The sequence below is a fragment of the Micromonospora coriariae genome (genome assembly GCF_900091455.1).
Classification (GTDB): Bacteria; Actinomycetota; Actinomycetes; order Mycobacteriales; family Micromonosporaceae; genus Micromonospora; species Micromonospora coriariae.
Map to the genome: position 1 here is coordinate 4,092,270 of NZ_LT607412.1, position 226,628 is coordinate 4,318,897.

At 72.4% G+C, this 226,628-nt stretch carries 204 protein-coding genes, 3 tRNA genes, 6 pseudogenes and 2 riboswitches (2 of these 215 cut by a window edge); of the genes and pseudogenes, 128 read left to right on the top strand and 85 right to left on the bottom strand.

The features are described 5' to 3' along the window. Positions 1-446: the final stretch of a radical SAM family heme chaperone HemW gene (gene hemW, locus GA0070607_RS19210; RefSeq protein ID WP_172899203.1), read on the top strand. 778 nt of this gene lie to the left of the window's left edge; the window shows 446 of its 1,224 coding nt (coding positions 779-1,224); the start codon falls outside the window, past its left edge; it ends in the stop codon at positions 444-446. Positions 447-547: 101 nt separating this feature from the next. On the opposite strand, the gene GA0070607_RS19215 is transcribed toward hemW, so the two are convergent. Continuing rightward, complete coding sequence (locus GA0070607_RS19215) at positions 548-1,183, bottom strand: DUF4870 domain-containing protein (protein ID WP_172899063.1); 636 nt, start codon at positions 1,181-1,183, stop codon at positions 548-550. A 199-nt stretch (positions 1,184-1,382) separates the two neighbouring features. Between GA0070607_RS19215 and hrcA the strand changes: the two genes are divergently transcribed. The 3 genes from hrcA to GA0070607_RS19230 all read left to right on the top strand — a co-directional run bounded on the left by hrcA (position 1,383) and on the right by GA0070607_RS19230 (position 4,382). Further along, complete coding sequence (gene hrcA / locus GA0070607_RS19220) at positions 1,383-2,405, top strand: heat-inducible transcriptional repressor HrcA (protein ID WP_089019441.1); 1,023 nt, start codon at positions 1,383-1,385, stop codon at positions 2,403-2,405. Positions 2,406-2,478: 73 nt separating this feature from the next. After that, positions 2,479-3,624 (top strand): molecular chaperone DnaJ, encoded by a 1,146-nt coding sequence (dnaJ, locus tag GA0070607_RS19225; RefSeq protein ID WP_172899204.1) that lies wholly within the window; start codon positions 2,479-2,481, stop codon positions 3,622-3,624. Between the two features lie 23 nt (positions 3,625-3,647). Beyond that, the gene (locus GA0070607_RS19230; protein WP_089019443.1) at positions 3,648-4,382 is read left to right on the top strand and encodes a 16S rRNA (uracil(1498)-N(3))-methyltransferase; all 735 of its coding nucleotides are present in this window, start codon (positions 3,648-3,650) and stop codon (positions 4,380-4,382) included. Positions 4,383-4,553: 171 nt separating this feature from the next. Here GA0070607_RS19230 and GA0070607_RS19235 read toward each other — a convergent pair whose 3' ends face one another. After that, positions 4,554-5,315 carry an SDR family NAD(P)-dependent oxidoreductase gene (locus GA0070607_RS19235; RefSeq protein WP_089019444.1) on the bottom strand — a complete coding sequence of 254 codons (762 nt, stop codon included), beginning with the start codon at positions 5,313-5,315 and terminating at the stop codon, positions 4,554-4,556. Positions 5,316-5,408: 93 nt separating this feature from the next. Here GA0070607_RS19235 and GA0070607_RS19240 point away from each other — a divergent pair, with 93 nt between their 5' ends. From GA0070607_RS19240 to GA0070607_RS19275, 8 genes are all read left to right on the top strand, one after another. Beyond that, positions 5,409-5,768, top strand: coding sequence for a histidine triad nucleotide-binding protein (locus GA0070607_RS19240; RefSeq protein ID WP_089019445.1), 360 nt, complete (start codon positions 5,409-5,411; stop codon positions 5,766-5,768). A gap of 8 nt (positions 5,769-5,776) precedes the next feature. Further along, entirely contained in the window at positions 5,777-7,159 is a 1,383-nt protein-coding gene (locus GA0070607_RS19245) for a serine hydrolase domain-containing protein (RefSeq protein ID WP_089021942.1), read from the top strand. 131 nt (positions 7,160-7,290) lie between these two features. Then, positions 7,291-8,349 carry a PhoH family protein gene (locus tag GA0070607_RS19250; RefSeq protein WP_089019446.1) on the top strand — a complete coding sequence of 353 codons (1,059 nt, stop codon included), beginning with the start codon at positions 7,291-7,293 and terminating at the stop codon, positions 8,347-8,349. Between the two features lie 15 nt (positions 8,350-8,364). Next, on the top strand, positions 8,365-8,838 hold the full coding sequence (gene ybeY, locus GA0070607_RS19255) for an rRNA maturation RNase YbeY (RefSeq protein ID WP_089019447.1): 474 nt from the start codon (positions 8,365-8,367) through the stop codon (positions 8,836-8,838). After that, entirely contained in the window at positions 8,814-10,235 is a 1,422-nt protein-coding gene (locus GA0070607_RS19260; protein ID WP_408630916.1) for a hemolysin family protein, read from the top strand. Before ybeY ends, GA0070607_RS19260 begins: the two co-directional genes overlap by 25 nt. After that, positions 10,228-10,614 (top strand): cytidine deaminase, encoded by a 387-nt coding sequence (locus tag GA0070607_RS19265; protein WP_089019449.1) that lies wholly within the window; start codon positions 10,228-10,230, stop codon positions 10,612-10,614. Before GA0070607_RS19260 ends, GA0070607_RS19265 begins: the two co-directional genes overlap by 8 nt. After that, positions 10,611-11,516 (top strand): GTPase Era, encoded by a 906-nt coding sequence (gene era / locus GA0070607_RS19270; RefSeq protein WP_089019450.1) that lies wholly within the window; start codon positions 10,611-10,613, stop codon positions 11,514-11,516. The genes GA0070607_RS19265 and era overlap by 4 nt, the downstream gene beginning before the upstream one ends. 166 nt (positions 11,517-11,682) lie before the next feature. Beyond that, complete coding sequence (locus GA0070607_RS19275; RefSeq protein ID WP_089019451.1) at positions 11,683-12,795, top strand: acyltransferase family protein; 1,113 nt, start codon at positions 11,683-11,685, stop codon at positions 12,793-12,795. On the opposite strand, the gene GA0070607_RS19280 is transcribed toward GA0070607_RS19275, so the two are convergent. Beyond that, positions 12,782-13,591: a DUF4097 family beta strand repeat-containing protein gene (locus GA0070607_RS19280; RefSeq protein WP_089021943.1), complete on the bottom strand. Its 810-nt coding sequence runs from the start codon at positions 13,589-13,591 to the stop codon at positions 12,782-12,784. The two genes, GA0070607_RS19275 and GA0070607_RS19280, sit on opposite strands and share 14 nt — an antisense overlap. Positions 13,592-13,693: 102 nt before the next feature. Here GA0070607_RS19280 and recO point away from each other — a divergent pair, with 102 nt between their 5' ends. The 5 genes from recO to GA0070607_RS19305 all read left to right on the top strand — a co-directional run bounded on the left by recO (position 13,694) and on the right by GA0070607_RS19305 (position 16,800). Next, complete coding sequence (recO, locus tag GA0070607_RS19285) at positions 13,694-14,569, top strand: DNA repair protein RecO (RefSeq protein WP_089019452.1); 876 nt, start codon at positions 13,694-13,696, stop codon at positions 14,567-14,569. Between the two features lie 8 nt (positions 14,570-14,577). Then, a complete protein-coding gene (locus GA0070607_RS19290; protein ID WP_089019453.1) occupies positions 14,578-15,378 on the top strand; it encodes an isoprenyl transferase in 801 nt (266 codons plus the stop codon). 69 nt (positions 15,379-15,447) lie between these two features. Then, complete coding sequence (locus tag GA0070607_RS19295) at positions 15,448-15,633, top strand: hypothetical protein (protein WP_089019454.1); 186 nt, start codon at positions 15,448-15,450, stop codon at positions 15,631-15,633. Positions 15,634-15,796: 163 nt separating this feature from the next. Next, the gene (locus GA0070607_RS19300) at positions 15,797-16,042 is read left to right on the top strand and encodes a thioredoxin reductase (protein WP_231929984.1); all 246 of its coding nucleotides are present in this window, start codon (positions 15,797-15,799) and stop codon (positions 16,040-16,042) included. Further along, a complete protein-coding gene (locus GA0070607_RS19305) occupies positions 16,039-16,800 on the top strand; it encodes a pirin family protein (RefSeq protein ID WP_089019455.1) in 762 nt (253 codons plus the stop codon). Before GA0070607_RS19300 ends, GA0070607_RS19305 begins: the two co-directional genes overlap by 4 nt. Before the next feature lie 40 nt (positions 16,801-16,840). Here the strand turns inward: GA0070607_RS19305 and gndA are convergent, their stop codons facing one another. Then, positions 16,841-18,283: an NADP-dependent phosphogluconate dehydrogenase gene (gene gndA, locus GA0070607_RS19310; protein ID WP_089019456.1), complete on the bottom strand. Its 1,443-nt coding sequence runs from the start codon at positions 18,281-18,283 to the stop codon at positions 16,841-16,843. A gap of 445 nt (positions 18,284-18,728) precedes the next feature. On the opposite strand from gndA, the gene GA0070607_RS19315 reads away from it, so the two are divergent. Further along, positions 18,729-19,085: a hypothetical protein gene (locus GA0070607_RS19315; RefSeq protein WP_089019457.1), complete on the top strand. Its 357-nt coding sequence runs from the start codon at positions 18,729-18,731 to the stop codon at positions 19,083-19,085. Positions 19,086-19,163: 78 nt separating this feature from the next. Here the strand turns inward: GA0070607_RS19315 and GA0070607_RS19320 are convergent, their stop codons facing one another. The 3 genes from GA0070607_RS19320 to GA0070607_RS19330 all read right to left on the bottom strand — a co-directional run bounded on the left by GA0070607_RS19320 (position 19,164) and on the right by GA0070607_RS19330 (position 22,091). Further along, positions 19,164-19,964: an energy-coupling factor transporter transmembrane component T family protein gene (locus GA0070607_RS19320; RefSeq protein WP_089021945.1), complete on the bottom strand. Its 801-nt coding sequence runs from the start codon at positions 19,962-19,964 to the stop codon at positions 19,164-19,166. Between the two features lie 11 nt (positions 19,965-19,975). Continuing rightward, the gene (locus GA0070607_RS19325; RefSeq protein WP_089021946.1) at positions 19,976-21,391 is read right to left on the bottom strand and encodes an ABC transporter ATP-binding protein; all 1,416 of its coding nucleotides are present in this window, start codon (positions 21,389-21,391) and stop codon (positions 19,976-19,978) included. Positions 21,392-21,500: 109 nt separating this feature from the next. Beyond that, a complete protein-coding gene (locus tag GA0070607_RS19330; RefSeq protein WP_089019458.1) occupies positions 21,501-22,091 on the bottom strand; it encodes an ECF transporter S component in 591 nt (196 codons plus the stop codon). 76 nt (positions 22,092-22,167) lie between these two features. Further along, positions 22,168-22,272, bottom strand: a riboswitch (TPP riboswitch). 106 nt (positions 22,273-22,378) lie between these two features. Between GA0070607_RS19330 and GA0070607_RS19335 the strand changes: the two genes are divergently transcribed. The 5 genes from GA0070607_RS19335 (at position 22,379) to GA0070607_RS19355 (ending at position 27,554) form a co-directional block, all read left to right on the top strand. Beyond that, entirely contained in the window at positions 22,379-23,209 is an 831-nt protein-coding gene (locus GA0070607_RS19335; protein WP_089019459.1) for an alpha/beta fold hydrolase, read from the top strand. Positions 23,210-23,233: 24 nt separating this feature from the next. Further along, positions 23,234-24,040, top strand: coding sequence for an aminoglycoside N(3)-acetyltransferase (locus tag GA0070607_RS19340; RefSeq protein WP_231929985.1), 807 nt, complete (start codon positions 23,234-23,236; stop codon positions 24,038-24,040). Then, positions 24,037-24,786: a sugar isomerase domain-containing protein gene (locus GA0070607_RS19345; protein WP_089019460.1), complete on the top strand. Its 750-nt coding sequence runs from the start codon at positions 24,037-24,039 to the stop codon at positions 24,784-24,786. Before GA0070607_RS19340 ends, GA0070607_RS19345 begins: the two co-directional genes overlap by 4 nt. A gap of 139 nt (positions 24,787-24,925) precedes the next feature. Next, positions 24,926-25,426: a DUF6328 family protein gene (locus tag GA0070607_RS19350; RefSeq protein WP_089019461.1), complete on the top strand. Its 501-nt coding sequence runs from the start codon at positions 24,926-24,928 to the stop codon at positions 25,424-25,426. A gap of 121 nt (positions 25,427-25,547) precedes the next feature. Next, positions 25,548-27,554 (top strand): acyl-CoA dehydrogenase family protein, encoded by a 2,007-nt coding sequence (locus GA0070607_RS19355; RefSeq protein WP_089019462.1) that lies wholly within the window; start codon positions 25,548-25,550, stop codon positions 27,552-27,554. A gap of 34 nt (positions 27,555-27,588) precedes the next feature. Here the strand turns inward: GA0070607_RS19355 and GA0070607_RS32790 are convergent, their stop codons facing one another. From GA0070607_RS32790 to GA0070607_RS19390, 8 genes are all read right to left on the bottom strand, one after another. Next, the gene (locus GA0070607_RS32790) at positions 27,589-27,756 is read right to left on the bottom strand and encodes a hypothetical protein (RefSeq protein WP_172899065.1); all 168 of its coding nucleotides are present in this window, start codon (positions 27,754-27,756) and stop codon (positions 27,589-27,591) included. A 22-nt stretch (positions 27,757-27,778) separates the two neighbouring features. Beyond that, positions 27,779-28,387, bottom strand: coding sequence for a hypothetical protein (locus GA0070607_RS19360; protein WP_089021948.1), 609 nt, complete (start codon positions 28,385-28,387; stop codon positions 27,779-27,781). Positions 28,388-28,546: 159 nt separating this feature from the next. After that, entirely contained in the window at positions 28,547-28,945 is a 399-nt protein-coding gene (locus tag GA0070607_RS19365; RefSeq protein ID WP_089019463.1) for a Fur family transcriptional regulator, read from the bottom strand. Next, entirely contained in the window at positions 28,945-29,241 is a 297-nt protein-coding gene (locus GA0070607_RS19370) for an ArsR/SmtB family transcription factor (RefSeq protein ID WP_089019464.1), read from the bottom strand. Before GA0070607_RS19370 ends, GA0070607_RS19365 begins: the two co-directional genes overlap by 1 nt. A gap of 43 nt (positions 29,242-29,284) precedes the next feature. Then, on the bottom strand, positions 29,285-30,151 hold the full coding sequence (locus GA0070607_RS19375; protein WP_089019465.1) for a metal ABC transporter permease: 867 nt from the start codon (positions 30,149-30,151) through the stop codon (positions 29,285-29,287). 3 nt (positions 30,152-30,154) lie between these two features. Further along, on the bottom strand, positions 30,155-30,916 hold the full coding sequence (locus GA0070607_RS19380; RefSeq protein ID WP_089019466.1) for a metal ABC transporter ATP-binding protein: 762 nt from the start codon (positions 30,914-30,916) through the stop codon (positions 30,155-30,157). After that, positions 30,913-31,857 (bottom strand): metal ABC transporter substrate-binding protein, encoded by a 945-nt coding sequence (locus GA0070607_RS19385; protein ID WP_089019467.1) that lies wholly within the window; start codon positions 31,855-31,857, stop codon positions 30,913-30,915. The genes GA0070607_RS19380 and GA0070607_RS19385 overlap by 4 nt, the downstream gene beginning before the upstream one ends. Before the next feature lie 54 nt (positions 31,858-31,911). Beyond that, a complete protein-coding gene (locus GA0070607_RS19390; RefSeq protein WP_089019468.1) occupies positions 31,912-32,169 on the bottom strand; it encodes a hypothetical protein in 258 nt (85 codons plus the stop codon). Between the two features lie 27 nt (positions 32,170-32,196). Here GA0070607_RS19390 and GA0070607_RS19395 point away from each other — a divergent pair, with 27 nt between their 5' ends. The 3 genes from GA0070607_RS19395 to GA0070607_RS19405 all read left to right on the top strand — a co-directional run bounded on the left by GA0070607_RS19395 (position 32,197) and on the right by GA0070607_RS19405 (position 34,537). Further along, the gene (locus tag GA0070607_RS19395) at positions 32,197-32,538 is read left to right on the top strand and encodes an antibiotic biosynthesis monooxygenase family protein (protein ID WP_074313566.1); all 342 of its coding nucleotides are present in this window, start codon (positions 32,197-32,199) and stop codon (positions 32,536-32,538) included. 24 nt (positions 32,539-32,562) lie between these two features. Continuing rightward, a complete protein-coding gene (locus GA0070607_RS19400) occupies positions 32,563-33,042 on the top strand; it encodes a hypothetical protein (RefSeq protein ID WP_089019469.1) in 480 nt (159 codons plus the stop codon). A gap of 115 nt (positions 33,043-33,157) precedes the next feature. Then, entirely contained in the window at positions 33,158-34,537 is a 1,380-nt protein-coding gene (locus tag GA0070607_RS19405) for a glycine--tRNA ligase (protein WP_089019470.1), read from the top strand. A gap of 80 nt (positions 34,538-34,617) precedes the next feature. Here GA0070607_RS19405 and GA0070607_RS19410 read toward each other — a convergent pair whose 3' ends face one another. After that, positions 34,618-35,598 (bottom strand): type IV toxin-antitoxin system AbiEi family antitoxin domain-containing protein, encoded by a 981-nt coding sequence (locus GA0070607_RS19410; protein WP_089021949.1) that lies wholly within the window; start codon positions 35,596-35,598, stop codon positions 34,618-34,620. Between the two features lie 179 nt (positions 35,599-35,777). On the opposite strand from GA0070607_RS19410, the gene dusB reads away from it, so the two are divergent. Next, positions 35,778-36,941, top strand: coding sequence for a tRNA dihydrouridine synthase DusB (gene dusB, locus GA0070607_RS19415; RefSeq protein WP_089019471.1), 1,164 nt, complete (start codon positions 35,778-35,780; stop codon positions 36,939-36,941). A 67-nt stretch (positions 36,942-37,008) separates the two neighbouring features. On the opposite strand, the gene GA0070607_RS19420 is transcribed toward dusB, so the two are convergent. Both GA0070607_RS19420 and GA0070607_RS19425 read right to left on the bottom strand, forming a co-directional pair. Then, entirely contained in the window at positions 37,009-37,665 is a 657-nt protein-coding gene (locus GA0070607_RS19420; RefSeq protein WP_089019472.1) for a C39 family peptidase, read from the bottom strand. A gap of 359 nt (positions 37,666-38,024) precedes the next feature. Next, positions 38,025-39,801, bottom strand: a pseudogene (locus GA0070607_RS19425) (family 20 glycosylhydrolase); the annotation flags it as partial. A gap of 260 nt (positions 39,802-40,061) precedes the next feature. Here GA0070607_RS19425 and ppdK point away from each other — a divergent pair. Then, positions 40,062-42,770, top strand: a complete 2,709-nt coding sequence (gene ppdK / locus GA0070607_RS19430) for a pyruvate, phosphate dikinase (protein ID WP_089021950.1) — start codon at positions 40,062-40,064, stop codon at positions 42,768-42,770. Between the two features lie 50 nt (positions 42,771-42,820). On the opposite strand, the gene GA0070607_RS19435 is transcribed toward ppdK, so the two are convergent. After that, positions 42,821-43,321 (bottom strand): roadblock/LC7 domain-containing protein, encoded by a 501-nt coding sequence (locus GA0070607_RS19435; protein ID WP_089019474.1) that lies wholly within the window; start codon positions 43,319-43,321, stop codon positions 42,821-42,823. Positions 43,322-43,575: 254 nt separating this feature from the next. Between GA0070607_RS19435 and GA0070607_RS19440 the strand changes: the two genes are divergently transcribed. From GA0070607_RS19440 to GA0070607_RS19450, 3 genes are all read left to right on the top strand, one after another. Then, entirely contained in the window at positions 43,576-43,929 is a 354-nt protein-coding gene (locus GA0070607_RS19440) for a VOC family protein (protein WP_089019475.1), read from the top strand. Between the two features lie 72 nt (positions 43,930-44,001). Further along, positions 44,002-45,267 carry a deoxyguanosinetriphosphate triphosphohydrolase gene (locus GA0070607_RS19445; protein ID WP_089019476.1) on the top strand — a complete coding sequence of 422 codons (1,266 nt, stop codon included), beginning with the start codon at positions 44,002-44,004 and terminating at the stop codon, positions 45,265-45,267. 15 nt (positions 45,268-45,282) lie between these two features. Continuing rightward, positions 45,283-46,113, top strand: coding sequence for a siderophore-interacting protein (locus GA0070607_RS19450; RefSeq protein WP_089019477.1), 831 nt, complete (start codon positions 45,283-45,285; stop codon positions 46,111-46,113). Between the two features lie 6 nt (positions 46,114-46,119). On the opposite strand, the gene GA0070607_RS19455 is transcribed toward GA0070607_RS19450, so the two are convergent. After that, positions 46,120-47,328: a low temperature requirement protein A gene (locus GA0070607_RS19455; protein WP_089019478.1), complete on the bottom strand. Its 1,209-nt coding sequence runs from the start codon at positions 47,326-47,328 to the stop codon at positions 46,120-46,122. 135 nt (positions 47,329-47,463) lie between these two features. Between GA0070607_RS19455 and dnaG the strand changes: the two genes are divergently transcribed. Both dnaG and GA0070607_RS19465 read left to right on the top strand, forming a co-directional pair. Then, entirely contained in the window at positions 47,464-49,350 is a 1,887-nt protein-coding gene (gene dnaG, locus GA0070607_RS19460) for a DNA primase (RefSeq protein ID WP_089019479.1), read from the top strand. Continuing rightward, positions 49,350-49,892 (top strand): hypothetical protein, encoded by a 543-nt coding sequence (locus GA0070607_RS19465; RefSeq protein WP_089019480.1) that lies wholly within the window; start codon positions 49,350-49,352, stop codon positions 49,890-49,892. The genes dnaG and GA0070607_RS19465 overlap by 1 nt, the downstream gene beginning before the upstream one ends. A gap of 67 nt (positions 49,893-49,959) precedes the next feature. Here GA0070607_RS19465 and GA0070607_RS19470 read toward each other — a convergent pair whose 3' ends face one another. Beyond that, positions 49,960-50,979 carry a TAXI family TRAP transporter solute-binding subunit gene (locus GA0070607_RS19470; RefSeq protein WP_089019481.1) on the bottom strand — a complete coding sequence of 340 codons (1,020 nt, stop codon included), beginning with the start codon at positions 50,977-50,979 and terminating at the stop codon, positions 49,960-49,962. Beyond that, positions 50,976-53,264: a TRAP transporter permease gene (locus GA0070607_RS19475; RefSeq protein ID WP_089019482.1), complete on the bottom strand. Its 2,289-nt coding sequence runs from the start codon at positions 53,262-53,264 to the stop codon at positions 50,976-50,978. The genes GA0070607_RS19470 and GA0070607_RS19475 overlap by 4 nt, the downstream gene beginning before the upstream one ends. Positions 53,265-53,407: 143 nt before the next feature. Here GA0070607_RS19475 and GA0070607_RS19480 point away from each other — a divergent pair, with 143 nt between their 5' ends. The 22 genes from GA0070607_RS19480 to GA0070607_RS19585 all read left to right on the top strand — a co-directional run bounded on the left by GA0070607_RS19480 (position 53,408) and on the right by GA0070607_RS19585 (position 80,640). Next, on the top strand, positions 53,408-54,340 hold the full coding sequence (locus tag GA0070607_RS19480; RefSeq protein WP_089019483.1) for an ABC transporter ATP-binding protein: 933 nt from the start codon (positions 53,408-53,410) through the stop codon (positions 54,338-54,340). Between the two features lie 129 nt (positions 54,341-54,469). After that, positions 54,470-55,009, top strand: a complete 540-nt coding sequence (locus GA0070607_RS19485; RefSeq protein ID WP_089019484.1) for a hypothetical protein — start codon at positions 54,470-54,472, stop codon at positions 55,007-55,009. A gap of 160 nt (positions 55,010-55,169) precedes the next feature. Then, positions 55,170-55,970, top strand: a complete 801-nt coding sequence (locus GA0070607_RS19490) for an ABC transporter permease (protein ID WP_089021951.1) — start codon at positions 55,170-55,172, stop codon at positions 55,968-55,970. Positions 55,971-55,979: 9 nt separating this feature from the next. Continuing rightward, on the top strand, positions 55,980-56,789 hold the full coding sequence (locus GA0070607_RS19495; RefSeq protein WP_089019485.1) for an ABC transporter permease: 810 nt from the start codon (positions 55,980-55,982) through the stop codon (positions 56,787-56,789). A 62-nt stretch (positions 56,790-56,851) separates the two neighbouring features. After that, positions 56,852-57,877, top strand: a complete 1,026-nt coding sequence (locus tag GA0070607_RS19500) for a YihY/virulence factor BrkB family protein (protein WP_089019486.1) — start codon at positions 56,852-56,854, stop codon at positions 57,875-57,877. A 259-nt stretch (positions 57,878-58,136) separates the two neighbouring features. Beyond that, complete coding sequence (locus GA0070607_RS19505) at positions 58,137-59,315, top strand: ROK family transcriptional regulator (protein WP_089019487.1); 1,179 nt, start codon at positions 58,137-58,139, stop codon at positions 59,313-59,315. Further along, entirely contained in the window at positions 59,290-60,969 is a 1,680-nt protein-coding gene (locus GA0070607_RS19510; protein ID WP_231929987.1) for a sugar ABC transporter ATP-binding protein, read from the top strand. Before GA0070607_RS19505 ends, GA0070607_RS19510 begins: the two co-directional genes overlap by 26 nt. Further along, positions 60,966-62,093 carry an ABC transporter permease gene (locus tag GA0070607_RS19515; protein WP_089019488.1) on the top strand — a complete coding sequence of 376 codons (1,128 nt, stop codon included), beginning with the start codon at positions 60,966-60,968 and terminating at the stop codon, positions 62,091-62,093. Before GA0070607_RS19510 ends, GA0070607_RS19515 begins: the two co-directional genes overlap by 4 nt. 96 nt (positions 62,094-62,189) lie before the next feature. Further along, complete coding sequence (locus GA0070607_RS19520) at positions 62,190-63,242, top strand: substrate-binding domain-containing protein (RefSeq protein ID WP_089019489.1); 1,053 nt, start codon at positions 62,190-62,192, stop codon at positions 63,240-63,242. A 53-nt stretch (positions 63,243-63,295) separates the two neighbouring features. Next, positions 63,296-64,489 carry a Gfo/Idh/MocA family protein gene (locus GA0070607_RS19525; protein ID WP_408630917.1) on the top strand — a complete coding sequence of 398 codons (1,194 nt, stop codon included), beginning with the start codon at positions 63,296-63,298 and terminating at the stop codon, positions 64,487-64,489. A gap of 628 nt (positions 64,490-65,117) precedes the next feature. Further along, a complete protein-coding gene (locus tag GA0070607_RS19530; RefSeq protein ID WP_089019491.1) occupies positions 65,118-66,284 on the top strand; it encodes an inositol-3-phosphate synthase in 1,167 nt (388 codons plus the stop codon). Continuing rightward, the gene (locus GA0070607_RS19535) at positions 66,268-67,137 is read left to right on the top strand and encodes an SCO3242 family prenyltransferase (RefSeq protein WP_089019492.1); all 870 of its coding nucleotides are present in this window, start codon (positions 66,268-66,270) and stop codon (positions 67,135-67,137) included. Before GA0070607_RS19530 ends, GA0070607_RS19535 begins: the two co-directional genes overlap by 17 nt. Further along, the gene (locus GA0070607_RS19540; protein ID WP_089019493.1) at positions 67,134-68,153 is read left to right on the top strand and encodes a sugar phosphate isomerase/epimerase family protein; all 1,020 of its coding nucleotides are present in this window, start codon (positions 67,134-67,136) and stop codon (positions 68,151-68,153) included. Before GA0070607_RS19535 ends, GA0070607_RS19540 begins: the two co-directional genes overlap by 4 nt. Positions 68,154-68,209: 56 nt before the next feature. After that, positions 68,210-68,848, top strand: coding sequence for an EboA domain-containing protein (locus tag GA0070607_RS19545; protein WP_089019494.1), 639 nt, complete (start codon positions 68,210-68,212; stop codon positions 68,846-68,848). Continuing rightward, entirely contained in the window at positions 68,848-69,702 is an 855-nt protein-coding gene (locus tag GA0070607_RS19550; RefSeq protein ID WP_089019495.1) for a TatD family hydrolase, read from the top strand. The genes GA0070607_RS19545 and GA0070607_RS19550 overlap by 1 nt, the downstream gene beginning before the upstream one ends. Further along, entirely contained in the window at positions 69,702-70,904 is a 1,203-nt protein-coding gene (eboE, locus tag GA0070607_RS19555) for a metabolite traffic protein EboE (protein ID WP_089019496.1), read from the top strand. The genes GA0070607_RS19550 and eboE overlap by 1 nt, the downstream gene beginning before the upstream one ends. Further along, positions 70,901-72,325 carry an alkaline phosphatase family protein gene (locus GA0070607_RS19560; protein WP_172899066.1) on the top strand — a complete coding sequence of 475 codons (1,425 nt, stop codon included), beginning with the start codon at positions 70,901-70,903 and terminating at the stop codon, positions 72,323-72,325. The genes eboE and GA0070607_RS19560 overlap by 4 nt, the downstream gene beginning before the upstream one ends. Further along, entirely contained in the window at positions 72,322-73,389 is a 1,068-nt protein-coding gene (locus GA0070607_RS19565; protein WP_089019497.1) for a polyprenyl synthetase family protein, read from the top strand. Before GA0070607_RS19560 ends, GA0070607_RS19565 begins: the two co-directional genes overlap by 4 nt. 225 nt (positions 73,390-73,614) lie before the next feature. Beyond that, positions 73,615-76,491, top strand: a complete 2,877-nt coding sequence (locus tag GA0070607_RS19570) for a PQQ-dependent sugar dehydrogenase (RefSeq protein WP_089019498.1) — start codon at positions 73,615-73,617, stop codon at positions 76,489-76,491. A gap of 75 nt (positions 76,492-76,566) precedes the next feature. Beyond that, on the top strand, positions 76,567-78,684 hold the full coding sequence (locus GA0070607_RS19575; protein WP_089019499.1) for a ThuA domain-containing protein: 2,118 nt from the start codon (positions 76,567-76,569) through the stop codon (positions 78,682-78,684). A 235-nt stretch (positions 78,685-78,919) separates the two neighbouring features. Further along, positions 78,920-79,414, top strand: coding sequence for a sensor histidine kinase (locus GA0070607_RS19580; protein ID WP_157743180.1), 495 nt, complete (start codon positions 78,920-78,922; stop codon positions 79,412-79,414). 218 nt (positions 79,415-79,632) lie between these two features. Beyond that, entirely contained in the window at positions 79,633-80,640 is a 1,008-nt protein-coding gene (locus tag GA0070607_RS19585) for a sugar phosphate isomerase/epimerase family protein (RefSeq protein WP_089019501.1), read from the top strand. Positions 80,641-80,679: 39 nt separating this feature from the next. Here GA0070607_RS19585 and GA0070607_RS33425 read toward each other — a convergent pair whose 3' ends face one another. The 5 genes from GA0070607_RS33425 to GA0070607_RS19605 all read right to left on the bottom strand — a co-directional run bounded on the left by GA0070607_RS33425 (position 80,680) and on the right by GA0070607_RS19605 (position 86,458). After that, a complete protein-coding gene (locus tag GA0070607_RS33425) occupies positions 80,680-80,991 on the bottom strand; it encodes an ROK family protein (RefSeq protein WP_231929989.1) in 312 nt (103 codons plus the stop codon). A gap of 32 nt (positions 80,992-81,023) precedes the next feature. Further along, on the bottom strand, positions 81,024-81,164 hold the full coding sequence (locus GA0070607_RS33430) for a hypothetical protein (protein WP_231929991.1): 141 nt from the start codon (positions 81,162-81,164) through the stop codon (positions 81,024-81,026). A gap of 104 nt (positions 81,165-81,268) precedes the next feature. Further along, positions 81,269-82,339, bottom strand: a complete 1,071-nt coding sequence (locus tag GA0070607_RS19595) for a sugar phosphate isomerase/epimerase family protein (RefSeq protein WP_231929998.1) — start codon at positions 82,337-82,339, stop codon at positions 81,269-81,271. A gap of 94 nt (positions 82,340-82,433) precedes the next feature. Beyond that, positions 82,434-85,763 carry a ThuA domain-containing protein gene (locus tag GA0070607_RS19600; RefSeq protein WP_089019502.1) on the bottom strand — a complete coding sequence of 1,110 codons (3,330 nt, stop codon included), beginning with the start codon at positions 85,761-85,763 and terminating at the stop codon, positions 82,434-82,436. A gap of 275 nt (positions 85,764-86,038) precedes the next feature. Then, positions 86,039-86,458 (bottom strand): hypothetical protein, encoded by a 420-nt coding sequence (locus GA0070607_RS19605; protein ID WP_089019503.1) that lies wholly within the window; start codon positions 86,456-86,458, stop codon positions 86,039-86,041. A gap of 292 nt (positions 86,459-86,750) precedes the next feature. Here GA0070607_RS19605 and GA0070607_RS19610 point away from each other — a divergent pair. The 5 genes from GA0070607_RS19610 (at position 86,751) to GA0070607_RS19630 (ending at position 90,948) form a co-directional block, all read left to right on the top strand. Then, positions 86,751-86,823: transfer RNA gene (locus GA0070607_RS19610), tRNA-Asn, on the top strand. Positions 86,824-87,003: 180 nt separating this feature from the next. After that, positions 87,004-89,127, top strand: coding sequence for an MMPL family transporter (locus GA0070607_RS19615; RefSeq protein WP_089019504.1), 2,124 nt, complete (start codon positions 87,004-87,006; stop codon positions 89,125-89,127). Further along, positions 89,117-90,355 (top strand): FAD-dependent oxidoreductase, encoded by a 1,239-nt coding sequence (locus GA0070607_RS19620; protein WP_089019505.1) that lies wholly within the window; start codon positions 89,117-89,119, stop codon positions 90,353-90,355. The genes GA0070607_RS19615 and GA0070607_RS19620 overlap by 11 nt, the downstream gene beginning before the upstream one ends. Before the next feature lie 141 nt (positions 90,356-90,496). Continuing rightward, a tRNA-Ile gene (locus tag GA0070607_RS19625) sits at positions 90,497-90,573 on the top strand. Between the two features lie 93 nt (positions 90,574-90,666). Further along, the gene (locus tag GA0070607_RS19630; RefSeq protein ID WP_269458387.1) at positions 90,667-90,948 is read left to right on the top strand and encodes a tRNA-specific adenosine deaminase; all 282 of its coding nucleotides are present in this window, start codon (positions 90,667-90,669) and stop codon (positions 90,946-90,948) included. A 100-nt stretch (positions 90,949-91,048) separates the two neighbouring features. Here the strand turns inward: GA0070607_RS19630 and GA0070607_RS19635 are convergent, their stop codons facing one another. Then, positions 91,049-91,513, bottom strand: coding sequence for a DUF402 domain-containing protein (locus GA0070607_RS19635; protein ID WP_231930000.1), 465 nt, complete (start codon positions 91,511-91,513; stop codon positions 91,049-91,051). A 255-nt stretch (positions 91,514-91,768) separates the two neighbouring features. Here GA0070607_RS19635 and GA0070607_RS19640 point away from each other — a divergent pair, with 255 nt between their 5' ends. Next, complete coding sequence (locus tag GA0070607_RS19640) at positions 91,769-92,497, top strand: IS110 family transposase (protein ID WP_231930002.1); 729 nt, start codon at positions 91,769-91,771, stop codon at positions 92,495-92,497. Between the two features lie 94 nt (positions 92,498-92,591). Here GA0070607_RS19640 and GA0070607_RS19645 read toward each other — a convergent pair whose 3' ends face one another. After that, positions 92,592-93,077: a GNAT family N-acetyltransferase gene (locus GA0070607_RS19645; RefSeq protein ID WP_157743181.1), complete on the bottom strand. Its 486-nt coding sequence runs from the start codon at positions 93,075-93,077 to the stop codon at positions 92,592-92,594. 191 nt (positions 93,078-93,268) lie between these two features. Between GA0070607_RS19645 and GA0070607_RS19650 the strand changes: the two genes are divergently transcribed. Continuing rightward, on the top strand, positions 93,269-93,955 hold the full coding sequence (locus GA0070607_RS19650) for an HAD family hydrolase (RefSeq protein WP_089019508.1): 687 nt from the start codon (positions 93,269-93,271) through the stop codon (positions 93,953-93,955). A 937-nt stretch (positions 93,956-94,892) separates the two neighbouring features. On the opposite strand, the gene GA0070607_RS19660 is transcribed toward GA0070607_RS19650, so the two are convergent. From GA0070607_RS19660 to GA0070607_RS19670, 3 genes are read right to left on the bottom strand one after another with little or no spacing between them, the layout of a single operon-like run. Beyond that, positions 94,893-95,837, bottom strand: a complete 945-nt coding sequence (locus tag GA0070607_RS19660; RefSeq protein WP_231930004.1) for an aminoglycoside phosphotransferase family protein — start codon at positions 95,835-95,837, stop codon at positions 94,893-94,895. 11 nt (positions 95,838-95,848) lie between these two features. Beyond that, positions 95,849-97,051, bottom strand: a complete 1,203-nt coding sequence (locus GA0070607_RS19665; protein ID WP_089019511.1) for an MFS transporter — start codon at positions 97,049-97,051, stop codon at positions 95,849-95,851. Between the two features lie 33 nt (positions 97,052-97,084). Then, positions 97,085-97,873 (bottom strand): SDR family oxidoreductase, encoded by a 789-nt coding sequence (locus tag GA0070607_RS19670; protein ID WP_089019512.1) that lies wholly within the window; start codon positions 97,871-97,873, stop codon positions 97,085-97,087. Between the two features lie 56 nt (positions 97,874-97,929). Between GA0070607_RS19670 and GA0070607_RS19675 the strand changes: the two genes are divergently transcribed. From GA0070607_RS19675 to GA0070607_RS19685, 3 genes are all read left to right on the top strand, one after another. After that, a complete protein-coding gene (locus tag GA0070607_RS19675; protein ID WP_089019513.1) occupies positions 97,930-98,919 on the top strand; it encodes an ArsR/SmtB family transcription factor in 990 nt (329 codons plus the stop codon). Positions 98,920-99,045: 126 nt separating this feature from the next. Further along, positions 99,046-99,579: a SigE family RNA polymerase sigma factor gene (locus tag GA0070607_RS19680; RefSeq protein ID WP_089019514.1), complete on the top strand. Its 534-nt coding sequence runs from the start codon at positions 99,046-99,048 to the stop codon at positions 99,577-99,579. Then, complete coding sequence (locus GA0070607_RS19685) at positions 99,569-100,669, top strand: hypothetical protein (protein ID WP_157743182.1); 1,101 nt, start codon at positions 99,569-99,571, stop codon at positions 100,667-100,669. The genes GA0070607_RS19680 and GA0070607_RS19685 overlap by 11 nt, the downstream gene beginning before the upstream one ends. 92 nt (positions 100,670-100,761) lie before the next feature. On the opposite strand, the gene GA0070607_RS19690 is transcribed toward GA0070607_RS19685, so the two are convergent. Further along, complete coding sequence (locus GA0070607_RS19690) at positions 100,762-101,409, bottom strand: GlxA family transcriptional regulator (RefSeq protein ID WP_157743183.1); 648 nt, start codon at positions 101,407-101,409, stop codon at positions 100,762-100,764. A gap of 95 nt (positions 101,410-101,504) precedes the next feature. Here GA0070607_RS19690 and GA0070607_RS19695 point away from each other — a divergent pair, with 95 nt between their 5' ends. The 8 genes from GA0070607_RS19695 (at position 101,505) to GA0070607_RS19730 (ending at position 114,005) form a co-directional block, all read left to right on the top strand. After that, complete coding sequence (locus tag GA0070607_RS19695; RefSeq protein WP_269458388.1) at positions 101,505-102,011, top strand: HD domain-containing protein; 507 nt, start codon at positions 101,505-101,507, stop codon at positions 102,009-102,011. A gap of 277 nt (positions 102,012-102,288) precedes the next feature. Then, a complete protein-coding gene (locus GA0070607_RS19700; protein ID WP_089019518.1) occupies positions 102,289-103,293 on the top strand; it encodes a multicopper oxidase domain-containing protein in 1,005 nt (334 codons plus the stop codon). 23 nt (positions 103,294-103,316) lie between these two features. Next, on the top strand, positions 103,317-107,249 hold the full coding sequence (locus tag GA0070607_RS19705; protein ID WP_089019519.1) for a ThuA domain-containing protein: 3,933 nt from the start codon (positions 103,317-103,319) through the stop codon (positions 107,247-107,249). Between the two features lie 8 nt (positions 107,250-107,257). Next, on the top strand, positions 107,258-108,784 hold the full coding sequence (locus GA0070607_RS19710) for an OmpL47-type beta-barrel domain-containing protein (protein WP_089019520.1): 1,527 nt from the start codon (positions 107,258-107,260) through the stop codon (positions 108,782-108,784). 32 nt (positions 108,785-108,816) lie between these two features. Then, positions 108,817-109,797: a hypothetical protein gene (locus GA0070607_RS19715; protein WP_089019521.1), complete on the top strand. Its 981-nt coding sequence runs from the start codon at positions 108,817-108,819 to the stop codon at positions 109,795-109,797. Positions 109,798-109,911: 114 nt separating this feature from the next. Continuing rightward, on the top strand, positions 109,912-110,628 hold the full coding sequence (locus GA0070607_RS19720) for a PH domain-containing protein (RefSeq protein WP_089019522.1): 717 nt from the start codon (positions 109,912-109,914) through the stop codon (positions 110,626-110,628). Positions 110,629-110,837: 209 nt separating this feature from the next. Then, complete coding sequence (locus GA0070607_RS19725; protein ID WP_231930006.1) at positions 110,838-111,332, top strand: class I SAM-dependent methyltransferase; 495 nt, start codon at positions 110,838-110,840, stop codon at positions 111,330-111,332. Between the two features lie 15 nt (positions 111,333-111,347). Continuing rightward, the gene (locus tag GA0070607_RS19730) at positions 111,348-114,005 is read left to right on the top strand and encodes an ATP-binding protein (RefSeq protein ID WP_269458389.1); all 2,658 of its coding nucleotides are present in this window, start codon (positions 111,348-111,350) and stop codon (positions 114,003-114,005) included. Here GA0070607_RS19730 and GA0070607_RS19735 read toward each other — a convergent pair. Together GA0070607_RS19735 and GA0070607_RS19740 are read right to left on the bottom strand one after the other, a co-directional pair. Beyond that, complete coding sequence (locus GA0070607_RS19735; protein ID WP_089019524.1) at positions 114,000-114,941, bottom strand: GNAT family N-acetyltransferase; 942 nt, start codon at positions 114,939-114,941, stop codon at positions 114,000-114,002. The two genes, GA0070607_RS19730 and GA0070607_RS19735, sit on opposite strands and share 6 nt — an antisense overlap. A 10-nt stretch (positions 114,942-114,951) precedes the next feature. Next, positions 114,952-115,521 carry a dihydrofolate reductase family protein gene (locus tag GA0070607_RS19740; RefSeq protein WP_089019525.1) on the bottom strand — a complete coding sequence of 190 codons (570 nt, stop codon included), beginning with the start codon at positions 115,519-115,521 and terminating at the stop codon, positions 114,952-114,954. Positions 115,522-116,009: 488 nt separating this feature from the next. Between GA0070607_RS19740 and GA0070607_RS19745 the strand changes: the two genes are divergently transcribed. Both GA0070607_RS19745 and GA0070607_RS19750 read left to right on the top strand, forming a co-directional pair. Further along, positions 116,010-116,279 carry a hypothetical protein gene (locus tag GA0070607_RS19745; protein ID WP_089019526.1) on the top strand — a complete coding sequence of 90 codons (270 nt, stop codon included), beginning with the start codon at positions 116,010-116,012 and terminating at the stop codon, positions 116,277-116,279. Further along, positions 116,279-117,316 carry a hypothetical protein gene (locus tag GA0070607_RS19750; protein WP_089019527.1) on the top strand — a complete coding sequence of 346 codons (1,038 nt, stop codon included), beginning with the start codon at positions 116,279-116,281 and terminating at the stop codon, positions 117,314-117,316. Before GA0070607_RS19745 ends, GA0070607_RS19750 begins: the two co-directional genes overlap by 1 nt. Before the next feature lie 24 nt (positions 117,317-117,340). Here GA0070607_RS19750 and GA0070607_RS19755 read toward each other — a convergent pair whose 3' ends face one another. Next, the gene (locus GA0070607_RS19755; protein WP_089019528.1) at positions 117,341-117,871 is read right to left on the bottom strand and encodes an SRPBCC family protein; all 531 of its coding nucleotides are present in this window, start codon (positions 117,869-117,871) and stop codon (positions 117,341-117,343) included. Continuing rightward, a complete protein-coding gene (locus tag GA0070607_RS19760) occupies positions 117,872-118,183 on the bottom strand; it encodes an ArsR/SmtB family transcription factor (protein WP_089021957.1) in 312 nt (103 codons plus the stop codon). 98 nt (positions 118,184-118,281) lie between these two features. Here GA0070607_RS19760 and GA0070607_RS19765 point away from each other — a divergent pair, with 98 nt between their 5' ends. Beyond that, on the top strand, positions 118,282-119,211 hold the full coding sequence (locus GA0070607_RS19765; RefSeq protein WP_089019529.1) for an LLM class F420-dependent oxidoreductase: 930 nt from the start codon (positions 118,282-118,284) through the stop codon (positions 119,209-119,211). Positions 119,212-119,236: 25 nt separating this feature from the next. Here the strand turns inward: GA0070607_RS19765 and GA0070607_RS19770 are convergent, their stop codons facing one another. Then, complete coding sequence (locus tag GA0070607_RS19770; protein ID WP_089019530.1) at positions 119,237-119,674, bottom strand: hypothetical protein; 438 nt, start codon at positions 119,672-119,674, stop codon at positions 119,237-119,239. A gap of 101 nt (positions 119,675-119,775) precedes the next feature. Here GA0070607_RS19770 and GA0070607_RS19775 point away from each other — a divergent pair, with 101 nt between their 5' ends. Then, a complete protein-coding gene (locus GA0070607_RS19775) occupies positions 119,776-120,549 on the top strand; it encodes a hypothetical protein (protein ID WP_157743184.1) in 774 nt (257 codons plus the stop codon). A gap of 41 nt (positions 120,550-120,590) precedes the next feature. Continuing rightward, positions 120,591-121,829 carry an FAD-binding protein gene (locus GA0070607_RS19780; protein ID WP_089021958.1) on the top strand — a complete coding sequence of 413 codons (1,239 nt, stop codon included), beginning with the start codon at positions 120,591-120,593 and terminating at the stop codon, positions 121,827-121,829. Here GA0070607_RS19780 and GA0070607_RS19785 read toward each other — a convergent pair whose 3' ends face one another. After that, on the bottom strand, positions 121,830-122,987 hold the full coding sequence (locus tag GA0070607_RS19785) for a site-2 protease family protein (RefSeq protein WP_089019532.1): 1,158 nt from the start codon (positions 122,985-122,987) through the stop codon (positions 121,830-121,832). Between the two features lie 63 nt (positions 122,988-123,050). Further along, complete coding sequence (locus tag GA0070607_RS19790; RefSeq protein ID WP_089021959.1) at positions 123,051-123,905, bottom strand: alpha/beta hydrolase; 855 nt, start codon at positions 123,903-123,905, stop codon at positions 123,051-123,053. A 197-nt stretch (positions 123,906-124,102) separates the two neighbouring features. Here GA0070607_RS19790 and GA0070607_RS19795 point away from each other — a divergent pair, with 197 nt between their 5' ends. The 4 genes from GA0070607_RS19795 to GA0070607_RS19810 are packed head-to-tail and all read left to right on the top strand — an operon-like array spanning position 124,103 to position 127,626. After that, entirely contained in the window at positions 124,103-125,002 is a 900-nt protein-coding gene (locus tag GA0070607_RS19795; RefSeq protein WP_089019533.1) for an ABC transporter ATP-binding protein, read from the top strand. A gap of 1 nt (position 125,003) precedes the next feature. Beyond that, positions 125,004-125,819 (top strand): ABC transporter permease, encoded by an 816-nt coding sequence (locus GA0070607_RS19800; protein WP_089019534.1) that lies wholly within the window; start codon positions 125,004-125,006, stop codon positions 125,817-125,819. A 26-nt stretch (positions 125,820-125,845) separates the two neighbouring features. Then, positions 125,846-126,976, top strand: a complete 1,131-nt coding sequence (locus tag GA0070607_RS19805) for a sensor histidine kinase (protein ID WP_089019535.1) — start codon at positions 125,846-125,848, stop codon at positions 126,974-126,976. Further along, positions 126,973-127,626 carry a response regulator transcription factor gene (locus GA0070607_RS19810; RefSeq protein WP_231930008.1) on the top strand — a complete coding sequence of 218 codons (654 nt, stop codon included), beginning with the start codon at positions 126,973-126,975 and terminating at the stop codon, positions 127,624-127,626. The genes GA0070607_RS19805 and GA0070607_RS19810 overlap by 4 nt, the downstream gene beginning before the upstream one ends. Positions 127,627-127,636: 10 nt before the next feature. On the opposite strand, the gene GA0070607_RS19815 is transcribed toward GA0070607_RS19810, so the two are convergent. Continuing rightward, positions 127,637-128,548, bottom strand: coding sequence for a L,D-transpeptidase (locus GA0070607_RS19815; RefSeq protein ID WP_089019536.1), 912 nt, complete (start codon positions 128,546-128,548; stop codon positions 127,637-127,639). Between the two features lie 79 nt (positions 128,549-128,627). Continuing rightward, positions 128,628-130,073, bottom strand: a complete 1,446-nt coding sequence (locus tag GA0070607_RS19820; RefSeq protein ID WP_089019537.1) for an alpha-amylase — start codon at positions 130,071-130,073, stop codon at positions 128,628-128,630. Positions 130,074-130,365: 292 nt separating this feature from the next. Here GA0070607_RS19820 and GA0070607_RS19825 point away from each other — a divergent pair, with 292 nt between their 5' ends. From GA0070607_RS19825 to GA0070607_RS19840, 4 genes are all read left to right on the top strand, one after another. Beyond that, positions 130,366-132,036 carry a ferric reductase-like transmembrane domain-containing protein gene (locus tag GA0070607_RS19825; protein WP_231930010.1) on the top strand — a complete coding sequence of 557 codons (1,671 nt, stop codon included), beginning with the start codon at positions 130,366-130,368 and terminating at the stop codon, positions 132,034-132,036. Continuing rightward, entirely contained in the window at positions 132,033-133,499 is a 1,467-nt protein-coding gene (locus GA0070607_RS19830; protein WP_089019538.1) for an NADH-ubiquinone oxidoreductase-F iron-sulfur binding region domain-containing protein, read from the top strand. Before GA0070607_RS19825 ends, GA0070607_RS19830 begins: the two co-directional genes overlap by 4 nt. A gap of 70 nt (positions 133,500-133,569) precedes the next feature. Beyond that, positions 133,570-134,160, top strand: a complete 591-nt coding sequence (locus GA0070607_RS19835; protein WP_089019539.1) for a TlpA family protein disulfide reductase — start codon at positions 133,570-133,572, stop codon at positions 134,158-134,160. Next, complete coding sequence (locus GA0070607_RS19840; protein WP_231930012.1) at positions 134,157-135,110, top strand: cytochrome c biogenesis CcdA family protein; 954 nt, start codon at positions 134,157-134,159, stop codon at positions 135,108-135,110. The genes GA0070607_RS19835 and GA0070607_RS19840 overlap by 4 nt, the downstream gene beginning before the upstream one ends. On the opposite strand, the gene serS is transcribed toward GA0070607_RS19840, so the two are convergent. The 4 genes from serS to GA0070607_RS19860 form a co-directional block, all read right to left on the bottom strand. Further along, on the bottom strand, positions 135,107-136,393 hold the full coding sequence (gene serS, locus GA0070607_RS19845; protein WP_089019540.1) for a serine--tRNA ligase: 1,287 nt from the start codon (positions 136,391-136,393) through the stop codon (positions 135,107-135,109). The two genes, GA0070607_RS19840 and serS, sit on opposite strands and share 4 nt — an antisense overlap. 113 nt (positions 136,394-136,506) lie before the next feature. Further along, positions 136,507-137,595, bottom strand: a complete 1,089-nt coding sequence (locus tag GA0070607_RS19850) for a DNA polymerase III subunit beta family protein (protein WP_089019541.1) — start codon at positions 137,593-137,595, stop codon at positions 136,507-136,509. A gap of 25 nt (positions 137,596-137,620) precedes the next feature. Further along, positions 137,621-138,862, bottom strand: a complete 1,242-nt coding sequence (locus GA0070607_RS19855) for a saccharopine dehydrogenase family protein (RefSeq protein ID WP_089019542.1) — start codon at positions 138,860-138,862, stop codon at positions 137,621-137,623. Between the two features lie 64 nt (positions 138,863-138,926). Then, positions 138,927-139,367 carry a hypothetical protein gene (locus tag GA0070607_RS19860; RefSeq protein WP_408630841.1) on the bottom strand — a complete coding sequence of 147 codons (441 nt, stop codon included), beginning with the start codon at positions 139,365-139,367 and terminating at the stop codon, positions 138,927-138,929. A 146-nt stretch (positions 139,368-139,513) separates the two neighbouring features. On the opposite strand from GA0070607_RS19860, the gene GA0070607_RS19865 reads away from it, so the two are divergent. Then, complete coding sequence (locus tag GA0070607_RS19865; RefSeq protein ID WP_089019544.1) at positions 139,514-142,345, top strand: LuxR C-terminal-related transcriptional regulator; 2,832 nt, start codon at positions 139,514-139,516, stop codon at positions 142,343-142,345. Positions 142,346-142,373: 28 nt separating this feature from the next. Here the strand turns inward: GA0070607_RS19865 and GA0070607_RS19870 are convergent, their stop codons facing one another. The 5 genes from GA0070607_RS19870 to GA0070607_RS32415 form a co-directional block, all read right to left on the bottom strand. Then, on the bottom strand, positions 142,374-142,922 hold the full coding sequence (locus tag GA0070607_RS19870; protein ID WP_089019545.1) for a DsbA family protein: 549 nt from the start codon (positions 142,920-142,922) through the stop codon (positions 142,374-142,376). Next, the gene (locus GA0070607_RS19875; RefSeq protein ID WP_089019546.1) at positions 142,919-143,416 is read right to left on the bottom strand and encodes a redoxin domain-containing protein; all 498 of its coding nucleotides are present in this window, start codon (positions 143,414-143,416) and stop codon (positions 142,919-142,921) included. The genes GA0070607_RS19870 and GA0070607_RS19875 overlap by 4 nt, the downstream gene beginning before the upstream one ends. A 60-nt stretch (positions 143,417-143,476) precedes the next feature. Continuing rightward, positions 143,477-144,163: a BON domain-containing protein gene (locus GA0070607_RS19880; RefSeq protein ID WP_089019547.1), complete on the bottom strand. Its 687-nt coding sequence runs from the start codon at positions 144,161-144,163 to the stop codon at positions 143,477-143,479. 478 nt (positions 144,164-144,641) lie between these two features. Next, positions 144,642-145,049 carry a hypothetical protein gene (locus tag GA0070607_RS19885; protein WP_089019548.1) on the bottom strand — a complete coding sequence of 136 codons (408 nt, stop codon included), beginning with the start codon at positions 145,047-145,049 and terminating at the stop codon, positions 144,642-144,644. 137 nt (positions 145,050-145,186) lie between these two features. Continuing rightward, a complete protein-coding gene (locus GA0070607_RS32415) occupies positions 145,187-145,327 on the bottom strand; it encodes a hypothetical protein (RefSeq protein WP_157743185.1) in 141 nt (46 codons plus the stop codon). 377 nt (positions 145,328-145,704) lie between these two features. On the opposite strand from GA0070607_RS32415, the gene GA0070607_RS19890 reads away from it, so the two are divergent. Next, positions 145,705-146,067 (top strand): STAS domain-containing protein, encoded by a 363-nt coding sequence (locus GA0070607_RS19890; RefSeq protein ID WP_089019549.1) that lies wholly within the window; start codon positions 145,705-145,707, stop codon positions 146,065-146,067. Positions 146,068-146,092: 25 nt separating this feature from the next. Here the strand turns inward: GA0070607_RS19890 and surE are convergent, their stop codons facing one another. Continuing rightward, positions 146,093-146,920 carry a 5'/3'-nucleotidase SurE gene (gene surE, locus GA0070607_RS19895; RefSeq protein ID WP_089019550.1) on the bottom strand — a complete coding sequence of 276 codons (828 nt, stop codon included), beginning with the start codon at positions 146,918-146,920 and terminating at the stop codon, positions 146,093-146,095. Further along, entirely contained in the window at positions 146,917-147,894 is a 978-nt protein-coding gene (locus GA0070607_RS19900; RefSeq protein WP_231930014.1) for a PfkB family carbohydrate kinase, read from the bottom strand. Before GA0070607_RS19900 ends, surE begins: the two co-directional genes overlap by 4 nt. Before the next feature lie 178 nt (positions 147,895-148,072). On the opposite strand from GA0070607_RS19900, the gene GA0070607_RS19905 reads away from it, so the two are divergent. After that, on the top strand, positions 148,073-148,540 hold the full coding sequence (locus GA0070607_RS19905) for a hypothetical protein (protein WP_089019551.1): 468 nt from the start codon (positions 148,073-148,075) through the stop codon (positions 148,538-148,540). Positions 148,541-148,629: 89 nt separating this feature from the next. On the opposite strand, the gene GA0070607_RS19910 is transcribed toward GA0070607_RS19905, so the two are convergent. From GA0070607_RS19910 to GA0070607_RS19930, 5 genes are all read right to left on the bottom strand, one after another. Continuing rightward, positions 148,630-149,148, bottom strand: a complete 519-nt coding sequence (locus GA0070607_RS19910; RefSeq protein ID WP_089019552.1) for a DUF2269 domain-containing protein — start codon at positions 149,146-149,148, stop codon at positions 148,630-148,632. A 117-nt stretch (positions 149,149-149,265) separates the two neighbouring features. Continuing rightward, positions 149,266-150,330 (bottom strand): coiled-coil domain-containing protein, encoded by a 1,065-nt coding sequence (locus GA0070607_RS19915; RefSeq protein WP_408630842.1) that lies wholly within the window; start codon positions 150,328-150,330, stop codon positions 149,266-149,268. 5 nt (positions 150,331-150,335) lie between these two features. After that, a riboswitch (cyclic di-AMP (ydaO/yuaA leader) is annotated at positions 150,336-150,468 on the bottom strand. 141 nt (positions 150,469-150,609) lie between these two features. Then, a complete protein-coding gene (locus tag GA0070607_RS19920) occupies positions 150,610-151,527 on the bottom strand; it encodes a cation diffusion facilitator family transporter (RefSeq protein ID WP_089019553.1) in 918 nt (305 codons plus the stop codon). Positions 151,528-151,633: 106 nt separating this feature from the next. Further along, positions 151,634-153,751: a HelD family protein gene (locus GA0070607_RS19925; protein ID WP_089019554.1), complete on the bottom strand. Its 2,118-nt coding sequence runs from the start codon at positions 153,749-153,751 to the stop codon at positions 151,634-151,636. Positions 153,752-153,858: 107 nt separating this feature from the next. After that, a complete protein-coding gene (locus GA0070607_RS19930; RefSeq protein ID WP_089021964.1) occupies positions 153,859-154,803 on the bottom strand; it encodes an alpha/beta fold hydrolase in 945 nt (314 codons plus the stop codon). Between the two features lie 181 nt (positions 154,804-154,984). On the opposite strand from GA0070607_RS19930, the gene GA0070607_RS19935 reads away from it, so the two are divergent. After that, entirely contained in the window at positions 154,985-155,611 is a 627-nt protein-coding gene (locus tag GA0070607_RS19935; RefSeq protein ID WP_231930023.1) for a carbonic anhydrase, read from the top strand. A gap of 72 nt (positions 155,612-155,683) precedes the next feature. Here the strand turns inward: GA0070607_RS19935 and GA0070607_RS19940 are convergent, their stop codons facing one another. Continuing rightward, positions 155,684-156,013, bottom strand: coding sequence for a hypothetical protein (locus GA0070607_RS19940; protein WP_089019555.1), 330 nt, complete (start codon positions 156,011-156,013; stop codon positions 155,684-155,686). A gap of 308 nt (positions 156,014-156,321) precedes the next feature. On the opposite strand from GA0070607_RS19940, the gene GA0070607_RS19945 reads away from it, so the two are divergent. Continuing rightward, positions 156,322-156,813: a DUF3145 domain-containing protein gene (locus GA0070607_RS19945; protein ID WP_089019556.1), complete on the top strand. Its 492-nt coding sequence runs from the start codon at positions 156,322-156,324 to the stop codon at positions 156,811-156,813. 104 nt (positions 156,814-156,917) lie between these two features. Beyond that, positions 156,918-158,642, top strand: coding sequence for a glycoside hydrolase family 3 protein (locus GA0070607_RS19950; RefSeq protein ID WP_089019557.1), 1,725 nt, complete (start codon positions 156,918-156,920; stop codon positions 158,640-158,642). 73 nt (positions 158,643-158,715) lie between these two features. Here the strand turns inward: GA0070607_RS19950 and GA0070607_RS19955 are convergent, their stop codons facing one another. Continuing rightward, positions 158,716-161,418: a sugar-binding protein gene (locus GA0070607_RS19955; RefSeq protein ID WP_089019558.1), complete on the bottom strand. Its 2,703-nt coding sequence runs from the start codon at positions 161,416-161,418 to the stop codon at positions 158,716-158,718. A 392-nt stretch (positions 161,419-161,810) separates the two neighbouring features. Between GA0070607_RS19955 and GA0070607_RS19960 the strand changes: the two genes are divergently transcribed. The 9 genes from GA0070607_RS19960 (at position 161,811) to GA0070607_RS20000 (ending at position 171,629) form a co-directional block, all read left to right on the top strand. Further along, complete coding sequence (locus GA0070607_RS19960) at positions 161,811-162,974, top strand: ROK family protein (RefSeq protein WP_089019559.1); 1,164 nt, start codon at positions 161,811-161,813, stop codon at positions 162,972-162,974. A 38-nt stretch (positions 162,975-163,012) separates the two neighbouring features. Further along, positions 163,013-164,059 carry an extracellular solute-binding protein gene (locus GA0070607_RS19965; protein ID WP_089019560.1) on the top strand — a complete coding sequence of 349 codons (1,047 nt, stop codon included), beginning with the start codon at positions 163,013-163,015 and terminating at the stop codon, positions 164,057-164,059. A 154-nt stretch (positions 164,060-164,213) separates the two neighbouring features. Continuing rightward, positions 164,214-165,287, top strand: coding sequence for an ABC transporter ATP-binding protein (locus tag GA0070607_RS19970; RefSeq protein ID WP_089019561.1), 1,074 nt, complete (start codon positions 164,214-164,216; stop codon positions 165,285-165,287). After that, positions 165,284-167,080, top strand: a complete 1,797-nt coding sequence (locus tag GA0070607_RS19975; RefSeq protein WP_089019562.1) for an ABC transporter permease — start codon at positions 165,284-165,286, stop codon at positions 167,078-167,080. The genes GA0070607_RS19970 and GA0070607_RS19975 overlap by 4 nt, the downstream gene beginning before the upstream one ends. Beyond that, a complete protein-coding gene (locus tag GA0070607_RS19980) occupies positions 167,077-167,907 on the top strand; it encodes a creatininase family protein (RefSeq protein WP_089021965.1) in 831 nt (276 codons plus the stop codon). The genes GA0070607_RS19975 and GA0070607_RS19980 overlap by 4 nt, the downstream gene beginning before the upstream one ends. Beyond that, the gene (locus GA0070607_RS19985) at positions 167,904-168,857 is read left to right on the top strand and encodes an amidohydrolase family protein (RefSeq protein ID WP_089019563.1); all 954 of its coding nucleotides are present in this window, start codon (positions 167,904-167,906) and stop codon (positions 168,855-168,857) included. Before GA0070607_RS19980 ends, GA0070607_RS19985 begins: the two co-directional genes overlap by 4 nt. 65 nt (positions 168,858-168,922) lie before the next feature. Continuing rightward, positions 168,923-170,383, top strand: coding sequence for an argininosuccinate lyase (locus tag GA0070607_RS19990; RefSeq protein WP_089019564.1), 1,461 nt, complete (start codon positions 168,923-168,925; stop codon positions 170,381-170,383). Further along, complete coding sequence (locus GA0070607_RS19995) at positions 170,380-171,309, top strand: ROK family protein (RefSeq protein ID WP_231930033.1); 930 nt, start codon at positions 170,380-170,382, stop codon at positions 171,307-171,309. The genes GA0070607_RS19990 and GA0070607_RS19995 overlap by 4 nt, the downstream gene beginning before the upstream one ends. A 101-nt stretch (positions 171,310-171,410) precedes the next feature. Next, the gene (locus GA0070607_RS20000; protein WP_089019565.1) at positions 171,411-171,629 is read left to right on the top strand and encodes a hypothetical protein; all 219 of its coding nucleotides are present in this window, start codon (positions 171,411-171,413) and stop codon (positions 171,627-171,629) included. A gap of 58 nt (positions 171,630-171,687) precedes the next feature. On the opposite strand, the gene GA0070607_RS20005 is transcribed toward GA0070607_RS20000, so the two are convergent. The 8 genes and pseudogenes from GA0070607_RS20005 to GA0070607_RS33820 form a co-directional block, all read right to left on the bottom strand. Further along, a complete protein-coding gene (locus GA0070607_RS20005) occupies positions 171,688-173,112 on the bottom strand; it encodes an acyl-CoA carboxylase subunit beta (RefSeq protein WP_089019566.1) in 1,425 nt (474 codons plus the stop codon). Between the two features lie 22 nt (positions 173,113-173,134). After that, the gene (gene fabF / locus GA0070607_RS20010; RefSeq protein ID WP_089019567.1) at positions 173,135-174,361 is read right to left on the bottom strand and encodes a beta-ketoacyl-ACP synthase II; all 1,227 of its coding nucleotides are present in this window, start codon (positions 174,359-174,361) and stop codon (positions 173,135-173,137) included. A gap of 2 nt (positions 174,362-174,363) precedes the next feature. Then, positions 174,364-174,603 (bottom strand): acyl carrier protein, encoded by a 240-nt coding sequence (locus GA0070607_RS20015; protein ID WP_089019568.1) that lies wholly within the window; start codon positions 174,601-174,603, stop codon positions 174,364-174,366. Between the two features lie 86 nt (positions 174,604-174,689). Continuing rightward, positions 174,690-175,634, bottom strand: coding sequence for a beta-ketoacyl-ACP synthase III (locus GA0070607_RS20020; RefSeq protein WP_089019569.1), 945 nt, complete (start codon positions 175,632-175,634; stop codon positions 174,690-174,692). After that, positions 175,631-176,800 (bottom strand): acyltransferase domain-containing protein, encoded by a 1,170-nt coding sequence (locus GA0070607_RS20025; protein ID WP_089019570.1) that lies wholly within the window; start codon positions 176,798-176,800, stop codon positions 175,631-175,633. The genes GA0070607_RS20020 and GA0070607_RS20025 overlap by 4 nt, the downstream gene beginning before the upstream one ends. A 78-nt stretch (positions 176,801-176,878) precedes the next feature. Continuing rightward, positions 176,879-178,171 (bottom strand): annotated as a pseudogene (locus tag GA0070607_RS20030) (PucR family transcriptional regulator); the annotation flags it as partial. Positions 178,172-178,202: 31 nt separating this feature from the next. Next, a complete protein-coding gene (locus tag GA0070607_RS20035; protein ID WP_231930038.1) occupies positions 178,203-178,925 on the bottom strand; it encodes a response regulator in 723 nt (240 codons plus the stop codon). Continuing rightward, complete coding sequence (locus GA0070607_RS33820; protein WP_089019572.1) at positions 178,922-180,127, bottom strand: sensor histidine kinase; 1,206 nt, start codon at positions 180,125-180,127, stop codon at positions 178,922-178,924. Before GA0070607_RS33820 ends, GA0070607_RS20035 begins: the two co-directional genes overlap by 4 nt. Positions 180,128-180,415: 288 nt before the next feature. Here GA0070607_RS33820 and GA0070607_RS20045 point away from each other — a divergent pair, with 288 nt between their 5' ends. After that, positions 180,416-180,757: a hypothetical protein gene (locus GA0070607_RS20045; RefSeq protein WP_089019573.1), complete on the top strand. Its 342-nt coding sequence runs from the start codon at positions 180,416-180,418 to the stop codon at positions 180,755-180,757. Positions 180,758-180,818: 61 nt separating this feature from the next. On the opposite strand, the gene GA0070607_RS20050 is transcribed toward GA0070607_RS20045, so the two are convergent. Continuing rightward, complete coding sequence (locus tag GA0070607_RS20050; protein WP_089019574.1) at positions 180,819-181,469, bottom strand: hypothetical protein; 651 nt, start codon at positions 181,467-181,469, stop codon at positions 180,819-180,821. Positions 181,470-181,710: 241 nt separating this feature from the next. Between GA0070607_RS20050 and GA0070607_RS20055 the strand changes: the two genes are divergently transcribed. Then, positions 181,711-182,346 carry a copper resistance CopC family protein gene (locus GA0070607_RS20055; protein ID WP_231930047.1) on the top strand — a complete coding sequence of 212 codons (636 nt, stop codon included), beginning with the start codon at positions 181,711-181,713 and terminating at the stop codon, positions 182,344-182,346. Positions 182,347-182,476: 130 nt separating this feature from the next. On the opposite strand, the gene gltX is transcribed toward GA0070607_RS20055, so the two are convergent. From gltX to GA0070607_RS20070, 3 genes are all read right to left on the bottom strand, one after another. After that, on the bottom strand, positions 182,477-183,886 hold the full coding sequence (gene gltX / locus GA0070607_RS20060; protein WP_089019576.1) for a glutamate--tRNA ligase: 1,410 nt from the start codon (positions 183,884-183,886) through the stop codon (positions 182,477-182,479). 85 nt (positions 183,887-183,971) lie between these two features. Then, positions 183,972-185,249 carry an MFS transporter gene (locus GA0070607_RS20065; protein WP_089019577.1) on the bottom strand — a complete coding sequence of 426 codons (1,278 nt, stop codon included), beginning with the start codon at positions 185,247-185,249 and terminating at the stop codon, positions 183,972-183,974. Next, positions 185,246-186,595, bottom strand: a complete 1,350-nt coding sequence (locus GA0070607_RS20070) for a GH1 family beta-glucosidase (RefSeq protein ID WP_089019578.1) — start codon at positions 186,593-186,595, stop codon at positions 185,246-185,248. Before GA0070607_RS20070 ends, GA0070607_RS20065 begins: the two co-directional genes overlap by 4 nt. A gap of 187 nt (positions 186,596-186,782) precedes the next feature. Here GA0070607_RS20070 and GA0070607_RS20075 point away from each other — a divergent pair, with 187 nt between their 5' ends. After that, complete coding sequence (locus GA0070607_RS20075; protein ID WP_074313361.1) at positions 186,783-187,232, top strand: SRPBCC family protein; 450 nt, start codon at positions 186,783-186,785, stop codon at positions 187,230-187,232. A gap of 184 nt (positions 187,233-187,416) precedes the next feature. Here GA0070607_RS20075 and aceE read toward each other — a convergent pair whose 3' ends face one another. Next, complete coding sequence (gene aceE / locus GA0070607_RS20080) at positions 187,417-190,155, bottom strand: pyruvate dehydrogenase (acetyl-transferring), homodimeric type (RefSeq protein ID WP_089019579.1); 2,739 nt, start codon at positions 190,153-190,155, stop codon at positions 187,417-187,419. Positions 190,156-190,524: 369 nt separating this feature from the next. Between aceE and GA0070607_RS20085 the strand changes: the two genes are divergently transcribed. The 6 genes from GA0070607_RS20085 to GA0070607_RS20110 all read left to right on the top strand — a co-directional run bounded on the left by GA0070607_RS20085 (position 190,525) and on the right by GA0070607_RS20110 (position 195,363). After that, on the top strand, positions 190,525-190,929 hold the full coding sequence (locus GA0070607_RS20085) for a YjbQ family protein (RefSeq protein WP_172899068.1): 405 nt from the start codon (positions 190,525-190,527) through the stop codon (positions 190,927-190,929). 234 nt (positions 190,930-191,163) lie between these two features. After that, entirely contained in the window at positions 191,164-191,643 is a 480-nt protein-coding gene (locus GA0070607_RS20090) for a MarR family winged helix-turn-helix transcriptional regulator (protein ID WP_408630843.1), read from the top strand. Positions 191,644-191,694: 51 nt separating this feature from the next. After that, positions 191,695-194,106 (top strand): thiamine pyrophosphate-dependent enzyme, encoded by a 2,412-nt coding sequence (locus GA0070607_RS20095; RefSeq protein WP_089019581.1) that lies wholly within the window; start codon positions 191,695-191,697, stop codon positions 194,104-194,106. A 113-nt stretch (positions 194,107-194,219) separates the two neighbouring features. Beyond that, a complete protein-coding gene (locus tag GA0070607_RS20100) occupies positions 194,220-194,657 on the top strand; it encodes a DUF3052 domain-containing protein (RefSeq protein WP_007463483.1) in 438 nt (145 codons plus the stop codon). A gap of 92 nt (positions 194,658-194,749) precedes the next feature. Beyond that, positions 194,750-195,211, top strand: coding sequence for a peroxiredoxin (locus GA0070607_RS20105; RefSeq protein WP_089019582.1), 462 nt, complete (start codon positions 194,750-194,752; stop codon positions 195,209-195,211). Between the two features lie 77 nt (positions 195,212-195,288). Then, positions 195,289-195,363: transfer RNA gene (locus GA0070607_RS20110), tRNA-Val, on the top strand. Between the two features lie 159 nt (positions 195,364-195,522). On the opposite strand, the pseudogene GA0070607_RS34160 reads toward GA0070607_RS20110, so the two are convergent. The 3 genes and pseudogenes from GA0070607_RS34160 to GA0070607_RS20135 all read right to left on the bottom strand — a co-directional run. Next, positions 195,523-196,026 (bottom strand): annotated as a pseudogene (locus GA0070607_RS34160) (hypothetical protein); the annotation flags it as partial. Positions 196,027-196,362: 336 nt separating this feature from the next. Next, positions 196,363-197,559: a hypothetical protein gene (locus tag GA0070607_RS33445; RefSeq protein WP_231930051.1), complete on the bottom strand. Its 1,197-nt coding sequence runs from the start codon at positions 197,557-197,559 to the stop codon at positions 196,363-196,365. A gap of 161 nt (positions 197,560-197,720) precedes the next feature. Beyond that, complete coding sequence (locus tag GA0070607_RS20135; RefSeq protein ID WP_089019585.1) at positions 197,721-198,617, bottom strand: phosphotransferase family protein; 897 nt, start codon at positions 198,615-198,617, stop codon at positions 197,721-197,723. A 604-nt stretch (positions 198,618-199,221) separates the two neighbouring features. Here GA0070607_RS20135 and GA0070607_RS20145 point away from each other — a divergent pair. Continuing rightward, positions 199,222-199,605 (top strand): hypothetical protein, encoded by a 384-nt coding sequence (locus GA0070607_RS20145; RefSeq protein ID WP_157743187.1) that lies wholly within the window; start codon positions 199,222-199,224, stop codon positions 199,603-199,605. 1,211 nt (positions 199,606-200,816) lie between these two features. On the opposite strand, the gene GA0070607_RS20155 is transcribed toward GA0070607_RS20145, so the two are convergent. The 4 genes from GA0070607_RS20155 to GA0070607_RS20170 form a co-directional block, all read right to left on the bottom strand. Next, positions 200,817-201,689, bottom strand: coding sequence for a class I SAM-dependent methyltransferase (locus GA0070607_RS20155; protein ID WP_089019588.1), 873 nt, complete (start codon positions 201,687-201,689; stop codon positions 200,817-200,819). Positions 201,690-201,762: 73 nt separating this feature from the next. Then, entirely contained in the window at positions 201,763-203,145 is a 1,383-nt protein-coding gene (locus tag GA0070607_RS20160; RefSeq protein WP_089019589.1) for a hypothetical protein, read from the bottom strand. Beyond that, positions 203,142-203,645: a SigE family RNA polymerase sigma factor gene (locus tag GA0070607_RS20165; RefSeq protein WP_089019590.1), complete on the bottom strand. Its 504-nt coding sequence runs from the start codon at positions 203,643-203,645 to the stop codon at positions 203,142-203,144. Before GA0070607_RS20165 ends, GA0070607_RS20160 begins: the two co-directional genes overlap by 4 nt. An 88-nt stretch (positions 203,646-203,733) precedes the next feature. Then, entirely contained in the window at positions 203,734-204,480 is a 747-nt protein-coding gene (locus GA0070607_RS20170) for a 3-oxoacyl-ACP reductase family protein (RefSeq protein WP_231930053.1), read from the bottom strand. 226 nt (positions 204,481-204,706) lie between these two features. Between GA0070607_RS20170 and GA0070607_RS20175 the strand changes: the two genes are divergently transcribed. Then, complete coding sequence (locus tag GA0070607_RS20175) at positions 204,707-205,336, top strand: HAD-IA family hydrolase (RefSeq protein ID WP_089019592.1); 630 nt, start codon at positions 204,707-204,709, stop codon at positions 205,334-205,336. A 25-nt stretch (positions 205,337-205,361) separates the two neighbouring features. On the opposite strand, the gene GA0070607_RS20180 is transcribed toward GA0070607_RS20175, so the two are convergent. After that, a complete protein-coding gene (locus GA0070607_RS20180) occupies positions 205,362-205,952 on the bottom strand; it encodes a Pr6Pr family membrane protein (RefSeq protein WP_089019593.1) in 591 nt (196 codons plus the stop codon). Between the two features lie 56 nt (positions 205,953-206,008). Here GA0070607_RS20180 and GA0070607_RS20185 point away from each other — a divergent pair, with 56 nt between their 5' ends. After that, the gene (locus GA0070607_RS20185; protein ID WP_157743188.1) at positions 206,009-206,941 is read left to right on the top strand and encodes a GNAT family N-acetyltransferase; all 933 of its coding nucleotides are present in this window, start codon (positions 206,009-206,011) and stop codon (positions 206,939-206,941) included. On the opposite strand, the gene GA0070607_RS20190 is transcribed toward GA0070607_RS20185, so the two are convergent. Next, positions 206,826-208,121: a glycosyltransferase gene (locus GA0070607_RS20190; protein ID WP_172899069.1), complete on the bottom strand. Its 1,296-nt coding sequence runs from the start codon at positions 208,119-208,121 to the stop codon at positions 206,826-206,828. The two genes, GA0070607_RS20185 and GA0070607_RS20190, sit on opposite strands and share 116 nt — an antisense overlap. Before the next feature lie 245 nt (positions 208,122-208,366). Between GA0070607_RS20190 and GA0070607_RS20195 the strand changes: the two genes are divergently transcribed. Next, positions 208,367-209,509, top strand: a complete 1,143-nt coding sequence (locus GA0070607_RS20195) for a polysaccharide pyruvyl transferase family protein (protein WP_089019596.1) — start codon at positions 208,367-208,369, stop codon at positions 209,507-209,509. Between the two features lie 7 nt (positions 209,510-209,516). Here the strand turns inward: GA0070607_RS20195 and GA0070607_RS20200 are convergent, their stop codons facing one another. Further along, entirely contained in the window at positions 209,517-209,723 is a 207-nt protein-coding gene (locus GA0070607_RS20200; protein WP_089019597.1) for a hypothetical protein, read from the bottom strand. 134 nt (positions 209,724-209,857) lie between these two features. Between GA0070607_RS20200 and GA0070607_RS20205 the strand changes: the two are divergent. From GA0070607_RS20205 to GA0070607_RS20215, 4 genes and pseudogenes are all read left to right on the top strand, one after another. Beyond that, positions 209,858-210,019, top strand: a pseudogene (locus tag GA0070607_RS20205) (mycothiol transferase); the annotation flags it as partial. 159 nt (positions 210,020-210,178) lie between these two features. After that, positions 210,179-210,649, top strand: a pseudogene (locus tag GA0070607_RS34165) (ATP-dependent helicase); the annotation flags it as partial. Positions 210,650-210,727: 78 nt separating this feature from the next. After that, positions 210,728-213,460 (top strand): annotated as a pseudogene (locus GA0070607_RS20210) (DEAD/DEAH box helicase); the annotation flags it as partial. Next, the gene (locus GA0070607_RS20215) at positions 213,460-214,383 is read left to right on the top strand and encodes an SWIM zinc finger family protein (RefSeq protein WP_089019599.1); all 924 of its coding nucleotides are present in this window, start codon (positions 213,460-213,462) and stop codon (positions 214,381-214,383) included. The pseudogene GA0070607_RS20210 and the gene GA0070607_RS20215, both read left to right, overlap by 1 nt. A gap of 4 nt (positions 214,384-214,387) precedes the next feature. Here the strand turns inward: GA0070607_RS20215 and GA0070607_RS20220 are convergent, their stop codons facing one another. Beyond that, positions 214,388-214,645 (bottom strand): DUF3040 domain-containing protein, encoded by a 258-nt coding sequence (locus GA0070607_RS20220; protein ID WP_074313327.1) that lies wholly within the window; start codon positions 214,643-214,645, stop codon positions 214,388-214,390. Between the two features lie 431 nt (positions 214,646-215,076). Here GA0070607_RS20220 and GA0070607_RS20225 point away from each other — a divergent pair, with 431 nt between their 5' ends. From GA0070607_RS20225 to GA0070607_RS20245, 5 genes are read left to right on the top strand one after another with little or no spacing between them, the layout of a single operon-like run. Next, positions 215,077-217,137, top strand: a complete 2,061-nt coding sequence (locus GA0070607_RS20225) for a DUF1800 domain-containing protein (RefSeq protein ID WP_089019600.1) — start codon at positions 215,077-215,079, stop codon at positions 217,135-217,137. Positions 217,138-217,145: 8 nt separating this feature from the next. Beyond that, entirely contained in the window at positions 217,146-218,528 is a 1,383-nt protein-coding gene (locus GA0070607_RS20230) for a DUF1501 domain-containing protein (RefSeq protein ID WP_089019601.1), read from the top strand. After that, positions 218,525-219,943: a ferredoxin reductase family protein gene (locus tag GA0070607_RS20235; RefSeq protein WP_089019602.1), complete on the top strand. Its 1,419-nt coding sequence runs from the start codon at positions 218,525-218,527 to the stop codon at positions 219,941-219,943. The genes GA0070607_RS20230 and GA0070607_RS20235 overlap by 4 nt, the downstream gene beginning before the upstream one ends. Before the next feature lie 11 nt (positions 219,944-219,954). Then, positions 219,955-220,536, top strand: coding sequence for an FMN-binding protein (locus GA0070607_RS20240; RefSeq protein WP_089019603.1), 582 nt, complete (start codon positions 219,955-219,957; stop codon positions 220,534-220,536). A gap of 49 nt (positions 220,537-220,585) precedes the next feature. After that, positions 220,586-221,308 carry an FAD:protein FMN transferase gene (locus tag GA0070607_RS20245; RefSeq protein WP_089021969.1) on the top strand — a complete coding sequence of 241 codons (723 nt, stop codon included), beginning with the start codon at positions 220,586-220,588 and terminating at the stop codon, positions 221,306-221,308. A 262-nt stretch (positions 221,309-221,570) separates the two neighbouring features. On the opposite strand, the gene GA0070607_RS20250 is transcribed toward GA0070607_RS20245, so the two are convergent. Further along, positions 221,571-222,242 (bottom strand): bifunctional DNA primase/polymerase, encoded by a 672-nt coding sequence (locus GA0070607_RS20250; RefSeq protein WP_089019604.1) that lies wholly within the window; start codon positions 222,240-222,242, stop codon positions 221,571-221,573. 246 nt (positions 222,243-222,488) lie between these two features. Here GA0070607_RS20250 and GA0070607_RS20255 point away from each other — a divergent pair, with 246 nt between their 5' ends. The 5 genes from GA0070607_RS20255 to GA0070607_RS20275 all read left to right on the top strand — a co-directional run. Further along, positions 222,489-223,718, top strand: a complete 1,230-nt coding sequence (locus GA0070607_RS20255; protein ID WP_089019605.1) for a helix-turn-helix domain-containing protein — start codon at positions 222,489-222,491, stop codon at positions 223,716-223,718. Between the two features lie 16 nt (positions 223,719-223,734). Further along, positions 223,735-224,307 (top strand): flavoprotein, encoded by a 573-nt coding sequence (locus GA0070607_RS20260; RefSeq protein WP_089019606.1) that lies wholly within the window; start codon positions 223,735-223,737, stop codon positions 224,305-224,307. A 167-nt stretch (positions 224,308-224,474) separates the two neighbouring features. Beyond that, entirely contained in the window at positions 224,475-225,311 is an 837-nt protein-coding gene (locus GA0070607_RS20265; RefSeq protein ID WP_172899208.1) for a Nif3-like dinuclear metal center hexameric protein, read from the top strand. After that, entirely contained in the window at positions 225,301-226,038 is a 738-nt protein-coding gene (locus tag GA0070607_RS20270; RefSeq protein WP_089019608.1) for a zinc ribbon domain-containing protein, read from the top strand. The genes GA0070607_RS20265 and GA0070607_RS20270 overlap by 11 nt, the downstream gene beginning before the upstream one ends. 3 nt (positions 226,039-226,041) lie before the next feature. Next, positions 226,042-226,628 carry the 5' portion of a bifunctional RNase H/acid phosphatase gene (locus tag GA0070607_RS20275; protein ID WP_089019609.1) on the top strand. The gene runs 568 nt beyond the window's last position, so the window shows 587 of its 1,155 coding nt (coding positions 1-587); the start codon lies at positions 226,042-226,044; its stop codon lies off the right edge, out of view.

Consider the following 226,628-nt stretch of genomic DNA (forward strand, 5'->3'; position numbering starts at 1 on the left):
CCCTCGACGCCGCCGGCCTGTCCTGGTACGAGGTCTCCAACTGGGCCCGCACCGACGAGGCCCGGTGCCGGCACAACCTGCTCTACTGGACCGGCGCCGACTGGTGGGGGCTGGGCCCCGGGGCACACAGCCACGTCGGCGGGGTGCGCTGGTGGAACGTCAAGCACCCGTCGGCGTACGCCCAGCGGCTGGCCGCCGGCGCGTCACCCGGCCTCGCCCGGGAGGTGCTCACCGCCGACGAGACGCACATGGAGGAGGTCATGCTCCGGCTGCGACTCGCCAGCGGGCTGCCACTGGCGGTGCTCGACGCCACCGGCCGGGCCGGCGCCGAGCGGGCGCTGGCCGGCGGCCTGCTGGCCGCACCGGAGTACGCGGCCGGCCGGGCGGTGCTCACCCTGCGCGGCCGACTGCTCGCCGACGCCGTGGTGCGCGACCTGCTGCCCTGAGCCGGCGCGCCGCCGCCGGTCGGACCGACGGCCGTCGGCAGTCGGGCGCCGGTCGACCGACGGCGGTGCACCGGGCCGGCCGGGGGAGCGGCCGACCCGGGTCACTTGATGAAACTGGCCGACATCGGGTAGCGGTAGGGCTGGCCCTCGTTGGCCTTCATGCCGGCGATGATCCCGAACAGGATCTGGATCACGACCACCGCGATGCTGGGCAGGAAGAGCAGGCACCAGCTCACGAAGAGCAGCACGAACGCGATGATCGACCAGAGGATCTGGAAGTTCAGCGCGGCCAGGGCGTGCGCCCGGACGGTCGGCGACTGCTGACCGCGGGCCAGATAGGCGATCAGCGGGGCGACGAAGCCCAGCGGGCCGAAGCTGATCAGCGCGCCGGCGGCGCCGCCGAAGTGCGCGACCAGGGCCCAGGTCTTGTCCTCGTTGCTGGCGTAGCCGCCGCCGGGGCCGCCGTAGGCGCCGCCGGTCGGATAGCCGCCAAGGGGATAGCCCCCCGGTGGCGGGTAGCCACCGGGCGGAGGGTAGCCGCCCGACGGCGGTTGGTCACCGGTGGGCGGCGGATAGCCACCGGCCGGGGGATAGCCGCCCGGGCCGGGTGCCCCGGACAGTGGTGCGGTGGGTGGCTCGGCCGAGGAGGCCGGGCCGGGAGCGGCCGGCGGGTAGGTCGGCTCCGGCGGCTGGTCGCCGGGGTCTCCCGCACCGGGAGGGCGAGGTGGTTCAGTCATGGATGTCACGGTAGGGGCCCGTGGCAACGCCGCACCAGAGCGACACCGCCGGGCCGGCTTGGCTGAACGGACAGCGACCGCCTTGATCATCGCGCTGGCGGGCACGCCGACGTAGACTGGCACTCGTTACAGTCGAGTGCCAGTACGGCCCGCCGGCTCCGCCGTGCCGGCGGCCGACGTGCGACAGGAGGTGCGGAGGATGGGTCTCGACGACCGCAAGCTCGCCGTGCTCCGCGCCATCGTCGAGGACTACGTCTCAACCCAGGAGCCGGTCGGCAGCAAGGCGCTGGTCGAGCGGCACCAGCTCGGCGTCTCCCCGGCCACGGTCCGCAACGACATGGCCGTGCTGGAGGAGGAGGGCTACATCCGGCAGCCGCACACCAGTGCCGGCCGGGTGCCCACCGACCGCGGCTACCGACTCTTCGTTGACCGGCTGTCCCGGGTCAAGCCGCTCAGCCCGGCGGAGCGCCGGGCCATCGAGCGCTTCCTGGTCGGCGCGGTCGACCTCGACGACGTGGTGCACCGCACCGTACGGCTGCTCGCCCAACTGACCCGGCAGGTGGCCGTTGTGCAGTACCCGAGCCTGGCCCGCTCCTCGGTGCGTCACCTGGAGCTGGTGCCGATCTCCACCACCCGGCTGATGCTCGTCATGATCGCCGACACCGGCCGGGTGGAGCAGCGGCTGGTGGAGCTGCCCGGGCCGGTGCACCCCGACGACGTCACCGACCTGCGCCGACTGGTCAACGAGAAGCTCGCCGGCGCCCGGCTGTCCGACACGCCGCCGCTGGTGCAGGCGCTGGTCGAGGAGGCGCCGCCCGAGCTGCGCCCGGCGATGACCACGCTCTCCACCGTGCTGTTGGAGACGCTTGTCGAGCGGCACGAGGAACGCATCGCGCTGGCCGGCACCGCCAACCTCACCCGGGGCGGCCTGCTCGACTTCCAGGGCTCGCTGCGGCCGATCCTCGAGGCGCTGGAGGAGGAGGTCGTGCTGCTCAAGCTCATCGGCGAAACCGAGCCGAGCACGACCCGGGTGCTGATCGGCGACGAGAACGAGTTCGACAACCTGCGCGCCGCCTCGGTGGTCAGCACCGGGTACGGCCCGGGCGCCACCATCGTGGGTGGCCTGGGGGTGCTGGGGCCCACCCGGATGGACTACCCCGGCACCATCGCCACGGTGCGCGCCGTGGCACGCTACGTGGGCGAGCTGCTGGCCCAGAACTGACCAGTCAGGGCCGACGGCCGGCTGCGGCCGCCGACCGGCGCAACGCGAGACGAACATGAGGACACGGAACGCAGTGGCCAGGGACTACTACGGCATCCTCGGTGTGAGCCGGGAAGCCTCCGACGACGAAATCAAGCGCGCCTACCGCAAGCTGGCGCGCCAGTTCCACCCGGACGTCAATCCGGACCCGGAGGCTCAGGAGAAGTTCAAGGACATCAACGCCGCGTACGAGGTGCTCTCGGACGACCGGAAGCGGCAGATCGTCGACCTCGGCGGCGACCCGCTCGCCCCGGGTGGCGGCGGCGCCGGTGGCCCGGGCGGTCCGGGCGGCGCCGGCCCGTTCGTCGGGTTCCAGGACATCATGGACGCGTTCTTCGGCGGCGCGGCGGGTGGCGCGCGCGGCCCGCGCCCGCGGACCCGGCCGGGCGCCGACGCGATCCTGCGGCTGGAGCTGGACCTGCACGAGACGGCGTTCGGCGTCGAGGCGCCGATCACCGTCGACACCGCCGTGCTCTGCACCACCTGCTCCGGCGCCGGCACGGCCGCCGGCACCCACCTCGCCACCTGCGAGGCGTGCGGTGGCCGGGGCGAGGTGCAGTCGGTGCAGCGCACCTTCCTCGGCCAGGTGGTCTCCGCCCGGCCGTGCACCGTCTGCCAGGGCTACGGCACCACCATCCCGCACCCCTGCCCCACCTGCGCCGGCGACGGCCGGGTGCGCACCCGCCGCTCGCTGACCGTCAAGATCCCTGCCGGCGTCGAGGACGGCATGCGGATCCGGCTGGCCCAGCAGGGCGAGGTGGGCCCGGGTGGTGGCACCGCAGGTGACCTCTACGTGGAGATCCACGAGCGGCCGCACGACGTGTACTCCCGCAAGGGCGACGACCTGCACTGCCGGGTCACCGTCCCGATGACCGCGGCGGCGCTGGGCACCCGGCTGACCATCAAGACGCTGGACAGCGAGGAGACGGTCGACGTCAAGGCCGGCACCCAGCCCGCCAGCACGCTGCGGCTGCGCGCCCGGGGCGTGCCGCACCTGCGCGGCACCGGCCGGGGCGACCTCTACGTGCACCTGGACGTGCGGACGCCGACCAAGCTCGACCCGGACCAGGAGAAGATGCTGCGCGACTTCGCCAAGACCCGGGGCGAGGAGGTCGCCGAGCTGACCAAGCAGGGCGGCTTCTTCTCCCGGATGCGCGACGCGTTCAACGGTCACGCCTGACCGGCACGACTAGCCTGATCATCGTGTCCGCCCCGCTGTTCCTGGTCGAGTCGCTGCCCACCGCCGACACGATGACCCTCGACGGTCCCGAGGGGCATCACGCCGCCACAGTGCAGCGGCTGCGGGTCGGCGAGGAGTTGCTGCTCGCCGACGGCCGGGGCGGCACGGCCGCCGCCGTGGTCACCGCCGTCGGCCGGGGCAGCCTGGAACTCACGATCACCTCCCGGGGGTACGCGGACGCGCCCGTACCCCGGCTGGTGATCGTGCAGGGCATCGCCAAGGGCGACCGGGGTGAGCTGGCCGTGCAGGCGATGACCGAGGTCGGGGTGGACGAGATCGTGCCGTGGGCGGCGACCCGCTCGGTCACCCAGTGGCGCGGAGACCGGGGCGTACGGGCCCGGGAGAAGTGGGTGGCCACGGCCCGGGAGGCGGCCAAGCAGGCCCGCCGCCCCTGGCTGCCGGTGGTGGCCGGGGCACCGGACGAGTCGACCGCCACGGTGGCCCGCCGGATCGCCGGTGCCGCCGCCGGGTTCGTGCTGCACGAGGAGGCCGACGAACGGCTGACCGTCGCCGAGCTGCCGTCGGCCGGGGAGATCGTCCTGGTGGTCGGCCCGGAGGGCGGCATCGCCCCGGCCGAGCTGACCGCTTTCCGCGAGGCCGGTGGCCGGCCGGTCCGGCTCGGCCCGGCGGTGCTGCGCACCTCCACCGCCGGCGTGGCCGCGCTCAGCGTGCTCGCCACCCGCCTCAACCGCTGGTAACCAGCCGCCGCCGCGCCTCTTCCCCGCCCCTCCCCACCCCCCGCCCCCGTCCCCGCCCCGCCCCCTGGGTGCCCCCTGTCGTCGATCTAGGGCATATCGTCGCTGTTGGAGATCCACTAGCGACGAAATGCCCTAGATCGACGGGGAAGAGGCGCGGCGGGGCGCGGGTGGTCAGCTGCGTAGGTAGGAGGCGCCGTTGAGGTCGACGATGGTGCCGGAGGCCCACTCGGCCTGGGGCGACGCCAGCCAGTGCACCGCGTCGGCGATCTCCTCCGGCCGGGCCACCCGGTCAAACGGGCTCTGCGCCCGGATCGCCGCGCCCGGATCGCCGCGGAGGTGTTCGGTGGTCATGTCGGTCGCCACGAAGCCCGGCGCGACGGTGGCGACCGCGATGCCGTACGGCGCGAGCGCCACCGCGAGGGACTGGCCCAGCGCGTTCAGCCCCGCCTTGCTGGCGCCGTACGCCGGCTGGTCCGGCTCGCCGCGGAACGCGCCCCGGGACGAGACGTTGACGATCCGCCCGCCGCGCTCCCGCATGTGCTGGGCGGCGCACCAGGTGACGTTGCCGGCGCCGGTCAGGTTGGTCTCCAGCACCTGCCGCCAGCGCTTCTGCCACTGCTCGTAGGAGGCGCCGAAGATCGGGTGCGGGTCGTCCCGGTCGCCGTACATCCCGGCGTTGTTGACCAGCACGTCCAGGCCGCCGAGCAGTTCGGCGGCCCGGTCGACCATGGCCCGGACCGCGTCCGGGTCGGTGAGGTCGGCGCGGACCACAACGTGCCCGGTGCCGGGCAGCCGGGCACGCAACTGCTCGGCCGCGTCGGCGGAGTCGCGGTGGTGGATCGCCACCCGGTCCCCGCTCGCCGCGAACGCCTCCGCCACCGCCCGGCCGATCCCACGCGAGGCCCCGGTCACCAGTACCGCCCGATCCGTCATGGCGGCCATCCTGCCGTAGCTGGCACCGATGTTAGGAAGGGACCCTTCCTCTACCGGAGGCGTTAACAAGGGGCCCTTCCTTACACTGCCCCGATGGGATCTGATTGCCTGTTCTGCCGCATCGTCGCCGGGGAGATTCCGGCCACCGTGGTCCGGGAGACCGCCACCACGCTCGCCTTCCGGGACATCGGCCCGAAGGCGCCGGTGCACGTCCTGGTGATTCCGAAGGAGCACTACGCCGACATCGCCACCCTCGCCCAGGGTGACCCGGCGCTGGCCGGGGAGGTGCTGGCCACGGCCGCCGCTGTGGCCGAGGACGAGGGGCTGCTCGGCGACGGCTTCCGGTTGATGTTCAACACCGGCGCGTACGGCGGGCAGGAGGTGTTCCACGCGCACGCGCACCTGCTCGGTGGCGCGCCGCTCGGCCCGATGCTCGCCCGGGACCTGGCGTGAGCGAGGCGATGTCCACCCGAGCCGTGGACGAGCGGCTGGGCCGGCTGGTCCGCCGGGTCCAGGCCGACGCCCGGGTGCCGGCGGTGTCGGCGGCGCTGCACCGGGCCGACCGCCAGTTGTGGAGCTGCACGGTCGGCGGCTCCGGCACCAGCAGCCCGTTGGGGCCGCGCACCCAGTTCCGGATCGGCTCGGTCACAAAGACCTTCACCGCGGTGCTCACCCTCCAGTGCCGCGACGACGGGCTGCTGGACCTGGACGACCCGGTGGGCCGGCACCTGGAGCTGCCCGCGCACGGTGAGCTGACCGTCCGCCGGCTGCTGTCGCACACCGGTGGCCTGCAACGCGAGCCGTTCGGCGACGTCTGGGACAGCCTGCGCGCACCGGACGCCGACCAACTGGTGGCCGAGCTGGACCGGGCCGAGCGGGTGCTGGCGGCGGCTCGCCGCTTCCACTACTCGAACCTCGGCGTGGCCGTGCTCGGCCAGTTGGTCGCCCGGCTGCGCGGCGGCAGCTGGGCCGAGGTGCTCGCCGAGCGGGTGCTGACGCCGCTGGGGCTGACCGACACCACAGTGGCTCCCGGGCCGGCGGCGGCCACCGGGTTCCTGGTCGACGCGTACTCCGACGAGGCGCACCAGGAGCCGCCGACCGACTTCGGCGCGGTCGGCCCGGCCGCCCAGCTCTGGAGCACCGCGACGGACATGGCCCGCTGGGCGGCGTTCCTCGCCGACCCGGCGGCGCTGGACCCGGCCGGCGCTGTGCTCGCCCCGGCCACGCTGGACGAGATGCGCTGGCCGCTGACCACCACCGACGAGACGCTCTGGGGGACCGGTTTCGGGCTCGGGCTGATCCTGGTGCCGCAGGGTGAACGGGTGGTGCACGTGGGGCACGACGGGGCCATGCCCGGTTTCCTGGCCGCGGTGTACGGCAGAAGGGGCGGCGACGGCACGGCGGGCGCGATGGGCGCCGCGGTGCTCGGCTCCTCCGGCACGGCGGCGGAGCTGTTCGATCTGCCGCACCGGCTGCTCGCGGCGGCGGTCGAGCACGACCCGGCCGAGATTGAGCCGTGGCGGCCCGGCGCACCCGCTCCGGCCGCCCTGCGGGGTCTGCTCGGCCGCTGGTGGGGCGAGGGTTTCGAGTACGTCTTCTCCTGGCACGACGGGACGCTGCGGGCGCGTGGGGCCGGCGACCCGCCGGGACGCCCACCGGCGATCTTCGCCCCGCTGCCGGACCGGCCCGACGTGTTCCGCACGGTCTCCGGTCGGGAGGCGGGCGAGCTGCTGAGGCTGACCCGGGACGAGTCGGGCGCCGTGGTCCGGATGCACTGGGCGACATACCGCTTCACCCGCCACCAGGAGACCTTCGACCGGTACGACTTCCGGGCCGGGGGTTGATCGCGGCCAGCGGAAATGGACGCGATGCGGGCCACGTTGAACGGATACGATGGGGGTAACGTCCGCACGCCGTGCCAGCAGGGCCGGCGCCGAGATCGAGAGCAGGTGCGCTGGGCCCTTCGGCCCGACCTATGACTGGCACCCCACCTCCCGGCCCGCCCCGGGTGCAGACCAGGATCACCGTGCCCGACTCGAAGATCATGGTCAATCTGCTCGGCGCAGGTGACGAGATCCTGCGACTTGTCGAACGCTCGGTCACCAGTGACGTGCACGTGCGTGGCAACGAGATCACCATCACCGGTGCGCCCGCGGACAATGCCCTCGCCGAGCGGGTCTTCACTGAGCTGCTCGAACTCATCGAGAAAGGCGAGACCCTGACCACTGACGCGGTTCGGCGTACCGTCGGCATGCTCGAGCAGGGCACCGCCGAACGGCCCGCCGATGTTCTGACGCTCAACATCCTCTCCCGGCGCGGACGCACCATCCGCCCCAAGACCCTCGGGCAGAAGCGGTACGTCGACGCGATCGACTCGCACACCATCGTCTTCGGCATCGGCCCGGCCGGCACCGGCAAGACCTACCTGGCCATGGCGAAGGCCGTCCAGGCGTTGCAGGCCAAGCAGGTCAACCGGATCATCCTGACCCGACCGGCGGTCGAGGCGGGTGAGCGACTGGGCTTCCTGCCCGGCACGCTGAACGAGAAGATCGACCCGTACCTGCGCCCGCTCTACGACGCGCTGCACGACATGCTCGACCCCGAGTCGATCCCGAAGCTGATGGCCGCGGGCACGATCGAGGTCGCCCCGCTGGCGTACATGCGCGGCCGGACGCTCAACGACGCGTTCATCATCCTGGACGAGGCGCAGAACACCACGCCCGAGCAGATGAAGATGTTCCTGACCCGGCTCGGCTTCAATTCCAAGATCGTCGTCACCGGTGACGTCACCCAGGTGGACCTTCCCGGCGGCACGACCAGCGGTCTGCGGGTGGTCCGGGAGATCCTGGAAAACGTCGAGGACGTGCACTTCGCCCAGTTGTCCAGCTCCGACGTGGTCCGCCACCAGTTGGTCGGGCAGATCGTCGACGCGTACGCCCGCTGGGACGCCGAGCGGGAGACCCAGCAGGCGCAGGGCGTCCACGCGGTGCCCGGGCGACCCGCCCAGGGCGGCCGTGCCGGCCGCCGCCGCTAAAGCAGAGGAAAGCAGTTGTCCATCGAGATCGCCAACGAGTCCGGTGTCGACGTCGACACCGACGCCGTGCTCGCCGTCGCCCGGCACGCTCTCGACGAGATGGGGGTCAACCCCCTCGCCGAGTTGTCCGTGCTGCTGGTCGACATCGACTACATGACCGAGCTGAACCACCGCTGGATGGGTGGCGAAGGCCCGACCGACGTGCTCGCGTTCCCCATGGACGAGGGCAGCGTCGACCACGGCCCGGGCGAGAGCGCTCCGTCCGGCGGCGAGCCGGCCCTGCTCGGCGACATCGTGCTCTGCCCCGAGGTGGCGGCCAAGCAGGCGGCGACCGCCGGGCACGCCCCGGCCGACGAGCTGCACCTGCTCACCGTGCACGGGGTGCTGCACCTGCTCGGCTACGACCACGCCGAGCCGGAGGAGGAGCGGGAGATGTTCGCGCTCCAGGCCCGACTGCTGGTCAGCTGGCGGTCGACCCGCACCCAGTGATGCCCACTCCGCTACTGGCGGCCGGCCCCACGGCCGGCCTGCCCGACCTGCAACTGATCGTCTTCGCGGCCGGCCTGGTGGTGCTGGCCGGCCTGATCGCGATGACCGAGGCGGCGCTCGCCGCGGTCTCCCCGGCTCGGGCCGCCGAGCTGGCCAGGGACGGCGTGCGCGGCGCCCGTACCCTGCAGACCGTCGCCGCCGACGTGGTCCGGCACCTCAATCTGCTCCTGCTGTTGCGGCTGCTCGCCGAGCTGACCGCCACCACGCTGGTGGCGCTGGTCGCGGTGGACACCTTCGGCGCCGGCTGGCGGGCCGCGCTGGTCACCGCCGGCGCGATGACCGTGGTCAGCTTCGTGGTGGTCGGGGTCGCTCCGCGCACCATCGGCCGGCAGCACGCGTACGCCGTGGGGCGGGCGGTGGCGCCGCTGGTCCGCTGGCTGGGCCGGGCGCTCAACCCGCTCGCGTCGCTGCTCATCCTCATCGGCAACGCGGTCACCCCGGGGCGCGGCTTCCGGGAGGGGCCGTTCGCCACCCAGGTGGAGCTGCGCGAGCTGGTCGACCTGGCCGAGCAGCGCGGCGTGGTCGAGCACGGCGAGCGGCAGATGATCCACTCGGTCTTCGCCCTCGGCGACACCATCGCCCGCGAGGTGATGGTGCCGCGTACCGAGATGGTGTGGATCGAGGAGGGCAAGACCCTCGCGCAGGCGCTGGCGCTGTTCCTGCGGTCCGGTTTCTCCCGCATCCCGGTGATCGGCGAGAGCGTCGACGACGTGCTGGGTGTGCTCTACCTCAAGGACCTGATCCGACGGTCCCGGGGCGGTGACCCGGACGCCGAGCAGTTGCCGGTGGCCGAGCTGATGCGGCCGGCCACCTTCGTGCCGGAGTCCAAGCCGGTCGACGACCTGCTGTCGGAGATGCAGGCCGCCCGCAACCACCTGGTCATCGTCGTCGACGAGTACGGCGGCACCGGCGGCCTGGTCACGATCGAGGACATCCTGGAGGAAATCGTCGGTGAGATCACCGACGAGTACGATGTCGAACGCCCGCCGGTCGAACGCCTGGCGGACTCCGCCGTGCGGGTCACCGCCCGCCTGCCGGTGGAGAATCTGGGCGAGCTGTTCGACACGGACCTGCCCACCGATGAGGTGGAGACGGTCGGCGGCCTGCTCGCCCAGTCGCTGGGGCGGGTGCCGATCCCCGGAGCGCAGGCCGAGGTGGCCGGCCTCCGGCTGGTCGCCGAGGGCACCACCGGCCGGCGCAACCGCATAGACACCGTTCTGGTCAGCCGGGTGGAACCGGGCGACGAGCAGGACACCGCGGGGCGTGGCGAGCACGCCGGCCCCGGGGACGACCAGGACCACTATCGAGACGAGGAGAGGCAACCCGCCGATGCCTGACACACCCGCCGCGCACGCCGCCCGGCCCACCCCCACCGCGCCGGGCCCGCTGAGCGCCGAGGACGGCAAGCTGGTCGTCCTGGCCCGGGGAGCCCGTGGGCGGGTCGGTGCCGTCGAGGGCGCCGCGGTCCGGGACCAGGATGGCCGCACGTACGCGGCGGCCAGCGTCGCGCTGCCCTCACTGACCCTCACGGCGTTGCAGCTGGCGGTGGCCTCGGCCGTGGCGGCCGGGGCGAGCCGGCTGGAGGCGGCGGTGGTGGTGACCGAGGCGTCGACGCTGGACGGCGCCGGGCATGCCGCGGTGCGTGACCTCGCCGTGGACGCGCCGATCCACGTGGCGGCGCCGGACGGCACCGTGCTCGGCACGGTGACCCAGTGACCCCCGTCCAGGATCCGGACGGTCGCCCGTACCGGGCCGGGTTCGGCTGCTTCGTCGGCCGGCCCAACGCCGGCAAGTCCACGCTGACCAACGCCATCATCGGCACCAAGATCGCGATCACCTCGAACAAGCCGCAGACCACCCGGCACGTCATCCGGGCCGTGCTGCACCGGCCCGAGTCGCAGCTGGTCCTGGTCGACACGCCGGGCCTGCACCGCCCCCGTACGCTGCTCGGCGAGCGCCTCAACGACCTGGTGCGATCCACCTGGACCGAGGTCGACGTGATCGGCCTGTGCATCCCGGCCGATGAGCCGGTCGGGCGCGGCGACCGCTTCATCACGGGTGAGCTGGCCGGGTTGAAGGCGACCGTGCTGGCGGTGGTCACCAAGACCGACCTCGTGGACAAGCGCCGACTGGCGGAGCAGTTGCTCGCGGTCAGCAAGATGGGCGAGTTCGCCGAGATCGTGCCGGTGAGCGCGGTCTCCGGCCACCAGGTGGACACCCTGGTCGACGTGATGACCAGCTACCTGCCGCCGTCGCCGCAGCTCTACCCGGACGACATGCTGACCGACGACCCGGAGCAGGTGCTGGTCGCGGAGCTGATCCGGGAGGCGGCCCTGGAAGGGGTCCGTGACGAGCTGCCGCACTCCATCGCCGTGGTGGTGGAGGAGATGATCCCCGAGGGTCAGGTCATGAAGATCTACGCCGACCTGTACGTGGAACGGCCCAGCCAGAAGGCGATCGTGCTCGGTCACAAGGCGAGTCGGCTCAAGGAGGTCGGCACCACCGCCCGCAAGCAGATCGAGGAACTGCTCGGCAGCCGGGTCTACCTGGACCTGCACGTGCGGGTGGCGAAGGACTGGCAGCGCGACCCGAAACAGCTGCGCAAGCTGGGCTTCTGATCGACGCACCGGTCCGGCCGGGCTTTCCGGTCGGACCGGGGCACATGATCACCTTCGGTCGGGCACGGGGCGAAATTCACGTTTGACAGGGGCGACCGCCGTTTGGCGGCGCGGCCGCGAAGGGTAGGGGAAGTACGCCCGGCGTCCCCGACCCAGATGCAGGCTGATGCGCAACAGATACCTCGATCTGCTCCGGTTCCTCGCCATCGTCCGGGTGGTCGTCTACCACGTCACCGGGTGGGCGACCCTCACTCTCGTCTTCCCGGCCATGTCGGTGATGTTCGCGCTGGCCGGCTCGCTGATGGCCGCCTCGCTGACCCGCAGCGGACCGGCTGCGGTCGGCCGCCGGCTGCGGCGGTTGCTTCCGTCGCTGTGGGTGGTGGCGGTGATCTTCGTGCCGGCCATGCTGCTCACCGGGCTGCCGGCGTCCTTCCGGCTGCTGCTGTGGCTGTTCCCGATCGCCGATCCACCGGCCAACCACTGGGGTGCCCTGGCGCTGAGCGTCATCTGGTACCTGCGCGACTACCTCTGGTTCGTGCTCGCCTCGCCGATCGCGTTCTGGCTGTTCCGGCGAGCCCCGCTGCCCACTCTGCTCGCCCCGTACCTCCTGCTGGTGGCGATCGAGACCGGGATCTACCCGGCGCCGCCGGTGCTGCGCGAGTTCGGGCTCTACTTCGGCGCGTGGCTGCTCGGCTTCGCCCACCACGCCGGGATGCTGCGCCGCCTCGCCGGTCGGGTGCTCTACCCGGTGGCGCTGGCGCTCGCGGTCGGCGGCGGGGCCTGGATCGTCGCGCATCCGGGCCCACGCGGGTACGACCTCAACGACAACCACCTCGGCAACGCCCTCTGGTCCGCCGCGTTCATCCTGATCGTGCTGGGTCGGGCACCGGCGGGGATCGCCTGGTTGGGCCGTAGTCGGCTGGCCGACCGCACGGTGACCGTGGTCAATCGGCGGGCGCTCACCGTCTACCTCTGGCACATGCCGTTCGTGGTGGCGCTCACCCCGCTGGTGGACGTGGTCGGCTGGTCCCACCAGGACCCGCTGGGACTGGCCGTCCGGGTGCTGCTGGTCTTCGTGCTGGTGGGCCTGGTCGCCCTGGCCGTCGGCTGGGTCGAGGACGTCGCCGCCCGTCGCCGCCCGGAGCTGATCCCCGGTGGCCCGGCGGTCCGGTTGGGTGCCGAAGCGGCGGACGGTATCGGGGCGACCGTCGGACGAGCGGTGGTGCCGGCGCAGCGGACGGCCGGGGAGGCGGCCAGCGTCGAGGTCAACGCTCGCTGATCGTGAGGTTGCCGCTGTCGGCCGAGCCGTCGAGCACCAGGGACGCCGCTGGGTTGTCGGCGACGGTGACCGTCTCGTCGCCCGAGTCGGCGTTGGACCGGACCCGGTAGCTGCCCTGTGGCACCACAAGCGTGACGTCACCGCTGGAGGCGTGGACCCGGGCCGAGGCGGGCTTGTCCAGTTCCACGTTGACATTGCCCGAGCTGGCCTCGGCGTCGACCGTGCCGCCCAGCCGCCGTGCGGTGATGTCTCCCGACGAGGCGCGTAGCCGTACCGCCGCGGCGGCCTCGTTCACCTCGATGTTGCCGGAGCGGGCCTCCACCCCGACGGCGCCCGACGCACCGGAGATCCGCACGTCGCCCGAGCTCACCTGTAGCTCCACTGTGCCAACCCGGCTCAGCTCGACGTTGCCGGAGCTGGTCTCGCCCTGCACGGCCACGCCCTCCGGCACCGTCACCTCGTAGGAGATGCTGCACTGCGAGCCGCAGTCGGTGTCCAGCACCAGCTCGCTGCCCTCGATCTCGTACCTGGCGTTGTCCGGTTCGCCGCCCTGGTAGCGCACCACCCGCTTGATCCGGGCCTGCCCGGCCGGGCCGGTGCCCCGGACCACCACGTCGCCAGAGCCCCCCTGCACCCGGATCGCGGTGATCTTCACCGTCTCGGTGTCGTCGTAGTCGAGCCGGCGGAAGGACAGGTTGTCGCACCCGGCGAGCAGGATGAGGGCGGTGGTCAGCCCCAGCGCGATGGGGGCGGCGGCGCGACGGCGGAGGTCGGCGGTGGTCTGGTGCAGTGCCATGGCGAGCACGCTACGGCCGGTCACCGGCCCGCCGCATCGGGGTTCCTCCGCGCATCCACCCCGAGCCGACCCTGATTTCACACCCCGAGGGAGAATGGTCCGATGGCCGGGTACCGCCGACAGCTCTACCGCGACGACGCGGTGGTGCTGCGCGTGCAGAAGCTCGGCGAGTCCGACCGGATCATCACCCTGCTGACCCGCCGGCACGGCCGGCTGCGTGCGGTGGCCCGAGGGATCCGTCGCACCACAAGCAAGTTCGGTGCCCGGCTGGAGCCGTTCGGCCACGTCGATCTCCAGCTCGCCGGTGACCCGAAGGGCAACCTGGGCAGCTCGCTGCACACCGTCAGCCAGGTCGAGGGCATCGACCTGTACGGCAAGCGGTTCCTCGGGGACTATCCCCGCTACACGGCGGCCAGCGCGATCGCCGAGACCGCCGAGCGGCTGACCCCGGTGGAGCGGGAGCCGTCGCTGCGCCTGTTCCAGCTCACCGTGGGCGCGTTGAAGGCGCTGTCCCGGGGCGAGCACGCCACCACCCTGGTGCTCGACGCGTACCTGCTGCGCGGGATGGCCCTCGCGGGCTGGGCGCCGGCGTTGATCGCGTGCGCGGTCTGCGGCACGCCGGGGCGGCACAGGGCGTTCTCCGTGCCGGCCGGCGGCGCGGTCTGCCCGGATTGTCGGCCGCCCGGCGCGGCCCATCCCGCGCCGGCCACCATCGATCTGATGTCCGCGCTGACCACCGGCGACTGGGTGATCGCCGACGCCACCGAGGCCGGCGTACGCCGGGAGTGCAGTGGGCTGGTGGCGGCTCACCTGCAGTGGCACCTGGAACGCGCGCTACGCTCGCTGCCGCTGGTCGACCGGGGTCCCTCGGCGGCCGGCGCGGTCCCGCCGCCGGGCGGCGCGGGGGCCGCGACGCTCCGGCCGCACGGCGACGTGGAGGCCGGGGCGGACGGCGCGAGCAGGGAGAGAGCCGAGTGATCCGATCGATGAGGGCCGGCCGGCGTGAGCCGGTGCCGCCGACACCGCACCCGTCGGGCGCCCGGCCGCCGGCGCTGCCCGGCGAGGCGGTGCCGAAGCACGTCGCCGTGGTGATGGACGGCAACGGCCGGTGGGCCAAGGAGCGCGGGCTGCCCCGCACCAAGGGCCACGAGGCGGGGGAGCACAGCCTCTTCGACACCATCGAGGGTGCCATCGAGATGGGCATTCCGTACCTGTCGGCGTACGCGTTCTCCACCGAGAACTGGCGGCGCTCGCCGGACGAGGTCCGGTTCCTGATGGGGTTCAACCGGGATGTCATCCGCCGTCGCCGCGACCAGCTGGTTGAACTCGGTGTCCGGGTGGTCTGGTCGGGCCGGCCCGGGCGGTTGTGGAAGAGCGTCATCTCCGAGTTGCAGACCGCCGAGGAGATGTCCCGCGGCAACTCCACGCTGACCCTGCAGTTCTGCGTCAACTACGGCGGGCAGGCGGAGATCGGCGACGCCGCCGCCGCGATCGCCCGCGACGTGGCGGCCGGGCGGCTGGACCCGGCGAAGGTCACCGAGAAGACCGTGGCGAAGTACCTCTACCACCCGGAGATCCCGGAGGTGGACCTGTTCCTGCGCCCCTCCGGGGAGGAGCGCATCTCCAACTTCCTGCTGTGGCAGACCGCGTACGCCGAGCTGGTCTTTCTGGACACGCTCTGGCCGGACTTCGACCGCCGTCACCTCTGGTACGCGTGCGAGCTGTACGCCCAGCGCGACCGGCGGTTCGGCGGCGCGCTGCCCAACCCGGTCGCCCCGGTGGGCTGAGCCGAGGCTTACCGGCACGTCACGCTGGGTATCACTGAAGTCAGGAGCCACTGACGGAGGTGAACCCACATGATCCAGAAGCGCATCGCACAGTGGGCGGTGATGGCGATCGCGGTGCCGTTGGCCGCGGCCGGCGCCCGCCGACTCAGCCACACCCTGGAGGCCCGGCGTGGTCCCTCCGGGGTGAGCCGGCTGCTGACGAAGGGCGCGGACTTCATGCGCCCCCAGAAGGCCAAGCGCCGCCGGTTCTGGTAAGCCCGATCTCCAGGCGCCGCCCGCATTCGTGTGGGCGGCGCCTTTCCCTGATCCATCGCCGACCTCCGTGTCGATCAAGCGGCGCGTGGGCGGGGGCGGGGGTGTGCGGTTGTTCTTCGGTGGTGGGGGGAGGGGCGCGAGTAGGGTCCGGAGGTGGCGGCACTTGGCGGTTGGGGTGGACGTGCGGGATCTCCGGTACAAGATGATCATGGCGTTGAACGCGGCCGATCTGGGTGACCCGATCTGCGAGCAGGTGGCCGAGATCTGCGCGGAGATCGCCGAGCAGCACTGCGCCGAGTTCGGCCACACCCCCCAGCTGCGCACCGGCGAGATCGCCGAGCTGGCGACCGGGGACCCGGCCCTGACCTGGGCGCCGTCGCCCGCCGACACCGGGCAGCGTGCCTGGTGACCGCGCCCGCCCCGGCGGTCGACGTGCGCCGGGCCGAGGACCGCTTCGCCACCCGGATCTCCTGGCTGGACTCCAAGCACTCCTTCTCGTTCTCCCGGCACTACGACCCGGCCAACACCCACCACGGATTGCTGCTGGTCAACAACGACGACGTGGTCCGCCCGGGTGCCGGCTTCGAGACCCACCCGCATCAGGACATGGAGATCGTCACCTGGGTGCTGCGCGGTTCCCTCGTGCACCAGGACTCGACCGGGCACTCCGGGGTGATCTATCCGGGGCTGGCCCAGCGGATGAGCGCCGGCACCGGCATCCTGCACTCGGAGAAGAACGACGCCTGGCGGCTCAACAACCAGGAGCCGCACAGCGACCCGGTGCACTTCGTGCAGATGTGGGTGCTCCCCGACGAGGAGGGTGTCGACCCCGGCTACGAGCAGCTGGAGATCGAGGACGAGCTGCTGCGCGGCGGCCTCGTGCCGGTCGCCTCCGGAATGGAACGCTACGACGGCGCGTCCGCGATCCGGATCCGCAACCGGTACGCCACCCTGCACGCCGCCCGACTCGCCCCCGGCGACGAGGTCACCATCCCGGACGCGCCCTACGTGCACCTGTACGTGCCCGACGGCACGGTGAACCTGGAGGGCAGCGGCCCGCTCGGCACCGGTGACGCGGTCCGGCTCACGATGACCGGCGGCCGTCGGGTCACCGCCGACGAGCCGGCCGAGATCCTCGTCTGGGAGATGCACGCCACCGTCGCCTGACCCCGACCCGGCGTCCGGGAGAGGGCCGGGCGACGCGTCGTCAGGCCGGGGACTCGGTACGGTCTCCCGCCCACGTGGTGTGGAACGAGCCCTCGCGGTCGACACGCTGGTAGGTGTGCGCGCCGAAGTTGTCCCGCAGGCCCTGGATCAGCGCGGCCGGCAGGCGCTCGGCGCGCAGCGCGTCGAAGTACGCCAGCGACGACGAGAACGCCGGGGTCGGGACTCCGGCCCGGGCCGCGTCGGCCACCACCCGCCGCCAGCTCGGCACGCCGGCGCCGACCGCCTCGGCGAAGTACGGAGCCACAAGCAGCGTGGGCAGCTCGGGCTGCTCGTCGTACGCCTCGCGGATCCGGTCCAGGAAGCGGGCCCGGATGATGCAGCCACCCCGCCAGATGGTCGCCGTGCCACCGAGGTCGATGTCCCAGTCGTACTCCTGGCTGCCGGCGCGGATGTGGTCGAAGCCCTGCGCGTACGCGACGATCTTCGAGGCGAGCAGTGCCCGGCGGACGTCCTCGATGAACGCCTCCCGGTCGGCCACCTGCCACTTCTCACCGGCGTCCGGGAACGCCCGCTGGGCCGCCTCGCGCTGGTCGACGTGCCCGGAGAGGGAGCGGGCGAAGGTCGCCTCGGCGATCCCGGTGATCGGTACGCCCAGATCGAGCGCGCTCTGCACAGTCCACCGCCCGGTGCCCTTCTGCTCGGCCCGGTCCAGCACCACGTCGACGAAGGGCTGGCCGGTGGCCGCGTCGCGGTGGGCCAGCACGTCGGCGGTGATCTCGATGAGGAAGGACTCCAGCTCGCCGCCGTTCCACCCCCGGAAGATCTCCGCGATCTCCGCCGGCTCCGCGCCCAGTCCGGCGCGGAGCAGGTCGTACGCCTCGGCGATGAGCTGCATGTCGGCGTACTCGATGCCGTTGTGCACCATCTTGACGAAGTGCCCGGCGCCGTCCGGCCCGATGTGCCGGCAGCACGGCACCCCGTCCACGTGGGCGGAGATCTTCTCGAACATCGGCCCGAGCTTGGCGTACGACTCGACCGAACCACCCGGCATGATGCTCGGCCCGAGCAGCGCGCCCTCCTCGCCGCCGGAGACGCCGGTGCCCACGAAGTGCAGACCGTGGGTGCGCAGCGCCTCCTCACGGCGGCGGGTGTCGGCGAAGTGGGCGTTGCCGCAGTCCACGACGATGTCGCCCTCCTCCAGCAGGGGCACCAGCTCGTCGATCACCGCGTCGGTGGGCGCACCCGCCTTGACCATCACGATCACCGCCCGGGGCCGTTCCAGCGACGCCACGAAGTCGGCCATCGACTCGCCGGGCACGAAGGTGCCCTCGTCGCCGTGCTCCGCGATCAGGCTGCGGGTGCGCTCAGGCGAACGGTTGTGCACCGCCACGGTGAAGCCGTTGCGGGCCAGGTTGCGGGCCAGGTTGCGGCCCATCACCGCCAGCCCCGTCACGCCGATCTGCGCGGTCGCCTGCTCAGCCATCCGTGCCGCCACCTCTCACCGTCGTACTGCCGTGTTGCGACCGTATCGCGGTGCGCGGCGGAGCGGGCCGCCTCGTCGACAGCCGGTGATCGGCCGGTGGCGCTCAGCCCCGGCCAGCTGATTCTCCGCGCGGTCACCATCGCGGTGGGCGCGTCGGCAGCGGGCCGCCGATGTTGCCAGGAAAACCGGGTGCGCCGGTACCCGCCCACCCGATAGCGTGCGGGCATGCGCAACTGACGCCCCACTTCCGAGCCGGCCCGCTGCCCCGCGCCGCGGTCCGTGCGCTCCCGGGCGTCCCGCATCCCCACCCGCCGCGCGGCGGTGCCGGCCCTGCCCCACCCCGGTGAGCAGTCCCTTCCCTCTCGACCGTCGCGGCGCGACGGTCACCAGCTGAGCCGATCGAGCGCGGGAACCGCGTTGACGGTCGGCACCGAAGGAGGCCCGGATGCCTGCCAGGCGAAACCCGAAGAAGAAGTCGTCCCGTACCCCCGCACCGACGCCGCCCGGCACCGGGCCGGCGGCTGGCCGCGGCCCGCTGCCGGCTCTGCCGATCCACCCCGACCTGCCGGCCCTGACGGTCGAGTCGGCCCTGCCGGTCGGGGTGCCGCCGGCGATCGACGTGCCGGTGGTGGTCGACGTGCCGGCGGCGCTGGACGTGCCACCGGTGGCCGACGCATCGCTGGCGGCCGGCCGGCCGGCGGCGCCGAAGGCCGGACCGCCGCAGGCCGGGGCAGGCCGCTCCGCTGGCGGCAAGAGCCAGCGAGCCGGTCAACCGCGCCGCTACGCCTTCCGCCGCAGCTGACCGGCCCCGACCCGCGAGATCTCACGGTTGCCGCCTCCGCAGCGGCGGGGGCGGCAACCGCAGGATCGTGGGGGAGGGTCAGCCGAGCAGGGGGCGGAAGGTGCCGAGCAGCACGCTCACCGTCAGGGCCGCGCCGGCCAGCGCGACCGCTCCGGCGATGAGCAGTCCGTCGGCGGGGCCGAAGGGCTGACGGCGGGCCACGGTGCGGGGCGTTCCGGCGTCGAAACCGCGGGCGTCCATCGCCACGGCCAGCCGGGTGCCCCGGCGGATCGCCCCGACCAGCAGCGCGAACGCGGTCGAAGCGAACAGCCGCAGCTTCGCCGCCGGGTTACGTCCGGCATCGACGCCCCGTGCCCGACGGGCCATGCTGATCATCTGCCACTCCTGACCGAGCAGCGGTACCAGCCGGAACGCGGCCAGTGCCCCGATGGCGAACCGGGCCGGCGCCTTCGCGTTCTGGATCAGCGCGTCGGCCAGGTCGGTGGGGTCGGTGGTGGCGAACACTATGACGCCGGGCAGGGCGACCGCGAGCACCCGCAGGATCAGGCCGAGCGCGGTGAGCAGCACTCCGGTGGTCACCAGCACCGGCCCCGCGTCCAGCAGGACCCGGCCGGACCGGTCGGAGGCGAAGAGCACCAGGGTGACCAGGATGCCGACGGCGCTGACCAGCAGCGGCCACGCCCGCCGGGCCAGCACGCCGTAACGGATGCCGAACAGCGGCAGCACGGCGAGTTCGACGGCGATGGCGATCGCCGGGGCCACCGGGTCCAAAGTGGCCAGCAGGGTGAACGAGAACACCAGCGCGGCCGCCACCTTCGCCACCGGGTTACGGCGGGCCAGCGGCGCACCGGGCACGGCGACCGGCTCGATGCTGATCATCGAGCGGCCGGTCACGATCGCTCCAGGGTGACGGTTCGGTCGGCGAGCGCGGCGACGAAGTCCGGGTCGTGGGTCACGGTGACCACGCCGTGCCCGGCGTCGCGGAGGTCGGCGAAGAGGTCGACCAGCTCCCGCCAGGTCCGCCGGTCCTGACCGAATGTGGGTTCGTCGCAGATCAGCAGGCGGGGGGCGGTGGCCAGGGCGGTCGCCACGCTCAGCCGCCGGGCCTCTCCACCGGAGAGGGTGTACGGGTTGGCTGCGGCGAGCCGGGTCAGCCGCAGCCGGTCCAGCAGCCCCGCCACGGTCTCCGTGACGGCCGCCTCGGGCTGGCCGGTCCGACGCGGGCCGAGCGCCAGCTCGTCGAAGACGGTGCTGGTGACGAACTGGTGCTCCGGATCCTGGAAGACCGACCCGATCCGCCGGGCCAACGCGGGCGCCCGCCACCGGTGCGGCGCGGTGCGGTGGTCCGGCCCGGCCAGCTCGGCGGACGCGGTGACCCGGCCGGCGCCCGGCCGGAGCAGCCCACCGAGCAGCAGCGCGAGAGTCGACTTGCCGGCCCCGTTCGGCCCGCGCACGGCGAGCGCCTCCCCGGCGCGTACCACCAGGTCGGTGGGGGCCAGCCGGGGCGGCAGGCCGAGCCGGTCGGCGGTGAGCAGCAGCTCGCCGGGGGCTGCGGGCCCCCGCCGGGTGGCGACGGGATGACCCGGCACCCAGACGCCCTCCGCGGCGAGGGCGGCGCCGTGCGCCGCGAAGACCGCCTCCGGCGGGCCGTCCGCGCGGACCCCGCCGCCGGGCTCCAGGACGACCACCCGGTCGACCAGCGGGAGCGCCTCGGCGACCCGGTGCTCGACCAGGATCAGCGTGGTGTCGGCGTCCAGCGCGCCGGCCACCGCCCGCCGGACGAGGTCGGCCCCGGCCGGGTCGAGGTTGGCTGTCGGCTCGTCGAGCAGCAGCAGGCCGGGGCGCAGGGCCAGCGCACCGGCGAGGGCGAGGCGTTGCTGCTCGCCGCCGGAGAGCGCGGCGGTGGGCCGGTCCCGGTCGTACGGGAAGCCGACCCGGCGCAGCGCCTCGTCCACCCGGGGCCAGATCTCGCCCGCCGGCACCCCCCGGTTCTCCAGCCCGAAGGCGACGTCGTCGCCACTGCGGGCCATCACCAGCTGGGTCTCCGGGTCCTGAAAGACGATGCCGACCCGTTCCCGGCCCTTGCGCGGGTCGAGCCCGTCGATCTCGACGGTGCCCTCCTGCTCGCCGGAGTCCTCGGGCAGCAGCCCGGCCAGCGCGCTGAGCAGCGTGCTCTTGCCGGCCCCCGACGGACCGAGCAACAACACCCGCTCCCCGGCCTCGACCCGCAGGTCCACGCCGCGCACGGCCCACGCCCGGCGCCCGGCGTGCCGCCACCCGAACCCCCGCAGCTGAACCCCGCTCACCACACCCCCCAGCCCCGCCGCCGGCTCCACCCTGCCCCGTCGATCATGAGGTTGGCGGCACTTCCGGAGATCCACCCGAGGGCCAACCTCATGATCGACACGGGTGGGGTCAGATGGCGGCGCGGTCGCGGGCGACCGGGAAGCGGTCCAGGACGCCGGTGTTGGCCAGGGCGCGGGTCAGGACCCAACCGCCGACGCCGGCGATCACGGTGGCGCTGACGATGGTGAGCAGCGCGTACGGAACGCGGTAGTCGGCCAGGTCGTACTCGGCGTTCCAGACGAAGAAGTCGAACAGCGCGGCGCTGAGTCCGGTCAGCGCACCGGCCACCACCGCGGACGGCAGCCGGAACGAGCGGTACCGGAAGGCCGCGAAGGCCAGCTCGGCGCCGAGGCCCTGCACGATGCCCTGCGGGATCACCGTGCCGGCCCACTGGCTGCCCAGCAGCGCGGAGAGTACCGCGGCGACCGTCTCGCAGTAGAGCGCGGCGCCGGGCTTGCGAATGACCAGGCCGCCGACCACGGCCGGCATCAGCCAGACGCCGTAGATCAGGGTCTGCGCCGGCGGGAAGAAGGCGAACGCGCCCTCGGTGGCGCTCCACACCAGGCCCCAGGCCCAGAAGATGACGCCGAAGGCGACCGCGATCACCGAGGCGACCACGATGTCGATGGTGCGCCAGCGGTTGGTGTCGCTGTGGTTCATGTGAATGCTCCCAGTCCTGACTGCGAACCAGGAGAAGACGCACGCCGCGCGCCCGGTGGCACCGGACGGCGGCGCGGCTGGAGGTCGACCGAACTCCCTGCGCTGGCATTACCCAGATCAGGTTCGAGGGTCTGCGGGCGTGCCCGCACTCTCAGCGCTGTGCGCTCCCCTGTCGGATGTGAAGTTGTCTCGCTGACGCTAGCACCGACCAGGGGTACCGGCCCAGCAGGGCGTCCGCCCGACGCAGCGTCCGGTTCAGGAGACTTGGGCTGGGTAGGCTGACGATCATGCGGGTTGACGCACGGGGTTTCACGTTCGACGTACGCGCCGGTGGCCCACCGGACGGCGCGCCCGTCCTGCTGCTGCACGGCTTCCCCCAGCACTCCGGCGAGTGGGACGAGGTCGCCACCGCGCTGCACGCCGCCGGGTTGCGCACGTACGCGCTGGACCAGCGGGGCTACTCGCCGGGCGCCCGGCCGGCGGCTGTCCCCGACTACCGGATCCCCGAACTGGTCACCGACGCGGTGGCGGTGCTGGACGCGCTCGGGCTGGACGCCGTCCACCTGGTCGGCCACGACTGGGGAGCGATCGTGGCCTGGGCGCTGGCCGCCCGGCACCCCGAGCGGGTCCGTACGCTGACCGCGGTGTCCGTGCCACATCCGGCGGCCATGGCGCACGCGCTCGCCACCGACGGCCAGCAGAAGGCGCGCTCGTCGTACATCGCGCTGTTCCGCAAGCCGGGCAAGGCGGAGAAGGTGCTGCTGGCGTGGAACGCCACCGCACTGCGCAAGCTGCTCACCGGGGTGGGCGACGCGTCCCGCGTGGACCACTACGCCGACCCGATGCGCGAGCCGGGCGCGCTCACCGCGGCGCTGAACTGGTATCGGGCGATGTCCCGCGCAGACCTGGCCGGCGTCGGCCCGGTCGCGGTTCCCACCACGTACGTGTGGAGCGACCGGGACATCGCCATCGGCCGGACCGCCGCCGAGGCGTGCGCCGCCAACGTCACCGGGGACTACCGCTTCGTCCAACTACCCGGCGTGAGCCACTGGATCCCGGACGCCGCGCCCGGTCCGCTGGCCGAGGCGATCCTGGCCAGAACCAGCGGAACGGCCTGAGCCATGTCGGCCGAGAAGAACACCATGACGATGGACAGCGGCGGGCCGGGCACCCGACGCTCGATCGCCGCGCAACTGCGCATGCTGGGCGTACGCCCCGGCGGGACGCTGCTGGTGCACGCCGGGCTGCGTCAGCTGGGTTTCGTCTGCGGCGGGCCGCAGGCGCTGGTGCTCGCCCTGCGCGACGCGCTCGGCCCGGACGGCACGATCGTGGTGCCCACCCACACCCCGGACAACAGCGACCCCGCGCAGTGGCGCGACCCGCCGGTGCCGGTGGACTGGTGGCCGCTGATCCGCGCCGAGATGCCCGGATTCGATCCGGCGGTCACCCCGAGCCGCTTCATGGGCGTGTTGGCCGAGACGGTCCGCTGCTGGCCCGGAGCGCTGCGCAGCTCGCATCCCCACGTGTCGTTCGCCGCCCTCGGTCCGGCCGCCGAACAGGTGGTGGCCGGGCACACCCGGGCCGACATGCTCGGCGAGGGCTCCCCGCTGGCCCGGCTCTACGACCTCGACGCCCACGTGCTGCTGCTCGGTGTGGACCACGGGGTGAACACCTCGCTGCACCTGGCCGAGTACCGGCTTCCGGCACCACCCCGCGAGCAGTTGGGCGCCGCGATACGCACCGCTGACGGTGGCCGCGAATGGGTGTGGTGGCAGGACGTACGGCTCGACGAGACCGACTTCGACGCGTTGGGCCGGGACCTGGAGGCGACCGGGGCGGTCCGTACCGCACGGGTCGGCACCGGGACCGGGAGGTTGATGCGTCAGCGGGCGGCGGTCGACTTCGCAGTGGGATGGTTCGCCCGCAACCGGACAACGGAGGACGCATGACGGTGAGTGCCGAGGACTACCTGGCCGTGGTGACCGAGACGATCGGCCGGGTGGCCGAGAGCCAGCGGGCGGCGGTGGGGCGGGCCGCCGACCTGATCGCCGACGCGGTGCGTGCCGACGGTGTGGTGCACGCCTTCGGCACCGGGCACTCCGAGGCCCTGGCGATGGAGATCGCTGGCCGGGCGGGCGGTCTGGTGCCGACCAACCGGATCGCGCTGCGTGACCTGGTGCTGCTCGGCGGCGAACCGGCCGACCGGCTCGGCCCGCTGCTGGAGCGGGACCCGGCGGTGGCGCACCGGCTGTACGAGCTGGCCCCGGTGCGGCCCAGCGACGTCTTCGTGCTCGCGTCGAACTCCGGGGTCAACGGCGCGATGGTGGAGTTCGCCACGCTCGTCAAACAGCACGGCCATGGGCTGGTGGCGATCACCTCCGCACAGCACTCCGGCCGGATGACCTCCCGCCACCCGTCCGGGCGCAAGCTGGCGGACCTCGCCGACGTGGTGCTCGACAACGGCGCACCGTACGGCGACGCGACGTTGCCGCTGCCCGACGGTGGCACGGTGGGCGCGGTCTCCTCGATCACGGCGGCGCTGCTGGCCCAGCAGGTCACCGTGGAGGTGGTGGCCAGGTTGCTGGCCGCGGGGGAGCGGCCCCCGGTCTACCTGTCGGCGAACATCCCGGACGGCGACGCCCACAACGCGGCGCTGGAGGCCCGGTACGCGGGCCGCATCCGGCGCGGCGCCTGAGGCTCGTCCGGGCGGTGCCGGTGTCCCGGTGACGGGCCGGGAGGGCTCGTGAACCCGTTTCGCACCCGACCGGGTGGGGCACTTGCCTTGCCGGCGGCAGCCCGTACCGCTGGCAGTACCGTCTCACCGGAGGTAGCGCGTGTCCAAGGAGACCGAGAAGCAGCGTTGGCAGCGCAACTTCGCCGACCTGTTGCAGGAGCTGCGGGTCGCCCAGACCGGCGTGCAGATCCTTTTCGCCTTCCTGCTCACCCTGCCGTTCAGCAACGGGTTCACCCGCACCAACGAGTTCCAGCGGGACGTCTACATCGTCGCGTTGCTCGCCGCGGCCGCCGCCACCGCGCTGATCATCTCGCCGGTGGCGTTCCACCGGGCGCTGTTCCGGCAGGGGCGCAAGCCGGAGCTGGTCCGGTTCGCGCACCGGATGGCCACCGGCGGGCTCGCCTTCATGCTGATCTCCATGGTCAGCGCGGTGCTGCTGATCACCGACTTCGTGCTGGACCGGCCGATCGCGTTCGTGCTCAGCGCGCTGGCCGGGCTCTGGTTCCTCACCTTCTGGCTGATCCTGCCGTTCTCCCGACGCAGTTGGGGCGACGACGACATCGACGACGACGATGACGACCCACGCACCCTCGCCAACTGAGACCGGCGACCGGGTATCGAACTCGATCTTCACGGACCGCTACCCCTGAGTAACACCCGGGGGTAGCGTGACGGTAGTCGCGCACGTCGACGCAGCCGCACCGAGGTTCGAGGGGGCAGCCGTGACCACGACGCAGAACGGCCGACCGGCAGCGGACGGCCCCGATCCCGGCACCGCTCCGAGCACCGCCGGCGCCGCGGCGCCGTTGCCGACGGAGGCGGGGCAGGTCTCCGAGAAGGAGGCGCGGCAGGTCGCCGAGGCGGCTCGCGAGTCCGCGTGGGACCGGCCCAGCTTCGGCAAGGAGCTGTTCCTCGGCCGGTTCCGGCTCGACCTGATCGACCCGTGGCCCCGGTCCGACCCGGACGACGTGGCCCGCGCCGACGAGTTCCTCGGCCGGTTCCGCGCCTTCCTGACCTCCGAAGTGGACGGCGCGGCCATCGAGCGCGACGCGTCCATCCCGGACGCGGTGTTCCACGGGCTGGCCGACCTCGGCGCGTTCGGCATGAAGATCGACCGCAAGTACGGCGGTCTCGGGCTGAGCAACTTGCACTACTGCCGGGCGCTGATGCTGGCCGGCTCGATCAGCCCGGCGATCGGCGCGCTGCTCTCGGCGCACCAGTCGATCGGGGTGCCGCAGCCGTTGAAGATGTTCGGCACCGCCGAGCAGAAGCAGCGCTTCCTGCCCCGGCTCGCCGCCGGCGAGGTGTCCGCGTTCCTGCTCACCGAACCGGACGTCGGCTCCGACCCGGCCCGGCTGGCCACCACCGCCGAGCCGACCGAGGACGGCACCGGCTACCGGCTCAACGGCGTGAAGCTCTGGGCCACCAACGGCATCGTCGCCACCCTGCTGGTGGTGATGGCCCGGGTGCCGGCCACCGAGGGGCGGCGCGGCGGGATCACCGCGTTCGTGGTGGACGGCGACAGCGCGGGCATCACAGTGGAGCGGCGCAACGAGTTCGTCGGCCTGCGCGGCCTGGAGAACAGCCTGACCCGGTTCCACGACGTGTTCGTGCCCGCCGAGAACGTGATCGGCGGCGAGGGCAAGGGTCTGAAGATCGCCCTGACCACGCTGAACACCGGCCGGCTGTCGCTGCCGGCGATGTGCGTGGGCGCCGGCAAGTGGGCGCTCAACGTGGCCCGGGAGTGGGCCGCCGACCGGGTCCAGTGGGGCCGGCCGGTCGGCGAGCACGAGGCCGTTTCCCAGAAGCTCGCCTTCATCGCCGCCACCACGTACGGCATGGAGACCATGCTCGATCTCTGCTGCCTGCTCGCCGACGACGACCGCAACGACATCCGGATCGAGGCCGCGCTCGTCAAGCTGTACGCCAGCGAGATGGCCTGGAAGATCGCGGACGAGCTGATCCAGATCCGGGGCGGCCGGGGGTACGAGACGGCCGACTCGCTGGCCGCCCGCGGCGAACGCCCGGCCGCGGTCGAGCAGATGCTGCGCGACCTGCGGATCAACCGGATCTTCGAGGGCTCCACCGAGATCATGCACCTGCTGATCGCCCGGGAGGCGGTCGACGCCCACCTGTCGGTGGCCGGCGACATCATCGACCCGGAGGCGGGGTGGGGCCGTAAGGCCCGTGCCGGCGCCCGAGCCGGGGCCTTCTACGCGAAGTGGCTGCCCACCCTGGCCGTCGGCCGGGGGCAGAGCCCGTCGGCGTACGCCGAGTTCGGGCCGCTGGCCGCGCACCTGCGTCAGGTGGAGCGCTCGTCGCGCAAGCTGGCCCGGTCGACGTTCTACGCGATGTCCCGCTGGCAGGGAAAGATGGAGCGCAAGCAGGCGTTCCTCGGCCGGGTGGTGGACATCGGCGCGGAGCTGTTCGCGATGTCCGCGGTCTGCGTCCGGGCGTCCGCCGAGCGGGACAGCCGGCCGGAGAACGTCGAACTGGCCGACCTGTTCTGCCGGCAGGCCCGGGTCCGGGTGGACGCCCTGTTCGCCGCCCTGTGGGACAACACCGATTCGGTCGACACCGCCGCCGCGAAGCGCATCCTCAACGGCCGCTATGCGGCCCTGGAGGAGGGCGTCATCACCCCGTCCGACGAGCTGCCCTGGGTGGCCCGCTGGGCGCCCGGTCCGTCCGCCGCCGCCGACGTCCGCCGCCGTATCCCGCCGAAGTCGTGACGGGTGCCGCCCGGCGCGTCGCCGTGCCGGGCGGTCAGCGGGCGACCGCCCAGGCCAGCACCGCCGCCAGGATCAGGCCGTTGAGCACCGCGAGACCCAGGTACGCCGCAGACGGGATCTTCCGGCCCCGTCGGACGAAGGAGAGCAGGACCGCGGCGTAGCCGAGCAGCAGGACGGCGATGACGACCAGGAAGTAGAACACGCCGACGACCTTAGCGGGCCGCTCAGCGGCTCCTGGCGCGCAGGCCGAGCTGCCGCAACTCCAGCGCGGCCAGGGCGTCGACGGTGTCGTCGTCGCCGCGCCGCCACGCCTCGGCCACATCGGGCGCGATCCGGGTCAGCCGGCCCAGCGGCTGGGTGGCCAGCGCGCGCAGGGCGAGCAGGTCCCGGCCGGCCGGCCCCGCCGCCAGCTTCGCGGCCGAGGAGGCCCGGCGCATCCAGCGGACCCGCAGGGGCAGCCACCCGAACAGCACCAGACCGAGCGGGAAGATCAGCACTGCGATGGCGAGGGCGAGGGCGAGCTGGTCGACCAGCTGCTGCTGGTCACGGCCGGCGTCGGCGAGCGACCGGGCGGCGTCGGCGGCCCGCTGGAAGGGCGCGGTCAGCTCGTCGCCGACCAGCGGCACCCGGCCAACCTTGCTGCCGGCGTCGCCCAGGTTGTCGGCGAGCCCGCTGCCGGCGCCCTCCAGCTTCTGCCCCGGTACGGCGAGCTTCTGCACCAGGTCGTGCAGCCAGAGCGCGCCGCGGATCGCGACGTACACCCAGGCGACGACGAGCAGGTCGGTGAGCAACTGACGGGCGGCGGTCGGAAAGCGATCGGCGTAGATCTTCACGCCGGACAGCGTGCCACGAACCGCCGGACACGGCACTGGTCGAATCAGCCGGCGGGACGGCCAACCCGCATGCGGTCCACCCGTCGAATCGCCGTCGTCGCGCTCGTCGCCGGCAGCATTCCTCAGAGCAAAGGGCCTGGAGGGTGGCCGGGGCGTTGGTCAGTGGGCGCAGGCCGGGCAGGTGCCGAAGATCTCCAGGGTGTGGCTGACATCGGCGTAGCCGTGCTGGGCGGCGACCCGATCAGCCCAGCTCTCCACTGCCGGGCCGGCCACCTCGACCGTGTTGCCGCAGGCCCGGCACACCAGGTGGTGGTGGTGCCCCTCGCTGCACCGGCGGTAGAGGTGCTCGCCGCCCGGCGGGCGCATCACGTCGATCTCGCCCGCGTCGGCCAGCCCCTGCAGCGTGCGGTAGACAGTGGTCAGGCCGACCCGCTCGCCGCGTTGCCGCAGCATCGCGTGCAGGTCCTGGGCGCTGTGGAAACCCTCCATCTCGGCGAGCAGCGCGCTCACCGCCGAGCGCTGCCGGGTGTTGCGCACCGCGGTGCCACCCTCGCTCATCATCCCTCCCCGGCATGGCTGACCGCGTCCGCCACGATGTGCGCGACGTGCTCGTCGACCAGGCTGTAGGCGATCTCCCGACCCCGGCGGGAACCCCGCACCACGCCGGCGCCGCGCAGCACCCGCAGGTGCTGGGAGACCAGCGGTTGCGCGGCCCCGAGCTTCTCCACCAGCTCGTGCACGCACCGCTCGCCGTCGGCGAGCTCACTGACGATGGCCAGCCGGATGGGCGCCGACAGGGCGCGGAGCAACTCGCTGGCCCCATCGAACCCCTCGTAGCCCGTTGCGCTGGTCACCCTGCAACGGTAACCAATACCGGCGACATCCCGCTGATCAGGTTCAACCCAGCACGACCTCGTGCGGTTCCGGCGCCGGCGCGGCGGCCGGCGTGGCCCGGCGGCGCAACGCCCGCCAGACCCCACCCGCCACGGCCACCACCAGGAACGAGGCGATCGCCACCAGCACCACCGAGGCGCCCGGCGCGGTGTCCGCCGTGGCCGCCACCCAGACACCCGAGCCGGCGGCGAAGAGCCCGAGCGCCATCGCGGCGGCCATCGTGCTGCGGAAGCCCCGGGTGACCTGCTGGGCGGTGGCGACCGGCACCACCATCAACGCGCTGATCAGCAGCACTCCGACGGCCCGCATGGCGATTGTCACGGTGACCGCGGTGGCGACAGCGATCAGCAGGTTCAGCGTGCGGACCGGGAGGCCGGAGACCCGGGCGTACTCCTCGTCGTGACTGACCGCGAACAGCGCCGGCCGCAACGCGATCATCGTCACCAGGATCGCCGCGCCGAGCACCGCGATGGTGGTCAGGTCGGCGGGCGAGATGGTGGTCAGCGACCCGAACAGGTAGGCGTTGAGGTTCGCGCTGGTCGCGTCGGAAAGGCCGACCAGGAGTACGCCGCCCGCGATGCCGCCGTAGAAGAGCAGGGCCAGGGCCAGGTCACCGGAGGTACGCCCGCGGGCACGGACGATCTCGATGGCGATCGCGCCGATGGTGGCGGCGATCACCGCCACCAGCACCGGTGAGCGGTTGAGCAGCAGTCCCGCCCCGACGCCGGTCAGCGCCACGTGCCCCACACCGTCGCCGATCAACGCCAGCCGGCGCTGCACCAGGTAGATGCCGAGCGCCGGCGCGGCCAGGCCGATCACCAGCGCGCCGATCAGGGCACGCTGCATGTAGGGGTACTGGAAGAGTTCCATGGGTCAGTTGCTCCACAGCCCGGCGGGCTCGTCGTAGCAGTGCGGGTGCACGTGGTCGTGGTCGGGCTCCGCGTGATGGCCGGCCGGGTCCGGCACCGCGCCGTCGTGGGCGATGCGACCCTCGTGGACGACGACGGCCCGGCTGATCACCGGTCGCAGCGGGCCCAACTCGTGGGCGACGAGCAGCACTGTTCCGCCGTCGGCGACGAAGTCGCGCAGCGCGCCGGCGAACGCCTCCTGGCTGGCCGCGTCCACCCCGGCGGTGGGCTCGTCGAGAACCAGCAGCTCCGGCTGGCCGGCCAGGGCGCGGGCGATCAGGGTGCGCTGCTGCTGGCCGCCGGAGAGCGTGGACACCGGGTCACCGGCCCGGTCGGCGAGCCCGACAGCGCGCAGCGCGGCGTCGACGGCGGACCGGTCGGCTCGACCCGGCGGACGCAGCACCCCCCGACGGGCCAGCCGGCCGGAGGCCACCACCTCCCGGACGGTGGCCGGCACGCCGCCGCCGGCGCCCAGGCGCTGCGGGACGTACCCGATGCGCGCCCACTGTCGGAAACGGCGCAACGGCCGGTCGAAGAGGGTGACCGAGCCGGCGCTGATCGGCACCAGCCCGAGCACGGCCCGGATCAGGGTGGACTTGCCGGAGCCGTTGGCGCCGAGCACCGCGACCACCTCGCCGGCGGTCACGGTGAGTGAGACGTCCCGGAGCACCGGGCGGCCGTCGTAGCCGACCGCCCCGTGCTCGACGGTGATGACGGGTGCGCTCACGAGCAGCTCAACGCCGTCCGCAGGGTCTGCAGGTTGGTACGCATGACCGAAAGGTAGTCCGCGCCGCTGCCGGCGGCGAGCCCTTCGATCGGGTCCAGCACCGCGGTCCGCGCGCCGACCTGACCGGCGATGGTCTCGGCGACCTTCGGGCTGACCAGTGTCTCGAAGAAGATCGTGCTGGCCCGGTGCTCCTTCGCCTCCTCGATCACCTGCGCGAGCCGCTGCGGCGAGGGCTCGACGTCCGGGCTGAGTCCGGTGATCCCGACCTGCTCCAGCCGGTACCGGTCGGCCAGGTAGCCGAACGCGGCGTGGCTGGTCACGATCTCCCGCCGCTGGCAGGTCCGCAGGCCCTGGGTGAACTCGCCGTCCAGCGCCGTCAGGTCGCCGCGCAGCGCCGCGGAGCGGGCGGTGTAGTCGGCGGCGTGGTCCGGGTCGGCCTTGCCGAGCCGCTGGGCGAGCTGGTCGCCGATGGCGGCCAGTCGGGTCGGGTCGAGCCAGACGTGCGGGTCCTTGCCGCCGTGCTCCTCGGCGCGCCCCTCCTCGCCCTCGTGGTCGTGCCCGCCGGCCGACGCGTCCAGCAGCGGCTGCACGCTGGTGACGTCGAACGTCCGGTCGTCACCGTTCTGCGCGACGGCGTCGTCCACCGCCGGCTGGAAGCCCTTCAGGTAGACGATCAGCTCGGCCTCGCTCACCTGGCCGACCTGGCTCGGGGTGAGCTCCAGGTCGTGCGGCTCGGCGCCGGGCTTGGCGAGGTTGGTCACCCGCACCGCGTCGCCGCCGATCCGCTCAGCGAGGAACTGGAGTGGATAGAACGCGGCGACCACGTCGACCCGCTCGGGGTCGGCGCCGGCGGCGTTGCCGATGGAGCAGCCGGCGCCGGCGCCCAGGGCGAGCAGGGCGGTCGCGGCGGCCAGGACGCGGGACGTGGTGCGGTTGGTCATGTCCCCAACTGTCCGCGGGAACGACAATGATTGTCAAAAACGCATGAGTGCATGTCAGAGCAGCTTCGCCAGGCCCACCGTCACCAGCAGGGTCAGCATCAGCAGCCGGATCAGCCGGGTCTGCGGGGCCTGAACCGGCCAGGTGGTGGCCAACAGGGCGATCAGGCCCGCGGCCAGCGCCAGCGTCAGCAGCCCGCCGATCACCCCGGGCGTGAAGAACGCGACCAGCACCACCACCAGGGTGAGCAGGAACACCGACGTCGGGTTCGCCCCGGCCAACCGAGCCAGCAGAGGGCGCTGCGTACGCTGCATCCCACAGACTCTACGAGGAGGAACCCGGTGCTGGTGACCAACCGGTTCGTGGTCGACGTCGATGTCGCCGACGACTTCACCGAACGGGCGCACGCCGCCCTCACCGCGCTGGCAGCCCGCCCCGGCTACCTGCGCGGTCAACTGGTCCGGGCGCTGGACGATCCCCGCCACTGGTCCCTGGTCACCGAGTGGGAGTCGGTCGGCACGTACCGGCGGGCACTGGGCGCCTTCGAGGTCAAGGTGAGCGCGGTGCCGTTGCTCGCCGAGTCGGTCGACGAGCCGTCCGCGTACGAGGCGCTGGCCACCGCGGCGCCCGGCGGGGCCGTGGTGGTCGCCGAGAGTGATCGGGCTGCTGGTCCTTACCGCTGAGCCGTCGGGCACTACCCTGCTCCTATGACCGCACCCGCCCCGCCGCCCGGTCCCGGGGTGGCGCCGCCGTTCGCCGCGCCCCCCACCGAGGGCCGCCGGACCCGGCTCTGGATCGGCCTCGGCGTCGGCGCGCTCGCCGTGCTGCTCTGCTGTGGCGGGGGCGGAGCGGCAGTGGTCGGCCTGGCCGTCACCGGCGTGCAGGCGATCCGTGAACAGGGCCGCACGGTGACCAGCGACTACTACCAGGCGCTGGTCGAGCGGAACTACGGACGGGCCTACGACCAGCTCTGCGACGACGCGCAGCGGCGCGAGTCGCGCCCCGAGTTCGAGCGGCGCGCGGCCGCCGAGCCGCAGGTCGCCGCATACCGGGTGGGTGAGGTGGACACAACCAGCCTGACCGTGCCGGTAGACGTGACGCTCGACGGCGGTGACCGGGAGCAGCAACAGGTCAGCCTGGGTCAGGACGGCCAGACCGGTGGCATGGAGGTCTGCGGGGTGAACTGAGCCGCCCCCGGTATTCTGCTGGGCTCGGGGCGACAGTGGTCGTACCGTTGTCCCCGAACTGACCGATCCATCCACATCTCGCCCCCGCCGACCGCCAGCCGGCGTAGGAGGAAACATGCCAGCCGACCGTATCGACGCCGTCGTCAGTCTCGCCAAGCGGCGAGGCTTCGTATTCCCCTCCAGTGAGATCTACGGAGGCACCCGATCGGCGTGGGACTACGGCCCGCTCGGCGTGGAGCTCAAGGAGAACGTCCGCCGGCAGTGGTGGAAGACCATGGTCCAGCAGCGCGACGACGTGGTCGGCCTCGACTCCGCGGTGATCCTGGCCCGCAAGGTGTGGGAGGCGTCCGGTCACATCGCCGAGTTCGTCGACCCGCTCACCGAGTGCCAGTTCTGCCACAAGCGGTTCCGGGCGGACCACCTCGAAGAGGCGTACGCCGAGAAGCACGGTAAGCCGCTGACGTCGCTCGCCGAGCTGAACTGCCCCAACTGCGGCAACAAGGGCACCTTCACCGAGCCGAAGATGTTCAACGGCCTGATGAAGACCTACCTGGGCCCGGTGGAGAGCGACGAAGGGCTGCACTACCTGCGCCCGGAGACCGCGCAGGGCATCTTCGTCAACTACAAGAACGTCGAGACGGTCGCCCGCAAGAAGCCACCGTTCGGCATCGCGCAGACCGGCAAGTCGTTCCGCAACGAGATCACCCCGGGCAACTTCATCTTCCGGACCCGGGAGTTCGAGCAGATGGAGATGGAGTTCTTCGTCGAGCCGGGCACCGACGAGCAGTGGCACGAGTACTGGCTCCAGGAGCGCTGGAACTGGTACCTCGACCTCGGCCTGTCGGCGGACAACCTGCGGCTCTACGAACACCCCAAGGAGAAGCTCTCGCACTACTCGAAGCGGACCGTGGACATCGAGTACCGCTTCCAGTTCGGCGGCACCGAGTTCGCCGAGTTGGAGGGCGTCGCCAACCGCACCGACTTCGACCTCTCCACGCACAGTAAGCACTCCGGCGTCGACCTGTCCTACTTCGACCAGACCAAGGGTGAGCGCTGGATGCCGTACGTCATCGAGCCCGCCGCCGGTCTGACCCGCGCCGTGCTCGCCTTCCTGCTGGAGGCGTACGACGAGGACGAGGCGCCGAACACCAAGGGCGGCGTGGACAAGCGCACAGTTATGCGGTTCGACCCGCGGCTGGCCCCGGTCAAGGTGGCGGTGCTGCCGCTGTCCCGCAACGAGGCGCTGTCGCCGAAGGCGAAGGACCTCGCGGCGCTGCTGCGCAAGCGCTGGGTGGTGGAGTTCGACGACTCGCAGGCGATCGGCCGCCGCTACCGCCGGCAGGACGAGATCGGCACCCCGTTCTGCGTGACTGTCGACTTCGACACCCTGGACGACAACGCCGTGACGGTTCGCAACCGGGACACCATGGCCCAGGAGCGGGTCTCCCTGGATCAGGTCGAGCGCTACCTGATCGAGCGCCTCCCCGGCTGCTGAGGTGTAAGGAAGGGCCCCTTCTTAACGCCTCCGGTAGAGGAGGGGACCCTTCTTAACACCACACGCCCGAGCGGTGCGCATCACGGCTGCGGGAGCGGCGGGGGCCGCTCGGGCGGGTCGACCCGTACCCGGAGGGTGGCACCGAGCCCCCGCCGCGACTCGTACGCGTCCTCGATGGTCCGCCGGATCCGGTCCGGGTGGCGCCGCAGCTGCGCCGGCGTGACGTGCAGGACCATGACGCCGTGCCGGCTCAGCTCGTTGTGCCGCTCCAACGTTCGCGCCCAGTCGCTCGGACTGAAGTGGTACTCCTGCGAGTCGACCTCCAGCGCCACCGCCGAGTCGGTGAGGTATCCGTCCGGCGTCGGCAGCGCCACCCCCTCCGCGCTGCGCAGGCGCGGATTCCACCGGATCTCCGGCAACGCCGGGCTGCCCGCCAGGCACTCCCGCAGCTCCGCCTCCGGCGCCGACCGGGTGCCGGCCACCACCTCGGCGTACGCCATCCTGATCAGCGCCGTGCGACTGCGCCGCGCCCGGCGGATCTCCTCGTCCAGCGCGGCGAGGTCGGTGAACCCGCGCTGCACGGACTCGGCGACGATGGCCCGCACCGGACGCGGTTGCCGCAGGTCGCGGGCCGCGTCCACCACAGCCCGGGCGGGCGAGCACACCGGGTAGAGCGTGGCCGACCGGGCTCGGTCGTCCAGACTCAGGGCCCGCCGGATCAGGGCAAACCCGGCCGATCGACGCCGCGCGTGGTGCGGCACCACCAGGTGTACGTCGGTGCTGCGCGGAATCTGCCGGAATCCGTACCAGGTCAGCGCCGCCAGGCCGGTGAGCTGGGCCTGCCCTCCGGCGTAGAGCGCCGCGGAGATCCGACGTTGCTCGTCGGTCAGCACCCCGGTGACCAGGGCGTACGTCGCTGGGAGGACGCGTTGCCACAGGCCACGCCGGGCCTGGCGGTACAGGTACATGTCGTCGTAGCCGGCCTCCAGCAATTGGGCGCGGGTGGCGACGTTCTGCTGGCGTTCGACCACCGCGGCCAGTTCGGGTGGATGTTCACGCATGGGCCGCAGCATGGCCAGCGGAGCGGGGTCGCGTCCCGCCCGGCCCGTCCCCGCTGTGGATATCCCGCAGGCTGTGGAGAACTGTCTCGACGCCCGGCCCGTGTGATATGCGTCGTGTTAACAGGGGGCCCTTCCTATGCACGAGGCGTTAAGCAGGGGCCCTTCCTTACACTTGTGCGGTGACTTCGTCGACCGTGGGCCCGTTGAACCTTGGGCGGTATCAGGTGTGGCCGCCGGTCGTGCTCGCGCCGATGGCCGGGATTACGAACGTCGGGTTCCGCCGGCTCTGCCGGGAGCAGGGCGGCGGCATCTACGTCTGCGAGATGATCACCACGCGGGCGCTGGTCGAGCGGAACCCGAAGACGCTGCGCATGATCGCGTTCGGCGACGACGAGCAGCCGCGCAGCCTCCAGCTCTACGGCACCGATCCGGAGATCACCGCCGCCGCCGTGCGGATCGTCGTGGAGCGCAACCTGGCCGATCACATCGACCTCAACTTCGGCTGCCCGGTGCCCAAGGTGACCCGCCGGGGTGGCGGCGCGGCGTTGCCGTGGCGGCGCCGGCTCTTCGCCCGGCTGGTGAGGGCCGCGGTGGACGCCGCGTCACCGGCCGGAGTGCCGGTCACGGTGAAGATGCGCAAGGGCATCGACGACGACCACCTGACGTACGTCGAGGCCGGGCTCGCCGCCCAGGACGCCGGGGTCGCCGCGGTGGCCCTGCACGGGCGGACGGCCGCGCAGCGCTACTCGGGCACCGCCGACTGGGACGCCATCGCCAGCCTCAAGCAGGCTCTCGAAGTGCCGGTGCTCGGCAACGGCGACATCTGGGAGGCCGACGACGCGCTCCGGATGGTCGCGCACACCGGGGTCGACGGTGTGGTGATCGGGCGGGGCTGCCTGGGCCGACCGTGGCTCTTCGCCGACCTGGAGGCGGCCTTCAACGGTCGGCCGGAGCGGCGGCTGCCCAGCCTCGGCGAGGTGGCGGTGACCATGCGCCGGCACGCTGAGCTGCTGGTCGACCAGTTCGTCGCGGGGGCGCGCAATCCGGCCCGTGGTGAGCGGGACGGATGCACCGACTTCCGCAAGCACGTCGCCTGGTATCTCAAGGGCTTTCCGGTCGGCGGTGAGCTGCGCCGCTCGCTGGCGATGATCGAAAGCCTGGCCCAGCTCGACGACCTGCTCGGCAAGCTCGACCCGGCGGAGCCGTTCCCGACCGCGGCTCTCGGTCAGCCGCGCGGCCGGACGAACTCTCCGGGCAAGGTCTTCCTGCCCGACGGTTGGCTCGCGAACCGGGACGACGACGCTGTCCCCGAGGGTGCGGAGCTGGACGACTCCGGCGGCTGATCCGGATGACGACGACGAAAGGGCCGGCCCCTGGTGGGGCCGGCCCTTTCGCGTTGGTGTCGCTGTGTCAGGAGGCCGAGTAGCCGCGGGTGGCGATCCAGTCGGCCAGGTTGTCCACGCTGATCCAGTACGAGGCCATGTTCGGGTCGGCGGAGTCGGCGATCTTCACCGTCTCGCCGCCGTCGCGGTAGCCCACGACGCTGATGTAGTGCCCGCCCTCGAACGAGTGGACGGCGCCGTCGACGTCGGTGGTGGTGCCGGCGATGTTCGCGACCACGGCCCGGCCCTCGTCCACGGTGTGCACGATGTCGCCGCGCAGCTTGTCGGTCTGCTTGTCGTCAGCGCTGGAGCTGCTGATCTCGACGCTGTGGTACGCGTTCTTGCCGGTCTCCTTGTTCAGCACCGGGGTGATGTCGTTGATCGAGTTGGTGCCGGCCTCGGTGGTGCCCATCTCCTTGGCCATGGCGTCCACGTCGATGTTCTTGCCCTGCACGGACAGGGCGTTACGCGTGGCGGCCGGGCCGCAGTAGTAGAAGTTGGGCTGCGCCTCGTAGCGGACGTTCAGCTCGCGGTCGCCGTGGCCCTTGCGGTCGGTCTGGGTCTGCGTGGCCGGCTTGGCGTCCGACATGGCGTACGCGGCGGTCACGGGGCCGGCGATGGCACCGCCGGTGAAGGCGAGGCCGGCAGCGGTCAGGGCGGTCTTGCGGATCAGATCGGTACGCATGATGGCGTGCTCCTCTGGTCGGGGGTGCGATGCGGCAACCAACGGGTGGCGTGCCGCGAGGCAAAGGGGAAGTTCGAAGGGGATCTGGCCGGCGGCCGGGAGGCCTGCTCGGATGTCCGGGGGGTGTAACCGTGGCGGCCTGCCGGGTGTTCCCGGTGGCTGCCCCGCCGGGCCGGCAGCCGCGGCGGCATGCCAGGTGTAACGACTCCGACCCGGCCCCGATTCCATCCTCAGAGTGGCCCCGCCCACGCCCACCGGGCTGTCGGCGAACCGGACATTCGGCGCACGCGCCCCGGCCGATCACCCTCTCGTCGGCCGAGGCCGAGGCCGAGGTGATCTGACCGGTTTCGGGCGTCAGGGCCTGTCGGTGAGTGGGACGGGGTCGGTCTCGGGGCCGGTCTGGGTCGGGAGGTGCGGGCGGGCCGGCTGGGTGGTCACGGCCCCGTCGGCCGGCCAGGGCACCTCGGGCGCGCGGTGGAAGGCGATTCCGGCGGTGGCCCAGCGCGGGCCGTGCCCGGCGAGCCGGTCACGGAACCTGGCCCAGTCGTGCGTCGCCCGGGGCGACCAACCCAACTCGGCGATGGCGGGCAGCCGGGGCAGCAGCATGAACTCGATCTCGGCCAGCGAGGTGACCGATTCGGTCCAGAGCGGTGCCTCGACACCGAGTACCGCCCCGTCGGGTACGCCCGTCACGTGTGACCCGGGATCCCAGTCGTACGCCCGGCGCACGTCGATCAGCCCGGCCCAGTCCTGCCCGAGCGGGGTGTCCGGGTCGTACTTCATGTCCAGGTAGGCGTGGTTGCCGGGGGAGAGGATCAGCCGGGCGCCCCGGCGTACCGCCTCGAGGGTGGCCGGGTCTTCGCCGTTCGTGCCCCACCACTGCAGGACCCGCCCGTCGACGTGCGCGGCCGGCGCGAGCTGGTGCCAGCCGACGACGCTCTTGCCGGTGTCGGCGACGATCCGCTGCGTCCGCTCGACGAAACCGGTGTAGACCGCACCCTTGACCTTGAACGCCTCGTCACCGCCGATGTGCAGCCACGGCCCGGGGGTGAGCGCGGCGATCTCGCCCAGCACGTCGGCGATGAAGTCGTACGTCCGCTCGTCGGCCGGGTCGACGTAGCTGAAGCCGACCTCGGTGCCGGTGTACGGCGGTGGCGCGACCTTGTCCGGCGCCAGCTCGGGGTACGCGACCAGCGCCGCGTTGGTGTGCCCGGGGAGGTCGATCTCCGGGACGACTGTGACGTGGCGGGCGGCGGCGTACTGGACGATCGTGCGGTAGTCGGCCTTCGTGTAGTGCCCGCCGGGGCCGTCGCCGACCTCGGTCGCGCCGCCGACGGCGGTCAACCTCGGCCAGGAGTCGACGGCGATCCGCCAGCCCTGGTCGTCGGTGAGGTGCAGGTGCAGGTGGTTGAGCTTGTACCGGGCCAGGTGGTCGACGACGCGAAGAATGTCCTCGACTGCGAAGAAGTGCCGTGCCACGTCGAGCATCGCGCCCCGGTACGGGAAACGGGGTGCGTCGGTGATGGTGCCGCCCGGCAGCATCCACCGTTCGGTGACCGGGACCGGACTCTCGATCGCCGGTGGTAGCAACTGGCGTAGGGTCTGCACGCCGTGAAAGAGGCCGGTGGCGGTGACCGCGGTGATGGTGACGCCGGCGCGGGTCACGGCGAGCCGGTATCCCTCCGCGTCCAGGCTGTCGTCGTCGGTCAGCACGAGCGCGATGCCCCCCGCTGAGGCCGGTCGGGTCGTCCCGGTGACCGGCAGCGGGTAACCGGTGGCGGGTCGCAGCAGCTCGGCGAGTTGCGCGGCGACCGTCAGCGCGGCGGGGTCGGCGCTGGACACGATGACGGCGTCGGGTGGCAGCAGCCAGTCCTCGGCCGGGTCCGGCTCGACCTGGCGCGGGGCGGGCACGACGTCGGCCAGCCGGACCGGGGCCGGCGGTGCGAGCAGCTCGCCGGCGGCCTGTTCGGCCGACCGGGCGAGTGTGGCGGCGTCCGGTTCGTGAGCCGACAGCGGCACGACGCCGGTCGGACCGGATCCGCCGGGGGTGGCGGTGGGTCCGGGGGAGGGGATGGTCGACACGGCGGCGGCTCCGGGGGGTGTATTCGCGTCGGTTATGGCAAAAGTGAGGTTCACCGGCGGGCGTTGCCGTCAAGGGTACGGCGACAGGCCGGGATGCGTGATCCTGCGCATGGAAGCGTTCCCAAAAACCGGTACGAACGCGGATAGTCGTGATAGCTGTGCCGATTGTCACCGAACGGTCCCAGCCCACTCGATGTTCGCTTAACCTTCGCCCACCGATCGGCGTCGACCCCGGGATTACCGGTGGTCCGTCCCGGGGTATGAGGAAACTGAACCTTCGTTAAGTGTCAATCCGGCGCGCGTGGGAGGCTCTGGTGGCAGCGCAAGAGACCGTCGATCACAAGTACGTCTACGACTTCACCGAGGGCAACAAGGACCTCAAGGACCTGCTCGGCGGCAAGGGCGCCAACCTCGCCGAGATGACCAACCTCGGTCTGCCCGTTCCGCCCGGCTTCACCATCACCACCGAGGCCTGCCAGGCGTACCTCGCGACCGGCCGGGAGCCGGACGGGCTCGCCGGCCAGATCGAGGCGCACCTGGAATCGCTGGAGCGCGCGATGGGCAAGCGCCTCGGTGACCCGCAGGACCCGCTGCTGGTCTCCGTTCGCTCCGGCGCCAAGTTCTCCATGCCCGGCATGATGGAGACCGTCCTCAACGTCGGCCTCAACGACCAGAGCGTGGTCGGCCTCTCCGCGCAGGCCGGGGGGAACGAGAGGTTCGCCTGGGACTCCTACCGCCGCCTCATCCAGATGTTCGGCAAGACCGTCTGCGAGGTGCCCGGCGAGGAGTTCGAGCACGCCCTCGACGACATCAAGCGCGCCAAGGGCACCCACAACGACCTGGACCTGGACGCCGAGGACCTGCGCGGCCTGGTCGACACGTACAAGAAGATCTTCCTCAAGCACACCGGCCGGGAGTTCCCGCAGCAGCCGCGTGAACAGCTCGACCTGGCCATCCGGGCGGTCTTCGAGTCGTGGAACGCCGAGCGCGCGGTGCTCTACCGCCGCCAGGAGCGCATCCCGGCCGATCTCGGCACCGCGGTCAACGTGGTGACCATGGTCTTCGGAAACCTCGGCCCCGATTCCGGTACCGGCGTCGCGTTCACCCGTGACCCGGCCAGCGGCGCCCAGGGCATCTACGGCGACTACCTGGCCAACGCCCAGGGTGAGGACGTGGTCGCCGGCATCCGCAACACTGTGCCGTTGCAGGAGCTGGAGCAGCTCGACAAGAAGTCCTACGACGAACTGCTCTCGTTCATGGCTCGGCTGGAGGGGCACTACCGGGACCTCTGCGACATCGAGTTCACCATCGAGCGCGGCAAGCTGTGGATGTTGCAGACCCGGGTCGGCAAGCGCACCGCCGCCGCCGCGTTCGTGATCGCCGGGCAGCTCGTCGACGAGGGTCTGATCGACCTGGACGAGGCGCTGCACCGGGTCAACGGCGCGCAGTTGGCCCAGCTGATGTTCCCCCGCTTCCAGCTCGACCACGAGTTCCAGCCGGTCGCCAAGGGCATCGGCGCCTCGCCCGGCGCGGCGTCCGGCACTGTGGTCTTCACCTCCGCCCGGGCCGTCGAGCTGGCCGCCGAGGGCGAGTCGGTGATCCTGGTTCGTCGGGAGACCAACCCGGACGACCTGAACGGCATGATCGCCGCCAAGGGCATCCTCACGTCGCGCGGTGGCAAGACCAGCCACGCCGCCGTGGTGGCCCGGGGGATGGGCAAGACCTGCGTGTCCGGGGCCGACGAGATCGACGTGAACGTGCCGGCGAAGCGGTTCACGGTGGCCGGGCAGACCGTGAGCGAGGGCGACGTCGTCTCCATCGACGGCACCACCGGCAAGGTCTACCTGGGTGAGGTGCCGGTCATGCCGTCGGAGGTGGTGCAGTACTTCGAGGGCAGTCTCGACCCGGAGCACATCGACAACGCGCTGGTCCGGGCCGTACACCGGATCATGACGCACGCCGACGGCCGGCGGCGGCTCGCGGTCCGCACGAACGCCGACACCGGTGCGGACGCCGCCCGGGCCCGGCGCTTCGGCGCCGAGGGCATCGGGCTGTGCCGCACCGAACACATGTTCCTGGGTGACCGGCGGGAGCTGGTCGAGCGGTTGATCCTGGCCCGAGCCGAGGGCGAGCGGGACGCGGCGCTGGCGGCGCTGCTGCCGTTGCAGCGGGCCGACTTCGAGGAGATCTTCCGCGAGATGGACGGCCTGCCGGTGACCGTCCGGCTGATCGACCCGCCGCTGCACGAGTTCCTGCCGCCGCTGGAACAGCTCGCGGTCAACGTCGCGGTCGCCCAGGAGCGCGGCGAGGACGTGGCCAAGGAGGAGGCGCTGCTCGCCGCCGTCCGGCGGATGCACGAGGAGAACCCGATGCTCGGGCTCCGGGGTGTCCGCCTCGGCCTGGTCATCCCCGGCCTGTTCGCGATGCAGGTACGGGCCATCGCCGAGGCGGCCGTAGCCTGCGCCCGCGGCGGTGGGACCGCCAAGCCGGAGATCATGGTGCCGCTGGTCGGCGCCGTGCAGGAGCTGGAGACGGTGCGCGCCGAGGCCGAGAAGATCATCGCCGAGGTGGTCGGGGACAGCGGCGTCGAGGTGTTGATCGGCACCATGATCGAGGTGCCCCGGGCGGCGCTGACCGCCGGGCAGATCGCTGAGGCGGCCGAGTTCTTCTCCTTCGGCACCAACGACCTCACCCAGATGGGCTGGGGCTTCTCCCGGGACGACGTCGAGGGCGCGTTCTTCTGGCGCTACCTGGAGCTGGGCATCTTCGGCATCTCGCCGTTCGAGTCGATCGACCGCGACGGCGTCGGCCGGCTGGTGCGGATCGCCGCCGAGGAGGGCCGGGCCGCGCGGCCCGGGCTGAAGCTCGGCGTCTGCGGTGAGCACGGCGGCGACCCCGACTCGGTGCACTTCTTCCACGAGGTTGGCCTGGACTACGTCTCCTGCTCGCCGTTCCGCGTGCCGGTGGCCCGGCTGGAGGCCGGCCGGGCGGCGGTGGAGACCGACGGCTCGGACAGTCGCTGACGCGCTGCCGGTGGCGGCCCGGGCCTCCGGGCCGCCGCCGGCACTCATGATCAGATCGGCGGGCGACGCCAGGTGGGCCGGGCCGAGCGGCGCAACTGCGCCGGCAGGGTGGCCATCGGGGTACGCACGGCCAGCGGCGCGTGCGCGTCCGGTACGGCGGAGGCAGGGGCCCCGGCGTCCCGGTTGTCCAGCACCGAGCCGGCCCGGCGGGCCACCGCCCGGGCCTCCTCGTGCAGCGCCTCCAGGTCGCCTGCCGACGTGACGGTGACCAGGGTCAGCAGGGCGGTGCGCCCGGCCGGGTAGGTGACCACGCAGCCGGCGGTGGTGCGCACCACCGACTCCCGGAACTCGCCCCGCCGGGCCGTGTCCGCCACCCGGTTACCCAGACCGAAGCTCGCCGCGGCGAGCGCGGCGAGGTGGGTGGCGTCGGTGCTGGGAAGGTCACTGGAGATGAGCAGCCCGTCGGTGCCGGCCAGGACGGTCCCCGCGACCTCGGGGCGGCGCCTACGCAGCCCGCGTAGCTCCGTTCCGACCACCATGTCTGCGTCCACGAGCGTCTTCTCCCTACCGGTCGGGCCCCTGCGTGCGATCGGTTGGTCACGTTCCGCGCTGGGAACGCTACCGGCGGCCACTTCCGTCCGCGAGCCCGTAACGGTCGGCGATCGGCTGACAACTGCCAGCCGATCGGCGGTTGTGGACCTTTCGACGAGGCGTCGCGGGCAGGTCCGGAGGCTCGGGCGGGCGTAATCTTGGCCCCCTCGCACACCGCCGATTGCGCGCGCCGTCGAAGGGGAAGGGTGACTGCATGAGCAGCGTCTGGGAGAGCCTGACCGTCGACGCCCGCGATCCGGCCCGACTCGCCCGCTGGTGGGCGGAGGCGCTCGGCTATCAGGTCGTCGCCGAGGAGCCGGACGGCGTGGAGATCCGCCAGTCCGCGGACCGGCGTCCCTCCTTGTTCTTCGCGCGGGTGGCCGACGGCAAGGAGCGGAAGAACCGGCTGCACCTCGACCTGCGCCCAGCCGACCAGGAAGCCGAGGTCGAGCGGCTGGTCGACATGGGCGCCCGGCACGTCGACATCGGCCAGGGTGACGTGGAGTGGACGGTGCTGGCCGACCCGGAGGGCAACGAATTCTGCGTTCTTCGTGAGCGCGAGGAGTGAGCCGGGTTTGCGAGCCCCGCAGTCGCGAACAGAGGCGGCTTCCGTGAGCGCGAGGGCTAGGCCGGTGACCGCTTGACCGCAGCGCCATCCGCGGCGGACGCCCGGCTGGTCGAGGAGGCCCCCAAGGACACCGGCCACCGTCGGTCACCGTACGAGCGTGACCGCGCCCGGGTGCTGCACTCCGCGGCGTTCCGTCGACTGGCCACGAAGACGCAGGTGCACACCGCCGGCACGGACGACTTCCTGCGTACCCGGCTGACGCACTCGCTGGAGGTCGCCCAGATCGCCCGGGAGATGGGTGCCCGGCTGGGCTGCGACCCCGACGTGGTGGACGTCGCCGGGCTCGCCCACGACCTCGGGCACCCGCCGTTCGGGCACAACGGCGAGGCGGCCCTGGACCTGCTCGCCACGTCCTGCGGCGGCTTCGAGGGCAACGCGCAGACGCTGCGGGTGTTGACCCGGCTGGAGGCGAAGGTGCTCGCCCCGGACGGCTCGTCCGCCGGGCTGAACCTGACCCGCGCCTCGCTCGACGCGATCGGCAAGTACCCCTGGCCACGCCGGCCGGGACAGCGGAAGTTCGGGGTGTACGCCGACGACGTGCCGGTCTTCGACTGGATCCGGGTTGGCGCGCCCGGCGACCGGCGCTGCCTGGAGGCGCAGGTGATGGACTGGGCCGACGACGTCGCGTACTCGGTGCACGACGTGGAGGACGGCATCCACGGCGGGTACGTCTCGCTGCGCCCGCTGCTCGCCGACGCCGACGAGCGGGCCGCCCTCTGCGCCGACGTGGCCGCCACCTACTCCGGGGAGTCCCCGGCCGACCTGGGCGAGGTGCTGGTCGAGCTGCTGGCCGACCCGCTGCTCGCCCCGCTCGCCGGGTACGACGGCAGTCACCGTGCGCAGGCCGCGTTGAAGGCCACCACCAGCGGACTGACCGGTCGGTTCGTCTCCGCGGCGGTGGCTGCCACCGAGGAGCGGTTCGGCCCCGGCCCGCACCGTCGCTACGCGGCCGATCTGGTGGTGCCGCGGCTGGTCCGGGCCCACTGCGCTCTGCTCAAGGGCATCGCGCTGCGCTATGTGATGCGTCGTGCCGGCTTCCGGGGCCGCTACGAGCGGCAGCGGGCGATGCTCGCCGAGCTGGTGGCCGCGCTGGTCCGGCGGGCGCCGGACGGGCTCGATCCGGTCTTCGCCCCGCTGTGGCGGGCCGCGCCGGACGACGCCGCCCGGCTGCGGGTGGTGATCGACCAGGTCGCCTCGCTCACCGACCCGGCGGCCGTGACCTGGCACACCCGTCTGGTCGGCGGCAACCCACCGCTGGCGAGCGACGGCGCAGCTTAGGCTAGCCTAAGTGGCATGACGGAACGCCCCAGGAACGTCACCTCGGTCCGGGTGCTGCGCACCGAGCGGCCCACCCCGCACCTCATCCGGCTCGTCCTCGGCGGGGACGAACTGCGCGACCTGCCGTTGGGCGAGTTCACCGACCACTACATCAAGGTGGTCTTCCCGCAGCCGGGCGTCGCGTACCCGCAGCCGCTGGACCTCGCCGAGATCCGCCGGGACCTGCCCCGGGAGCAGTGGCCCCGGCTCCGTGCGTACACCGTGCGGCGCTGGGACCCGCTCGCCGAGGAGCTGACCGTCGACGTGGTGCACCACGGCGACGAGGGGCTGGCCGGGCCGTGGGCGGCCACGCTGCGCCCGGGCGATCCGGTGCACTTCGTCGGCCCCGGCGGGGCGTACGCCCCGAGCCCGGACGCGGACTGGCACCTGCTGGTCGGCGACGAGAGCGCCCTGCCGGCGATCGGCGCCGCCCTGGAACGGCTGCCGCTGGGCGCCCCGGCGCACGTCTTCGTGGAGGTCGCCGACCCGGCGGACGAGCAGAAACTGCTCAGTCCCGGTGCGGTTCAGCTCACCTGGCTGCACCGAGGCGAGCGCCCGGTGGGTGCCGCGCTGGTGGCGGCGGTCCGGGAGTTGGAGTTCCCGCCGGGTCAGGTGCACGCCTTCGTCCACGGCGAGGCGACCTTCGTCCGGGAGCTGCGCCGGTTGCTGCGCACCGAGCGGGGGTTGGCCGCCGATCAGCTCTCCATCTCCGGCTACTGGCGGCGCGGCATGGACGACGAGGGCTGGCGCTCGACCAAGGCCGACTGGAACCGCCAGGTGGCTGCCGAGGAGGCCACGGCCGCCTGAGCATGGTCAGCCGCCGGACCGGCGATTCCACTCCTCGCGGACCGCGGTGAGCGGCCGGTTGAGCAGCACGGCGTACCCGACGATCGCCACGGCGATCAGGAACAGCAGCAGCCGCGGCTCGCGTACCGTCGCGCCGATCAGGCTGACCGAGACCACCCCGTAGCCGGCGATCGCCACCCGGGCCCGGCTCGGTCGGGCCGAGAGCGCGTACAGGCCGAGCCCGCACAGCGTCCAGACCACCACCGAGGCGCTCAGCAGCAGCCGCACCTCCAGCGGCAGCCGTGTCGCGCCGGTGTCGACCAGCCGGACCGCCTGCCCGAGCGACCAGCCGAGCAGCAGCAACGAACCACCGAGCGGGATGTGCAGGTAGGTGTACGCCTGCCCGCCGCGCAGGCGGGTCGTCACCAGGCCGGTGGTGACGAAGGTGGTGTAGACCCACCAGACCGCGGCCGGCACCACGAAGGCCAACCCGGCGGTGAGGATCATGTGCGGCCGTGGGTGGTCCGGCACCGCGAAGAGCAGGCTGGCCAGCGCACTGCCCAGCACGATGATGGTGAACTGCCCGATCCGCTCCGGCAGGTGCCGGCGGTCGACCGGCCACTTTTCGAGCCAGCGCCTGCCGACCCAGGGCGTGGCCAGCTCGATCACCATCGCGATGATCCACAGCACCGGGCGCAGCGTGGTCGGCACGGCCAGCGAGACCAGCCAGATCAGCCAGCCCAGCCCGAAGCCGAGCAGGTAGACCGAGGTCACCATGCGGGCCTGCGGGCTGGTCGGCCGGGCCCGCAGGTAGAGCAGGAGCAGTACGCCCCGGACGATCAGGTAGCCGATCGGCAGCAGCGGGCTCTCCGGCACCTCGTCCACGCCGAGCGTCATCGCGCCGGCGCCGACCAGTGCGACCAGCACCAACAACCGGTGCGGCAGGTCGTCCGGGTCGAATCGGGTGTCGTAGTAGACCTGCCCCATCCAGGCCCACTGCACCACCACGAAGAGCCCACTCACGGCCAGCATGGCGCTCAGCGTCGGGGTCGAATCGGTGCCCAGCCGGGCCACCACCGCCGCCAGCGCGTACACGAAGATGACGTCCAGGAAGAGTTCCAGCCAGGTGGCGTGCCGGTGCCCGGCCTCGTCCGTCAGCGGCGCGGGCCCGCGTACGCCCAGCCAACCGGTCAACCATCCCGGCACGCGGGCGCTGACGGTCCGTACCCTGCGCATCTGGTCATGGTCCCCGCGCGGGCCCGGCTCCCGGGCCGGAACCGAAGAGCCCGTGGCGGCCGCCGCCACACCGGCGTCCCCCGGCCGGCGCGTCGTCGGTCCGGCAGGGCAGGATGTACGCCGAGGGGGTGGCGCATGGCTGGGCGGATCCGGGACGAGGACATCGCACTGGTCCGGGAACGCACCTCGATCGGGGATGTGATCTCCGAGACCGTCACGCTGAAGTCGGCGGGGGGTGGCAACCTCAAGGGCCTGTGCCCCTTCCACGACGAGAAGAGCCCGTCGTTCAACGTCTCCCCGGCCCGCAACGTCTGGTACTGCTTCGGCTGCGGGGCCGGCGGCGACGCGATCAAGTTCCTGATGGACGCCGAGCACCTCAGCTTCGTCGAGTCCGTCGAGCGACTGGCCGGTCGCGCCGGCATCCAGCTGCGCTACGTCGAGGACGACAAGGGCACCCCGCGCCCGCGTCCCCAGCAGGGCCAGCGCCAGCGCCTGGTGGCCGCGCACGCCGCCGCGGTCGAGTTCTACCGGGCGCAGCTCAGCACCGCGGGCGCCCGGCCGGCGCGGGAGTTCCTGGCCCAGCGCGGCTTCGACCGGGCCGCCGCCGAGCGCTACGGCTGCGGCTTCGCGCCGGAAGGTTGGGACCTGCTCACCAAGCACCTTCGCCAACAGGGCTTCAGCCACCAGGAGCTGGTCACCGCCGGGCTGTCCCGCGAGTCCCGCTCCGGCACGCTGATCGACCGGTTCCGCCGCCGGCTGCTCTGGCCGATCCGCGACCTCGCCGGTGACGCGATCGGCTTCGGTGCCCGCAAGCTCTTCGACGACGACGACGGGCCGAAGTACCTGAACACGCCCGAGACGCCGATCTACAAGAAGTCGCACGTGCTCTACGGCATCGACCAGGCCAAGCGGGAGATCGCCAAGCAGGGCCGCGCGGTGATCGTCGAGGGTTACACCGACGTGATGGCGTGCCACCTGGCGGGCGTGACCACTGCGGTGGCGACCTGCGGCACGGCGTTCGGCGCCGACCACATCGGGGTGCTGCGCCGGCTCCTGCTGGACACCGACTCGGTGGCCGGGGAGATCATCTTCACCTTCGACGGGGACGCCGCCGGGCAGAAGGCGGCGCTCCGCGCCTTCTCCGACGACCAACGGTTCGTGGGCCGGACGTTCATCGCGGTCAGCCCCGACAACATGGATCCGTGCGAGCTGCGCCTGGCCAAGGGTGACCTGGCGGTCCGCGACCTGGTCGCCCGGCGCGAGCCGCTGGTCGACTTCGCGCTGCGGCACGTGATCAGCCGGTACGACCTGGACACGGTTGACGGCCGGGTCGAGGCGATGCGCCGTGCCGCGCCGCTGGTCGCGCAGCTCAAGGACCGGGAGAAGCGCCCGGAGTACGTCCGCAAGCTCGCCATGGACCTCGGCATGGAGATCGAGCCGGTGCAGCGGGCGGTCCTCGCGGCCGCCTCCGCCCCGCCGCCCAACGCCCGGGACGCCGCATCCGCACCCGCGGCCCGGCCCGCCGCGGCCCGCCCGGAGCCGGCGCTGGACAGCCCGCAGTCGATGGTCGAGCGGGAGGCGTTGAAGCTCGCTCTCCAGCAGCCGGTGCTGGCCGGGCCCATGTTCGACGCGATCGAGGCCACGGAGTACCGCCACCCGGTGCACGTCGCGGTGCGCGCGGCCATCGCGGCGGCCGGCGGGGCCGCGTCGGCGACGAGCGGCGCGGTCTGGATCGAGTCCGTCCGCGACGCCTGCGACGACCTGGCGTCCGCGGCACTCGTCGGCGAACTGGCCGTGGAGCCACTGCGGATCGACGGTGAACCGGACCCGCGCTACGTGTCGATCACGATGGCCCGGGTGCAGTTCGGGTCGGTGACGGCCCGCATCCGGGAGCTCAAGTCGCGGATCCAGCGCATCAACCCGGTCAACAACAAGGACGAGTACTTCGCCGCCTTCGGCGAGCTGCTGTCGCTGGAGCAGCACGCGCGGGCGCTGCGCGAGCAGGCCGCAGGAGGGCTCTGATGGGATTGTTCAGCCGCAAGCCGAAGCTCCCCCCGGCCGACCGGCCGCCGCTGACCGCCGACGAGCGGGTGCTGGCCTGGGCCGCGGCGGGCAACGGCGAGGGCGACGGGGTGGTGGTGGCCAGCAACCTCGGGTTGTGGCTGCCCGGGCGCGGGCACCGGCTCGGCTGGCACACCATCCTCAAGGCGGTCTGGTCCGGCCGGGAGCTCACCGTCACGCCCGCCGAGACCCTCGTCGAACGCGACGGCTACACGGTGGTCGCCGACGGGCCGGCCGAGACCTACCTGCTGCTCGACCCGGGCGAGCTGCCGCACCAGGTGCGGGCCCGGGTGACCCGGTCGGTGGCGTACACCGAACACCACCCGGTGCCCGGCGGCGCGGCCCGGGTCGCGGCCCGGCGCGTGGCCGGAGTGGACGGTCTCACCTGGACCGTCCGCCTCGACCCCGGCACCTCGCCGGACGCCGAGGACCTGCTCGCCGAGACCGACCGCCTGGTCACCGCCGCCCGCGCCGCCACCGCACCGCCGAGCACGTTGATCTAGGGCATATCGTCGTGAGTGGATCTCCATTGGCGACGATATGCCCTAGATCAACGAGGCGGGGGCGCGGTTAGGGGGCGTTTAGGTCCTTTAGGGCCTTGGTGGCACCTCGGTGGAGCGGGACGGGCTCGGTCTTGCGGGCGTTCTCCAGGGAGATGCCCTTGGCGGCCGGGTTGGCCTGGGCCAGGGCGTCCCGCTTGTCGAACACCGTCCGGGTGATCGCGCAGGCCACGTTGGCGTCCAGGTCCTTGCGGACCAGCAGCACGTTCGGCACGACGATCGTCGGGGTGTCCGCCGCCGTCCGGTACGCGTCCCGGCCGATCGTCCCGGCCTGGTAGGCGGGGCTCAACTCGTTCATCTTCGGCAGCAGGGGCGCGATGTCGATGAACTTCACCCTGTCGCCGGCGGTGGTGAACAGGTCGGTCAGGCCGCCGGTCGGCAGGCCACCGGACCAGAAGAAGCCGTCGACACTGCCATCCTTCATGCCCTCGACCGTCTTGGCCAGGTCCAGGCGCTGCGCACGGATGTCCTTGGCCGGATCGAGGCCCGCGGCCTCCAGCAGCCGGTTGGCGATCACCTCCGTGCCGGACTTCGGCGAACCGGTGGAGATCCTCTTGCCCCGCATGTCGGCCACCGAGCCGATCTGAGCGTCGTTGCGGACCACGACCTGCGTGTAGTTGTCGTAGATGCGCGCGAGCGCCTCGACCGGCTGCGGCGCAGTGAAGCTGCCCTTGCCCTGAACCGCGTTGACCGCCGTGTCGAAGAGGGAGAACGCCACGTCGTACTGGCCGCTGACCAGCTGCTCGACGTTCTGCACCGAGGCGCCGGTCTCCGCGGCGGTGCCGGTGAGCTTGCCGCCGGTCGCCCCGGACAGCTGCCCGGCCAGGGCGTTGCCGACCACGTAGTAGACGCCTGTCGCGTTTCCGGTGGCGATGCCCACCCGGGTCTCCCGGCTCACCTCACAGGTGACCTCGCTGGCCGCGTCGTCCTTGGCCGCGCCGCCCTGCTGGCCTCCGCACCCCGCCGCGCCGACCGCCACGAGGGCCACCACACTCAGGCCCGCCACGAGCCGTACGTCGATTCGTCTCACAGTTTCTCCTCCCGGAGGTTGGCTGGTGATCCGGCTCGCGGCCCGCCGGTCCGGGCGGCGGCTCCGCGTCGTACGAGCACTCCGGCCACCGCGACGGCGGCCAGTGCGGCGCCGACCGTGACCGGCACGGGTTCGAGCCAGAGCAGGGTGACGCCGGAGAGTGCGCCGAGCACGCGCTCCGGGGCGCCGGCGGGGCCGACGCCGGGCAGCCAACCGCCGGCGGCGACGGCGAGCACGGCCACGCTGAGCGCGATGACCACACCGGCGAAGGCGATCCGTCGGGCGCCGCCGATACCGAGCAGCCCCAGCCCGGCCGGCGTGATCACGAAGGCGATCGGTGTCAGGTAGGCCGGCAGCGCGTACCGCAGGGTCTGCCACATGGTCGGCACCAGCCGGCCGCCGGTGACCGCCGCGGCGGCCACCGCGGCGAGCGCCGTCGGGGGCGACACCTCGGACAGGACCGCGAAGTAGAAGACGAACATCGCCGCAGCCGGCGCCGTCACGCCCAGGTCGAGCAGCGCCGGGCCGACGATCACCCAACCGATCACGAACGAGGCGGTGACCGGCACGGCCAGGCCCAGCAGGCTCAGTGCGACGGCCGCGAGCAGCGCGGTGAGCACCAGCACGAGGGTCGGGTCCGAGGTGACCGCCTCGGCCCCGCCGATCAGCAGCGCCGCCGCCTGCGGCCCGAGGCCGGTCTTCGTGGTGGTGGCGGTGATGATGCCGGCGGCGGCGCAGACGGCGGTCACCGCCAGCACCCCGCGTACGCCGGTGACGAGCGCGGTCACCAGCCGGGCCGGGGTGAGCTGGTGCGCCCGGTCCAGGAAGGAGAGCGCCACCGCCAGGAGGGTGGCGAGGACGACCGCCCTCGTCGCGGAGACGCCGACGGCGAGAAGCACGACGATGGCGATCAGCGAGGCGAAGTGGTAGCCGAACCGGGCCAGCAGACGCCACGGCGAGCTGACGTCGATCACCACGGGGCGTACGCCGGAGCGCCGGGCGTCGATCTCCACGGCGAGCAGGATGCCGAGGTAGTAGAGCACCGTCGGCACTGTGGCCCAGCCCAGCACCTGGAGGTACGAGACGCCGAGGTACTCGGCGATGATGAACGCCGCCGCGCCCAGGGTGGGCGGGGAGAGGATCGCCCCCACCCCGGCCGCGGCGAGCATGCCGCCGGCCCGCTCCGGGGGATAGCCGGCGCGGCGCAGCAGCGGCCAGGTGACCGCACCGATGCTCACCGTCGTCGCGGCGCCGGACCCGGAGACGGTGCCGAGCAGGAACCCGGAGGCCACCGCCGTCCGCCCGGCGGCGGTGCGCGAGCGGCGGAACGCCGCCGCCGACAGCTCGACGAAGAACCGCCCCGCTCCGGAGAGCTCCAGCACCGCGCCGTAGATGGTGAACAGCACGATGTACGACGCGGCCACGTCCAGTGGCGTGCCGTAGAAGCCGCTGTCCGAGTTGTAGAACGCGTCGATCAACTGGCTGAAGTCGAGCCCGGAGTGGGCGACCGGCCAGGCCTGCGGCAGCAGCCCGCCGTAGTAGCCGTAGCCGAGGAACAGCAGGCAGACCGCGGGCAGGATCCACCCGGTGGCCCGTCGGCACGCCTCCAGCAGCAGGAGCAGCAGGAGGGTGCCCATCACCAGGTCCAGCGGCACGAGCAGGCCCTGCCGGTCGAGGAAGGCGTTGTAGCCGCCGCCGCCCGTACCAAGATCGATCGGCAGCACCGGGTAGAGGCAGCCGGCCGCCGCCAGGGCGACCAGGGCCCAGTCCACGGCGGTGGGTCGCGCCGGCGCCGGACGTGGCAACCCCGGGCCGACCGGTCCGTCACTGCCGCCGGTGCGGCGCAGCCGGGCCCGGAGCCGGGCCGCCAGCCGCAGGTCGGCCGGGTAGACCAGAAACACCAGCGGCAGTACGCCCGCCAGGAAGAAGATCAGGTAGTACTTGCTGCCCTGCGCGAGGGGGCGGAACACCTGCCAGAGAGCGAGTGCGCCGACCGCCAGCGCCGCCGCGGTGAGGACCAGACCGGCCGGCCCGGACAACACCCGCCCCGGTTTCTCGTCCTCGAACTGGGCGGCCAGGTCCCGCGTCGCCCGTTCAGCGTCGACGGGGGCGGCGTCGTCGGCCCGCCCGGACGGGTCGGCGCTGCCGGCCGCGGTGGACGTGCCAACCTCGGCCGCTCTCGGTCGGGGCGGTGCGCCGCCGTCGCCCGGTGTGGGCTCGTCGGCGGGGGAGTTGGCCGGCTGTGCGGGTGGCGGCGAACCGTCTGGCGAACGGGTGGGCGACACGAGGGGACGATACACGTCGATCAAGCGGCAGGTGGGGCATCGACGGCCGTTTCGGCGCGGTGCGGTCGAGGGTGGACTGCGTCCCGTCGTCCCCGCTCGAATTTGCCTGGAGAGCTGTCGGACCCGGCGGCTAGGGTCGGTCGGTGACTTCGGGGCGACCACTGATTCAGGCTCGCGGGCTGGTGAAGCGGTTCGGCGACTTCACCGCCGTGGCCGGCATCGACGTCGAGGTGCACTCGGGCGAGGCGTTCGGCTTCCTCGGGCCCAACGGCGCCGGCAAGTCCTCCACCATGCGGATGGTCGGCTGCATCTCCCCACCGAGCGGTGGCGAGCTGCGCATCCTCGACATGGACCCGGTCCGCGACGGGCCGGCGATCCGGGCCCGGCTCGGCGTGTGCCCACAGCTGGACAATCTCGACCCCGAGCTGACCGTCCGGGAGAACCTGGTCGTCTACGCCCGCTACTTCGGCATCTCGCGGCGGGTGGCCCGGGAGCGGGCCGCCGAGCTGCTCGACTTCGTCCAGCTCAGCGAGCGGGCCGACAGCAAGGTCGAGCCGCTCTCCGGCGGGATGAAGCGCCGGCTGACCATCGCCCGCGCGCTTGTCAACGATCCGGAGATCGTGCTGCTCGACGAGCCGACCACGGGGCTCGACCCGCAGGCCCGGCACCTGGTCTGGGAGCGGCTGTTCCGGCTCAAGCAGCAGGGCGTCACGCTGGTGCTCACCACGCACTACATGGACGAGGCCGAGCAGCTCTGCGATCGGCTGGTGGTGATGGACGGCGGGCGGATCGTCGCCGAGGGCTCACCCCGGGCGCTGATCGAGCAGCACTCCACCCGGGAGGTGGTCGAGCTCCGCTTCGCCGCCGAGTCGCAGGAGCCGTTCGCCGGCAAGCTCGACGGGTTGGGGGAGCGGGTCGAGGTGCTACCCGACCGGGTCCTGCTGTACGTGTCCGACGGCGACGCGGCGGTCGCCGAGGTCGCCGCGCTGGGGCTCAGCCCGGCCAACGTGCTGGTGCGACGCAGCGGCCTGGAGGACGTCTTCCTCCACCTGACCGGCCGCACCCTGGTCGACTGACCCGCGTGGGTGCCCGAAGACCGGGTCAGGTGGCGGGTGAGCGGGGTGCAAACCCCCGAATTGATCTTGCGTAGCATCGGCGGCCGGGTCGGCATGTCCGCCCGACCGGGAACTGACCACGGGGGTTTCATGTCCGACGTGCAGACCAACAGCCGGCACCAGGCCGGGCTGACCGCCCTCTACCTGGGCATCTTCGCGATGGTCTGGTTCAGCGTGCCGGCCGCGGAGCAGCCGTTGCGTGCCCTGCTGGTGGTGGGCAGCATCGCCGCACTGCTCACCGCCGTGGCGGGCGGCGTGCTGTCGGCCCGCACCCGGGGCACGGGTGGCCCCCGGGACCGGGCGACCGACCGTCGGTACCTGCTCATCGTCGTCGCCGAGTTCGCCGCCGCCGGGCTGGGGGCCGCGGTGCTGGCCGCCGCCGGCTGGTCCGAGTACATCCCGGTGCTGGTCTGCGCGGTGGTCGGGCTGCACTTCTTCCCGCTCGCCCCGCTTCTGCGGGACCCGCTGCTCCGGCCGCTCGGCGTCGCGCTGTGCGTGGTGGCGGCGGCGGGCCTCGTCACCGGGCTCGCCTCGGCGGTGTCCGCCGGTCTGGTGATCGGCACCGGTGCGGGGCTGCTGCTGCTCGGCTACGCCGTGCAGGTGCTGGTCCGCGCCCACCGTCCGGCCTGATCCCGTCGTCGTGCGCCCCGGTTCATGACGGCGCGGGGCCGACGGAAACCGGGGGACAGGTCGGCGGGTGTCGCCGTAGGGTGACCGGCGGCCTGTCGTACCCCCGGGGTAGGAAGGTCGGGGTGGCGGGCGTGGTGCTGCGGGGGTGGTCGTGGTGAGCGTGGCGGGTTCGGCGCGGGAGCGGGCTCGGCCCGCGCTGCCGCGGGTGCCGGCGCTGGCCGTGTTCGACTACTTCCTGGTGGGTTACCGGCGCACCTGGCGGGCCGGGGTGTTCTCCTCGTTCCTGCTGCCGGTGCTGACAGTGCTCGGCTTCGGGCTGGGCGTCGGCGCCTACATCGACCAGGGCGTCGGCGGTGTGCGCTACCTCGACTGGCTGGTCCCCGGGCTGATCGCCTCGACCGCCCTGCAGGTGACCGTCGGCGACTCGACGTGGCCGGTGTTCAGCAACTTCCGGTGGATCAAGACGTACTTCGCCCAGAGCGCGGCACCCCTGCGGGTGGCCGACATCCTGGCCGGGCACCTGGCTTTCGTGATGTTCCGGGTGCTCACCTCGATCGCGGCGTTCCTGCTGGTCACTGGGCTGTTCGGGGCGCTGCGCTCACCGTGGGCGGTGGTCACCCTGCCGGTGGTGGCGCTGCTCGGGCTGGCCGTGGCCGCGCCGACCTTCGCGTACACCGCGTCGGTGTCCAGCGACAGTTGGCTGGCGATGCTGTTCCGGTTCGCGGTGATCCCGATGACGCTGTTCGCCGGGGTGTTCTTCCCGGTCGAGTCGCTGCCCGACGCGCTGCGCTGGCTGGCGTACGTGACGCCGCTGTGGCACGCCGTCGACCTCTGCCGTGCGGCCACGCTCGGCGTCGCCCCACAGTGGTCGGTCGCCGGGCACCTGCTCTACCTGGTGGCCTGGTCACTCGCCGGCTGGCTGCTGGCGCTGCGCGCGTTCCGTCGCAAGCTCATCGTCTAGGGAGTTGTCGTGGTCACGCTGATCCTGCCTCGGCTGGTCGACGTCTCCGCCGCGTCCCGGCGGTCGGTGTCAGTGGTCGAGCGCAACGTCGCGGCGCTGAAGTCGGTCTACTGGCTGCTGCTGCTCTCCGGCTTCGTGGAGCCGCTGCTCTACCTGCTCTCGATCGGGGTGGGTGTCGGCACGCTGGTCGGCGACCTGCCGCTGCCCGATGGGCGGCTGGTCTCGTACGCCGAGTTCGTGGCCCCGGCGATGCTCGCCTCCTCGGCGATGACCGGGGCGCTCGCGGAGACCACTTTCAACTTCTTCGGCAAGATGAAGTACATGAAGCTGTACGACGGGGTGATCGCCACCCCGGTACGGCCGTTCGAGATCGCCCTCGGCGAGTTGGGCTGGGCGATGCTGCGGGGCAGCGCCTACTCGGCGGCGTTCCTGGGGGTGATGGTCGCGCTGGACCTGACCACCGTCGCCCGGGCGCTGACCGCGCTTCCGGCGGCCGTGCTGGTCGGGTTCGCCTTCGGCGCGCTCGGCATGGCGCTGTCCACCTTCATGCGCAGCTGGCAGGATTTCGACCTGATGGGCTCCGCCCAGTTCACCCTCTTCCTCTTCTCCGGCACGTTCGTGCCGGCCCAGGCCTACCCGGCCCTGCTGCACTGGCTGATCGAGGCCACGCCGCTCTACCGGTCGGTGCACCTGATCCGCGGCGTCGCGCTGGGCACCGGCGGCTGGTTCTGGCTGCTCGACGTGCTCTACCTGCTGGCGATGATGGCGTTCGGCCTGCTGGTCGCTTCCCGCCGGATGGGCAGGTTGCTCTACCGGTAGGGGTTACCCGCCGCCCTCCTCGGGGCATGTCGGAGGCGACACCACGACGATGAGGAGGGGCGATGGCCTCCGACCAGTCTTCCGTTGGCGACGGGCGTGACCGTGACCCGGCCCGTGGGCCGGTCGGCCCGGACGAGGGGCCGGACAGCCCCACCGACCTGCCCGGCAGCGGCTGGAAGGCGGCGCTACGCCGGATGGTCTCCGAGTTCCAGGACGACAGCCTGACGGACTGGGCGGCCGCGTTGACCTACTACGGGGTGCTGTCGATCTTCCCGGGGCTGCTGGTGCTGATCTCCATCCTCGGCCTGCTCGGCCCCGGCGCCACCCAGGGCGTCGAGGACACCGTCAAGCAGGCGGTGCCCGAGGGCAACATCCAGCAGATCATCACGGATGCGATCACCCAGGCGGGTAAGAACGGCGGTCTGGCCAGCATCGCGGCGATCATCGGTCTGCTGGCCGCGTTCTGGTCCGCGTCCGGGTACATCGCCGCGTTCATGCGCGCCTCGAACACCATCTACGACGTGCCGGAGGGACGGCCGATCTGGAAGACCCTGCCGATCCGGGTCGGCGTGACCGCGGTGATCGGCGTGCTGCTGCTGGCCTGCGCGGTGATCGTGGTCTTCACCGGTCGCCTCGCCGAGCTGGCCGGGAACGCGATCGGAGCGGGCGACGCGGCGGTAACGGTGTGGAACATCGCCAAGTGGCCGGTGCTGCTGGTCCTGGTCAGCCTGATGTTCGCGATCCTGTACTGGGCCTCCCCGAACGCGAGGCACGGCGGGTTCCGCTGGGTCAGTCCGGGTGGGGTGCTGGCCGTGGTGATCTGGCTGGTGGTCTCCGGCCTGTTCGCCTTCTACGTGAGCAACTTCGGTTCGTACAACAAGACCTACGGCGCGTTGGCCGGGGTGATCATCTTTCTGGTCTGGCTCTGGCTGAGCAACATCGCGATCCTGCTGGGCGCCGAGTTCGACGCGGAGCTGGAGCGCGGCCGGGCCATCTCGGCCGGCCACTCCGTTGACGAGGAGCCGTACGTCGAGCTGCGGGACGACCGCAAGCTGAGGAAGAAGCGGAACGCCGCGGGAGGCCGCTGACGCCCTCGCCAACCGCCCCGCCACCTGGGTGTCAGGTGGCGGGGCGGTCGCGTGTCCGGCGGCGGCACGCGGAGCGAGCGGATCCGGGTGCGGAGCGATCCTTTTCTTGATCGACTAGTAGCTTTTGTTCTTCCGGACAAAAGTTGGCATCAGAACGGCTGAAGCTCTGGACAGGCGACACGGAACGCTCCTACTGTGTCGGACACAACACATCGGCATTGCGCCGATGTGAACGAGTCCAATGAAGAGGTGAGTCCGGGTGCGGACCGTCGACCCCCTGCACGTCCGGCTGTTGCGGTTACTCCGCGACGAGGGGGCCGTGTCCCGGGCCGAGCTGGCCGACCGGCTCCAGATGCCCCGCCCGCGGCTGTTGGCCGAGCTGGATCGACTGGTCGCGTTGGGCTACGTCGCCGAAGCCGGGCTGGCCGCCTCCCGGGGCGGACGTCGCTCCACGCTCGTCGAGCTGAACCCGAAGCTGCGGTTCGCGGCCGTCGACCTGGGCGCCAGCTCGATGGACGTCGAGGTGGTCAACGGCCGGCTCGAACCGGTGGCCCACTACGCCGAAGCCGCCGACATCCGCAACGGACCGAAGGTGACCCTGCAACGGGTCAACGAGCTGCTGCACAAGGCCAAGGTCGACGGCGCGTACGAGCGGCTGGACGCGGTGGGCATCGGTGTGCCCGGCCCGGTCAGTTTCCGTGACGGCGTCCCGGTCTCGCCGCCGATCATGCCCGGCTGGGACCGCTTCCCGGTGCGCGAGCTGCTCAGCCGGGAGCACGGCTGCCCGGCGGTGGTCGACAACGACGTCAACATCATGGCGATCGGCGAGCGACACGGCGGAGTGGCCCACTCGGTGGACGACTTCCTCTTCGTGAAGATCGGCACCGGAATAGGGTGCGGGATCTACCTCACCGGCGAGGTCTACCGGGGCACCGACGGCTGCGCCGGGGACATCGGCCACATCCAGGTCGACGCGCACGGTCCGATGTGCTCCTGCGGCAACGTCGGCTGCCTGGAGGCGTTGTTCAGCGGCGCCGCGCTGGCCAAGGAAGCCACCGCCGCCGCCCGCAGCGGGGTGTCGCCGGCGCTGGCCGAGCGGATGGCCATGCGCGGCGTGGTTACCGCTCTCGACGTCGCCGAGGGCGCCGTCGAGGGGGACGTGACCTGCATACAGCTGATCCGTGACGGCGGACGGCAGGTCGGCGGGGTGCTCGCCGGCCTGGTCAGCTTCACCAACCCGTCGATGATCGTGATCGGCGGCGGGCTGGCCCAGCTCGGGCACATCCTGCTCGCCGAGATCCGCAGCGTGGTCTACCGCCGGTCGCTGCCGCTGGCCACCGGCAACCTGCCGGTCGTGCTGTCCGAGCTCGGCGGTCGGGCCGGCGTCGCCGGCGCGGCGGTGCTCGCCAGCGATGTCGCGTTCGCGGAGGCCACATGAGCCCGCAGTCGCGAGCCGGAAAACCGTCGTGAGCGAGGAGGAGACCGTGGCCCAGTCCGAGGAGAACATCGCCACCGAGCCGACGGACACCGGCACCGACGCGCCGCTGATCGAAGCCCCCGCCGACACCGTCGCCGGTGAGGTCGTCCTGCGCCTGACCGACGTGGTCAAGACCTTCCCGGGGGTACGCGCCCTGGACGGCGTGCAGCTGGAGGTACGTGCGGGGGAGGTGCACTGCCTGCTCGGGCAGAACGGCGCCGGCAAGTCCACGCTGATCAAGGTGCTGTCCGGCGTGCACCAGCCGGACTCCGGCGAGGTCGAGTGGCGCGGCGAGCCGGTCACCTTCGCCAATCCGCAGGCCGCCATGCGCGCCGGCATCGCGACCATCTACCAGGAACTCGACCTGGTCGAAGATCTCTCGGTGGCGGAGAACGCCTTCCTCGGCCACGAGCACCGCAGCTTCGGGTTCGTCCGGCGCGGCCGGATGGCCCGGCACACCCGGCAGATCCTCGGCCGGCTCGGCCACGGCGAGATTCCGCCCGGGCGGATGGTCCGGGCACTGCCGGCCGCCGGCAAGCAGATCGTCAGCATGGCGCGGGCACTGTCGCACGAGGCCCGACTGATCATCATGGACGAGCCGAGCGCGGTGCTGGCCCACGACGAGGTCGGCAACCTGTTCCGCATCATCCGCGAGCTGACCGCACAGGGCATCGCTGTCATCTACATCTCCCACCGCCTGGAGGAGATCCGCGAGATCGGCGACCGGGTCACAGTACTCAAGGACGGCCGGACCACGGCGGCGAACCTGCCGGCACGCGACACCCCGACCCGCGACCTGGTCAGCCGGATGACCGGCCGGACCATCGAGTACGTCTTCCCGGACCGGCCGACCGACGACACGGTCGGCGCCGAGCTGCTCCAGGTGGAGGGGCTGACCCGTCCCGGCGAGTTCGCCGACGTCTCGCTCGACGTCCGCGCCGGTGAGATCGTCGGCATCGCCGGCCTGGTCGGCTCCGGCCGCTCCGAGCTGCTGGAGACCATCTACGGCGCCCGGGCCGCGGAGGCCGGCACGGTCCGGATGACCGGGCGGGTGCTACGTCCGGGCAGTGTCGGCGCGGCGGTGCGGGCCGGCATGGGGATGGCCCCCGAGGAACGAAAGAGCCAGGCGCTGCTGCTCGGTGAACCGATCTACCGCAACGTCACGCTGGCCACCTTCGGCCGGTACGCGCGGCTCGGCTTCACCGACGCCGCCAAGGAACGGGCCGAGGCCGACCGGATCGCCGAGAGCCTGGAGCTGCGGCCCCGGGACGTCGGCCGGCCGGTGCGCACCCTGTCCGGCGGCAACCAGCAGAAGGTGGTGGTCGGGCGCTGGCTGCTCGGCGGCACCAGGCTGCTGCTGCTCGACGAGCCCACCCGGGGCGTGGACGTGGGTGCCCGGGCTGAGCTCTACCAGGTCATCCGGGGTTTGGCCGCGCAGGGCGTCGGGGTGCTGCTGGTCTCCAGCGAGGTGCCCGAGGTGCTCGGCCTGGCCGACCGGGTCCTGGTGATGCGGGAGGGTCGGGTCGTCCGCGAGGCCCCGGCCGGCGAACTCGATGAGAACACCGTGCTCGACCTCGTCATGGCGGGGTCCCTGATGGAAGGCGCACCGGCATGAGCGACGCGACTCCCACTCCCACCGCGACACCGGAGCGCGCGCAGCTTCCCGCGCAGTCGCCGCCGGTGGATCCGGCGGAGACGGCGGCGGCCGGCGACAGGACGGCATCGCGGGGCCGCCTTTCCTGGTGGCGGGGTGAAAACGGCGACGGCGTCAAGCGCAACCTCGGCCTGATCGGGGTGCTTGCCGCGCTCATCCTGGTCGGCGCGATCACCAAGCCCGACCTCTACGACGACCCGACCTGGGTCTGGAACAACATCCTGGCCATCCTCCAGCTCGCCTCCGTCGTCGGCGTGGTCACCGTCGGCATGACCTTCGTGATCATCGGCGGCGGGATCGACCTGTCGGTCGGAGCGATAGTCGCGCTGGCCGGCGTCTGGTGCACGACGGTGGCCACCCAGAGCTACGGTGCCGGCGGCATGATCTTCGCCGCCATCGTGGTCGGCATCTGCGTGGGCCTGGTCAACGGCGTGCTCATCTCGTACGGGCGGCTGGTGCCGTTCATCGCGACGCTCGCGATGCTGGTGGCCGCCCGCGGGCTCGCGGCGTCGATCTCCAACAAGCAGACCCAGGTTTCCAGCAGCACCTTCATCAACGACATCGCGGCGCGCAAGGTGATCGGGATTCCGATCCTGGTCTACATCCTCGGCGCGGTGGTGGTGGCCGGGTGGATCCTGCTCAACCGGACGACCTTCGGTCGGCGGACCATCGCGGTCGGCGGTAACCCGGAGGCCGCCCGGCTTGCGGGTATCAACGTCCGCCGGCACACCATGCTGCTCTACGCGCTGTCCGGCCTCTGCTGCGGCATCGCGGCCATCATGCTCACCTCCCAGGCCACCTCGGCCCAGGCGGCGATGGCCAACCTCTACGAGTTGGACGCGATCGCCGCCGCGATCATCGGCGGGACGCTGCTCAGCGGCGGCCGGGGCACGGTCGTCGGCTCGCTGCTCGGTGTGATCATCTTCGCCACGATCACGAATCTCTTCGCCATCAACGGCCTCTCCATCGAGGCACAGAACATGGTCAAGGGCGGCATCATCGTCGTCGCCGTCCTGGTCCAGCAGTTCCAGTTCAAGTCCTTCACTCGGCTCCTCGCGCGGAACAGGCTCACCACCACAACCTGACGCACCGCACGTTGTTCGCTGGCCACGTCGAGACCTTCGACAGTGGCCGGACCTCGCACACCCTCAACAACTCCATTCCGTTCCCAGGAGGTCGTCATGACCCAGCACAGTCGCGACCTGTCGCGCCGTCGGTTGCTTTTCGGTGGTGCCGCCGTCGGCGCCGCCACCCTGCTCACCGCCTGCACCAGTAACGAGACCCCGGCGGCCAGCACGCAGACCAAGGCCGCCGGCGACGGCGCCGGCAACAACGCCCCGGGCAGGAAGGTCGTCATCGGCTTCTCCGCCCCCGCCGCCGACCACGGCTGGATGGGCGCGATCCACGCCAACGCCAAGGCGCAGGCTGCCGCCTACTCCGACGTCGAGCTCAAGGAGGTCGACGGCGGGGCGAACTCGGAGGCGCAGCGCTCCACGCTCGGCACCTTGATCGCCCAGAAGCCGGACATCATCGTGGTGCTGCCGCACGACGGCAAGGAGGTCAACGCGGTCGCCCTCCAGGCGATGCAGGCGGGCATCCCGATCGTCAACCTGGACCGGGTCTTCCCCGACGCGCTGGCCTCACGGCTGGTCATCAAGGGCGACAACTACGGCATGGGCGTGTCCGCCGGGCACTTCATCGGCAAGCAGCTCAAGGACAAGGGCGTCGCCAACCCGGTCATCGGTGAGATCGCCGGCCTGGAGATCCCGCTGACGGTCGAGCGCAGCGCGGGCTTCGCGGCGGCCCTGGCCACCTACGGCTTCAAGGTGTCCAACCGCCGTTCGGCCGAGTTCACCTCGGACAGCGGCCAGCGTGAGGCGGCCCAGCTGCTCCAGGCGCTGCCGAAGATCGACGCGATCTGGAACCACGACGACGACCAGGGCATCGGCGTGCTCGCCGCCATCAAGCAGGCCAACCGCTCCGAGTTCTTCATGGTCGGCGGCGCGGGCTCGAAGCTCGCGATCGAGGCGATCAAGGCCGACAACAGCGTGCTCAAGGCGACGGTCACCTACAACCCGTCGATGGCCTCGTCGGCGATCTCGCTGGCCCGGCTCATCGCGCAGGGCCGGGGCCTGGGTGACCTCACCGAGCTGCAGGTGCCCAAGGAAGTGACCCTCGCCTCGGAGACGATCACCAAGGAGAACGCGAGCAGCTACGAGAAGCTCGGGTTCTGACACACGGGGGGAGACCCACCTTGTCCACGACAGACAAAGAACTGCGGGTCGGCATGGTCGGCTACGCGTTCATGGGCGCCGCGCACTCGCAGGCGTGGCGCACCGTGAACCGCGTGTACGACCTGCCGGCGCGGGCCCGGATGGCGCTGATCTGCGGCCGGGACACCGGAAAGGTGGCGGACGCCGCCGACCGGCTCGGTTGGGACGCGTACACCACGGACTGGCGTGACCTGATCAGCCGGGACGACATCGACGTGGTCGACGTCTGCACCCCGGGCGACAGCCACGCCGAGATCGCCCTCGCCGCGTTGGCCGCCGGCAAGCACGTGCTGTGCGAGAAGCCGTTGGCCAACACGGTGGCCGAGGCGCGGGCGATGACCGCCGCGGCGGACACCGCCCGGGCAGCCGGGGTGCGGTCGATGTGCGGGTTCAACTACCGCCGGGTCCCCGCGGTCACGATGATGCGTCAGCTCGTCGCCGACGGACGACTCGGAGTGATTCGACACGTCCGAGCGACGTACCTGCAGGACTGGATCGTGGACCCGCAGTTCCCGCTGGTGTGGCGGTTGCAGAAGGACAGGGCGGGCTCCGGCGCGCTCGGCGACATCGGCGCGCACATCATCGACCTGACCCAGTTCGTCACCGGCCAACGGATCACCGGCGTCAGCGCGGTCACCGAGACCTTCGTCAAGGAACGGCCGTTGCCGGCCGGGTCCAGCGGTTTGGCGGCCTCGGTGGACGGCAGTGGGTCGGCCGACGGCAACGCTGCGGTCACCGGTCCGGTCACCGTCGACGACGCCGCGGTCTTCGTGGCCCGGCTCGACGGTGGCGCGCTGGCCACGTACGAGGCGAGCCGGTTCGCCACCGGCCGCAAGAACGCCCTGCGCGTCGAGATCAACGGCTCGCTGGGCAGCGTGGTCTTCGACCTGGAACGCCTCAACGAGCTGGAGTTCTACGACGCCACCCGGCCCAGCGTGGAACAGGGTTTCAGCCGCATCCTGGTGACCGAGGGGGAGCACCCATACATGTCGGCGTGGTGGCCGCCCGGCCACATCATCGGCTACGAGCACTCCTTCACCCACCAGATGCGCGACTTCATCGAGGCGGTCGCCACCGGCGTCGACCCGGCTCCCTCCTTCGCCGACGCGTTGCAGGTCCAGCTCGTGCTGGACGCGGTGACCCGTTCGGCGGAGATCGGCTCCTCCTGGACCGAGGTGCAACCGGCGCTGGCCGCGGTGGCCGTCTGACCTCTGACCTCTGACCATCTGCGATGGTGGTGTTCGCGCCGCCATCGCCCGACCGGCTTTCCGGAGTCGACCGGCGAGGGACCGGCCGCGGTTTGCGCCCCGCGGCCGGGACAGGTCGGCACCGGAGGGCGTGCAGCCGGGCCGTACGGCCCGGTGGCGCACGAGCAGGACGGTCGTCCGGTGCGACCGGACCGGGATTCCCCGGCCGCACCGGAGGACCGCCACCACCCCCGGCGATCCGGAGGACCTGATGGCACCGCCCGCCGCTGCCCCCACCCGTACCGCTTCCGTTCGCCGACGTCCGGCGGGCCGCACATTGGTCGACGATCCGGTGGGCACGGCGGCCTGAGACGTCCGGTCGGGGCATGCCAACGCCCCGGTCGGCTGGACGCGGGGGAGGCAGGGTCGAGACGCCGACCGACCCTGCCTACCAGCCCCGTCTGCCCGCACCCGTGCCGGGAGCCGGTCCGGCGTCGTCGCCGCCGACGCCGACGTCGGGTTCCGGTGCCATCCCGGTGCGGGGCGGGCGGGCGGGGCCGATCCACCCAGGGCGTATCTTTCCGAGGAATATTCTGATATTCCTATATTTAGTTACACCGACGGTTCCTCCTGAACGGGAAGGAGCACCATGCGAACGGGTGTCTGGTTGGTGGGGGCGCGCGGTTCCGTCGCGACCACCAGCATCGTCGGAGGGCTCGCGCTGCGGGCCGGCCTGGCCGGGCCGACCGGCTGCGTCACCGAGCTGCCGGAGCTGCGCGGTCCAGCCCTGCCGTCCTTCGCCGATCTGGTCTTCGGCGGGCACGACCTGGCCACCACCCCGCTGTGCAAGCGGGCCGAGGCACTGGCCGACAGCGGTGTCATCCCCGGTCGGCTGGTCGCCGCGCTCCCGGACGAGCTGGCCGCCGTCGAGCAGGAGCTGCGTCCCGCGCCGGTCGGCGCCACCCAGGCCGACCGGGCCGCCGCCGTGGTGAGCGACCTCACCGCCTTCCGCGAGCGGCACGCGCTGGACCGGGTGGTGGTCGTCAACGTCTCGGCCACCGAACCGGCCCCCGCACCGCATCCCGGGCACGCCGATCCGGAGGCGCTGCGCGCCGCTCTCACCGGCCCCGACGAGGTGCTGCCGTCCAGCTCCCTGTACGCGTACGCGGCGCTGCTGGCCGGCTGCCCGTACGTCGACTTCACCCCGTCCACCGGGCTGCGGCTGCCGGCGCTGACCGCGCTGGCCGAGCAGGCCCGGCTGCCGTACGCCGGGCACGACGGCAAGACCGGGGAGACGCTTGTCAAGTCGGTGCTCGCGCCGATGTTCGCGATGCGGAACCTGGCCGTGCGCTCCTGGTCCGGGGTCAACCTGCTCGGCGGCGGCGACGGCGCCACCCTCGCCGACCCGGCCGCCAACGCGGCCAAGGTGCGGAGCAAGCAGCGGGTGCTCGGCGAGACGCTGGGCTACCTGCCCCAGGGCGGCTCGCGGATCGAGTACGTCGAGGACCTGGGCGACTTCAAGACCGCCTGGGATCTGATCACCTTCGCCGGCTTCCTCGGCACCGGCATGCGGATGGAGTTCACCTGGCACGGCTGCGACTCCGCGCTGGCCGCGCCGCTGGTGCTCGACCTGGCCCGGCTCACCGCCGCCGCGCACGCCGCCGGGCACGTCGGGCCGCTGTCCGAGCTGGGCTTCTTCTTCAAGGATCCGCTCGGCACACCGACCCACTCGCTGGCCGAGCAGTGGGCCCGGCTGGTCGACTTCACCCGCGAGTTGCACGCCGGCCGGGACGGTGCCGATGACCACGCTGGCTGACCTCGCCGAACTGGTCCGGGCGCCGGCCGCGCTCTCGGTCCCCGGCGACGTGGTCGCCGGCGCGGCGGCGGCCGGCGCGCTGAACCGGCGTACCCCCGCCCTGGCCGGCGCCTCGGTGCTGCTCTACTGGGCCGGCATGGCCGCCAACGATTGGGCCGACCGGCGGTTGGACGCCGTCGAACGGCCCGAGCGACCCATCCCCAGCGGTCGGGTCGCCCCGGCCGCCGCGGTCGGTCTCGCGGCCGGCCTCACCGCCGCCGGCCTCGGCCTGGCCGCCGCCGTGGGCGGTCGCCGTGCCGCGGCGCTCGCCGTGCCGCTGGCGGCCAGCATCTGGGGGTACGACCTGTTGGCCAAGAACACCGCCGCCGGGCCCGCCGTGATGGCCGCCTGTCGAGGGCTGGACGTGCTGCTCGGCGCGTCCGGCGGTCGGCTGACCCGGGCGCTGCCGGCGGCGGCGACCGTCGCCGCGCACACCTGGACGGTCACCGCGCTGTCCCGCCGCGAGGTCACCGGCGCCGACGCCGCCCTGCCGCTGCGCACGTTGGCCGGCACCGCCCTGGTCGCCGCCAGCGCCGCCGCACCCGACGGCCGGGCCCGATCGGTCGGCATCGTCGCCGCGCTGCCCGCGATACTGTCCGGCTGGTACGCCGCCCGCTACGGCGCGGCCCAGGCCCAGGTGGTCCGGGACCCGTCAGCCGGGCGGGTACGCGCCGCGGTCGGCGCCGGCATCACCGGACTGCCCGCCCTGCAGGGAGCGCTCACCGCGCGCGGCGGAGCCGGCCTGCTCGGGCTGGCCGTCGCCGCGGCGGCACCGCTGGGCCGGCGGCTGGCTCGGAAGGTCTCCCCGACATGACCGCCCCCCAGCCGCGCACCGCACCGCCGGCCGCCGACGCACGGACGCTGCGCCTCGGGTACGGCACAAACGGCTTCGCCAACCACCGGCTCGACGACGCGCTCGCCGTCCTCGCCGACCTCGGCTACGTCGGTGTGGCGCTGACGCTCGACCACGACCACCTCGACCCGTTCGCTCCCGGTCTCACCCGCCGGGTCGCGGCGGTGGGCCGGCGACTGAGCGCGCTGGGCCTCTCGGTGGTGATCGAGACCGGAGCCCGCTACCTGCTCGACCCGTGGCACAAGCACGCACCGACGCTGCTGCACGACGACCCGACCCGGCGGGTCGAGTTCCTGCGCCGGGCCGTCCGGGTCGGTGCCGACCTGGGTGCGGAGGCGGTCTCCTTCTGGGCCGGCGTCCGGCCCGACGCGGTGCCGGCGCAGACCGCCTGGGACCGGTTGGTGGCCGGCTGCGCCACAGTGGTCGACGCCGCCGACGCGGCCGGTGTCACCCTCGGCTTCGAACCGGAGCCGGGGATGCTGGTCGAGGACATCGCCGGCTGGCGTCGGTTGCGCGCGGCGCTCGGTGAGCCGCGCCGCTTCGGCATCACGCTCGACATCGGGCACTGCCGCTGCCTGGAGCCGTGGCCGGTGCCGCAGTGCGTCGCCGAGGTGGCCGGGCACCTGGTCAACGTGCAGATCGACGACATGCGCCGGGGCGTGCACGAGCACCTGGAGTTCGGTGCCGGCGAGATCGACTTCCCGCCGGTGCTGGCGGCCCTGGCGCAGGCCGGCTACCGCGGGTTGGTCGCCGTCGAGCTGCCCCGGGACTCGCACGCCGCGCCCGCCGTGGCCGCCCGGTCGATCGAGTTCCTGCGCGCCGCCGCCGCGACGGCGGCGGCCCGGAGCACCACCGCGATCACGACGGCGACTGGCCGGCGTAGCGAGGACGAGGTGCCCGCGGGCGCCCTTTGCTCTGCTTCAACGGACGCGACAGCGGCCGTCCGATATCCGGACAGTGGCCGTCGCGTGGAGTGAAGCAGAGCAGTGGGCGCCCCTGGGGTGCCTCGCAGCAGCACGAGGGAGGAGACGGGATGACACCGGATTCACTACGGGCCGCACTGCGGGGCGTACCTGATCCCGACTGGCTGGACACGGCGCTGCGCCGGGTCGAGGCCGAGCCCGGCGCGATCACCCGGCTCTTCCCGGCCGCCGGCCGGCGCTGCGGCCGGGCCGCACTGCCCGACGCACCCGGCTGGACGGCCGACGACGCCGCCCGGGTGCTGTTGCTCACCGCCCTGCCCGCTGACCACGCCCAGCTCGCCGACACGCTCTACCGGCACGGCGACGCGGCCGAGCGGCGGGCGGTCCTGCGTGCCCTGCCGCTGCTGCCGATCGGGGCCGTCGGGGTGCCGCTGCTGCACGACGCGATCCGGACCAACGACACCCGGCTGGTCGCCGCCGCTCTCGGCCCGTACGCGCGGCATCTCGACCCGGCGGCCTGGCGGCAGGCGGTGCTCAAGTGCGTGTTCTCCGGCGTGCCGCTGGCCGTGGTGGCCGACCTGGACGCCCGCGCCGACGGTGAGCTGGCCGCGATGCTGGCCGCGCTGGCCGCCGAACGGCACGCCGCCGGCCGGGAGTTGCCCGCCGACGCCACCGACCTGCTCGACCGGCTCACCGCGCACAGCGGAGGGACCGGCCCCGTCGACCGTCCCACCCCCACGGAGGCGTGATGCGCATCTTCGACCCGCACATCCACATGACCTCACGCACCACTGACGACTACGAACGGATGGCCGCCGCCGGCGTCCGGGCGGTGGTGGAGCCGGCGTTCTGGCTGGGCCAGCCCCGCACCAGCGCCGCCTCGTTCGCCGACTACTTCGACTCCCTGATCGGCTGGGAGCCGTTCCGCGCCGGGCAGTTCGGGGTGCGGCACCACGCCACCGTGGCGCTGAACCCCAAGGAGGCGAACGATCCGCGCTGCCGGCCGGTGCTCGACCTGCTGCCGCGCTACCTGGACAAGGACGCGGTCGTCGCGGTCGGCGAGATCGGCTACGACTCGATGACCCCGGAGGAGGACGACGCGTTCGCCGCGCAGCTCGCGCTGGCCGTGGCGTACGACCTGCCGGCGCTGGTGCACACCCCGCACCGGGACAAGGCCCGGGGCGTCGAGCGCACCCTCGCCGTGGTCACCGAGTCCGGCATCGACCCGGGCCGGGTGGTGGTCGACCACCTGAACGAGGTGACCGTCAAGCTGGTCCGGGACACCGGCTGCTGGCTGGGGTTCTCCATCTATCCGGACACCAAGATGTCACCGCCACGCATGGTCGAGCTGCTGCGGGAGTACGGAACGGAACGGATGCTGGTCAACTCGGCCGCCGACTGGGGACGCTCGGACCCACTGCTGACCAGGGCCACCGGCGAGGCGATGCTGCTGGCCGGGTTCACCGACGACGACGTCGACCGGGTGCTGTGGCGCAACCCGGTGCAGTTCTACGGGCAGTCCGGCCGGCTCGACCTGACCGACCTGGGCGTGGCCGCCGTGGACCCGGGGACCGGCAACTCGATCCTGCGCGGCGGCAGCTGATGCGGCTGCGGCACGCCGGCGGCGACACCGTCCACCTCGGCTACTGCACCAATGTGCACCCCGCCGAGGATCTCGCCGGCATCCTCGCCCAACTGGACACCTACGCCGTGCCGGTCCGCGCGGCGCTCGGCTCCGACCTGCTCGGCCTCGGCCTGTGGCTGGCCGCCCCGGTCGCCGCCGAGCTGGCCGCCGACCCGGCGCTGCGCCGCCGGCTGCGCGCCGAACTGGACGCGCGCGGGCTGGAGGTGGTCACCCTCAACGGCTTCCCGTACGCGGCCTTCCAGGCGCCGGTGGTCAAGCACGACGTCTACCGGCCGGACTGGACGACCGAGCAGCGCCTGACGTACACCCTGGACCTGGCCCGGGTGCTCGCGGACCTGCTGCCCGACGACGCCGCCCGGGGTTCGATCTCCACCCTGCCGCTGGCCTGGCGGCGGCCCTGGGACGACGAGCGGGCCGACGCCGCCCGCCGCCGGCTCGACCAGCTCGCCGCCGGCCTGGCCGGGGTGCAACGGGACACCGGCCGCCAGGTGCGGGTCGGCTTCGAACCCGAGCCGGGCTGCGTGGTGGAGAGCACCGGTCAGGCCGCCGCACTGCTGTCCGGCGTGGACACCGAACGGTTGGGCGTCTGCCTCGACCTGGCCCACCTCGCCTGCGCCTGGGAGGAGCCGGCCACGGCGCTGGCCCGGCTGGAGAGCGCCGGCCTGCCGGTGGTCAAGGTGCAGGTCTCCGCCGCCGTCGAGGCGACCGACCCGGCCGGTGGCGCCGACGCGCTGCGCCGCTGGGTGGAGCCACGCTTCCTGCACCAGACCCGGGGCGCGGGCTGCGCCGGCGGAACCGACCCGGCCGACCCGGCGTACGCGGCCGACGATCTGGACGCGGCGCTCGACGCGGCGCTGCCCGGCCCGTGGCGGGTGCACTACCACGTGCCCCTGCACGCCCCACCCGAGGAACCGCTCGGCTCCACCCTGCCGGTGCTGCGCGCCGCGCTGGCCGCGCTCTACGCCGGCCCCGCCGCCGGCTGTGACCACCTCGACGTGGAGACGTACACCTGGGGGGTGCTGCCCGCCGCACGGCGGCCCGGCAGCGACGCGGAGCTGGCCGCCGGCATCGCCGCCGAGCTGGCCTTCGCCCGCGCCGAGCTGGTCGGTCTGGGTCTGACTCCGGAGCTGACCAGGGCCGGGGCGGTGGTGTCGCGATGAGCCGGCGACTGGTGGTGCTCGACGTGGTCGGGTTGACCCCGCGACTGCTGGCGCACATGCCCCGGCTGCGGGGGGTCGCCGACGGGGGCTTCCGGGCCGAGCTGGGCACCGTGCTGCCCGCGGTGACCTGCTCGGTGCAGTCCACCTTCCTCACCGGCGAGCCGCCGAGCGGGCACGGGATCGTCGGCAACGGGTGGTATTTCCGGGAGCTGGGTGAGGTGCTGCTGTGGCGGCAGCACAACGCGCTGGTCGGCGGGGAGAAGCTCTGGCAGGCGGCCCGGCGGGCCGAGCCCGGCTACACCGTCGCCAACGTCTGCTGGTGGTACGCGATGGGCGCCGACGTCGACTGGACGGTGACCCCGCGCCCCGTGTACCACGCCGACGGTCGCAAGGAGCCGGACTGCTACACCGACCCGCCGGAGCTGCACGACGCGCTCACCGGGCGGCTGGGCACCTTCCCGCTGTTCACCTACTGGGGGCCGACCGCCGGGCTGCCCTCGTCGCGGTGGATCTGCCAGGCGGCGGAGCAGATCCTGGCCGACGTGTCGCCCGACCTGACCCTGGTCTACGTTCCGCACCTGGACTACGACCTGCAACGGTACGGCCCGTCCTCCCCGCAGGCCGCTGCCGCGGCGGCGGAGCTGGACACGGTGCTCGGGCCGCTCCTGGACGCCGCCCGGGCCCGCGACGCGACAGTCGTGGTGCTCTCCGAGTACGGCATCACCGACGTGTCCCGACCGGTGGACGTCAATCGGCTGCTGCGCGCCGAGGGGCTGCTGCGGGTGCACACCCAGGCGGGCATGGAGTACCTCGACCCGTGGACGTCCCGGGCGTTCGCGGTCGCCGACCACCAGGTCGCGCACGTCTACGTACGGGACCCGGCCGACGTTCCGACTGTGGCGAAGCTCTGCGCCGGGTTGCCCGGAGTCGCCGAGGTGCTCGACGCCGAGGGCAAGGCCGCGCACGGGCTGGATCATCCACGCGCCGGTGAGCTGGTGCTGGTGGCCGAGCCGGACGCCTGGTTCACGTACTACTACTGGCTGGACGACGCCCGCGCGCCGGACTTCGCCCGCCTGGTGGAGATTCATCGGAAGCCGGGATACGACCCCGCCGAGCTGTTCTTCGACCCGGCCGCGCCGGGGGCGGCGAAGCGTCGGGCGGGCATCGCGCTGGCCCGCAAGAAGCTGGGCATGCGCTACCTGATGAGCGCGGTCGGCCTGGACGCCGGAGCCCGGGCGGTACGCGGCTCACACGGCCGGTTGCCGACCGACCCGGCGGACGCCCCGGTGCTGCTCTGCTCCGACCCGGCCGCGGCCCGGGAGCGGATCGCAGCCACCGAGGTCAAGGAGCTGCTGCTGGAGCTGGCCGGGCTGACCCGGGGCGGCGGCGCCGACGCGGACGGGCCGGGGGAGGATTCATGACCGTCACGGTCGCGCCCGCCGACGCGAGTGGCCTACGGGCGCGCTTCGACGCGGAGCTGGCCGGTTTCCTGGACCGGCAGGGCCCGGACTGGCCGGACGGCGCGCCACGCGGCGTGTTCACCGCGTTGTACCGGTTCGTGCTGGCCGGCGGGAAACGGCTGCGCCCGCTCTTCTGCTACTGGGGCTGGCGCGGCGCCGGGGCGCCCGACGGCACCCCGATCGTGGTGGCCTCGGCGGCACTGGAGCTGTTCCACGCGTTCGCGTTGATCCACGACGACATCCTGGACGGCAGCGACCGCCGCCGGGGCGAGCCGTCGGTGCACCGGCTCTTCGCCGACCTGCACGCCCGCTCGTCCTGGCGCGGCGACCCCGAGGCGTACGGACGCAACACGGCGCTGCTCTGCGGAGATCTCTGCGCGGCCTGGTCGGACCAGATGTTCCACGAGTGCGGCCTGAGCACCGAGCAGGTGCACCGGGGGTACGGGGTGTTCGCGTTGATGCGTACCGAGGTGATCGCCGGTGAGTACCTGGACCTGGTGTCCGGGGTTGGCGACGGCTCGGTGGCCAGCGCGCTCACCGTGATCCGGATGAAGGCCGCCCGGTACACGGTGACCCGGCCACTGCAGATCGGCGCGGCTCTGGCCGGCGCGGGGCCGGAGCTGATCGCCGCGCTGGGCGAGTTCGGTGACCCGCTCGGTGACGCGTTCCAGCTCCGCGACGACGTGCTGGGCGTCTTCGGTGACCCGGCGGTCACCGGCAAGTCGGTTCTGGACGACCTGCGGGAGGGCAAGCCGACGGTGATGATGGCGCTCGCCCGCAGCGCCGCCGACCGGCCGCAGACCGCCCGGCTGCGGGAGCTGTTCGGCAATCCGGCGCTGGACGCCGACGGCGCGGCGGAGCTGCGCGGGATCATCGAGGCGACCGGGGCCCGGGAGCGCATCGAGCAGATGATCCGGGTCCGGACCGAGGCCGCGCTGGCCGCGCTGGAGAGCGCGGCGGTGGCCGAGGAGGCCCGCGCCGCGCTTGTCGCGTTGGCCGCGCAGGCGATAGACCGCCGCGCCTGATCCGCCTGCCGACTTTCGATCGGATCGACGAAAGTTCACGGCGATCAACCGGAAGGTATAGACACATCGACACTTCACAATTTAGTGTCGTGGCCAACACGACAATGTTTCGTCGAGGTGAACCGGCGGCGCGGTAACCCATCGGCATCCCCACCACCGCTACGGCATCCGGCGCGACGGCGCGCGCCCGGCCTGGCAGTCATTCGTCAGGAAGGGACAGCCCCCATGTCCATAAAGGACGTACCCAATCACCGGTCCCGACGATGGTTCTCCGCCGGATCGGCACTGCTCCTGGTGGCCGCGGCCGGCACGGTCGCGCTCGGCGTCGGCCCGGCCGCGCTCGGTGGCCCGACCCCCGCACAGGCCCACCCCATCAACGCCACGGACTTTCAGCAGGTCGAGCTGGCCCGCGGCGTGGCCGACATGGGTGAGCCGATGTCGCTGGCCGTGCTGCCGGACCGCTCGGTCCTGCACACCGCCCGCAACGGCACGCTGCGCCGCACCGACGCCAACGGCACCACCTCGGTGATCGGCACCCTGCCGGTCTACACCCACGACGAGGAGGGCCTGCAGGGCGTCGGGGTCGACCCCAACTTCGCCAGCAACCGGCAGATCTTCCTCTACTACGCCCCGCCGCTCTCCACCCCCGGCGGCGACGCGCCCGCCACCGGCACCGACTTCTCGGCCTGGCAGGGCGTCAACCGGCTCTCCCGGTTCACCCTCAACGCCGACTTCACAATCAACCAGGCCAGCAAGGTCGACGTGCTCGACGTGCCGGCCGATCGCGGGCTGTGCTGCCACGTCGGCGGGGACATCGACTTCGACGCCGCCGGCAACCTGTACCTGTCCACCGGCGACGACACCAACCCGTTCGACTCGGCCGGATACGCGCCGCTGGACGAGCGGACCAACCGCAACCCGGGATACGACGCGCAGCGCAGCGCCGGCAACACCAACGACCTGCGCGGCAAGATCCTGCGGATCAAGGTGAACGCGAACGGCACGTACGCCATCCCGGCGGGCAACCTGTTCGCGCCCGGCACGGCCAGGACCCGGCCGGAGATCTACGCGATGGGCTTCCGCAACCCGTTCCGGATCAGCGTGGACAAGGCCACCGGCGTCGTCTACGTCGGTGACTACGGGCCGGACGCCGGCTCCACCAGCGCCACCCGTGGGCCGTCCGGCCAGGTGGAGTTCAACCGGGTCGCCGCGCCGGGCAACTACGGCTGGCCGTACTGCACCGGCACCAACACCAGCACCGAGACCTACAACGAGTGGGACTTCGCCACAAACACCGGCGGGGCGAAGTACAACTGCACCGGTGGGCCGACCAACAACTCGTTCCGCAACAGTGGCCTGGGCACCCTGCCGGCGGCCAAGCCGGCCTGGATCCGGTACGCCGGCGACGCCGGCACCCCGCCCGAGTTCGGTGGCGGCTCCGAGTCACCGATGGGCGGCCCGGTCTACCGGTACAACGCCTCGTCCACCTCGACCACGAAGTTCCCGCAGTCGTTCGACGGGCAGTTCTTCGCCACCGAGTTCGGCCGCGGCTGGATCAAGCCGATCCACGTCAACGCCGACGGCTCCCGGGGCACCATCGACAGCTTCCCCTGGGTGGGCAAGCAGGTGATGGACTCGGCGTTCGGCCCGGACGGCGCGTACTACGTGCTCGACTACGGCACCGGCTACTTCAACGGTGACGCCAACTCCGCGCTCTACCGCTTCGACTACGTCGGCGGCGGCAACCGGGCGCCCAACGCCTCGGCCAGCGCGAACCGGACCTCGGGCGCGGCGCCGCTGGCGGTCACGTTCTCCTCGGCCGGCTCCTCGGACCCGGAGGGCGGCGCGCTGACGTACTCGTGGAACTTCGGTGACGGCACCAGCTCCACGGCGGCCAACCCGTCCAAGACCTACACCACCAACGGCACCTACACGGCGACGCTGACCGTGCGGGACCCGCAGGGCGCCACCGGCACCGCCAGCGTGGTGATCAACGTGGGCAACACCGCGCCCACGGTGACGATCAACAACCCGGGCAACGGGCAGCTGTTCAGCTTCGGCGACACGGTGCCGTTCAGCATCACCGTGACCGACCCGGAGGACGGCACGATCGACTGCACGAAGGTCAGGATGACCTACGTCCTCGGGCACGACCAGCACGGTCACCAGATCACCTCGAAGACCGGCTGCTCCGGATCGATCACCATTCCGGTCGACGGTGAGCACGACGACGCCGCGAACATCTTCGCCATCTTCGACGCCGAGTACACCGACGCCGGTGGGCTGACCACGCACACCCAGCACACGCTGCCGCCGCGGCACCGGCAGGCCGAGTTCTTCGGCACCTCGTCCGGGATCAACGTGTTCAACAAGACCCCGGCCGAGGGTGGCAAGACCGTCGGCGACATCAACAACGGCGACTGGATCGCGTTCCAGCCGTACCGGTTGGGCAACGTGACGTCGTTCAGCGCCCGGGTCTCCTCGGCCGGTGCCGGCGGCACGCTCCAGGTCCGGGCCGGCTCGGCCACCGGCACGGTGCTCGGTTCGGCCACTGTGCCGGTCACCGGAGGCTGGGAGACCTTCACCACGGTGACGGGGGCGATCACCAACCCGCCGACCGGAACCACGACGCTCTACCTGACCTTCGCCGGGTCGGGCACCGGCGCGCTCTACGACCTGGACGCCTTCACCTTCGTCACGGGCACGCCGCCAACCGGCGGGGCCGGCCCGATCAAGGGCCTGGCCGGCAAGTGCCTGGACGTGCGCAACGCGGCCACCGCCGACGGCACGCAGATCCAGATCTACACCTGCAACGGCACTACGGCGCAGACCTGGACGGTCACGCCGAACTCGACGATCAGGGCGTTGGGTAAGTGCCTCGACGTCTCGGGCGGCGGTTCGGCCGACGGCACCAAGATCCAGCTCTGGACCTGCAACGGGACCGGTGCGCAGAACTGGGCAGCGCAGGCCGACGGCACGGTCCGCAACGTCCAGTCCGGCAAGTGCCTCGACGTCTCCGGCAACAACTCCGCCGACAGCACGGCGGTCCACCTCTGGACCTGTGTCGGCGGCGCTGCCAACCAAAAGTGGATCCTGCCCTGAGCTGAAAGGAAGGGCCCCTTGTTAACGCCTAGTGTTGTACAAGGGGCCCCTCCTAACCGCAATTAGGAGAGCGATATGCGCAGACTCCTGCGACCCGTCCTCGGCGCGGCCACCGCCGTCCTCGCCGTCCTCGCCTGCACCACCCCGGCCAGCCCGGCCAGCGCCGCCGACGCCCCCTACGACGTGCTGGTCTTCTCCAAGACGGCCGGCTTCCGGCACGACGCGATCCCGGTCGGCATCCAGACCATCCGCGACCTGGGCGCGGGCAACAGCTTCACCGTCACCGCCACCGAGGACGCCGCCGCCTTCACCACCGCCAACCTCAACCAGTACGAGGCGGTCGTCTTCCTCAACACCACAGGTGACGTGCTCAACGCCAGCCAGCAGACGGCCTTCGAGTCGTACATCGGCTCCGGCCGGGGGTACGTGGGCGTGCACGCCGCCGCCGACACCGAGTACGACTGGCCGTTCTACGGCAACCTGGTCGGCGCGTGGTTCGCCTCGCACCCGGCCATCCAGCAGGCCAACGTCAAGGTGGAGGACCGGGGGCACGCGGCGACCGGGCACCTGCCGCAGACCTGGACCCGCACCGACGAGTGGTACAACTACCGGACCAACGCCCGGTCCACGGCCCACGTGCTGGCCACCCTCGACGAGTCGTCGTACTCCGGTGGCGGGATGGGCGCCGACCACCCGCACTCCTGGTGCAAGAGCTACAGCGGTGGCCGGTCGTTCTACACCGGCGGCGGGCACACCCAGGCGTCGTACGCCGAGCCGGCGTTCCGGGCGCATCTACTCGGCGGCATCCGGTACGCGGCCGGTCGCAGCAAGGCCGACTGCCGGCCCGAGACCGGCTACACCCCGCTCTACAACGGCTCGACCAGCGGCTGGTCGCAGGCTGGCCCGGGCAACTTCACCAACTCCGACGCCACCCTCACCTCGGTGGGCGGGATGGGGCTGTTCTGGTACAACGCCAAGCAGTTCACCAACTACTCGTTGAAGCTGGACTGGAAGCTGGCCGGGGACGACAACTCCGGCGTGTTCATCGGCTTCCCACCCTCCAGTGACCCCTGGTCGGCTGTGGACAACGGCTACGAGATCCAGATCGACGCCACCGACGCGGCAGACCGCACCACCGGATCGGTCTACACCTTCAAGTCCGCCGACATCGCCGCCCGTGACGCGGCGCTGAACGCGCCGGGGGAGTGGAACACCTACGAGTTGCTGGTCGAGGGTGAGCGGTTGCAGATCTTCCTCAACGGCGTGAAGATCAACGACTTCACCAACACGAACCCGGTTCGTTCGTTGGCCGGGCACATCGGCATCCAGAACCACGGCACCGGCGACGACGCCTCGTTCCGCAACATCCGGATCAAGGAGCTGGGCACCACGCCGCCGCCGACGGGGAACACCACAGTCCAGGCCGAGGCTTTCAGTTCGGCCAACGGGGTCACCCCGTTCACCAAGGCGGGCGCCAATGGTGGCCAGACCATCGGCTACATCGACCCGGGTGACTGGGCCGCGTACAACGGCGTGAACCTGACCGGGGTCACCTCGTTCACCTCCCGGGTCGTCTCGGGCGGCGCGGGCGGCACCATCCAGGTCCGTACCGGCTCGGCCACCGGCCCGGTGCTCGGCTCGGTCGCGGTGCCGAACACCGGCAGCTGGACCACCTTCGCCAACGTCACCACCGCGCTGTCCGGTGTCCCGTCCGGCGCCCAGAGCCTCTACCTCACCTTCACCGGTAGTGGCACCGGGCTCTTCGACGTGGACGACTTCACCCTGGTCAGGGGCGGCGGTGGCGGCACGCCGGGAGTCGGCCCGATCAAGGGCCTGGGCGGCAAGTGCCTCGACGTGCGGAACAGCGGCACCGCCGACGGCACCCAGATCCAGATCTACACCTGCAACGGGAGTACGGCGCAGACCTGGACCGTGACGCCGAACTCGACGGTCAAGGCGCTGGGCAAGTGCCTGGACGTGTCCGGCAACGGCACCGCCGACGGCACCAAGATCCAGCTCTGGACCTGCAACGGCACCGGGGCGCAGAACTGGGCGGCCCAGGCCGACGGCAGCCTGCGCAACACGTCGTCGAGCAAGTGCCTCGACGTCTCCGGGAACAACTCCGCGGACAACACGGTCGTGCACCTCTGGACCTGCAACGGCGCGGCCAACCAGAAGTGGACGCTGCCCTGACCGGCTGAGTCTGGAGGGGCTCCCCGGCACGGCGGACGGCCCCTCCAGGCCACTCGACCTCGGCGCTGACGCATCCCGCCGGTTGTGCCCCGGCCGGCGGGATGCGTCGCGCTCACGTCGATGGACGCCCACGCGCCGGCAACCCGGGTCGCCGGTCGGCGCGGCACCCGCGAGCCGCGAGGCAGTCGGTACGCCGCGGGCGGGGTTCGCAGCCGGCTGCCGTACCTTGACCAGCATGGGGCGTTTCGCGCAGTGGCGCCGGATGGTGCGGGCGCAGGGGAACCGGCTGCGCTGGGCGCTGCGCGGCGCCGAGGAGCCGGACACGTCGACCGGGCCGGCGCCCAGCCTGAACCGCCTGGACGCTCTGGTGGAGGGATTCGCCGCCGGTCAGCCCGTGCACTGGACCCTGGCCGGGCCGCCCCGGCCGCTGCCCGGCGCGGTCGACGCAGCGGCGTACCGGATCATCGAGGAGTCGCTGACCAACGCGCATCGACATGCGCCGGGCGCACCGGTCGCGGTCCGGCTGCGCTACGACGCCACGGGCATCACCATCGAGGTACGCGACGACGGCGCTGGTGCCGCGCCGATGGGCGGGGGCGCCGGGCACGGTCTGATCGCACTGCGTAGGCGCGCCGAGCGGATCGGCGGCACCTTCTCCGCAGGCCCACGCGCCGGGGGTGGCTTCGTCGTCCGGGCTGTCCTGCCCGCTCCCGAGGAGGTGGCCGAGTGACGATCCGGCGGCGGGGCTTTCGCGATGGGGCCCGGCGGAAATAGGGTGGGGCCGGCGACCGTGACGGTGGCCGGTGACCCGGTGGGAGGCGCAACCCGCCGGGCCCAGGTGCGTTCCGCACCCACCGGTGTCCCGTCCCGGTGCCGCGTACCGCTCTGACCGGTCACCCTCGCCCCGGTCCGCACACGGAATCCCCATCACAACAGGGGAGAAGGACAATGGCGCGACCCATCACGCTCTTCACCGGCCAGTGGGCCGACCTGCCGTTCGAGGAGGTCTGCCGGCTCGCCTCCGAGTGGGGCTACGACGGTCTGGAGATCGCCTGCTGGGGCGACCACTTCGAGGTCGACAAGGCGCTCGCCGACGACTCGTACGTCGATCGCAAGCGGGAGACGCTCGCGAAGCACAACCTCGAGGTCTTCACGATCTCCAACCACCTCGTCGGTCAGGCGGTCTGCGACCACCCGATCGACGAGCGGCACCAGGACATCCTGCCCGGCCGGATCTGGGGTGACGGGGAGCCCGAGGGCGTCCGCCAGCGGGCCGCCGAGGAGATCAAGGACACCGCACGGGCGGCGGCGAAGCTCGGGGTGAAGACGGTCGTCGGCTTCACCGGCTCGTCGATCTGGCACACCCTGGCGATGTTCCCGCCGGTGCCGCCGGCGATGATCGAGCGCGGCTACCAGGACTTCGCCGACCGGTGGAACCCGATCCTCGACGTGTTCGACGAGGTGGGGGTGCGCTTCGCGCACGAGGTGCACCCCAGCGAGATCGCGTACGACTACTGGACGACCAAGCGCACGCTGGAGGCGATCGGCAACCGGCCCGCGTTCGGGTTGAACTGGGACCCGTCGCACTTCGTCTGGCAGGAACTGGACCCGGTGAACTTCATCTTCGACTTCGCCGACCGGATCTACCACGTGGACTGCAAGGACGCCAAGGTGCGTACCGGGGACGGTCGGCGCGGCCGGCTCGCCTCCCACCTGCCCTGGGCGGACCTGCGCCGCGGCTGGGACTTCGTCTCCACCGGGCACGGGGACGTGCCCTGGGAGGACTGCTTCCGGGCGTTGAACGCCATCGGCTACGCCGGGCCCATCTCGATCGAGTGGGAGGACGCCGGGATGGACCGGCTGGTCGGCGCACCCGAGGCGTTGCAGTTCGTCCGCCGGCTCGCCTTCGACGCCCCGTCCGCCGCCTTCGACGCGGCCTTCAGCAGCAAGGACTGAACCGAAGCTGCCGGGGGTCGACCGTTGGTCGGCCCCCGGTCAGTCGACGGCGAAGACGCACTCGCTGGTTGGCCGCGCCGCACCCACCACCCCGGCCCGGCCGGCCAGGTCGGACAGGACGATCGGCATGGTGCCGGTGGTGAGCGGCGCCGATCGGCGGTAGACCACGGCGCGGATCTCGGCGAGCAGGACGTGCCCGAGGCCGTCCACCGCGCCCCCGATGACGACGATGCCGGGGTTGAAGATGCTGACCAGGCCGACCAGCACCCGACCGAGGCGGCGGGCGGCGTCGCGTACCACCGTCCGCGCGGCCGGGTCGCCGGCGGTCGCCGCCCCGGCGACGTCGCGCACGGTGGGGGTGCCCGCCTCGGCGAGCCGGGCGGTCAGCGTGGGGGACCGGCCCGTCCGGGCGGCGGCGAGCAGCCCAGCACGTCGCCCAGATCCACCCGGGACCGGGGACCGTCGTCGCGCAGCAGCCGGACCAGCCGGGACTGGTGCGTGTTCTCCGGCGTGACGAGCACCATCGCCACCACCTCCGGCCGGAGTTTCGCACGGCGGTGTTTCGGCCGCATGGCGCGAGGGGCCGCATCCGATGACGGATGCGGCCCCGGCGTGCGTGTCGGGTCGGTCAGCCCCGCAGACCCGACATGTGCTGGTAGCTGATCTCCGCGAACCGCAGCGAGCGGCCCGGGTCGGCGGCGCCGCCCGGTGCGTTGTCCTGCTCCCACATCGGGTTGTGGTAACCCTTCGCGCCCATGTTGGCGAAGAAGTTCCCGTAGTCGATGTCACCCTCGCCGAGCGGCACCATCTCGTACCCGGCCGCGCTGGCCGGGTTGTACGTGCCGTCCTTCGCGTGGAACAGCGGGAACCGGATCGGCTGGGCCGCGACCACGGCCAGCGGGTCGAAGATGCTGGTCTGGGTCACCCCGTCCGGGTCGGTGTAGCTGCGGAACCGGTGCTGGGCCACGTGCGCCCAGTAGATGTCCATCTCGAACCAGACCCACTCCGGGTTGGTCAGCCCGATGAAGTACTCCAGCTTCCGCACCCCCGACGACCGGGTCGGCCGGCCTTGGGCGTCCAGCGGCCCGCTGTCGAGCAGGAAGTTGTACGCCGCGTCGTGGTTGTGCGTGTAGAGCTTCAGCCCTCGAGCGGCGGCCATCTCGCCGAAGGTGTTCCACCGGTCGACGGCGGCGTCCCAGTCGGCCTTGTAGTTGCTGCCGGTCGGGTCGTTGCCGGTGCCGATGTGGGTCATGCCCAGCGTCTCGGCGATGTCCAGCTGCTGCTCGAACTGCGCGATGGTGGTCGGGTTGACGGTGCCTGGCACCGAGGCGTGCGAGCCGTTGGCGCGCAGACCGTTGTCGTCAAGGATCTTGCGGATCTCCTCGGGGGTGATCTGTCGGCCCAGGATGGAGCTGTGCTGCGTGTAGCCGGCGAACTCCACCTCCTTGTAGCCGATCTCGGCGAGCCGACCGAGCACCCGCTCGAAGCCGTAGGGCACCTCGGTGGCGTCCGGGACGGCGCTGATCCGGTCCCGGACGCTGTAGAGGATGATGCCGCGCTTGCCGGTGGGGACCAGCAGGCCGTTGCCGGCGAAGGCCGGGGAGGCCAGGCCGGTGGCGCCGACCGCTGCCGCGCCGGCGACGCCGGCAAGGGCGCCGAGCATCCGGCGACGGCTCATTCCGTGCTGACTGTCGTTCATCTGCTGCTGCCTTCCTTGGTACGTGTTCTCGATGTGGGTGACGGGTTGAGCGGTGGGCCGGGGCCGCTGGCGGCGACCCCGGCCGTGGCGGTCGCTACGGCGCGACGCCGATGCCCTGACCGGTGAACTCGACCCAGTTCAGGTTGCCGAGACCGCTGGTCGGACCGCCCGGGACTGTGGTGAACACGAGGTAGAGTCGGTGCGTGCCGCCCGGATCGGTGACCGGCGCGGTGGTGCTGGTGAAGGCGTTGTTGCCGCTGGTCGCGTTGACCACGGCGGTGGTCAGCACCGGGCCGGTGGGCGAGTCGAGCCGCAGCTGGACGCCGAACCGGGGCTGCCCGGCGGTGGCCGCGCTGCCGCCGGAGGTGCGCAGCGTGACCGACTGCATGTTCCGCAGGTTCACGCCGTTGTTCACCGCGATCCAGTCGCCCGGGTCGAGGCTGCCGCGCTGCTGCCCGCCACCCGTGTCGGAGCTCGCGCCGACGGTGGTGCCGGACTCGTTCGTGGCGAACTCGACCTCCTGCCGCTTGGCCTGGACGATCTGCTGGTCCACTGTGGTCAGTGCCGGCTGCCCGTTCGCCCCCTTGTCGCTGTAGGAGGCGCTGACCACGCCGTAGATGTAGCCACCGTGCGACGCGTCGTCAGGGTCCGTGGGCAGGACGCCCGAGCAGCCGAACTGGTTGGCCTCACCGTGGCCGTGGCTGTCGTGGCCGAGGACGAAGGTCACCTCGACCTTGGCGCAGTCGACAGGCCCGTCCTCGGGGTCGGTGACCGTGACCGACCACGGGATGTCGTCACCCCAGCTGAAGAAGCCGCCTTCCACCGGGGTGGTAACGGTCACCGTCGGGGCGGTGTTGCCGACCGTGATGGTGGTGTTGGCCGACGCGGTCTTGCCGCTGGAGTCGGTCACCGTCAGCCGCGCGGTGTAGACGCCGTTGGCGGTGTAGGTGTGCGTCGGGTTCGGGTCGACGGAGTCGGTCGTGCCGTTGCCGTCGAAGTCCCAGGCGAACGAGATGGAGTCCGCCGGGTCCGGGTCCTTCGACCCCTCGCTGCTATACGCGACGGTCAGCGGCGCTGCGCCGTTGGTCCGGTCGGCCGTGAGCACGGCGTTCGGCGCCCGCAGGCCCTTGACGTAGCTGAACTTCAGCATGGCCGCGTCGGGGTTGACGTTGAAGAACCCATCGCCGTACGTCAGCAGGTAGAAGCTGCCGTCGGGACCCCACTTCATGTCCATCGGGTTGTCGCAGAGGAACGGCTTGGCCGAGGTGGTGGGCGCCTGACCGCAGTTCAACACATTGTTGATCTTCAGGATGTCGCCCCGGTCGTCCAGCCGGATCTCCTTGAGCGTGTCCCGGGTGAACTCGCCGAAGATGATCGCGCCGTCGAAGTACGCGGGGAACTTCGTCTCCGACCTCAGCTCCGGGTCGTAGTCGTAGCGCGCCGCGCCGTGCGGTCCGACGCCGCCGGTGCCCAGTTCAGGGAAGAGCACGGGGCAGGTCTGCGTCGGGGTGGACAGGTAGGACTCCGGGCACGGGGTCGGTGCCTGGAACGAGTACCAGAGCTCCGATTTCTGCACCGCCGGCAGGTCGGTCAGGCCGGTGTTGTGCCTTGAGGTGTTGCGCGGCGCCGCGCAGTCGAACGGCGCGACCGGAGAGATCGGGTTGGTGGTCCAGTTCATCTCGATGTACGGCAGGTTCGGCTGCACGCACATCGGCCAGCCGTAGTTCGCCGGCTTGTCCACCACCATCATCCGGCCGGTTCCCGCCGGTCCCCGGCCGACCGCCGCGGTCGACGAGTCGGGGGAGTAGTCGGTGATGTAGGCGACGTCGTTCTTGTCGAGGGTGATCCGGAACGGATTCCGGAAGCCCATCGCATAGATCTCGGGGCGGCTCTTGTCGCCCGAGTCCTGCGCCTCGGGGAACATGTTCCCTTCGGGGGCCGTGTAGCTGCCGTCGGCTCCCACCGCGATGCGCAGGACCTTGCCGCGCAGGTCGTTGGTGTTGGCGGCGCTGCGCCGGGCGTCCACGAACGGCGCCTGGTAGACCCCACTGGCGCTGACCGAGTCGTTGTGCGGGGAGAAGCCGCCGGACCCGCCGCCGCCGGCCGGGGTGTCGTCCCCGGTGACCAGCCAGAGGTTGTTCTTCGAGTCGAACGCGATGTCACCGGCCACGTGGCAGCAGGCGCCCCGGTCCACCGGCACCTGGAGGATCTTCTGCTCTGATGCGACGTCCAGCGACGGGGTCTCGCCGTCGATGAACTTGAAGCGGGAGAGCTGGAAGTAGCCCTTCCACTGGTCCCAGGCCGCCGGGTCGGTGCTGGTGGTGGGCGCGCCGCCGGCCGGAGTGTCCAACGGCGGGGCGTAGTAGAGGTAGACCCACCGGTTGGTGGCGAAGTCTCGGTCGACCGCCGGCCCGTACATCCCGTCCTCGCTGTGCGTGTAGACCGGGATCTGGGCGAGCACGCTGGTCGTGTTGGTCTCCGGGTCGTGCAGCCGTACGCCACCGCGGCGGTCGGTCTGGATCACCCGGCCGTCGGGCAGCACGTCGAAGCCGATCGGCTCGTTGACGTTGGGCTGCGCGCCGATGACCTCCATCTGGTAGTTGGCCAGCACGGTCGCGCCGCAGTCGCCGTCGGTGGTGCCGGACGCCCACTGGATCGCCCCGGCGAGGTGAGCGCGTAGGTCGGCACCGGAGAAGCTCTCCGGAGTGGCGCCGAGTCCGGTGTAGAAGGACCGGCCGCCCTGGTAGTCCTTGCACCAGGTGACCGGGTGGTCGATGCCCATGGTGCCGCCGGAGTACGTCTTCTCGTCCACCGTGGCCAGGACGTGTGAGACGCCCCGGACGTTGGCCGCGAAGTTGTACCACCGGTCGGTCGTGGTCCACCGCTCCGGCAGCGGCGCGGACGCCGGGTGCACCCGGTCGGCGACGGTCACCGTGGCTGGGCTGGCCGGCGCGGGGGCGCCCACGGCCCGGGTGCCGAGCACGTTGTCGAGGAAGGCCCAGCCTGGCTCGGCCTCGATCGCGGAGTGCACGCCGACGAAGCCGCCGCCGTCGCGGTAGTACTGCTCGAACGCGGCCTGCTGGCGGTCGGTCAGCACGTCGCCGGAGGTGTTCAGGAAGACCACCGCACGGAACTGCTTCAGGTGCGGCTCGTCGAACTTCCGGGCGTCGTCGGTCACCTCGACCGTGAAGCGCCGGTCGTTGGCGAGTTGGCGGATCGCCTCGACGCCGGCGTCCGTGGTCGCGTGGTTGCCGGCGGCCGACCGGGTGAAGACGAGAATCTTGTACTGGATGCCGTTGCTCCCGGCCGCGGGCGCGGCCTGCGCCGGTGTGGCCCGTTGTGGTTCGGTCGCGACGAGCGTCGCGCCGACGAGGGTGAGAAGGCTGAGATAGGTGGCGGCTCTTCGGCCGATTGGTCTACGCATCGAACCTCGCTCTGGTCGGGCGGGTCCGCCTCAGCATCGGTACGTCGCTGAGGAGGTCGCGGGAGTACCAAGAGCCTGGCCAGGTTCTACGCAGGACGATATTTGCGCCCGGCACTAAAGAGAAGAGGTTAGCAGCGGAAGTTTTCGATGAAGTGGTCGAACTTTCGCTCCAAATCGGAGAAAGTCCCCCAGTGGTGGCCGTGTGCCGCCCTGACGTGCGCAGACGCGAACAGGCCCGGCCGCCACAGTGGCAGCCGGGCCCTTCGGGTGTGCGTCTACAGGGTGCTGGCGTTGGTGCCCGAGCCGGACGGCTTGGTGCGGGGGGTGGCCGACGGCGACCCGGAGGTCGTGCCGACCGCGCTGCTGGTGCCCGACGAGCCGGAGCCCGCCTTGGCGCCGACGGTGGCGGGCGTGCCGGCGAACGCGTCGTCGGCGGCGGTCAGCTCCTGCTTGCCGGAGCTGCCGTTGCCCGTGCCCAACTTCTCGCCCAGCTTCGTCTGGCCGAGCTTGTCCTTGCCCTCGCTGTAGAGCCGGTTGGCCTGGGCCTGCGCGACCCCGGCCGCCTCCTGGACGGTCGGGTGGTCGAGCACCTTGCGGCCCCGGACGACCAGCTCCTCGTACTTCTCCCGGCCGGCACGGGCGCCCAGGACGAATCCCGCAGCCAGCCCGCCAAGAAACATGATCTTTCCGCGCATGGCGGCTCCTTCCGTACCTGACGCGCCGTCGCCCCGGCGGGCTGCCCCGTCGGGAGCGACCAATTCGCGCCTGCGTCCTCTGTCCGCAGCTAACTACCCATCCTGCTCTCCGCCCATACCTGCTTGTGCCCGGATGACGATTTGCCCCGATTATCGATGGGCCCCGCTGCTGACCTGGGCATCTGGATCATGGAAGGCGGGAGGCCCAACCCACTGGACCACCACCCCCGGATGTCCTGTACTCTTGTCCCGTCGCACGGCGTCGGGGAGATCCGGGCCGAGCGGTGCACGGTCCCCTGTAGCTCAATTGGCAGAGCAGCCGGCTGTTAACCGGCAGGTTATTGGTTCGAGTCCAATCGGGGGAGCTTCTCCACCCAACGCCCGTCGGCAGCAAGCCGACGGGCGTCTTCGTGTTCCACAACCCCGTGGTTCACCCGGAGTGACCGGTTTGGGGTCTCCGCGCCCCGCTCGCCCGGCAGGATGGTCGCTGTCGACTTAGACTCCCGCTGCGTCGATTGGTGCGTCGATCCTTGGGGTGAATGCCGATGTCCGGACGAGGGGGCCACGCCCGGGCCACCCTGATCGCGGTGGCGGTCGTGCTGGCCTGGCTGGTGATCGGGGGCGTGGCCGGGCCGTACTCCGGGCGCCTCGGCGAGGTCGCCACCAACGACAACGCCGCCTTCCTGCCCACCGACGCCGAGGCGACCCGCGCGCAGGACCTCGCCGGCGAATTCGTCGACCGGCAGACCATCCCGGCGCTTGTCGTTTACGAACGGACCTCGGGCATCACGGACGCGGACCGGCAGCGGGCGAGCGCCGACGTGGCCCGCTTCGCGCAGGTGCCCGGCGTGGTCAACCCGCTGCCCCCGCCGATCCCCAGCGAGGACGGCCAGGCGCTCCAGGTCGTCGTGCCGGTGGACGACGCGGAGGGCGAGGAGATCGGCTCGGTCGTCGAGCGCCTGCGCGACATCGCCGGCGGTGACCGGGACGGGCTCACCGTCGACGTCGCCGGACCCGCCGGGCTGCTCGCCGACCTGATCGAGGTCTTCTCCGCCATCGACGGGCCACTACTGCTGGTCACCCTGGTCGTGGTCCTGGTAATCCTGCTGATCGTCTACCGCAGCCCGGTGCTCTGGGTCTTCCCGCTGCTGGCCGCCGGGATGTCGTACGCGCTGGCTTCGGTCTTCGTCTACCTGCTCGCCGACGCCGACGTGCTCAAACTCAACGGCCAGGCCCAGGGCATCCTCACCGTGCTGGTCTTCGGCGCCGGCACCGACTACGCGCTGCTGCTCATCGCCCGCTACCGGGAGGAACTGCACCGGCACGACCGCCCCTTCCACGCCATGCGTACGGCGTGGAAGGGCGCCGCCCCGGCCATCATCGCCTCCGGCGGAACGGTCATCGTCAGCCTGCTCTGCCTGCTGCTGTCCAGTCTCAACTCCAACCGGGCGCTCGGCCCGGTCGCCGCCATCGGCATCGCCGCCACCCTGCTGGTGATGCTCACCTTCCTGCCCGCACTGCTGCTGCTCGGCGGCCGGTGGGCGTTCTGGCCGCGACGGCCCCGGGCCGACCAGGCCGACCCGCAGACCGAGCACGGCATCTGGGGCCGGATCGCCGGCTTCGTGGCCCGGCACGCCCGACCGGTCTGGCTGAGCACCGCCGTCGTGCTGGCCATCCTCACGCTCGGCCTCACCCAGCTCGGCGCCACCACCCTCGGCCAGTCCGACCTGTTCACCCAGCGCACCGACTCGGTCGACGGCCAGGAGGTCATCGCCCGGCACTACCCGGCCGGCACGGGCAGCCCGGCCACCATCTTCGCCACCGAGCAGACCGCCCGGCAGGTGGCCCAGGTGGCGCAGAACGTGCCCGGCGTCGCCGCGGTCCGCCCGGTCAGCGCAACCCAGCAGTCCGGCCCGCCCGACGGAAACGCCCCGCCGAAGGTCGTCGACGGGCGGGTCCAACTCGACGCGACCCTCGCCGACCCACCGGACAGTGACGGCGCGGAGCGGACCATCCGGGAGCTGCGGGTGGCCGTACACCAGGTGCCCGGCGCGGACGCGGTGGTCGGCGGCTTCACCGCGATCAACGTGGACACCTCGGACGCCGCCCGCCGCGACCAGAACGTCATCATCCCGGTGGTGCTCGTCGTCATAGCGGTCATCCTGGCCCTGCTGCTGCGCGCACTCCTCGCACCGGTGCTGCTGATCGCCACCGTGCTGCTGAGCTTCGCGGCCACGCTCGGCCTCTGCGCGCTGCTGTTCCGCCACGCCTTCGACTTCCCCGGGGTGGACGCGTCGTTCCCGCTGTTCGCGTTCGTCTTCCTGGTCGCACTCGGCATCGACTACAACATCTTCCTGATGAGCCGGGTCCGGGAGGAGTCGGTCAAGCGGGGCACCCGCGCCGGGGTGCTCGCCGGTCTCGCCGTCACCGGCGGAGTGATCACCTCCGCCGGCATCGTGCTCGCCGCGACCTTCTCCGCGCTGGCCGTCCTGCCGCTGGTGGTGCTGGTCGAACTGGGCACCGCGGTCGCGGTGGGAGTGCTCATCGACACCATCATCGTCCGGTCGTTGCTGGTGCCCGCGCTCGCGTACGACATCGGGCCGAGAATCTGGTGGCCGGGCCGGTTGTCCCGGGCGAACGGTGAGCGGGAGGCACGCCATGCTCGCTGAGACCGACGTCGTCATCGTCGGCGGCGGCCTGGCCGGCCTCGCCGCCGCCCGCCGGCTGCACCGCGCCGGCGTGCCCTGGCGGCTGCTGGAGGCCAGCAGCCGGATCGGTGGCCGGATCGCCACCGACGTCGTGGACGGCTACCTGATCGACCGCGGCTTCCAGGTGCTCAACACCGCCTACCCCCGGCTCGGCACACTGCTGGACACCGACCGGCTCGACCTCGGCTACTTCACCTCCGGGGTGCTGGTGCGCAAGGGCGACGACCTGCTGCGGCTGGTCAACCCGCTGCGCGAGCCGACCGGCGGCCCCCGCACCGCGCTGGCCGGGGTCGGCACCCTGCTCGACCGGCTGCGCTTCGCCGCGCTCGCCACCGGCTGCGCCACGCTGCCCGCGTCCCGGCTGCTGACAGCGCCGGAGACCAGCGCGGAGGTGGCGCTGCGCCGGGCGGGCCTGTCCGACGCGATCATCGAGGAGCTGCTGCGGCCGTTCCTGTCCGGCGTGCTCATCGACCGGGAGCTGGCGACCTCCAGCCACGTGCTGGCGATGGTGCTGCGCTCGTTCGCCCGCGGCCGGATCGGGCTGCCCGCCGAGGGAATGGCCGCGCTGCCCCGGGCGATCGCCGCCCCGCTGCCGGCCGACCTGATCACGCTGGACACCCCGGTCGCCGAGGTCGCGCCCTGCCGGGTCCGCACCCAGGCCGGCGACATCCGCTGCCGGGCCGTCGTGGTCGCCGTCGACCCGCCCGCCGCGGCCGCGCTGCTGCCGGCCCTGGCGACGGTACGGATGCACAGCTACACCACCTACTACCACAGTGCGCCCGAGCCGCCGCTGACCGAGCCGATCCTGCTCGTCGACGGTGACCGGCGGGAGACGGTCGCCAACACCGTGGTGGTCAGCAACGCCACCCCGACGTACGCGCCAGCCGGGCGGCACCTGGTGGCCACCTCGGTGGTCGGCCCGACGGCCCCGCCCGAGCCGACCGTACGGGCCGAGTTGACCCGGCTGTACGGCCGGTCCACCGCCGACTGGACCCACCTCACCACCGTCGCCGTCCCCGACGCGCTACCCGCCGCGCCGCCACCGCAGGAGCGACTGCGCAAGCCGGTCGCGCTGGGGGAGGGGCTTTTCGTGGCCGGCGACCACCGCGACAGCCCGTCCATCCAGGGCGCGCTGACCAGCGGCTGGCGTACCGCCGGAGCGGTGCTGGCGGAGTTGCGTGCCGAGTGACCGGCTGCCGCGCGGGGTCCCCGGGCGGTCGGCAGCGCGCTGTTATATTCCTGTTGCCCATCGTGCTGCTGCTCGCGTGGGCGCCGGTCGGCTCGGTGCTGGCCGCCGGCCGCCGGGCGGGATAAGATCCGGCGCGGTGTCGGGGCGGTAGCTCAGCCGGTTAGAGCAGGGGACTCATAATCCCTCGGTCGCGGGTTCGAGTCCCGCCCGCCCCACCAGCCGTTTTCCCTGGTCAGCCATGCTGCCGACGACCCGGACGGACCGCGTCGAGGTCCGGGCCGACCCCCTCAGTCCGCACTGAGTCCGCAGCAGTGTTCGAAGACGGCGTCATGTACGCCAGCAGTGAGCCCTGCCCCATGTGCCTCATGGCCTGCTACTGGGCACGCATCCCCCGCCTGGTCTTCGGAGCCACTAGCCACGACGTAGCCACCTACGGCTTCGAGGACCACCAGTTCTACCGAGAGGTCGCCCAACCGGCCGAGCGGCGTTCACTCGGCGAAGAGGTTGCCGAAGGAGCACTCCGGGACCAGGCCGTCGACGTATTGCGCAAGTGGGCCGACATGCTGCCCTCACCGGTCGTACCCAAGCTCTGACAGAGCCCACTGACAGAGCCCACTGCCGAGTCCCACCACATGCCTGACGGATCCGTCCCAGGACCTGCTTGACGGTTGGCCTAGCTGCACCCATGGCGACTTACTTCTTCGCGATCGAAGTGGCAGTGGAGTTGGCGACGATGAGACCGCGGCTGGGCGTGTCCCACCAGTAGGGCAGGGAGGCCGGGTCCGGCTGGAAGTCGCACCAAGTGCCGTCGAATGGGAACTCGCCGCGCTCGGCGCAGGCGATGAGTCGTTCGCCCTCGGCGCGGATCTGCGCGGCGTCGTCGAGGTCCCAGAAGAGCGGGTCGCCGGTCTGTGCGGCGAACTCGTCCTCGTCCTTCCAGACCCAGCTGCGATCTGGGGCGACGAGTACGTCGAGGGCATGGTCTTGCACGTCGACGCCCCCGGCCCAGCGGTCAACGGGGGCTTCCAGGTTGATGTACCAGCCGGCAAAAGCGCCGTTGGCCCCCCATGACCACCAGATTGAGTGAGCAGCGCCTGGCGGCATCACCATCAGTGTTCGGTATGGCTGCCAGAAGCCGGGCTGAAGCAGGGTCGGCATGGTCAACTCGTCGCGAAGGGGCGGAGATCGAGTGGGAATGCCGTCCAAAGCGGTGCGGCGCACGGTTACGTTTGCTGTCCTCATCCCGATTCGTCGGCCAGCTCGGTGGCCCCGGCAGCTGCATGTCACCGGTCAGGCGTCGTGACCTGATAGGAGCTTGTGCGAGAGGCGCCCACCACTGTGTTGTCCGCATCGCCTGACCGGTGACGTGTCCACGTGTTCTCGACGCGACCGAGAAAGGCGGACCTCACCAGCATGGCAGCGAAGAAGCGATCTGTTATCGGTGGTGTCGACACCCACCGCGACACGCACCGCGCCGCCGTCATCGACAGCACTGGCGGGCTCCTGGCCGACGCCGAGTTCCCCGCGACCACCGCCGGCTACGTGGATCTGTTGGCCTGGATGCGCTCCTTCGGGCGGGTAACCGCCGTGGGCGTGGAGGGCACCGGCAGCTACGGCGCCGGACTGGCCCGCTATCTGACCAGCAAAAAGATCACCATCAGGGAGGTGGACCGGCCGGACCGCCGCGCCCGCCGCAACCAGGGCAAGTCCGATCCGATCGACGCGATGACCGCCGCCCGCGCCACCCTCGCCGGCACCGCCATGGGCACCCCGAAGACCCGCACCGGACCGGTCGAGGCGATCCGCGCCCTCAGGGTCGGCCGCCGAGGAGCGGTCAAGGCCCGCACCGCCGCCCTGAATCAGATGTGCGGCCTGGTCGCCGCCGCCCCCGAACCCCTGCGAGCCCACCTGACCAGGGCCAGCGCCGCCGTGCTGGTCAGCCGCTGCGCTGTCCTGACCTACGACCCGGCCAGACTTCACGAACCGGAGCACGCCACCGCCGCAGCCCTGGTCGGGCTCGCCCGCCGGGTCACCGCCCTCACCGAGGAGATCACCGCTCTCGACCGGCAGGTGACACCCATCGTCGAGAGGCCTAGCGCACCACCGAAGGCCTCAGCAAGCAAGAAATCCTGCGCTGCCTGAAGCGCTACATCGTTTGCGACGTCTACACCGCCCTGGCCGCAGACTTCGCCGCCCTGACCACTTGACCTCCCTCGGAACATCGGGGTGGCTCGGCTCACTCGGCGATGACGACGGTGTATTCGACCGTGGCGCCGCTCTGTTCGCACATGTGCTTGCCGACCTCGACGAAGCCGAGCGATCGGGTCAGGCGCAGACTGCGCTCGTTCCACGACTGCACCACCGCGCGGAGCCGGTGAATGCCGGTCGTGGACCGATAGTGGTCCAACACAGCGGAGGCGAAGTGCGCCCCGTTGCCCTGCCCGACCATGGCCGGATTCATGCCCACGCCTACGTCGAGCACCCCGTCCTCCGGTTTCAGGCCGGGCACCGTCGCCTCAGCCCCGGAGCAGCAGAACCCGACTAACGGACCGCCGTCGACACCCGCGACCGCAAGGTAGGCCGCGTTGTCACTCATCAACCCGTCTTCCGGCCGCGAGTCGTAGATCCGCCACGGGCCGTCATACCTCCACTCGGCGATCTGCCCCGCGTCCTCGGTCGTGAGCGGACGGACAAGAAGCTGCGCAGGCCATACCTCGGTCATCGGAGCATTCTCACCGATCCGGAGCTGCCCCGGGGATGACGGCATCCGCGCTCATCGACACGCCGTGATCGTTCCTTCGCGAAGGGATCAAGCTTCGCTGGCGAGGCGGTCGCCAGCGAAGCTTGACATCCATAGGAGCATCGGGATGGCAAGCAAGGGGACAGCGGTGACGATCTCAGTAGGATGCTGAGATGTCTCGACCAGTGATCTTCGACCTCTTCCATACCTTGATCCATGGGGCCGACGAGGAGCGTGACCGGGTAGTCGGCGAGATGGCGGTCATGGTCGGCGTAGTTCCGGCCGAGCTGGTCGCCGCGTACCACGCCACGTGGCGGGACCGGCTGGTCCGATGGGATGTGGAGGAGACCATCCGCATCCTCGCCGGGCGGCTCGGCAGCACACCTACCAACGAACAGGTGACACGGGCCGGTGAGCATCGGCGAGCCCTCGGACGCCGAGTGCTGGACAGCGTCTCGACCGCCACCCTGGACGTGCTCGACGCGCTACGCGGCGAAGGACATCCCCTGGCCCTCATCAGCAACGCCTCCTCGGACACCGCCGAGCCATGGCCGCAGAGTCCGCTCGCCGGACGGTTCGATATCGCGATCTTCTCCTGCGATGTCGGGCTGGCCAAGCCCGACCCGGCGATCTATCACCTTGCTGCCGAGCGCCTGGGCGTTCGGCCGGCAGAGTGCGTCTTTGTTGGCGACGGCGCAGACGGTGAGCTGGCCGGAGCGGCAGCGGTGGGTATGACCGTCTTCCGGACCACGGAGCACAACGACACCGATCCGGGCTGGGGCGGGCCGGCTTTCGCTACCCTGGGCGACCTGCCCGCCATACTCCGAGAGCCGTCCAAGGTCATGGAGCCGGCCGAGTAGAGCGGTCAGTACAGCCAGTCGTACAGCCAAGCCCACCGGCTGACGCCGGCGCTACCCGACACCGGCAGACGGGCTGACCAGGGCAGCAGCGACCCGACCAGCCATCCGCGATCTTCTTCTAATCTGCAGGCCAGCATGGGCCATCCGTGGGCCAGCAACCCTGGGCGCGTAGCGGGCACGAGCGGGCACGAGGCGCAACCGGGCCGGCCGCCGCCGGCAGGCGTTTCGGGCATCACGACCGGTCGAGCGCGCTCTTCCAAACTGACGCTCCGCGCCCAACTCCGAGCAGTCCGCCCTTCGGACATCAAAGGTGGTTGATACACTCCGCGCCCATGGAGAGGCGCTACGCAGCAGCCACCCTGTCCCTGTCCCTCGCGGCACTTCTCACCGCCTGCACCAGCAGTGCGTCGCGTGACGAGCAGATGGAGTACCTGCACAAGATGGCTCAGCGTGGAGCCGAAGCACATGCCGTGTACAAGAGCCAGGGAGACGCCGGCGACCCGGATAAGTGTGAATCGGCCTACAGACTCTACAGTGGACCCCAAGGGAACGACGCGCCTGACGTCGGGAACTACGACGAAAAAATCGCCTTCCTGAAAGAAGGCGAGAGGTTATTCATGGGCAGCTGCATGAGCGGCACGCCGTCGCCGGTCTCCGCGCGGAGTAAGCCCGCCAGCCCTTCCGCCCCACCGGCCTCCCGGGCGACTACGTAAGCATCCCATCGGCTGACGCCAGCACCCCGACCGATTGGCGGTCCGCGTCTGGTCCGCAAGAGGCCCACGGATGGCAGGGGACATAATCCCTCGGTCGCGGGTTCGAGTCCCGCCCGCCCCACTCCATGACGTGATCTCGCTTCTGACTTGCGCTTCTGCGGTTCGCGTGACCGGAGGGCGGCGTCCAGTAGGTGGCGGTGCGCGACGTGTTCGGGCGTGCCGGCTCAGGCTGATGGCGGTTCGGCGATGATGCGCGCGAGAGTGCGTCGGCCCATCCGACTCATCGTGGCGTTGGTCTGGTGGTAGTACCAGACCACCCCCATTGCCTGCTGGAAGGCCCACGCTTTGCCGCGCTCCCATTCGAGATCGTCGCAGCCGAGTTGCTGCCGAAATGCCTGACGTGGCTCGCGTTCCAGTAGGTGCCAGGCACTTACGAGGTCAAGGGCAGGGTCGGCAGGCCCCAGTCCGCCCACGTCGAGAACCCCGGCCAGCCGCCCGTCGGAGACGAGGACGTTTCCCGGAATGAGATCACCATGGTTCATCCTGTCCGGGGCCTCGCCCCGCGGCAGTTCCCTCATGACCTCCCAGATCCAGCGGAGCCGCGGGACGTCCAGCAGCGTCTCGCTGTGCCCGAAGCAGGTCTCCATCCAGCCGTCGTGCGCTGGTAGCTCGCCACCGCGACCCTGGCCTGTGAACGTGCGTCCCCGTGTGTCGATGGCTCGCACGCCACTGACGAATTCGGCCAGATCGTGCGCGAACGCGAACGAGTCACGCGGGTCCTGGTCGGTGGCTACGACACCGGGTACCCACGTCTGTACCGACCACGGAAGCGGGTAGTCGATACCGGGTGCACCGATGGCGACCGGCTCGGGGGTGGGAAACCGCGTCCGACCCATCAGTTCTCGGGCCGCTTCCGCTTCGCGTTCCAGCCAGCCCTGCGCCGCGTCGACCTCACGAGGCTGAAGGGGGAACCGGGCCGTGAATCGTTCCCCGATACGGAAGATGGCATTGACCGTTCCCTGCGAAGCGACGTGCCTGACAGGCAGGCTCCGCCACTCGGGGAACTGCGCGTCCACCAACTCACGCACCACGTCGAGTGAGACTGTGAGCTGGCCATCGTGCATCGGCACATCCGGCGATAGGGGTGCGCGGTGGGTAGCGGCTGGCACGACAATCATCCTTAGTCAGGTGTTCTGGGCGGCGACTGTGGCTCGAGGGTGCCGGTGACAGGGCTTGATGCCAGGTGGCGGGCAAGAGCGATCGCGGCGAGGAGCGCCAGGACCGCGCATACGCCCAGCCACCCGAAGTGGGCGTAGGCGCGGGATCCGAGCCAGGAACCCACACTGCCCCCGAGGTAGGCGCAGGTCATGTAGGCGGTGTTGCGTCTGCTCCGGGCTTCGGGCCGTAGGGCGTAGATGCGCACCTGGTTGGCGACCATGCCGGACTGCATTCCGACGTCGAGCAGCAATGTGCCGAGCGCCAGTGCCGCGAGGCCCCCCGCCCCGCCGAGGCTGGCGAGCGCGAGGACGGCGGCCGAGGCGATGATCCCGAGCAGGCAGGCCAGGTTCATCGCGTCGCTGCCCCGACGGTCCACCAGCCGTCCGACGACCGGGGTGCACAGCATTGTCACCGCGTTGACCAGGGCGAGCGTTCCGACCGCCGGTGCGCCCAAGTCGTATGTGGGGCCGGTGAGCAGCAGCGCGACGGCGGTCCAGACCGCGGAGAAACCGGCGAATACCGTCGCCTGGTAGAAACAGGAGCGGCGCAGGTCGGCCTCGGTGCGTAGCAGGCGCAGCGACTCGGCCAGCAGCGCCGGGTACCGGTGCCCGGACGGCGGTCGTGTAGTCGGCAGTACGCGGGCCATGACCACGGCGATGAACAGCACGGATGCCGCCGCTGCCAGGTAGGGGGCCCGCCATCCGAACCAGTCGCCGATGGTGCCCGCGACGGTGCGGGACAGCAACATGCCACCGATCGAGCCACTCAGCAGGGTGCCGCTGACCACGCCAGACTGGTCGTCGGCAACGAGGCCGGCTGCCATCGGGCCGATGATCGGTGCGACCACGGTCGTGACCCCGACGAGGGCGCTCGCGCCGACGAGCGGCGGCAGCGCGGGTGCGGCGCTCGCGGCGAGCAGCCCCAGCCCGGTGAGGCCGAGCAGGGTGACGATCAGCGGGCGGTGCGGGAACCGGTCGCCGAGCGGCACCAACAGGAAGATCCCGGCGGCATAGCCGAACTGCACCGCGGTCACCACCAGGGCGGCCGAGTCGGCGCTGACGTGCAGGCTGGCGGAGACCAGCGGGCTGATCGTCTGGGGGAAGTAGATGTTTCCGACGGCGACCCCGCAGGTGAGGGCGAGGAGCACCAGCAGCCTGCGACTCATTTGAGCACCGCCGGTTCGAAAGCGTCGATCACGTCAGTCCACCGGCCCGCCGGCGACGTAGATGACCTGGCCGGAGACGAACCCGGCTTCGGGGCTGACAAGGTACGACGCGGTGTGCGCGATGTCCTCGGGCTGGCCGACCCGGCGCACCGGGATGGTCTGCGCCACGATCCGCTGGTGCTCCTCGAAGCTGCGGCCCCGCCGCTGGGCCCCGACTCTGGTCATGTCACTGACCACGAAGCCCGGCCCGATGGCGTTCGCCGTCACGCCGTGCTGCCCGAGCCGCAGCGCGAGCGACTTGGTGAAGCCGATCAGACCGGCCTTCGCGGCGGCGTAGTCAACGCGGCCGGAATCGCCGAGCGCGGAGATGCTCGACATGTTGACGATCCGTCCCCAGCCGGCCGCCATCATGTAGGGGGTCACGGCCCGGGTGAGGAAGAACGCCCCGCGCAGACTGACCCCGACGACCGCGTCCCACTGCTCGGTGCTGGTCTCCTCGACGCCGGCGTTGGGGCCGCCAATGCCGGCGTTGTTGATCAGCACCGTCGGTGGTCCCAACTCGGCGGCGATCCGAGCGACAGCGGCGGCCACGGCCGACTCGTCGTTGACGTCGGCGGCGAAGGCCGCCGCTGTTCCGCCGTCGCGGGTGATGGCATCCACGGTGCCGGCGCAGTCTTCCTCGGCCAGGTCGACCACGGCGACCGCGAGGCCATCGTGCGCCAGACGCCTGGCCACCCCGGCGCCGATGCCGCGTGCCGCGCCCGTGACGATCGCCGTGCGCTGCCGATTGGCCTGGTCTGTCATGTTGATCTGGTCTGTCATGCCTGGAAGTCCACGGCACGGGTCGGTGGTCACCAAACGATGTAGCATATGGCTTAATGATCAGCTTCCTGCTCAGCGTCGAGGACCTCGCGGACACCCGCTTCGCGATCTCACCGATCTACCAGACCGTGCTCAGCCTGCGGGTATTGCGCGAGCCCGGCTTGTACGCGCTGCACCTGCCGTGGCGCAGGTCGGTTCTCGGCAGAATCGATGCGCCCGGTGCCGACCTGCTGATGTCCCTGGTCGGGCCAGACCGCGCCGTTGCGGATTTCCTGACGCCCCGGCCGACGGAGTTCGCCGTGACCTTCGAAGAAGAGTTGGCCGCAGTACGCCGGACGCCTCCGGATGTCGTTCGCCGCGACGTGTTGGCCGTGTACGGACGTGGCCGGCTTCCGGACATCTTGCAGGAGATCACCGCGGACGACGATGCTCCTGTCCTCGCACTCCGCGATGCCATCTGCGACCACCTGCAGCGTTACTGGGAGATCGCGATCAAGCCGACCTGGCCGCAGATGCGACTCGTCCTGGAAGCAGACATGACCTACCGCGCCCGACAACTGGCCGTTGGAGGCGCGCGCCTGCTCTTCGCCGACATGCACCCGAATCTGCGCTGGCAGGACGGCGTCCTGCACATCGACAAGATGATCGGCAGGCACCATGTCGCGGCAGCCGGCCGAGGACTTCTGCTGGTGCCGTCCGTGTTCTCCTACAAGCCCGCCCCGCCAGTCAGTCCGCAGGAACCGCCAGTGCTGGCATACCCCTGCCGTGGAGTAGCAACGCTCTGGGCGCCGACACCGACCGCCGACGCGACCGCCGTCACATCGCTCCTCGGCGCGCCCAGAGCGCGACTGCTCCACCTCCTTGCCGAACCGCTACCGACCGTGGAGATCGCCCGCCGGCTCACAGTCACACCCAGTGCCGTGTCACAGCATCTACAGGTCCTCCACGCGACAGGCCTGATCACTCGCGCCCGCGACGGACGGCACGTGCTGTACCGGCGCAGCCCTCTTGGCGATCAGTTGGCCGGCCAGCCGGCGGAGCAGTGATCCCAGTGGACCAAGGCGCTGCCCTTCGATGGGCGTTGCGCTGTTGCCGTGCGCGGATTTGATTGGCGCGCGCGTTAACCGCACCGTCCTCCCAGAGCGTTCATGGGGTGGGAGGTACACACGCACATGCAACGACCCCGGGAACTGAGGCCGCCGGAGGGCTTCGCCGAGTTCGTCGCGGCGCGCTCCGATGCGCTGCTGCGTTCGGCCTGGCTGCTCACCGGTGACGCCGGTCGGGCCGAGGACCTGTTACAGACGGTCCTGGCGGACGTCTGGCGGCGCTGGGCCACGATTATGGCTGTCGGGCATCCCGAGGCGTACCTGCGCAAGGCCTTGTTCACCACGTACGCGTCCTGGTGGCGGCGTCGCTGGCGCAATGAGATTCCAAGCCAGCCACCGGACAGGTCCGAATACGGCGACATCGCCGGGGAGTCCGCTGACCGGGACGCGGTACGCCGCGCCCTGGCCCGGCTCAGCCGACAGCAGCGGGCGGTCGTGGTGCTCCGCTACGTCGAGGACCTGACGGTCCAGCGGACAGCGGAAGTGCTCGGCTGCTCGCACAACACGGTCAAGGTGCAGGCCTTCCGTGCCCTACGGATTCTGCGTACCGATCCGAACCTTGAGCTGTCCGCCACCCGGAGGTCACGACATGACGCATGAAGATGAGGACATCAAGCTCCTGTTGACCGAGGCTGTTCCCCCGCTGGCGTCGCCACCGGATCGGGTTGGCGCGGTGGCGAGGCGGGTCCGCCGGCACAGGCAGCGGCTGATCGGAACTAGCGCGCTCGCCATGGCGATGACGGTTGCGCTAGGTGTCGCAGGGGTGCAGATCCTCACCGGCGGCAACCACGCCCCTCCATCTCAGACGGCGGACGACTCGGGCGGGCAAGGGCGGTGGACCTCGTGTGCCGACGCGGCACCGGAAATGGCCACTCCCGGCTTCCGGATCACGGCTGAAGACGTGGTCGTCCTGCCCCGCCTCGATGGTGACTTCACGCCGACAGCGGTCGTCATCTGCGGACACGAGACGCAGCGACGCGCTGACGGAGGCGAGGACATCGTGGCGACGGAACGTCGTGCCGACGACGTCGCCGCCCTCGTCACCGCGCTCCGCCTGCCGGACGAGTCGAGCACAAACCGAGGGGGGTGCTTCATGATGTTGGCATTGGCGCCCTGGCTGGCGGTCGTCGACGCCGACGGCCGGTGGATGCGGCCCGGGATTCCCCTCGACTCGTGCCGGAAACCGCGGCCCGAGGTACGTGAAGCCCTCGACGCACTGCCGCTGACCACGGTGGCGACCCGCCCGATCGCCGAGGTCGAGTCGGCCGAGGCCGCCACTGCCGGTTGCAGCCAGCGTTGGAAGGACATGCTGTCGGTGGAGACGACGAGAAAGCCGGGCCCCCGCACCGGAGCCCTCCCCGAACTGTTCCCCGCCGCGCAGCAGATTCGCCTCTGCGTTTACCAGGTACCGAAGAGCGCGGAGGGGAGCGACGGCGAGTTCGCGCACGGGACGGTGCTGCCGGCGGATCGCCGGGCGGCAATCGAGCACGCCCTCGATGCTGCCGGGCCGGCGGAGTCGTGCAACGGACACGCCAGCCGGTTCGCGCTGCTGTGGTCAGTGGCCGGCGGCGACCCGCAGACGTACGTCGAACTCGACGGTTGCCACCGGATCATGGTGGTCGCCGCTTCCGACGGCCCGGTGCTGGCGCAGGGCGACGCCGCACTGGCCGAGCTGATCGACAAGCCATGACACCATCCGGCTTCCGTGACCGGCCGGAGGAGGCACCTTCAGCGACGCCAGAACTGAAAGCCGAGCGGGAAGTACCCGTCGGCGTCCGACCTTCACGCGGCCGGTCTGCGACGGAACTGCCGGCGGTACTCCGACGGTGTGACACCCGTGGTGGACACGAACAGCGTGCGGAAGGTCGCGGCGTCGGCGTAGCCGACCTGGACGGTGATCTCGTGGATCCTGCGCTCCGACGTCTCCAGCAGCCGTTTCGCGGCGCTCACCCGGGCAGCCTGCAGGTAGGCCAGGGGCGAACTGCCGGTCGCGGACGCGAAGCGGCGCAGCAGCGTGCGAGTGCTCACGTGAAAGGTGGCCGCGAGCGCCGCGAGGTCGTACCGGTCGGCGAGATGCGCGCGTAACCACCGTTGCACCTCGTCGACGAACGTCGTCGCGGCGACGGGCCGCAAGGTGTCCTCGACGTACGGGGCTTGGCTGTGCCGAGTGTCGGGAACGAGCGTGACCTGCGACGTCGCCCGCGCGATGCGGTCACCGCCGTGCCGGCGGACGAGGTCGAGTGCGAGATCGTGCGCGGCGCTGAACGCACCCGTGGTGGCGAAGCGTCCGTCGCGCACGATCAGCGCCGTCGACTGCACGTCGATGAGCGGGTAGCGCCGTGCGAGTTCCGGCGTGAACAGCCACGACGTGGTCGCGGTGTGACCGTTGAGCAGGCCCGCCTCGGCGAGCAGGAACGTGCCACCGCACACAGCCGACAGTCACAGCGCTCTCCTCGCGCGTTCCCGACACGCGCCTCAGCGCCGCCGCCACCGACCTGCTCATCGCGTCATCGCCGGCCACGCTGGTGAACCACTGCCTGCGTACGTACCACTTCGGGCTCGCGATGGCCGACCGCGACGGCCTCGACCCTGACCTCGAGTTGCTGTTCATCGGTGCCGCTCTGCACGACCTGGGGCTCACCGAACGCTATGACGGGCCGGCGCCGTTCGAGGAGATCGGCGCGGACGCCGCCGCCGAATTCCTGCTGTCGCAGGGCGTCGACGCGACGCGTGCCGACCTGGTGGCCGAGGCGATCCGCCTGCATGTGCGCGCGCAGACCGCGACGGATCCGCGGCCCGAGGTCGCACTCCTGAGTATCGGCGCGGCGGTCGACGTGTTCGGACTTCGCCTGGACCTGATCCCCCCGGACATCACCCGGCGAATCATCGAGGAGCATCCACGGCTCGGCTTCACCGCCGCGATCACCAAGATCGTGGCCGACCAGTCGGCTCGCAAGCCCGACAGCGCACTGGCCCGACTCGACCGCGCGGGCGGCGCCCAACTGCTCGCGGCAACCCCGTTCTCCGACTGACAGTCGTGGCGTGCTCGGGCTGCCGGTCTCCCTGGACCGGCCCCGTCGAGGACAAAACCCCTGCTCAGGCAGCGGAAACCGTTGCCGGTAGTCGCCTTTCCATCGAAGGATCTTTACTTTCGTTGAATCGATACATAGATTGGTGTCATCAGTCGAAAGTTCTGAGTCTTCCGAGCAAAGTCGCGGCGGCTCATGAGCTCGCGGGGCCGTCCCTCTGTGCTCGACGGTCGCCGCACCCTGCCCTGTCGCGGCTGTGCCCGGTCGAGAACGGAGTCCCATGGACGACCATCCCGTCGGCTCTCCCCGCCACCTGTCCCGCAGATCCCTGATGACCACCGGAGTGCTGGCCGCCGGAGCGGTCGGCGTGACCGCGTCCACGGTCGGCGCCCCGTTCAGCGGCAGTCCGGCCCAGGCCGTGGCCGGTGTCACCAAGAAGGTCACCATCTACGCCGAGCAGCTGCCCGGAGGGCTGTTCGGGTACGGCCTGGCACCCGGTCAGGCCACCGTGCCGGGGCCGGTGCTGGAGATCTACGAGGGTGACACCCTGGAGATCACCCTGGTCAACACCACCACCCAGCGGCTGTCCATCCATCCGCACGGGGTCGACTACAGCACCGACTCGGACGGCAGCCCGCTCAACGCCTCGTTCAACAATCCCGGCGAGACCCGGACGTACGTGTGGCGCTCGCGGGAGATGTTCCTCGCGTCCGGCCGGCGGTTCATGCCGGGCAGCGCCGGCTACTGGCACTACCACGACCACGCCATGGGCACCGACCACGGCACCGCCGGGGTGGCCAAGGGGCTGTACGGCGCGCTGATCGTGCGGCGTCGCGGCGACATCCTGCCGGAGAAGCAGTTCACTGTCGTGTTCAACGACATGATGATCAACAACCGGATGGCGCCGGACACCCCGATGTTCGAGGCGAACCTGGGCCAGCGGGTGGAGTGGCTCGCCATCGGGCACGGCGGCACCTTCCACACCTTCCACCTGCACGCGCACCGCTGGGCGGACAACCGCACCGGGATGCTCGAGGGCCCGGCCGACCCCAGCCTCGTGATCGACAACAAGGACCTCAACCCGGGCAGCTCGTTCGGGTTCCAGGTGCTGGCCGGGGAGGGCGTCGGGCCCGGCGCGTGGATGTACCACTGCCACGTGCAGTCCCACTCCGACGGCGGCATGGCCGGGATCTTCCTCGTGCGCAACGCCGACGGCAGCATGCCGCCGGGCGCGGAGGAGGCCATCCACAGGTTCCAGGGCCACACCCACACGCACGGCAGCTGAGGAAATCGAAAGTGGGGACGGGGATGACAAGAAAACTACGACGAACGCTCGCCGCGGCAGCGGTCATCGCGATGCTGATGCCGGGCACACCGGCGGCAGCCGCACCACAGGCGGCAGCCGCACCACAGGCGCAGCAGACCAGGACAGCGGTCCTCGTCTTCCACGGGCCGGTGGCCGAGCAGCAGGATCCGGTCGCCCGCGCCGCGGCAGCCATCAAGGAACTCGGCGCCGCCAATGGCATCGAGGTCACGGCCACCACGAACCCGGCGGTGTTCACCACGGCCCGGCTGTCCGCGTACCGCAGCGTGGTCTTTCTCTCCGCGACGGGCGCTGCGCTCAACCGTGACCAGGAAACGGCGTTGCAGAGCTACATGAAGGCCGGCGGCGGCTTCGTCGGCATCGCCGACGCGGCCCGCGCGCAGGTCGACTCCGCCTGGTTCACCGGCCTGATCGGCACCCGCCCGGCGGGCGCGATCCCGGTGGCCGAGCCGGTGGCCCGGGTGACCGCCAGCGGCGAGAACGCGCCGAACGAGACCAAGGAGAAGCTGACCGACGGCGACTCCGGCACCAAGTGGCTCGTCCGCACCCCGACGGGCTGGGTGGCGTACGAGTTGAGCGCCGCCAAACGGATCACCGGGTACGCGCTGACGTCGGCAAACGACTCCTCCGGCCGGGACCCGAAGGACTGGACCCTGCAGGGCTCCACTGACGGCCAGAGCTGGTCCGACCTGGACCGGCGCACCGGCCAGACCTTCGCGGAGCGGTTCCAGACCCGCCGGTTCGACATCGCCACGCCGCAGGAGTTCAAGCACTTCCGGCTGAACATCACCGCGAACAGCGGCGAACCGCTGACCCAGCTCGCCGACCTGCGCCTGTTCACCGGCAGCACCGCGCCACCGGAGCCGCCCGCGGTGAACCGGGCGGTCGTCGACATCCTGGACCGGAACCACCCGGCCACGGCGTCGCTGCCGATGACGCTCACCCGCTCCGACCGCTGGGAGAACTGGGACCCGAACCCGATCGGCACCGTGCACACCGTGGCTCAGGTCGAGGAGCGGCACTACAACCCGGGACCGGGCGCCAACGGGCCGTTCCACCCGGTGTCCTGGTGCCGGGACTACGACGGCGGCCGGTCGTTCTACACCGGCATGGGCCACACCGAGGGCAGCTACGGCGAGGCGGCGTTCCGTACGCACCTGACCGGGGCGCTCAAGTGGACCACCGGGCTGGAGCGGGGTGACTGTCAGGCGACGATCGCCGCGAACTACAAGGTGGAGCGGCTCACCGCGGCCAACCAGACCGGGCAACTGGACCAGATCGGCGAGCCGCACGGGCTCACCATCGCCCCGGACAACACGGTGTTCTACGTCGGCAAGGCGGCCTGCCCGAGCGGCCCCGTCGCGGACTGGAACGACCCGAACGTCGGCCTGGGCTGCGGCACCATCCACTCGTGGGACCCGCGCACCAAGCAGGCCAAGCTGCTCACCACCCTGGCGGTGATGGGCAACCGGGGCAGCGGCTCGGAACTGGTGAAGAACGAGGAGGGCCTGCTCGGCATCGTTCCCGACCCGAAGTTCGCCGAGAACGGCTGGCTCTACGTCTACTGGATGCCGCACGAGTCGGTCGACCGGGTGCAGCGCATCGGGCAGCGGACGATCTCCCGGTTCACCTACGACCGGGAGACCCAGACCATCGACCAGGCCACCCGCAAGGACCTGCTGCAGTTCCCGGTGCAGATCCACAGCTGCTGCCACGCCGGTGGGGGCATGGCGTTCGACGCCAAGGGCAACCTGTACGTGGGGTCCGGCGACAACAACTCCTCCGAGGGCTCGCAGGGCTACTCCGGCAACAACTGGACCCAGGAGTACCAGGGGATCTCGTTCCAGGACGCCCGCCGCACCTCGGGCAACACCAACGACCTCGCCGGGAAGATCATCCGTATCCACCCGGAGGCGGACGGCACGTACACCATCCCGGAGGGCAATCTGTTCCCGCCGGGCACCGAGAAGACCCGGCCGGAGATCTACGTGATGGGCGTGCGCAACATCGCCCGCCTCCAGGTCGACCCGGAGCACCAGTGGCTGACCGCAGGCTGGGTCGGCCCGGACGCCGCGTCGCCGAGCCCGACGCTGGGCCCGGCGAAGTACGAGACCGCGACCATCATCACCTCGGCCGGTAACCAGGGTTGGCCGTACTGCATGGGCAACCGGCAGCCGTACCGGGACCGCAGCACCACCGACGCGATGGTGCTGACCGGCTGGTACGACTGCGACAACCTGAAGAACGAGTCGCCGCGCAACACCGGCCTGGTGGACATCCCGCCGGCCCGGGACAACATGATCTGGTACTCCCCGGACGGCGGCGGCCCGGTGTTCCCGGAGCGGACGGACGGCAGCGGCCTCCCGACCTACGTCGCGGCCGACGCCACCTACACCCAGCCGTACCTGCGCGGCGGCGGCCAGGCCATCATGTCCGGTCCGACCTACCACCGCGACCTCGTCGACACCAGCAGCGGCGTGGCCTGGCCGGAGTACTGGGACGAGAAGTGGTTCATTGGCGACCAGTCGAACGCCAACAACCGCGTCGCGGTCACCGTCGACCCGGCCGGCGTACCCACCGCCGCCCCGCCGGTGTACGCCGAGTCGCTGCGGGCCATCATCCCCGGCGGCAACGGCGACACCCGGCTGCAGAGCTGGATGGACGCCAAGTTCGGCCCGGACGGCGCGCTCTACCTGCTGGACTACGGAGGCGGGTTCTTCAGTCTGCACCCCAACCAGAAGCTCATCCGGATCACCTACACCGGTGGGGCACCGACCCCGGCGCCGGCCGCCACCTCGGTCGCCGTGCAGAACAAGCCGCTGACCACGGCCTTCAACGGATCTCGCTCCGGTGGGGTCAGCTACCGGTGGGAGTTCGGCGACGGCGCCACGTCGACCGAGGCGAACCCTCGGCACACGTACGCCCGGGTCGGCACCTACACGGCGAAGCTGACCGTCACCTACGCCGACGGAGAGACGGCGACGGTGCAGACCACCGTCACTGTGGGCTGTGCGGTGCCGGACAACCGGGCCACAGTGTGGCTCGGTGACACGGACACGAAGGTGCCCAGCCGTACGGTCGGGCAGGGCTGCACCATCAACGACCTGATCGACGATGAGAGCACCTGGGCCGACCACAACAGCTTCGTCCGGCACGTGACCGCGGTGACCCGCACGCTGCAGGACGACGACCTGCTCAGTGCCCGCGAATCCGGCACGCTGACCCGTCTGGCCGCCGCGTCCGAGATCGGCCGGGACGGACACACCGGGTACGAGCCGCTCTTCGACGGCACCGCCGAGTCCCTGCTCGGCTGGCAGCAGGCGCCGTCCGGATCGTTCGGCATCCAGCCGGACGGCTCACTGCGCTCCAGCGGCGGCCTGGGCATGCTCTGGCACACCAGGGAACTCGCCGACTTCTCGCTGAAGGTGCAGTTCCGCGACATCGCGCCGGGCACCGGCCGGGCCAACACCGGCGTCTTCACCCGGTTCCCGGACCCGCGGATCCCGCTGGAGCAACGTCCGCCGGGTAGCTGCGGCACGGTCGGATCCGCCCGGACCTCACCGGCGTGGGTGGCGATCTACTGCGGCCACGAAATCCAGATCTACGACGGTGAGACCGGCGAGCCGCAGAAGACCGGCTCGGTCTACAACTTCGATCCGGTGCCGCTCGCCCAGGCCGGCGTCACCCCGAAGGACCAGTGGAACGACTACGAGATCCGCGTGGTCGGGCAGCACTACACGATGATCCGCAATGGCGTGGTGATCAACGAGTTCGACAACACGCCGGGGAAGCAGTCCTCACGCGCAGGTGACCCGCCAACCGACCTGCGGCAGTTCCTCAGCGGCTTCATCGGGCTCCAGAACCACGGCGACAACGATCTGATCGAGTTCCGCAACGTCCGCGTGCGCGAGCTCTAGGAGAAACCATGATCCGACGACTGAAGGCCGCGCTGGCGGCACTCCTGCTCACGGTGATCCCGTTGGCCGGTGTGCCCGCCTCCGCCGCCCCGCGCGTCGCGGAACAGGTGCTGACCTGGACCGCCGACGACGACATCACCCGCTACAAGTCCGCGCCCACCCAGGCGGTGGCCGGGGCGACCACGATCATCTGGGAGAACAGCGCGGCCACCGGCAACACCACCGGGATGCCGCACACGCTGACCTTCGACACCACCACCGACGGCTACAACCACGACGTCACGCTGAACATCCTGGCCAACCCGTTCGATGTGAACAACGGACGGCACGAGGCGACGGTGACCCTGACGCCGGGCAGGTACCGCTACTTCTGCTCCATCCCCGGCCACAGCCAGATGGTCGGCGAGCTGATCGTCACCGACGGCGGCGGAGGCGGCGACACCACACCGCCGGCGGTCTCGGCCACCGTGGCCGGCGACCGCGACCAGGAAGGCAACTACACAGGTACGGCCACGGTGACCGTCACGGCCACCGACGCCGGGTCGGGCGTGGAAACCGTCGAGTACCAGGTCGACGACACCAGCTTCCTGCCGTACACGCAGCCCGTGCCGGTCACCGCGATCGGCGACCACTCGGTGCAGTTCCGCGCCACCGACCAGGCGGGCAACACGAGTGAGGTCGGCTCGGTGTCGTTCCGGATCGTCGAGCCGAGCGAGGACGACACCACCCCACCGGTGGTGACCGCCGACCTGGCCGGCGACCGGGACGGCGACGGCAACTACATCGGTACGGCCACCGCCACGCTGGCCGCCACCGACGCGGATTCCGGTGTCGCCACGATCGAGTACTCGTTGGACGGGGCCGCCTTCACCGCGTACTCCCAACCGATAGTGGTCGACGACGTCGGCATGCACATGCTGCACTACCGGGCGACCGACGTCGCCGGGAACACGTCGGCCGAGCAGATGGCCCACTTCACCGTCGTCGAGCCGCAGGCCGAGGACACCACCCCGCCCACGGTGTCCGCCACAATCACCGGCGAACAGAACGACGACGGCGCGTACGTGGGCGGTGCGACGGTGACCGTCACGGCAACCGACGACGGTTCGGGTGTCGCGTCGATCGAGTACGCGCTCGGCACCGGCGCCTGGACTCCGTACGCCAGCCCGGTCTCCGTCCGTACCACCGGGGCGCACACCCTGCGCTACCGGGCGACGGACGTCGCCGGGAACGCCTCCGCCGAGCAGTCGGCGACGTTCACGGTCGTGGCGGACGGCACCGACGCCTGCCCCGACTCGGACACCCGGGCCAGAGTGATCATCGACGGCGACGACACCGGCGTCGCCAACGTCGACACCGGCGACGGCTGCACCATCAACGACCTGATCGACGAAGGCGCCGCCTACCCCGGGCACGCCGTATTCGTCCGGCACGTCGAAGCGGTCACCGCGACCCTGGTGGCCGGCGGCACCCTCACCCTGCGGCAGCAGGGCGCCATCGTCCGGGCCGCAGCCCGATCGGACGTCGGCGCATGAGTCACCGAACCTCATCGACAGGGAGTACAGCGATGCCCAGACGTACAGTCGCCAAGCTGGCCACCGTGAGCGCCGTCATCACCGCCTCGGTGCTGGCGGTGGCGCCCAGCGCGCACGCCGACCTGGTCACCCACTGCATCGGCACCGGTGGTGCGGTGACGGTGCCCAACGACCTGTACGTGCCGGCCGGTGAGTCCTGCGCGCTCACCGGCACCACGATCACCGGAAACGTCACCGTCGCTGCCGGAGGAAACCTGGTGGTCACCGGTGGCACAGTCAGCGGCGAGGTACGCGTCGCCGCGGACGGCTACCTGGACGCCACCGACACGACGATCTCCGGCCAGGTGGTGCTGGCCGCCGGCGGTTACGGGGCCTTCCTGCGGGACGTTCGGACCGGCAACGTGACGGTGCGGCCGAAGGGGGCCGCCACCATCGACAGCTTCCTGTTCGTCGAGCAGTCCACGATCGTCGGGACCGTCAACGCCGGTGCCGGTGAGGTCCGGCTCGACCGCGGCACCCAGGTGGAGCGCAACCTCAGCACCACCGGCACGTACTACACCGACGTGCACGACTCGTTCGTCGACGGCACGCTGTCGGTGCTGAACAGCGCCACCGGCAGCGTCGTGTGTGGCAGTGCGGTCCGCGGCTTGGCCACCTTCGCGGGCAACCTCGGCGCCGTGCAGCTCGGCCCGAACGGCCCGCTCGACAGTTGCGCCTCCGGGGGCTACTGGGGCCGGAACGTCAGCATCACCAACACCACCGGCGGTGTCACAGTCGACGACAACATCATCGACGGCACGTTGACCCTGACGTCCAACAACCCCGTCGCCCAGGTGGCCGCGAACAACCGGATCCGCGGTGGCGTGACCGGTGACCAGGCGGTTGCCACCAGCTCCCGGGCGGCCCGTACGGCAGCGGCCACCGACCGGGAGGAAGCTGGAGAGCAGCGGGCGGAAGCCCGCCGCGCCTCCGCGGCCCAGGAGGCCGCCGCGGCCGGCGCGGCGCGTCTCTAGGTAGTCACCGGCGCGGGGTCACGGGCTGTCCGGCCCGTGGCCCCGCGTCGCCGTGGCCCCACCTCGCCGAGCGTCCCTGGTGTCGCGGTGGACACCGGCGGTCACGATGGCGGCATGCGCAGATGGCAACGGCCGTACGCACTCGACGCGGCGACCGGCTTCGCGGTGCTGGGGCTGGTCGGGGTGGTTGGTTTCGCCACGTTCTTCGTGATCACGCCTGTGCACGAGCGGATGCCGACGCCGTTGGCGATCCTCTTCGGGATGTGGCTGGCCGTTGTCGCCGCCGTCGCGGCGCGGCAGGCCATGCTCGGGGTCTACGTCAGCGATCGCGGCGTCCGGTCCCGATCCCTGCTCCGTACGGCCACTGTGCCCTGGGCGTCGGTAGCGGACATCCGCAGTGGCGCGGCCACCATCGCGGGCCTGGACATGGGCCGTGCCACGATCGTCATCGAACGGACCGACGGTGAATCGGTGCAGACGCCGCTGCAGCGCGGCGATCTCTTCCGGCCGTTCACGTTCCGGCCCGAACTGGGTCGGCTGGCGACCTGGCCGGAACACTATGACGAGATCCTGGCGACACTGCAGGCACACCTTCGCGAGGCGCAGCGCCGGGGACAGGCGCCGGTCACCGATCGACCAGCACAGCCGCCCGCCGCCGGTGCCCGGCCGACGATCCGATCCGCCGGAGTCCACCGGACCCGCACGCCCTCCGGCGGGCCAACCGTCGACAAGCGGCGCGACATCCACGCCCTGACCCGGCAACACCAGCGGGGCGCGCTCACCGACGCCGAGTTTGCCGCGGAACTGGCCAAGATCCACGAGAGGGACTGAGGCGATGCCGGGCATGGGTCGCCAAGGAGCGTGATACCTCAGGGGCATAAATATGCCTCAGAGGTATCACGCTCGCAACAGCGACCGCCCGGAAGGGGGCGCCGCGACGGCGCAGAGATCGCGTCACTGGGCACGATCGCCGACGCGTACGAGGCGTACGTGGGCCGGTGGAGCCGCCTGGTCGCGGCCGATTTCCTGCCGGGGCTGACGTGCCGCCCGGGAGGCACTGGCTGGACGTGGGCTGCGGCACGGGTGCGTTGACCTCGACGATCCTCACCAACGCCGATCCCGTCCGGGTGACCGGTGTGGACCGTTCGGCCGGGTTCGTCGCCAGCGCGCGTGCCCGGATCGCCGATGGCCGGTCGGCCTTCCAGGTCGGGGACGCCCGCGCGTTGCCGTTCTCCGATCGGACCGTGGACGTGGTGGTCAGCGGTCTGGCGCTCAACGTGACGACGCTGGCCGAGCCAGCCCGCGCGGCCCTGCGGGAGTTGCTGGTCGCCCGGCTGCCGGTGGAGCCCGACGGCTCGATCCGGCTCACCGCACGCGCCTGGGGTTCGGGGCACCGCACCGCGGTGACGGCCTCTGCCGGGGGTCCGTTCTTCGCCGGGCCCGTTGCTGAGCTAGATTCAGGTGCCTCTTCGAGGTGGCTGACCTGCGGATTCATCGCTTGCCGGCGATGGGATGGCGGCCGGCGGGGGCGGTGACGACGGGGGTACGTGGTGCGGGGCCGGGCGACGGAGCGCGACCGGATCGACCGGATGTTGACGGACGCCCGGGACGGCGCGAGCAGCGTTCTGCTGATCCACGGTGACGCCGGCATCGGCAAGACGGCACTGCTGGACTACGCCGCCGCTCGCGCGTCCGACATGCGGGTGCTGCGGATCGACGGTCTGGAATCGGAGACCGAGCTGGCTTTCGCCGGCCTGCACCAGTTGTTCCTGCCGGCCATGGACCTCGTCGACCAGCTGCCCGGCCCGCAGGCCCGGGCCGTGCGTGCGGTCTTCGGGCTCACCGACGACACGGTGCGCGACCGGTTCGTCATCGGCCTGGCGGTGCTCAGCATGCTGTCCGAGGTCGCCGGCGAGGGAGCGCTGCTGTGCCTGGTGGACGACGTGCAGTGGCTCGACCGGGCATCGGTGGACGCGTTGGCGTTCGCCGCCCGCCGGTTGCAGGCCGAGGGCGTCGTGCTGATCTTCGGCGCCCGGGACGCCGCCGGGGTGGCCGGATTCGTCGGGCTCCCCGCGCTGCACCTCGCGGGACTCGACCCGGAGGCGGCCGCGGCGTTGGTCGCGGACCTGTCGCCGTACGTGCGTCAGCGGATCATGGATGAGGCGCAGGGCAACCCGCTCGCGCTGCGGGAGCTCTCCGCCGCGTTGACCCCGACAGAGCGTGCCGGTCAGCTCAGCCCGTTGACGCTGTCCGCACCGTCGAACCGGGTGCAGGACGCCTTCCTGGATCAGATCCGCCGGCTTCCCGAGGCCACCCGGACGCTGCTGTTGACGGCCGCCGCGGACGACACCGGAACACTCGACCTGATCCTGCGGGCCGCGAAGGCGACGGTCGGCGACCTGGCGCCGGCCGAGCGCTCCGGCCTCGTCGTGTTGACCGGCGACGCGCTGCGGTTCCGGCATCCGCTGATCCGGTACGCGGCGTACCAGGGCAGCCCGTTCGCCGACCGGGTCGCCGTGCACCGCGCGCTGGCGGCGGTGCTCGTCGCGCCCGAGCACGCGCATCGGCGTGCCTGGCAACTGGCCGCCGCGGCGAGCGGGCCGGACGAGCGGGTCGCCGACGAGTTGGAGCGGGTCGCGATCTGGGCCGGCGGTCGGCAGGCGCTGGCGTCGGCGTCCGCGGCGTACGAGCGGGCGGCCCAGCTCACGGCCGTACCGGAAGGCCGGGCCCGCCGGTTCATCGCCGCCGCACAGGCCGCCGCCGACGCTGGCCAGGACGAGCGGGGTGGCCGGCTCGCGGCGATGGTCGAGGTGGCGCCACAGGACCCGGGCCTGGCGGCGGACCTGGCACGGGTCCGGGCGGTGGTGGAGCTGGGGTACGGCAGCCCCGACGCCGCCGGCCGGATGCTGCTCGACTGCGCCGACCACATCGGCGCCCAGCGGCCGGACAAACTCCGCGCGCTGCTGGTGGACGCCCTGCACGCCGCCTTCTCGTCGGGAAACGCCGAGCTGATCGCGGCGGTCGCGGACCGGGCCCCGACCGAGCCGCTGCTGGCCGTGCCGGCCCGCCTGCTCACCGACGACGTGCCCGGTGCCCTGCGCGCGCTCCGAACGCTCGTGGCGGTGCGCGATCGAACCGACACCGGGTTCATGGGCCGGCTGATGACCGGGACCTACTGCCACCTGGGCGCCGATGACGAGGCCGCGTACGAGATCGCGGCCGAGGCGGTCGAGCACTGCCGGGACAACGGCATGGGTGGGTGGCTGCCCACCGCGCTGCACCTGCTCGCCCGGGTGGAGCTGACCCTCGGGCGGCTCGACGACGCGTCCGCGCACGCCGCCGAGGCGCTCCGGTTGGCGGAGGGGTACGACCTGAGCCACCGGGCCGCCCACGTGCGTGCCGTCCTGGCGATCCTGGCCGCCGTTCGGGGCGAGGAGGAGCAGACCGGGCGGCTGGCGCGCGACGCGATGGCGTACACGCAGCCGCGCGCCGTCGGCCGGGCAACGGCGGACGCACTGTGGGCGGTGGGCCTGCTCGACCTGGGCCTCGGCCGCGCGGACGTGGCGCTGCGACGGTTGGAAGCGGCGCGAGCGGCCTCGGGTCACCGGTTGTTCGGCGCGTTCCTGCTGCCCGATCTCGTCGAAGCGGCCGTACGCGCCGGTCGACCCGAGCGGGCCGCCGAACCGGCGCGTCTGCTCGCCGAGTGGGCCGAGGCCACCTGTCGCCCGGCGCTCGCCGCGCTGGCCCACCGATGCCGTGCCCTGACCGCGCCGGACACCGAGGCGGAGCAGCATTTCGCCTCGGCCGTCCGGCTGCACGGCGACGGCAACGCCTTCGATCGGGCCCGCACCGGGCTGCTCTACGGGGAGTGGCTGCGCCGCGCACGCCGGAAACTCGAAGCGCGCCGCCACCTGCGGGACGCTCTCGACACCTTCGCGGTGCTCGGCGCCGAGCCGTGGACCCGGCGGGCCGGGGCCGAGTTGCGGGCCAGCGGCGAGGTGGCGGAGCCGTCGCTGGGCGGACCGCTCAGCCGGCTGAGCCCGCAGGAACGCGAGGTCGTCCGGTTGGCCGCGGCGGGCGCGACCAACCGGGAGATCGCCACGCAACTGTTCCTGAGCCCACGCACCGTGGGGCACCACCTCTACCGGGCGTTCCCCAAGCTCGGTGTCACCTCGCGCACCGACCTCGCCTCGGTGCTCTCCTCATGACCCCGGCGCGGAGTAGAGCAGCCGGATCTGCGCGGTCCGGTAACCGGCGCGCGCGAACGCCGCGGCCATCGGCACGTTCGTCGTGTCGGTGGTGGCCGTGATCAGCTCGGCCCCCTGCTCGGCGTGGAACCGGGTGATCTCGGCGAGCACGTCGTCGACGTAGCGACGCCCGCGCTGCTCGGGCACGACGCCCAGGTAACCGACGTTGCGGTTGTACGGGGTCGCGGACGGGATCGCCAGGCCGGCGAGCGTCCCATCGGCCGTGCGGGCCAGCCGCCACCACGCCCGCTCGCCCGGGCAGTCCAGGTAGAAGTCCATCTCCTCCCGGGCGGTGACCTCCGGGCTCTTGATCGCCAGGTTCCGACGGGTTTCCCTGTCCAGGCTGCCCACCGCGATCCGGCGGAACGCGTCGAGGAACTCGTCGTCGGATCCCTCGGAGAAGACCAGCCTCCCGCTGGACGTGGGCACCCCAACCTCGGGCGTCCACTCCAGCCGCAGCCGCTCCACCTCGTCGGTCAGCCCGACCGCGAGCGCCGCGTCCCGTCGCCAGGCCACCGCCGCCGCGACGGAATCATCGTCGCGCCAGCCGTTGGGCAGCGTCAGGTTGTACAGCGGCGGTCTTGGTGCGCCGTGCTGCGCGAACGCTTGCAGGCCTGCGGCGAGCAGTCCGGCCGCGACGCCCGCGCGGTCGGCGACCGACGCGTCGACGTGCAGGCAGTCCAGGGCGACCGGGTGGGCGCTGGACGCCTGCCCCCACCACAGCGCACGGCCGACCACCCGCTGCTCGTCCTCGGCGATCCAGGTCCACTCCGGCCGGTACATGCCCTGAGCAAGTTCGTCGAGGTAGCGGTCGGCGTCGATGGTGCTGACCCCGTCGTCGATGGGGAAGCCGGTGACCCGGTCGAGGTCGGCCCCGGTGGTGGCGCGGAACAGCATCAGTCCTCTTTCAGTGCTTGACATAGGTGGACATGGTCGCGCCGGTGTTGAACACCCGGGTGTCGGTCAGCGTGAAGCTCGCCACGGCGAAGGGCGCCCGGAACAGGGGAATGCCGGAGCCGACGACAACGGGGTACCGCTTGATGACCAGTTCGTCGATCTCGTCCACCAACTGGCCGGCGAGCGTCGCCCCGCCGCAGAGCCAGATACCCATCCCGTCCTGGCGCTTGAGCGCTCTGACGAACGCGGCCGGTTCGTCGGCGACGATCTCCACCGACGGGTCGCGCTGCTCGAGAGTCTGGGAGAACACGTACTGCCGCAGGTGGGCGTACGGGCTCGTGACGCCGAGGGCCAGGGCCGGTTCGTAGGTCGCGCGGCCCATGAGGACGGTGTCGAACGTGGTGTTCGCCGCCGCGGCGATCCCGAGCGGCTCCCGCGCGTGGGTCGGCAGGGTCTCGGGGTAGTCGGCCAGGATGGCCGCGGCCAGATCCCCCTCGAACGCGAAGAAGTCGAACTCGCCGTCCGGACCGGCGATGAACCCGTCCAGGCTGGTGGCGATGTAGTACGTCAGTTTGCGCAAGTCAGCAGCTGCTTTCCACGGTTGATGTTGACAGCTGGAACGCTAGTCGGCTCACCGGCGGTCGGCATCGGTAGCAGCGACGTAACGTGACCGACGGTCGCGACCGTAAGAGGGGCGACCGTGCGAGTGGGGGACAGCGCGAAGGCCCGAGAGGGGGTGTCGCATACCGGACAAGACGGTAAAGCCCCTGGTAGAGCACTGTTGAGGCAGGTGCAGAGGCTGCGGATGGCGGGCCACATCCCAGTCCTCCGGCCCGGTGGGGACAGCATCGTCCGCACCGGCGCCGCCCTCACCCAGCCCGGCCTCGCCGCCGCGGCGGACACGGCACAGCCGCCGGCCCGACCACGCGCACAGCCCGTCCGTGGCTGCCGCCCACACCGCTCCGGGCGCCCGCAGCGGTGCCACCTTTCGCACCGTGGACCATGCCCGGTCCGGCGTCGCTCATCCGTGTGCCGGCCCGGCGACCGAAGCAGAGAGAGGGCCCCGACATGGCCGCTCCCACCGCGACCGCAGCCCTGAGCGCATCCGCCTACTCACCGGGTGACCAGATGCTGCTGACCATCACCTACTCCGACACCGACACCAAACCGCTGACCGTCACCGTCGTGGTCACCGACGCGCAGGGCAACAGCAGCGCTCCGGTCAAGGTCACCGCGGTCATCGACCCGCTCACCCTGACCGTGACCGACGACTCCGGACGTACCTGGACCCGGGTCTCCGACAACGGCTCGGTTGCCGTGTACCGGGGGGTGGCGTGATGCCCCGGGTCACCGTCCAGGTCCGCGACGCCGCCGGGCGCACCACGACCGCCACCGCCGACTACGCCCTCAACCAGCCGGTGCTCGGTGGCTACTACCTCTCCGGCGGCGCGGACCCCACCGCCGACATGGCCGGCGGGAACTTCCGCTCGCTCACCCAGTACCGCAGCTTCGCCGACGGCTACATCTTTCCCGGCTACAACCGGCCGTGGCTGACCAACCTGGGCAAGGCCGGCATGAAGATCAACATGGTCCTGGAGCTGAAACACTACGGGGCCCCGAACGCCGGGCCGCAGAGCTTCACCGTGGACGGCACCAGCTACACCGTGCCGGGGCCGTCGATGACCATCCAGCAGCGGCCCGGCACCACCTGGCCGAAGGCGTACGGGTACGGCCAGGTGCTCAACGGCCAGTGCGACGGGTTGCTCCACCGGGCCCTGTCGCAGTACCGCACGCTCGGGTTCGGGGTGAACATCCAGCTCGCCTCGGAGTTGGACACGGACCACGAGTTCGGCACCACCGAGGGCAGCAAGGCGTACACCTGGGCCGAGTCGGACGCCCGCGCGGTGCAGGCGATGAACTACATCCTCACCTGGTTCAAGGCACGGACGCTGCCCGCCGGGACGACCTTCTCAATCGGCCTCGGCGGCTTCGACCGGGCCTGCTTCCAGCGCACCCACCCGGAGGCGCTGATGTCCCGGCTGGACTTCCTCCAGTGGAACGCCTACGCCACCAACGCCAACGACACCGCGCTGTCCCGGTTCCGTCGCACGAAGGACTGGGCGGTGGCGGACCTCGGCCCGGTGGCGCTGTCCCGACCCGTGATCATCGCGGAGTGGGGAGTGCGGTCGGCCGAGATCCCGAACCAGTCGGCCTGGATCGCCACCGTTCCGGCGGCCGTGGCCAAGCTCAACGCCGAGCGCGGACCACGGATCGTGCGGACCAACTACTTCAACTCCGGGTGGGGCACCCTGTCGCCGAAAGCGGCCGGGTTGGCCGCGCTGCGGACCGCGTACGCCACCCGCCCGTACGTCTGACCGGCGGCCGGCGGGTGCGGCGGGTCAGCCCTCGTCGAGCCGGCCGGCGTACGTGTCGCGCAGCTCGGACCAGCCGAAGTCGAGGGCCTCGGCCCCCCGGATCGGGCCGACCGGGTGACCGTCGAGCAGCCGGTCGGCCACGTCGAGGCAGAGGTGCCAGCCGGCCGCGACCATCGGCAGCATGCCCGGGTCGGCGAGGGTGTGCCGGAGGGTGAGTCGGGTGCCGCTTACCAGCGGGCTCAGCTCCCAGCGCAGCAGGTCTTCGCCCCAGCTGTACTCGAGCAGGTGCGGTGGCTCGGCCCGGCGGACCGTGGCCGGGGCCGGGATGGCGGTCTCGCCGTCGACCATGGTGAGCACGGCGGCGCCGGGGGCGCCGAGGTTCCGGTCGGCGAGGAAGGGCGCCCACTCGGCGAGCTGTGCCGGGTCGGTCAGCGCCGCCCAGACGGTGGCCGGCGGGTGCCGCAGGTCGCGGACGAAGACCAGCGTGGTGCCGCCGTCGGCGGTCTCGGCGGCCACCTCGGCGGGTGCGCTCGGGCGGAAGGCGTCGCGGTCCATTCACTGCTCCTGACTGTCGAGATGCCGTTCCAGGGCGTCCAGGTGCCGGTTCCACAGCCGGCGGTACGGGTCCAGCCAACCGTCGACCGCCCGTAGCGGGCCGGGGTCGAGGCGGTAGATGCGCTGCCGGGCGGCGATCCGGCAGGAGACGAAGCCGGCCTCGCGGAGCACGCGCAGGTGCTTCGAGACGGCCGGCTGGCTGACCTCGAGGCTGTCCACCAGCTCGCCGACGCTGCGCTCCGCGTCGCGGAGTTGGTCGAGGATCCGGCGCCGGGTGGGCTCGGCGAGGACGGTGAAGACGTCGGCGGACACCACCCCAATATGCCGCACCGGTAATATGACTGTCAAAGCATATGAGCGACGCCCGCCGTACCGGAGCGGCACCGGGACCGGCTTCCTATGCTCGGAGCATGGAATTGCGGATCTTCACCGAACCCCAGCAGGGCGCCAGCTACGACCAGTTGCTCGCCGTGGCCCGCTGCGCCGAGGACGCCGGCTACGGTGCGTTCTTCCGGTCCGACCACTACCTCATGATGGGCGAGGTGACAGGTGAGCCCGGCCCCACCGACGCCTGGACCACCCTCGCCGGCCTCGCCCGGGACACCAGCCGGATCCGGCTCGGGACCCTGATGACGGCTGCCACCTTCCGGCTGCCCGGCCCGCTGGCGATCACCGTGGCGCAGGTCGACCAGATGAGCGGCGGCCGGGTGGAGCTGGGCATCGGCACCGGCTGGTACGCCGACGAGCACACCGCGTACGGCATCCCGTTCCCCGCCCTGGCCGAGCGGTTCGACCGGCTCGAGGAGCAGCTCGAGGTCATCACCGGGCTCTGGGCCACGCCGCCCGGGGAGCGGTTCGATCACGCCGGCCGGTACTACCCGATCAGCGACTCGCCGGCCATGCCCAAGCCGGTGCAGCAGCCCCGCCCGCCGATCCTGCTCGGCGGGATGGGGCCGAAGCGCACCCCCCGGCTGGCCGCCCGCTACGCCGACGAGTTCAACCTGCCGTTCGCGTCGACAGCCGACACGGCGGCGCAGTTCGACCGGGTCCGCGCCGCGTGCGCCGAGATCGGTCGGGATCCGGCCGAGCTGGTCTGGTCCAACGCCCTCGTGCTCTGCTGCGGGCGGGACGACGCCGAGGTGGCCCGCCGGGCCGCCGCCATCGGCCGTGACCCGGACGAGCTGCGGGCCAACGGTGTGGCCGGCACGCCCGCCGAGGTCCTCGACACCATCGGCCGGTACGCGGAAATCGGCAGTCAGCGGATCTACCTCCAGGTGCTGGACCTCAGCGACCTGGAGCACCTCGAGCTGGTCGCCAGCGAGGTGATGGCGAAGCTCTGAGCCCGTTCAGAAGCTCTGAGCCCGCTCACGAGCCTCGGTGAGCCCCGCCGCCCGTCCCGACCATGCCCGGGTCGCGCAGCACGGTGTCCAGCCGGCCGTCCCGATCGCTGTCCACATAGGTGACGTCGGCAACTCCGTCGCCGTCCAGGTCGACCTGGACGATGTCGGCGACGCCGTCGCCGTCGAGATCGGTGGCCACCTCCACCGAACCGTCCAGATGCCGGGTCACGATCGACCGCGGCGCGGCGCCGGGGGCGCGTGGCGGCGGCCCGGGCGCCGGCACCGGCGTCGGTGCCGGCGCGGGCGCGGGAGTCGGGCGGGGCCCGGGCGTGGGTGCCGGATGGCTCGGCAACCCGGCAACCGGCGGGGCGCTGGCCGGCTCGACACCACTGCCGGTCGGGTCCAGCTCCTCCTCGGAGGGGAACACGTCGCCCCGCGGGGCCGGATCACGGTAGCTGCTCATGGGCGTAGGGTTCCCCGACGATGGCGAGAACAACCGTGCCCGATCGTCCGGTGTCCGTGGCTCCCGGTCTGTCGGACGATGCTGGGACCGACGCCACGGTCATGAACGGGGGTCCGAGCGTGGAACTGCGCCGGAGTCGGGGGGCCCTGGTGCTCGCCCTGGTCTGCGTACTCGGTGGGGTGGTTCTGCTCGCCCTGCCCCGCGACGACGCCCTGCTACGGACGATCACCGCGGTGGGTGCCGTCGCGCTCGGCGTCGTGGCGCTGGTCAGCGCGTTGCGGCCGTTCCGGTTCGGGATCGACGCGGACGGGCTGACCATTCGGCGACCGGGCCTGCGCCGGTCCATCCGGTGGGCCGAGGTGGACACGCTGGTCCTCGACGAGCCGCCCCGGCGGGACGGCCGTCCGGTGCCGCCACGGTTGCTGCTGGTGCCGGTGCCGGGTGAGCCGCTCGGGCCACCGGTGACCGCCCGCCATCCCGTCGACGGCCGGCCCGCCATCGAGCTGCTCGTCCTCGACCAGGTCCGGGAGCAGCCGGAGCAGGTGTCCGCCGCGCTCACCCGCTACGCCGGCGACCGGTTCGTGGACCTGCCCGCGCTGCGCCGCGCCGCCTTCACCGAGCCGGACCTCACCGCCAGCCTGCGCGGCTACCGGATGGACCAGGTCGACCAGTTGATCCGGCGCGGCCAGGACGCCCTGGTGTCCGGGGACGCGCAGACCCGGCAGGCGGCCCGGGCGGAGATCGAACGAGCCCGCGCGGTCGGCCTGCCGATCGCCCAGCGCGGTTACGGCCGGCTCCAGGCCGACGCGGTGCTGGACGCCCTCGTCGCCGCGCTGGCCGACCAGCCGTCCACCGATCGGGAGACCACATCGTGATCGCACCGGGACAGGGCGGCCCCTCGGCCGCCACGGCCGACGTGCCGCGCCGCAACTGGGCCGGCAACGTGCGCTACGGCGCACGGTCGTTCCACCGGCCGACCTCCACCGACGAGCTGCGCCGGCTGGTCGCCGGCAGCTCCCGGATCCGGGCGGTGGGCACCGGGCACTCCTTCAACCAGCTCGGGGACACGAACGGCGACCTGGTCACCCTGGCCGGGCTACCTCCGACGATCGAGGTGGACGCCGAACGCGCACGGGTCACCGTCGCCGGCGCGCTGCGCTACGGCGACGTCGCCCGGCAGCTGCATGACCAGGGGTACGCGCTGGCCAACCTCGCTTCGCTGCCACACATCTCGGTGGCCGGGGCGGTCTCCACCGCCACCCACGGCTCCGGTCAGACCCACGGCAACCTGGCCACCTCGGTCGCCGCCCTGGAACTGGTCACCGCCGACGGCGACCTGCTGCGCGTCGACCGGGACACCGACTGTGACACCTTCGCCGGCATGGTCGTCGGGCTCGGTGCGCTCGGCCTGGTCACCCGGGTCACCCTGGACGTGGTGCCGACCTTCGAGCTGCGCCAGTACGTGCGGCTCGACCTGCCCCGGGAGGCGCTGGACGAGGCGCTCGGCTCGGCGTACAGCGTCAGCGTGTTCACCGACTGGCGCGGTCCGCGACTGCGGGAGGTGTGGCGCAAGCAGCGGGCGGACCAGCCGCCGCCCCCGGCGGACTGGCTCGGCACCACGGCCGCCGACGAGCCGCGCCATCCGGTGCTCGGGATGCCGGCGGAGAACTGCACCGAGCAGCTCGGTGTGCCGGGTCCGTGGCACGAGCGGCTGCCGCACTTCAAGCTCGGGTTCACCCCGAGCAGCGGCGACGAGCTGCAGTCCGAGTACCACCTGCCACGGGCGGCGGCGGCCGAGGCCCTCGCCGCCCTGGACGACGTGGCGCACCTGATCGCCCCGGTGCTCCAGGTGTGCGAGCTGCGCACTGTGGCGGCCGACGAGCTGTGGCTCAGCCCGAACCACCACCGGGACAGCATCGCCGTGCACTTCACCTGGATCGGCGACCCGGTCGCGGTGGCCCCCGTGCTGGCGGCGGTGGAGGAACGGCTGACGCCGTTCGCGCCGCGTCCGCACTGGGGCAAGGTCTTCGCCACCGATCCGGCCGCGCTGGCCGGCCGCTATCCCCGGTACGCGGACTTCACCGCCTTGCTGGCCCGCCTCGACCCGACCGGCAAGTTCCGCACGGATGAACTGGACACCTACTTCCCCCGCTGATCAGCGGGGCCCGGCCGGGGTGGGTTCGCTGGGCTGGTTGGTGCGGAGGGTGCCTCGTTGGACGGCGCGGCTGATGTCGCTCGGTGAGACGATGCCGACCAGCCGGCCGTCGGTCACCACCAGGGCCCGGCCGTCGGCGCACTCACTGAGCCGCGGGAGCAGATCGTTGAGCTCCTCACCCGGCTGGGCGAGGACGAGTTCGTCGGCCCGGCAGGCCACCTCGGCCAGCGTGGTCGACGCCCGCCGGTCGGCCGGTACGCCCCGCACCCGGTCCAGGGTGACCAGGCCGGTCGGCCGGCCCTCCTCGGTGAGCGGCAGCGCCGAATGCCGGTACGCGAACAGGTAGTTGTCGACGAAATCGGCGACAGTCATCTCCGCCGAGGCGGTCTGCGGCTGCGGGGTCATCACCTCGCCGACCCGGATCCCGCGCAGCGCGCTGCCGGTGCGGGCCTGCCGCTCCTCCATCCCGGCGGCCCCGATCAGGAACCAGCCGATCAACGCCAGCCAGAGCCCGCCGAATCCCACCCCGGACAGGAACTGCCACAGCCCGAGACCGATCAGCAGCGCGCCGAGCACCCAGCCGGCCCGGGCGGCGACGACCGATGCCCGGGTGCGGTCGCCGGTGGCCTTCCACACGGCCGCGCGTAACAGCCGCCCGCCGTCCAGGGGCGCGGCCGGAAGCACGTTGAAGATCGCCAGCAGCACGTTGATGCCGGCCAGCCAGGCCGTCACCCCGAGCAGCAGGCCACCCTGCCCGGCCAGCGCGAGCAGCGCGGCGATGACGCCGAAGAAGGCCCCGAGCACCAGGCTGACCAGCGGGCCGACCCCGGAGATCCGCAGCTCCGCGCCCGGGTCGCGGGGCTCACCCCGCAGCTCGGCCACCCCACCGAACAGCCACAGGGTGATGCCCCCGACCTCCAGGCCGTTGCGCTTGGCGACGATCGCGTGCGACACCTCGTGGGCCAGCAGGCCGACGAAGAAGACCACCGCCGCGGCCAACCCGGCGAGGGTGTACGCCACCGGTGACCGGTCCGGGTAGGACCGGGGAAACTGATTGGCCGCCAACCCCCAGGCGATCAGCGCGAAGATGACCAGAACACTCCAGTTGACGCCGACCGGTACACCCGCGATCCGGCCAAGCCGGAAGCTCGCCCTCATCCCTCCCCGTTACCCCCGCTCGGTCCGCCCATGCGCAGGACAGCGCGCCCGCGCCGTGGAAGCTCAGCGGCGCGGGCTCTCGCTGGCGATGGTCGCCTCGCGGGGCAGTGCGGCCGCGCGCAGCGCCCAGTCCAGCGCGTAGTCGGCGATCGCCTCCCAGCCGTCCTGCCCGACGGTGAAGTGCGACCGGCCGGGGAACTCCTGATACGCGGTGAGCGCCCGGGACTTCTGGTAGAGCGTGGCGTTGGCGCGGACCACCGACGGCGGCACCACGTGGTCGACCTCGCCGGCCATCAGCAGCAGCGGCGCGCGGTCGTCGCGCCCGGCGTCGACGCGGGCGGGTGAGCGTGGGTCGATGTTGGCGAACGCGCCTTCGAAGTACACCCGCCCCGCGCCGGGGACGGCATAGCGCTGCCAGGCCCGGTCGGAGTCTTCGCGACTCATCGCATTGCCGAAGGTGTAGGCGAAGTCGTCCGGGGTGAACGGGACGGCCTTGTGCCGGTTGGCGGGGCTGCGCAGGATCGGGAAGCCGGAGCGCAGCTGACTCAGGGGCACCTTGAGCACCCCCTTCACCTGCGCGGAGTGCACTCCCACTGCCGCCGCGCCGAGGCCCCGGTCGACAAGGATCTGGGTGATCAGGCCGCCGAACGAGTGCCCCATGATGATCGGCGGATAGGGCAGCGCCCGGATGAGTCCGTCGTAGTGCTCGACGATTCCGGCGATGCTCTGCTCGGCGATCGGGGTGGGATCGTCGCGCAGACTCTCGACGTCCCGGTCCATCCCGGGCCAGGCGGGCGTGAGCACCCGCAGACCCCGAGCGGTGTACCGCTGAGCCCACCTTTCCCAGCTGCGCGAGGTCATCCAGAGCCCGTGGATCAGCACGACCGTTTCGATCCGGCCCTGCGGCGTGGCACCCATCGCGTTCCCCCTTGTCCCGGCGTCCGGCCCGGCGGTTACCCGCTGCCGTGCGCGGAATTCCTCGGCGGTGCCGGTCCCGGTGCCCGTCATGCGGACGTCACGCTCGGTATCGCCGGGGCGGCCCCTGACAAATGTCACGGGCGGAACGTGACGACCGCTCCGGGTACCGGGCCCCGCGTGGCAGGAGCATGACTGACATGACCAGTACGCACCCGGCCGTCGAACTCGACGGCCTCACCAAGACCTTCGGCGCCGTCACCGCGGTCGACGGGCTGAGCCTGCGGGTGCAGCCTGGCGAGGTGGTGGCGTTCCTCGGGCCCAACGGCGCGGGTAAGACCACCACCATCGACATGCTGCTCGGGCTGGCCCGCCCGGACGCGGGCACGGTCCGCATCCTCGGCGGCACCCCGGACGACGCGGTGGCCCGGGGCCGGGTCGCCGCGGTGCTCCAGACCGGCGGGCTGCTCAAGGACCTCACCGTCGGTGAGACCGTCCAGATGACCGCGCACTTCTACCGGCACACCCGCCCGGTGGCCGAGGTGCTGGAGCGGGCCGGCATCGCCGACATCGCCGACCGGGTGGTCGGGCGCTGCTCCGGCGGCCAGCAGCAGCGCCTGCGCTTCGCGCTCGCACTGCTGCCGGACCCGGATCTGATGGTGCTCGACGAGCCGACCACCGGCATGGACGTCGAGGGCCGGCGGGACTTCTGGCAGGCCCTGCGCCGCGACGCGCGCGCCGGGCGGACCGTCATCTTCGCCACCCACTACCTGGATGAGGCGGACGCGTACGCCGACCGGATCGTGCTGGTCCGGCAGGGGCGCGTCGTCGCCGACGGCACCACCGCGGAGATCAAGAACCTGGCCGCGGGCCGCACCGTCCGGGCCACCCTGCCGGGCGCCGACCAGGCCGCGCTCGCCGCGCTGCCCGGCGTGGACGCCGTCGAGGTACGCGGCGACAGCGTGCTGGTGCGCACCGGCGACTCGGACGCGATCGCCCGACACCTGCTCACCCGGACCACGGCCCGGGACGTGGAGATCACCTCCCGCAACCTCGAGGACGCCTTCCTCGCCCTGACCACCGAGCACACCGGAGCCTGAGATGATCACCCTGCCGGCAACCCCCGCCGCCACCCGTGCCGACCGGCCCAACGAGCCGGACCGCCGGCTGCCCGCCCTGGGCGGGTTCGCCCCGGCCGTCCTGCGCATCGAGCTGCGCAGGGTGCTGCGCAACCGCCGCACGCTCGCGTTCACACTGATCATGCCGGGTGTCTTCTTCCTCATCTTCGGCCTGCCGCAGGGCGGGCAGTCGCTGGACAACGGCCGCCCGGTGACCGCGTACGTGATGATCAGCCTGGCCGTCTACGCGGCCATGGTGGCGACCACCAGCGCCGGCGGCGCTGTGGCCACCGAGCGGGCGCTGGGCTGGAGCCGGCAGCTGCGGCTCACCCCGCTGCGCCCGACCGCGTACGTGGCCACCAAGCTGATCACCGCGATGACCCTCGGCCTGCTCGCGGTCGTCGTCGAGTTCCTGGTGGGCGCGGCCGCCGGCGTCCGCATCCCGATGCACGTCTGGCTGCTGGCCGGCCTCGGCGCCTGGGTCGGCTCGCTGGTCTTCGCCGCGTTCGGCCTCTTCATCGGCTACCTGGTGCCGGCCGAGAACGTCATGCAGTTCATCGGGCCGATCCTGGCGGTGCTGGCCATGTTCGGCGGGCTCTTCGTCCCGCTCGAGGTGCTGCCGGAGGTGCTCCAGCACGTCGCCCGGTTCACCCCGGTGTACGGCGTGGGCGAGCTGTCCCGTGCCCCGCTGACCGGTGAAGGGGTCAGCATGGCCGCTGTGGCCAACATCGCCTGCTGGGCCCTGGTCTTCGGTGTCGGCGCGGCCCGGCTGTTCCGCCGGGACACCGCTCGGGTCTGATCGCCCCGACCGCTAGCGTGGACCCGATGGATCTTTCGACGGGCCAACCCCGGCCGGCGAGCCGCCACTGGCGGTTCACCGGCTGGCTGCTGGCCGCGGTGTGGCTGTTCTTCCTCAACGTGCCGCTCGGCACCGCGCTGCACCAGCCCCAGTCCTGGCGGCAGGTCCTCGGTGTGGCCGCGCTGCTCGTCTTCGGCGTCGGCTATGTGCTGCTGTTCCAGTGGGCCCGCCGGCTGCGGCAGTCGCTCCTGCCGATCCCGGCGCGTCGGGCGCGGGTGGGGCTGCTGCTGTTGCTCGCGGTCGGCCTGGCCAGCATCCCGGGCACCGGCGGCGACTGGCTGGCCACCCTTGTCTACGTGGCCGCCGCGGCGGTGTTCCTGCTGCCGTTCCGGGAGGCGTTGCTGGTCGTGGTGCTCTGCGCGCTGACCCCGGTGCTGGCGTCCCGGCTGGTGCCGGGGTGGGAGGCGGAGAACACAATCGTCTTCGCTGTGCTGCTCGCCTCGTTCGCCATGTTCGGGGTGTCCCGACTGGCCCAGCGCAACAGTGAGCTCCAGGCCGCCCAGCAGGAGATCCACCGGCTCGCGGTCGCCGAGGAGCGGGCCCGCGCCGCCCGAGACCTGCACGACATCCTCGGGCACTCGCTGACGGTGGTGGCGATCAAGGCGGAGTTGGCCGGACGGCTGCTCGACGTGGACCGGGAGCGGGCCGCCGCCGAGATCGCCGAGGTGGAGGGGCTGGCCCGGGCGGCGCTGGCGGACGTGCGGCAGACGGTCGGGGCGTACCGCGAGGTGACCCTCGCCGGGGAGCTGGCCGGCGCCCGTACCGCGCTGGCCGCGGCGGGCATCGCGGCGGAACTGCCGGGCGAGGTGCCGGCGCTGCCGAAGGAGTGGGACCGGTTGTTCGGGTGGGCGGTTCGGGAAGGGGTGACGAACGTGGTCCGGCACAGTGGGGCGCGGTGCTGCACGATCCGGGTGCACCCGGACCGGGTCGAGGTGAGTGACGACGGCCGGGGTCCGTCCACGTCCGACTCCTCCGGGCACGGCCTGGTCGGCCTGCGGGAGCGGGCGCGAGTGCTGGACGCCGTGGTGTCCGTGGGTCGCCGTCCGGACGGAACCGGCTTCCTGCTGCGGGTACACGCGCCGGCGGAGGCCCGGTGAGCGGCCCCGGCGGTGGTGCGTCCGCGCCGGGCGCGCCGATCCGGTTGCTGCTCGCCGACGATCAGGCGTTGGTCCGTGGCGCGCTGGCCGCGCTGCTCTCGCTGGAGCCGGATCTGACAGTGGTGGCCGAGGTCGGTCGGGGCGACGAGGTGGTGCCGGAGGCGCTCCGGACCGCCCCCGACGTGGCCCTGCTGGACGTGGAGATGCCCGGCCTCGACGGGATCGCCGCCGCCGCCGCGCTACGCGCCGCGCTGCCGGCCTGCCGGGTGCTGGTGGTGACCACCTTCGGTCGGCCCGGCTACCTGCGTCGGGCGATGGAGGCCGGCGCGAACGGCTTCGTGGTCAAGGACACGCCGGCCCGGCAGCTCGCCGAGGCGGTCCGCCGGGTGCACGCCGGCCTACGGGTGGTCGACCCGACGCTGGCAGCGGAGACGCTGGCCACCGGCGCCAGCCCGCTGACCGAGCGGGAGACCGAGGTGCTCCGGGCGGCCCGCGCCGGTGGCACCGTCGCCGACCTGGCGCGGGAGCTGCACCTGTCCGAGGGGACGGTGCGCAACCATCTCTCGGCGGTCATCGGGAAGACCGGCGCCCGCAACCGGGCCGAGGCGGTCCGCGTCGCCGAGCGGAACGGCTGGCTGCTCGGCGAGTGAACGCTGTCGGTCAGGCCGTCGGCGGCGGGGCGGGGAGCTGCTCGACGACCACCAGGCTGCTGCCGGGGCGGACCTCCGCGAGCAGTTCCCGCTGGCCGCTGCGGGTCACCCGGATGCAGCCGTTGGTGGTGTCCTCGCCCAGCTCACCGTCGTGATACCAGGTGTGCAGCCCGATGTGCGCGCCGCGCAGCCCGGTCGGCACCGACTCCGGGTCGTCGGGCACCGAACCGAGGGCGTAGATGTCGACTCCGCCGTAGACGTCCTGCGGTGGCGGGGTGCGGCCCAGGATGAAGGTCCGCCCGAGCGGGGTCTCCTGTCCTTTCTGGCCGAGGCTGGTCTGCCAGGAGCGCACCGCCTTGCCGGCCCGGTACCAGGTGAGCCGGTGCACCTTGCGCTCCACCACGATCTGGTCGCGCAGGGCCACGGTGTCGAACCCGCCGGGCGGCAGCCAGGCGAGCCGCCGGTTGGCCGACGGGAGCAGGACGGCCGTCCAGCCGAGGCGTTCCTCGGCGATCGGCACGGTCAGCTCGACACCGGCGAGCGTCGGTTCGAGGAAGGCCAGCGGACGTCCGCCGGGCGCGTCGTACGCGGCGATCCGCCGGGTCGGGTGCACACCCTCGGTCAGCGGCGTGGTGTCCATTGTGGCCGGATCGGCGGGGAATCCCTTGGGTGCGGGGTCGTAGTCGACCACCGGTAGCCCGTCCGGGGCGGGCGCGGCCGACGGCACGGGTTCCTCGGGGCTCTGCTCGATGCTGCTCGGCGTCGGGTCGGGCGCCGCCGCAACCGGGCGGTCCGTGGTCGTCGAGCGCGGCGTGAGGGCCTGGCCGACCAGGAGCGCGGCGATCAGCAGTGCGGCCACGGCGACGGCGGCAGCCACCCAGCCGCCCCGGCGACGGGACGGGGTCATTCGGTCAAACGGCACGAAACCACTGTATCGGACCTGTTAGGAGGGGGCCCTTGCTATACGAAAAGCGATAACAAGGGCCCCTTCCTTGCAGTGCTCAGACGCGCGCGCCGATGTGGACGGCCACGGCGTCGTGCGCAGGCACGTTGGCGGCGAACCAACCGTTACCGTCCACCGTGATCACCGGGCCGTTGCACGCGCCGCCCGCGTACGTGCCGTGGATGACGTCGCAGTACCGGCCGGCGGGCAGGCCCGTGTAGTACGAGCGCCCGTTCACCGCGGAGTCCTCGTCGTTGACCGTGATGAAACCCTTGCCGCTGCGGCTGAACGCGATGTGGTTGTTGCCGTTGTCGTACCAGTTGGCCACGCCGGCGCCCTCGGTGGCGTTGCGGAAGCCGACCATGTTGGCGATCACCGGCCACCGGTGCTCGCACTCCCAACCGGAGTAGCAGGTGGTGTTCAGCGTCTTGTTGGCGCCGTCCGAGGGCGGGCCGGCATCCCGGTTGCTGAAGGTGTAGCTGGACATGACGGTCGGCGAGCCGTACGGCCAGGCCAGCATGAAGGCGTTCGCGAGGGCGTAGATCCCCCGGTCCCGGTACGTGAGCACCCCGCCGGCGTCGCGCTGGGTGTCGTGGTTGTCCACGAACACCGAGGACGGCCCGGTGGGCAGGTGCCCCCAGCCCTCGCCGAAGTTGCGCAGGTACGCCAGCCGCTCCGAGCGGAACACCCGGGCCAGGTCCTTGCCGTAGCGAAACTCGTGCACGTCGCCGTTGCCGGTGTACTCGGTCGGCTGGATCGGCTCACCGGCGCCGTGGATGACCTCCTGCACGATGTACGCGGAGCGGGAGAGCTTGCCCCTGATCGCGGCGATGTCGGCCGCCGGCATGTGCTTGCTGGCGTCCAGCCGGAACCCGTCCACCCCGAGGGAGAGCAGGTCGTTGAGGTACGAGGCGATCTTCGTGCGGACGTAGTCCGACTCGGTCTTCAGGTCGGAGAGGTTGACCAGCTCGCAGTTCTGCACCTCGTACCGGTCGTTGTAGTTCGCGATGTCGTCGCCGCCGTTGCGGCCGCAGTGGTGGAAGTCCTGGGTCTGGTAGATGCCCGGGTAGTCGTAGTGCGAGTAGGACGATCCGGCCCAGCCGGTTCCGCCGGCGTCCTGGCCGGACATGTGGTTGATGACCGCGTCGACGATCACCTTGACCCCGGCCGCGTGGCAGGTGTTCACCATCGACTGGAACTGGGCCCGGGTGCCCTTGCGGGACTCGATCCGGTAGCTGACCGGCTGGTACGCGAGCCACCACTGGTTGCCCCGCACGTGTTCCTGCGGGGGTGAGACCTGGACGTAGCCGTAACCCTTCGGGCCGAGGGTGCTCTGGCATTCGCTGGCCACCGACGGCCAGTTCCACTCGAAGAGTTGGACGATGACCTTCTTGCCGCCGGACGGGGCGGCGACGGCCGGGGGAGCCGTCACGGTGGCGGGGACGAGCAGGCTGGCAAGCAGGGCGAGGGCGAGGATCGCTGAGCCGCTTCGACGTCGGTGCATCGGGACTCCTGACGGGGGTGGGTGGTGGTGCGGCGGGGAGCAGGCTGGTTGCCGGAATCTTGCAACCGCGGCTGAAATTTTCCGAAAGGTTACAAGCGTGTTGCAGTCACTGTCAACGCATGGACATTCGTCACTGCCCTTGTCCGGCCGGTCGTGCGGCGGCTCGCCGCTTGGGCGGTCCCCGCTACACGCGTCCCGGCGGCGGTTGGTTCGATCCGGCCCAGAAATTTCCATCCCGGGGTGATCCGAGTGGGCCTTCGGTCCGTACTGGATGGGGGAGCAGGGTCGGCCGGTGGTGCGCCGCCGCGAGACGATCGAGGAGCAGATGGCCCGGGCAAAGCAGAACCAGAAGGCGCCCACCGTCCGGACCGGTACCAGCAGTCGGGGGGTGCGAACCCGGTCGCGGTCGGCGACCGCCCTGCTGATCGCGTCGGTGCTCGCCGCGCTCTGGGCGGCGACCATGCTGACCGGTGCGGGTCAGAAGGCGTACGCGTACGGCTTCTTCTTCACCGAGTTCTTCGCCGGCGTGATCGCCCTGGTGTCGCTGAGCCTCACCGTCATGCTCGGCCTGCTCGCCACCGACCGCCTCGTGCTGCGCATCGCGCACCGGGTGCTGTTGCAGTCGGCGCACCGGGCCACCGGCGTGCTCGGCGTCGCCGGGCTGCTCTTCCACGTGCTCACCAAGGTCGCCACCGGCCGGGCGGCGGCGACCGACGCGCTGGTGCCGTTCGTCGGAGGCGGAGGCCTCTACGTCGGGCTCGGCACGGTGGCCGCCCTGCTGATGGTCAGCGTGATCTGGACCGGCATCATCCGCGCCCGCTTCGCCGACGTCGGACCGAAGTGGCTCTGGCGCGCGCTGCACTCCATGGCGTACGTCGCCTGGCCGTTCGCCCTGTTCCACGGCCTCAACGCCGGCCGGGTCGCCAAGTCCTGGGTGGTCCTCAGCTATCTCGCCTGCGTGCTGCTGGTCGTGCTGGCGCTGCTGGTCCGGCTCTCGGTCACCATCGGCCGGCGCAGCCGCGAGCAGCACCAGGCCGCGGTGCGCAACGCGGCGATGGCCGGCCGGGCCGGCGACGAGGGCCGCGGCCGGTCGCTGATGGCCGGGCTCAGCCGGCGCCGCGACACCGGCGCGGAGAAGCGTCCGGCCTGGGCCGAGACCACCACCGCCACGTGGGCCGCGCCGGCCACCGCCCGGCCCCGCGACCCCGACCGGTTCACAGTGCCGGTGGTGCCCGAGCCGGGCTCGCTCACCGAGCCCGCCCGGCCCGGCAGGCGCCAGCGGGACGAGGAGCCAGCCGCCCGCCGGAGCACCGAACGGGCCGCGCGCGGCCGGCGCGACGAGCTGGAACCGGCGACCCGCCGGTCGACCCGGCGGGACGTGGACGAGCCGCGCCGGCGCGACGAGGAGGAGCTGGAGCCGGTGGCCCGGCGCCGCGGCGAACGCACCCGCGACCGGGACGAGGCGGCTTCGACCCGGCGGCGGCGAAGCGGCGCGCCGGTCGAAGAGCCGGTCGCCGAGCCCTCCACCCGCCGGTCCCGCGTCGAGGACGACGGCAGCCGGTACTCGGCCCCGCCCCGACGGACCGTCGAGGAGCCCGAGGAGCCGTGGGACAGCCCACGCCGGTGGCAGGCCGCGGAGCCGATCTCGGCCGGCCCGGTCTCCGCGGAGCCGATCTCCGTGGGCCCGATCTCGGCCGGCCCGATCTCCGCGGCGCCGCGGAGCGGCAGCGGCCGGCACAGCGCCGAGGACGACCTGCCGGAGGAGCCGGACTACTGGCGCCCGCCGGCCCGGTACCTGCCGGAGGAGGTCGCGCCGCCCGTCGACGACACCCCCACCCTGGTCGACCTGGCGTCGCGGCGGGCACGGCGGGCCGCCGGCGAGAGCCGGTCCAAGCGCCGCAAGGCCAGCGCCGACGCGGTGGACGGGGCGTACTGGGCCGGGCTGCGGGGTGAGGCGAAGTGATGCGTACGACAGTGCCTCCGGTGGCCTGCGTCGGCGAGCCCCGGCTCACCGCCGGGTTCGCCGAGTTCGGCCGGCTGGACCTCGCCGCGCACGACGAGGTGCACGGACCGATCGGCCCGATGGAACCGGCCCAGCTGCTCCGGCTCGCCGAGGGCATGCAGCTCAAGGGCAAGGGCGGGGCGGGTTTCCCGTTCGCCCGCAAGCTGCGCGCGGTGCTGGAGTCCTGCGAACGGCAGGACCTCGCCGCGGTGGTGGTCGTCAACGCCACCGAGGGCGAGCCCGCCAGCTGGAAGGACAAGGTGCTGCTGACCCGCGCCCCGCACCTGATCCTCGACGGCGCGGCGCTGGCCGCGTACGCACTGGACGCCGAGGAGATCGTGATCGGCGTGGCCGACGACGGGGTGGGCCAGGACTCGCTCATGGAGGCGCTGGCCGAGCGCCGGATGCCGGTGCCCACGACCATCGTCACCGTGCCGCACCGCTTCATCTCCGGCGAGGGCGGCGCGCTGGTCAACGGGATCAACGGGTTGCCGCACATCCCGCCCGGCACCAAGAAGCGCTCCAGCGACTCCGGGGTCGGCGGCCTGCCCACCCTGCTGTCCAACGCCGAGACGTACGCCCAGCTCGCCGTCGGTGCCCGACTGGGCCCGTACGAGTACGCGGCGCTCGGCACCGACGACGAGCCGGGCACCGTGCTGCTCACCGTGACCGGCGCGGCGGGCCGGCCGGCCGTGGTGGAGTGCACCGCCGGCATGCCGCTGCGCGACGTCCTCGACCTGTGCGAGGTCCCGGACGTCCAGGGCATCCTGATGGGTGGCTACCACGGCAAGTGGATCAGCCCGGAGGCGGCGGAGAAGGCCGAGGTCTCCCGCAAGGGCCTGGCCGCGGTCGGCGGCACCCTCGGCGCCGGCATCATCGTTCCGCTCGGCGTCGACACCTGCCCGCTCGGTGAGGCCGCCCAGGTGGTGCGTTACCTGGCCGGCGAGTCCGCCGGCCAGTGCGGGCCGTGCAAGATGGGACTGCCCGACCTGGCCCGCGCCGTTGACCTCGCGGTCGCCGGTAGCCAACCGGCGGACGTCGTGCGCGCCGCCGCCGGCGAGGTGAAGGGGCGCGGTGCGTGCAGCCACCCGGACGGCACCGCCCGGTTCGCTCTCTCCGCGATCGAGGTCTTCGCCGACGACCTGCGGTTGCACAGCACCGGCGACGGCTGCGGCCGGCGGGTCAAGGGCGTGATGGGGCTGCCGGGCGCTCCCGACGGGAACCCGCAGAAGCTCACCCTGGACTGGTCGCGCTGCGACGGGCACGGGCTCTGCGCGCACGTGGTGCCCGACTTCATCCGGCTCGACGCCAACGGATACCCCGCCTTCCCGCCCACCCCGGTGCCGACCTGGCTGCGGGAGGGCGCGCTGAAGGCGGTCAAGGTCTGCCCGGAGCTCGCCCTCCGACTCGCGAAGGCCGAGTAAGGAAGGGCACCTTCTTAACGCCTGGTGCATAGGAAGGGGCCCTTCCTAACGACTGTGGAGGGAGACGCGGATGCGCAGCTGGCACGCAGGGAGGAGGCCGCCCCGGCTCGGCACCGCCGCCGCGCTGGTCGCGGCGCTGCTCGGCGCGGTCTCCTGCACAGGTACGGCCGCCCCGCCACCGACGGTCGCCGACGCCGGACCCGCCACGGCCGCCGCGACCGGCTCGCCGACCGCCGCCCCACCCCCCGCCCGAGTCCCGGACGCCCTGCGCTTCACCGGGACCACCCTCACCGGCGCCGCGTTCGACGCGGCGCAGCTGGCCGGTCGGCCGGTGGTGCTGTGGTTCTGGGCGCCGTGGTGCGCCACCTGCGCCAGCCAGGCCTGGACGGTGGCCGAGATCGCGCCGAAGTACCGGGACACCGTGCCGATCGTCGGCGTCGCCGGGCTCGGCGAACAGCGGGCGATGAAGGACTTCGTCACCGAGTTCGAGCTCGCCGGGACGCCGCAGATCGACGACCGCGCCGGCGCGCTCTGGCGCCGGTTCAAGGTGACCGAGCAGAGCACCTTCCTGATCATCGACCGGGACGGCAAGGTCGTACACCAGGGCTTCCTGGACGGTGAGGCGCTCACCGCCCGGGTCACCGCGCTGGCCGGGGCGTGACCGCCCCGCTGCTGCTCGCGCTGACCGCCGGCATGCTCGGCGCGGTCAACCCGTGCGGCTTCGCGTTGCTGCCCGCGTACCTCTCGCTGCTGGTCGCCGGGGCACCGGACGCCCGCGGCGCGGTCGGTCGCGCGCTCACCGTGGCGGCCGGGCTGACAGTGGGGTACGTGCTGGTCTTCGGCGCCTTCGGCCTCGCGCTCGCGCCGTTGGCCGGCTGGCTGCGGCCCCGGTTGCCGTGGCTGACCGTGGCTCTCGGGCTGCTGCTGGTGGCGGCCGGGTGCTGGCTGCTCGCCGGCCGGCGGCTGCCCGCCCCCGGCTGGTCCGCCCGGGCGCCCCGGCTGACCCGTTCCTGGCCGTCGATGGCGCTGTTCGGCGCGGCGTACGCGCTGGCGTCGCTCGGCTGCGCCATCGCGCCGTTCCTGGCCATCGTGGTGACCAGCATCCAGGCCGGCTCGACCGGGCGCGGGCTGGCGCTGTTCGGCGCGTACGCCCTCGGGATGGGGCTGGTGGTCGCGGTCGCCGCGCTCGGCGTGGCGCTGCTGCGCGACGGGCTGGTGGCCCGGCTGCGCGTCGCCGGCGCGTTGGTGCCCCGGCTCAGCGGCCTGGTGCTGCTGCTCGCCGGCGGCTACGTCGCCTGGTACGGCTGGTACGAGCTGCGGCTGGCCGCAGGTCGCCGCGACGCCCTGCGCGATCCGGTGATCCGGGTGGCCGCCCGGGTGCAGCACGCCCTCGCCGACACCCTCGACACGCTCGGCCCGACGGCGCTGCTCGCCGCCCTCGTCCTGCTCGCGGCGGTGGGCGTGGGCTTGGGCGTTAGGAAGGGCCCCTTCCTAACGCCTGCGGTAGAGGAAGGGTCCCTTCCTAACGGGGTAGCCGAGCCCACGACGGCACCGGCGGATACGCCGACGGGGGCCGGGGTGGACCCGGCCCCCGTCGAACGGATCGGCTAGCTCGGCGGGGTCAGGCGGTCGGTGCCCATCCGGTCGCGCAGGACCTCGGGGATCAGCACCGAGCCGTCGGCCTGCTGGTACTGCTCCAGGATCGCCGGGAAGAGCCGGCTGGTGGCCAGCGCCGAGCCGTTGAGGGTGTGCACGAAGCGGGTCTGCTTGCCGCCCGGCTCGCGGTAGCGGATGGCCGCCCGGCGGGCCTGGTAGTCGCCGGCCCAGGAGACCGACGACACCTCCTTGTACTTGCCGGTGCTCGGCATCCACACTTCGATGTCGAGGGTCTTCCTCATCGACGCGCTGGCGTCACCGGCGGAGAGCAGGGTGCGCTGGTAGTGCAGGCCCAGCCCCTCCACCAGGCTCTCCGCGTGGGCGAGCATCTCCTCCAGCGCCGCGTCGGCCTGCTCCGGCAGGGTGAACTGGAAGATCTCCACCTTGTTGAACTGGTGCCCGCGCACCGTGCCGCGCTCGTCCGAGTGCGAGCCGGCCGACTCGCGCCGGTAGCACGGGGTGTACGCGAACGCCTTCAGCGGCAGCTTCGTGGTGTCCAGGATCTCGTCCTGGTACGCGCCGAGGATCGCCGTCTCCGAGGTGGGCAGCAGGAACTGCCCGCGCGGGGCGGACTCAGGATCCAGGTGGTAGACGTCGTCGTAGAACTTGGGGAACTGCCCGGCGGCGAAACCGGCCGAGTCGAGCAGCAGGTGCGGCGGGAGCAGGAACTCGTACCCGGCCCTGATGTGCTGGTCGATGAAGTAGTTCAGCAGCGCCCACTCCAGCCGCGCGCCGACCCCGGTGTACATCCAGAAGCCGGAACCGCCGAGCTTGACGCCGCGCTCGTAGTCGACCAGGCCCAGCGCCCGGGACAGCTCCACGTGGTCACGGACCTTCTCGATGGCCGGCGGCTCGCCGAAGGTCTTGACGACCCGGTTCGCCTCCTTGCCGCCGGGAAGGACGTCCTCGCTGGGCAGGTTCGGCAGCTCGCTCATCGCGTCCCGCAGCCGGGCCTGCACCTCATCCAACTGGGACTCCAGCTCGGCGAGCTGCTTGCGCTCCGCCTCCGGTGCGGTGACCTGCGGCTCGGTGCCGGCCCGCTTGGCCTGCGCGTACGCCCGGGCCTCCGCCTTGCGGCGCTGCCGCTCCGCGTCGATCTCGGTGATGAGGGCGCGTCGTTCCTGGTCGAGCCGCTGGATCTCGTCCAGGGCCCGGTTGACCTCGGCGGGATCCAGTCGCTTCGCCAGCGCGGTCGCCACCGCCTCGCGATCCTTCCGGATCAACTCCATGTCGAGCATGCTGCTCCGTACGCCTCCGTCCGGGGTCAGGTGGACCAACAGATGCTACCGTCGCGCCCCGTTCGCTTCGGGACTGGGAGCGCGAGCCCACCGCGCGGAATCAGACGGCGGGTTCAGAGCCGGATCGGCATCAGCACGGAGAACGTGTCCGCGTCGTCCGGGCGGCGTACGGCCAGCGGGGCGATCGGCCCGTCCAGCTCCAGTACCAGCTGCGACCCACCGGCGGCGTCCAACGCGTCCAGCAGGTACGCGCCGTTCACCCCGACCCGCAGCCCGTCGATCGGGTCGGACCCGGCGGTGGGCACCAGGCGCAGGCCGCCCTGGTCGTCGAGGCCGAGCACGGTGACCGTCAGCCGCGTTCCGTCGTATTCGCGGTCCACCGTCGGGGCGGCCGGGTCGGTCAGCGCGGCCCGCAGCGCCGGTACGTCCACCGGGATCCGGTACGCGTCCGGTCGCTCACCGACAGCCTCACGCAGCAGTCGCCGGTAGTCCGGGAAGTCGTAGGGCAGGGCGGTGCCGGTCAGCGTCCGGTCGGCCACCGCGACCCGCAGCTCCGCACCGGCCACCGTCAGCCGCACCGGCCGGGCATCGGCGGGGTCGAGCAGCGCCCGGAACCGGTCGATCAGGTCCACCGGGACGAGCACCCGCACCGGCGGTCCGTCGACCGTCGCCCCGGCCCGGGACAGCGCGAGCCGGTGCCGGTCGGTGGCGACGAGCCGGACGCCGTCCAGCTCCACGTCGACCAGCACGCCCGTGAGCACCGGCAGTTCCGCGTCGCTGCCGACGGCGAAGCGCACCGCGTCGACGGCGGCGGCCAGTTCGGCGGGGGAGAGCAGCAGCGTGGTGGTCGCCGGCGGCGCCGGGTCGACCAGGGCACGGAGACGGGCGACCTCCCGGCGGGCGTCGGCGAGCCCGTCCGCCAGTCGGCGCAGGTGCGTGTCGAGCAGCCGGTGCACCGCGGCCGGCTCGGCACGCACCGCCGCGGCGATCTCCGGCACGGGCATGCCGACCCGGCGCAGCCCGGCCACCAGTCGGGCCGGCGCGATCTGCTCGTCGGTGTACCAGCGGTAGCCGGTCACCGGGTCGACCAGGGCCGGCTCGAGCACCCCCGCCGAGTCGTAGAAGCGCAGCGCGCTGACGGTCAGGCCGCTGGCCCGGGCCAGCTCGCCGATGCTGTGCAGGTCGCTCTCCACGACGGGCATCCTGCCCCCTCGACCGGGTCGAGGGTCAAGCCGCCGCCCCCGCGTCCGGCGCGGCCGTCCGGTCGGCGGCCTCGGGCACCTGCCGCACGGCCTCCTGCTTGAGGACCCGGAACGTGAGCCCTGCCCGGACCAGCCGGTCGAGCAGCGCGTCACCCATCGCGGCGACGGGGGTGAGCTGGCCGGCGGCCGGCGCCAGTTCGTCGAGCGCCAGGCAGAGCGCCGACTCGGCGAGCATCTTCGCCGTCTCGTCGTAGCCCGGGTCGCCGCCGGCGACCTCGGTGACCACCCGGCGCCCGCCGCCGGTGCCGACGAACCGGACCCGGAACCAGGACGCCGCCCGCTGCTGCGGGGTGGGCCCGTGCCCGGACGCGAGCCGGCCGAGCAGCCAGCGCCGGGTGGGCGGCAGCTTCAGCAGCCCGACCAGCGCGCCGAGCCCGGCGCCCGCGGCCAGCACGGTCGGCAGCCGCTTCACCGCGGCGAAGTGCCGGTACCGGAAGTTCGGGCCGTACTCCGGTCGGGCCGCCGCCGAGCGGCGTACCACCTGCGGGTCGATGGTGGGCAGCGGTACGGTCCAGATGCCCAGCTCCGCCGAGCGGCCCAGCCGACCCGGCGCCGCCCGGACCCGGCGGTCGGTGGGGCGCGGCTCGACGGCCCGGCGTTCCCGGGCGGCCTGGCTGGCCTGCTTGGTGCGGGAGAACGCGGTGAGCGCGGACTGGTACGTGCCGGCGGAGAACTTGCCGCCAGCGCGGACGTACCCGTCCACGGCGATCGGCGCGTCGGCGGGCAGCTGCTTGACGGTGAACCAGACGCCCAGGTCGTGCGGGATGGAGTCGAACCCGCAGGCGTGCACCAGCCGCGCGCCGGTGCGGGTCGCCTCGGGGTGGTGACGGACGTACATCAGATCGACGAACTCCGGTTCGCCTGTGATGTCCAGGTAGTCGGTGCCGGCCCGGGCGCAGGCCGCCACCAGCGGCTCCCCGTGGTGGATGTACGGGCCGACGGTGCTGGCCACCACCCGGGCGCTCTCCGCCACCGCGCGCAGCGAGTCGGCATCTGTCACGTCGGCGGTGAGCAACGGCAGCCCGGCCAGGGTGGGGTCGATCGCGGCGAGCCGGTCCCGTACGGCGGCGAGGCGGCCCTGGTTGCGACCCGCCAGCGCCCAGCGCAGCCCGGACGGCGCGTGCCGGGCCAGGTATTCGGCGGTCAGTCCCCCGGTGAACCCGGTGGCTCCGAACAGCACCACGTCGTACGTCCGCTTCCCAGCCATCCCCAGAGTCTGCCATCCGCTGCCCCGCCCGGCAGATCGTGAGCGCGGTGAATCTGTTCGTCGCTCACCGACCATGTCGGGGGCGGTCCAGCGCGGACCGGTCCGCGCGCAGCACCTCGCCGGCCTCGATGTGCTGCTTGGCCTGGCGCAGCGCCCGGCGGACCAGCAGACCCGGATCGTCGCCGACCAAGTGCGCGGCCAGCCCGACCCTCGGGGTGGCACCGGCCAGCGGGCGGGCGGCCAACTCGGTGCCCCGGCCGCCCGGGGCCGGCCGGACCCGCACCTCGACCGCGCCGTCCAGGCGGCGCAACGGCTCGGGCCACCGGCCGCCGGGGAGCACCCGCTCCGGCGGCCGGCCCACCGTCACCACCTCCCACCGGGCCGGCCCCGTCTGGTCGCCGTCCGCGCCGGACCGTCCACGCCGCCGGCGTACGCGGAGCAGCCGCGCCGCCCCGGTCAGCGCCGCGCCGCCGAGGGTGGCTCCCAGCCGCACCACCGGTCGCATCGGTCCCACCCGTCCTTTCCGTCCACGTCCCCCGATCCTCTGTCGGGACCGGGTGAAGCGGGCTCGCCCCGAAGGGGTGAACGCGTCCGCTCCGGGTAACCGCTCGCCGACCGGGGGGTGGAACGCGTCGGTGGGGGTGGAGCCGGGTGCCGGAGGAGCAGGATCGCGCACGGGTCAGCACGGCACCGGGGCACCCGGGGGACCCGCCGCTGCTGGCATCCCGGCTGACCCCGGCCGTGCCACCCGAACCGGTGGTGGCCCGGCCTCGCCTGCTGCGCCGGCTCGACGAGGGCAGCGCGGGACCGGTCACCCTGGTCGCCGCCCCCGCGGGCTGGGGCAAGACCACCCTGCTCGCCTCCTGGGTGCGCCTGGCCGGCGGCACCGAGGCCGGCCCGGGGCCGGCGTGGGTGTCGGTGGAGACCGGCGACGACGGCGACCGGCTCTGGGCGTACCTGGCAGCGGCATTGCGTGCGGCGACCGGGCCGACGGGCGATGACCCGGCGGCGCCGGTGCCCGACCGACCGCCGCGCCCCGACCAGTTGGAGCTGCTGGCCGCCGCCCTCGCCGCCCGGGACCGGCCGGTGCTGTTGATCCTGGACGACCTGCACCGGGTCGCCGATCCGGCGGCGCTGACCGGGCTGGAGTTCCTGCTCCGGCACGCCGAACAGCGACTGCATGTGGTGGTCGGCGCCCGGGCCGGGTTGCCGCTGGCCCTGCACCGGCTCCGTCTCGCCGGCGAGCTGACCGAGATCGGTCCGGACGAGCTGGCCTTCACCGACGACGAGGTGGCCGACCTGCTCACCGCGCACGGGGCGCCGCTGCCGGCCGCCGCCCTGCGCCGACTGCGCGCGCGCACCGGGGGATGGCCGGCCGCGCTGCGGATCGCCGCGCTGGCGTTGCGGGGGCAACCAGATCCGGAACGCTGGGTGCGACAGTTCGGCGGCGACCAACCGGAGATCGCCGGCTACCTGCAGGAGGAGGTCCTCGCCGCGATCGACCCGGCCGACCGGGACCTGCTGCGCCGTACCGCCCTCGCCGAGACGGTCTGCGCGGACCTGGCCGAGGCGCTGACCGGTCGCACCGATGCCGGGAGGGCGCTGGCCGACCTGGCCGGCGCCGGCGGTCTGCTGCACCGGGAGGAGAGCCGCCCGCCGTGGTACCGCTGCGACCCCCTGCTTGCCGACCTGCTCCGGGCCGAGCTGGCCCGGTTGCCCGCCGACGAACTGCGTGAGCTGCACGCGCGGGCGGCCGACTGGTACGCCGGGGACGGACGCCCGATCGACGGGTTGCGGCACGCGCTGGCCGCCGGCCGGTGGGACCGGGCCGGCGACCTGTTCGTCGCGCACTGGCCGGAGTTGACCAGGTACGACGCCGACCCGCTGACCGGCCCGGCCCCCGCGTCCCCGCCACCGGAGGTGGTCCGCGCCGACCCGGAGGTGGCGCTGGCCTGCGCCGCCGAGCGGGCGTACGCGGGTGATCTGCCGGCCGCCACCGGCCACCTGCGCGCCGCCGCCGGGTACGCCGACGGCCTGCCGGTGCCGCGCCGGGACCGGTTCCTGCGGCTGGCCACCGCGCTGGAGCTGACCCTGGCGCGGCTCGCCGGCGATCCGCCCGAGGTCCGGGCCGCCGCCGCCCGGCTGCTGCGGACCCGCCCGGCCGGCGTCGCGCCGACCGGAGTGCCGGGTGCCACGCGGACCGGCGGGTCGGCTGCCGCGCCGAACCATGCGCTGGCCCCGGGTACGGGTAGCGCCGCCGAGGACGCGGACGTGCGGGCGTTCACCGGCACCGCCCTGGGGCTCGTCGAGCTGGCCGCCGGCGCGCTGCCCGACGCCCGGTTCGTCCGGGCCCGGGCGGCGGCCCGCGAGGCCGGCCGGCCGCGTACCGAGCTGGTCGACGCCAGCCGCTCCGCGCTGCTGCTCGCGGTGCGTGGCGACCTGCGCGCGGCCGAACAGGCGGCCCGGGACGCGCTGGGCATGGCCCCGAGCCGGGGTTGGTCCTGCCGGCTCGACTGCGCCTACGCCCACCTCGCGCTGGCGGTGGTGGCGTTGCACCGCGACCAGCCCGAGGAGGCAGCGGCCAACCTCGCGCTCGCCGCCCCGGCGACCGGCCCGGCCAGCTCCGTCGGGGCGGACTCCGGGGACGACTGGTCGGCGGAGCCGCCCGCCGAGCCGGTGGCCGCGGCGGTGGCCGCCCTCTGCCGGGCGTACCTGCACCGCGACGCCGGTGACCCGGCCGCCGGCCAGCGGCTGCTGGTGCGGGCCCGGGAGTCGTTGACCGAACGGCCGGCCGCCGCCGGGCTGGCGAACCTGCTGCGGGCCGCCGAGGCGGACCTGCGGGCCGAGCGGGGCGACCTGGACACCGCCCGTGACCTGCTGGCCGGTGTCGCCGACGACGTGGCCGACCCCGCTCTCGCGGTGACTCTGGCGCGGGTGGAGCTGCGCTCCGGCGACGTCGGCGCGGCCGGGCGGGCCCTGCCGGACTGGCAGGCGCCGCCGGCCGAGTCCTGGCCCCTGCCGGTACGCCTGGACGCCGGACTGCTGGGCGCGGTGCTGGCCGAGCGGGGCGGAGACGGGCGCCGGGCCGGACGGATCCTGGAGCAGGTGCTCGACCTGGCCGGTCCGCAGGGCTGCCGTCGGGTCTTCACCCGGGCCGAACCGCCGGTACGGGACCTGCTGGCGGCGCACCTGGACGCGGGGACCGCACACTTCTCGCTGGTCAGCGACCTGGTCCGGGGCGCCGAGCAGACCACGGCCCGGCAACCGGCCGAGCCGGCGGGCACGCTCGACGAGCCGCTCACCGAGCGGGAGCTGACCATCCTGCGGTACCTGCAGAGCATCCTGTCCAACGTGGAGATCGCCAGCGAGTTGTCGCTCTCGGTCAACACGGTGAAGACCCACGTCCGCAACATCTATCGCAAGCTCGACGCGACCCGCCGGCGTGAGGCGGTCCGGCGGGCGCGCGAGCTGCGGCTGATCTGAGTGGTCGGCCGGTCGCCGGCCACCAGGGTCAGGCGTTGGCCGCGGCGTCCACGGCGGTCAGCAGGTCGGGCAGGTCGTACCCGCCCTCGTGCCGGACCCCGTTGACGAAGAGGGTCGGGGTGCCGTTCACCCCGCTGCGGATCCCGCCGACGAAGTCCCGGCGCACCCGGTCCGCGTACACCCGGCCCTCGACCTCCGCGTTCAGCTCGTCCGGCGGCAGCCCGAGCTGCTCGACGCCGAGCGAGAGGTGCACCGGGTCCAGCTGGTCCTGATGCTCGTAGAGCCAGTCGTGCATCTCCCAGAAACGGCCGCGGGCCGCAGCGGCCTCGGCCGTCTCCGCGGCACGTTCGGCGTACGGGTGGACGTTGGCGATCGGGAAGTAGCGGTAGACCATCCGTACCGTGTCGGCCCGCTGCCGCAGCAACTCGTGCAGGTTGGGGTACGCGGCGCCGCAGAACTGGCACTGGAAGTCACCGTACTCGACGATCGTGACCGGCGCGTCGGCCGGCCCGCGGACATGGTCGTCGGCGGTCACCGGGTCCCGAAGGCGGGCGGTGACCTGGAGCGGGGTGCTCATCGGGCCATCACCCCCCGGTCGGCGGCGAGCCGGTCCAGTGCGTCGAAGATGCCGTCCGCGCCCGGGTTGACCTCGGGTGGGGAGAGATGGCTCCAGGCCACCGTCCCGGTCTGGTCCAGCACCACCAGCGCCCGGGCCGCCTCGCCATGCGGGGTGTACGCACCGTACCGGCGGGCCACCTCGCCCTTGGGCTCGAAGTCGGCCAGCAGCGGAAACTCGATGCCCCGGCTCTGCGCGAACGCTCGGTGCGACCAGATGCTGTCCACCGAGATGCCGAGCAGCGCCGCGTCGTACTGGTCGAAGACCGGTGCCGCCGCCTGGTAGAGCGACATCTGGTCACCGCAGACGGGGCTCCAGTCGGCCGGGTAGAAGGCGAGCACGACCGGCCGGCCGCGGAACTGCTCCGGCCCGGTCTGGCGCCCGTCCGGGGTGCTCGTCAGGGTGAAGCCGGGCGCGGGTCGCCCCGGTTGGATCAGCCCGTTCGGATCACTCATGCCCCCAGCCTGCTGCCGGGGCGGGTGAGTCCGGCTCACCCGCCCCGGGTGGTTCCGCGCTCAGCGCAGCACCGGGGCGACCGCGATGTGGTTCTGCACCTCTCGGATCCCCGGCGCGGACCAGGCCACCTGCTCCACCTCGTCCCGCTCGGGCATCGAGTGCACCAGTCCCGCGAGAATCGCCGTGTCGCCGTGCACCCGGACGCTGATCCGCTCGGCCTCGGTGGCCCCGGCCCGGGCCAGCGCGTCGACGATCCGCTCGGCCAGGTTCCGGCCGTCGGGCACGGCGGACGGACGGACGGTGATTCCGTTGCTCACCCCGCGTACGCCGGTCAGCCTGCTGACCGCCCGCTCGGAGGCCCGGCGCTGGTACTCCCACTCGACCTCGCCGTGCAACGTCACCCAGCCGGCCGAGACCGTGACCTGGAGCTTCTCGACGGGTACGAACGCGTCCCACTCCAGTGCGTGACCGGCTGCGGCGGCCAGGTCGGGGTCGGCGCGCTCGGCCTCGCCGGGCAGCCGCACCGTCAGGTCGTTGGCGAGTGCCCGGACCCGTGCGACCCGGTGCGCGGCCCGCTCGGCGGCCCACTTCTTCGCGTAGCTGTCCACCCGCCCGGTCAGCGTGACGACGCCCTCGGCGACGGTCACGCCGATCTCGTGCGGCTGCACCCGCGGTTCCCAGGTCAGCTCGTCGAGTACGGCGGACTGGATGTCCTGGTCGGTGCGGCTGATCGTCGCGATGGCCATCTGTCCCTCCTCCGGTGCGTGGGCGGCGGACCGGGTGACGGCCGCGGCCGGAGTCCGCCGGGGTCCGATCCTGCCGCCGTCCGGGGTGACCCGTCCTCGCCCTGGCCGGGTGAGGCGGGGCCCGGTTCGTGCCCCTCCGGTGACTGCCGTATCCGCGAGAATCGATGATGGGAGCGCTTCCATAGGTCTCGCCGATCGGTTACGGTGAACGCACTCCCCGGTCGCGGCGGCCGTCGCGTCGGGTGGTGGGCGTCAGGGCGCCGCCGACTCGTCCCCCGGGTCGCGGCACCCCCGCCTCTCTCGCCGTCGATCTAGGGCATATCGCCGCTAGTCGATCTCCGTTCACGACGATATGCCCTAGATCGACGGGGGACGGGGCGTGCGGGCGGAGGGGGGAGGGGGGAGGGCAGGGGGGAGAAAGGGGCGGGCCCCGGTCGACCGGGTGGTCGAGCGGGGCCTGCGGATGGCGGCGGGTGGGTCAGTCGTTCAGGCCGATGGGGGAGTTGGGGCGGTCGACGTCGACGAACTCGACGTCGTCCACCGCGCGGTCGTCCCGGCTGCCGGCAGCCCGGGCGGCGGAGCCGACGGCCCAGCCGACGGCCGCGCCGACCAGCGCGGCGCCGATCAGCAGCGTCCAGGGCAGTGCCGGCTGACGGCCGGCGAGCGCGTCGAAGGCCAGTGAGGCGCGGCGTCGCGCCTCGTCGGCGGCGGAGCCCACCAGATCGCCCGCACCGTCGGCGAGGTCACTGCTGCCGCGCCGGGCGGAGCGGGCGGTGCCCCGGACACTGTCCCCCGCGGAACTCACGGCGGAGACGAGGTGCTCCCACGCCTGGTCCGCGATCCGCTCCGGCTTGCTGCGGCGGTCCAGCAGGTTGGTTCCGAACATCGTGGTTACCTCCTCGGGTGCCGAAGCCGGCGGCCACTTCGGACTTCGGCGTCTGTCCAGCGCGTCACGATTCGCCTAACCCGCAGTGCCCCGCGCCGGCCGGGCGCAAACCCGGCCGACGCAGCCCGCCGGGTGAGTCAGCGCAGCACCACCACGGAGGCGCCCCGGGCGAAGTCGTCGTCATCGTCGTCGTCATCGCCTCCGCCACCGAAGCCGCAGGCCAGCACGAGGGCGAGCAGGACGCCGACGCCGGCCAGCCCCGCCAGTCTCTTGATCATTGAAGGTCCTCTCCGTCACGGTGGGTTCCCGGGCCGATGCTAGGCGGCGTCGGCAACCATCCGGCCTCGTCGGGGTCGATCGACGAGGTGCGACACGCCGGTGTCACACGGGGCTGGCACGCTTGACGGGTGCGCCGTGCCGGGACCGTTACCCTGGTCCGGCGACGCGTCGGTTCCGACCGATCGTTGAGTGGTCAGATAACGAAAAGTACTGAGTGATCAGAAAATGAAAAGTCCGGATATGGGCGACTTGCTGTGCCCGGATCCGCGAATTGCTCATCCCGAGGGGTGGCGACCGAGGCCGTCGAAGGAATACTGTCGGTCGCGGCCCGCGTACTGATGAGGCGCCCGGGGGACGGGCGGGTGGAGGTGCTCGCGTGAGCCTGTCGATCGTGAAGTCGGTTCTGTCCGGTGGTGTCGTGGAGATCGCCCCGCGTGGCGAGATCGACGTCGACACAGCGTACGAGGTGCGCGAGGCGGTCGCGGAGGTGCTGGCCAAGGGCCGCCCGCTGCGCATCGAGCTGAACATGAGGCTGGTCACCTTCATCGACTCGGTCGGCATCAGCGCGATGGTGGCCGGCTTCCAGACCGCCGAGGTGAGCGGCGTCAAGCTGGTAGTCACCGAACCGAGCCGGTTCGTGCACCGGCAGCTCTGGGTGACCGGCCTGCTCGGCCTCTTCGGCGCCCCCGAGCCATACTTCGCCGGCACCGCCACCCCCGAGGTGCTTCCCGGCGCCTGAGCGCCGACATCCTGGCCCAGGCCGGTCAGGGCTGTTCGTCCAGGCCGGTCAGGTCGACGTCGGTCACCTCGGTGACCGCCCGGATGGCCGTTACGGACGCGTACCCCGCAGCCAGCAACGCCACGTCCGTGCCGGGCTGCGCGGCCTGGCCCGGCTCCTCCAGCGAGGTACGCACGAAGCCGTGCCCGGATTCGGCCACCGTCATCTGCACCTGACCGAAGCTGGCCAGCGTGCCCCGGCGGACCCCGCGCAGCCGCCCGTGCGGGAGGTCCGGGGCGTTGACGTTGAGCACGCTCTCGATCGGCGCGGCGGTCAGCCGGGGGAGCAGATCCAGGGCGACCCGCGCGGCGGTGCTCCAGTTGCGCTCGGCGTCGCGTACCCGGGCGGCGGCGTCCACCGCGGCGCCACCGCTGGCGGCCGTCGCCTCGCCCGCGGAGAGCACGTCCAGCGAGACGGCCATCGCCCGGCAGCCGTTCGTGGCGGCGGTGAACGCGGCGCCAACCGTGCCGGAGTGCAGCACGGCGCGGCCGGCGTTGGCACCCCGGTTGATGCCGGAGAGCACCACCGACGGCGGCGGGCCGAACGCGCCGTGCAGCGCGATCAGCGTGATGAAGCCGGGCGAGCCACCGACTCCGTACGCCGGCACGCCCGGCAGCTCCGGCAGCGGGTGGTCGTGCACCACCACCCGCCCGTCCTGTTCCAGGGCGCTCATGGCGGCGCTGGTGCCGCTCGCCTCCTCCAGCGGCGCGGCGACCACCACATCCATGCCCCGCTGCGCCGCCGCCCAGGCCAACGCCTGGATTCCCGGCGCGGCGATCCCGTCGTCGTTGGTGACGAGCACGCGCAGTGTCATCGCTCGACCGCCCGGTCGGCCAGTTCGTCGGGGGTGGTCCGCTCCTGTTGTCGGCTGTCCGCGGGGACCAACCGGACCCGCTCCACCAGACCGGTGATCGAGTCCAACCGCCCGGTGCCCAGCCCGTGCCGGGTCACGTTCAACGCCCCGGCGGCGGCGCCGGTGCGGATGGCGGTCCGGATGTCTCCGCCGCCGGCCACCACGGCGGCCACCCCGGCGGTCATCGAGTCGCCCGCGCCGCGCGGGTCGGCCGCCTGCAAGCGGGGCATCTCCACCTCGAACAGTTCACCGTCGATGAGCGCGAGGGCCGGTTCGTCGGCCCGGCTCACCACCACCGTCTCGGCGCCGGCGGCGTGCAGCTCGTACATCGCCCGGGTCAGCTCCGCGGCCTCCTCGTTGCGGACGCGGCCGTCGCGGATCAGTTCCTCGTGGCTCACCTTCAGGAAGAACACCCCGCTGTCCAGCACCGCGCCGAGGTGATCGCCGGAGAGGTCGACCACCACCCGGCCGCCGTTGGCACCGAGGTCGGCGGCGAAGCGCCGGTACAGGTCGGCCGGGACGAGCCACGGCTCGTCGGGTCCACTGAGCACGCTCACCGGCGCTCGCAGCCCCTCGCCGAGGGCCAGGTTGTACAACTCGTCGAGCTCGTGCCGGCCCAGGGGCTGCCCGGGCACGTCGGCGATCTCCTGCCGGGATCCGTCCCGGCGGTCGTGCACGTACCCGCCGCTGCCGGAGTCGCGGACCACCACCTTGAGGTCCACTCCCTCGCTGACCAGCAGCGGCTCCAGCACCTGGCCGATCTCGCCGCCGAGCGCGGTGCAGAGCACCACGTCGACCCCGAGCGACATCACCATGCGGGCCTGCCAGACGCCCTGCCCGCCGGGGTGCAGATGCAGTTCGGGCTGGTCGCTCGGCTGGTCGATGGTCACCGTGAGCTGCGGCGTGGGCGCGAAGACCATCACGTGCCCGCTCACCGGTCGTACCCGTTCATGCTCACTCCCTCCGTCGCCCGTCACGGCGGGTGGTTCCCCATCAGCCGACCGTAATGGGAACGGGGTGTGAAAGCCGGGGCAACGGTCCGTGTCCGTCCGGACATTGCCAGCCCGACCGGGGTACGGGACGATCGTGCGACCAACGGCGGCGGGAGACGGTGTGCTCAGGAGCGATACCTTCAGCTACGCCGTCCAGGCCCGGTGCGAGCTCCGGGAGGCGGCGGCCCTGCTGAGCGACCTGACCCGGCAGGGCGAGTTGCACCCGCTGATCGTCCGGGTCCGCCGGCTGCCGCCCCGCCCCGGTGCCCGGGCCAGCTACGCGATCAGCGACCGGCTGGCGGCGGGCCCGCTCCGCTTCCGGACCAGCTACCAGGCGGACGTGCTGATCAGCGAGGACGACGAGATCGTGACGGTGGCCCGCCAGTGGCCGGCCACCACGGTGCGCAACCACACCCGGCTACGCGGCGAGCCGGACGGCCTGGTCCGAATCGATGTCGAGATCACCCTGACCGCGCCGGCCCCGCTGTTCCGGTACGCGTTCCGCCAGGCCCGGGCAGCCCACCTGGCCCTGGCCACCCGGCTGGGCGCGGCCCTGGACCGCGCGGCCGGCTCCCCGCCCGCCGGCTGATCGCCCGCCGCGCACCCGCGTCCGGCGCCCGGCCGCCCGCGAAGGTCACGCTCGATCCTGGATGTGGTGGTCTGCGCGCGGGGAGGCCACTAGATCCTGGTTGCGGCGCGATCATGTCCGGTCCGCCCCGCGACTGTGGGCCGCGCCGCCGGCCGTCGCCCCCACGGCTTGTACGTGGACAGCACCGTCGCGATGATCATGAGACTGGTCGACACGGCCGGTGCGATCACGAGGTCGGCGCGGTCCCGGGCGGGCAGGGCGGCGCCCAGCGCGCCGGCGTGCCGCAGGTTCGGGGTGAGCAGGAACAGCACAAGCCCTACCATCACCGTGGTGATCACTAGTTTGACCAGCACCCAGCGGTAGCGCAGCAGGCCCCACGGGGTGAGCAGCGCGCTGGCCACGCCGACCAGCCAGACCAGCACGCTCAACGGCGCGAACAGCACGGTGCCGACCAGCGCGGCGACCGGATAGACGACGGCCGGGTCGGCGCCGCGCTGCGCCGCGACGCCGAGCGTGAGCAGCGTCAGGTCGGCGCCGAGCCAGCCGAGCGAGGTGACCAGGTGCAGGGTGAGCAGAGCCTTGCGGGCGGTGGGCGGGATCCGGCGCATACCAGGATGCTGCCCGCCGGGCCCGGCCCGGACGTCCGACCGTCGGCGACATCCCGGGTACGTCCGTTGACGTACCCGGGGGCCGGCGCCCCGCGAGGCGGGGCACCGGCCGGTGGGTCAGTACACCGACAGGTGCACGTGGTTGGTGTGGTCGCTGGACGGGTCGCCGCCCGCCCCGCTGTACGACTTCCACCCGCTGCTGGGCAGCCAGATCTGCCTGTACCAGATCACGTACAGCACCGCGAGCCGGTCGGCGTTGCGGATGAAGTACGCGGCCAGGTTGTTGCCGTACGTCTTGTCGCCGCCTGTGGCGTCGCCGCCGAAGCCGCCCTTCTGGGCGGCGAAGTCGCAGGCCCGGCCCTTCGGGTGCTCGCCGGAGCCGCCGTTGCGGTGGCAGGAGACGTACCGGGTGAAGCCGGCGGCCTTGGCCTGGTTGAGCGCGTGCAGGGTGCGCGGGGTGATGCAGCCGCTGGCCGGGGTGGGGTCGTTGACGCTGCACGACTCCGACGGCCAGGAGCCGTCGGAGTTGCGCGGGGCGGCCGTGGCGTTGGCAGTGGAGGTGCCCCGGTTGGAGCCGCTGTCGGCGGTCGTGCGGGCCTTCGTGGTGGCCACGGTCAGGGCCCGTTCGGCCTGGTCCTTGCGCTTGGCCATGACCGTGACCTGCTTGCGCTGCTCACGGATCTCGCCGTCCAGGGCGATGCGGGTGCGGTTGACCTCATCCCTGGTGGCGGTGAGGTCGCGCAGCGCCCGGTCCTCGTTGGCGGCGACCGCGTCCAGCGTGCGGGCACGGTCCATGAAGCCCTCGGGGGTGCTGCTGTTGAGCAGCGCCGACACCGTGCCGAGCCGGCCGGTGCGGTAGGCCAGTCCGGCGATCTCGTCGACCTTGCCGCTGCGCGCCGTCAGTTCGGTCTCGGTGGTCTTCAGCTGGGTGGCGAGTTGCTGCTGCCGCTGTACGGAGGTGTCCAGGGCGCGCTTCGCGTCCAGGTATCCCTTGCTGGCCGCCTCCAGTTGGGCCCGCAGCGCCGGGGTGCCGCCCTCTTCGTCGCCGTCGGGTGCCGCGGCGGCCCGCTGGCCGGTCGGGGGAGCGGCCGAGGCGGCGCCGGCCGGGATCGCGAGGCCGAGGGCGAACATCGCGACGATCAGGGCCGCCAGTCGGGCGGCGGGTGGTCGTGCTGGTACCACTACGCGTGTCCTTCCGTCAGCCGCCGACCGGGTTAGCTGACGGGTTCGGGACGGAAGATCCCTACCGCTGAACGCGGATGCACCCCAGGAACATGGTTCCCCGGTTCGCCCGCTCGGGCGATTAGGCGGCGGCCGCCACCGGCGCCGGGAGGGCGCCGCCGGGTGGAGGCCGGGACCGAGCCTACCGGTGCCGGTGGGGCCGGTGCAGCCGATGTGACGGACGGTGCGTGCGTTGTCACGGGAAATTCCGACTAAGCCGAGTAAAACTCCTGAAACGCCCTACCACTCGACCGAACCGCAGGCACCGGGCGCTGCGCCTGGTTCGATCTGCAACGTCGCGTGCTCGATCCGGAAGTCCTCGTGCAGGGCGGTGCGCGCCGCGGTGAGCACCACCCCGACATCCGCGCCGGGCGCCATTGTCAGGTGCGCGGAGGCCACCTCCATGCCCGAGGTGAGCGTCCAGACGTGCAGGTCGTGCACCTCCACCACGCCGGGCACCGCGGCCAGCCGGTCGTGCACGGCGGTGACCTGGAGATGTTCCGGGGCGGCCTGCACCAGGATGCGGACCGCGGCCCGTCCCAGCCGCCACGTGCGCGGCAGGATGAACACGCCGATGGCGACCGCGACCAGTGGGTCGGCCCACCACCAGTCGGTGACCTGGATGAGCAGCGCCGCGCCGATCACGCCGAGCGAGCCGAGCAGGTCGCCGAACACCTCCAGGTAGGCGCCCTGAAGGTTGATGCTCTCCCGGGCCCCGGCGCGGAGCAGGCCGAAGGCGGCCAGGTTGGCGAGGAGGCCGAGTGCGGCCACCGCGAGCATCGGGCCGGCCAGCACCTCGTGCGGGTCGCCGAACCGACCGATCGCCTCGATCACCACGTAGACCGCGACACCGGACAGCAGGACCGCGTTGGCCAGCGCGGCGAGCACCTCGAGCCGGTAGAGCCCGAAGGTGCGTTGCGGATCGCCGGTGGCCTGCCGGGTGGCGGTGATCGCGGCGAGCGCCATCCCGATGCCGAGCACGTCGGTGAACATGTGGCCGGCGTCGGAGAGCAGGGCCAGGGAGCCGGTGTGGAACGCGGCCACCGCCTCGACCACCATCAGGGCGGCGAGCAGCCCGAACGCTGTCCAGAGCCGCCCCCGGTGCTGGTGCGCGGCGTTGGCGACCGACCCGTGGTGGTGGTCATGACCTGCGCCCACGAGACCACCCTCCGCCGTCGATCGGGACCGGGTCAAATGTATGCTCACATCGCTATGTATGCAAGTGTACGACAGGTCGCCGGCCCGCGAGGGGCACCGCCGCAGGTCAGCCCGTCGGGTCGATGGTGGTGAGGCGCTGGGTAGCGCGGGAGAGCGCGACGTAGAGGGTGCGTACCCCGGCGCCCGGATCCGCCCGGATCTCGCTCGGTGCGACAAGCACCACCCCGTCGTACTCCATGCCCTTGGCCTCCAGGCTGGTCACCACCTGCAGCCGCGGCGCACCGAGCGCGCCGAGCCAACCCGCGACCTCGTCACGGCGGGGGACCGGCGTGATCACCCCGACCGTGCCCTCCACCTCGGCCAGCAGCCCGGTGGCCGCCTCCACGGTCGCGGTCTCCAGCTCGATGGCGGGCACCGCCAGCTCGACCGGATCGACCCCGGTGGAGCGGACGGCGGTCGGCAGCGGCAGGTCGGGGTAGATCCGGCGGATCTCCGCCGCCGCCACCGCGAAGATCTCCGAGGAGTTGCGGTAGTTGGTGGTCAGCGTGAAGTCGTGCCTCTTGCGGCGGCCCAGCGCCTGGTCCCGGGCCCGGTCCAGCTCCTCCGGATCACCGGTCCACGCGGTCTGCGCCGGGTCGCCCACCACCGTCCAGGAGGCCAGCCGGCCGCGCCGACCGACCATGCGCCACTGCATCGGCGAGACGTCCTGGGCCTCGTCCACCACGACGTGCGCGTACTCCCGGTAGTCCGCCGGCCGCTCCCGGGCCGCCGCCCGCGCGGCCCGCTGCCGGTCGCCGAAGCTGCTCAGCTCGCGGACCCCGCCCGCGAGCTGGAACGGGTCACGCCGGGCGCGGGCCGGCTGCGCCGGCTTGCCGAGCAGCGCGTCCAGCTCGTCCAGCAGCGCCACGTCGGCGATGGTCAGCCCGGCGGCGTCCAGATTCTGGTACGCCGCGCTGAGCAGCCGGATCTCGGCGGTGGACAGGATCCCGTCCGCGTACCGGCGCAGACGGTCCGGCCGGGCCAGCCAGTCGAGCACGTGCCGGGGGTGCAGCCGCGGCCACCATGCCTTGAGAAACTCCCGGAACTCCGGCCGGGTGGCGATCTCGTCCTCGAAGGCCCGCTGCTCCGGCAGCCGGCCGATGCCCAACCGGCGGGCCTGCGCCCACAGCGCGGCGAAGACACCGTCGAAGCCGGCCCGGCGGACCTCGTTGCGCCGGGCGCCCCGGTGCAGCACACGGTCCCGGATCCCGTCCAGTTCGGCCCGGTCCAGCCGCAGCAGCGTGCCGCGGTAGAGCAGCCGCAGTTCGCCCGGGCCACCCGGTACCGCGTCCCGCACCGCGCGCTCCAGCACCCGGCGCATCCGCAGCGAACCCTTCACCGCCGCCACCTCTGGCGAATCGGTGCGGGTGGCGGTCATGCCCGGGAAGAGGGTGCCCAGCGAGTGCAGGGTCGCGGTGTCCTCGCCGAGCGAGGGCAGCACCGAGGCGATGTACTCGACGAACACCGAGGACGGGCCGACCACCAGGATGCCGCCCCCGGCGTACCGGCTGCGGTCGGAGTACAGCAGGTAGGCGGCACGGTGCAGGGCGACGGCGGTCTTGCCGGTGCCCGGGCCGCCGGCGACGATCGTCACCCCGGAGCCGGGCGAGCGGATCGCCTCGTCCTGTTCCCGCTGGATCGTCGCCACGATGTCGCGCATGCCCCGTCCGGTGGCGCGGGACAGGGTCGCCAGGAGAGCCCCGTCGCCGACCACAGTCATCCCCTCGGGGGCGGCGGCCGGGTCCAGCAGGTCGTCCTCGATCCGGGTGACCCGCTCGTTGCGCGACTGGATGGTGCGCCGGCGCACCACGCCCAGCGGCTGGGCCGGGGTGGCCTGGTAGAAGGCGGCGGCGGCCGGCGCCCGCCAGTCGACCACCAGCGTGGTCGCGTCCTCGTCACGGATGCCGAGCCGACCGACGTGCAGCACCTGCCGGTCCCGCAGGTCCAGCCGGCCGAAGACCAGCCCCTCGTGCTCGGCGTCGAGGGTGTGCCGCCGCTGCGCGGCGTGAAAGACCATGGCGTCGCGCTCGACGAGCGCGCCGAACGTGCCCACCCGGGCCATCCGGTAGCCGTCCCGCTCGGCGCGGACCGCCGACTGCCGCAGTTCGGCGAGTCGGGCGTACACCCGGTCGAGGTGCCGTTGCTCGACGGCGATCTCCTGCTCCAGGGCGGTCTGGTCGGTCAACGCACGCTCCTTCGATCTCGCCGGCAAGCGGCGCGAACCGCGCAGGCCAACCGCAGAAGGGTACGGCCCCGGGCCCGACCTCCCGCGCCCGAGGTGCGCGAACGTGGTCAGACACCCGTCCCGGCGGGGGTCGTGCCGCTCGCGCGGGGCGCCGGCCCGGCGAGTACCCGGCTCAGGACAGCCGTCAGCGCCGCGTTCACCTCGTGCGGGCGTTCCATCATCAGCATGTGCCCGGCGCCCGGGCAGACGGTCAGGTCGGTGGCCGGCAGTACCGCGGCGATCGACTCGGCGCACGGCGGCGGGGTCAGCCGGTCCCGGTCGCCGACCAGCGCGGCCGCCGGCAGGTGGGCCAGCGCGGCGAGGGTGTCCAACCGGTGCTGGGCGCCGATCGAGGCGCGGAATCCGCCGATCGAGCGTAGCGAGGCGCGGGCCACCGCCGAGGTCACCAGCCGGATGTCGGCCGGCTCGCAGCGGTCGCCGAAGAGCATCCACCGGATGCTCGGTTGCAGCGCGCGCAGCAGCGCCCGGGGTGCGCGCCACGAACCGCACCGGGCCAGCACCCCGGCACCGGTCGTCTCGGCCAGCCGGATCAGCCGGGCGATCCGGGGCGACAGCCCGTAGACCGTGTGCGTGTGCCCCTCGGCGGTGGTCGAGACGAAGACCAGGCCGGCGGTCCGGGAGGCGAAGTGCGCCGGGTGGCGGTGTGCGTACTCCATGATCGTCATGCCGCCCATCGAGTGCCCGACCAGGACCACCCGCCCGGTCGGCGCGACCGCGTCGAGTACCGCGACCAGGTCGTCGCCGAGCTGGGCCAGGGTGGCCGTGGGCAGCGGCATGCAACTGGACCGGCCGTGCCCCCGCGCGTCGTAGGTGACCACCCGCACCGCGTCACCGGACGCCCCGGTGAGGGCGTCGACCTGCCGGTGCCAGCTGCGCCCGTCCAGCGTCCAGCCGTGCAGCAGGACGGCGGTGACCGGGGCGTCCGTCGGCCCCGTCGCCTCGACGTGCAGACGTACCCCGTCGGGCAGACCGACCTCGAACCGCTCCGGCATCGCCACCTCCCAGGGCCCGCCCGGCACCAACCGCACCGGCTTACCCGGCGGTAACACGGGCTACCCGCCAGGACACCACGCCAATCACCGGGCAGCGAACATTCCCGACCCCGCCCGTGGCCGCCCACAGCGCGCCAAGCTGAACGGCATGGGGTCGTCGGGGGCAACGCCCGGACCGCCGGTGGGCGGACCGTCGGCGCCGGGGCGACAGGCCGGTGGTACGCCGCGCGCCGCGCTGGCCGAGCTGCTCGCCGGTAACCGGCGCTTCGTCAGCGGCCAGCCGGTGCACGGTCACGATGTCACGGCCGCCGCGGCGGCCGCCTCCGGCGACCAGCAGCCGTACGCGGTGGTGCTCGGCTGCATCGACTCACGGGTGCCGCTGGAGGCGATCTTCGATCAGACCTTCGGCGCGATCTGCGTGATCCGCACAGGTGGGCACGTGCTCGACCGCGCGGTGTGCGGCTCGATCGAGTACGTGGTCGGCCAGCTCGGCGTACCGCTGGTGATGGTGCTCGGCCACGAGCGGTGCGGCGCGGTGGAAGCCGCTGTGGACGCGCTGCGCGCCGGGGTGCGTCCCGCCGGTTCGCTGGCCCACCTGGTGGACGAGATCGCTCCGGCGGTGACCGAGGCGGGGCTGGACGACCCGGCGGTGCACCCGCTGGCGATCCGCCGGCACGTCCGGCGCACGGTGCGGGCCCTGCGCCACGACGACCTGCTGGCCGGGCCGGTCGCCGCGGGCGGGGTGGCCGTGGTCGGCGGTCTCTACGACCTGGCCACCGGGGAGGTCGCCCTGCTCGACCCGGCCTGAGCCGGGCCGGACGCGGAACCGCCCGCCGGGAGATCCCGACGGGCGGTTCGAGGTGTAGCGGTGGGGGAGGGCTCAGCCCTCGAAGACGCCGGCCTCGACCAGGCGCTTCTCGGTGGCGTCCCAGCCGTCGCCCGGGTGGGTCGCGTTCAGGTTGCTGATCTCCGCCCGGATCTTGGCGGCGTGGCCGGCCGCGGCCAGCACCCGGATCTCCTCGACGAAGGCCTCGGAGTCGGTGCGCAGGTGCGCGGTCTTGCCGTTGGTCAGGTTGCGCACGTAGGCGTGCTTGCCGCCGTTCAGCGGGATGAGGTACTTGAACTCGCCCAGCACGCTGAGGGCGCCACCCTGGCCAGCCTGGCCGGCCCGGACGGACGCGCGCGCGGTCTTAGAGGTGTTGCTCGCCACGGAGGTACTCCTTGCAAGACGTACGGGAGGACTAGAACGTCCGGGGGCTGTGTGCGGGCGACCACCAGGTCGGCCCACGAAGTTGTACGCGGCACAAGCCGCCGATGGAACTGTACAGGACCACGACATCAGGCTGGTCGTCGCGGTGTCCTGAGAGGCAACGGGGACCACCCGTCCGGCTATTCCGGCCGGCGATTTTTCCGATTCCCTGGCGCACCATCTGTCACAGGAGTAATCATGTGTTGCAGGAGACACCCTGGTGGACGAGGTCGTAGGGGAAGACGCACCTCGCTCTCCGGGAGGTCACCGTGCCAACGCGTGGCGTCGTATACGTCCACTCGACCCCGCTCGCCGTGTGCTCGCACGTCGAGTGGGCGATCGCGCGCGTCCTAGCCGCGCCGGTCAACCTGCAGTGGACGGCTCAGCCCGTCGACCCCGGCGCACGCCGGGCCGAGTGCGGGTGGACCGGTCGTCCGGGGACGGGCGCCGAGCTGGCTGCTGCCCTCCGGCAGTGGCCCATGATCCGTTTCGAGGTCACCGAGGAACCGAGTCCCGGCGCCGACGGCGAGCGCTTCATGTACGTGCCGGCGCGCGGCCTGTTCCGGGCCACCGTCGGCGCGGCCGGCGACATCCAGCTCGGCGAGGACCGGCTGCGGGACCTGATGGCCGCGGCCCGGGCCCCGGAGGCGCTGGCGCACGCGCTGGACAAGGCGCTCGGCACCGCGTGGGACGATGACCTGGAGCCCTACCGGTACGCCGGTGACGGCGCTCCGGTGACGTTGCTCACCCGGGTCGGCTGACCCGGTCGCCCGCCGGTCGGGCCACCTGCCCGCACGCTGGCGCTGCGGCTGCTGGCTGGTGAGGTCAAGTTGCCCCGATAAGGGCGAACTGGTGGGATGGGCGGGTGCCGATTCGCCCGCGTCGCGCAAGCGTCGCCGTCGCCGCCCTGACCGCCCTGCTCGTCTCCGGCTGCTCGGGAACCCCGGACCGCCCCGCGCCGACGCCCGGTCCGGCCGGCACCTCCGCCGGCCCGAGCGCCCCCGCGACCACGCCGCCCGGCGACCCCGCCGCCCGGGCGGCAGCGCTGGTCGCCACCCTCTCCGACGAGGATCTGGTCGGCCAGGTGCTGATGCCGTACGCGTACGGCGACTCGGCCACGAAGGTCTCACCCGGCTCGGCCGCCGGCAACCAGGCGCTGGCCGGGGTCGACACTCCCGCCGAGATGATCGCCAAGTACCGGCTGGGCGGGCTGATCCTGGTCGGATTCAGCGCCGACGACCCGACCAAGGGCAACCAGGAGACCACAAACGTCGACAACCCGAAGCAGGTACACGAGCTGACCGGTGGTCTCCGTGCCGCGGCCGGCCGGCTCGCCGCCGGCTCGGCGCCCTTCCTGGTCGGCACCGACCAGGAGTACGGCGTGGTCACCCGGATCACCAAGGACGTCACCGTGCTGCCCAGCGCCCTCGCCGCCGGTGCGGCCGGCGACCCGGCGCTGACCGAGGCCGCCTGGCGGGCCGCCGGCACCGAGCTGGCCGCGATGGGAATCAACGTCGACTTCGCTCCGGTGGCCGACGTGCTGGCCACCCGCAGCACGGTGATCGGCTCCCGGTCCTACGGCTCGGACCCGCAGCGGGCCGCCGCGCAGGTCGGCGGCGCGGTCCGGGGCCTCCAGGCGGCCGGCGTCGCCGCCACCCTGAAGCACTTCCCGGGTCACGGCCACAGCGCCGACGACTCGCACCAGGACCTGCCGGTGCTCACCCAGTCCGCGGCGGCGCTGAAGAGCGGCGCCTGGCCGCCGTTCACCGCCGGGATCGGCGCCGGGGCGATGGCTGTGATGTCCGGCCACCTGGACGCGCGGGCCATCGACCCCGGCACCCCGGCCACCTTCTCGCACAAGCTGCTCACCGACGTGCTGCGCGGCCAGCTCGGCTTCACCGGCGTGGTGATCACTGACGGCATGAACATGCCTCCGGCCAAGCGCTGGGCCCCCGGCGAGGCCGCGGTCCGGGCACTGAACGCCGGCAACGACCTGATCCTGATGACCCCGAACGTCGGCCAGGCGTACGACGGGCTGCTCGCCGCGCTGCGTGGCGGGTCGCTGGCCCGGGCCCGACTGGTCGAGGCGGTCACCCGGGTGCTGACCATGAAGTTCCGGCTGGCGGCGGCCCCGGCCGCCGAGATGTCCACGCTCAACACCCCGGCGCACCGCGCGGCGGCGGACGCGCTGGCCGCCGGTGCGGTCACCGTGCTGCGCGGCGCCTGCTCCGGCGCGGTACGCGCGCCGATCACCGTCACCTCCTCCGGCGGCCGGGACGGCACCCGGTCGCTGCTCACCGCGGCGCTGACCGCGGCCGGCGTCAAGGTGGTGCCCAAGGGAGGAACGGTGGTGCACCTGGTCGGCTACGGCGACGCCGCGACCGACCTGCGCGCCGACGCGGCGGTCACGGTCGCCATGGACACCCCGTACGTGCTCGCCACGGCGAAGTCGCCGACGCTGCTGGCCACGTACTCCTCCAGCCGGGCGTCGATGACCGCGTTGGCCGCCGTGCTGGCCGGCAAGGCTCGCCCGGGCGGGCGGTCCCCGGTGACCGTGCCCGGTCTGCCCGCCACCACCTGCGCCACCTGACCGCCTACCGCCAGCGCGGCGGAGGGCAGGTGCCGTCCGGTTCGTCCGGCACCTGCCCGTGTCACCGATGACCTCAGCGGCGGATCGTGGCCTGCTGAGCGACGGCCGAGCCACCTGACTCGAACGCGGCCAGCACGGCCTTCGCCTCATCCCCGTCGGCCGGGACCAGCACTGTCACCGGCCGGCCGGACCGCAACTCGACAGTGCGGCTGCCCAGGGCCCGGTCGCCGTCCCAGGTGTAGAGGTACGCCGTGCCCGTACGGTCGGACTGGAGCGAGACCTCGACCCCGCCGTTCACCCGGTGCTGCCGGGTGAGGCGCAGCGCCTGCTCCGGCAGCCGTGGCACCGCCGCCGGCGCCACTCCGTCGACCGCCGACTGGGCGATCGTCTGCGGGCTGTGCACGCTGCGCGCCGAGGTGTCCGGGAAGACCGGCGTGCTCGGGCCCTGCTGGGCAGGGGTGTATCCGGGCAGGGTGACCAGGCCGTAGCGGTACGGGTCGGCTCGTACGCCGGTGAACGTCGACCAGCCGAGTCGGGACTGGGAGGCGAGATCCTGCGTGTCCGAGTCGTAGACCAGCACGTTGAAGCCCATCCGGGCCGGGTCGACCGCGTCGGGCAGCACCGAGAACGGGATGCTCGTCTCGATCGTGTAGCCCGTGTAGGGCTCGCTGACCTTGCTGACCACTGTCATTCCCGGAGCGGTCTGCCCACCCGGGCCCTGCCGGTTGTCGGCGTCGCGCTGCCAGCACGGCGGGTTGCCGTTGGCCGGGTCGTCGGTGATGGGGAAGATGCCCGCCTTGAACACGGTCGAGGTGTCCGAGGAATTGCCCTTCGGGTCGACGATGATCTCGACGCTGTCGGTCCGCCGCTGACGCTTGCAGTCCTGCGGCACCACCTTCCGGCCGAGTACGTCGTCGGTGACCGTGACGATCACCTTGAGCGCGTCCGCGGTCCAGGCGATCCGACCCTTGGCCGAGGCGTCCGTCCCGGTGGTCGCCTCGCCCTCCCAGATCCGCGAGAAGTCGAGCTCCTCGCCCGGGTACTCGCCCGCGCTGGCGACTCCGTCGACGGCGTGGGCGGCGCCGGCCTGCGGCACCTCGGTGGTCGGCACGATCTCCAGGGCACCGGTCTCGACCGTGCTGCCGGTGCTGCTGGCAGTGGTGATGGTGATGCCGTAGTCGCCACCCTCACCGCCCTCGTTGGCGGTCGGCAGCGAGGCGTCACTGTTGGTGACACTGAAGGTGACCGCACCTGTGGCGCCGGCCGCCAGGTCGCGGTAGCTCTTCGTGGCGGCGTCGGCGGTGAAGCCTTCGGGCAGGCCGAGGGTCACAGTGCCGTTCTGTACGGTATCGCCGACGTTGCGCAGGTCGACCCGGACGTCGCGGCTCCTGCCGGAGCCGATGGTGAGCACCGGCTTGATCAGGGTGTCGAGCTGGCCGTAGCCGCCCGCGCTGGCCCAGTCGCGGAAGAGGCCGACCTCGGGCAGCGGCTCCACTGTGCCGCGTACATCGGCGACGACCCGGACGGCCTCATCGGTGCTGCCGGAGCCCTGACCCTTGGTGCTCAGGGTGGCCGTGAGCAGCTTCTGGGTGCCGGTCTCGGCGCCCTTCGGCACGGTGACGGTGAAGGTCGCCGTCCGATCCCGGCCAGCCGGGACGCTCGCGCCGAGCCCCGTACCGCCGGAGACGGACCAACCGGCCGGCACCTGCAGCGCCACCTTCGGGTGGTTCAGTGCCCGGTTGGCGGCAGCCTTGACGTGCGCCGTGACCTCGACGCTCTCACCGGGTGCCAGGTCGAAGCGGTCGGTGGTCAGGTACAGCTCGGTGCCCCTGGGCAGCCCGCCGTTGGCCGACGCAAGCATCGACCCGCGCAGGATCGCCTCCGGTGAGCTGTCCTCCGGGTCGTACGGCACCCGGCTGTCGACGAGCGTGTAGAAGTCGCAGCGGATCTTCGCCGGGTCGGTCGGGGCGGCCGCGGTGCCGGCCCAGCCCTGGGTCACGTACTCCCGGCGGGCCTCGACCTCGATCTCCGCCCAGGTCTTGCCCGTGCTGCTCGGGGTGCCCTCCCAGACGCCGAAGACCTGGTCGGTCGGGACCGTCGGGGTGAAGCTGGACGCGCACGCCGGACCGGCCGAGGAGCTGCCGGTTCCACCGGTACGCAGGAACTTCGCGGCCCGGAACACGCTGAGCCCTTCCTTGCGGATCTGCTCCGGGAAGGCCTTCGGGTCGGCGGCTGCCTGGAACGCCTCGGCGGCGAACCTGGCGGCCTGCTGGTGGTTGCCGTGATTACCCGGGGTCGGCGACGGGTTCATGGTCATGATGATCTCGGGGCGGGTCGTCCGGATCACCCGGACGATCTGACCGAGCGTGTCGTCGTGGCCCCAGATCTGCTCGGACAACGGTGCCGAGGCGGTGTACCAGAAGTCGACCCGGTCCAGGTTGTACAGGTTCTGTACGCCGGCCTGCCCGATCGCGGTCCGCTCCTCGCGCTCGCGGATGATGCCGAGTGGTGGCCCCTCCTCGAGGCCGACGGCGTTGCCGCCGCCCTCGCCCCGGGTGATGGTGACGACGCCGGCCTTGGCGCCGTACTTCTCCTTCCACTGGCCCAGCGTGGCGAGGCTGCCCGCCTCGTCGTCGGGATGGGCGCTGACGAAGAGCACGTCGAGGTCGACCGCGCCGCCGGCGGCGGGATGGGCGCTGGCGGCGAGGGCGGCGGCTGGTGTCCCGGACAGGGCCAGCGCGAGCGCCGTCGGTAACAGGAATGCCTTGAGTCGCATGTGGATCCTTCCGAACCGCGGGGTCCGGACAGCGACGAGCGGCGGGGGACGCGGGTGCGCCTCCCCGACGGGTCGGGTCCGGTTCGTTGGTGGGACGGGCGGCGGTGAGGCCCCGATCGACGGGCGTCACCGGGGTGCACAGCGGTACGGGACTTCCGTACACACTGGAAGGCCTTCGCCGGGTGACGCTAGAGATCGTCGGCGAGGAGCGTCAATACCTTGAAGAGACTTTCTTCTTTTGCGGAAGAAACGAACTTCACGGTAGCCGGGCGGTCACTCTCTGAACTTTCTTCAGTACAAAAGGGCATTTTTCCTGTTTCGAGGGGTCTTGGCGGACCGCTGAGACTCAGTCGTTACTTGACTCCATAGTTCGTTCGCCGTAGGAAGGAAATGTGACTGACGTGGTGACGCCACCAACGAGCCCGGTGAGCCGGGAGCGGTCGAAGGAGATCAAGCGGCTTTCCGTGATCTCCACCGCCCGCCAGGTACGCCTGCTCTCGCGTGCCGAGCTGACCGAGCTGACCGGGCTGAGTCCCGCAACGCTCACTCCGTTGGTCCGCGAGCTGATCGCCGAGGGCTACCTTCTGGAGCGAGGGCCGGGCGCGTCCCGCTCGGGGCGTCCCCGCGCGATGTTGGAGTTCAATCCCCGCGCCGAGCTGGTCGCGGCCGTTTCGCTGGAGCCGTCCCGGATCAGCTGCGAGATCGCCGACAGCGACGGAGCCGTGGTCGCCCACCGTGCCGTCCGACTCGCCGGTGACATCGTCGACACCATCTGCCGTTCCGTCCCCGAACTGGCCGGGGACGGCCTGCCGGCGTTGCGGGGCGTGGCCATCGCGGCGCCCGGCGTCTCCTCCGGAGGCGCTGTCCGTCTCGCCCCGTCGGTCGGTCTGGTGGAGGGGCGGCCGGTAGGGGAGATGGTCCAGCGGCGGCTGGGCGTACCGGTCGTGGTCGACAACGACGTGAACCTGATGGCGGCGGGCGAACACGCGGCGGGGGCGGGCAGTGACGTCGCCGACCTGCTGCTGCTGCACGTCACCGACGGCATAGGGGCGGGTCTGGTGCTGGACGGGCAGGTCCGCCGGGGCGCCGGTGGCGCGGCCGGCGAGGTGGGTTTCCTGCCGCTGGACGCCGCGGACCGTGGTCACGACGGGATCGGTCCGTTCGAGGCGCGCTGGTCGGAGAACGCCATCGCCGAGCGGGTGGTCGCGTTGGCGCCGGGCCGCCGCCCCGAGGCGCCGGTACGCGACCTGGTGGAGCTGGCCCGCACCGGAGGTGCCGCCGCGGCGTTCCTGGACGAACTGCTGACCGCCTGGTCCCGGCTGATCATCTCGTGTGTCTGCGTCATCGACCCGGGTCGAGTCCTGCTCAGCGGTGCCGCCGCGCAGCTCGACGACGCCGCCGTCGAGCGGATCCAGACCCTCGTCACCGCCGGCGCGCCCGCCGCGACCGAGGTACGCCGGGCCGTGCTCGGCGATCGGGCGGTGCTGCACGGTGCGGTCAGCTACGCGCTGTCGGCCGCCGCGGCCGGACTGCCCATCCTGCTTCCCTCCTCATAACCACCCCGATTTTCCCTCGTCCCCCCTTGGAGGTACTCATGAGACGTCGCCTTTTCCTCGCCGGAGCGCTCGCCGCTGCCCTGGTGGCCGGCACCGCCGGCTGTGGTGGTGGTGGCGACGACGCGGCCGACGGCAGCGTCGAGAAGTTGACGATCTACACGGCCCGTGACAAGAAGGTCTCGACCTTCGTGGTCGACCAGTTCACCGCGAAGTTCCCCGAGTACAAGGGGAAGGTCGAGATCCTCAACCTCGGCGCCCAGGAGATCCTCGAGCGGGTCCGGGCCGAGAAGGCCAACCCGCAGGCGGACATCTGGTGGGGCGGCACCCAGCAGGGGCTGGCCGCCGGCGCGTCCGAGGACCTGCTGACCGCCTGGCAGCCGGCGTTCGCCAGCAAGATGGACGCCCGGTACAAGGACGCCGAGGGCCGCTGGTTCGGCGAGATCCTGCTGCCCGAGGTCATCATGTACAACAACAAGGCGCTCACCCCCGAGCAGGCCCCGAAGGACTGGGACGACCTGCTCGCGCCGCAGTGGAAAGACAAGATCGTCATTCGCGACGTGGCCGCGTCCGGCACCATGCGGTCGATCTACGCCTCGATGATCCAGCGGCAGTCCGCCGACGGCAGCAACCCCCAGCCGGGCTACGACTGGCTCAAGAAGCTCGACGCCAACACCGGCGCGTACGCCGCCAACCCCGCGGACCTGTACCTGAAGCTCTCCCGGCAGCAGGGCCTGCTCAGCGCCTGGAACCTGCAGGACGTCCTGCTCCAGGCCAACCAGTCGAACATGCCGTTCGGCTTCGTGATGCCGGCCTCCGGCGCGCCCGTGCTGGTCGACGGTCTCGCCGCGGTCAAGGGTGGCAACACCACGGGCGCCCAGAAGTTCATCGAGTTCCTCTTCGACGACAAGCTCCGCGCCGACCTGGCCAAGGACTACTACCAGATCCCCGCGGTGGACATCGCCGAGGAGCCGGAGTGGCTCGCCCAGCTCCAGCTCAAGCCGATGGACGTCGACTGGGACGTGGTCGGTAAGAACGAGACCGACTGGATCAACCACTGGAACGGCGAGATCAAGAACAAGGGCTGATCGGATCGGCGCCGGACCGGGCGATCCCGGTCCGGCGCCGCGCCAGGGACGTACCGGCGCCGGATGGCCGAGGGTGACTCGCGTCCGACCGGCTCCCCGGCCCGCCCCACCCCTTCGACCGGCCACGCCCGGTTCCGGACTGAGGAGAGACATCATGATCGATGTCACGCTGGAGTCGGTGAGCAAGCGCTTCTCGCGCGCCGGCGACACCGCGGCCGTCGACGACGTCGACATCACCATCGCCGCTGGGGAGTTCTTCACCCTGCTCGGCCCGAGCGGTTGCGGCAAGACCACCACGCTGCGGATGGTGGCGGGGTTCTACTTCCCGACCTCCGGGCGGATCCGGTTCGGCGACCAGGACGTGACCCGGCGCCCGCCGAACAAGCGCGACACCGGCATGGTGTTCCAGAACTACGCGCTGTTCCCGCACATGTCCGTCGCGCAGAACGTCGCGTACGGGTTGAAGATCCGCAAGGTCGGCCGGGCCGAGTCGAAGCGGCGCGTCGAGGAGGCGCTCTCGCAGGTCCACCTGGCCGGCTACGGCGAGCGTCGGATCGACCAGCTCTCCGGCGGCCAGCAGCAGCGGGTGGCGCTGGCCCGCGCACTGGTCATCCGACCGAGGACCCTGCTGCTCGACGAGCCGCTCTCCAATCTCGACGCCAAACTCCGCGAGGAGACCAGGGTCGAGATCCGGCGGATCCAGCGGGAGGCCGGCACCACCTCGCTCTACGTCACCCACGACCAGGCCGAGGCGATGGCGATGTCCGACCGGATCGCGGTGATGGAGTCCGGTCGGGTGCGACAGATCGGTGCCCCGCAGGAGATCTACCACCGTCCGGCGACCAGCTTCGTCGCCCGGTTCATCGGCCGCAGCAACGTGCTGAGTCTGCCGGTGCTCGGCGCCGGCCCGGAGACCGTCACGGTGCGGCTGCCCGACAGCAGCCAGGTCGGCGTCGCCGCTCCCGCCGATCACGGGCTGGCCACCGGGGGGACCGCCCTGGTCTCGATACGCCCCGAGCACATCGGCCTCACGTCGGCCACCGAGCCCGGCGTGGTCACCGGTCGCGTCACCGAGCTGGAGTTCACCGGCATGTCCACCAACCTCCTGGTCGACGTGGCCGGCGAGGCGGTGCAGGTGGCCGCCGTCGATCCGCCGGCCGGCATCGCGGTGGGCGACCAGCTCGGGCTGCGGCTGCCGCGGGAGCGCATGTGGTTGGTGCGTCCATGAGCACCATCCCCGCCACCCCGAGCCCGGCCACCATCCCACCGGTCACCGGGAGCCCGGCGTCCTCCGGAGGCGGACGGCGGCGGCGCTTCACCGACCGGTTCACCGGCGGGACGAACTCGCGCTGGTTCCCGTACCTGTTGGTGCTGCCGCTCGCGCTGATCCTCTTCGGGTACGTGGTGCAACCGATGTTCGCCACCTTCGCCGAGAGCGTCGGCGTCGACGGGGTGGCGAACTACACCAGCTTCTTCACCAGCTCCGGCGTCGCGCGATCATCCCTGGTCACCTCCCTGATCATCTCCGCTGCCAGCGTGCTGCTCTGCGGGATCGTCGGGGTCGCGATGGCCTTCCTGCTCAAGCGCTTCTCGTTTCCCGGCCGGCGGTTGATCGAGGCGATCATCCTGGTGCCGGCGGCGCTGCCACCGCTGATCGGCGCCATCTCATTCCAGCTGCTGTACAGCGAGACCGGCATCCTCCCGCGCGGGCTTCAACACGTCTTCGGCACCGCCGAGCCGGTGTTGCCCTTCAGCGGCATCGCCGGGGTGCTGGTGGTGCACACCTTCACCATGTACCCGTTCTTCTACCTGTCCGCCGCCGCCGCGCTGGCCGGCATGGACCCGTCGGTGGAGGAGGCCGCCTACAACCTGGGCGCCGGTCGGGTCCGGGTCTGGCGGACGGTCCTGCTGCCGATGCTCACCCCGGCGCTGGTCTCCGCCTCGCTGCTGGTCTTCATGACGTCGCTGGCGTCATACACGGCCCCACTGCTCTTCGGCGTGGACCAGACGATGACCATGCAGATCTACATCAACCGCACAAACGGCGACCTGCCGATGGCGTCCACCTACGCCTCGGTGCTGGGTGTGGTGTCGGTGCTGTTCCTGCTCGGCATGCGCTGGTACGAGGGGCGGCGCAGCTACCGCTCGCAGTCCAAGGGAGTCGCCGCCCACCGCCGCGAGATCAGCAACCCCCTCGGGCGTTGGCTGGCTCTGGGCGCGTCGCTGCTGGCCACCGTGGTCCTGCTGGCCCCCGTGGCGACCATCGCGCTGGTGGCGTTCTCGGCCGACGGCTCGTGGACCACCGAAGTGGTGCCCGCGGCGTACACCATGCAGAACTTCGTCACGATCTTCTCCGACCCGAACGCGTTCCAGCCGATCCTCAACTCGTTGCAGATGAGCCTGCTGGCCACCATCGGCTGCGTCGTGATCGGCGTGCTGATCGCGTACGCGGTGCGCCGGCTCGACTTCCGCGGTCGCGGTGTGCTGGACGTGGCGGTGATGCTGGCGTGGGCGCTGCCCGGCACGGTGGTGGCGATCAACCTGATCTCGGCGTTCAGCACCGGCAACGCGTTCAGCTTCGGGCAGGTCCTGATCGGCACGTTCTGGATCATGCCGCTGGCGTACTTCGTGCGGTTCCTGCCACTGGTCTTCCGGTCCAGCTCGGCCACGCTCGCCCAGATCGACCCCGCGCTGGAGGAGGCGGCCCGCAACCTCGGCGCCTCCTGGTGGCGTGCCTTCGGCTCGGTGACCCTGCGACTGATGCTGCCGGGCGTGATCGCCGGCGCGCTGCTGGCCTTCGTGCACGGCGTCGGCGAGTTCGTCGCCTCCGTGCTGATCTACACCTCGCAGACCGCGCCGATCTCGGTCGAGATCAACAACAGGATGTACTCGTTCGAGGTCGGCACCGCCGCCGCGTACGGCATGCTCCAGGTGATTTTGATCTTCGTGGTGATGGTGGTCTCCGGTCGGCTCGAAACCGGCCGGCGGGCCTCCCGGGAGGCGGCGCAGTGGACGGCATGAGCACGTGGCCGGCCACCGGCGCGCTACTCCCGGCGACCCGGGTGCCCGGCGGTGAGCTGGCGGCCGTGGCCGAAGCGGCCGACTTCGCGGTACTGCCGGTCGGTGCCGTCGAATGGCACGGCCCGCACCTGCCGCTGGGCACCGACCTGATCCTGGCCGAGGGCTTCGCGGGGGAGAGCGCCGCCACCGCCGGACCCCGGGGAGTGCTCTTTCCCGCCGTGCCCTACGCCGCCTGCCCCGGGCAGACCCGGCCCTGGCCGGGCACGGTGGCGATCCGGCCGGAGATCGCGGTCGGCTACCTGGCCGACGTCATCGAGGGAATCGTCGCCGCCGGGTTCCCCCGACTGCTGATCGTCAACGGCCACGACGCGAACATGTCGACGGTCCGGGCCGCGATGGAGTGGGTCTCCGGCCGGCGGCAGGCCAGCCTGCTGTTGGTCAACTGGTTCCAGCTGGTCACTCCCGCGGAGACCACCGAGATCTACGGTTCCCTGCCGGCGCGGGGCCACGGCGGGGCGTACGAGACCTCCGGTGTGCTCGGCTTCGACCCGGAGGCGGTGCGCCTCGACGCCGTCACCGACCTGCCGCCGAAGCCGAAACTGCCGGTGACCCACCCGTACGTGCTGGTGGAATCCCGTCCGGATCCGTGGCAGGGCTGGTCCGGGCACATCTCGCTGGCCAGCGAGGACGCCGGGCGGCGGGTCCGTGAGTTGGCCGGCGGCCGGCTGCGGGAGATCGTCGAAGCCTGGGTGGCCGCACCGCTGCCCGCACCGCCGAGTGACGACCCGCTGCCCGGCGACACCGCACCGATCAGGGGAGCATCATGAGCGGCGACCGTGGACTCGAGATCGTCGACTTCCACCTGCACTTCCGGATCGGCGCCGACGAGACCATCCGGGCCTGCGAGCACGAGGCCGGGATGCACCCCGGCGGTGATCACGAGCGGAGCGTCCGGGCCGCCGGTGCCGCGCCGTACGCCGCCCAGTGGCGTCGGGCGTGGAGCTTCCCCGACCCGGAGCCGCCCGCCGAGCGCTGGCAGGACGAAGCCGACCGGTGGGCCGAGGAGCTGCGCACCCACCGCATCAGCAAGGCGGTCTTCGTGACCGGCGGCGGCAACGACAGCGTCGCCGACGTCGTCGACCGGCATCCGGACCTGCTGCTCGGCTTCGCCCATCACGACCCGTACGGCCCGGACGCCGCCGCCGAACTCGAGCGGGCGGTGACCGAGCGCGGCCTGCGCGGGCTGAAGCTCTTCGCCCCGCTCCTGCGCGGTCCGCTCGACGACCCCGCGCTGGACCCGCTCTGGGGCACCGCCCAGCGACTCCGCGTGCCGGTGCTCATCCACATCGGGCACTACGGCAGCGCGGGTGGCCTGACCTTCGGCCGGTACGGCGGCCCGGACGAGCTGGCCCGGATGGCCCGGCGCTTCCCCGAGCTGTCGGTCGTGGTGCCGCACTTCGGCGTGCAACACGTGCAGGAGCTGTTCTTCGCCGCGTGGGGCTGCCCGAACATCCTCGTCGACACGTCCGGCTCCAACCAGTGGGTGCGGTGGATGCCGTACAAGCTCACCCTGGAGGACCTCTTCCGCCGCTGCTACGAGACCATCGGCCCGGACCGCATCGTCTACGGCAGCGACTCGTCGTGGTTCCCCCGGGGCTACGTCACCCGCTACCTCGACGACCAGCTGCGGGTCTGTCGCGAGTTGGGCATGCCCGACGACCACCTGCGAGCCATCTTCGCCGGAAATGCCGAACGACTGCTCGGCCTGACCGACTGACCGGCTGACGCCCCGGAGGCGGCGGACCCGCCGCCCCCGGCCTGGAAGGAAGTAAGGATCCCCTCATGAGCACCTCCGCGCTGACCACCTACCAGCGGCACCACCTGCGGCCCACCTACGAGCATCACGTCGGGCACCTCTTCCCGGCGATGGTGCGAGCGAGTCAGGCCCACGTGGTGATGCTGACCGAGCGTGGGCTCATCCCCGCCGAGCGGGGCGCCGGACTGCTGCGGGGGCTGGCCGTGCTGCGTGCCGACACCGCATCCGCGCCGATCTACGACGGCAGTTTCGAGGACGTCTACTACCTGGTGGAGAAGCGCCTTGCCGAGGCGTGCGGCATCCCGGCCGCCCAGCTCGACGTGCAGCTCGCCCGCAGCCGCAACGACCTCGACGCCGGGGTGTTCCGGATGCTGCTCCGTGACCAACTGCTCGGCGTGCTCGACCGGGTGCTCGCCACCGGTGCGACCGCTCTCGACGTCGCGGACCGGTACGCCGACGTGGTCATCACCGGCTACACGCACCGCCGACCGGCGCAGCCCACCACCATCGGCCACGCCCTCGCCGGCTACGCCGAGGCGCTGGCGGGTGAGGCGGTCGCCTACGCCGACCTGATCGACCAGCTGAACGTCTCGCCGCTGGGCTCCTGTGCCTTCGCCGGCACAGACCTGGACATCTCCCCGGCCCGGGTGGCGGAGCTGCTCGGCTTCGACGGTCTGGTCACCAACTCCTACGAGGCGGTGGCCGGTGCCGACCACCTGGTGCGGGTCGGCACGCTCAACGCCCAGTCGCTGGCCACCGGTGCCCGACTGGCCCGGACCCTGATGGACTGGCTGACCTGGCGCTGGGTGGCCACACCCGGCGACTTCACCCAGGGCAGCAGCATCATGCCGCAGAAGCGCAACCCGGTGGTGCTGGAGCATCTGGTGTCGATGGCCGGCGCCGCCGCCGGGGACGCCGCCTCGGTGCTCAACAACGTCGGTGCGGCCTGGTGGGAGGACTCCAACAACGCCACCACCGACGTGCAGGTCCGGCTCTGGGACAGCAACGATCGTACGGACCGCTTCTTCGCCCTGCTCGGTGGCTTCCTGGCCGAGCTGGAGCCGCTGGAACCGCCGTCCCGGGAGGAGATCGTCGCCTCCGGCGCCACCACCACTGCCGCTGCCGACGCGCTGACCCTGCACGGGGTGCCGTTCCGGGCCGCGCATTCCGTGGTCGGCCGGCTGGTCCGCAGCGGCGCGCCGGACTCCTGGACGGAGAGCGACGTGCGCGCCGCCGCCGACGCGGTAGGCCTGGCCGAGCCGTTGGACGACGCGGCGGTCGCCGATCTGATCGCCGCCGCCGTCCGCCCGGAGCTCGTGCTGCGCCGGGCCCAGATCGACGGTCCCGGTTCCGACGCGGTGCGCGCCCAGGTGGGCGAGCTGCGCGGCGCCTTCGACACCGTCGCCGGCCGGCTCGCCGCCGTCCGGGACCGCCTCGCGGCGGCCGACGCCGCGCTGGACGAGGTCGCCGAGGTGACGGCCAGGTGACCGTACGACTGGCCGACCGCGCCGAGCAGGCCGCCGGGGCCGGAGACGTCGGCGGTCTGCTGCTCGGCATCGACTTCGGCGGCACCAAGATGGCGGTCGGGGTGGCCGACGGCTCGGGCCGGCTGCTGGCCAGCGAGCGGGTGCCGACGCACGCCGACCGGGGCGCCCGCCAGGCGCTGGACCGAGCGTTGGAGGTGGCGACGCGGCTGCTCGGTGAGGTCGGCGGCCCGGCCGCGGCGGTCGGCGTCGCCTCGCCCGGGGTGGTCCGGCCCGACGGCATCGACCTGGCGCCGAACGTGCCGGGCTGGGACCGGCTACGGCTGGTCGACACGGTCGGAGAGCGGCTCGGCGTACCGGCGGTCGCGGTCGACAACGACCTCAACGCCGCCGCCCTGGCCGAGCTGCGGCTCGGCGCGCTGCGCGACGCCGACCCCGGCCTGGTGGTCGGGCTCGGCACGGGAGTGGCGGCGGCGGTCACCGTGCGCGGCACGGTGCTGGCCGGACGGCACGGGGCCGCCGGTGAGATCGGGTACGCCCTCGCCGGCGCCGCCCGTCCCGGCCGGATGCTCGAGTCGGTCTTCTCCGGACGCGCTCTGGATCAGCTCGCCGCCGAGTTGGGAGTGCCGGACGGGGCGGCCGGGCTCGCTGCCCGGGCCGGCCAGCCCGGCGAGGTCCGGGACGTGTTGCGCGGCAGGGTCGACGAGATCGCCCGCCATCTGATCACCTGCTGTCTGCTGGTGGATCCGCAACGGGTGGTGCTGGTCGGCGGAGTGGCCGGCAGCGAGCTGATCCGCGGGCTGATCGTCGACCGGCTTGCCGAGGTGCTGCCGTATCGGCCGGAGGTCGTGCTCTCCAGCTTCGCCGCCGACGCGGCGCTGCTGGGGGCGGTGCTCCTGGCTCGGGAGGCGGTCCAGGCCGCCGGCTGACTCGTCGCGGCTCCGGCCCGTACCCCCGGCCGGCACCGGCCCCGACCCGCCGGCCGAAATCCGGTCGCGTCGCCCTCGGCCGACCTGGCAGCCTGGCCCGCATGGGAGGAGCAGAGGGCTTCCGGTATGTCGAACGGGCCGACGGCGCCATCGAGATCACGCATCACGGGCGGGTGGCCACCACGTTGCGCGGCGGCCGGGCGGCGGAGTTCCTCGCCGAGGTGGACGACGACCCGCAGCTGGTGATGGCCCGCTGGACCGGCAACTACCGCCGGGGCAACGAGCGCACCGCGAAGCACCACCCCCGCAACCGGGCCTGAACGTAAGGAAGGGCCCCTTCTTATCGCCTGGCGATAAGAAGGGGCCCTTCCTTACGCGCTACAGCGGGATGTTGCCGTGTGCGCCGCGGGCGGCCGGGGCACCGGCCAGCGCCTCGGCGATCCGCCGACGGGTCTCCGCCGGCTTGATCACGTCGTCGACCACGCCGATCTCCAGCGCCCGGTTGACCCCGCCCGCCGTGCGGGTCTGCTCCTCGATCAGCTGCGCACGCAGCGTCTCCCGCTCCTCCGCCGGAGCCGCCGCGAGCTTCTTGCGGTACAGGATGTTGACCGCCGCGCTGGCACCCATCACCGCGACCTCCGCGTCCGGCCAGGCGAAGACCGCGGTGGCACCCAGCGAGCGGGAGTTCATCGCGATGTACGCCCCGCCGTACGCCTTGCGCGTCACCAGGGTCACCCGCGGCACCACCGCCTCGGCGAACGCGTGCAGCAGCTTCGCCCCGCGCCGGACCACGCCGTCCCATTCCTGGCCCAGGCCGGGCAGGTAGCCGGGCACGTCGACGAGCACGATCAGCGGTACGCCCAGCGAGTCGCACATCCGGACGAACCGGGCCGCCTTCTCCGCGCTGGAGGCGTCCAGGCAGCCGCCGAGGCGTAGCGGGTTGTTGGCGATCACGCCGACCGTCCGGCCGGCGAACCGGCCCAACGTGGTCACCACGTTCGGCGCCCACTTGGCGTGCAGCTCCACACCGGGGCCGTCGAGCAGGGCCTGGACCACCGGCTTGACGTCGTACGCCCGGTTGGTCTCGGCCGGCATCTTGGCCGACAGGTCGTGCCCGTCCACGTCGACGGCCGGCACGTCGTTGGGTGAGAGCCGGCCCTGACGGCCGAGCAGCGCGGCGAGCTTGCGCGACTCGACCATCGCCGCCGCGTCGTCGGCGCAGGTCACGTGCACCACGCCGGAGCGCCGGCCGTGCGGCTCGGGGCCGCCCAGGCGCTCCATGTCGACCTGCTCGCCGGTGACGCTGCGGACCACCTCGGGCCCGGTCACGAAGATCCGCCCGGCGCCGCTCATCACCACGATGTCGGTCAGCGCCGGCCCGTACGCCGCGCCACCGGCCGCCGGCCCGAGCACCACGGAGATCTGCGGTACCCGGCCCGATGCGCGGACCATGGCCGCGAAGACCTGCCCGACCGCGTCGAGCGCGACCACGCCCTCGGCCAGCCGGGCGCCGCCGGAGTGCCAGAGGCCCAGCACCGGCACCCGCTCCCGCACGGCGGTGTCGATCGCGTCGACGATGTGCCGGCACCCGTCCGTGCCCATCGCGCCGCCCATCCTGGTGGCGTCGGTGGCGTACGCGATGGCGGGCGCGCCCTCGATCTCGCCGCGCGCCCAGAGCACCCCGGAGCTGTCCCGGGGGGCCAGCAGGCGCAGCGAGCCGGCGTCGAACAGCGCCCGGAGGCGGACCTCAGGATCCCGGTGGTCCACGGTGAGCGTGTCCGCACCGAGGGCGGTGGTGGTCACGTGCGCCTCCAAGGCTGTGGTCTCAGGCCCGGGTGAAGACGAGAGCCACGTTGTGGCCCCCGAAGCCGAACGCGTTGTTCAGCGCGGCCGGGATCTCCATGTGGCGCGCCTTGTGGGCGGCCACCTCCAGGGTGAGACCGTCGTCCGGGTCGTCGAGGTTGATCGTCGGAGGTACGACACCATCGCGGATGGCCAGGATGGTGGCGATCGACTCCAGGGCGCCTGCCGCACCGAGCAGGTGACCGGTCATCGACTTGGTCGCGGCCAGCACCGGGTGGTCGCCGAGAGCCTTGTGCAGCGCGCCGATCTCCAGCATGTCGCCGACCGGGGTCGACGTGGCGTGCGCGTTGACGTGCACGATGTCCCGCTTGGCCACATCCGCGTCCGCGATCGCCTTGGCGATGGCCCGGATCGCGCCCTCGCCCTCGGCGTGCGGCTGCACGATGTCGTACGCGTCGGAGGTGATCCCGGCGCCGGCGAGGCGCGCGTACACCCGGGCGCCCCGGGCGGCGGCGTGCTCGGCCCGCTCCAGCACCACGATGCCGGCGCCCTCGCCGAGGACGAAGCCGTCACGGCCCCGGTCCCACGGGCGGGAGGCCCGCTCCGGCTCGTCGTTGCGGGTCGACATGGCCCGCATCGAGCTGAACCCGGCGATCGGCAGCGCGTGGATGACCGCCTCGGTGCCGCCGGCCACCACCACGTCGGCCCGGCCGGCGCGGATGATGTCCAGGCCCAGCGCGATCGCCTCGGCGCCGGTGGCGCAGGCGCTGGCCACCGAGTGCACGCCGGCCTTGGCGCCCAGCTCCAGCCCGACCCACGCGGCCGGACCGTTCGGCATCAGCATCGGAATCGTGTGCGGGGAGACCCGCCGCGGCCCGGACGCCTCCAGGATGTCGTCCTGGGCGAGAAGGGTGGTGGCACCGCCGATGCCGGAGCCGACGCTGACCGCCAGCCGTTCACCGTCGAGGCCGGAGTCGGCCAGGCCGGCGTCCGCCCAGGCCTGCTGCGCCGCGATGATCGCGATCGCCTCGGAGCGGTCCAGCCGGCGCAGCCGGACCCGGTCCAGCACCTCGGACGGCTCCACGGCCAGCTGGGCGGCGATCCGGACCGGCAGTTGCGCGGCCCACTCCTGGGTGAGGGCACTCACCCCGGAGCGGCCGGCGAGCATGGCGTCCCAGGTCGACGCGACGTCCCCGCCGAGCGGGGTCGTCGCGCCGAGCCCGGTGACGACGACGTCAGGACGACTCATGATCAGGACTGCGCCTCGATGTAGGTGACGGCGTCCCCGACGGTCTTGAGGTTCTGCACCTCATTGTCCGGGATCTTGACGCCGAACTTCTCCTCGGCCGCCACCACGACCTCCACCATGGAGAGCGAGTCGACATCGAGGTCGTCGGTGAAGGACTTCGCCTCGGCCACGTCGTCCGGGTTCACCCCGGCAACCTCTTCGAGGATCTCGGCGAGGCCGGTGGTGATCTCGTCACGGGTCATTGCGGTTGGTTCCTTTCATTGGGGGTTCTCCGGCGGCCGGCGTCGCCGACCGCCACTCCTGGGCGCGTGTGCGCCCGAGGGGGTCCTCAGGGACAGCGGACGACCTGACCGGCGTAGGTCAGGCCACCGCCGAAGCCGAACAGCAGCACCGGGGCGCCCGAGGGCACCTCCCGCCGCTCGACCAGCTTGGACAGGGCCAGCGGCACGCTCGCCGCGGACGTGTTGCCGGACTCGACGATGTCCTTCGCGATGATCGCGTTGGGGATGTTGAGCCGCTTGGCGATGCCGTCGATGATCCGGGCGTTGGCCTGGTGCGGCACGAACGCGGCCAGCTCCGACGGGTCGACCCCGGCCCGCTCGCACGCCTGCAGGGCCAGCGGCGCCAGCGCGGTGGTGGCCCAGCGGAAGACCGACTGACCCTCCTGCTGGATGTACGGGCGCCAGCCCTCGATGCGGACCGCGTCGCTCTTCTCCGGCACCGAACCCCAGACCACCGGGCCGATCCCGGCCGGCTCGTCGTCGGCGGTCGCGGTGACCACCGCCGCGCCGGCGCCGTCGCCGAAGATGATGCAGGTGGAGCGGTCGGTCCAGTCGGTGAAGTCGGAGAGCTTCTCCGCGCCGATGACGATCGCGTTGCGCGACGCCCCGGCCCGGATGGCGTGGTCGACGGTGCCCAGCGCGTAGGCGAAGCCCGAGCAGGCGGTGTTGACGTCGTACGCGCCCGGCGCGGCGATGCCCAGCTTGGCGGCGACCCGGCAGGCCACGTTCGGGCTGCGGTCGACCGAGGTGCAGGTGGCGACCACGACCAGGTCGATGTCGGCGGCGGTCAGGCCGGAGTTGGCCAGCGCCTTGCCGGCGGCGGCGGCGGCCATGTCGGCCACCGTCTCGCTGTCGGCGATCCGCCGGGTGACGATGCCGACGCGGTCCCGGATCCACTCGTCGTTGGTGTCCACGAGCTGGGCGATGTCGTCGTTGGTCACCACCCGGGAAGGCTGGTAGTGCCCCATCGAGACGATGCGACTGCCAGTCATGAACGACCTCCGATGCGGGCGAGCGGTTGGCCCGGCGCGACCGGGTCGTCGTGGTGGGCGAGCCATTCGGTGAGGACACCGCCCTGGTGGGCGGTCACCTCGACCGGCCCCTGCCGGGTGCCGATGTGCCCGACGACCTGGCCGGCGCGGATCGTCTCGCCCTCGGTCAGCTCGGGGGACGGGGCGAAGGTGCCGGCGGACGGTGCCACCACCACGCGGAACTGCATGGTCGGCTCGTGGCTGGGCGCCATGCTGTGCCGGGCGATCAGGTCCCGCGCGGCCGGCAGGTCGTCCGGGGTGTTCAGGGTGACGATCTCCGGTGCGCCGTCGCCCTTCAGTTCGCGCTTGACCAGCCCGGCCAGGGTGCCGGCCGGCGGCAGCTCGATCACGCCGGTCACACCGAGGTCGGCAAGCGTGCGCATGCACAGGTCCCAGCGGACCGGCGCGGTGACCTGGCGGACCAGGCGCTGCACCATGTCGCGGCCGTGGTTGACCGCGGCGCCGTCGAGGTTCGACAGCAGGATCCGGGCCGGGTCGGCCGGGGTGATCCCGGCGGCCACCGCGGCCAGCGCGGTCTCGGCCGGCGCCATGTACGGGGTGTGGAACGCGCCGGCGACCTGGAGCCGGATGATGCGGGTCTTCGCCGGCGGCTCGGCGGCGAGCTTGTCCAGCCCGTCCAGGGAGCCGGCGGCGACGATCTGCCCGGCGCCGTTGCGGTTGGCCGGGTGCAGCCCGTGCGCGGCGATCGCGGCGAGCACCTCGTCCGGGTCGCCGCCGAGCACGGCGGCCATCCCGGTCGGCTCCAGCGCGCACGCGGCGGCCATCTCCCGGCCCCGGACGCCGGCGAGGGTGATGGCGGCCTCGGCCGGCAGCACCCCGGCCAGTGCCGCGGCACCGAGCTCGCCGACGCTGTGCCCGACGGTGAGCGTCACGTCGTACAGCGGCAGGTGCTCGGCGGCGAGCAGTGCCGCGGCGACCAGCAGCGGCTGGGTGCGGGCGGTGTCCTTGATCTCGTCGGCGTCGGCGGCGGTGCCCAGGTGCACCAGGTCGACCCCGGCCAGAGCCGACCACCAGCGCAGTCGCGCCTCGGTGCCGGTCAGGTCGAGCCAAGGGGTCAGGAAGCCGGGTTTCTGGGAACCCTGGCCGGGACTAAGTACGGCGAGCACGACTATGACTCTCCCGGATACGCGTGGGTAACGCTGTGCCGGCCTCGACCAAACCACACTAGAACCTTTGGAGGGTTCCTACAAAGATCGGCGGTGATCGTCGCCGGTTTGGGTGGCTTTCCGGACTGCCGGGGTCATTGTCTGGGTCGGGACCGGCGGGGTCACCGGGGTCACCGGATCCAGTCGGCCGACGGTCAGCGCCACCTGGAGGGCGAAAGCGTCCCGGGGTGACAGCGGCGAGAAGCCGGTCACCTCGGCGATGCGGCGCAGCCGGTAGCGCACCGTGTTCGGGTGCACGAACAGCGCCCGCGCAGCGCTCTCCAGTGTGCCGCCGGCGGCCAGGAACGCGTCCAGCGTCTCCAGCAACTCGCCACCGGCGCGCACCAGGGTCGCGTACACGTCGTGCCGCAGCCGGCGGCGGGCCTCCGCGTCGCCGGCCAGGGCCCGCTCCGGCAGCAGGTCGGCGGCCGGCACCGGCCGGGGCGCCGTCGGCCAGGCCGGCGCCGCCCGGAAGCCGGCCAGCGCCGCCCGCGCCGACTCCGTCGCCTCGTCCAGACTGGGTACGGCCGGACCCACCACCACCGGCCCGTCCCCGAACGCGGTCAGCAGCTTGCCGGTGGCTCCCAGCGGGTCCGCCGCGCCGCCCAGCACGATCACCAGGCGGTCGCCGTGCACCCCGCCGATCACCTCCACCCCGATCCGCCGGGCCTGCCGGTAGACCACGTGCAGCACCGCGGAGACCTCCCCGCCGGGGGAGCGGCCGACCGCCACCGCGACCGGCGGCGCGTCCGTCCAGCCGAGCGCCGCCGCCCGGCTGGCCAGCACGTCCGGCGAGTCACCGCGCAGCAGCGCGTCGACCAGCAGGGCCTGCAACCGGGCGTCCCACGCACCGCGTGACTCGGCGGCCCGCGCGTACACCCGGGCGGCGGCGAACGCGATCTCCCGGGAGAAGCGCAGCACCGCCTCGCGCAGCTGCTGCTCCTCGCCCTCGGCGGCCAGGTGCGACACCTGCTCCTCGACCACGTCGATGGTCACCTTGATCAGCGCCACGGTCTGCTGGAGGGTGATCGACCGGGCCAGCGCCTCGGGAGCGGCGGCGAAGACCTCGTCGGAGACCTCCTGGGTGCTGTCCGCAGTGCCGCCGCCGTCGCGCAGCCACTGCACCAGCGACCGGGCGCCCGCCTGGGCCACCAGCATCACCCAGGAGCGCTGGTCGGCCGGCAGGGCGCGGAACCAGGGCAGGGTCTCGTCCATCCGGGCCACGCTGGCGGTGGCCAGCGCCCCCGCCGCGCGTTCGATCTGACGCAGCGTGGCCGTCAGCTCCCCACCGCCCGGCGTACTCACCGCCCTAGCCTGACACGCGCTGACCTGGATCTTCATGCCGGGCCGGTTGGGTCCGCGATCACGGCGGCGGGGCGGGGGCGGGCAGGCCCAGCTCCTGGGCCAGGATCGCGGCCTGCACGCGGCTGCGCAGGTCCAGCTTCGCCAGGATCCGGCTCACGTGCGTCTTGGTGGTGCTCTCCGCCATCGCCAGCCGGTCGGCGATCTGCTGGTTGGACAGGCCCAGGCCGAGGCAGGCCAGCACGTCCCGCTCGCGGGGGGTGAGCGTGTCCAGGGCGGCCCGGGTGGCCGCCGACGAACCCGGCGCGGTGGCCGCGAAAGCCGCGATCAACCGACGGGTCACAGCGGGTGCGATGAACCCGTCCCCGCGTGCCACCGTCCGTACCGCCGCGACCAGCCCCGCGGCGTCGGTGTCCTTGAGCAGGAAACCGGCCGCGCCGGCGCGCAGCGCCCCGAAGACGTACTCGTCGAGGTCGAAGGTGGTGAGCACCAGCACGTCGGCGAGCCCCTCGGCGACGATCGCCCGGGTCGCGGAGATGCCGTCCCGGCGCGGCATCCGGATGTCGAGCACCGCGACGTCCGGTCGCAACTCCCGGCACAGCCGTACCGCCTCGTCGCCGTCGCCCGCCTCGCCGACCACCTCGACGCCCGGAGCGCCGGCCAGGATCAGCGCCAGCCCGGCTCGTACCGCCGGCTGGTCGTCCGCCAGCACCACCCGGACCGCCGGTCCCGTCGACCCGCCCGCCGTGCCGGCGTCGCCCGGCGCCCGGGCCGGGCCGGTCACCCGTCCTCCCGGGTGGGCAGCGCGGCCCGGACCCGCCACCGGCCGTCGTGCGGCCCGGCGTCGAACCGGCCCGCGAGCAGCGTGGCGCGTTCCCGCATCCCGATCAGCCCGGCCCCGGCGCCGGTCAGCCCGGCGCCGCCGCGGCGCACCGGATTCTCCACCGTCAGCACGACCTCGGTCGGCCGGTACGCGATCGTCAGCTCCGCCTCGCCCGCGCCGTGCTTGAGCGCGTTGGTCAGTGACTCCTGCACGATCCGGTACGCGGCGAGGTCCACCCCCACCGGCAGCGGGCCGGGCGTGCCGTCGGTACGGACCCGTACCGCGAGGCCGGCGGCCCGGATCCGCTCGACCAGCCGGTCCGCCTCGGCGAGCCGCGCGGTGGCCGCCTCCGGCAGTGCGCCGCCGTCGCCCGCCGGTGTCCGCGTGCCGCCGGCGCCCGGCTCGCGCAGCAGTTCGATCATCTGCCGCATCTCCGCCAGGCCCTGCACGCTGCTCTCCCGGATCACCCGCAACGCCGACTCGACCTGGCCGCGGTCCAGCCCGGGCACCGACAGGACGGCGGTGGCGTGGATGGCCACCGCGCTGAGATGGTTGGCGACCACGTCGTGCAACTCCCGGGCCATCCGGGCCCGTTCGGCGCTGACCGCCTGCCAGCGGTCCAGCTCGACCAGCCGGGCGGTCTGCTCGGCCCGGGCCCGCTCGGCGGCGGCCTGGTCGCGGTACTGCCGGACGCTGATGCCCGTCAGCACCGGCAGCAGGCCGACGAGCACCACCAGCACACCGACGGCGACTCCGCGCCACTCGTCGGAAAGGAGCACGCCGACCACCGCGCCGACCAGGCTCAGCCCGACGGTCGCCCGCAGCAGCCACCGCCACAGCCGCGCCGGGCCGTACACGCAGGCGTCGTAGAGCACCTGGGTGTAGACCAGAATCGTCCCCAGCGAGCCGCCGAGCGCGATGTCCACGACCAGCGCCCCCGTGCCGACGCCCAGACTGGCGCGCGGCGCGACCCGGCGCAGCCCGACGGCCACGCACACGGCCAGCAGCGGCGGCAGGAACAGCGCGGGCGGCACGTCCGGATGCGGACGGATCTGCGGTTGCCAACCGAGGGTCCACAGCACCAGGCCGCCGGCCAGCGACGCACCGGCCAGCGCGAGATCCCGGCCGAGCGTGCCGGAACCGAGCCACGGTGGCGGTCGCATGGTCCCGATCCCATCACAGCCGTCGAGCCGCGGACTCCGACCCGGGGAGGACCCTGCCGGACCCGGCATGCGCCGAAAGGGGTACGCCGCACGGGTGGCCTCCCGCCGTCACCGACCGCCGGCGACGATCGTGCTGGTCGCCTTCCCGCACGCGGCGAGCGTGTCCCGTCGCCCGCCGAGGCGCTGACCCCGGGGTACGCCGTGCGCGGCCGTCGGTCCCGGCCAGTACGGTGTCAGGGCACGTCGGGGGGAGCACCCGCGGGTGAGTGTGAGCGTGAGGAGACCGGGATGGCGCACGGGGAGGCCGAGCACGGCTGCGCCCAGGGCGAGCCCTGCCGGCCGGGGCACCCCGATCCGCAGGCGGCCGCCAAGCACCGCCGGACGGTCGGCGGCGTGCCGTCGCACCCGGCGGAGCCGACCACCGGCCGGCCCGCGGACCGGGCCGACGACGACGCCGTGGTGCCCCGCCAGCGGGCCGCCGAGCCGGTGCTGCCCGGGGAGCCCGAGCCCGACCACGACGGCGGGTGCCGCAGCGAGATGCCCGGATGGGCCGGCGCCCACCGGCACGGCCCGGTCCGGCCGCGTCAGCGGGCCACCCGCCGGGAGCGCCCACCGCGTCGCTGGTGCTGACCCCACGACCGCCCGGCTGACGCTCAGCGGGCGGCCGTGGAGGTGGGTCGTCACTGGCGGGTCAGCGGGTGCGGCGGCGGATCAGCAGCGCGATCCCGGCGAGGCCGACAGTGATGGTCAGCATCACCGCGACGTTGAGCAGCAGCAGTCGCTGCAACTCGCCGAGCGCCTCGTCGATGTCCTTGGCCGGGTCGAGAGTGTCCTCGGGGAGCACCCGCTCGCCGCCGCCCACGCCGCCGCTGACCGTGTCGAACTGCCGCTCCAGCGGCACGCCGGCGGTGCGCAACGTCTCGGACATGCTGAGCCGGCCGAGGAACCAACCGGCGACGGTCTTGCGGGAATCCGGCTGCTTCGCCGGCCGGTAGATCCGTGGACCGCCGGCCGCCTTGGGATACAGGTCGTACGTCTGCTTCGGCGTCTCCCCGGCGAGCACCACTACCGTGTACTTCGGGCCGAGACCGGCCGCGCTCGGCCCCTTGGGCTGGCCGGTGCGGCCGAGGAAGTTGACCTGGTCGATGACCGCCGCCACGTGCGCGGGTTTACTGTCCACACGCAACCGCAGCGGCCCGGACAGCCCCGGGCCGGTGATGTCCACTCCGGCGGGTGCCGGCTTCGGTGCCGCCTCGGCCGGGCCGGCGGCGCCGAGCGACAGTAGCGCCGCCGCCAGCGTGCCGGCCAGCACGGCGGCCCACCGCCTCATCTGTCGGACCATCCCGCCTCCTCGCCCCGTTCGATGGATGGCTTCGTCGTGACGTCCGGATCGATTGTTCGGTGGTGGCACCGACCGGGCGGCCGGTGCCACTCTTCACAGAGTCGCAGAACGTCGATGATTTGCAGCTTGTGGAGCAGTAATTGGAACTATCTGCGATCTCTGCTCGACTAATGAGGAGCCGATTGATCAGCGGGCGGATCGTACCCTTACGGAGGGGTTCATGGGGGGCAGGGTTACACGAGTGGCGCGGGTCGTGCCAGTGGTGCTCGGCGTGGCGTGCGGTGTGTCGTTGCTGGTCCCGGCGACGCCGGCCGCTGCCCACAATTCGCTGACCGGCAGCGACCCGCGCGACGGCGCCCGGGTGGCCACCGCGCCCACCCGGATCGAGCTCCGGTTCCTGGCCAAGCCGGATCCGGCTACGACGAAGATCACAGTAACCGGACCGGACAATGTGGTCGCCGGCGGGCTGCCGGCCTTCGCCGGCAGCCGCGTACGCGTGCCGTTCAAGCCCGGCGCTGCGGGGCTCTACATCGTCGGTTACCAGGTCGCCTCCGGCGACGGGCACCCGGTGAAGGGCGAGGTGCGCTTCACCCTCACCACCGGCACGGCCGCCGACCCGTCCGCGAGCCCGTCCGCCCTGCCGTCGGTGAGCGGTGGCACCGTCGCGCCACCGGGTACTGCGCCGGCCTCGCCGTCGTCCGATGGGGCCTCGGCGTCACCCGGCGCGGAGGGCGGCAGCCCGACGGCGGTCGTGCCGCTGGCGCAGGAGCGCGCCGACTCCGGTCACCGCCGGTGGCTCTGGGCACTCGGGGCCCTGGTGCTGCTCGCCGTCGTGGTGACCGGGTTCCTGCTCCGCCGCCGGGCCACCCGCGGCTGAGCCCCACCCGAACGCGGCGAGGAGGGTGCTCCCGGCTCCGATCAGGTGACGCCGTCGGTTCGGTGCGGATGGCGACGCCGACGCACGCCGCCTCGCAGTCGTCGAGCGGGGCGGCGTGGCGCGGCGGAGATCAGACCAGGCGGACCCGGGCGGCGCGCATCCGGGTGAGGGTGCGCTCGCGACCGAGCACCTCCAGCGACTCGAACAGCGGTAGGCCGACGGTGCGACCGGTCACGGCGACCCGGACCGGCGCCTGCGTCTTGCCGAGCTTGAGGCCCCGCTCGGCGCCGACCGCCTCCAGCGTCGACTTCAGCGACTCGGCGTCCCAGGTGTCCAGCGCCTCGAACGCGGCGATCGCAGCGTCCAGCAGATCGGCGGAGCCGTCCTTCATGGTCTTGGTCCACGCGGCCTCGTCGATCAGCGGCGAGGCCAGGAAGAGGAAGTCGACGTTCGGCACGATCTCGCTGAGCACCGCGATCCGGGTCTGCGCCAGTGGCGCCACGGCGGCGAACGCGTCGGCGTCGTACTCCTCGGGCTGCCACGGCGGCGGCGCGATGGTGCCGGTGCCGGTGAGCCACGGCTGGCAGGCGTCGATGAACTCGGGCACCGGCAGGGCGCGGATGTACTCACCGTTGAACGCGCGCAGCTTCTTCTCGTCGAAGAACGCGGGGGAGGGGTTGACCTCCTCCAGTCGGAACTCGTCCTCGATCACCGACCAGGGGACGATCTCCCGGTCCCCGGAGGGCGCCCAGCCGAGCAGCATCAGGTAGTTGCGCATCGCGCCGGCGAGGTAGCCCTCCTCGCGGTACGCCTCCAGAGCCACCTTGTCCCGGCGCTTGGAGAGCTTCTGCCGCTTCTCGTTGACCACCACCGGCACGTGCGCCCAGATCGGCGGCTTGACCCCGAGGGCGTCCCAGAGCAGCTGCTGCTTGGGGGTGTTGGGCAGGTGCTCCTCGGCCCGGATCACGTGCGTGATGCCCATTGTCATGTCGTCGACGACGTTGGCCAGCAGGAAGACCGGCGAGCCGTCGCCCCGGGCGATGACGAAGTCCTCGATGAGCTTGTTCTCGAAGGTGGGCTCGCCGCGGATCAGGTCCACCACGACTGTCAGGCCCTCGTCGGGCGTACGGAAGCGCAGCGCGCGACCCTCACCAGGGCCGAGGCCGAGATCACGGTGGTAGCCGTCGTAGCCCTGGTACTGCGAGCCGGTGCGGGCCTGCACGTCCTCGCGGGTGCAGTCGCAGTAGTAGGCGCGGCCCGACTCGTAGAGCCGGGCGGCGGCGGCGCGGTGCTCGCCGGCGTTCTCCGACTGGAAGTGCGGCCCCTCGTAGCTGCCCCGGGAGATGCCGATCCAGTCCAGCGCGGAGAGGATGCCCTCGGTCCACTCGGGCTTGTTGCGCGCCGCGTCGGTGTCCTCGATGCGCAGCACGAACACCCCGCCCTGCTGCTTGGCGTAGATCCAGTTCTGCAGCGCCGAGCGGGCGCCGCCGACGTGGAACATACCGGTCGGGGAAGGGGCGAAGCGCACACGTACCGTCACGCCCCCAGCCTACGGCGGCTGACAACCGAGCAAGGAAGGGCCCCTTCTTATCGCCTGGTGTTGTACAAGGGTCCCTTCCTAACACTCAGGGGACTGAGCGGATCTTGACGACCAGGGCGCTGCCGACCACGGTGACCGCGGCGGTGACCGCGTAGAGCGTCGGGTAGCCGCCCAGGTGCACCACGAGCGGGGCGGAGAGCGCCGGGCCGAGCACCTGTGGCGCCGAGTTGGCAATGTTGATCACGCCGAGGTCCTTGGCCCGGTCGGTGGCCCGGGGTAGCACCTGGGTGATCAGCGCGGCGTCCACCGAGAGGTAGACGCCGTACCCGGCGCCGAGCAGCAGGGCGGCGACGATCGCCATCGGCCAGACCGGCGCGACCGCGAGCAGCAGCGCCGCCACCGCCATGATCAGCCCCGAGGTGATCACGTAGATCTTGCGTCGCCCGGAGCGGTCCGACAGCCGGCCGGCGACCACGGCGGTCAGCATCATGCCGAGCGTGTAGAGCAGGATCAGCACCAGCAGACCGCCCTCGGGGTCAGGGTGGCGGACCCCGTCGGTGAGGAAGTACAGCAGGTAGAGGGTGCCCAGGGCGTTGCCGAGCTGGACCAGGAAGCGGGTGATCCAGGCCCAGGCGAAGTCCGGGTGCCGGCGCGGACTGATCCACATCGAGGCCAGCAGCGCGCGCGTCCGCAGCGCCGGCCGGTGCGCGCGGGGCAGCGGGTCATCGGGGGTGACCAGCGCGAACGGCAGGGACAGCAGCAGGATCGCCACCGCGATGGCCAGGTAGCCGGCGGCGTTGCCGGTGACCAGCGCGGTGACCAGCACCGCGCCGAGCACCAGCCCGAGCGCCTGCGGGATGCCCACCCAGCCGGACACGCCGCCGCGCTGCACGACCGGCACCCGGTCCGGGATGGCCGCGGTGAGGCTGGCCAGCATCGCGTTGAAGCACACCTGCGCGGCGACCCAGCCGAGGGCGACGCCCAGGATGGTCCGCTGCTGGGCCAGCAGCACCAGGGCCGCCGCGCCGAGCAGCGCCCCACCGGCGGTCCAGACGTGCCGGCGGCCGAACTCCCGGCCGGCCACCCGCAGGCAGGTCCGGTCGGACAGCGCGCCCGCGAGGGGGTTGGCCAGCACCGCGGCCAGCGCGCCCAGGCCGGTGACCACGGCCAGCATGTTCTCCTTGTCGCCCGGCGCGATCTGCTCGATCTGCTGCGGCAGCAGCACCTGGATCGGGGTGAAGAACGCCATCCACACCCCGAGGTTGGCCGCGAAGATCAACCCGATCCAGCCGCGCCGTACCGGCACGGTCGGCTCGGCGAGCGCGGCCGGCAGCGACGCCGGGGTCGGGTCGAAGGTGGTCACCGCGCCGACCCCGGCCGGCTGGCCGCGATCACGTCCCGCAGCCAGGTGTACGACGACTTCGGCGTACGGGTCTGGGTGGCGTAGTCAACGTGCACCAGACCGAAGCGCTTGGTGAACCCCTCGGCCCACTCCCAGTTGTCCAGCAGGGACCACACGAAGTAGCCGCGTACGTCCACCCCGTCGTCGATGGCGGCCCGCACCGCGCGCAGGTGCCCGTCGAGGTACGCGATCCGGTCCGGGTCCGGCACCCGTCCGTCCGGGTCCGGCGCGTCGTCGTACGCGCAGCCGCTCTCGGTGATCTCGATCGGAGGCAGTGCGTCGCCATACGTGTCGTGCAGCCAGCGGAGCAGGTCGTGCAGCCCGTCGGGGGCCACCGGCCAGTCGAAGGCGGTACGCGGGTAGCCCTCGAGGGGGACCAGTTCGAACGGCAGCGGCGACTCCTCGTCGGCGGCCCGTACGCCGGTCGGGTTGTAGTAGTTGACCCCGAGCACGTCGATCGGCGCGGCGATCGTGTCCAGGTCACCGGGATGGACCACGCCGGCGTCGAAGCCGGGCAGTTCCGGGTAACCCCGGCCGAGCAGCGGGTCGGTGAAGAGCCGGTTGTGCAGCGCCTCGTACGCGGCCCCGGCGGCCCGGTCGGCGTCGCTGTCGCCGAGCACCCGCACCGGGGAGTAGTTGTTGGCGATGGCCACCGGGCTGGCGGTGCGGGCCCGCAGCGCGGCGACCGCGAGCCCGTGCCCGAGCAGTTGGTGGTGGGCGACCGGAAAGGCGTCGAAGAGCAGCATCCGCCCGGGGGCGTGCACACCCATGCCGTAGCCGAGGCTCATGTGGATGAACGGCTCGTTGAGGGTGATCCAGAGCCGGACCCGGTCACCGAGGCGGGCGGCGGTCAGGTCGGCGTACTCGGCGAAGCGCGCGGCGGTGTCGCGGTGCAGCCAGCCGCCGGCGTCTTCGAGGGGTTGGGGCAGGTCCCAGTGGTAGAGGGTGGCCACCGGGTCGATGCCGGCGGCCAGCAATCCGTCCGCCAGCCGGTCGTAGAAGTCCAGGCCGGCGGCGTTGGCCGGGCCGGCGCCGGCGGGCTGCACCCGGGGCCAGGCGATGGAGAACCGGTACGCCGAGACTCCCAGCCCGGCCAGCAGCGCCACGTCCTCGGTGTGCCGGTGGTAGTGGTCGCAGGCCACCTCGGCGCTGCTGCCGTCGCTGATCCGGCCGGGGGAGTGCGCGAAGGTATCCCAGATGGACGGCCCGCGCCCGTCGGCCGTAGTGGCGCCTTCGATCTGGTGGGCCGAGGTGGAGACGCCCCAGCGGAAGCCGGCGGGGAACTCGGGCATCGGTGCGGTCGGCATGCGCCCTCCCGGTCAACGTGAAACGTGTTCGGGACTCTAGGGCGCTCCGGATGAATGCGCCATAGGCCCGGATGACGCGATGCGCAATGGTTGATCGGCGTGTCTTTTTCCAAACCCGTCCAGGTACGTCCGAATTTGCGCATAGAGTGCCGATATCGTGGGATGTCCTCACTGGAGGAAGACGGAAATGATCCTCGTTGAACGCAGTGCGCACGTGGCGGCGCCGGTGGAAGTGGTCTGGGACGTCGTGCAGCGGGCTGAGCAGTTGCCGGCCTGGCTGGCGGGGGTCCGCGCGGCCGAAGTGCTCTCGGGAGAGGGCTTCGGACGGCGGCAGTTGGTCCAGGCGGGGCGCGGCTCGGCGCACGAGGCCGAGGTGATCGCCTACCAGGAGCCGACTCTGATCGGCTGGCGGGAACGGGCCAAGGGCGCGGGTGCCCGCGCGGAGGCGCGCACCGAAATCTACGTCCAGCTCACTCCGGACGAGGAGGAGGAGGGCGGGACCATCGTGCGGCTCATCGTGGTCCGCTGGCCGGCCGGACCGGTAAAGGCGGCCCTGCTGCGCCTGGGGCTGCGTCGGGTCGGCGCGGACCTGGAGGACTCGCTGGCCCGGCTGACCGACCTGGCCGCCGTCGGCTGATCCGCCGAGTCCCCGGCGTCACCCGCCCCGGCGGTGGCCCCGGGTCCCCGCCAGGGACCCGGACCGCCGCCGCCCCCATCTCACCCGCCGTCCGCCCGGTCGGTCGGGAGTGCGGGGCGTGGGTGCGGGTGCACCAAAAAGGGCCCGGCGCGTGTGCGCCGGGCCCTTCCTGGATCGTGCTGGATCAGCTGTCGCCGCCGGTCTCGCCGACCGGCGCGGCGTTCACGTCCTCGATCGCGTACTTCTTGGCGGCCTCGGCCGGCACGGTGGCCGCGACCGCGCCGCTGCGGGCGAGCTGCCGCAGCGTGGCGACCACGATCGACTCAGCGTCGACGTGGAAGTGCCGACGCAGCGCGTGCCGGGTGTCCGACATGCCGTAGCCGTCGGTGCCGAGCGACGTGTAGTCACCGGGCACCCAGCGGGCGATCAGGTCCGGCACCGCCCGCATCCAGTCGCTGACCGCGACCTTCGGCCCGTCCGCCTCGGCCAGCTTCTGCTGGACGTACGGCACCTTCGCCTCGGCGCCCGGGTTGAGCAGGTTGAACTCCTCGCACTCCACCGCGTCGCGGCGCAGCTCGGTCCAGGAGGTCACCGACCAGACGTCGGCGGCCACCCCCCAGTCCTGGGCGAGCAGCTGCTGGGCCTTGAGCGCCCACTGCATGCCGGTGCCGGAGGCGAGCACGTTGGCCTTCGGGCCGTCGACCTGCGGTGCCGGCGAGTAGCGGTAGATGCCCTTGAGCAGGCCCTCCACGTCCACCCCGGCCGGCTCGGCCGGCTGCAGGATCGGCTCGTTGTAGACCGTCAGGTAGTAGAGGACGTTCTCCTGCGCGTCCCCGTACATCCGGTGCAGGCCGTTCTCCAGGATGTGCGCGATCTCGAAGGAGAACGCCGGGTCGTACGCGACCACCGCCGGGTTTGTGGCGGCGATCAGCATCGAGTGGCCGTCCTCGTGCTGCAGGCCCTCACCGTTGAGCGTGGTCCGCCCCGCGGTGGCGCCGAGCAGGAAGCCCCGCGCCATCTGGTCCGCCGCCGCCCACAGCCCGTCGGCGGTCCGCTGGAACCCGAACATCGAGTAGAAGATGTACATCGGGATCATCGGCTCGTCGTGCGTGGCGTACGAGGAGCCCGCCGCGGTGAACGAGGCGACCGAGCCGGCCTCGTTGATCCCCTCGTGCAGGATCTGCCCGGTCGTCGACTCCTTGTACGACAGGAACAGCTCCCGGTCGACCGAGGTGTAGCGCTGGCCGTGCGGCGAGTAGATCTTCGCGGTCGGGAAGATCGAGTCGAGGCCGAAGGTGCGCGCCTCGTCCGGGATGATCGGCACCCAGCGCTTGCCGAACTCCTTGTCCTTCATGACGTCCTTGAGCAGGCGGACGAAGGCCATGGTGGTGGCCACCTTCTGCTTGCCCGAGCCGCGCTTGACGTCGGCGAACCGCTCCGGGCCGGGGATGGCCAGCCGCTTGGTGCTGGTCCGCCGGGACGGCAGGTAGCCGCCGAGCTGCTCGCGCCGCTCCTTGAGGTACGCCAGTTCCTCGGACTTCTCGCCCGGGTGGTAGTACGGCGGCAGGTAGGGGTTCTCCTCCAGCGCCGAGTCCGGAATGTCGAGGTAGAGGCGGTCGCGGAAGGTCTTCAGGTCCTCCAGCGTCAGCTTCTTCATCTGGTGGGTCGCGTTGCGCCCCTCGAAGTGCGAGCCGAGCGTCCAGCCCTTGATCGTCTTCGCCAGGATGACGGTGGGCTGCCCGGTGTGCTCGGTGGCCGCCTTGTAGGCCGCGTAGAGCTTGCGGTAGTCGTGCCCACCCCGCTTGAGGTTCCAGATCTCGTCGTCGCTCAGCGGCTCGACCATCTTGCGGGTGCGCGGGTCCCGGCCGAAGAAGTGCTCCCGCACGTACGCGCCGGACTCCGCCTTGTAGGTCTGGTAGTCGCCGTCGGTCGTGGTGTTCATGAGGTTGACCAGCGCGCCGTCGGTGTCCGCGGCGAGCAGCGGGTCCCACTCCCGGCCCCAGACCACCTTGATCACATTCCATCCGGCGCCCCGGAAGAACGCCTCCAGCTCCTGCATCACCTTGCCGTTGCCGCGGACCGGGCCGTCCAGCCGCTGAAGGTTGCAGTTGATCACGAAGGTGAGGTTGTCCAGCTCCTCGCGGGCGGCCACGCCGATGGCGCCGAGCGTCTCCGGCTCGTCCATCTCACCGTCGCCCAGGAACGCCCAGACGTGCTGCTGCGAGGTGTCCTTGATGCCGCGGTGCTGCAGGTACCGGTTGAACCGGGCCTGGTAGATCGCGTTCAGCCCGCCGAGACCCATCGAGACGGTCGGGAACTCCCAGAAGTCCGGCATCAGCCGCGGGTGCGGGTACGACGGCAGCCCGCCGCCCGGGTGCGACAGCTCCTGCCGGAACCCGTCGAGCTGGTGCTCGCTGAGTCGTCCCTCCAGGAACGCCCGCGCGTACATGCCGGGCGAGGCATGACCCTGGTAGTAGATGTGGTCGCCGCCGCCCGGGTGGTTCTTGCCCCGGAAGAAGTGGTTGAAGCCCACCTCGTAGAGCGACGCCGAGCTGGCGAAGGTGGAGATGTGCCCACCGACGCCGATCTCCGGGCGCTGCGCCCGGTGCACCAGCATCGCCGCGTTCCACCGGACGTAGGCCCGGATCCGCCGCTCGACGTGCTCGTCACCCGGGAACCACGGCTCGCGTTCCGGCGTGATGGTGTTGATGTAGTCGGTGGTGGTCAGGGGCGGAACCCCGACCTGGCGTTCGCGAGCCCGCTCCAGCAGGCGCAGCATGACGTAGCGGGCGCGTTTGGCACCTCGCTCGTCGATGACACCATCAAGCGACTCGACCCATTCGCTGGTCTCTTCAGGGTCGATGTCCGGAAGCTGGCTCGGTAGGCCGTCGCTGATCACCGGGCGCTTGCGTTCCGTAGCCACAGGCGTTCCCTCGGTTGTGTGTGGGATAGGTCTCTAGCGCCATCCTGCCCCCTGGTGGCACCGGTCGTCACGTCTAGGTCCCCCCGACGCGATGAGCGACACAGGTACCCGCCGGTAACTTAGCGCTACGAGGCTCCCGAGCCGCAGTTGTCCCGGGCCGATTACCGTGCCCGGCGTGAACGGGCGACTCCGGCGGTAGCTGGTCGGGCGGCGGCGGCTCCGGCGGTGGCTGGGCCGGCGGTGGCTGGTCCGGCGGTGCTGGCGGCGACTCCGGCGGGGTGGAGGCGACTCCGGCTGGGGTGGCGGCGACTCCGGCTGGGGTGGCGGTGGCGGCGGTTCCTGAGCCGGTACTGCGGCAGAATGCGACGTATGCGCAGTGACGTGATCACCGTCCAGACCGGGTCCCGGCCGGCCGTCCGGGACATCACCGCCGAGGCCCAGGGGTTCGTCTCCAGCGAGGGCGACGGTCTGCTGCACGTCTTCGTGCCGCACGCCACCGCCGGCCTGGCGATCATCGAGACCGGCTCCGGCTCGGACGACGACCTGCTCAGGGCGCTGGACGACCTGCTCCCCACCGACGACCGCTGGCGCCACCGGCACGGCTCGCCCGGGCACGGTCGGGACCACGTGCTGCCGGCGTTCGTCCCCCCGTACGCCACGCTGCCGGTGCTCGGCGGCCGGCTCGCCCTCGGCACCTGGCAGTCGCTCTGCCTTGTCGACACCAACGGCGACAATCCCGTCCGCCAGGTCCGCTTCTCCTTCCTCCCAGCCTGACCCCCACCCGGCCCGCCCGCCCTCCCGCCCTCCCTCCCCCCCTCCCCCCGCCCCCACCCCCGGCCCCGTCGATCTAGGGAGGATTGCCGTCAGTTGATCTCTATCAACGGCAATCCTCCCTAGATCGACGCGGAAGGGACCGACGCGGGAGGGGGAGGGCGGGGGAGGGCGGGAGGGCGCGGGAGGGCGGGGCGAGGCGGGAGGGAGGGGGCGGCGTGGTCGTACGATGTCGGGGTGGCGCAGCGGGTCGTTCCCGGAACGGGTGAGCCGGCGGACCGTGCCGGCCTGGCCGCCGACGTGGTGCGCCGGATGGCACACGTGACGGCCTCCCTGCGGCACCGGCAGGGAGTCGCGTTCGCCGAGCTGGGGCTCACCCCGGCGACGGCCCGGGCGCTGCACGAGCTGGACCCGGACCGGCCGCTGCCGGCCCGCGACCTCGCCGAGCGGCTCGGCTGCGACCGGTCGAACGTGACGGCGCTTGTCGACAGGCTGGAGCAGGCCGGTCTGGTCGAGCGTCGCACCGACCCGGTCGACCGGCGGCAGAAGACGCTGGTGGTGACAGCCCGGGGTAGGGAAGTGCGGGACCGGGTGACCGAGGTGATGTCCGACTCCCGACTCCTGGCCGGGCTGACCGACAGGGAGCTGGACACCCTGCGCGACCTGGTGTGGAAGGTGTCCGACGGTGGCTGCCCGGAGCCCTGCGGGCCGGAGTGAGCGGACGGCCGCCAGCCGTGTCCCACTGGGCGACCAGGGCTTGCGTCGGTAATGCTGTGCGACGTGACCACCCCGCAAGATCTCGACGACCGGTTCCGGGAGACGCTGGCGGCGCTGCCCGCCGCCGAGCGGCGGCGTGACCCCGCCGACCCGGTCACCGACGACGCCCCGCTGACCGGCGCGCAACTGCTGGATCTGTTCGACGCGCAGGTGACCAGCCGGCAGCTCGACCTGGCCGGCCGCTGGCTGCGCAGCTTCGGGGAGGGCTTTTACACCATCGGCTCGGCCGGGCACGAGGGCAATGCGGCGGTCGCCGCCGCGCTGCGCCCCACCGACCCGGCGTTGCTGCACTACCGCTCCGGCGCCTTCTACTGCGTGCGCGCCGCGCAGACCACCGCCGAACCGACGCCCGACGCCGACGCGGTTCCACAAGCGGAGACGACCGAGCCCGAAGAGGCCGGCTCCCCGCCGCCCGCCGGCGGGTTCGCGGCGTACGCGGGCGCGGCCCGGGACGTGCTGCGTGGGATGGTCGCCTCCAGCCAGGAGCCGATCGCCGGCGGCCGGCACAAGGTGTTCGGCCGGGCCGACCTGGCCATCGTGCCGACCACCTCCACCATCGCCTCGCACCTGCCCCGGGCGGTCGGCATGGGACTGGCCGTGGAGCGGCTGCGGCGGCTGGACAGCGCCGGACGGCGCACCGGCGCCGGAGTGCGGGTCGGCAGCGGGGCCGGCGCCGAGCACGCCCCGTGGCCACCGGACGCCATCGTGGTCTGCTCGTTCGGCGATGCCTCGGTCAACCACGCCAGCGCCAGCGCCGCCTTCAACACCGCCGGCTGGTACGACCACGCAGGGCTGCGCATCCCGGTGCTCTTCGTCTGCGAGGACAACGGGCTGGGCATCAGCGTCCGCTCGCCGGAGGGCTGGGTGGAGGCGACGCTGCGGGCCAGGCCGGGCATCCGCTACCTGGCCGCCGACGGGGCGGACCCGGTGGGGGCGTACGCGGTGGCGGCGGAGGCCGCGGCCTGGGTACGCCGGCACCGGCGGCCGGCCGTGCTGCACCTGCGCACCGTCCGGCTGATGGGGCACGCCGGGGCGGACGCCGAGTCGGCGTACCGCAGCCCGTCGGAACTCGCAGCGGACCTGGACCGGGATCCGGTGGTCGCCACCGCCCGGCTGCTCGTCGACGCCGGCGTGGCGACGGGCGAGGAGTTGCTGGCCCGGTACGACGAGACGGGCTGGCAGGTACGCCGGCTCGCCGAGGAGGTGCTGGGCGAGCCGAAGCTGACCTCGGCGGCCGACGTGGTGTCCGCGCTGGCCCCCCGCCGGCCGGTACGGGTCGCGCGGGCGGTGGCCGACGCGGCGGCCCGCGCCAGCGGCCCGGGCGCGGGCGCCCGGGCGGAGGCGTTCGGGGGCAAGCCGCCGGAACTGGCCGGCCCGCTGACCCTCGCGCAGAGCATCAACGCGGCGCTCGCCGACGGGCTGCTCGACCACCCGCAGATGGCGGTCTTCGGCGAGGACGTGGCAGCCAAGGGCGGCGTGTACGGGGTGACCAAGGGGCTGCGCGACCGGTTCGGGGCGGCCCGGGTCTTCGACACCCTGCTCGACGAGACCTCGGTGCTCGGATTGGGCCTGGGTGCCGGGCTGGCCGGGATGCTCCCCGTGCCGGAGATCCAGTACCTGGCGTACCTGCACAACGCCGAGGACCAGCTGCGCGGCGAGGCGGCCACCATGCAGTTCTTCTCCCAGGGCGCCTTCCGCAACCCGATGGTGGTGCGGGTGGCCGGGCTGGCGTACCAGGAGGGGTTCGGCGGGCACTTCCACAACGACAACTCGGTGGCCGTACTGCGGGATGTGCCCGGTCTGGTGGTCGCGGTGCCGGCGCGGCCGGACGACGCCGCGCCCATGCTGCGGACCTGCCTGGCCAGCGCGGCGGTCGACGGCAGCGTCTGCGTGTTCCTGGAGCCGATCGCGCTCTACCACACCCGCGACCTGTACGCCGAGGGCGACGGGGAGTGGCTGGCCGGGTATCCGGAGCCGGGCGCCTGGGTGACGGGGCACGTGCCGATCGGCCGGGCCCGGGTCTACCGGGTCGGCTCGGCCGACGACCTGACCATCATCACCTTCGGAAATGGCGTGCGAATGTCGCTGCGGGCCGCGGCCGTCCTCGCCGAGGAGGGGGTGGGCACCCGGGTGGTGGACCTGCGCTGGCTGGCCCCGCTGCCGGTGGCGGACATCATCCGGGAGGCGTCGGCGACCGGCCGGGTGCTGGTGGTGGACGAGACACGCCGATCCGGCGGGGTGGGCGAAGGAGTGATCGCCGCGCTGGTCGACGCCGGATATGTCGGTGCGGCGCGCCGAGTAGCCGGAGTTGACTCGTTTGTACCATTAGGTCCAGCGGCACGCCAGGTTCTGGTCTCCGAGGAAGCCATTACCGACGGTGCCCGTACGCTGCTGGCACGGTAAATTCCGTTCCACCCGGTGCGCCACTTGCGCGGGGACGCACAACTGTGTGGACTTTGCCTGACGGCGTCGGTTCCGGCGCCGCGAGCAGGGACGAGATGAGGAGGCACGCGACAGTGAGCGCGACCGCAGGTCAGGCCGCCGACGGGGTACGCAGCCTGGCGGACCGGTTCGGAATCGAACCGGGGATGGTCGTCATGGAGATGGGGTACGACGACGACGTCGACCAGGATCTCCGGGACGCCCTGACCGACCGCTGTGGAGATCTGGTCGACGAGGACACCGACGAGGTGGTCGACGCGGTGCTGGTCTGGTACCGCGACGGCGACGGTGACCTCTTCGAGCTGCTCGTCGACGCCCTCGGCCCGCTGGCCGACAACGGGGTCGTGTGGCTGCTCACGCCGAAGGCCGGGCGTGACGGGCACGTCGAGCCGAGCGAGGTCGCGGAGTCCGCGCCCACCGCCGGCCTTCAGCAGACCTCCACCGTCAACGCCGGCCGGGACTGGAGCGGCGCCCGCCTGGTGCTGCGCCGAGGAGCCAAGGCCAAGAAGTAGCCCGACTCGTTTCCCCTCGCGCGCCCGGCGGTCCGCGTCGCCGGGTGTGACAGGCTCGTGCCATCCCCCTGACTCGACCCCGAGGAGTTCGCATGCCCGTCGAGGTTGGTGCCGAGGCGCCGGACTTCGTGCTGAAGGACCAGAACAACCAGGAGGTCCGGCTCTCGAACTTCCGTGGCCGGCGCACCGTGCTGCTGGTCTTCTACCCGCTGGCCTTCACCGGCACCTGCCAGGGCGAGCTGGCCGAGGTGCGGGACAACCTCGACGAGTACGTCAACGACGACGTCCAGGTGCTGACGGTCAGCGTCGACTCGGTCTACAGCCACAAGGTCTGGGCCGACCGGGAGGGCTACCAGTTCCCGATGCTGGCCGACTTCTGGCCGCACGGCGCCGTCGCCCAGGCGTACGGGGTCTTCAACGACGCGGCCGGCTTCGCCAACCGGGGCACGTTCGTCATCGACAAGACCGGCGTGGTGCGCTTCGCCGAGCTGAACGGTCCGGGCGAGGCCCGCGACCAGCAGGGCTGGCGCAAGGCCATCGCCGAAGCCGCCTGATTGGGTACGCCGTGCGCCCGGGCCGGCGGTGGGCACTGTAAGCTTGCCAGCCTCCGGCCCGCCGTACGGGGCGTTCCGGGCGCGTAGCTCAGTGGGAGAGCACCCGCCTTACAAGCGGGGGGTCGCAGGTTCGAAACCTGCCGCGCCCACCACCACCTGACCAGGCAAAACCCGCCTGAGCCCAAGCGCCTTGCCTGGTCGGGCGGGTGCCTGGCATCCCAGGAGGAGCCTGCCGCTAGCTGCTCCTCCGCCTGTCTCGCCCGTTGCTGCCGAAGTGCCGCCACGACTGAAGGAGGCAGCGGGAGAGTCCGCCGAGACCGGCGAGTCTTGGGCGCTTGGACCCGCAGCTCGCCACTAACCCGAACCAGGTTCTGTCTAACCGTCAGCGTCGCGGCGTCCAGGTCGACGTCCGACCATCGCAGGCCGAGCAGTTCGCCACGGCGGAGGCCGAGCATGAGCGCCAGGACGTACAGGGAGTGCCAGCGGGTGGGCTTGACGGTTTCGAGCAGCCGTTGTGCCTGTGCGATGGTCAGACCCTTGCCAACCTCGTAGTCAGGTGTCTCGACCTGGACGAGCTTGGCGACGTTGCGGACGACCAGTTCCTCCCCGAGCGCGTTTTGAAGCACATTCCCGCTGGCTCGCGTGGCACTCCTTGACGGGGACATCGAGCAGTCAAACTGCCGCCTACTCCGTGGGGATGGAGGGCTGCCCGCGACGAGAAACATCGACGTGCCGGTGCTCGACGGCGACTGCACCTTCTCGGGTGACTTCGTCTTGAGCGTGGCGAGGGCAAGGGCGGCGATCACGGCCTTCATCGAAGGTGCTCCAGCCGAACGACTCGGAGAATGGGTTCGGCTCTGAGCCAGCGCAGTGTCGTCTTGGTCGTCAGCACCGCTTGATCAGCGCCGCGCTCGTGCTGCGATGAGCCGGCCCTGTCGCGGACCGTAAGGGCCTCCGGGATCGTCCTGAGGATCATGTCAAGCGTCTGGTGGGACGCGAATTTCAAGCATCAGCCGTGACACGACACAGCCGGCCGCCGGCGGTGTCGGGTCTCAGGACGTCCGTGACAGATCAGTCTCGGACGTGGGTGACACGTCCGGCTAGACGATCTTGTTGCGGGACAGGGTAGCGGGACTGCTCGGTTGTCGGGACTACGGGCGGGCCCAGCTGGCGAGTTCTCTGGCCCCGGTTGCTGTGCTGGAGTCGGGGTCTTGGGCCAGGGCGTTGCAGAGGATGAGGAAGTCGTCCACAGTGCCGCTGAGCTGGCCGAGCCATTCGGGCATGAGGTAGTTCACGACGGCGGCGTGGAGGTGGTCGAGGTGGTCGAGGCCGGCGGTCAGGAGATCCGTGGCTGTGGTGGTTGCTCGTGCGACGAGTCTGGTGCTGTGAATGTCGTTGCGGCGTAGCAGGGCCAGGCATGTCGCTTCGACCACGGCGGTGTCGCCCCGGTCGAGGAGGAGCCGCTGGAGGATGTCGGCGATGGCGTCTTGGTCGGCCCAGGCGGCGAGCTGTTGTCCTGCGGCGGCCCGGGTTGACCAGTCTGGGCTGTTGGCGGCCGTGATTGTTTCCTGAGGCGGGGCGGGGGCCTGCATGGGCTCAGAGTTCCACAGGGGGTTGTGCTGTAGGGGTGCGTCGGGCTGGTTCTGGCTTGCGGGCCTTGAACCGGGCGATGGGCTGGTGGTGGTGCGGGGGACTTCGGTGAGGATTTGGTCGCCGTCGTGGACGCGGAAGGTGGTGTCGGCGGCTTCGACGGTGAGGGTTGCTCCGGCATGGGCGACGCCGACGTGGATGCGTTGACCGGCGATGACCAGGGCTCCTCGGCAGCTGACGCGGCGTTCGACCCGCAGCGGCTCGGGTGCCGGTGTTGGTGGTGGTCCGGCGGGGCGGGCGTCGCGGATGCGGACGATCTCGGCAGATGTCAGCGGGTTGGGCAGGCTGCGCAGCAGGACCCCGTCGGCGGTGATCTGCATCAGGCCGCGGTCGAGTCGGACGGTGACGCGCCTGCCGGCGAAGTGGTAGCCGATAGGGTGTTGCCGGCCGGCGAGGCTGATCAGGCCGGTGGCGTTGACGAGCCGTTCGACCTCGATCGGGGCGCCGGCCCGGACGGTGCCTGTGGTGATCGGTGGTGGTCCGGCCGGTTGGCCGTCGTCGGCGAGAAGCCGTCGCAAGTGGGTGAGGGTGAGCCGGGACGGGACGGTCTTGAGTCGGATGCCGTCGATAAGCAGGTGGACCACGGTGATGTCGGCCCACAGGGTGACCGGGAGCCCGGCCCGGGTCGGGCTGAGCCAGAACTGTTGCCCGTAGACCGTGAGGTTGCCTGAGGCGGGAACGAGGCGGGTGACCTCCACGGCTAGGCCAACATCGTCCCCGGTTGCCAATGGTTCGGCTGCGACGGTGGCGGAGCTGGCGGCTGACGAAGGCGCCGGCGGTGGCGCAAGCAGTCCGCATGATCAAACGACGACCGGAGGGGTTCAGGGTTCGAGTCCCTGGCGGCCCACTCCTCCGCAGGTCAGCGGCCCCGGTAGGCGGCGAGACGCTGGTGGGTCCAAGCCGTGTGGCGCTTGCGCAGAGCGGCGGCGGTCAGGTCGGTGCGGCCGAGGTCGTGGTAGTTGGGCAGCCAGGTTTCGACGGAGTGGTGCGAGTTCGTGAGGGCGAACAGGTCCCACAGCGCCAGCTCGGGGACGGCTTCACCGGCCGCCTCCTGGTACGCGTACAAGAATGCCGTGGCCGCGTCGGGGCCGTGTAGCAGGACGAGATCGAGCCGGCACCAGCTCACGTCAAAGCCGCGTGGCGCTAGCGATGCCCCGGACCAGTCGATGATGCCGGTGAGGGTGCCGTTGTGCCACAGCACGTTGCCTGACCAGAAGTCGTAGTGCGTTAGAACTGGGTGTTGTTCAGCGAGGCGGTGACGGTGGTTGGCAAGAATCGCCGCCGCTGGAGCCGAGCGTTCGGCTCGGGCGGACGATGCCGTCGCGGCCGCCATGCCGTCGCGTAGCCCGGCGAGCCGAGCAAGCGACGAGGCGTGGAGGCGGGCGAGGGTCCGCCCCAGCTGGGCGGCTGCGGCGTGCGGAGAGGTGGGCGTGATGTCGGCGCGGCCCGGGAGCCGGCTTATCAGGACGGCGGGTTCGCCGAAGCGGCGTCCGTCGGGGTCGGCGTCCAGCAGCCGAGGCGCCCAGCCGTCCAGGCCGTCGAGTGCTGCGAGCACGTTGGCCTCCTTTGCGGCGGCCATGTCGCCGGGCGGGTAGCGGCGAAGCACGATCTCTGCGGTGTCCCCGGTGGTCGCGAGCAGGTGGGTGGCGGCATGGGTCCCGCCAGTGAGTCGCCGTACTGTCCGTATCGAGGCACCCGGGCCAGCGACCTCGGCTGCCCAGGAGAGGGCGGCCGGCGGCGGTTGCTCCTTGATCATCAGGCCACATTGCCCCACTGAGGGGCTTGCCCGCCACCGAAATCGGCCAGGCTCGTCCGGAGGCTTCGAAGCATCGGCTGCGGCAGCGGCGATCTGACATCAGTCGTTGACCCCAACGGCGGCCGAGGCCGGACGAGTGCGGACGGGTGTCGCCTCGGAGCCGAATCCGGTGAACGTCAGTCGAGAGCTGCGAGAGGAGTACGACCGGCCCCGGTGTCGCTCGCCCTATACACGCCAGCTCGTCGACGCCGCCCAGAACCTGGCCCACGTCCCCGCCGGCCACCTGCACCACCGATTCCTCGGCTGGACCCGTACCAGCCGGACCGATTGTCGGTCGACTAGCCGAAAGATGATCGACCGCGCGGACGATGGCGTGACCAACGCGAGTTGTGGATCATGGCGAGGTCGCGCGGCCTCTGCGTGGCAAGTCACGTAAGGGGTCCTGTTGTATCGTTCCCAGCTCGCCACAACCAGCGCCGTCGCTGCTCTGGCCCTCGCTCTGGCAGGCTGTGGCAACAGCCAGCCTCCAGCCGCTGCAGGGCCGTCGACGGTTGCGAGTGCCACGACGCCGGCCACCCCTGTGAGCCCCAGCGAGAAGCCGGCGATGGGCGCCAAGGACATGGTCGGGGCTCTCACCGCTGCTGGGCTTCCGCTGTCGAATACCGCCGAGCAGGACGAGAACACTGACCCCAATGACAAGCTCGGTCGCCCTGGGCAGTACACCTCCCGTGCCTCAGCGGACGTGCCGGGAGGTGACAAGGACGCCGAGAAGTACGGCATCGACCGCGGCCTGGTGGTCGAGGTGTTCGCGACGGCAGGGGACGCCGACGCCCGATCGACGTACATCCAGGACGCCCTGAAGGGCGCTCAGATCCTCGGCACCGAGTACCACTATCGACCGACGGACAGTCGGATCCTGGTGCGGCTGACCGGGAAGGTGAAACCGTCGCAGGCGAAGAAGTTCGGGGACGCAGTCGCAAAGTTGTGAGCGCAGCCGGCGGACAGGTCCAGCCGGTCTCCCGACGGGGATCGTACCTGCTCGCACCTCTCGCGGATCGACGGCAGCGGCAACTGACATCCCATGAGCGCGAGGCCAAGCAGCGACGCCACCCTCGTGCCTTCGTCTCACTTGTCGTCTCGTTCGTGACCGTGCGGGGGCGACCGTAGACGAACGACTGGTCGAGTTCGCCTTGGTAGCGAACCGACCCGGTCAAGCGCGTACGGGGACGAGCAGACCTGGAAAGCGTGCCTGGGGTGCTGCTAACGGGACGAAGAGCACCAGCTGTGAGCGGCGTCGGCCGAGCAGCCAACGGAGCAGCCAAGCCAGCGAGCATGAGCGGACGATCACGGACGCAGGCGGCCGGCCGACCAGCAGGAGCACCTGCTGGAGCAGGAGTACGGAACCGATTCGTCATGCGTAGGCCACGTCGAGGTAATTGCGGCACGCGATCAGCGGCGACACTGTCCTGCCCCCTCGCCACCGCCCGCCCATTCTGACCTGCCCACGACGGTTGACAACCCTGGTTGTCGAGCGGACTCTGGAGTCGGAGGCCACTGACGAGGGAGCCGATCATGCGGGAGCTGACGTCTGACGAGCGACAGGAACTACGGCGGGAACTGGGTGCTGTTGCCGCTGACTGGGCGCAGCGGCTGCACAACTCTGATGTGGATATCCGGGGCGGCGCTGCCCAGGAGTCAAGCTCTGCCGAGCGGATGCGGGCTCACCTCGCGCGGATGGCGGCAGGTGAGCAGATGCGTCGCCTTCTCGCTGACCTCGTGTCCGCCAGTGCCGAGGAAGCGGTGCAGTGCGGTGCCGGCTATCCCGAGCTTGGCGCAGCGGTAGGCGCCAGTCGGCAGGCCGCGCGTAAACGATGGCCTGGCCTGTCGAAGAGGCGTGCCTCGGAGTGGAAGCAACCGCCCGGGGGCATCGGTTGGGCCAGCAGCCATCCGGGAGGCCCGGGACCGTTTTCGGGGACCTGAGGGGCTGGGCTTGACATCCGTGGCTGACATCAACGGTGGCGGCTGAGGCCGGACGAGCGTGGACGGCTGTCGGCTCTACGCCGAACCCGTTGGACGTCAGCGGACGTTGGCGACCTTTGCCGAAAGCGCCTTACAAGCGGGGGTCGCAGGTTCGAAACCTGCCGCGCCCACCCATCAGCATCAACACGAACGTCGGACGGTTCCCGCCCTGGTGAGGCGTCAGGTGCGATCGGCGACCAGCACCCGGCTGTGCGCCAGCGACCTGGCGTGCTGGCTGGGCGTGTGCAGGGCCCGCGCCGTGTCGAGCAGGTCGTGGTCCCGGGTGACGGTGAAGCCGTGTCGGGCCAGCAGGGCGGCCATGGCGGCGGGCGTCCAGGTCGAGCGCCACGGCTCGTTCGCCCACACGCTCGACCGGCCGGTGGACGCCGCCAGCAGCCGTGCGATGAGGCGGCCCAGGGCCGCGGACCTTCCGGGCAGCTGGAAGTTGACGATCAGGCGGCTGTTCGGCGCCGAGCAACTGGCGAGCGCCGTCACCGTGGCGGTCACCTGCGCCGTGGTCAGGTATGGCACGACCCCCTCCCAGACCCAGGTCGTCGCCTGGTCGGAACGGTGCCCGGAATCGGCCAACGCCTCGGCCAGTCGGTCGCGGCCGAAGTCCACCGGGACGAACCTCGGCGGGGTGCCGGGCAGGCCCTCGGCGCGCTCGCGCTTGTCGCGCTGGGTGGCCGGCTGGTCGACCTCGAAGACCGTCACCCCGGCGAGTTCCGGCATCCGCCAGGCACGACCGTCCAGCCCCGCGCCGAGGATCACCAGCTGTGGACCCGGGTGGGCGCGTACGGCATCGTCGATGGCGACCGTACGGGGCACGATCAGCTCGGCGTTGGCGCGCACCGTCTCGTAGTCGACCCGCTGCCGCCACGGCCGGGGAGCGAGGCCCTCGCGTACCCACCGGACGGCCTCCCGCTCGTCGGTACGCAGCAGGGGCAGGGCCGTCGGATCGGCGAAGCGGCCGGGAGCGATCAGGCCGTCCGCAGCCGCGCGACCCTGACAGACCAGGACCGCCGTACGGCTCGCACGCGAGGTGTTCGGCATCGGCCTGTCCTCCTGGTCGTGGCATCGGCTCCGCCGTCGACAGTAGCGGTCTCGGCTGCGGTGGCGGCCAGCGTCAGTCGTGCCTCCGAGCCCGCCTGACCCGCCGGTCGTCGAGCCACAGCGCGATCCGCTGCCGGCTCCCGAACAGCACACCCCCGATGAGCAGCACCGTGATGAGACCGGTCCAGAGCCAGAACCGGCCACCCACCCCGCCGGGTGGCTGCGCGTCGCGGACGCGTCCGCTGCGGACCACCTGGTCGGCGACGTCGACGGCGACCACCTGGTCCGGCGCGGTCAGCACGGTTCGTGGCGCGGTGGCGCCGGGTGTCAGTGCCAGCACCCGCACGGTGCGTACGCGCTGGTCGCTCGTGGGCGGGGCCGTCTGCTCCTCCAGTGGCGGGTCGGGGGCGAGGGGGTCCGGCTGGTAGGCCGCCACCAGCGCCGACCCGTCCGGCGCCCAGCCGAGCAGCCGGATGGCCACGACCCCGGACACGGCGGGCAGGCGAAGTGGACCGACGTCCCGGCCGCTGGCGGGGTCGACCTGGCGCAGGGTCCACCCGGTGGTGTCCGCCCGGGCGGCCAGTGTGAGGGTCTGGCCGTCGGGACGCCACGCGCCCTTGCCGGCGAGCCAGGTCCCGTCGGGCAGTGCGAACGAGGAGAGTTCCCGGCCAGCGAGGTCGGTCACGGCGACCGTGCGGCCGTACTGGTAGGCGAGCCGGCCCGGCGCGGCGGCGACGGTCGAGCCGACACGCGCCTCCTGGGCGCCGGCGGCCAGCCTGGTCCAACGCTCCTCGTCGAGGGTCACCGCACTCAGCACGGTGGTGTACGTGGCCCCGTCGAACGCGACAGGCACGTCGTCGCGGACCACAAGCGACCCGCCGTCGGCGGACCAGCCCGCCGGTGTGCTCCACACACTGCGGTCGACCCGCGACGTCAGCCGCTGGGCGCGGCCGGTGACCAGGTCGATGACCTCGACGCCCGGATCGTCCTGGTCTCCGTCCGGCCGGGCCACGTACCGGCCGTCGGGGGAAAGGTGGACCGACTCTCCCGCCAGCGACTCCCCGCCCATCCGCATGATCCGGTAGCGGTCGGAGTCCGCGTCGACGACGCCGACGACGTTCACGTCGTTCCACCCGTGCAGACGTGGTGCCGGACCGTCGAAGATGACCGACGCGGGGCCGATCCGGGGGCGGTCGGTGACGTGCAGCGTGCCGATCGGCGGCAGGGCGATGTGGTCGGGCAGGGCGGCGTCCGCGGTGGCGTCCGCGTCGAGGGCGGGGGTACGGGTCAACGGCAGCGCGACGCCGGCCAACGCGAGCAGCGTCAGGGCGCCGGCGGCGGCGGTCAGCCGGCGGCGACGGTCGCGGCGGGCGGTGGCGAGCGCGCGGTCGTACACGGGGTAGGTGGGCACGTCCTCGGCGGTGGAACGCAGTGCCTCGCGGAGCCGGGCGGTCATCGGATGCTCCTCTCCGCGGCGCTGTCGACCAGGTCGGGAGCGACGGCCCGGAGCCGGCGTATCGCGTCGTGGGCATGGCGTTTGACGGTGCCGATGGAGCAGCCGAGCGTCTCGGCGACCTGAGCTTCGGTGCGGTCCTCGTAGTAGCGCAGCACGATGACGGCGCGTTGGCGGGGGGTGAGGTGGCGCAGCGCGGCGGTGAGGGTCAGTCGCAGCGCTGTGGTGTCGCTGTGGTCGGCACCGGCCCGTTCGGTCGGTTCGGCTTCGAGTCGCTCGGTGAGGCGGCGGCGTCGCCACCAGGAGACCTGCTGGTGGTACATGACGCGCCGCACGTACGCCTCGGGGTCACCGTCGCGGATCCGCCGCCAGTGCCGGTAGGTGCGGGCCAGGGCCGTCTGCACCAGGTCCTCGGCGAGCTGGTGGTCGCCGGTGAGGAGGTAGGCGGTCCGGGACAGGGCCGGCGAACGGTGCACCACGAACTCGTGGAACGTCTCGGTCATGCCCACCCCCTCGTCAGGAGAGACGCCTCCCGCCCGGGAAATGGTTGAGGCCGGGCGCGCCGGGTGTGACCCGGCGCGCCAGGCGTCCTCAGCTGGTGAAGCCGCCGTCCACGTTGACCACGGCACCTGTCACGTAGCTGGCCTCCGGGCTGGCCAGGTGCGCGACGGTGGCCGCGATGTCGGCGGGGCGAGCGTAGCGGCCGACGGCGGTGAAGCCGGCGATCGCCGCCGAGTTCGGTCCGTCCGCCGGGTTGGCGTCGGTGTCCGTCGGCCCGGGGTTGACCAGGTTGACGGTGATGCCCCGGGCGCCCAGCTCGCGGGCCAGGCCCCGAGTCAGTCCGACCAGGGCGGTCTTGCTCATCGAGTAGAGGGCCAGCCCGGGGAAGACGGCCCGTTCACCGACGTTGCTGCCGATGCTGATGATCCGCCCACCGTCGCCGAGGTGCCGCAGCGCCGCCTGCGCGGCGACGTACGGCGCCCGGACGTTCACCGCGATCGTCTGCTCCAGCTCCGCCGTGCCGAGGTCGTCCATCGCGCCGACCAGGAACACCGCGGCGTTGTTCACCAGGATGTCCAGCCGGCCCAGCTCGGCGGCCGTCCGGTCGACCGCGTCCCGTACGGCGGTCGGGTCGGCGCCGTCGGCCTGGATGGCCAGTGCCCGCCGGCCCAGCGCCTCGATCTGTTTCACCACGGTCGCGGCCTGCTCCGCGTTGTGCCGGTAGGTCAGCGCCACGTCGGCACCGTCCTGTGCCAGGCGCAGCGCGATCCCCGCTCCGATGCCCCGCGAACCACCGGTCACCAGGGCAACCCTGCGGTCACATGTCGTCGTCGTCATGCAAACGATCATGTCGCCGGGCCGCCCTCTCGTCTGGCGGCCATCGGACCCCTCGCTCGCACCCCGAGGTCTGTTTTCCGCCACCGCGACCGTCAGGTCCGTCCGCGTCTCAGGTCTGCGGCCAACGCCGCGCGGGCGGCTTCGCGGGCACGTCGTCGAGGCCGGCCCGGTTGCCGAAACTTTCGCCCCATATCCTCCTGAGACGAGCTTGTGGAGGAGTGTGGTCGTGGATCTGTCCGGCATCGACGCGGTGCTGTTCGACATGGATGGCACCCTGGTCGACTCCGACGCCGCCGTCGAGCGGGCCTGGCGTACCTGGGCCGCCGAATACGGCGTCGCCCCGGCGGCGGCGCTGGCGATCGCGCACGGCAGACCCGCCGATCAGACCATTCGCCGGCTTCTGCCGCCGCTCGACGACGTCGCGGTCGCAGCGGCGGCAGCGCGTCAGTTGGAGTTGCAGTACGACGATCTGTCCGACGTGACGGCGACCCCCGGTGCCCACGTACTGCTGATGGCACTTGCCCGGTTGGGTTTGCCCTGGGCGGTGGTGACCAGCGCGGACGCCCGGCTGGCCGAGGCGCGACTCGGCGCGGCCGGCATCGTTGCGCCCGTGCTGGTCACGGTGGAGGACGTCCGCGTGGGCAAGCCGGATCCGCAGGGCTATCTGCGGGCCGCCGAGCTGCTCGACGTGTCGGCAGCGCGGTGCCTGGTCGTCGAGGATGCCGAGGTGGGTCTGCGGGCGGGGCGCGCGGCCGGCGCGATGACCGCAGCGTTGAAGGGCCTCGACGGCGATCTGCGCCTCGACGACCTGGCGCAACTGGCACACCGGCTGGAGTCGGCACCGGCGACACCCTGACCAGCCGGGTCGCCGGCCGGCCGGGTCAGCCGAGACGCCGGGTGAGGCGGACGGCGGTGAGGGCGATCAGGAGCAGGGTCAGGGCGAAGAGCAGCGCGTTGAGGACGACCGTGGGGTAGCCGAGTCGGGGTACGTCGAGGAACGGGTAGAGGTAGCGGTCGTCGGCCCGGCCGACGGCACCGCGGACCAGGATCACCGTCAGCCACACCAACGGATAACCGAGCAGGCTGACCGCGTACGCCGGGCGCAGTGCCGCTCGGGGACGGCGGGCGAACCACTCCGCGGCCGCCAGCGGCGGCGCGACCGCGTGCAGCAGCAGGTTGCCGGCGTCGGAGACCGGGCCCCGGGCGTCGGTCGTCGCCACCATCGCGTAGCCACTCCACGGATTCGCCAACACCAGCACGAAGACCACTGCGGTGCCGACCAGGTAGACGGTGAGCGCGGTGCGCAGCCGGTCGCCGCCGCCGGCCAGCAGCGCCACCAGGTAGGCCAGGTCGACCTGCACGGTGAAGTAGAACAGCAGCTCGACGGGCTCGTCGCGCGCGGCGATCACGGAGAGGGCCAGCCCGACGGCGATCACCGCGCCGACGCTGACCCGCAGGACCCGGCCCGACACGCGGCGGACGCTACCATCGCCGCATCGACGGACGCCATGACGAGCAACTGCGCCGGGTGCGGGCGATCCTGGCCGCCGACGTCGACCGGGAGCCGGACTCCGCGCTCGCGCTCCTCGGCGACAAGCGGTTCCACTTCTCGCCGTCCGGGGCCAGCTTCCTGATGTACGGGGTGTGTGGCCGCTCGTGGATCGCCCTCGGGCCGCCGGTGGGGCCGGCCGCCGAGCGGTACGCGGTGCTGGCCGATTTCTGCGCGACGGCCCGACGGGCGGGCCGGCGTCCGGCGGTCTACCACGTCGGCGCGTCCCTGCTGCCCGAGCTGCGCCGGCTGGGCCTCGCCGTGCATCCGGTGGGGGAGTCGGCGAGCGTACCGCTCGCCGATTTCGCCCTGACCGGACCGGCGCGTGGGGCGCTGCGCCGCAACTGGCGGCGGCTGGCCCACCGCGACGACCTGTCGTTCGCGGTGCTGCCCGGCGCCGACCTGCTCGACGAGCTGCGCCCCGTCTCGGACGCCTGGCTGGCCGGGCGGCCGGACATGTCGTTCTCCCTCGGCGGGTTCGTGCCCGGCTACCTGGCCCGGTTGCCGGTCGCGGTGCTGCGGCAGCGCGGCCGGGCGGTGGCCTTCGTCGCGCTCCTGCCGACGCCGCACCGGTGGGGCGTGGACCTGCTGCGGTACCACCCGGACGCGCCACCCACCGCGATGGACCATCTCCTCGTCGAGGTGCTGCACGCGGCGCGGGAACGGGGCCTGACCAGCGTCGAGCTGGGGCTGGCCCCGCTGTCCGGGCTGACCGGCGGGGACCCGCTGTGCCGGCTGGGCCGGGCGGTCTACGCGCACGGCGAGCGCTGGTACCGCTTCCGGGGGCTGCGCCGGTTCAAGGCGAAGTTCGCGCCGGTCTGGTCCCCGCGTCACCTCGCCGCGCCTCGGGGATGGCAGCTTCCGCTGGTGCTGGCCCAGGTGGGTCGGCTGTCGTCGCGTCCGCTGCGCTGACGGGTCGCAGCGTCGCGTACAGGGCGGTCAGCTCGGCCAGGTAACGCGGCCCGGACCAGGCGGCCACCGCCGCCCGACCGTCCCGGACGACCGCGGCGCGCAGTTGCGGCTCGGTCAGCAGCCGGGTCAGCAGCGCCCCGAACGCCGCCGCCGTGGGCTCGGCGACCGGCCGGGTGGTGGCGGTGCCGGGCCGCTCGGCCAGGGCGCCGTCCACCATGGCCACGGGCAGTCCGTGCGCCTCGGCCTCGGAGAGCGTCAGGCCCTGGGTGTCGGTGGTGGAGGCGAACGCGAGCACGTCCGCCGCCCGGTAGTGCGCGCCGACCTGGTCGTGCGGCACCGGGCGCAGCAGGTGCAGCGCGTCAGCCACGCCGAGCCGGCGGGCCACCCGACGGACCGCGAGCCGGTGCCGCCGCGCCCCGAGCAGCACCAGCCGCGCCGCCGGCAGCTCGCGCCGGACCCGGGCGAACGCGGCCAGCAGCAGGTCCGGGTTCTTCTCCGGCGTGGTACGGCCCACCGCGAGCAGCACCGGCGCGTCGGCCGCGATGCCCAGCCGGGCCCGCAGCCGCCGCCGGTCGTCGGTGTCGGCACCCGGCGCGGCGATCGGGGTCGGCAGCACCACGATCGGGGTCCGCCCGGCCATCGGGGCCATCAGCGCCGCGGTCTTCGCCGACGGGGTGATCAGCACGCTGGTGTGCGCCAGCAGGCACCGCCCGAGCGCCGCCAGCCGGGCCTGCCGGGCCGGCCCGGGGCGGGCCAGCGCCCACAGGTCCCGGGCCCGCCAGCGCAGGCCCAGCCGCAGGCCGGCGTACGCGGCGCCGATCGGCACCTCGGGGTAGTGCGCCGCGTACGCCACCAGGTCGGTGTGCCAGGTGAGCACTGTGGGTACGCCCCGCCGGGCGGCCCAGCGCAGCCCGGCGACGCCGAGCGGACCGGTGGTGTGGACGTGCACCACGTCGACCGGCGCGTCCGGCGGCCGGGGTGGCGCCAGCCGGTACGGCCGGGTCGGCACCGGCAGCGAGGGCACTTCGCCCGGTTGGCGGTGCCGTCGGGTCAGCGGGCCGGGGCAGTGCAGGACGACCCGGTGCTCGGCGGCGCGCAGCAGCGCCACGGTGGTGCCGACCGAGGTGGCCACCCCCTCCGGGTTGGCGAGGTGGCTGTCGCTGACATGGGCGATCCACACCCTGCCATCATCGCCGGCCCGCGCTCGTCGGGCCGCCCCGTCATCGAGGTGTATCCGGCACATCAGGGGAGCGGGCACGCGGGTCGGACGATTCAGCTCACGGCGGCGGATTTGACCCGTCTCGGCGTACCCGCGCTGGCGGGCTGTGCGGGCCGCGTACCGCCTCCGGCGCAGTCTCCTCGGCAGGACTGTTCACCCGCCCAGCGGGAACGCGCCGGCGGACCGCACCCGGGGAGGAGCGACGGATGACGCACGGTGCCGGACTGACCATTGGTGTGCTCGGCTCGTACGGTGGCCGGAACCTCGGCGACGAGGCGATCCTCACCGGCCTGCTCGCCGACCTGCGCAGGCAGGAACCCAACGCCCGCATCATCGTCTTCTCCCGCCACCCGGAGCACACCCGACTCGCCCACCCCGACGTCGAGGCGGTGCCCTGGGAGGGCGTCAGCCGCACCGAGTCGGCCCTGATCCTCGCCCAGCTCGACCTGCTCATCCTGGGCGGCGGCGGGATCCTCTACGACCGGGAGGCCCGCCGCTACCTGCGGGTGGTCCGGGTCGCCCAGGAACGTGGCCTGCCCCTGATCACGTACGCGGTGGGGGTCGGGCCGCTCAGCGACGCGGTGGACACCGGAATGGTCCGGGAAACGCTCGCCAGCGCGGTCCAGGTGACCGTCCGCGACCAGGAGTCCCGGATGGTGCTGGAGGAGGCGGGGCTGCTCAACCCGATCACGGTCACCGCCGACCCGGCGTTCCTGTTGCAGCCGGAGGACTTCCCGGTCGAGCTGCTCCGCGAGGAGGGGGTGCCGGCGGGTACGCGGCTGGTCGGGATCAGCGTGCGGGAGCCGGGACGGGCCGCGGAACGGCTCGACGTGGACGGCTACCACCGGCTGCTGGCCCAGATCGGTGACTTCCTGGTGAACCGGATCGACGCGTACGTGTTGTTCGTGCCGATGGAACGCGACGACATCCGGCACGCCCACGGGGTGCTGTCCCACATGATCGCGGCCGAGCGGGGGCGGATCCTGCACGGCGCCTACTCGCCGCAGCAGGTGCTCGGGCTGATGCGCCACTTCGACCTGGCCGTGGGTATGCGCCTGCACTTCCTGATCTTCGCGGCGATGGTCGGCACCCCGTTCCTGCCACTGCCGTACGCCGGCAAGGTCTTCGACCTGGCCCAGCGGCTCGGCGTGCCGGCGCTGCGCGGCGTGGAGCGGGAGGTCGAGGGGCCACTGCTGGCCGAGGTCGACCGGCTCTGGGACGAGCGGGAACAGCGCGCCGAGGCCACCGCACGGCGGGTGGCCGAGGTCTGCGAGCAGGCCCGAGGCACCTCCGAGGTCACCCGTGGCGTGCTGGACAGCCTCCGTAGCCAGACCCTCACCCGGGTCTGATCACCGGTCACACCGCCGCGCCGGTCCACCGGTAGCACCACTCGCGGGCGTCCTCGCCGGCGGACTCCAGCTCGTAGATCTCCGCGCCGGCCAGCCCACCGGACCCGAGGTGGTGGTGGGTCAACGGTGGGCGACCGTTGCTGTCCAGCTCGACTGTGACGCGCTGCCCGTCCGCTGTGCCGCCGACGAGGAGGATCTGCACGGATGAGGCCATGCGCCCATCCTGCCCGCCGCGTCGGCCGCCCGCAGCGGATAGCCGGGCAGCGGGACGGCCGTCGCGTCGCTAGGTTCGGCAGATGGCGGAGCAGACCATCGATCCGACGCTCGCCCCGGTGCTCGGCCGCACCGGTCGCCGCCGGCTTCGACCTCGACCACGTGGTGCCGCACCCGCAGCTCGGCGAAGTGTCGCTGCGCTGGATCCTGGTGCACCTGATCGAGGAGACGGCCCGGCACGCCGGTCACGCCGACATCCTGCGGGAGCTGACCGACGGCGAGTCCGGCGCCGTCTGACCCAGCGCGGTCGCCACGCCGTCAGCGGAGCGGCGGTGGCGTCGGTCGGCGGCGTGGCGTCAGTCGGCGGGCAACAGGCCCACGCCGGTCGACCATGGCGCCGACGCCAGCTGACCGGCGCCGCCTATCCTGGGCGCGGGCGGCGACGAGGGGGAGTACGTGCTGGTCATCCACGGGCTGTGGTTGCCCGGCGACGGCTCGACCACCGGCCTCGCGGTCTGGGCCGAGGACAGCGCGGCGCCCGCCGCCGCGCCGCGCCGCGCCGGCCGGCCGCCGCGCGAGCGCCCGCACCCCTTCGCCGCCGGGCATGCCGCGCTGGTCACCGCCCTCACCGACGCCGCCGAACCGGCCCGTCCGGACACCGTGCTGCTCACCCTGCCCACCCGGGCCGGCGCGCCGACCGACTCGCCGGAGCTGATCCGGACCGCCGTCGCGCCCACGGCCCGGGGTCGGCTCACCCTGGCCGGGTGGCGGGTCCCCGCGCTGGTGTACGCCCCGGACGACGCGCTTGCGCTGCTGCGCGCCCTGGACGAGCTTCCGGTGGTGCCCGGGGCCACCCTGCGGCACCTGGCCGAGCTGGCCACCTTCGCCGCCGACCTGGTGGCGCGTGGCCGTGTCCTTCCCGGCGTGAGCACCACGGCGACGCCTGACCCGGGGGTGAACGTGACGGATTCGGCCGGCACCCCGGCCGGAGCATCGTCGCCGGACGCTGCTGTCCAGGTGCCGGCGCGAGCCATCTGGCGACCGCTGCTGACCGGCACCGACGCCGGCTGGGCACGGTCCCTTGCGCTGGCCCTGCCGCCAGCCGCCCGAGCCGCCACCGTGCCGGCCGTCACCATGCCGGCCGCCGCCTCGGACGCGATCGCGCCGGCCGCTGCCGGGGCGGACAGCACCGGGTTGACCGCCGGTGCGCTGGTCGCGGAGGCGCTCGACGCGCTGACCGACGCGGCCGCCCGGGCCGCCCTGGCGACCACCGCGCTGGCCCGAGGGCTGCGGCCGGGCGGGCCGGCGCCGGCCTGGTTGGCGGCGCTCGCCGGCCCCCGCCGCGACTTCACCGTCGACCCGGCGGCGCTGGCCACCCTCCGCGCCGAACTCGACGCCTGGCAGCGCGACGCCGCCGGCGGTCCCGTCCGGGCCAGTTTCCGCCTGGTGGAACCGGCACCCGACGAGGTCACCGAACCGATCCTGGCCACCCGCCCGGTGCCGGCCGGCACCGCGCCGTCGACGGTCGCAGCCGGCCCGGCCGAACCCGGCCCGGCCGAACCCGGCCCGGTCGAGGCTGGACGATGGCGGCTGGAGTTCGGGTTGCAGGCGGCCGACGAGCCGGGACTGCACGTCGACGCCGGGCAGGTCTGGCGGGCGCCGCAGACCCTCGGCAACCTGGCCGGTCGTACGGCCAGCCCCCAGGAGACCCTGCTCGCCGAGCTGGGCCGCGCCAGCCGGCTCTGGCCGGACCTCGACGCCGCGCTGCGCACCGCCGCCCCCGAGGCGATGGAGCTGGACGTCGAGGGAGCGCACCGGTTCCTCAGCGAGGGCGCCCCGGTGCTGCACGCCGCCGGCTTCGGGGTGCTGCTGCCCTCCTGGTGGCAGCGCCCGTCGGCGCGGCTCGGCGCCCGACTGCGTGCCCGCAGCCGGACCGCACCCGGCACGGTGGCCGGCGCAGACGCCGGGGTCGGCCTGGACGCCCTGGTCGACTACCGCTGGGAGGTGGCGCTCGGCGACCAGCCGCTGTCCGCCGAGGAGCTGGCCGCGCTGGCCGAGCTGAAGACCCCGCTGGTGCGCCTGCGCGGCAGGTGGGTGGAGCTGGACCCGGGGCGGCTCGCCGCCGGGCTGCGCCTGCTCCGCTCGGCCGGCGAGCTGACCGTCGCCGACCTGCTCCGCCTCGGGCTGGCCGACGGCGAGGACACCGGAGCGCTGCCGGTGCTGGAGGTGACCGCCGACGGCCCGCTGGGCGACCTGCTCGCCGGTGCGGTCGAGCGACGACTCACCCCGCTCGACCCGCCACCGGGCTTTTCGGGCACGCTGCGGCCGTACCAGCGGCGCGGGTTGGCGTGGCTGGCGTTCCTGCGGTCGCTGGGCCTGGGCGGCGTACTGGCCGACGACATGGGGCTGGGTAAGACAGTGCAGCTGCTCGCGCTGCTGGCCGGGGACCCGCCGGACGCCGGACCGACCCTGCTGGTCTGCCCGATGTCCCTGGTCGGCAACTGGCAGCGGGAGGCGGCGCGGTTCACCCCGGGGCTGCGCGTGCACGTACACCATGGGGCGGAGCGGGCCCGGGGGGCGGAGTTCACGGCAGCCGCGCACGGTGCGGACCTGGTCCTCACCACCTACTCGGTGGCCGCCCGCGACGCCGTCGATCTGGCCGGCATCGACTGGCACCGGGTGGTGGTGGACGAGGCGCAGGCGATCAAGAACGCCTCGACCCGGCAGGCCGAGGCCGTTCGTGCGCTGCCCGCCCGGCAGCGGGTGGCGGTGACCGGCACGCCTGTCGAGAACCGGCTCGCCGACCTCTGGTCGATCATGCAGTTCGCCAACCCGGGCCTGCTCGGCCCGGCTGCGACGTTCCGCAAGCGGTTCGCCGAGCCGATCGAGCGGCACGGCGACGCCGAGGCCGCCGAGCGGCTGCGCCGGATCACCGGCCCGTTCGTGCTGCGCCGGCTCAAGACCGACTCGTCGATCATCTCCGACCTGCCGGAGAAGCTGGAGATGGAGGTGCTCTGCAACCTCACCGCCGAGCAGGCCGCCCTGTACCGGGTGGTGGTCGACGACATGCTCGCCCGGATCGAGTCCAGCGACGGCATCGAACGGCGCGGGCTGGTGCTGGCCACCATGACGCGCCTGAAGCAGGTCTGCAACCATCCGGCCCAGCTGCTGCGGGACGGTTCGCCGCTGGAGGGCCGCTCCGGCAAGCTGGCCCGGTTGACCGAGATCCTGGAAGAGGTGCTGGCGGCGGGGGAGCGCGCGCTGCTGTTCACCCAGTACGCCGAGTTCGGCGCGATGCTGCGCGGTCACCTGTCGGCGCGGTTCGGCCGGGAGGTGCTGTTCCTGCACGGTGGGCTCGGCAAGGCTGAGCGGGACGCCATGGTGCAGCGGTTCCAGTCGGCGGACGGGCCACCGCTGTTCGTACTCTCGCTCAAGGCCGGCGGCACCGGGCTAACCCTGACCGCCGCGAACCACGTCGTGCACGTGGACCGGTGGTGGAACCCGGCGGTGGAGGACCAGGCCACCGACCGGGCGTTCCGGATCGGGCAGCGGCGGCGGGTGCAGGTCCGCAAGTTCGTCTGCGCCGGCACTGTGGAGGAGAAGGTGGCCGCGCTGATCGCCGACAAGCGCAGCCTCGCCGAGCGGGTGGTCGGCACCGGTGAGCAGTGGATCACCGAACTGTCCACCGGGCAGCTGCGCGAGCTGTTCGCCCTGGAGGCCGGGGCGGTGGTGGAGTGATGAGTACCGACCGGTTCGCCGACTACGGCCGACCCCGGCGCGTCGACGGCGGCCTGCGGGCGCGCAGCGCCCGGGGCGCGATCGGCCAGTCCTGGTGGTCCCGACGCTTCCTGGAGGTGCTGGAGTCGTTCGCGCTCGGCACCCGGCTGACCCGGGGGCGGTCGTACGCGCGGGCCGGTCAGGTGCTCCGGCTCGACATCGCGCCCGGGCTGGTCAGCGCCGTGGTGCAGGGCTCCCGGCCGCAGCCGTACCAGGTCTCCATCGCGTTGGCGGCGTTCCCGGCCGCGCTCTGGTCCCGCATCGAGGCGGAGCTGGCGGGGCAGGCGTTCTTCAGCGCCCGGCTGCTCGCCGGGGACCTGCCCGACGAGCTGGAGGAGCTGTTCGTCGCCGCCGGCGCACCGCTCTTCCCGACCGGCGTGCAGGAGCTGACCCAGCGGTGCAGCTGCCCCGACTTCGCGGTGCCCTGCAAGCACCTCGCGGCCACCTTCTACCTGTTGGCCGAGGCGTTCGACGCGGACCCGTTCGAGCTGCTGCACTGGCGCGGTCGGGCTCGCGCGGAACTGCTCGAGCGGCTCCGGGCCCGACGCGCCGAGGCCACCGGTGCGGAGCTGCCCGGACCGGTAACCACCTCGCCCGCGGACGGCGAGTCCATCTCGGACGAAGTCGAGTCCGCTGTGCACGACGTCGCGACGCCGGCCGGCGCGGCGCGGGCGCTCGCCGGGATGTCGGAGACCCCGTTGGCCGAGGCGGTGGACCGGTTCTGGCTGCCACCGGTGCCGCTGCCCGACCGCCCGCCCCGGCTGGCGACCGGGCCGGATCTGCTGTTGCGCCAGCTCGGCCCGCCGGCGCCGGCCATCGGCGGGCCGGGACTGCTCGAACGACTGCGCCGGGCGTACCGGGCGTTCGGCCCGGCCGGCCGGTGAGCGGTTACGTCCAGCGGCGGCGGAACCGCCACATGATCGCGGCGTTCGCCACCAGCACCACCGCGCAGATCGCACCGGCCAGCCGGCCGGCGAACACGGTCATCGCCGGCAGCGACGCCCACAGCACGATGGTCAACAACATCAGGTAGCGGCCTCGGCGGGCCCGGACACGGTGATCCAGTCGGTTGAAGAACGCCGGGTCACTCTCCCGGAGCTGACGGGTGATCTGGTCGAACCTGCGCTGATCCTCTTTGCTGAGCATGGCGCTGCCTTCCCCTCACGCGTTCAGCGGTTCGGCGGCATACCCGCTGTGGCGGCGGCTCACGCTCACCCGTTGCTGCTACTTTTCCTCCGCGCGAGGGCGCCTCACGTCCGGCTTATCCGAGCCTTAAGTTTGCCTGTGGTGGTGAACGGCGCTGAATGTGCCGCGTACGGCGGCGGGGCCCGATCCGTACCCGGCTGGCGTGCGTCCGCCCTGCTGGGAAGGTACGGCCCCGGCCCCGGTACGCGGCCCGCCGCCAACGCCGCGCTGAGCGGTGTCTTAAGTGCCCTCACGGGGGCCTTCCGCCCACCTTGAAGGCACCTGGGGCCTTGGTTACTTTGCCGTAGCAACCCCCTCAGGCAACAGTCGCCGCACCTGCCGCACCTGCCCGGTCGCAGCTTCCGGCGCTCTTCAGAAATCGGGATTGGTACATGGCCGACCAGAATGTGCCACCACGTCGACCGCGGGACGACCGCGGCTGGGACGGACGCCAGCACCACACCTCGGACGGGTACGACTCGCTCCACCCGCACCAGGGTGGCTACCCGGCCCAGGCCGACCCGCGTGAGCAGTACGCCGACGGGTACGTACACGCCGGACAGCCCGCCCCCGCCCCGCGCGGACCGCAGTGGGTCGGCCCGGAGGGCCTCGGTCGCCCGGCCCTGGCCCGGCCGGCCGGCACCGGACTGCCCACCCTGGACGATGACGACGAGCCCGGCCGCAAGGTCGGTCGCCGCAAGGCCATGGTGGCGCTCGGCGGCACCGCCGCGGTCGTCGCCGGTGGCGCGGCGCTCGCCATGACCCCGCAGTTCCGCGGCCTCTTCGGTGACGACGCGGTGGCCGACGCGACCGGCAGCACAGTCACCGACGGCACCGCGGCCCGGCCCAGCGGCCAGCAGCCCAGCACGGTGCGCACCTACACCGAGCAGAACGAGAGCTACATGGGCTCGCGCGCCGGTGAGGCGCTGAAGAAGAACGCGCCCTCCGGTGGCCGGACGTTCTCCGGCCCGGCCGCCGCCGCGGCGGCGACCAAGGTGACCGTCAAGACAGTGCTGGCCAAGGATCCGATCCTGCACCTGGCCCGGCGGACCACCTTCGGGGCGACGCCCGCGGTGGTCGCCGACATCAAGAAGCTGGGCATCGACGGCTGGATCCGCGCCCAGCTCGAGCCGGACAAGATCGAGCCGAGCAAGGCCGAGCTGAAGCTCGCCGAGCTGCCCACGCAGAAGCTCTCGGTGCAGCAGCTGCGCGACCAGCGGGACAAGCTCAACGAGCAGGGCGCCCAGCCCGAGCTCGAGATGATCGACGCCACCCTCGCCCGGCAGATCTGGTCGAAGCGCCAGCTGTTCGAGGTGATGGTCGACTTCTGGAACGACTTCCTGCACGTCGCCGCGGAATTCGACGGCGGCGAGGTGTACCGCAACTCGTTCGACAAGGACGTGGTGCGGGCGCACGCGCTGGGCAGCTACCCGGAGATGCTGATCGCCGCGAACAAGCACCCCGCGCTGCTGATCTACCTGAACCAGAAGGACTCCCGCAAGGACGCGATCAACGAGAACCTCGCCCGGGAGAACCTGGAGCTCTACTCGGTCGGCGTGGATGGCGGCTACAAGGAGCCCGACGTGCGCCAGGCGGCCATGCTCCAGACCGGCCGCGGCGTCGAGGACGGCAAGTACGTCTTCAAGCCCGAGCAGCACTACGTCGGCAAGGTGAAGATCCTCGGCTTCACGCACGCCAACAACTCCGCGGACCCGAAGAAGGCCGAAGCGGCGATCGACAGGTACATCACCTACATCGCGTTGCACCCGTCGACCGCGAAGTACGTGGCGCAGAGCCTGGCGACCCGGTTCGTCTCGGACACCCCGCCGAAGTCCCTCGTGGACCGGCTGGCCAAGACGTACACCACCAACAACGGCCTGATCAAGCCGGTGTTGATGGCCCTGTTCAGCTCCTCGGAGTTCTGGGCAGCGGTCGGCCAGAAGGTACGCCGGCCGATGGAGTACCTGGTCTCCACGTACCGCGTCCTGGGCGTCTCGCCGGACCCGTCGCCGAAGCACGACAACGGCGACGGCAAGCGCACCCCGTTCGCCCGCGGCCTGCGGCAGATCCACGACAAGCTGCGCGAGCTGGGCCAGTACCCGATGGGCCAGCCCACCCCGGACGGCTACCCGGACGTCTACGTCGCGTGGACCTCGGCCGGCGCCATGGTCAACGGCTGGAACGAGGCCGGCGAGATCCTGGCCGGCTACCGCACCACCTTCACGTACCGGGCGCCGGAGAAGCTGGTCGCCAAGCCGCCGGCGACCGCCGGGGCGTACGTGGACGCGCTGGCCCAGCGGCTGGTGAACCAGAAGCTGAGCGCCCGGGAGAGGAACCTGATCCTCGGCGTGGCCGGCGTGCCGGCGAGCGCCAAGGTCGATGCCACGTTCAACGGGGCCATCACCGCCGTCGCGCGGGCGATCCTCGCGTCCCCCCAGCACCACCTCCGGTGAGGCACCCGATGGAGAAGACTGTGTACAACTCTTTCCCCCTGCACCCCGAATGCCCCGACCTGCGGCGGCTGGCCGACAACCCGGCCGAGGCGCTGCTGCGGGCGGAGGCCGACCTCGTCGCCGCGGAGAACGCCGCCGAGGCCGACCGCTACCGCACCCTGGAGGACCTGGAGGAGGCCCAGCAGGACGGTCGCGGCGTGACCCGACGGACCTTCGTCGCCGGTGCCGCGGCCACCGCCACCGCGCTGGCCACCGCCCAGTTCGTCACCACCTCGGCGTCGTTCGCGGCGACCAAGACCGGCACCCTGATCCACGTCTTCCTCTACGGCGGGCTGGACGGGCTGAGCCTGATCGCGCCGGACAACGATCCGGTGCTCGCCAAGGCCCGCCCCGACCTGCTGCTCGGCAACGACTCGCTGGCCCTGGGCCGCGGCTTCAAGCTGACCAGCGCGTTCAAGCCGCTGGAGCAGTGGCTCAAGGCCGGCCAGCTGGGCTTCATCCCGGCGGTCTCCGACGAGCGGCTGTCCCGCAGCCACTTCCAGGCCGCGGACGCCTGCAACCTCGGCGGGCTGCCCAACGAGACCGGTGGCCGGGGCTGGCTGGACGGCCTGGTCGACAACCTCGGCAAAGGCACCGCGTTCCGCAGCGTCGGCGTCGGCAGCATGCTGCCCCGCTCGCTGGTCGGCAACAACGGCGCGCTCTCGCTGAACAACGTCGGCTCGCTGCGACTCAACGGCGACGACCGGTTCCGGGCCGCCACCGAGAAGGCCATCAAGGGGCTCTTCACCGGGATCAACCACCCGGTCGAGGAAGCCGTGCAGGACGGCATGGGCGCGCTGGCCACCGCGCAGAAGCTCGCCGCCAAGCCGTACCAGCCCGCCGCGGGCGTCGAGTACCAGGGCGTCGGCAACGCGTTCAAGCAGCTCGCTCAGCTGATCAAGGGCGGGGCGAACGTCCGGGTCGCCACGGTGGGGATGGGTGGCTACGACACGCACGAGAACCAGGGCACCCGCGAGGGGGGTCAACTGCACCGCCGGCTGAACGAGCTGGCCAGCGCGATGGCGGCGTTCTTCACCGACCTCGGACCGAAGGCCGCCGACGTGACGATCATGGTGTCCAGCGAGTTCGGCCGGCGGGTCGGCTCCAACAGCGGCGGCACCGACCACGGGCACGGCGGGGTCATCACCCTGCTCTCGGGCAAGAAGCTGGCCGGCTCGCTGCTCGGCACCTGGAACGGCCTCGACAAGCTCGACTCCGGTGACGTGCCGGAGTACAACAACATGTTCAACGTGTACGGCGCGGTGGCGCAGGGCCGGTTCGGGCTCACCAACGCGGAGGTGGACAAGGTCTTCCCCCGCCAGAAGTACGCCCCGATGAAGCTGTACGCGTGACGCGTTCGCACACCCACGCCGCCGGCCGCCGCACCGGGACCACGTCCTGGCACGGCGGCCGGTCGGCTGCGCCGGTACCCCCGCAGACCCCGGCCCGGCGCGGCCCCGGCGGCCGGCGGTTGCTGGCCGCGCTGCTCCTGGTCGGCCTGCTCGCCAGCGTGCTGCCGTGGTGGCTGGGGACCCCCGCCGGCTCGCTGCGGACCACAGCGGCGACCCTGACGGCCGCCGGCCGGATCACCGGCCTGGTCGCCGGCTACCTGCTGCTGGTGCAGGTGCTGATGATGAGCCGGCTGCCGGTGCTGGAGCGGTGGATCGGCGGCGAGCAGTTGGCCCGCTGGCACCGCGACATCGGCGCCACCCTGCTGGTGGCCGTGCTGGCGCACCTGTCGCTGATCCTGGTCGGCTACGCGGACCTGCGTAACCAGTCGATCGTCGCCGAGGTCGGCACGCTGCTCGGTGACTACGAGGACATGGTCTCCGCGTTCGTCGCCGCCGGCATCATGGTGCTCGTCGGGTTCAGCAGCATGCGGGCGATCCGGCGGGCACTGCCCTACGAGCTGTGGCACCTGCTGCACCTGTCCAGCTATCTGGTGCTGCTGCTCGGCTACGCACACCAGTTCACCCACGGCGCGCAGCTCTACAAGCCCGGGCCGGTACGCACCGGCTGGATCGGGCTCTACCTGCTGGTGGTCGCCGCCCTGCTGTGGGGCCGGGTGATCACGCCGCTGGCGTTCAACCTGCGGTACCGGCTGCGGGTCGCCGACGTGGTCGCGGAGAGCCCCGACACGATCTCCATCTACCTCACAGGTGAGCGGCTGGACCGGCTGGCGATGCTCGGCGGGCAGTACTTCCGCTGGCGCTTCCTCACCCGGGGCTGCTGGTGGCAGTCGCACCCGTTCTCCGTCTCCGCCGCGGCCAACGGGCGCTGGCTGCGGCTCACCGTCAAGGTGGTCGGCGCGCACACGGCCGACCTGCGCGACCTGGACCCGGGCACCCGGGTCTGGGCGGAGGGCCCGTCGGGCACCTTCACCGCCGCGCACCGGGTCCGCGACCGGGCACTGCTGATCGCCGGCGGCAGCGGCATCACGCCGATCCGGGCCATGCTGGAGGAGTTGCCGCCGGGCGCGGCGCTGATCTACCGGGCCCGTACCCCGGCCGACGTGCTCCTGAGCCGGGAGCTGGACTGGCTGGCCCAGGCCCGGGGGACCTCGATCTGGTACGTCATCGGCTCCCGCGACGACCCCGGCCCCCGCGAGCTGATGAGCCCGGACGGGCTGCGCCAACTGGTGCCCGACGTGGCCCGGCGCGACGTGTACCTGTGCGGGCCGCCCGGGCTCGTCGAACAGTCGGTGCGCGCGCTGCGCCGGGCCGGCGTGCCCCGCCGCCAGATCCACCTGGCCACCTTCGAGTTGTAGGAAGGCATCGCATGCGTCGCGCGTTCCTCGCGATCACCGGTCTGGCCGCCAGCACCACCGCGCTGGTGGTTCTCAAGGGCTCGCCGGGCACCACCCCGGTCGCCCAGGACCTGCCGGCCGCCCAGCCGGTCAACCCCACCCCGCAGGGCGTCGACCCGAGCGCCGCTCCGGCTGGCGCCGCCCCGAAGCCGTCGGTGACCGCCGACGCCCCCACGTCGCCCAAGCCGAGCAGGAGTACCGCCCGCCCGTCGAGCACCCGCACCACCGCGAAGGCCCCCTCCGCACAGCGGACCACCAAGGCGCCGCAGCCGAGCACCCGCCGGGTCACCGGGCCGGGCGTGGACAACGAGTACGGGTACGTGCAGGTGCAGATCGTGATCTCCGGCAACCGGATCGTCGAGGCCATCTCGCTGTCCCTGCCCAGCGGGGGAGAGTCCGACATCCACAGCGGCGATGTCCGGGACAGGTACAACGGCACAGGCGGCGAGGTGGTGCGGAAGCAGAGCGCCAACCTCGACACCGTCTCCGGCGCCACCGAGACCAGCAACTCCTACAAGCAGTCGCTGCGGGGCGCGATCGAGCAGGCGTTCTGACGTGCCGGCGGCGATGACCCGACCCGGGCTGTGCCGGGTCGAGCAGATCATGGGTACGGCGATCACCCTGGACCTCGCCGACGACCTGCCGCCGGCGACGCTGCACGAGCTGGCCGATCAGGTCTTCACCTGGATGCGCGAGGTGGACGCCCGGTTCAGCACGTACCGGGCGGACAGCGAGGTGAGCAGCTTCGACCGGGGCGAGGTGCTGCTCTCCGAGGCGTCGGAGGACCTGCGGTTCGTGCTGGAGGCCTGCGCCGACCTGTGGGGCGCCACCGACGGGTTCTTCGACGCGTACGCCACCGGCGGGCTCGACCCGTCGGGGTTCGTCAAGGGCTGGGCGGCGCAGGTCGCCTCGGACCGGCTGCTCGCGGCCGGCGCGGCGAACCACTGCGTGAACGCCGGCGGGGACGTGCGGGTGCGCGGCTGCTCCCCGTCGGGGGAGCCGTGGCGGATCGGCATCCGGCACCCGTGGGACGCGATGGCGACCTGCCTGGTGCTCACCGGGACCGACCTGGCCGTGGCCACCTCCGGTGTCTACGAGCGCGGCCGGCACGTGCTGGACCCACGCCGGGGCGCCCCGGCCGGTGGGCTGCGTTCGGTCACTGTGGTCGGCACCGACCTCGGGGTGGCCGACGCGTACGCCACCGCGGCCCTGGCCATGGGGGTCGCCGGCATCGGCTGGCTGGACCGGCTCGCCGACCACACCCACGCCGTCATCACCGACGACGCGTACCAGTTCCACTCCGCCAACCTGCCCCTGACGGACTAGCGGAGCGGACGGTGGGTGCCGGCGGGGCGGGAGCCGGTGGGGCGGGGTCGACCGGGGCGGGAGCCGGACGGGCGGGTGCCGGCCCAGCGGTGCCGCCGGTGGCTGCGACGGGGCGGTTCGGTGCCGCCGGGATGAGATGCTCTGTCGTCCGTGGACATCATTCCCCCGCTCGTGGCGCGCGTTCGCGCCGTCCTCCTGTCAACGAGGACGGGCACCCCGGCGACGCTGTCGACGACCGGATCGATCGGCTGCCGGGGCGGGTTCACATGCCCCGCCGGGGCAGCGGCAGGTGACCGGGGAGCAGGTCGGGGGTGAGTGTCACACCGGTGGCGCGCAGCGCCTCGATCAACGTGTTCTGCACCAGGTAGGAATCCGGGAGCTGCCAGCGGGCCTGCTCCGGGGCGACCGCCCAACGGACCGTCCCCTCCGGCAGCCGGGTGGGCGGCGCCGGGATCCACGAGCCCGGCCCGTGCCGGACCACGTGGAAGCAGTGCTCCAGCTCCGGCCGGAGCGCATCACCGGGGCGGACGAGGAACATCCAGCGTCCGGTGGGGGTGACCAGCACCGGCCCGCGTACGCCGGTGCCGGCCGGGTGGATCTGCACCGCGTCGAGCACGCGCCGGCCGAGGTGGGCCGGCACCTCCAGCACGTCGAAGGCCCGACCGGTGGGCAGCAGCACGCCGTGCGGGCGGCTCCGCCACCAGGTGGCCACCCGGGCCGGGTCGGCGCTGGCCGCCAGCTCCCAGTTCTCCAGTGCCGGGTGGCAGCCCACGGTGGGGCAGCCGGCCCGGCCGCAGACGAACCGGCTGCGGGCCAGGCACGCCCCCGGGGTCACCTCCCACCCGTGCGCGGCGTACCGCACGGCGACCCGGCGCAGCCGGACCCGTTCCAACGGCGACAGTTCGGCGACGCGCGGTCCGACGTTCCCCAACATGTGCCATCTCCCCTCATCGGGCCCGGCGAACGCCAGGTCGCATGTCGAGCACCGTCACTGCCGTAACCCACGATCGTTGAGGTTGACGAACGGCTCGTGCAACTTGCACGAAAAGTACGAGGACTGGCTGTACGGCTGACGCACTGGCTGTGCGACCAGCGAAAACCTGAAGATGCACGAGGATCGCCGCACCCGCGGACATCGCCCGGGCCCGATGGCCGGGGCGGCAGGGGGAGGGATGGGGAGATGGACGAGCTACCCATAGGGCGGCGAGTGGCCTACTGGCGGGGGCGACGCAAGATGTCGCAGCAGGTCTTCGCGGACCGGTTGGGCAAGTCGAAGAGCTGGGTGGACAAGGTCGAGCGCGGCGTCCGTCGGTTGGACAAGTTCTCGGTCCTCTACGAGATCGCCGACATCCTCCAGGTGGACGTGCAGCTGCTGATGGGCAAGGACCCGGAGCGGCGGACCGACGCGTTGAACTGCATCGACCAGGTCGAGGTGCAGGAGATCAGGGCCGCGCTGGAGCGGTACGACTCGATGAGCGCGTACTTCGACGCGGCACCGTACCCGCCCCCGCTGGACGACATGCGCAAGGCCGTCAACCACGCCTGGCTCACCTACCAGTACGGCCGCTACGGGATGCTCACCCGGGCGCTGCCGAAGCTGCTGCGCGACGCTCAGGCGGCCGACGCCGGCTACGGTGGCGAGCAGGCCCCGGAGGCGGCCCACCTGCTCGGGCAGGTCTACCAGATCGCGTCCTCGGTGCTGCGCAAGCTCGGCGAGTGCGAGCTGGCCTGGCTGGCCGCGGACCGCTCGATGGCGGTGGCCCAGCGGGCCGACGACCCGCTGCTGGCCGGCATCGCCACCACCCGGGTGTGCAACGCGCTGGTCGCGATGGGCCGCGCCCGTCCGGCGCTGGAGCTGAACGTCACCATCGCCAACCGGCTCGCACCCGGTGGCGGCAACGACGCCACAGCGGCCCGGCTCTCCGTCTACGGGATGCTGCTGCTCCAGGGCGCGATGGCCGCCTCCCGGATCGGTGACTCGGCGACCGTCGACGACCTCATCAACGGCGCCGAGGAGGCGGCCACGCTGCTCGGCGGCGACCACAACCACTACTGGACCTCGTTCGGCCCGACCAACGTGGAGCTGCACCGGGCCGCGGCCGCGGTCGAGCTGGGCGACGGGGGGCGGGCGGTGGAGGTGCACCAGCTGCGCATCGTGGAGCCCTCCTTCAACGCGTTGCTGCCCGAGCGCCGGGCGCACCACCTGCTCGACATCGCCCGCGGTTTCGCTCAGGTCGGCGACGTGGCGAACGCCGGCGAGATGCTGCTGCGCGGCGACCGGCTCGCCCCGTCGGAGATCCGCTGCCGGCCGATCGCGCACGAGGTGATGTCGGACATCCTGCGTCGCACACGTGGTGCGCCGCCTTCTCCGGTAGCGGAGTTGGCTGAGCACATGGGAGTAGGGGTATGAGCGCGGAGCCGGTTTGATGGCCGGTTCACAGCGCACCAGCGGGCACCGCGAGGTGCTCTACGTCATCGCCTGCGGTTCGCCGCTGGCCCGGCACGTCGGCCGCCTGGTCGACCTTGCCCAGCAGGACGGCTGGGAGGTCTGCGTGATCACCACGCCGGACGGCGCCAAGTTCGTCGACAGGTCCGCCCTGATCCGGCAGACGGGCCACCCGGTGCGGACGCACTACAAGAACCCCGGTGACCCGGACGTGCTGCCGCCAGCCGACGCCATGATCGTCTGTCCGGCCACCGTGAACACGGTCAACAAGTGGGCGGCCGGGATCGCCGACACCCTCGCGCTCGGTCTGCTGGTCGAGGCGCAGGGCAAGGGCGTCCCCATCGTGGCGGTGCCGTACACCAACGCCGCGATGGCCGCCCACCCGGCGTTCCGGGCCGGCATTGCCCGGCTGGCCGAATGGGGGGTCACTGTGCTCTTCGGCGATCACGTGGTCGCCCTGCACCCGCCGGGATCTGGCGAGCAGCACCTGCACGCGTTCCCGTGGCAGATGCCGCTGGCCGCACTGCTCGCCGGCTCGCGCAGCGCCGCCTGACGTCGGGCGGGCGTGGTCCGGCTCGCCGCCGGGTCGCCGGGCGGGCCTGTCCGGCTCGCCGCCGGATCGCCGGACGCTGCCGGGCCGGGCGTCGCCGCCCTGAGGCCCGGGCGACGGTAAGCTGGCCCGCCGTGAGCGTATGCGGATCCACCCCCACGGTGACCGACGTGGTGGCCGAGCTGGAACGGCGCTACCCGCCGGTCTGGGCGGAGGAGTGGGACCGGGTGGGGCTGGTGCTCGGCGAGCCGACCGCCCCGGTCCACCGGGTGCTCTGCGTGGTCGACGTGGTGCCCGAGACGGTCGCCGAGGCGCTGGCCGCCGGCGTCGACATGATCGTCGCGCACCACCCGCTGCTGCTGCGGGGGGTCTCCTCGGTCGCTCCGACGACGTTCAAAGGGCGGATCGTCCATCAGCTGATCCGGGCCGGGGTGGCGCTCTACGTGGCGCACACCAACGCCGACGTGGCCTCCCCGGGTGTCTCCGATGCCCTCGCTGCCCGGTTCGGGCTGACCGGGCTGCGCCCGCTGCACCGGCCCGCGCCCGGGTCGCCCGCGTACGGCGACGAGCGGGGTATCGGCCGGATCGGCGAACTGCAGCGCCCGATGACCCTCGCCGAGCTGACCCGGCACGCCGCCGCGGTGCTCCCCGTCACGTCGTGGGGAGTTCGCGCCGCGGGGGATCCCGGGCGTATGGTTCGTACCCTCGCCGTCAGCGGCGGGTCGGGGGACAGCTTCCTCGGCGCCGCGACCGCCGCCGGAGTGGACGCGTTCCTCACCGCCGACCTGCGGCACCACCCGGCCGGCGAGCACCTCGCCGCCGATGGTCCCGCCCTGATCGACGCCGCCCACTGGGCGACTGAACGACCGTGGCTGGATGACCTGGCCGCCCTCCTGCGGGAGGCGCCGGGCGTCGAGACGCTGGTGTCCGACCTGGACACCGACCCGTGGACCGTACACGCCGCCGCACCCGTTGTGGACGACAAGGAGCCCGACCGTGAAGGCTGACCCCCAGGTGCAGCGCCGCCTGCTCGACCTCCAGGCGATCGACACCAACCTCGCTCAGCTCGCCCACCGCCGGCGTTCGCTGCCCGAGCGGGCGGAGCTGGAGGCGCTGGCCCGGGAGCTGTCGTCGCTCGAGGACGAGCGGGTCCGCGCCCAGGTGGCGGTCGACGACCTGGACCGCGACATCGCCCGGCTGGAGAAGGACGTCGACCAGGTTCGGGCCCGTAAGGAGAAGGACCAGAACCGGCTGGCCGCCGGCACCGGGCCGGCCCGGGAGCTGGAGGCGCTCCAGCACGAGCTGGTCTCGCTGAACCGGCGCCAGGGCGACCTGGAGGACGCCGAGCTGGAGCTGATGGAGCAGCGGGAGACCGCGCAGAGCGTGCTGGACGGCGTGGAGCAGCGGCTCGCCGAGACCCGGGAGAAGCGGGCCGCCACCGAGCAGCGCCGGGACGAGGCGCTGGCCGAGATCGCCAAGGAGGAGGAGTTCAAGCGGGGCGCCCGTCAGCCACTCGCCGCCGACCTCCCGAGCGAGCTGGTCACCCTCTACGACAAGATCCGCCAGGACACCGGGCTGGGCGCCGCGCTGCTCACCGCGGGTCGCTGCGGCGGCTGCCGGTTGGAGCTCTCCGGCGCCGACCTGGCCCGGATCCGCAAGGCCGCCCCGGACGACGTGGTCCGCTGCGAGGACTGCCGGCGGATCATGGTCCGCACCAACGAGTCGGGTCTGTAGGTCGTGGCGCCGCGCGTGGTCGTCGTCGAGGCCGACGGCGGGTCCCGGGGCAACCCGGGCCCGGCCGGCTACGGCGCGGTGGTGCGCGACCCGGAGACCGGCGAGGTGCTCGCCGAGCGTTCCGAGTCGATCGGTACGGCGACCAACAACGTCGCCGAGTACCAGGGGCTGATCGCCGGGCTGGCGGCCGCCGCCGAGGTGGGCGCCGCCGAGGTGGACGTCCGGATGGACTCCAAGCTGGTGGTCGAGCAGATGTGCGGCCGGTGGCAGATCAAGCACCCCGGCCTGCGACCGCTCGCCGCCCAGGCGGCCGGCCTGGTGGGCCGGTTCGCGGCGGTCCGGTTCGCCTGGATCCCCCGCGAGCAGAACCGGCACGCCGACGCGCTGGCCAACGCCGCGATGGACGCCGCCGCCGGGCGGCCCGCGACGACCACCGCTGTCGCCACGCCCACCCCCAGCGCCGCCGTCCCCAGCGCCGCCACCGGCAGCGACCCGGCGACCGCGCCGGCCTCCTGGGAGCCGCGACCCAGCTTCACCGCCACCCGACTGATCCTGGTCCGGCACGGCGAGACCCCGTACACCGAGCAGCG

What these genes read in the sequence shown, in the direction of transcription:
- GA0070607_RS19215 (WP_172899063.1), bottom strand. Translation starts at nt 1,183, where the DNA reads ATGACTGAACCACCTCGCCCTCCCGGTGCGGGAGACCCCGGCGACCAG.
- hrcA (WP_089019441.1), top strand. Translation starts at nt 1,383, where the DNA reads ATGGGTCTCGACGACCGCAAGCTCGCCGTGCTCCGCGCCATCGTCGAG.
- GA0070607_RS19235 (WP_089019444.1), bottom strand. Translation starts at nt 5,315, where the DNA reads ATGACGGATCGGGCGGTACTGGTGACCGGGGCCTCGCGTGGGATCGGC.
- GA0070607_RS19240 (WP_089019445.1), top strand. Translation starts at nt 5,409, where the DNA reads ATGGGATCTGATTGCCTGTTCTGCCGCATCGTCGCCGGGGAGATTCCG.
- GA0070607_RS19245 (WP_089021942.1), top strand. Translation starts at nt 5,777, where the DNA reads ATGTCCACCCGAGCCGTGGACGAGCGGCTGGGCCGGCTGGTCCGCCGG.
- GA0070607_RS19250 (WP_089019446.1), top strand. Translation starts at nt 7,291, where the DNA reads ATGACTGGCACCCCACCTCCCGGCCCGCCCCGGGTGCAGACCAGGATC.
- GA0070607_RS19265 (WP_089019449.1), top strand. Translation starts at nt 10,228, where the DNA reads ATGCCTGACACACCCGCCGCGCACGCCGCCCGGCCCACCCCCACCGCG.
- GA0070607_RS19275 (WP_089019451.1), top strand. Translation starts at nt 11,683, where the DNA reads ATGCGCAACAGATACCTCGATCTGCTCCGGTTCCTCGCCATCGTCCGG.
- GA0070607_RS19280 (WP_089021943.1), bottom strand. Translation starts at nt 13,591, where the DNA reads ATGGCACTGCACCAGACCACCGCCGACCTCCGCCGTCGCGCCGCCGCC.
- recO (WP_089019452.1), top strand. Translation starts at nt 13,694, where the DNA reads ATGGCCGGGTACCGCCGACAGCTCTACCGCGACGACGCGGTGGTGCTG.
- GA0070607_RS19290 (WP_089019453.1), top strand. Translation starts at nt 14,578, where the DNA reads ATGAGGGCCGGCCGGCGTGAGCCGGTGCCGCCGACACCGCACCCGTCG.
- GA0070607_RS19295 (WP_089019454.1), top strand. Translation starts at nt 15,448, where the DNA reads ATGATCCAGAAGCGCATCGCACAGTGGGCGGTGATGGCGATCGCGGTG.
- gndA (WP_089019456.1), bottom strand. Translation starts at nt 18,283, where the DNA reads ATGGCTGAGCAGGCGACCGCGCAGATCGGCGTGACGGGGCTGGCGGTG.
- GA0070607_RS19315 (WP_089019457.1), top strand. Translation starts at nt 18,729, where the DNA reads ATGCCTGCCAGGCGAAACCCGAAGAAGAAGTCGTCCCGTACCCCCGCA.
- GA0070607_RS19320 (WP_089021945.1), bottom strand. Translation starts at nt 19,964, where the DNA reads ATGATCAGCATCGAGCCGGTCGCCGTGCCCGGTGCGCCGCTGGCCCGC.
- GA0070607_RS19330 (WP_089019458.1), bottom strand. Translation starts at nt 22,091, where the DNA reads ATGAACCACAGCGACACCAACCGCTGGCGCACCATCGACATCGTGGTC.
- GA0070607_RS19335 (WP_089019459.1), top strand. Translation starts at nt 22,379, where the DNA reads ATGCGGGTTGACGCACGGGGTTTCACGTTCGACGTACGCGCCGGTGGC.
- GA0070607_RS19340 (WP_231929985.1), top strand. Translation starts at nt 23,234, where the DNA reads ATGACGATGGACAGCGGCGGGCCGGGCACCCGACGCTCGATCGCCGCG.
- GA0070607_RS19345 (WP_089019460.1), top strand. Translation starts at nt 24,037, where the DNA reads ATGACGGTGAGTGCCGAGGACTACCTGGCCGTGGTGACCGAGACGATC.
- GA0070607_RS19365 (WP_089019463.1), bottom strand. Translation starts at nt 28,945, where the DNA reads ATGAGCGAGGGTGGCACCGCGGTGCGCAACACCCGGCAGCGCTCGGCG.
- GA0070607_RS19375 (WP_089019465.1), bottom strand. Translation starts at nt 30,151, where the DNA reads ATGGAACTCTTCCAGTACCCCTACATGCAGCGTGCCCTGATCGGCGCG.
- GA0070607_RS19385 (WP_089019467.1), bottom strand. Translation starts at nt 31,857, where the DNA reads ATGACCAACCGCACCACGTCCCGCGTCCTGGCCGCCGCGACCGCCCTG.
- GA0070607_RS19390 (WP_089019468.1), bottom strand. Translation starts at nt 32,169, where the DNA reads ATGCAGCGTACGCAGCGCCCTCTGCTGGCTCGGTTGGCCGGGGCGAAC.
- GA0070607_RS19400 (WP_089019469.1), top strand. Translation starts at nt 32,563, where the DNA reads ATGACCGCACCCGCCCCGCCGCCCGGTCCCGGGGTGGCGCCGCCGTTC.
- GA0070607_RS19405 (WP_089019470.1), top strand. Translation starts at nt 33,158, where the DNA reads ATGCCAGCCGACCGTATCGACGCCGTCGTCAGTCTCGCCAAGCGGCGA.
- GA0070607_RS19410 (WP_089021949.1), bottom strand. Translation starts at nt 35,598, where the DNA reads ATGCGTGAACATCCACCCGAACTGGCCGCGGTGGTCGAACGCCAGCAG.
- GA0070607_RS19420 (WP_089019472.1), bottom strand. Translation starts at nt 37,665, where the DNA reads ATGCGTACCGATCTGATCCGCAAGACCGCCCTGACCGCTGCCGGCCTC.
- GA0070607_RS19440 (WP_089019475.1), top strand. Translation starts at nt 43,576, where the DNA reads ATGAGCAGCGTCTGGGAGAGCCTGACCGTCGACGCCCGCGATCCGGCC.
- GA0070607_RS19450 (WP_089019477.1), top strand. Translation starts at nt 45,283, where the DNA reads ATGACGGAACGCCCCAGGAACGTCACCTCGGTCCGGGTGCTGCGCACC.
- GA0070607_RS19455 (WP_089019478.1), bottom strand. Translation starts at nt 47,328, where the DNA reads ATGCGCAGGGTACGGACCGTCAGCGCCCGCGTGCCGGGATGGTTGACC.
- dnaG (WP_089019479.1), top strand. Translation starts at nt 47,464, where the DNA reads ATGGCTGGGCGGATCCGGGACGAGGACATCGCACTGGTCCGGGAACGC.
- GA0070607_RS19465 (WP_089019480.1), top strand. Translation starts at nt 49,350, where the DNA reads ATGGGATTGTTCAGCCGCAAGCCGAAGCTCCCCCCGGCCGACCGGCCG.
- GA0070607_RS19485 (WP_089019484.1), top strand. Translation starts at nt 54,470, where the DNA reads ATGTCCGACGTGCAGACCAACAGCCGGCACCAGGCCGGGCTGACCGCC.
- GA0070607_RS19500 (WP_089019486.1), top strand. Translation starts at nt 56,852, where the DNA reads ATGGCCTCCGACCAGTCTTCCGTTGGCGACGGGCGTGACCGTGACCCG.
- GA0070607_RS19510 (WP_231929987.1), top strand. Translation starts at nt 59,290, where the DNA reads ATGTCGCGTTCGCGGAGGCCACATGAGCCCGCAGTCGCGAGCCGGAAA.
- GA0070607_RS19515 (WP_089019488.1), top strand. Translation starts at nt 60,966, where the DNA reads ATGAGCGACGCGACTCCCACTCCCACCGCGACACCGGAGCGCGCGCAG.
- GA0070607_RS19520 (WP_089019489.1), top strand. Translation starts at nt 62,190, where the DNA reads ATGACCCAGCACAGTCGCGACCTGTCGCGCCGTCGGTTGCTTTTCGGT.
- GA0070607_RS19525 (WP_408630917.1), top strand. Translation starts at nt 63,296, where the DNA reads ATGGTCGGCTACGCGTTCATGGGCGCCGCGCACTCGCAGGCGTGGCGC.
- GA0070607_RS19530 (WP_089019491.1), top strand. Translation starts at nt 65,118, where the DNA reads ATGCGAACGGGTGTCTGGTTGGTGGGGGCGCGCGGTTCCGTCGCGACC.
- GA0070607_RS19535 (WP_089019492.1), top strand. Translation starts at nt 66,268, where the DNA reads ATGACCACGCTGGCTGACCTCGCCGAACTGGTCCGGGCGCCGGCCGCG.
- GA0070607_RS19540 (WP_089019493.1), top strand. Translation starts at nt 67,134, where the DNA reads ATGACCGCCCCCCAGCCGCGCACCGCACCGCCGGCCGCCGACGCACGG.
- GA0070607_RS19545 (WP_089019494.1), top strand. Translation starts at nt 68,210, where the DNA reads ATGACACCGGATTCACTACGGGCCGCACTGCGGGGCGTACCTGATCCC.
- GA0070607_RS19550 (WP_089019495.1), top strand. Translation starts at nt 68,848, where the DNA reads ATGCGCATCTTCGACCCGCACATCCACATGACCTCACGCACCACTGAC.
- eboE (WP_089019496.1), top strand. Translation starts at nt 69,702, where the DNA reads ATGCGGCTGCGGCACGCCGGCGGCGACACCGTCCACCTCGGCTACTGC.
- GA0070607_RS19560 (WP_172899066.1), top strand. Translation starts at nt 70,901, where the DNA reads ATGAGCCGGCGACTGGTGGTGCTCGACGTGGTCGGGTTGACCCCGCGA.
- GA0070607_RS19565 (WP_089019497.1), top strand. Translation starts at nt 72,322, where the DNA reads ATGACCGTCACGGTCGCGCCCGCCGACGCGAGTGGCCTACGGGCGCGC.
- GA0070607_RS19570 (WP_089019498.1), top strand. Translation starts at nt 73,615, where the DNA reads ATGTCCATAAAGGACGTACCCAATCACCGGTCCCGACGATGGTTCTCC.
- GA0070607_RS19575 (WP_089019499.1), top strand. Translation starts at nt 76,567, where the DNA reads ATGCGCAGACTCCTGCGACCCGTCCTCGGCGCGGCCACCGCCGTCCTC.
- GA0070607_RS19580 (WP_157743180.1), top strand. Translation starts at nt 78,920, where the DNA reads ATGGGGCGTTTCGCGCAGTGGCGCCGGATGGTGCGGGCGCAGGGGAAC.
- GA0070607_RS19585 (WP_089019501.1), top strand. Translation starts at nt 79,633, where the DNA reads ATGGCGCGACCCATCACGCTCTTCACCGGCCAGTGGGCCGACCTGCCG.
- GA0070607_RS33430 (WP_231929991.1), bottom strand. Translation starts at nt 81,164, where the DNA reads ATGGTGCTCGTCACGCCGGAGAACACGCACCAGTCCCGGCTGGTCCGG.
- GA0070607_RS19595 (WP_231929998.1), bottom strand. Translation starts at nt 82,339, where the DNA reads ATGAACGACAGTCAGCACGGAATGAGCCGTCGCCGGATGCTCGGCGCC.
- GA0070607_RS19600 (WP_089019502.1), bottom strand. Translation starts at nt 85,763, where the DNA reads ATGCGTAGACCAATCGGCCGAAGAGCCGCCACCTATCTCAGCCTTCTC.
- GA0070607_RS19605 (WP_089019503.1), bottom strand. Translation starts at nt 86,458, where the DNA reads ATGCGCGGAAAGATCATGTTTCTTGGCGGGCTGGCTGCGGGATTCGTC.
- GA0070607_RS19615 (WP_089019504.1), top strand. Translation starts at nt 87,004, where the DNA reads ATGTCCGGACGAGGGGGCCACGCCCGGGCCACCCTGATCGCGGTGGCG.
- GA0070607_RS19620 (WP_089019505.1), top strand. Translation starts at nt 89,117, where the DNA reads ATGCTCGCTGAGACCGACGTCGTCATCGTCGGCGGCGGCCTGGCCGGC.
- GA0070607_RS19635 (WP_231930000.1), bottom strand. Translation starts at nt 91,513, where the DNA reads ATGCCGACCCTGCTTCAGCCCGGCTTCTGGCAGCCATACCGAACACTG.
- GA0070607_RS19640 (WP_231930002.1), top strand. Translation starts at nt 91,769, where the DNA reads ATGGCAGCGAAGAAGCGATCTGTTATCGGTGGTGTCGACACCCACCGC.
- GA0070607_RS19645 (WP_157743181.1), bottom strand. Translation starts at nt 93,077, where the DNA reads ATGACCGAGGTATGGCCTGCGCAGCTTCTTGTCCGTCCGCTCACGACC.
- GA0070607_RS19650 (WP_089019508.1), top strand. Translation starts at nt 93,269, where the DNA reads ATGTCTCGACCAGTGATCTTCGACCTCTTCCATACCTTGATCCATGGG.
- GA0070607_RS19665 (WP_089019511.1), bottom strand. Translation starts at nt 97,051, where the DNA reads ATGAGTCGCAGGCTGCTGGTGCTCCTCGCCCTCACCTGCGGGGTCGCC.
- GA0070607_RS19670 (WP_089019512.1), bottom strand. Translation starts at nt 97,873, where the DNA reads ATGACAGACCAGATCAACATGACAGACCAGGCCAATCGGCAGCGCACG.
- GA0070607_RS19675 (WP_089019513.1), top strand. Translation starts at nt 97,930, where the DNA reads ATGATCAGCTTCCTGCTCAGCGTCGAGGACCTCGCGGACACCCGCTTC.
- GA0070607_RS19680 (WP_089019514.1), top strand. Translation starts at nt 99,046, where the DNA reads ATGCAACGACCCCGGGAACTGAGGCCGCCGGAGGGCTTCGCCGAGTTC.
- GA0070607_RS19685 (WP_157743182.1), top strand. Translation starts at nt 99,569, where the DNA reads ATGACGCATGAAGATGAGGACATCAAGCTCCTGTTGACCGAGGCTGTT.
- GA0070607_RS19700 (WP_089019518.1), top strand. Translation starts at nt 102,289, where the DNA reads ATGGACGACCATCCCGTCGGCTCTCCCCGCCACCTGTCCCGCAGATCC.
- GA0070607_RS19705 (WP_089019519.1), top strand. Translation starts at nt 103,317, where the DNA reads ATGACAAGAAAACTACGACGAACGCTCGCCGCGGCAGCGGTCATCGCG.
- GA0070607_RS19710 (WP_089019520.1), top strand. Translation starts at nt 107,258, where the DNA reads ATGATCCGACGACTGAAGGCCGCGCTGGCGGCACTCCTGCTCACGGTG.
- GA0070607_RS19715 (WP_089019521.1), top strand. Translation starts at nt 108,817, where the DNA reads ATGCCCAGACGTACAGTCGCCAAGCTGGCCACCGTGAGCGCCGTCATC.
- GA0070607_RS19720 (WP_089019522.1), top strand. Translation starts at nt 109,912, where the DNA reads ATGCGCAGATGGCAACGGCCGTACGCACTCGACGCGGCGACCGGCTTC.
- GA0070607_RS19735 (WP_089019524.1), bottom strand. Translation starts at nt 114,941, where the DNA reads ATGCTGTTCCGCGCCACCACCGGGGCCGACCTCGACCGGGTCACCGGC.
- GA0070607_RS19745 (WP_089019526.1), top strand. Translation starts at nt 116,010, where the DNA reads ATGGCCGCTCCCACCGCGACCGCAGCCCTGAGCGCATCCGCCTACTCA.
- GA0070607_RS19750 (WP_089019527.1), top strand. Translation starts at nt 116,279, where the DNA reads ATGCCCCGGGTCACCGTCCAGGTCCGCGACGCCGCCGGGCGCACCACG.
- GA0070607_RS19755 (WP_089019528.1), bottom strand. Translation starts at nt 117,871, where the DNA reads ATGGACCGCGACGCCTTCCGCCCGAGCGCACCCGCCGAGGTGGCCGCC.
- GA0070607_RS19765 (WP_089019529.1), top strand. Translation starts at nt 118,282, where the DNA reads ATGGAATTGCGGATCTTCACCGAACCCCAGCAGGGCGCCAGCTACGAC.
- GA0070607_RS19770 (WP_089019530.1), bottom strand. Translation starts at nt 119,674, where the DNA reads ATGAGCAGCTACCGTGATCCGGCCCCGCGGGGCGACGTGTTCCCCTCC.
- GA0070607_RS19775 (WP_157743184.1), top strand. Translation starts at nt 119,776, where the DNA reads ATGAACGGGGGTCCGAGCGTGGAACTGCGCCGGAGTCGGGGGGCCCTG.
- GA0070607_RS19785 (WP_089019532.1), bottom strand. Translation starts at nt 122,987, where the DNA reads ATGAGGGCGAGCTTCCGGCTTGGCCGGATCGCGGGTGTACCGGTCGGC.
- GA0070607_RS19790 (WP_089021959.1), bottom strand. Translation starts at nt 123,905, where the DNA reads ATGGGTGCCACGCCGCAGGGCCGGATCGAAACGGTCGTGCTGATCCAC.
- GA0070607_RS19795 (WP_089019533.1), top strand. Translation starts at nt 124,103, where the DNA reads ATGACCAGTACGCACCCGGCCGTCGAACTCGACGGCCTCACCAAGACC.
- GA0070607_RS19800 (WP_089019534.1), top strand. Translation starts at nt 125,004, where the DNA reads ATGATCACCCTGCCGGCAACCCCCGCCGCCACCCGTGCCGACCGGCCC.
- GA0070607_RS19805 (WP_089019535.1), top strand. Translation starts at nt 125,846, where the DNA reads ATGGATCTTTCGACGGGCCAACCCCGGCCGGCGAGCCGCCACTGGCGG.
- GA0070607_RS19820 (WP_089019537.1), bottom strand. Translation starts at nt 130,073, where the DNA reads ATGCACCGACGTCGAAGCGGCTCAGCGATCCTCGCCCTCGCCCTGCTT.
- GA0070607_RS19835 (WP_089019539.1), top strand. Translation starts at nt 133,570, where the DNA reads ATGCGCAGCTGGCACGCAGGGAGGAGGCCGCCCCGGCTCGGCACCGCC.
- serS (WP_089019540.1), bottom strand. Translation starts at nt 136,393, where the DNA reads ATGCTCGACATGGAGTTGATCCGGAAGGATCGCGAGGCGGTGGCGACC.
- GA0070607_RS19850 (WP_089019541.1), bottom strand. Translation starts at nt 137,595, where the DNA reads ATGCCCGTCGTGGAGAGCGACCTGCACAGCATCGGCGAGCTGGCCCGG.
- GA0070607_RS19855 (WP_089019542.1), bottom strand. Translation starts at nt 138,862, where the DNA reads ATGGCTGGGAAGCGGACGTACGACGTGGTGCTGTTCGGAGCCACCGGG.
- GA0070607_RS19860 (WP_408630841.1), bottom strand. Translation starts at nt 139,367, where the DNA reads ATGCGACCGGTGGTGCGGCTGGGAGCCACCCTCGGCGGCGCGGCGCTG.
- GA0070607_RS19870 (WP_089019545.1), bottom strand. Translation starts at nt 142,922, where the DNA reads ATGAGCACCCCGCTCCAGGTCACCGCCCGCCTTCGGGACCCGGTGACC.
- GA0070607_RS19875 (WP_089019546.1), bottom strand. Translation starts at nt 143,416, where the DNA reads ATGAGTGATCCGAACGGGCTGATCCAACCGGGGCGACCCGCGCCCGGC.
- GA0070607_RS19880 (WP_089019547.1), bottom strand. Translation starts at nt 144,163, where the DNA reads ATGGCCATCGCGACGATCAGCCGCACCGACCAGGACATCCAGTCCGCC.
- GA0070607_RS19885 (WP_089019548.1), bottom strand. Translation starts at nt 145,049, where the DNA reads ATGTTCGGAACCAACCTGCTGGACCGCCGCAGCAAGCCGGAGCGGATC.
- GA0070607_RS32415 (WP_157743185.1), bottom strand. Translation starts at nt 145,327, where the DNA reads ATGATCAAGAGACTGGCGGGGCTGGCCGGCGTCGGCGTCCTGCTCGCC.
- surE (WP_089019550.1), bottom strand. Translation starts at nt 146,920, where the DNA reads ATGACACTGCGCGTGCTCGTCACCAACGACGACGGGATCGCCGCGCCG.
- GA0070607_RS19910 (WP_089019552.1), bottom strand. Translation starts at nt 149,148, where the DNA reads ATGCGCCGGATCCCGCCCACCGCCCGCAAGGCTCTGCTCACCCTGCAC.
- GA0070607_RS19930 (WP_089021964.1), bottom strand. Translation starts at nt 154,803, where the DNA reads ATGCCGGAGCGGTTCGAGGTCGGTCTGCCCGACGGGGTACGTCTGCAC.
- GA0070607_RS19955 (WP_089019558.1), bottom strand. Translation starts at nt 161,418, where the DNA reads ATGCGACTCAAGGCATTCCTGTTACCGACGGCGCTCGCGCTGGCCCTG.
- GA0070607_RS19965 (WP_089019560.1), top strand. Translation starts at nt 163,013, where the DNA reads ATGAGACGTCGCCTTTTCCTCGCCGGAGCGCTCGCCGCTGCCCTGGTG.
- GA0070607_RS19970 (WP_089019561.1), top strand. Translation starts at nt 164,214, where the DNA reads ATGATCGATGTCACGCTGGAGTCGGTGAGCAAGCGCTTCTCGCGCGCC.
- GA0070607_RS19975 (WP_089019562.1), top strand. Translation starts at nt 165,284, where the DNA reads ATGAGCACCATCCCCGCCACCCCGAGCCCGGCCACCATCCCACCGGTC.
- GA0070607_RS19980 (WP_089021965.1), top strand. Translation starts at nt 167,077, where the DNA reads ATGAGCACGTGGCCGGCCACCGGCGCGCTACTCCCGGCGACCCGGGTG.
- GA0070607_RS19985 (WP_089019563.1), top strand. Translation starts at nt 167,904, where the DNA reads ATGAGCGGCGACCGTGGACTCGAGATCGTCGACTTCCACCTGCACTTC.
- GA0070607_RS19990 (WP_089019564.1), top strand. Translation starts at nt 168,923, where the DNA reads ATGAGCACCTCCGCGCTGACCACCTACCAGCGGCACCACCTGCGGCCC.
- GA0070607_RS20000 (WP_089019565.1), top strand. Translation starts at nt 171,411, where the DNA reads ATGGGAGGAGCAGAGGGCTTCCGGTATGTCGAACGGGCCGACGGCGCC.
- fabF (WP_089019567.1), bottom strand. Translation starts at nt 174,361, where the DNA reads ATGAGTCGTCCTGACGTCGTCGTCACCGGGCTCGGCGCGACGACCCCG.
- GA0070607_RS20015 (WP_089019568.1), bottom strand. Translation starts at nt 174,603, where the DNA reads ATGACCCGTGACGAGATCACCACCGGCCTCGCCGAGATCCTCGAAGAG.
- GA0070607_RS20020 (WP_089019569.1), bottom strand. Translation starts at nt 175,634, where the DNA reads ATGACTGGCAGTCGCATCGTCTCGATGGGGCACTACCAGCCTTCCCGG.
- GA0070607_RS33820 (WP_089019572.1), bottom strand. Translation starts at nt 180,127, where the DNA reads ATGCGACCGCCACCGTGGCTCGGTTCCGGCACGCTCGGCCGGGATCTC.
- GA0070607_RS20045 (WP_089019573.1), top strand. Translation starts at nt 180,416, where the DNA reads ATGGCGCACGGGGAGGCCGAGCACGGCTGCGCCCAGGGCGAGCCCTGC.
- GA0070607_RS20050 (WP_089019574.1), bottom strand. Translation starts at nt 181,469, where the DNA reads ATGGTCCGACAGATGAGGCGGTGGGCCGCCGTGCTGGCCGGCACGCTG.
- GA0070607_RS20070 (WP_089019578.1), bottom strand. Translation starts at nt 186,595, where the DNA reads ATGCCGACCGCACCGATGCCCGAGTTCCCCGCCGGCTTCCGCTGGGGC.
- GA0070607_RS20075 (WP_074313361.1), top strand. Translation starts at nt 186,783, where the DNA reads ATGATCCTCGTTGAACGCAGTGCGCACGTGGCGGCGCCGGTGGAAGTG.
- GA0070607_RS20085 (WP_172899068.1), top strand. Translation starts at nt 190,525, where the DNA reads ATGCGCAGTGACGTGATCACCGTCCAGACCGGGTCCCGGCCGGCCGTC.
- GA0070607_RS20095 (WP_089019581.1), top strand. Translation starts at nt 191,695, where the DNA reads ATGCTGTGCGACGTGACCACCCCGCAAGATCTCGACGACCGGTTCCGG.
- GA0070607_RS20105 (WP_089019582.1), top strand. Translation starts at nt 194,750, where the DNA reads ATGCCCGTCGAGGTTGGTGCCGAGGCGCCGGACTTCGTGCTGAAGGAC.
- GA0070607_RS20135 (WP_089019585.1), bottom strand. Translation starts at nt 198,617, where the DNA reads ATGATCAAGGAGCAACCGCCGCCGGCCGCCCTCTCCTGGGCAGCCGAG.
- GA0070607_RS20145 (WP_157743187.1), top strand. Translation starts at nt 199,222, where the DNA reads ATGGGCGCCAAGGACATGGTCGGGGCTCTCACCGCTGCTGGGCTTCCG.
- GA0070607_RS20155 (WP_089019588.1), bottom strand. Translation starts at nt 201,689, where the DNA reads ATGCCGAACACCTCGCGTGCGAGCCGTACGGCGGTCCTGGTCTGTCAG.
- GA0070607_RS20160 (WP_089019589.1), bottom strand. Translation starts at nt 203,145, where the DNA reads ATGACCGCCCGGCTCCGCGAGGCACTGCGTTCCACCGCCGAGGACGTG.
- GA0070607_RS20165 (WP_089019590.1), bottom strand. Translation starts at nt 203,645, where the DNA reads ATGACCGAGACGTTCCACGAGTTCGTGGTGCACCGTTCGCCGGCCCTG.
- GA0070607_RS20170 (WP_231930053.1), bottom strand. Translation starts at nt 204,480, where the DNA reads ATGACGACGACGACATGTGACCGCAGGGTTGCCCTGGTGACCGGTGGT.
- GA0070607_RS20195 (WP_089019596.1), top strand. Translation starts at nt 208,367, where the DNA reads ATGACGCACGGTGCCGGACTGACCATTGGTGTGCTCGGCTCGTACGGT.
- GA0070607_RS20200 (WP_089019597.1), bottom strand. Translation starts at nt 209,723, where the DNA reads ATGGCCTCATCCGTGCAGATCCTCCTCGTCGGCGGCACAGCGGACGGG.
- GA0070607_RS20215 (WP_089019599.1), top strand. Translation starts at nt 213,460, where the DNA reads ATGAGTACCGACCGGTTCGCCGACTACGGCCGACCCCGGCGCGTCGAC.
- GA0070607_RS20220 (WP_074313327.1), bottom strand. Translation starts at nt 214,645, where the DNA reads ATGCTCAGCAAAGAGGATCAGCGCAGGTTCGACCAGATCACCCGTCAG.
- GA0070607_RS20225 (WP_089019600.1), top strand. Translation starts at nt 215,077, where the DNA reads ATGGCCGACCAGAATGTGCCACCACGTCGACCGCGGGACGACCGCGGC.
- GA0070607_RS20230 (WP_089019601.1), top strand. Translation starts at nt 217,146, where the DNA reads ATGGAGAAGACTGTGTACAACTCTTTCCCCCTGCACCCCGAATGCCCC.
- GA0070607_RS20240 (WP_089019603.1), top strand. Translation starts at nt 219,955, where the DNA reads ATGCGTCGCGCGTTCCTCGCGATCACCGGTCTGGCCGCCAGCACCACC.
- GA0070607_RS20245 (WP_089021969.1), top strand. Translation starts at nt 220,586, where the DNA reads ATGGGTACGGCGATCACCCTGGACCTCGCCGACGACCTGCCGCCGGCG.
- GA0070607_RS20250 (WP_089019604.1), bottom strand. Translation starts at nt 222,242, where the DNA reads ATGTTGGGGAACGTCGGACCGCGCGTCGCCGAACTGTCGCCGTTGGAA.
- GA0070607_RS20255 (WP_089019605.1), top strand. Translation starts at nt 222,489, where the DNA reads ATGGACGAGCTACCCATAGGGCGGCGAGTGGCCTACTGGCGGGGGCGA.
- GA0070607_RS20260 (WP_089019606.1), top strand. Translation starts at nt 223,735, where the DNA reads ATGGCCGGTTCACAGCGCACCAGCGGGCACCGCGAGGTGCTCTACGTC.